The 224,853-nt window shown below is 72.8% G+C and carries 218 protein-coding genes, 1 tRNA gene, 3 rRNA genes and 2 pseudogenes (2 of these 224 cut by a window edge); 163 read left to right on the top strand and 61 right to left on the bottom strand.

All coding sequences use genetic code 11. The annotated features are described in order from the left end of the window. The 16 genes from AC3RJ8_RS10420 to AC3RJ8_RS10345 all read left to right on the top strand — a co-directional run. Positions 1–249, top strand: partial view of a UDP-N-acetylmuramoyl-L-alanyl-D-glutamate--2,6-diaminopimelate ligase gene (locus AC3RJ8_RS10420; protein WP_489712565.1) — the 3' end only. Its footprint begins 1,380 nt before the window's first position; the window shows 249 of its 1,629 coding nt (coding positions 1,381–1,629); its start codon lies beyond the left edge, outside the window; the stop codon is at positions 247–249. Next, entirely contained in the window at positions 246–1,652 is a 1,407-nt protein-coding gene (locus AC3RJ8_RS10415; protein ID WP_489712564.1) for a UDP-N-acetylmuramoyl-tripeptide--D-alanyl-D-alanine ligase, read from the top strand. The genes AC3RJ8_RS10420 and AC3RJ8_RS10415 overlap by 4 nt, the downstream gene beginning before the upstream one ends. Continuing rightward, the gene (gene mraY, locus AC3RJ8_RS10410) at positions 1,649–2,731 is read left to right on the top strand and encodes a phospho-N-acetylmuramoyl-pentapeptide-transferase (RefSeq protein WP_489712563.1); all 1,083 of its coding nucleotides are present in this window, start codon (positions 1,649–1,651) and stop codon (positions 2,729–2,731) included. The genes AC3RJ8_RS10415 and mraY overlap by 4 nt, the downstream gene beginning before the upstream one ends. Continuing rightward, positions 2,728–4,170: a UDP-N-acetylmuramoyl-L-alanine--D-glutamate ligase gene (gene murD / locus AC3RJ8_RS10405; RefSeq protein WP_489712562.1), complete on the top strand. Its 1,443-nt coding sequence runs from the start codon at positions 2,728–2,730 to the stop codon at positions 4,168–4,170. The genes mraY and murD overlap by 4 nt, the downstream gene beginning before the upstream one ends. 8 nt (positions 4,171–4,178) lie before the next feature. After that, positions 4,179–5,414 carry a peptidoglycan glycosyltransferase FtsW gene (locus AC3RJ8_RS10400; RefSeq protein WP_489712561.1) on the top strand — a complete coding sequence of 412 codons (1,236 nt, stop codon included), beginning with the start codon at positions 4,179–4,181 and terminating at the stop codon, positions 5,412–5,414. Positions 5,415–5,424: 10 nt separating this feature from the next. Next, positions 5,425–6,576 carry an undecaprenyldiphospho-muramoylpentapeptide beta-N-acetylglucosaminyltransferase gene (gene murG / locus AC3RJ8_RS10395; protein WP_489712560.1) on the top strand — a complete coding sequence of 384 codons (1,152 nt, stop codon included), beginning with the start codon at positions 5,425–5,427 and terminating at the stop codon, positions 6,574–6,576. Next, positions 6,573–8,093: a UDP-N-acetylmuramate--L-alanine ligase gene (gene murC, locus AC3RJ8_RS10390; protein WP_489712559.1), complete on the top strand. Its 1,521-nt coding sequence runs from the start codon at positions 6,573–6,575 to the stop codon at positions 8,091–8,093. The genes murG and murC overlap by 4 nt, the downstream gene beginning before the upstream one ends. Before the next feature lie 326 nt (positions 8,094–8,419). After that, positions 8,420–9,109 carry a cell division protein FtsQ/DivIB gene (locus AC3RJ8_RS10385; RefSeq protein WP_489712558.1) on the top strand — a complete coding sequence of 230 codons (690 nt, stop codon included), beginning with the start codon at positions 8,420–8,422 and terminating at the stop codon, positions 9,107–9,109. A 162-nt stretch (positions 9,110–9,271) separates the two neighbouring features. Further along, entirely contained in the window at positions 9,272–10,576 is a 1,305-nt protein-coding gene (ftsZ, locus tag AC3RJ8_RS10380) for a cell division protein FtsZ (RefSeq protein WP_489712557.1), read from the top strand. Beyond that, complete coding sequence (gene pgeF / locus AC3RJ8_RS10375; protein ID WP_489712556.1) at positions 10,573–11,382, top strand: peptidoglycan editing factor PgeF; 810 nt, start codon at positions 10,573–10,575, stop codon at positions 11,380–11,382. Before ftsZ ends, pgeF begins: the two co-directional genes overlap by 4 nt. Positions 11,383–11,554: 172 nt before the next feature. Continuing rightward, positions 11,555–12,028, top strand: a complete 474-nt coding sequence (locus tag AC3RJ8_RS10370) for a cell division protein SepF (protein ID WP_407318192.1) — start codon at positions 11,555–11,557, stop codon at positions 12,026–12,028. Between the two features lie 69 nt (positions 12,029–12,097). Next, positions 12,098–12,388: a YggT family protein gene (locus tag AC3RJ8_RS10365; protein WP_489712555.1), complete on the top strand. Its 291-nt coding sequence runs from the start codon at positions 12,098–12,100 to the stop codon at positions 12,386–12,388. A 164-nt stretch (positions 12,389–12,552) separates the two neighbouring features. Next, positions 12,553–13,200 (top strand): DivIVA domain-containing protein, encoded by a 648-nt coding sequence (locus AC3RJ8_RS10360; RefSeq protein WP_489712554.1) that lies wholly within the window; start codon positions 12,553–12,555, stop codon positions 13,198–13,200. A gap of 125 nt (positions 13,201–13,325) precedes the next feature. Continuing rightward, on the top strand, positions 13,326–13,787 hold the full coding sequence (locus tag AC3RJ8_RS10355; protein ID WP_407318188.1) for a TraR/DksA family transcriptional regulator: 462 nt from the start codon (positions 13,326–13,328) through the stop codon (positions 13,785–13,787). Between the two features lie 97 nt (positions 13,788–13,884). Continuing rightward, positions 13,885–14,457, top strand: coding sequence for a signal peptidase II (gene lspA / locus AC3RJ8_RS10350; protein WP_489712553.1), 573 nt, complete (start codon positions 13,885–13,887; stop codon positions 14,455–14,457). Next, positions 14,457–15,386: an RluA family pseudouridine synthase gene (locus tag AC3RJ8_RS10345; protein ID WP_489712552.1), complete on the top strand. Its 930-nt coding sequence runs from the start codon at positions 14,457–14,459 to the stop codon at positions 15,384–15,386. Before lspA ends, AC3RJ8_RS10345 begins: the two co-directional genes overlap by 1 nt. 19 nt (positions 15,387–15,405) lie before the next feature. Here the strand turns inward: AC3RJ8_RS10345 and AC3RJ8_RS10340 are convergent, their stop codons facing one another. Then, positions 15,406–16,374 (bottom strand): LacI family DNA-binding transcriptional regulator, encoded by a 969-nt coding sequence (locus AC3RJ8_RS10340; RefSeq protein WP_489712551.1) that lies wholly within the window; start codon positions 16,372–16,374, stop codon positions 15,406–15,408. 134 nt (positions 16,375–16,508) lie between these two features. On the opposite strand from AC3RJ8_RS10340, the gene dnaE reads away from it, so the two are divergent. The 3 genes from dnaE to AC3RJ8_RS10325 are packed head-to-tail and all read left to right on the top strand — an operon-like array spanning position 16,509 to position 21,032. Further along, positions 16,509–20,096, top strand: coding sequence for a DNA polymerase III subunit alpha (dnaE, locus tag AC3RJ8_RS10335; protein WP_489712550.1), 3,588 nt, complete (start codon positions 16,509–16,511; stop codon positions 20,094–20,096). Next, complete coding sequence (locus tag AC3RJ8_RS10330; RefSeq protein WP_489712549.1) at positions 20,093–20,614, top strand: NUDIX hydrolase; 522 nt, start codon at positions 20,093–20,095, stop codon at positions 20,612–20,614. The genes dnaE and AC3RJ8_RS10330 overlap by 4 nt, the downstream gene beginning before the upstream one ends. A gap of 10 nt (positions 20,615–20,624) precedes the next feature. Further along, positions 20,625–21,032: a pyridoxamine 5'-phosphate oxidase family protein gene (locus AC3RJ8_RS10325; RefSeq protein ID WP_489712548.1), complete on the top strand. Its 408-nt coding sequence runs from the start codon at positions 20,625–20,627 to the stop codon at positions 21,030–21,032. Here AC3RJ8_RS10325 and AC3RJ8_RS10320 read toward each other — a convergent pair. Next, positions 21,017–21,256 carry an RNA-binding S4 domain-containing protein gene (locus AC3RJ8_RS10320; protein ID WP_489712547.1) on the bottom strand — a complete coding sequence of 80 codons (240 nt, stop codon included), beginning with the start codon at positions 21,254–21,256 and terminating at the stop codon, positions 21,017–21,019. The two genes, AC3RJ8_RS10325 and AC3RJ8_RS10320, sit on opposite strands and share 16 nt — an antisense overlap. A 109-nt stretch (positions 21,257–21,365) precedes the next feature. Between AC3RJ8_RS10320 and hisD the strand changes: the two genes are divergently transcribed. After that, entirely contained in the window at positions 21,366–22,688 is a 1,323-nt protein-coding gene (gene hisD / locus AC3RJ8_RS10315) for a histidinol dehydrogenase (protein WP_489712546.1), read from the top strand. Positions 22,689–22,742: 54 nt separating this feature from the next. Here hisD and AC3RJ8_RS10310 read toward each other — a convergent pair whose 3' ends face one another. Beyond that, complete coding sequence (locus AC3RJ8_RS10310) at positions 22,743–23,585, bottom strand: alpha/beta hydrolase (protein ID WP_489712545.1); 843 nt, start codon at positions 23,583–23,585, stop codon at positions 22,743–22,745. A 100-nt stretch (positions 23,586–23,685) separates the two neighbouring features. On the opposite strand from AC3RJ8_RS10310, the gene AC3RJ8_RS10305 reads away from it, so the two are divergent. Then, positions 23,686–26,961 (top strand): DEAD/DEAH box helicase, encoded by a 3,276-nt coding sequence (locus AC3RJ8_RS10305; RefSeq protein WP_489712544.1) that lies wholly within the window; start codon positions 23,686–23,688, stop codon positions 26,959–26,961. Here the strand turns inward: AC3RJ8_RS10305 and AC3RJ8_RS10300 are convergent. Beyond that, a complete protein-coding gene (locus tag AC3RJ8_RS10300; RefSeq protein ID WP_489715618.1) occupies positions 26,958–29,219 on the bottom strand; it encodes a RecQ family ATP-dependent DNA helicase in 2,262 nt (753 codons plus the stop codon). The two genes, AC3RJ8_RS10305 and AC3RJ8_RS10300, sit on opposite strands and share 4 nt — an antisense overlap. 249 nt (positions 29,220–29,468) lie before the next feature. Continuing rightward, positions 29,469–29,882 carry a hypothetical protein gene (locus AC3RJ8_RS10295; protein ID WP_489712543.1) on the bottom strand — a complete coding sequence of 138 codons (414 nt, stop codon included), beginning with the start codon at positions 29,880–29,882 and terminating at the stop codon, positions 29,469–29,471. 71 nt (positions 29,883–29,953) lie between these two features. On the opposite strand from AC3RJ8_RS10295, the gene AC3RJ8_RS10290 reads away from it, so the two are divergent. The 7 genes from AC3RJ8_RS10290 to AC3RJ8_RS10260 are packed head-to-tail and all read left to right on the top strand — an operon-like array spanning position 29,954 to position 35,041. Continuing rightward, positions 29,954–30,445: a Rieske (2Fe-2S) protein gene (locus tag AC3RJ8_RS10290; RefSeq protein WP_489712542.1), complete on the top strand. Its 492-nt coding sequence runs from the start codon at positions 29,954–29,956 to the stop codon at positions 30,443–30,445. 57 nt (positions 30,446–30,502) lie between these two features. Then, entirely contained in the window at positions 30,503–31,627 is a 1,125-nt protein-coding gene (locus AC3RJ8_RS10285; RefSeq protein WP_489712541.1) for a histidinol-phosphate transaminase, read from the top strand. Beyond that, positions 31,627–32,229: an imidazoleglycerol-phosphate dehydratase HisB gene (gene hisB, locus AC3RJ8_RS10280; RefSeq protein WP_489712540.1), complete on the top strand. Its 603-nt coding sequence runs from the start codon at positions 31,627–31,629 to the stop codon at positions 32,227–32,229. The genes AC3RJ8_RS10285 and hisB overlap by 1 nt, the downstream gene beginning before the upstream one ends. A 1-nt stretch (position 32,230) precedes the next feature. After that, positions 32,231–32,791 carry a hypothetical protein gene (locus AC3RJ8_RS10275; RefSeq protein WP_489712539.1) on the top strand — a complete coding sequence of 187 codons (561 nt, stop codon included), beginning with the start codon at positions 32,231–32,233 and terminating at the stop codon, positions 32,789–32,791. After that, entirely contained in the window at positions 32,788–33,528 is a 741-nt protein-coding gene (hisH, locus tag AC3RJ8_RS10270) for an imidazole glycerol phosphate synthase subunit HisH (RefSeq protein WP_489712538.1), read from the top strand. The genes AC3RJ8_RS10275 and hisH overlap by 4 nt, the downstream gene beginning before the upstream one ends. Before the next feature lie 47 nt (positions 33,529–33,575). Continuing rightward, positions 33,576–34,307 (top strand): bifunctional 1-(5-phosphoribosyl)-5-((5-phosphoribosylamino)methylideneamino)imidazole-4-carboxamide isomerase/phosphoribosylanthranilate isomerase PriA, encoded by a 732-nt coding sequence (gene priA, locus AC3RJ8_RS10265; protein ID WP_489712537.1) that lies wholly within the window; start codon positions 33,576–33,578, stop codon positions 34,305–34,307. Then, positions 34,304–35,041, top strand: a complete 738-nt coding sequence (locus AC3RJ8_RS10260; protein ID WP_489712536.1) for an SseB family protein — start codon at positions 34,304–34,306, stop codon at positions 35,039–35,041. The genes priA and AC3RJ8_RS10260 overlap by 4 nt, the downstream gene beginning before the upstream one ends. A 31-nt stretch (positions 35,042–35,072) precedes the next feature. Here the strand turns inward: AC3RJ8_RS10260 and AC3RJ8_RS10255 are convergent, their stop codons facing one another. The 5 genes from AC3RJ8_RS10255 to AC3RJ8_RS10235 all read right to left on the bottom strand — a co-directional run bounded on the left by AC3RJ8_RS10255 (position 35,073) and on the right by AC3RJ8_RS10235 (position 39,101). Continuing rightward, positions 35,073–35,840, bottom strand: coding sequence for a S1 family peptidase (locus AC3RJ8_RS10255; protein WP_489712535.1), 768 nt, complete (start codon positions 35,838–35,840; stop codon positions 35,073–35,075). Further along, positions 35,837–36,400: a hypothetical protein gene (locus tag AC3RJ8_RS10250; protein WP_489712534.1), complete on the bottom strand. Its 564-nt coding sequence runs from the start codon at positions 36,398–36,400 to the stop codon at positions 35,837–35,839. The genes AC3RJ8_RS10255 and AC3RJ8_RS10250 overlap by 4 nt, the downstream gene beginning before the upstream one ends. Before the next feature lie 43 nt (positions 36,401–36,443). Next, positions 36,444–36,806, bottom strand: a complete 363-nt coding sequence (locus AC3RJ8_RS10245; protein WP_407318160.1) for a DUF1844 domain-containing protein — start codon at positions 36,804–36,806, stop codon at positions 36,444–36,446. Positions 36,807–37,167: 361 nt separating this feature from the next. Further along, a complete protein-coding gene (locus AC3RJ8_RS10240; protein WP_489712533.1) occupies positions 37,168–38,619 on the bottom strand; it encodes a catalase in 1,452 nt (483 codons plus the stop codon). Then, positions 38,616–39,101: a Fur family transcriptional regulator gene (locus tag AC3RJ8_RS10235; RefSeq protein WP_489712532.1), complete on the bottom strand. Its 486-nt coding sequence runs from the start codon at positions 39,099–39,101 to the stop codon at positions 38,616–38,618. Before AC3RJ8_RS10235 ends, AC3RJ8_RS10240 begins: the two co-directional genes overlap by 4 nt. Before the next feature lie 297 nt (positions 39,102–39,398). Between AC3RJ8_RS10235 and infC the strand changes: the two genes are divergently transcribed. From infC to AC3RJ8_RS10215, 4 genes are all read left to right on the top strand, one after another. After that, entirely contained in the window at positions 39,399–40,247 is an 849-nt protein-coding gene (infC, locus tag AC3RJ8_RS10230; RefSeq protein ID WP_489712531.1) for a translation initiation factor IF-3, read from the top strand. Between the two features lie 101 nt (positions 40,248–40,348). Continuing rightward, the gene (gene rpmI, locus AC3RJ8_RS10225) at positions 40,349–40,543 is read left to right on the top strand and encodes a 50S ribosomal protein L35 (RefSeq protein WP_106267914.1); all 195 of its coding nucleotides are present in this window, start codon (positions 40,349–40,351) and stop codon (positions 40,541–40,543) included. Positions 40,544–40,605: 62 nt separating this feature from the next. Further along, on the top strand, positions 40,606–40,989 hold the full coding sequence (rplT, locus tag AC3RJ8_RS10220; RefSeq protein WP_489712530.1) for a 50S ribosomal protein L20: 384 nt from the start codon (positions 40,606–40,608) through the stop codon (positions 40,987–40,989). A gap of 44 nt (positions 40,990–41,033) precedes the next feature. After that, positions 41,034–41,909: a TrmH family RNA methyltransferase gene (locus AC3RJ8_RS10215; protein ID WP_489712529.1), complete on the top strand. Its 876-nt coding sequence runs from the start codon at positions 41,034–41,036 to the stop codon at positions 41,907–41,909. 45 nt (positions 41,910–41,954) lie between these two features. On the opposite strand, the gene AC3RJ8_RS10210 is transcribed toward AC3RJ8_RS10215, so the two are convergent. After that, positions 41,955–42,314, bottom strand: a complete 360-nt coding sequence (locus AC3RJ8_RS10210; RefSeq protein WP_489712528.1) for a hypothetical protein — start codon at positions 42,312–42,314, stop codon at positions 41,955–41,957. Positions 42,315–42,433: 119 nt separating this feature from the next. On the opposite strand from AC3RJ8_RS10210, the gene thpR reads away from it, so the two are divergent. From thpR to AC3RJ8_RS10190, 4 genes are read left to right on the top strand one after another with little or no spacing between them, the layout of a single operon-like run. After that, on the top strand, positions 42,434–43,102 hold the full coding sequence (gene thpR / locus AC3RJ8_RS10205) for an RNA 2',3'-cyclic phosphodiesterase (RefSeq protein ID WP_489712527.1): 669 nt from the start codon (positions 42,434–42,436) through the stop codon (positions 43,100–43,102). Between the two features lie 35 nt (positions 43,103–43,137). Beyond that, positions 43,138–44,205: a phenylalanine--tRNA ligase subunit alpha gene (pheS, locus tag AC3RJ8_RS10200; protein WP_489712526.1), complete on the top strand. Its 1,068-nt coding sequence runs from the start codon at positions 43,138–43,140 to the stop codon at positions 44,203–44,205. Continuing rightward, a complete protein-coding gene (gene pheT / locus AC3RJ8_RS10195) occupies positions 44,205–46,808 on the top strand; it encodes a phenylalanine--tRNA ligase subunit beta (RefSeq protein ID WP_489712525.1) in 2,604 nt (867 codons plus the stop codon). Before pheS ends, pheT begins: the two co-directional genes overlap by 1 nt. Continuing rightward, complete coding sequence (locus AC3RJ8_RS10190; RefSeq protein WP_489712524.1) at positions 46,801–47,646, top strand: SDR family NAD(P)-dependent oxidoreductase; 846 nt, start codon at positions 46,801–46,803, stop codon at positions 47,644–47,646. Before pheT ends, AC3RJ8_RS10190 begins: the two co-directional genes overlap by 8 nt. On the opposite strand, the gene AC3RJ8_RS10185 is transcribed toward AC3RJ8_RS10190, so the two are convergent. The 3 genes from AC3RJ8_RS10185 to AC3RJ8_RS10175 are packed head-to-tail and all read right to left on the bottom strand — an operon-like array spanning position 47,643 to position 50,291. Then, positions 47,643–48,422 (bottom strand): LLM class F420-dependent oxidoreductase, encoded by a 780-nt coding sequence (locus AC3RJ8_RS10185; RefSeq protein WP_489712523.1) that lies wholly within the window; start codon positions 48,420–48,422, stop codon positions 47,643–47,645. The two genes, AC3RJ8_RS10190 and AC3RJ8_RS10185, sit on opposite strands and share 4 nt — an antisense overlap. Before the next feature lie 42 nt (positions 48,423–48,464). Then, positions 48,465–49,262, bottom strand: a complete 798-nt coding sequence (locus tag AC3RJ8_RS10180; RefSeq protein ID WP_489712522.1) for a methyltransferase domain-containing protein — start codon at positions 49,260–49,262, stop codon at positions 48,465–48,467. Between the two features lie 45 nt (positions 49,263–49,307). After that, positions 49,308–50,291, bottom strand: coding sequence for a quinone oxidoreductase family protein (locus AC3RJ8_RS10175; RefSeq protein WP_489712521.1), 984 nt, complete (start codon positions 50,289–50,291; stop codon positions 49,308–49,310). 35 nt (positions 50,292–50,326) lie between these two features. Here AC3RJ8_RS10175 and AC3RJ8_RS10170 point away from each other — a divergent pair, with 35 nt between their 5' ends. The 11 genes from AC3RJ8_RS10170 (at position 50,327) to AC3RJ8_RS10120 (ending at position 60,955) form a co-directional block, all read left to right on the top strand. Then, positions 50,327–50,821 (top strand): GNAT family N-acetyltransferase, encoded by a 495-nt coding sequence (locus tag AC3RJ8_RS10170; protein WP_489712520.1) that lies wholly within the window; start codon positions 50,327–50,329, stop codon positions 50,819–50,821. 65 nt (positions 50,822–50,886) lie between these two features. Next, complete coding sequence (gene argC, locus AC3RJ8_RS10165) at positions 50,887–51,966, top strand: N-acetyl-gamma-glutamyl-phosphate reductase (RefSeq protein WP_489712519.1); 1,080 nt, start codon at positions 50,887–50,889, stop codon at positions 51,964–51,966. After that, positions 51,963–53,144 (top strand): bifunctional glutamate N-acetyltransferase/amino-acid acetyltransferase ArgJ, encoded by a 1,182-nt coding sequence (argJ, locus tag AC3RJ8_RS10160; RefSeq protein WP_489712518.1) that lies wholly within the window; start codon positions 51,963–51,965, stop codon positions 53,142–53,144. Before argC ends, argJ begins: the two co-directional genes overlap by 4 nt. After that, positions 53,141–54,091: an acetylglutamate kinase gene (argB, locus tag AC3RJ8_RS10155; protein ID WP_489712517.1), complete on the top strand. Its 951-nt coding sequence runs from the start codon at positions 53,141–53,143 to the stop codon at positions 54,089–54,091. Before argJ ends, argB begins: the two co-directional genes overlap by 4 nt. Next, entirely contained in the window at positions 54,088–55,401 is a 1,314-nt protein-coding gene (locus tag AC3RJ8_RS10150; RefSeq protein ID WP_489712516.1) for an acetylornithine transaminase, read from the top strand. Before argB ends, AC3RJ8_RS10150 begins: the two co-directional genes overlap by 4 nt. Then, positions 55,398–56,330, top strand: coding sequence for an ornithine carbamoyltransferase (gene argF, locus AC3RJ8_RS10145; RefSeq protein WP_489712515.1), 933 nt, complete (start codon positions 55,398–55,400; stop codon positions 56,328–56,330). The genes AC3RJ8_RS10150 and argF overlap by 4 nt, the downstream gene beginning before the upstream one ends. Then, the gene (locus tag AC3RJ8_RS10140) at positions 56,327–56,860 is read left to right on the top strand and encodes an arginine repressor (protein ID WP_489712514.1); all 534 of its coding nucleotides are present in this window, start codon (positions 56,327–56,329) and stop codon (positions 56,858–56,860) included. The genes argF and AC3RJ8_RS10140 overlap by 4 nt, the downstream gene beginning before the upstream one ends. 44 nt (positions 56,861–56,904) lie before the next feature. Next, entirely contained in the window at positions 56,905–58,134 is a 1,230-nt protein-coding gene (locus tag AC3RJ8_RS10135) for an argininosuccinate synthase (RefSeq protein ID WP_489712513.1), read from the top strand. A gap of 1 nt (position 58,135) precedes the next feature. Continuing rightward, positions 58,136–59,617: an argininosuccinate lyase gene (gene argH, locus AC3RJ8_RS10130; RefSeq protein ID WP_489712512.1), complete on the top strand. Its 1,482-nt coding sequence runs from the start codon at positions 58,136–58,138 to the stop codon at positions 59,615–59,617. 4 nt (positions 59,618–59,621) lie between these two features. After that, on the top strand, positions 59,622–60,281 hold the full coding sequence (locus AC3RJ8_RS10125; RefSeq protein ID WP_489712511.1) for a uridine kinase family protein: 660 nt from the start codon (positions 59,622–59,624) through the stop codon (positions 60,279–60,281). Further along, positions 60,278–60,955: a DNA-3-methyladenine glycosylase gene (locus AC3RJ8_RS10120; RefSeq protein WP_489712510.1), complete on the top strand. Its 678-nt coding sequence runs from the start codon at positions 60,278–60,280 to the stop codon at positions 60,953–60,955. The genes AC3RJ8_RS10125 and AC3RJ8_RS10120 overlap by 4 nt, the downstream gene beginning before the upstream one ends. On the opposite strand, the gene AC3RJ8_RS10115 is transcribed toward AC3RJ8_RS10120, so the two are convergent. Then, positions 60,925–61,803, bottom strand: a complete 879-nt coding sequence (locus tag AC3RJ8_RS10115) for an MHYT domain-containing protein (RefSeq protein WP_489712509.1) — start codon at positions 61,801–61,803, stop codon at positions 60,925–60,927. The genes AC3RJ8_RS10120 and AC3RJ8_RS10115 overlap by 31 nt on opposite strands. A 270-nt stretch (positions 61,804–62,073) precedes the next feature. On the opposite strand from AC3RJ8_RS10115, the gene tyrS reads away from it, so the two are divergent. The 4 genes from tyrS to rrf all read left to right on the top strand — a co-directional run bounded on the left by tyrS (position 62,074) and on the right by rrf (position 69,162). Beyond that, the gene (gene tyrS, locus AC3RJ8_RS10110; RefSeq protein WP_489712508.1) at positions 62,074–63,333 is read left to right on the top strand and encodes a tyrosine--tRNA ligase; all 1,260 of its coding nucleotides are present in this window, start codon (positions 62,074–62,076) and stop codon (positions 63,331–63,333) included. Positions 63,334–63,817: 484 nt separating this feature from the next. After that, positions 63,818–65,344 (top strand): 16S ribosomal RNA (locus AC3RJ8_RS10105). A 474-nt stretch (positions 65,345–65,818) separates the two neighbouring features. Beyond that, a 23S ribosomal RNA gene (locus tag AC3RJ8_RS10100) occupies positions 65,819–68,932 on the top strand. A 113-nt stretch (positions 68,933–69,045) separates the two neighbouring features. Then, positions 69,046–69,162, top strand: a 5S ribosomal RNA gene (rrf, locus tag AC3RJ8_RS10095). Together the 16S, 23S and 5S rRNA genes form the textbook arrangement of a ribosomal RNA operon. Before the next feature lie 88 nt (positions 69,163–69,250). Here rrf and AC3RJ8_RS10090 read toward each other — a convergent pair. Then, positions 69,251–69,541, bottom strand: a complete 291-nt coding sequence (locus AC3RJ8_RS10090) for a hypothetical protein (RefSeq protein WP_489712507.1) — start codon at positions 69,539–69,541, stop codon at positions 69,251–69,253. Positions 69,542–69,775: 234 nt separating this feature from the next. On the opposite strand from AC3RJ8_RS10090, the gene AC3RJ8_RS10085 reads away from it, so the two are divergent. The 12 genes from AC3RJ8_RS10085 (at position 69,776) to AC3RJ8_RS10030 (ending at position 82,472) form a co-directional block, all read left to right on the top strand. Beyond that, complete coding sequence (locus AC3RJ8_RS10085) at positions 69,776–70,366, top strand: hypothetical protein (protein ID WP_489712506.1); 591 nt, start codon at positions 69,776–69,778, stop codon at positions 70,364–70,366. Beyond that, entirely contained in the window at positions 70,363–71,373 is a 1,011-nt protein-coding gene (locus tag AC3RJ8_RS10080; RefSeq protein WP_489712505.1) for an HAD-IIA family hydrolase, read from the top strand. Before AC3RJ8_RS10085 ends, AC3RJ8_RS10080 begins: the two co-directional genes overlap by 4 nt. An 87-nt stretch (positions 71,374–71,460) precedes the next feature. Beyond that, positions 71,461–71,640, top strand: coding sequence for a hypothetical protein (locus AC3RJ8_RS10075; protein ID WP_489712504.1), 180 nt, complete (start codon positions 71,461–71,463; stop codon positions 71,638–71,640). After that, positions 71,640–72,527, top strand: a complete 888-nt coding sequence (locus AC3RJ8_RS10070) for a TlyA family RNA methyltransferase (RefSeq protein WP_489712503.1) — start codon at positions 71,640–71,642, stop codon at positions 72,525–72,527. The genes AC3RJ8_RS10075 and AC3RJ8_RS10070 overlap by 1 nt, the downstream gene beginning before the upstream one ends. After that, positions 72,524–73,468, top strand: a complete 945-nt coding sequence (locus tag AC3RJ8_RS10065) for an NAD kinase (protein WP_489712502.1) — start codon at positions 72,524–72,526, stop codon at positions 73,466–73,468. Before AC3RJ8_RS10070 ends, AC3RJ8_RS10065 begins: the two co-directional genes overlap by 4 nt. 2 nt (positions 73,469–73,470) lie before the next feature. Continuing rightward, complete coding sequence (gene recN / locus AC3RJ8_RS10060; protein ID WP_489715617.1) at positions 73,471–75,180, top strand: DNA repair protein RecN; 1,710 nt, start codon at positions 73,471–73,473, stop codon at positions 75,178–75,180. Between the two features lie 5 nt (positions 75,181–75,185). Beyond that, a complete protein-coding gene (gene steA, locus AC3RJ8_RS10055) occupies positions 75,186–76,379 on the top strand; it encodes a putative cytokinetic ring protein SteA (RefSeq protein WP_489712501.1) in 1,194 nt (397 codons plus the stop codon). 41 nt (positions 76,380–76,420) lie between these two features. After that, positions 76,421–77,461 (top strand): copper transporter, encoded by a 1,041-nt coding sequence (locus tag AC3RJ8_RS10050; RefSeq protein WP_489712500.1) that lies wholly within the window; start codon positions 76,421–76,423, stop codon positions 77,459–77,461. Further along, the gene (locus tag AC3RJ8_RS10045) at positions 77,461–78,360 is read left to right on the top strand and encodes a hypothetical protein (protein WP_489712499.1); all 900 of its coding nucleotides are present in this window, start codon (positions 77,461–77,463) and stop codon (positions 78,358–78,360) included. The genes AC3RJ8_RS10050 and AC3RJ8_RS10045 overlap by 1 nt, the downstream gene beginning before the upstream one ends. Next, positions 78,357–80,048, top strand: coding sequence for a murein biosynthesis integral membrane protein MurJ (murJ, locus tag AC3RJ8_RS10040; RefSeq protein ID WP_489712498.1), 1,692 nt, complete (start codon positions 78,357–78,359; stop codon positions 80,046–80,048). Before AC3RJ8_RS10045 ends, murJ begins: the two co-directional genes overlap by 4 nt. Before the next feature lie 82 nt (positions 80,049–80,130). Next, positions 80,131–81,819 carry a CTP synthase gene (gene pyrG / locus AC3RJ8_RS10035; protein ID WP_489712497.1) on the top strand — a complete coding sequence of 563 codons (1,689 nt, stop codon included), beginning with the start codon at positions 80,131–80,133 and terminating at the stop codon, positions 81,817–81,819. Positions 81,820–81,827: 8 nt separating this feature from the next. Beyond that, positions 81,828–82,472, top strand: coding sequence for an NUDIX domain-containing protein (locus tag AC3RJ8_RS10030; protein WP_489715616.1), 645 nt, complete (start codon positions 81,828–81,830; stop codon positions 82,470–82,472). Between the two features lie 49 nt (positions 82,473–82,521). Here the strand turns inward: AC3RJ8_RS10030 and AC3RJ8_RS10025 are convergent, their stop codons facing one another. The 3 genes from AC3RJ8_RS10025 to AC3RJ8_RS10015 form a co-directional block, all read right to left on the bottom strand. After that, positions 82,522–83,487 carry a COX15/CtaA family protein gene (locus AC3RJ8_RS10025; RefSeq protein ID WP_489712496.1) on the bottom strand — a complete coding sequence of 322 codons (966 nt, stop codon included), beginning with the start codon at positions 83,485–83,487 and terminating at the stop codon, positions 82,522–82,524. A gap of 106 nt (positions 83,488–83,593) precedes the next feature. Continuing rightward, positions 83,594–84,370, bottom strand: a complete 777-nt coding sequence (locus AC3RJ8_RS10020) for an ABC transporter permease (RefSeq protein WP_489712495.1) — start codon at positions 84,368–84,370, stop codon at positions 83,594–83,596. Beyond that, positions 84,367–85,329: an ABC transporter ATP-binding protein gene (locus tag AC3RJ8_RS10015; protein ID WP_489712494.1), complete on the bottom strand. Its 963-nt coding sequence runs from the start codon at positions 85,327–85,329 to the stop codon at positions 84,367–84,369. Before AC3RJ8_RS10015 ends, AC3RJ8_RS10020 begins: the two co-directional genes overlap by 4 nt. Positions 85,330–85,369: 40 nt before the next feature. Here AC3RJ8_RS10015 and AC3RJ8_RS10010 point away from each other — a divergent pair, with 40 nt between their 5' ends. The 9 genes from AC3RJ8_RS10010 (at position 85,370) to AC3RJ8_RS09970 (ending at position 92,947) form a co-directional block, all read left to right on the top strand. Then, positions 85,370–85,987 (top strand): HdeD family acid-resistance protein, encoded by a 618-nt coding sequence (locus AC3RJ8_RS10010; protein WP_489712493.1) that lies wholly within the window; start codon positions 85,370–85,372, stop codon positions 85,985–85,987. A gap of 165 nt (positions 85,988–86,152) precedes the next feature. Then, a complete protein-coding gene (locus AC3RJ8_RS10005; RefSeq protein ID WP_489712492.1) occupies positions 86,153–86,908 on the top strand; it encodes a helix-turn-helix transcriptional regulator in 756 nt (251 codons plus the stop codon). Beyond that, complete coding sequence (gene sufB, locus AC3RJ8_RS10000) at positions 86,905–88,368, top strand: Fe-S cluster assembly protein SufB (RefSeq protein WP_489712491.1); 1,464 nt, start codon at positions 86,905–86,907, stop codon at positions 88,366–88,368. The genes AC3RJ8_RS10005 and sufB overlap by 4 nt, the downstream gene beginning before the upstream one ends. A 1-nt stretch (position 88,369) precedes the next feature. Then, positions 88,370–89,575: a Fe-S cluster assembly protein SufD gene (sufD, locus tag AC3RJ8_RS09995; RefSeq protein ID WP_489712490.1), complete on the top strand. Its 1,206-nt coding sequence runs from the start codon at positions 88,370–88,372 to the stop codon at positions 89,573–89,575. A 4-nt stretch (positions 89,576–89,579) separates the two neighbouring features. Continuing rightward, on the top strand, positions 89,580–89,927 hold the full coding sequence (locus tag AC3RJ8_RS09990) for a non-heme iron oxygenase ferredoxin subunit (protein WP_489712489.1): 348 nt from the start codon (positions 89,580–89,582) through the stop codon (positions 89,925–89,927). Between the two features lie 52 nt (positions 89,928–89,979). Next, positions 89,980–90,750, top strand: a complete 771-nt coding sequence (gene sufC / locus AC3RJ8_RS09985; RefSeq protein ID WP_407318099.1) for a Fe-S cluster assembly ATPase SufC — start codon at positions 89,980–89,982, stop codon at positions 90,748–90,750. A gap of 11 nt (positions 90,751–90,761) precedes the next feature. Continuing rightward, on the top strand, positions 90,762–92,075 hold the full coding sequence (locus tag AC3RJ8_RS09980) for a cysteine desulfurase (RefSeq protein WP_489712488.1): 1,314 nt from the start codon (positions 90,762–90,764) through the stop codon (positions 92,073–92,075). 13 nt (positions 92,076–92,088) lie between these two features. Beyond that, positions 92,089–92,595 carry a Fe-S cluster assembly sulfur transfer protein SufU gene (gene sufU, locus AC3RJ8_RS09975; RefSeq protein WP_407318095.1) on the top strand — a complete coding sequence of 169 codons (507 nt, stop codon included), beginning with the start codon at positions 92,089–92,091 and terminating at the stop codon, positions 92,593–92,595. Beyond that, positions 92,588–92,947, top strand: coding sequence for a metal-sulfur cluster assembly factor (locus tag AC3RJ8_RS09970; RefSeq protein WP_407318094.1), 360 nt, complete (start codon positions 92,588–92,590; stop codon positions 92,945–92,947). Before sufU ends, AC3RJ8_RS09970 begins: the two co-directional genes overlap by 8 nt. A gap of 16 nt (positions 92,948–92,963) precedes the next feature. Here AC3RJ8_RS09970 and AC3RJ8_RS09965 read toward each other — a convergent pair whose 3' ends face one another. From AC3RJ8_RS09965 to AC3RJ8_RS09955, 3 genes are all read right to left on the bottom strand, one after another. After that, positions 92,964–93,887: a universal stress protein gene (locus tag AC3RJ8_RS09965; protein WP_489712487.1), complete on the bottom strand. Its 924-nt coding sequence runs from the start codon at positions 93,885–93,887 to the stop codon at positions 92,964–92,966. Positions 93,888–93,999: 112 nt separating this feature from the next. Beyond that, positions 94,000–94,539, bottom strand: a complete 540-nt coding sequence (locus AC3RJ8_RS09960) for a DUF1697 domain-containing protein (protein ID WP_489712486.1) — start codon at positions 94,537–94,539, stop codon at positions 94,000–94,002. A gap of 47 nt (positions 94,540–94,586) precedes the next feature. After that, positions 94,587–96,086: a DUF2809 domain-containing protein gene (locus AC3RJ8_RS09955; RefSeq protein ID WP_489712485.1), complete on the bottom strand. Its 1,500-nt coding sequence runs from the start codon at positions 96,084–96,086 to the stop codon at positions 94,587–94,589. Positions 96,087–96,224: 138 nt separating this feature from the next. Between AC3RJ8_RS09955 and AC3RJ8_RS09950 the strand changes: the two genes are divergently transcribed. Beyond that, positions 96,225–97,823, top strand: a complete 1,599-nt coding sequence (locus AC3RJ8_RS09950; RefSeq protein WP_489712484.1) for an ABC-F family ATP-binding cassette domain-containing protein — start codon at positions 96,225–96,227, stop codon at positions 97,821–97,823. Positions 97,824–97,854: 31 nt separating this feature from the next. Here AC3RJ8_RS09950 and AC3RJ8_RS09945 read toward each other — a convergent pair whose 3' ends face one another. From AC3RJ8_RS09945 to AC3RJ8_RS09935, 3 genes are read right to left on the bottom strand one after another with little or no spacing between them, the layout of a single operon-like run. After that, on the bottom strand, positions 97,855–98,736 hold the full coding sequence (locus AC3RJ8_RS09945) for an SURF1 family cytochrome oxidase biogenesis protein (RefSeq protein WP_489712483.1): 882 nt from the start codon (positions 98,734–98,736) through the stop codon (positions 97,855–97,857). Next, on the bottom strand, positions 98,733–98,972 hold the full coding sequence (locus AC3RJ8_RS09940) for a hypothetical protein (protein ID WP_407318085.1): 240 nt from the start codon (positions 98,970–98,972) through the stop codon (positions 98,733–98,735). The genes AC3RJ8_RS09945 and AC3RJ8_RS09940 overlap by 4 nt, the downstream gene beginning before the upstream one ends. Next, the gene (locus tag AC3RJ8_RS09935) at positions 98,972–99,361 is read right to left on the bottom strand and encodes a DUF3099 domain-containing protein (protein WP_489712482.1); all 390 of its coding nucleotides are present in this window, start codon (positions 99,359–99,361) and stop codon (positions 98,972–98,974) included. The genes AC3RJ8_RS09940 and AC3RJ8_RS09935 overlap by 1 nt, the downstream gene beginning before the upstream one ends. 175 nt (positions 99,362–99,536) lie before the next feature. On the opposite strand from AC3RJ8_RS09935, the gene fabG (AC3RJ8_RS09930) reads away from it, so the two are divergent. The 3 genes from fabG (AC3RJ8_RS09930) to AC3RJ8_RS09920 are packed head-to-tail and all read left to right on the top strand — an operon-like array spanning position 99,537 to position 101,660. Next, positions 99,537–100,259, top strand: a complete 723-nt coding sequence (gene fabG / locus AC3RJ8_RS09930; protein WP_489712481.1) for a 3-oxoacyl-ACP reductase FabG — start codon at positions 99,537–99,539, stop codon at positions 100,257–100,259. A 59-nt stretch (positions 100,260–100,318) separates the two neighbouring features. Further along, a complete protein-coding gene (gene fabI / locus AC3RJ8_RS09925; RefSeq protein WP_407318081.1) occupies positions 100,319–101,086 on the top strand; it encodes an enoyl-ACP reductase FabI in 768 nt (255 codons plus the stop codon). Between the two features lie 10 nt (positions 101,087–101,096). Continuing rightward, positions 101,097–101,660 carry a SixA phosphatase family protein gene (locus AC3RJ8_RS09920; RefSeq protein WP_489712480.1) on the top strand — a complete coding sequence of 188 codons (564 nt, stop codon included), beginning with the start codon at positions 101,097–101,099 and terminating at the stop codon, positions 101,658–101,660. Positions 101,661–101,682: 22 nt separating this feature from the next. Here AC3RJ8_RS09920 and serB read toward each other — a convergent pair whose 3' ends face one another. Together serB and glgC are read right to left on the bottom strand one after the other, a co-directional pair. Beyond that, positions 101,683–102,339, bottom strand: coding sequence for a phosphoserine phosphatase SerB (gene serB, locus AC3RJ8_RS09915; protein ID WP_489715615.1), 657 nt, complete (start codon positions 102,337–102,339; stop codon positions 101,683–101,685). A gap of 46 nt (positions 102,340–102,385) precedes the next feature. Continuing rightward, on the bottom strand, positions 102,386–103,630 hold the full coding sequence (gene glgC, locus AC3RJ8_RS09910) for a glucose-1-phosphate adenylyltransferase (protein WP_489712479.1): 1,245 nt from the start codon (positions 103,628–103,630) through the stop codon (positions 102,386–102,388). A gap of 67 nt (positions 103,631–103,697) precedes the next feature. Here glgC and glgA point away from each other — a divergent pair, with 67 nt between their 5' ends. Continuing rightward, on the top strand, positions 103,698–104,924 hold the full coding sequence (gene glgA / locus AC3RJ8_RS09905; protein ID WP_489712478.1) for a glycogen synthase: 1,227 nt from the start codon (positions 103,698–103,700) through the stop codon (positions 104,922–104,924). A gap of 4 nt (positions 104,925–104,928) precedes the next feature. On the opposite strand, the gene AC3RJ8_RS09900 is transcribed toward glgA, so the two are convergent. Further along, positions 104,929–105,696 carry a hypothetical protein gene (locus tag AC3RJ8_RS09900; protein WP_489712477.1) on the bottom strand — a complete coding sequence of 256 codons (768 nt, stop codon included), beginning with the start codon at positions 105,694–105,696 and terminating at the stop codon, positions 104,929–104,931. A 130-nt stretch (positions 105,697–105,826) separates the two neighbouring features. Between AC3RJ8_RS09900 and AC3RJ8_RS09895 the strand changes: the two genes are divergently transcribed. The 5 genes from AC3RJ8_RS09895 to AC3RJ8_RS09875 all read left to right on the top strand — a co-directional run bounded on the left by AC3RJ8_RS09895 (position 105,827) and on the right by AC3RJ8_RS09875 (position 112,354). Beyond that, on the top strand, positions 105,827–106,624 hold the full coding sequence (locus AC3RJ8_RS09895; protein WP_489712476.1) for an ABC transporter ATP-binding protein: 798 nt from the start codon (positions 105,827–105,829) through the stop codon (positions 106,622–106,624). A gap of 69 nt (positions 106,625–106,693) precedes the next feature. Further along, positions 106,694–107,173, top strand: a complete 480-nt coding sequence (locus AC3RJ8_RS09890; protein ID WP_489712475.1) for an NfeD family protein — start codon at positions 106,694–106,696, stop codon at positions 107,171–107,173. Between the two features lie 30 nt (positions 107,174–107,203). Continuing rightward, the gene (locus AC3RJ8_RS09885) at positions 107,204–108,397 is read left to right on the top strand and encodes an SPFH domain-containing protein (RefSeq protein WP_489712474.1); all 1,194 of its coding nucleotides are present in this window, start codon (positions 107,204–107,206) and stop codon (positions 108,395–108,397) included. Positions 108,398–108,593: 196 nt separating this feature from the next. Further along, positions 108,594–110,345 carry an ABC transporter ATP-binding protein gene (locus tag AC3RJ8_RS09880; RefSeq protein WP_489712473.1) on the top strand — a complete coding sequence of 584 codons (1,752 nt, stop codon included), beginning with the start codon at positions 108,594–108,596 and terminating at the stop codon, positions 110,343–110,345. Between the two features lie 41 nt (positions 110,346–110,386). Next, positions 110,387–112,354, top strand: a complete 1,968-nt coding sequence (locus AC3RJ8_RS09875; protein ID WP_489715614.1) for an ABC transporter ATP-binding protein — start codon at positions 110,387–110,389, stop codon at positions 112,352–112,354. Here the strand turns inward: AC3RJ8_RS09875 and AC3RJ8_RS09870 are convergent. Then, positions 112,332–112,853: a GNAT family N-acetyltransferase gene (locus AC3RJ8_RS09870; protein ID WP_489712472.1), complete on the bottom strand. Its 522-nt coding sequence runs from the start codon at positions 112,851–112,853 to the stop codon at positions 112,332–112,334. The two genes, AC3RJ8_RS09875 and AC3RJ8_RS09870, sit on opposite strands and share 23 nt — an antisense overlap. 62 nt (positions 112,854–112,915) lie before the next feature. Here AC3RJ8_RS09870 and AC3RJ8_RS09865 point away from each other — a divergent pair, with 62 nt between their 5' ends. The 4 genes from AC3RJ8_RS09865 to AC3RJ8_RS09850 are packed head-to-tail and all read left to right on the top strand — an operon-like array spanning position 112,916 to position 117,380. After that, entirely contained in the window at positions 112,916–114,151 is a 1,236-nt protein-coding gene (locus AC3RJ8_RS09865) for an alpha/beta hydrolase (protein WP_489712471.1), read from the top strand. 25 nt (positions 114,152–114,176) lie between these two features. After that, the gene (locus tag AC3RJ8_RS09860; RefSeq protein WP_489712470.1) at positions 114,177–115,448 is read left to right on the top strand and encodes an endo-1,4-beta-xylanase; all 1,272 of its coding nucleotides are present in this window, start codon (positions 114,177–114,179) and stop codon (positions 115,446–115,448) included. A gap of 12 nt (positions 115,449–115,460) precedes the next feature. Next, on the top strand, positions 115,461–116,303 hold the full coding sequence (locus tag AC3RJ8_RS09855) for a TrmH family RNA methyltransferase (protein WP_489712469.1): 843 nt from the start codon (positions 115,461–115,463) through the stop codon (positions 116,301–116,303). A 9-nt stretch (positions 116,304–116,312) separates the two neighbouring features. Then, a complete protein-coding gene (locus AC3RJ8_RS09850) occupies positions 116,313–117,380 on the top strand; it encodes a PQQ-dependent sugar dehydrogenase (RefSeq protein ID WP_489712468.1) in 1,068 nt (355 codons plus the stop codon). 40 nt (positions 117,381–117,420) lie between these two features. Here the strand turns inward: AC3RJ8_RS09850 and AC3RJ8_RS09845 are convergent, their stop codons facing one another. After that, positions 117,421–117,897: a DUF4188 domain-containing protein gene (locus tag AC3RJ8_RS09845; RefSeq protein ID WP_489712467.1), complete on the bottom strand. Its 477-nt coding sequence runs from the start codon at positions 117,895–117,897 to the stop codon at positions 117,421–117,423. Between the two features lie 76 nt (positions 117,898–117,973). Here AC3RJ8_RS09845 and AC3RJ8_RS09840 point away from each other — a divergent pair, with 76 nt between their 5' ends. Together AC3RJ8_RS09840 and AC3RJ8_RS09835 are read left to right on the top strand one after the other, a co-directional pair. Further along, a complete protein-coding gene (locus AC3RJ8_RS09840) occupies positions 117,974–118,660 on the top strand; it encodes a MerR family transcriptional regulator (RefSeq protein WP_489712466.1) in 687 nt (228 codons plus the stop codon). Positions 118,661–118,801: 141 nt separating this feature from the next. Then, positions 118,802–119,737 carry a siderophore-interacting protein gene (locus tag AC3RJ8_RS09835; RefSeq protein WP_489715613.1) on the top strand — a complete coding sequence of 312 codons (936 nt, stop codon included), beginning with the start codon at positions 118,802–118,804 and terminating at the stop codon, positions 119,735–119,737. A gap of 21 nt (positions 119,738–119,758) precedes the next feature. Here the strand turns inward: AC3RJ8_RS09835 and AC3RJ8_RS09830 are convergent, their stop codons facing one another. Both AC3RJ8_RS09830 and AC3RJ8_RS09825 read right to left on the bottom strand, forming a co-directional pair. Then, complete coding sequence (locus AC3RJ8_RS09830; RefSeq protein ID WP_489712465.1) at positions 119,759–120,346, bottom strand: YbaK/EbsC family protein; 588 nt, start codon at positions 120,344–120,346, stop codon at positions 119,759–119,761. After that, positions 120,343–120,873: a YbhB/YbcL family Raf kinase inhibitor-like protein gene (locus AC3RJ8_RS09825; RefSeq protein ID WP_489712464.1), complete on the bottom strand. Its 531-nt coding sequence runs from the start codon at positions 120,871–120,873 to the stop codon at positions 120,343–120,345. Before AC3RJ8_RS09825 ends, AC3RJ8_RS09830 begins: the two co-directional genes overlap by 4 nt. 156 nt (positions 120,874–121,029) lie before the next feature. Here AC3RJ8_RS09825 and AC3RJ8_RS09820 point away from each other — a divergent pair, with 156 nt between their 5' ends. The 9 genes from AC3RJ8_RS09820 to AC3RJ8_RS09780 all read left to right on the top strand — a co-directional run bounded on the left by AC3RJ8_RS09820 (position 121,030) and on the right by AC3RJ8_RS09780 (position 129,001). Continuing rightward, the gene (locus AC3RJ8_RS09820; RefSeq protein WP_489712463.1) at positions 121,030–121,770 is read left to right on the top strand and encodes an SDR family oxidoreductase; all 741 of its coding nucleotides are present in this window, start codon (positions 121,030–121,032) and stop codon (positions 121,768–121,770) included. Positions 121,771–121,781: 11 nt separating this feature from the next. Then, positions 121,782–122,366, top strand: a complete 585-nt coding sequence (locus tag AC3RJ8_RS09815) for a TetR/AcrR family transcriptional regulator (protein ID WP_489712462.1) — start codon at positions 121,782–121,784, stop codon at positions 122,364–122,366. Continuing rightward, complete coding sequence (locus AC3RJ8_RS09810) at positions 122,363–123,358, top strand: NADPH:quinone oxidoreductase family protein (RefSeq protein ID WP_489712461.1); 996 nt, start codon at positions 122,363–122,365, stop codon at positions 123,356–123,358. The genes AC3RJ8_RS09815 and AC3RJ8_RS09810 overlap by 4 nt, the downstream gene beginning before the upstream one ends. A 25-nt stretch (positions 123,359–123,383) precedes the next feature. Beyond that, entirely contained in the window at positions 123,384–124,130 is a 747-nt protein-coding gene (locus tag AC3RJ8_RS09805) for an SDR family NAD(P)-dependent oxidoreductase (protein ID WP_489712460.1), read from the top strand. A gap of 141 nt (positions 124,131–124,271) precedes the next feature. Continuing rightward, the gene (locus AC3RJ8_RS09800) at positions 124,272–125,006 is read left to right on the top strand and encodes an ABC transporter ATP-binding protein (protein ID WP_489712459.1); all 735 of its coding nucleotides are present in this window, start codon (positions 124,272–124,274) and stop codon (positions 125,004–125,006) included. Further along, complete coding sequence (locus AC3RJ8_RS09795; protein WP_489712458.1) at positions 125,003–125,758, top strand: ABC transporter ATP-binding protein; 756 nt, start codon at positions 125,003–125,005, stop codon at positions 125,756–125,758. The genes AC3RJ8_RS09800 and AC3RJ8_RS09795 overlap by 4 nt, the downstream gene beginning before the upstream one ends. Then, on the top strand, positions 125,758–126,636 hold the full coding sequence (locus tag AC3RJ8_RS09790; RefSeq protein WP_489712457.1) for a branched-chain amino acid ABC transporter permease: 879 nt from the start codon (positions 125,758–125,760) through the stop codon (positions 126,634–126,636). Before AC3RJ8_RS09795 ends, AC3RJ8_RS09790 begins: the two co-directional genes overlap by 1 nt. Then, positions 126,633–127,712, top strand: a complete 1,080-nt coding sequence (locus AC3RJ8_RS09785; protein WP_489712456.1) for a branched-chain amino acid ABC transporter permease — start codon at positions 126,633–126,635, stop codon at positions 127,710–127,712. The genes AC3RJ8_RS09790 and AC3RJ8_RS09785 overlap by 4 nt, the downstream gene beginning before the upstream one ends. 5 nt (positions 127,713–127,717) lie before the next feature. Continuing rightward, on the top strand, positions 127,718–129,001 hold the full coding sequence (locus tag AC3RJ8_RS09780; protein ID WP_489712455.1) for an ABC transporter substrate-binding protein: 1,284 nt from the start codon (positions 127,718–127,720) through the stop codon (positions 128,999–129,001). 68 nt (positions 129,002–129,069) lie between these two features. Here the strand turns inward: AC3RJ8_RS09780 and AC3RJ8_RS09775 are convergent, their stop codons facing one another. Both AC3RJ8_RS09775 and AC3RJ8_RS09770 read right to left on the bottom strand, forming a co-directional pair. Beyond that, positions 129,070–130,272, bottom strand: a complete 1,203-nt coding sequence (locus tag AC3RJ8_RS09775; protein ID WP_489712454.1) for an acyl-CoA dehydrogenase family protein — start codon at positions 130,270–130,272, stop codon at positions 129,070–129,072. Beyond that, on the bottom strand, positions 130,272–131,333 hold the full coding sequence (locus AC3RJ8_RS09770) for a phosphotransferase family protein (RefSeq protein ID WP_489712453.1): 1,062 nt from the start codon (positions 131,331–131,333) through the stop codon (positions 130,272–130,274). Before AC3RJ8_RS09770 ends, AC3RJ8_RS09775 begins: the two co-directional genes overlap by 1 nt. A 191-nt stretch (positions 131,334–131,524) precedes the next feature. Between AC3RJ8_RS09770 and AC3RJ8_RS09765 the strand changes: the two genes are divergently transcribed. Further along, positions 131,525–132,421: an alpha/beta fold hydrolase gene (locus AC3RJ8_RS09765; RefSeq protein WP_489712452.1), complete on the top strand. Its 897-nt coding sequence runs from the start codon at positions 131,525–131,527 to the stop codon at positions 132,419–132,421. A gap of 20 nt (positions 132,422–132,441) precedes the next feature. Then, positions 132,442–133,254 carry a squalene cyclase gene (locus AC3RJ8_RS09760; protein WP_489712451.1) on the top strand — a complete coding sequence of 271 codons (813 nt, stop codon included), beginning with the start codon at positions 132,442–132,444 and terminating at the stop codon, positions 133,252–133,254. Between the two features lie 7 nt (positions 133,255–133,261). Here the strand turns inward: AC3RJ8_RS09760 and AC3RJ8_RS09755 are convergent, their stop codons facing one another. Together AC3RJ8_RS09755 and AC3RJ8_RS09750 are read right to left on the bottom strand one after the other, a co-directional pair. Continuing rightward, positions 133,262–133,675: an acyl-CoA thioesterase gene (locus tag AC3RJ8_RS09755; protein WP_489712450.1), complete on the bottom strand. Its 414-nt coding sequence runs from the start codon at positions 133,673–133,675 to the stop codon at positions 133,262–133,264. A gap of 33 nt (positions 133,676–133,708) precedes the next feature. Further along, a complete protein-coding gene (locus AC3RJ8_RS09750; RefSeq protein WP_489712449.1) occupies positions 133,709–134,362 on the bottom strand; it encodes a QsdR family transcriptional regulator in 654 nt (217 codons plus the stop codon). A 92-nt stretch (positions 134,363–134,454) separates the two neighbouring features. Between AC3RJ8_RS09750 and AC3RJ8_RS09745 the strand changes: the two genes are divergently transcribed. Genes AC3RJ8_RS09745 through AC3RJ8_RS09735 form a run of 3 tightly spaced genes read left to right on the top strand, consistent with a single transcriptional unit; the run spans position 134,455 to position 137,658 of the window. Further along, positions 134,455–135,687 (top strand): acyl-CoA dehydrogenase family protein, encoded by a 1,233-nt coding sequence (locus AC3RJ8_RS09745; protein ID WP_489712448.1) that lies wholly within the window; start codon positions 134,455–134,457, stop codon positions 135,685–135,687. Between the two features lie 59 nt (positions 135,688–135,746). Continuing rightward, positions 135,747–136,970 carry an acetyl-CoA C-acetyltransferase gene (locus AC3RJ8_RS09740; RefSeq protein ID WP_489712447.1) on the top strand — a complete coding sequence of 408 codons (1,224 nt, stop codon included), beginning with the start codon at positions 135,747–135,749 and terminating at the stop codon, positions 136,968–136,970. A gap of 43 nt (positions 136,971–137,013) precedes the next feature. Then, a complete protein-coding gene (locus AC3RJ8_RS09735; RefSeq protein WP_489712446.1) occupies positions 137,014–137,658 on the top strand; it encodes a LysE family translocator in 645 nt (214 codons plus the stop codon). Between the two features lie 30 nt (positions 137,659–137,688). Here the strand turns inward: AC3RJ8_RS09735 and AC3RJ8_RS09730 are convergent, their stop codons facing one another. The 4 genes and pseudogenes from AC3RJ8_RS09730 to AC3RJ8_RS09715 all read right to left on the bottom strand — a co-directional run bounded on the left by AC3RJ8_RS09730 (position 137,689) and on the right by AC3RJ8_RS09715 (position 140,682). Then, on the bottom strand, positions 137,689–138,156 hold the full coding sequence (locus AC3RJ8_RS09730) for a pyridoxamine 5'-phosphate oxidase family protein (protein ID WP_489712445.1): 468 nt from the start codon (positions 138,154–138,156) through the stop codon (positions 137,689–137,691). 74 nt (positions 138,157–138,230) lie between these two features. Further along, positions 138,231–138,701 (bottom strand): MaoC family dehydratase, encoded by a 471-nt coding sequence (locus AC3RJ8_RS09725; protein WP_489712444.1) that lies wholly within the window; start codon positions 138,699–138,701, stop codon positions 138,231–138,233. An 85-nt stretch (positions 138,702–138,786) separates the two neighbouring features. Then, positions 138,787–139,548 (bottom strand): 3-oxoacyl-ACP reductase FabG, encoded by a 762-nt coding sequence (fabG, locus tag AC3RJ8_RS09720; protein ID WP_489712443.1) that lies wholly within the window; start codon positions 139,546–139,548, stop codon positions 138,787–138,789. Then, positions 139,545–140,682, bottom strand: a pseudogene (locus AC3RJ8_RS09715) (zinc-binding dehydrogenase). The gene fabG (AC3RJ8_RS09720) and the pseudogene AC3RJ8_RS09715 overlap by 4 nt, the downstream one beginning before the upstream one ends. 218 nt (positions 140,683–140,900) lie before the next feature. Between AC3RJ8_RS09715 and AC3RJ8_RS09710 the strand changes: the two are divergent. Genes AC3RJ8_RS09710 through AC3RJ8_RS09700 form a run of 3 tightly spaced genes read left to right on the top strand, consistent with a single transcriptional unit; the run spans position 140,901 to position 146,876 of the window. Then, a complete protein-coding gene (locus tag AC3RJ8_RS09710) occupies positions 140,901–141,686 on the top strand; it encodes a hypothetical protein (protein ID WP_489712442.1) in 786 nt (261 codons plus the stop codon). Then, positions 141,683–143,329, top strand: coding sequence for a Y-family DNA polymerase (locus AC3RJ8_RS09705; RefSeq protein WP_489712441.1), 1,647 nt, complete (start codon positions 141,683–141,685; stop codon positions 143,327–143,329). Before AC3RJ8_RS09710 ends, AC3RJ8_RS09705 begins: the two co-directional genes overlap by 4 nt. Continuing rightward, positions 143,322–146,876, top strand: a complete 3,555-nt coding sequence (locus tag AC3RJ8_RS09700) for an error-prone DNA polymerase (RefSeq protein WP_489712440.1) — start codon at positions 143,322–143,324, stop codon at positions 146,874–146,876. The genes AC3RJ8_RS09705 and AC3RJ8_RS09700 overlap by 8 nt, the downstream gene beginning before the upstream one ends. On the opposite strand, the gene AC3RJ8_RS09695 is transcribed toward AC3RJ8_RS09700, so the two are convergent. Both AC3RJ8_RS09695 and AC3RJ8_RS09690 read right to left on the bottom strand, forming a co-directional pair. Then, the gene (locus AC3RJ8_RS09695) at positions 146,806–147,240 is read right to left on the bottom strand and encodes an ArsR/SmtB family transcription factor (RefSeq protein WP_489712439.1); all 435 of its coding nucleotides are present in this window, start codon (positions 147,238–147,240) and stop codon (positions 146,806–146,808) included. The genes AC3RJ8_RS09700 and AC3RJ8_RS09695 overlap by 71 nt on opposite strands. A gap of 1 nt (position 147,241) precedes the next feature. Further along, positions 147,242–147,886 carry an SRPBCC domain-containing protein gene (locus AC3RJ8_RS09690; protein WP_489712438.1) on the bottom strand — a complete coding sequence of 215 codons (645 nt, stop codon included), beginning with the start codon at positions 147,884–147,886 and terminating at the stop codon, positions 147,242–147,244. A gap of 67 nt (positions 147,887–147,953) precedes the next feature. Between AC3RJ8_RS09690 and AC3RJ8_RS09685 the strand changes: the two genes are divergently transcribed. The 3 genes from AC3RJ8_RS09685 to thpD all read left to right on the top strand — a co-directional run bounded on the left by AC3RJ8_RS09685 (position 147,954) and on the right by thpD (position 150,348). Next, a complete protein-coding gene (locus AC3RJ8_RS09685) occupies positions 147,954–148,538 on the top strand; it encodes a GNAT family N-acetyltransferase (protein WP_489712437.1) in 585 nt (194 codons plus the stop codon). Positions 148,539–148,577: 39 nt separating this feature from the next. Continuing rightward, a complete protein-coding gene (locus AC3RJ8_RS09680; RefSeq protein WP_489712436.1) occupies positions 148,578–149,291 on the top strand; it encodes a hypothetical protein in 714 nt (237 codons plus the stop codon). Between the two features lie 157 nt (positions 149,292–149,448). Further along, a complete protein-coding gene (thpD, locus tag AC3RJ8_RS09675; protein ID WP_489712435.1) occupies positions 149,449–150,348 on the top strand; it encodes an ectoine hydroxylase in 900 nt (299 codons plus the stop codon). Positions 150,349–150,459: 111 nt separating this feature from the next. Here the strand turns inward: thpD and AC3RJ8_RS09670 are convergent, their stop codons facing one another. Then, positions 150,460–151,341: a serine protein kinase RIO gene (locus AC3RJ8_RS09670; RefSeq protein ID WP_489712434.1), complete on the bottom strand. Its 882-nt coding sequence runs from the start codon at positions 151,339–151,341 to the stop codon at positions 150,460–150,462. Between the two features lie 220 nt (positions 151,342–151,561). On the opposite strand from AC3RJ8_RS09670, the gene AC3RJ8_RS09665 reads away from it, so the two are divergent. Next, a complete protein-coding gene (locus AC3RJ8_RS09665; RefSeq protein WP_489712433.1) occupies positions 151,562–152,293 on the top strand; it encodes an MBL fold metallo-hydrolase in 732 nt (243 codons plus the stop codon). On the opposite strand, the gene AC3RJ8_RS09660 is transcribed toward AC3RJ8_RS09665, so the two are convergent. Both AC3RJ8_RS09660 and AC3RJ8_RS09655 read right to left on the bottom strand, forming a co-directional pair. After that, positions 152,294–153,133: a metal-dependent hydrolase gene (locus AC3RJ8_RS09660; protein ID WP_489712432.1), complete on the bottom strand. Its 840-nt coding sequence runs from the start codon at positions 153,131–153,133 to the stop codon at positions 152,294–152,296. Positions 153,134–153,196: 63 nt separating this feature from the next. Continuing rightward, positions 153,197–155,053: a glycoside hydrolase family 15 protein gene (locus tag AC3RJ8_RS09655; RefSeq protein WP_489712431.1), complete on the bottom strand. Its 1,857-nt coding sequence runs from the start codon at positions 155,051–155,053 to the stop codon at positions 153,197–153,199. Positions 155,054–155,178: 125 nt separating this feature from the next. Between AC3RJ8_RS09655 and AC3RJ8_RS09650 the strand changes: the two genes are divergently transcribed. Further along, positions 155,179–155,263 (top strand) — tRNA-Leu (locus AC3RJ8_RS09650). A 337-nt stretch (positions 155,264–155,600) separates the two neighbouring features. Further along, complete coding sequence (locus tag AC3RJ8_RS09645) at positions 155,601–156,224, top strand: hypothetical protein (RefSeq protein ID WP_489712430.1); 624 nt, start codon at positions 155,601–155,603, stop codon at positions 156,222–156,224. 410 nt (positions 156,225–156,634) lie between these two features. Here the strand turns inward: AC3RJ8_RS09645 and AC3RJ8_RS09640 are convergent, their stop codons facing one another. Next, positions 156,635–157,195 carry a small multidrug efflux protein gene (locus tag AC3RJ8_RS09640; protein WP_489712429.1) on the bottom strand — a complete coding sequence of 187 codons (561 nt, stop codon included), beginning with the start codon at positions 157,193–157,195 and terminating at the stop codon, positions 156,635–156,637. 219 nt (positions 157,196–157,414) lie between these two features. Here AC3RJ8_RS09640 and AC3RJ8_RS09635 point away from each other — a divergent pair, with 219 nt between their 5' ends. Together AC3RJ8_RS09635 and AC3RJ8_RS09630 are read left to right on the top strand one after the other, a co-directional pair. After that, positions 157,415–157,759 (top strand): DUF1330 domain-containing protein, encoded by a 345-nt coding sequence (locus AC3RJ8_RS09635; RefSeq protein WP_489712428.1) that lies wholly within the window; start codon positions 157,415–157,417, stop codon positions 157,757–157,759. Beyond that, complete coding sequence (locus tag AC3RJ8_RS09630) at positions 157,752–158,813, top strand: zinc-dependent alcohol dehydrogenase family protein (protein ID WP_489712427.1); 1,062 nt, start codon at positions 157,752–157,754, stop codon at positions 158,811–158,813. Before AC3RJ8_RS09635 ends, AC3RJ8_RS09630 begins: the two co-directional genes overlap by 8 nt. A gap of 60 nt (positions 158,814–158,873) precedes the next feature. Here AC3RJ8_RS09630 and AC3RJ8_RS09625 read toward each other — a convergent pair whose 3' ends face one another. Next, positions 158,874–159,503 (bottom strand): hypothetical protein, encoded by a 630-nt coding sequence (locus tag AC3RJ8_RS09625; RefSeq protein ID WP_489712426.1) that lies wholly within the window; start codon positions 159,501–159,503, stop codon positions 158,874–158,876. Positions 159,504–159,790: 287 nt separating this feature from the next. Between AC3RJ8_RS09625 and AC3RJ8_RS09620 the strand changes: the two genes are divergently transcribed. Then, complete coding sequence (locus AC3RJ8_RS09620) at positions 159,791–162,541, top strand: ATP-binding protein (protein ID WP_489712425.1); 2,751 nt, start codon at positions 159,791–159,793, stop codon at positions 162,539–162,541. A gap of 73 nt (positions 162,542–162,614) precedes the next feature. Here the strand turns inward: AC3RJ8_RS09620 and AC3RJ8_RS09615 are convergent, their stop codons facing one another. Both AC3RJ8_RS09615 and AC3RJ8_RS09610 read right to left on the bottom strand, forming a co-directional pair. Then, positions 162,615–163,328, bottom strand: a complete 714-nt coding sequence (locus tag AC3RJ8_RS09615) for a MerR family transcriptional regulator (protein ID WP_489712424.1) — start codon at positions 163,326–163,328, stop codon at positions 162,615–162,617. 174 nt (positions 163,329–163,502) lie between these two features. Beyond that, a complete protein-coding gene (locus AC3RJ8_RS09610) occupies positions 163,503–164,108 on the bottom strand; it encodes a TetR/AcrR family transcriptional regulator (protein ID WP_489712423.1) in 606 nt (201 codons plus the stop codon). Between the two features lie 121 nt (positions 164,109–164,229). Between AC3RJ8_RS09610 and AC3RJ8_RS09605 the strand changes: the two genes are divergently transcribed. Beyond that, on the top strand, positions 164,230–165,174 hold the full coding sequence (locus tag AC3RJ8_RS09605) for an alpha/beta hydrolase family protein (protein ID WP_489712422.1): 945 nt from the start codon (positions 164,230–164,232) through the stop codon (positions 165,172–165,174). A 95-nt stretch (positions 165,175–165,269) separates the two neighbouring features. Here the strand turns inward: AC3RJ8_RS09605 and AC3RJ8_RS09600 are convergent, their stop codons facing one another. After that, on the bottom strand, positions 165,270–166,028 hold the full coding sequence (locus tag AC3RJ8_RS09600; protein ID WP_489712421.1) for an SDR family oxidoreductase: 759 nt from the start codon (positions 166,026–166,028) through the stop codon (positions 165,270–165,272). A gap of 201 nt (positions 166,029–166,229) precedes the next feature. Continuing rightward, the gene (locus AC3RJ8_RS09595; protein ID WP_489712420.1) at positions 166,230–166,709 is read right to left on the bottom strand and encodes a MarR family winged helix-turn-helix transcriptional regulator; all 480 of its coding nucleotides are present in this window, start codon (positions 166,707–166,709) and stop codon (positions 166,230–166,232) included. Positions 166,710–166,782: 73 nt separating this feature from the next. On the opposite strand from AC3RJ8_RS09595, the gene AC3RJ8_RS09590 reads away from it, so the two are divergent. From AC3RJ8_RS09590 to AC3RJ8_RS09550, 9 genes are all read left to right on the top strand, one after another. Further along, positions 166,783–167,853: an LLM class flavin-dependent oxidoreductase gene (locus AC3RJ8_RS09590; RefSeq protein WP_489712419.1), complete on the top strand. Its 1,071-nt coding sequence runs from the start codon at positions 166,783–166,785 to the stop codon at positions 167,851–167,853. Next, positions 167,850–168,167, top strand: coding sequence for an NAD(P)-binding domain-containing protein (locus tag AC3RJ8_RS09585; RefSeq protein ID WP_489712418.1), 318 nt, complete (start codon positions 167,850–167,852; stop codon positions 168,165–168,167). Before AC3RJ8_RS09590 ends, AC3RJ8_RS09585 begins: the two co-directional genes overlap by 4 nt. Before the next feature lie 3 nt (positions 168,168–168,170). Continuing rightward, positions 168,171–168,542, top strand: a complete 372-nt coding sequence (locus AC3RJ8_RS09580; RefSeq protein ID WP_489712417.1) for an NADPH-dependent F420 reductase — start codon at positions 168,171–168,173, stop codon at positions 168,540–168,542. A gap of 118 nt (positions 168,543–168,660) precedes the next feature. After that, positions 168,661–169,053 carry a GNAT family N-acetyltransferase gene (locus AC3RJ8_RS09575; RefSeq protein WP_489712416.1) on the top strand — a complete coding sequence of 131 codons (393 nt, stop codon included), beginning with the start codon at positions 168,661–168,663 and terminating at the stop codon, positions 169,051–169,053. Positions 169,054–169,140: 87 nt separating this feature from the next. Further along, entirely contained in the window at positions 169,141–170,469 is a 1,329-nt protein-coding gene (locus AC3RJ8_RS09570; protein WP_489712415.1) for a glutaminase, read from the top strand. Then, complete coding sequence (locus tag AC3RJ8_RS09565) at positions 170,466–171,845, top strand: DUF2252 domain-containing protein (protein WP_489712414.1); 1,380 nt, start codon at positions 170,466–170,468, stop codon at positions 171,843–171,845. Before AC3RJ8_RS09570 ends, AC3RJ8_RS09565 begins: the two co-directional genes overlap by 4 nt. A 107-nt stretch (positions 171,846–171,952) precedes the next feature. Then, on the top strand, positions 171,953–172,795 hold the full coding sequence (locus tag AC3RJ8_RS09560) for an alpha/beta fold hydrolase (protein ID WP_489712413.1): 843 nt from the start codon (positions 171,953–171,955) through the stop codon (positions 172,793–172,795). 107 nt (positions 172,796–172,902) lie between these two features. Then, entirely contained in the window at positions 172,903–173,034 is a 132-nt protein-coding gene (locus AC3RJ8_RS09555) for a hypothetical protein (RefSeq protein ID WP_489712412.1), read from the top strand. Then, positions 173,024–173,770 carry a GOLPH3/VPS74 family protein gene (locus AC3RJ8_RS09550; RefSeq protein WP_489712411.1) on the top strand — a complete coding sequence of 249 codons (747 nt, stop codon included), beginning with the start codon at positions 173,024–173,026 and terminating at the stop codon, positions 173,768–173,770. Before AC3RJ8_RS09555 ends, AC3RJ8_RS09550 begins: the two co-directional genes overlap by 11 nt. 77 nt (positions 173,771–173,847) lie before the next feature. On the opposite strand, the gene AC3RJ8_RS09545 is transcribed toward AC3RJ8_RS09550, so the two are convergent. The 3 genes from AC3RJ8_RS09545 to AC3RJ8_RS09535 all read right to left on the bottom strand — a co-directional run bounded on the left by AC3RJ8_RS09545 (position 173,848) and on the right by AC3RJ8_RS09535 (position 178,282). Continuing rightward, positions 173,848–174,618: an isocitrate lyase/PEP mutase family protein gene (locus AC3RJ8_RS09545; RefSeq protein ID WP_489712410.1), complete on the bottom strand. Its 771-nt coding sequence runs from the start codon at positions 174,616–174,618 to the stop codon at positions 173,848–173,850. Positions 174,619–174,692: 74 nt separating this feature from the next. Next, positions 174,693–175,421 (bottom strand): alpha/beta fold hydrolase, encoded by a 729-nt coding sequence (locus AC3RJ8_RS09540; RefSeq protein ID WP_489712409.1) that lies wholly within the window; start codon positions 175,419–175,421, stop codon positions 174,693–174,695. A gap of 116 nt (positions 175,422–175,537) precedes the next feature. Beyond that, a complete protein-coding gene (locus AC3RJ8_RS09535; protein ID WP_489712408.1) occupies positions 175,538–178,282 on the bottom strand; it encodes an ATP-binding protein in 2,745 nt (914 codons plus the stop codon). Positions 178,283–178,531: 249 nt separating this feature from the next. On the opposite strand from AC3RJ8_RS09535, the gene AC3RJ8_RS09530 reads away from it, so the two are divergent. The 15 genes and pseudogenes from AC3RJ8_RS09530 (at position 178,532) to AC3RJ8_RS09460 (ending at position 193,442) form a co-directional block, all read left to right on the top strand. Then, a complete protein-coding gene (locus AC3RJ8_RS09530; RefSeq protein ID WP_489712407.1) occupies positions 178,532–179,029 on the top strand; it encodes a carboxymuconolactone decarboxylase family protein in 498 nt (165 codons plus the stop codon). Continuing rightward, entirely contained in the window at positions 179,026–180,042 is a 1,017-nt protein-coding gene (locus tag AC3RJ8_RS09525) for a pirin family protein (RefSeq protein ID WP_489712406.1), read from the top strand. Before AC3RJ8_RS09530 ends, AC3RJ8_RS09525 begins: the two co-directional genes overlap by 4 nt. A gap of 113 nt (positions 180,043–180,155) precedes the next feature. Then, complete coding sequence (locus AC3RJ8_RS09520; RefSeq protein ID WP_489712405.1) at positions 180,156–180,629, top strand: DUF4260 family protein; 474 nt, start codon at positions 180,156–180,158, stop codon at positions 180,627–180,629. 343 nt (positions 180,630–180,972) lie between these two features. Next, a pseudogene (locus AC3RJ8_RS09515) lies at positions 180,973–181,515 on the top strand (AAA family ATPase); the annotation flags it as partial. 1,327 nt (positions 181,516–182,842) lie between these two features. Continuing rightward, the gene (locus tag AC3RJ8_RS09510) at positions 182,843–183,811 is read left to right on the top strand and encodes a LuxR C-terminal-related transcriptional regulator (protein WP_489712404.1); all 969 of its coding nucleotides are present in this window, start codon (positions 182,843–182,845) and stop codon (positions 183,809–183,811) included. A gap of 135 nt (positions 183,812–183,946) precedes the next feature. Beyond that, positions 183,947–184,879: an ABC transporter ATP-binding protein gene (locus tag AC3RJ8_RS09505; protein ID WP_489712403.1), complete on the top strand. Its 933-nt coding sequence runs from the start codon at positions 183,947–183,949 to the stop codon at positions 184,877–184,879. Beyond that, a complete protein-coding gene (locus tag AC3RJ8_RS09500) occupies positions 184,876–185,229 on the top strand; it encodes a hypothetical protein (protein WP_489712402.1) in 354 nt (117 codons plus the stop codon). Before AC3RJ8_RS09505 ends, AC3RJ8_RS09500 begins: the two co-directional genes overlap by 4 nt. A gap of 182 nt (positions 185,230–185,411) precedes the next feature. Then, the gene (locus AC3RJ8_RS09495) at positions 185,412–186,521 is read left to right on the top strand and encodes an extracellular catalytic domain type 1 short-chain-length polyhydroxyalkanoate depolymerase (RefSeq protein ID WP_489712401.1); all 1,110 of its coding nucleotides are present in this window, start codon (positions 185,412–185,414) and stop codon (positions 186,519–186,521) included. Positions 186,522–186,625: 104 nt separating this feature from the next. Beyond that, positions 186,626–187,459 carry an alpha/beta hydrolase family protein gene (locus AC3RJ8_RS09490; RefSeq protein WP_489712400.1) on the top strand — a complete coding sequence of 278 codons (834 nt, stop codon included), beginning with the start codon at positions 186,626–186,628 and terminating at the stop codon, positions 187,457–187,459. Beyond that, positions 187,456–188,235: an SDR family NAD(P)-dependent oxidoreductase gene (locus AC3RJ8_RS09485; RefSeq protein WP_489712399.1), complete on the top strand. Its 780-nt coding sequence runs from the start codon at positions 187,456–187,458 to the stop codon at positions 188,233–188,235. Before AC3RJ8_RS09490 ends, AC3RJ8_RS09485 begins: the two co-directional genes overlap by 4 nt. A gap of 47 nt (positions 188,236–188,282) precedes the next feature. After that, on the top strand, positions 188,283–189,491 hold the full coding sequence (locus AC3RJ8_RS09480) for an AI-2E family transporter (RefSeq protein ID WP_489712398.1): 1,209 nt from the start codon (positions 188,283–188,285) through the stop codon (positions 189,489–189,491). A gap of 37 nt (positions 189,492–189,528) precedes the next feature. Further along, a complete protein-coding gene (locus AC3RJ8_RS09475; RefSeq protein ID WP_489712397.1) occupies positions 189,529–190,131 on the top strand; it encodes a GNAT family N-acetyltransferase in 603 nt (200 codons plus the stop codon). Positions 190,132–190,225: 94 nt separating this feature from the next. Then, positions 190,226–191,593, top strand: a complete 1,368-nt coding sequence (locus tag AC3RJ8_RS09470) for a flavin-containing monooxygenase (protein WP_489712396.1) — start codon at positions 190,226–190,228, stop codon at positions 191,591–191,593. Continuing rightward, positions 191,590–192,504 carry a bile acid:sodium symporter family protein gene (locus AC3RJ8_RS09465; RefSeq protein WP_489712395.1) on the top strand — a complete coding sequence of 305 codons (915 nt, stop codon included), beginning with the start codon at positions 191,590–191,592 and terminating at the stop codon, positions 192,502–192,504. Before AC3RJ8_RS09470 ends, AC3RJ8_RS09465 begins: the two co-directional genes overlap by 4 nt. Continuing rightward, on the top strand, positions 192,501–193,442 hold the full coding sequence (locus AC3RJ8_RS09460) for an SDR family oxidoreductase (protein ID WP_489712394.1): 942 nt from the start codon (positions 192,501–192,503) through the stop codon (positions 193,440–193,442). Before AC3RJ8_RS09465 ends, AC3RJ8_RS09460 begins: the two co-directional genes overlap by 4 nt. 70 nt (positions 193,443–193,512) lie before the next feature. Here AC3RJ8_RS09460 and AC3RJ8_RS09455 read toward each other — a convergent pair whose 3' ends face one another. Further along, entirely contained in the window at positions 193,513–194,823 is a 1,311-nt protein-coding gene (locus AC3RJ8_RS09455; protein WP_489712393.1) for a lytic polysaccharide monooxygenase, read from the bottom strand. A gap of 110 nt (positions 194,824–194,933) precedes the next feature. Between AC3RJ8_RS09455 and AC3RJ8_RS09450 the strand changes: the two genes are divergently transcribed. Beyond that, on the top strand, positions 194,934–196,277 hold the full coding sequence (locus AC3RJ8_RS09450; RefSeq protein ID WP_489712392.1) for a M20/M25/M40 family metallo-hydrolase: 1,344 nt from the start codon (positions 194,934–194,936) through the stop codon (positions 196,275–196,277). A 4-nt stretch (positions 196,278–196,281) separates the two neighbouring features. Here the strand turns inward: AC3RJ8_RS09450 and AC3RJ8_RS09445 are convergent, their stop codons facing one another. Both AC3RJ8_RS09445 and AC3RJ8_RS09440 read right to left on the bottom strand, forming a co-directional pair. Then, positions 196,282–197,064, bottom strand: a complete 783-nt coding sequence (locus tag AC3RJ8_RS09445) for a fructosamine kinase family protein (RefSeq protein ID WP_489712391.1) — start codon at positions 197,062–197,064, stop codon at positions 196,282–196,284. Positions 197,065–197,085: 21 nt separating this feature from the next. Next, positions 197,086–197,292, bottom strand: a complete 207-nt coding sequence (locus AC3RJ8_RS09440) for a DUF5703 family protein (protein WP_489712390.1) — start codon at positions 197,290–197,292, stop codon at positions 197,086–197,088. A 72-nt stretch (positions 197,293–197,364) separates the two neighbouring features. Between AC3RJ8_RS09440 and AC3RJ8_RS09435 the strand changes: the two genes are divergently transcribed. Further along, positions 197,365–197,649, top strand: a complete 285-nt coding sequence (locus AC3RJ8_RS09435; protein WP_489712389.1) for a primosomal protein — start codon at positions 197,365–197,367, stop codon at positions 197,647–197,649. A gap of 38 nt (positions 197,650–197,687) precedes the next feature. Here the strand turns inward: AC3RJ8_RS09435 and AC3RJ8_RS09430 are convergent, their stop codons facing one another. Further along, on the bottom strand, positions 197,688–198,659 hold the full coding sequence (locus tag AC3RJ8_RS09430; RefSeq protein WP_489712388.1) for an aldo/keto reductase: 972 nt from the start codon (positions 198,657–198,659) through the stop codon (positions 197,688–197,690). A gap of 82 nt (positions 198,660–198,741) precedes the next feature. On the opposite strand from AC3RJ8_RS09430, the gene AC3RJ8_RS09425 reads away from it, so the two are divergent. Together AC3RJ8_RS09425 and mshC are read left to right on the top strand one after the other, a co-directional pair. Beyond that, on the top strand, positions 198,742–199,614 hold the full coding sequence (locus tag AC3RJ8_RS09425) for an undecaprenyl-diphosphate phosphatase (protein WP_489712387.1): 873 nt from the start codon (positions 198,742–198,744) through the stop codon (positions 199,612–199,614). Positions 199,615–199,632: 18 nt separating this feature from the next. Beyond that, a complete protein-coding gene (gene mshC, locus AC3RJ8_RS09420; RefSeq protein ID WP_489712386.1) occupies positions 199,633–200,922 on the top strand; it encodes a cysteine--1-D-myo-inosityl 2-amino-2-deoxy-alpha-D-glucopyranoside ligase in 1,290 nt (429 codons plus the stop codon). A gap of 25 nt (positions 200,923–200,947) precedes the next feature. Here mshC and AC3RJ8_RS09415 read toward each other — a convergent pair whose 3' ends face one another. Next, positions 200,948–201,835 carry a PAC2 family protein gene (locus AC3RJ8_RS09415; protein ID WP_489712385.1) on the bottom strand — a complete coding sequence of 296 codons (888 nt, stop codon included), beginning with the start codon at positions 201,833–201,835 and terminating at the stop codon, positions 200,948–200,950. A gap of 104 nt (positions 201,836–201,939) precedes the next feature. Between AC3RJ8_RS09415 and AC3RJ8_RS09410 the strand changes: the two genes are divergently transcribed. After that, positions 201,940–202,626, top strand: a complete 687-nt coding sequence (locus AC3RJ8_RS09410; protein WP_489712384.1) for an HAD family hydrolase — start codon at positions 201,940–201,942, stop codon at positions 202,624–202,626. A 17-nt stretch (positions 202,627–202,643) separates the two neighbouring features. Here the strand turns inward: AC3RJ8_RS09410 and AC3RJ8_RS09405 are convergent, their stop codons facing one another. Then, positions 202,644–203,558 (bottom strand): RecB family exonuclease, encoded by a 915-nt coding sequence (locus AC3RJ8_RS09405; protein ID WP_489712383.1) that lies wholly within the window; start codon positions 203,556–203,558, stop codon positions 202,644–202,646. Positions 203,559–203,642: 84 nt separating this feature from the next. Here AC3RJ8_RS09405 and AC3RJ8_RS09400 point away from each other — a divergent pair, with 84 nt between their 5' ends. From AC3RJ8_RS09400 to AC3RJ8_RS09345, 12 genes are all read left to right on the top strand, one after another. Continuing rightward, positions 203,643–204,779: a site-2 protease family protein gene (locus tag AC3RJ8_RS09400; RefSeq protein ID WP_489712382.1), complete on the top strand. Its 1,137-nt coding sequence runs from the start codon at positions 203,643–203,645 to the stop codon at positions 204,777–204,779. A gap of 11 nt (positions 204,780–204,790) precedes the next feature. Then, a complete protein-coding gene (locus AC3RJ8_RS09395; RefSeq protein ID WP_407317962.1) occupies positions 204,791–205,774 on the top strand; it encodes a tRNA (adenine-N1)-methyltransferase in 984 nt (327 codons plus the stop codon). A 213-nt stretch (positions 205,775–205,987) separates the two neighbouring features. Further along, positions 205,988–207,640 carry a proteasome ATPase gene (gene arc, locus AC3RJ8_RS09390; RefSeq protein WP_489712381.1) on the top strand — a complete coding sequence of 551 codons (1,653 nt, stop codon included), beginning with the start codon at positions 205,988–205,990 and terminating at the stop codon, positions 207,638–207,640. Between the two features lie 108 nt (positions 207,641–207,748). Then, the gene (dop, locus tag AC3RJ8_RS09385) at positions 207,749–209,365 is read left to right on the top strand and encodes a depupylase/deamidase Dop (protein WP_489715612.1); all 1,617 of its coding nucleotides are present in this window, start codon (positions 207,749–207,751) and stop codon (positions 209,363–209,365) included. A gap of 74 nt (positions 209,366–209,439) precedes the next feature. Next, on the top strand, positions 209,440–209,637 hold the full coding sequence (locus tag AC3RJ8_RS09380; protein WP_407317960.1) for a ubiquitin-like protein Pup: 198 nt from the start codon (positions 209,440–209,442) through the stop codon (positions 209,635–209,637). 6 nt (positions 209,638–209,643) lie between these two features. Next, positions 209,644–210,495: a proteasome subunit beta gene (gene prcB, locus AC3RJ8_RS09375; RefSeq protein WP_489712380.1), complete on the top strand. Its 852-nt coding sequence runs from the start codon at positions 209,644–209,646 to the stop codon at positions 210,493–210,495. Continuing rightward, on the top strand, positions 210,492–211,211 hold the full coding sequence (prcA, locus tag AC3RJ8_RS09370; RefSeq protein ID WP_489712379.1) for a proteasome subunit alpha: 720 nt from the start codon (positions 210,492–210,494) through the stop codon (positions 211,209–211,211). Before prcB ends, prcA begins: the two co-directional genes overlap by 4 nt. 9 nt (positions 211,212–211,220) lie before the next feature. Then, positions 211,221–212,582 (top strand): Pup--protein ligase, encoded by a 1,362-nt coding sequence (gene pafA, locus AC3RJ8_RS09365; RefSeq protein ID WP_489712378.1) that lies wholly within the window; start codon positions 211,221–211,223, stop codon positions 212,580–212,582. Between the two features lie 91 nt (positions 212,583–212,673). Then, positions 212,674–213,696 carry an FKBP-type peptidyl-prolyl cis-trans isomerase gene (locus tag AC3RJ8_RS09360; RefSeq protein ID WP_489712377.1) on the top strand — a complete coding sequence of 341 codons (1,023 nt, stop codon included), beginning with the start codon at positions 212,674–212,676 and terminating at the stop codon, positions 213,694–213,696. Positions 213,697–213,703: 7 nt separating this feature from the next. Further along, the gene (hisF, locus tag AC3RJ8_RS09355; protein ID WP_489712376.1) at positions 213,704–214,474 is read left to right on the top strand and encodes an imidazole glycerol phosphate synthase subunit HisF; all 771 of its coding nucleotides are present in this window, start codon (positions 213,704–213,706) and stop codon (positions 214,472–214,474) included. Between the two features lie 140 nt (positions 214,475–214,614). After that, a complete protein-coding gene (locus AC3RJ8_RS09350) occupies positions 214,615–216,432 on the top strand; it encodes an ABC transporter ATP-binding protein (protein ID WP_489715611.1) in 1,818 nt (605 codons plus the stop codon). Beyond that, a complete protein-coding gene (locus tag AC3RJ8_RS09345) occupies positions 216,429–218,249 on the top strand; it encodes an ABC transporter ATP-binding protein (protein ID WP_489712375.1) in 1,821 nt (606 codons plus the stop codon). Before AC3RJ8_RS09350 ends, AC3RJ8_RS09345 begins: the two co-directional genes overlap by 4 nt. 10 nt (positions 218,250–218,259) lie before the next feature. On the opposite strand, the gene AC3RJ8_RS09340 is transcribed toward AC3RJ8_RS09345, so the two are convergent. Next, a complete protein-coding gene (locus tag AC3RJ8_RS09340; protein ID WP_489712374.1) occupies positions 218,260–218,997 on the bottom strand; it encodes a haloacid dehalogenase type II in 738 nt (245 codons plus the stop codon). A gap of 77 nt (positions 218,998–219,074) precedes the next feature. On the opposite strand from AC3RJ8_RS09340, the gene AC3RJ8_RS09335 reads away from it, so the two are divergent. The 7 genes from AC3RJ8_RS09335 to trpB all read left to right on the top strand — a co-directional run. Then, positions 219,075–219,677, top strand: a complete 603-nt coding sequence (locus AC3RJ8_RS09335) for a CGNR zinc finger domain-containing protein (RefSeq protein ID WP_489712373.1) — start codon at positions 219,075–219,077, stop codon at positions 219,675–219,677. Beyond that, positions 219,677–220,117, top strand: coding sequence for a phosphoribosyl-AMP cyclohydrolase (gene hisI, locus AC3RJ8_RS09330; RefSeq protein ID WP_489712372.1), 441 nt, complete (start codon positions 219,677–219,679; stop codon positions 220,115–220,117). Before AC3RJ8_RS09335 ends, hisI begins: the two co-directional genes overlap by 1 nt. Then, entirely contained in the window at positions 220,114–221,754 is a 1,641-nt protein-coding gene (locus AC3RJ8_RS09325; protein WP_489712371.1) for an anthranilate synthase component I, read from the top strand. Before hisI ends, AC3RJ8_RS09325 begins: the two co-directional genes overlap by 4 nt. After that, complete coding sequence (locus tag AC3RJ8_RS09320) at positions 221,751–222,347, top strand: Trp biosynthesis-associated membrane protein (RefSeq protein WP_489712370.1); 597 nt, start codon at positions 221,751–221,753, stop codon at positions 222,345–222,347. Before AC3RJ8_RS09325 ends, AC3RJ8_RS09320 begins: the two co-directional genes overlap by 4 nt. Before the next feature lie 40 nt (positions 222,348–222,387). After that, positions 222,388–222,666 (top strand): HGxxPAAW family protein, encoded by a 279-nt coding sequence (locus tag AC3RJ8_RS09315; protein WP_489712369.1) that lies wholly within the window; start codon positions 222,388–222,390, stop codon positions 222,664–222,666. 234 nt (positions 222,667–222,900) lie between these two features. Then, complete coding sequence (trpC, locus tag AC3RJ8_RS09310) at positions 222,901–223,725, top strand: indole-3-glycerol phosphate synthase TrpC (RefSeq protein WP_489712368.1); 825 nt, start codon at positions 222,901–222,903, stop codon at positions 223,723–223,725. Between the two features lie 105 nt (positions 223,726–223,830). Beyond that, positions 223,831–224,853: the 5' portion of a tryptophan synthase subunit beta gene (gene trpB, locus AC3RJ8_RS09305; RefSeq protein ID WP_489715610.1), read on the top strand. It continues 249 nt past the right edge of the window; the window shows 1,023 of its 1,272 coding nt (coding positions 1–1,023); its start codon is at positions 223,831–223,833; the stop codon falls past the right edge of the window.

Here is a 224,853-nt window from a genome sequence, read left to right as displayed (position 1 = left end):
GCCGGCGCGACGGCCGCGCAGGAGGCGGCCCGGGCGGCGGGACGCGAGGTCACCGTCGTGGAGACCGCGCCGCGGGACGCGGCGATCCGCCGCGCCGTGCTCGAGGCCGGCCCGGCCGACACCGTGCTCGTCGCGGGCCGGGGCCACGAGACCATCCAGGAGGTCCGGGGCGTCGACGTCGCCCTGGACGACCGTGTCGAGGCACGCAACGCCCTGCGTGCCCGCGCAGAGAGGACCCCTTCCGCATGATCGAGCTCACCGCCGCCGAGGTCGCCGCCGCGACCGCCGGGACGCTGCACGCGGACGGCGCCGTGCCCGTGACCGGGCCGGTGGTCGTCGACTCGCGACAGGTCGCGCCGGGTGCGCTGTTCGTCGCCGTGGCCGGGGAGCGGGCCGACGGCCACGACTTCGCCGCGGCCGCGGTGGAGGCGGGGGCTGCGCTGGTCCTGACCACCCGTGCGCTCGACGGCGTGCCCTGCGTGGTCGTCGCGGACGTCGAGGTCGCCCTCGGCGAGCTCGCTCGCACGGTGCTCGCCCGGTTGCGCGCCGACGGCGACGTGCGGGTCGTGGCCGTGACCGGCTCGGTCGGCAAGACGACCACGAAGGACCTGCTCGGCCAGCTCCTCGCCCCGGACACCGGCGCCGACGCGATCGTCGTGCCGGCCGGGTCGTTCAACAACGAGATCGGCCTGCCACTGACGGTGCTGCGGGCCACCCCCGCGACGCGCGTCCTGGTCCTGGAGATGGGTGCCGACGCGCCCGGCAACATCGCCGACCTGACGCGCATCGCCCCGCCGGACGTCGGTGTCGTGCTGGCCGTCGGGACGGCGCACCTCGGCCGGTTCGGCGACGTGGAGGCGATCGCCCGGACCAAGGGCGAGATGGTCGAGGGGGTGCGGCCCGGCGGCACGGTGGTGCTGAACGTCGACGACTCCCGCGTGTCCGCGATGGCCGGGCGCGCCGACCCGTCCACCACGGTCGTCACCTTCGGCACGATCCCGGCGGCGGACGTCCGCGCGCGGGACGTCACGGTCGACGCCGGACGGGCGCGGTTCACGCTGGTGACCGCCGACGGGGAGGCGCCGGTCTCCCTGCGCCTCGTGGGCGCGCACCACGTGACGAACGCGCTGGCCGCCGCGGCGGCAGCGCGACGGCTCGGGGTGACGGTCGAGGACGTGGCCGCCCGGCTCTCGACGGCGACCCCGCTGAGCCCGCACCGCATGGCGGTGACCGAGCGTCCCGACGGGGTGACGGTCGTTGACGACTCCTACAACGCCAACCCGGACTCGATGCGCGCGGCGTTGCGTACCCTGGCGGTGATGGCGGGGCGCACCCGCCGGTCGGTCGCCGTCGTGGGGGAGATGCTCGAGCTCGGTGACGCCGCACGTGTCGAGCACGACGCGATCGGCCGGCTCGCGGTCCGGCTCAACGTCAAGCGTCTCGTCGTCGTCGGCGAGGGGGCGTACCACGTCCACGAGGGAGCCCAGCAGGAGGGCTCCTGGGGAGAGGAGTCGGTCTTCGTGCCCGATCTCGAGGCCGCGCTCGAGGTGCTCGACGCGGAGCTGACCGACGGCGACGTGGTGCTCGTCAAGGCGTCCCAGGGGTCCGGGTTGTGGCGGCTGGCCGACCAGCTCGTGGAGGTCCGCGCGTGATCGCCGTCCTCGTCGCCGCGGGCGTGTCGCTCCTCGTCGCGCTGCTCGGTACGCCCCTGTTCATCAAGTTCCTGGTGCGCCGCAACTACGGCCAGTTCGTCCGTCAGGACGGTCCGACGGCGCACTTCACCAAGCGCGGCACGCCCACCATGGGCGGTGTGGTCATCATCGGGGCGACCCTGCTCGGGGTGGCCGCGTCCATGGTCCTCGCGGGCCGGCCCCCGAGCGCCTCGGCGCTGCTGGCGCTGTACCTCATGACGGGGCTCGGCCTGGTCGGGTTCCTCGACGACTTCACGAAGATCCGCAAGCAGCGGTCGCTCGGTCTGACGGCGCGCGCCAAGATCGTCGGCCAGGGGTTCGTCGGGATCTCGTTCGCGGTGCTGGCCCTGCAGTTCCCCAACGCGAACTCGCGGACGCCGGCCTCCACCCGGATCTCGTTCCTGCGCGACACGAACCTCGACCTCGCGTTCGCGGGCGCGACGGTCGGCCTGATCCTGTTCGTCGTGTGGGCGAACTTCCTCATCACGGCGTGGTCGAACGCCGTGAACCTCACCGACGGCCTCGACGGGCTCGCCACCGGGTCCTCGTTGATCGTGTTCGGCGCCTACGTCCTGGTCGGGATCTGGCAGCTCAACCAGTCGTGCCAGCGGGCCGCCGCGGCCGGGCCGGGCTGCTACGAGGTGCGTGACCCCCAGGACCTGGCGATCGTCGCCGCCGCGATCATGGGGGCCTGCGTGGGCTTCCTGTGGTGGAACGCGAGCCCGGCGAAGATCTTCATGGGTGACACCGGCTCGCTGGCCCTGGGCGGCGCCCTGGCCGGGCTGTCGATCCTCACCCGCACGGAGATCCTGGCGGCGATCATCGGTGGCCTGTTCGTCATCATCGTGATGAGCGACATCATCCAGATCGGGTCGTTCAAGCTCACGGGCAGACGGGTGTTCAAGATGGCGCCGCTGCACCACCACTTCGAGCTCTCCGGATGGGGCGAGGTGACGATCGTCATCCGCTTCTGGCTCATCGCCGGGTTCTTCGCCGCGCTCGGCATGGGGATCTTCTACGCCGAGTGGGTCGTCAGTTGACCGTCCTCGCACGCGGCGCCGGCGGCGCGGACGGACCGGTGGACGGTGCCCGCGTGGTGGTCGCCGGGCTGGGGGTGACCGGCCGCGCGGTGGTCTCCGCCCTGCGGGGCCGGGCCGCCTCCGTCGTGACGGTGGACTCCCGGGCCGCCGACGCCGACGTCGTCGGGCCGGACGCCACCGATGCCGGTGTCGCCGCGCGTCTGGTGGCCGCCGCCGACCTGCTGGTCGTCTCGCCGGGGTGGCCGCCGTCGGCCCCGCTGCTCGTGGCGGCCCGGTCCGCCGGCGTGCCGGTCTGGAGCGAGGTCGAGCTCGCCTGGCGGCTGCGCGCGGGCGCCCCGTGGCTGGCCGTGACCGGCACCAACGGCAAGACCACGACGGTGCAGATGCTCGCGTCGATCCTCGCGGCGGCCGGGCTGCGGACCGCCGCCGTGGGCAACGTCGGCACCCCGGTGCTCGCCGCCGCCCGGGACCCGGACCTGGACGTGCTCGCCGTCGAGCTCTCCAGCTTCCAGCTGCACCACACGACGTCGATGGCCGTCGAGGCCGGCGCGGTGCTCAACGTGGCCGCGGACCACCTCGACTGGCACGGGTCCCTGGAGGCCTACGCCGCCGCGAAGGGGCGCGTCTTCCACGGCGCGCGGGTGGCCTGCGTGTACAACGTGGCCGACCCGCGCACCGAGCAGCTCGTGCGGGACGCCGACGTCGCCGAGGGTGCCCGCGCCGTCGGGTTCACGCTGGGCCCCCCGGGCCCCGGCCAGCTCGGCGTGGTCGAGGACGTGCTCGTCGACCGCGCCTTCCACGCTCCCGCCGACGCCCGCGACCGGCAGCGCACGGCCGCGGAGCTCGGCACGCTGGCGGACCTCGCGCACCTCGGGCCGGACGGCCCCGCGGCGCACGTCGTCGCCGACGCGCTCGCCGCCGCGGCGCTCGCCCGCGCCCACGGTGTCGAGTCACGGGCCGTCCGGGACGGGCTGCGGGCCTTTCGCCCCGACGCGCACCGTGCCGCCGTCGTCCGCACGCTCGACGGCGTGGCGTACGTCGACGACTCCAAGGCCACGAACGCGCACGCGGCGGCCGCCGCGCTGGCGGCCTGCGCGCCGGGCAGCGTCGTGTGGGTCGCGGGCGGGCTCGCCAAGGGGGCGTCCTTCGACGAGCTGGTCTCGACCCGGGCCGACCGGCTGCGGGCCGCCGTCGTCGTCGGGACCGACCCGGCGCCGTGGACGGACGCGCTGACGCGACACGCACCCGAGGTCCCGCTCGTGGTGATCGATCCCGGCGACACTGGGACGGTGATGCACCGGGCGGTCAGCGCCGCGCGGGAGCTCGCCGTCCGCGGCGACACCGTGCTGCTCGCACCGGCAGGGGCGTCCATGGATCAGTTCTCGTCCTACGCCGAGCGGGGTGACGCCTTCACCGCCGCGGTGCGGGACCTGGCGTAGGGAGCACGATGGCCACCACCACGGGGTCGCGCACGACCGACCGGCCGTGGCTCGGGCAGTGGAACTCCACGGTGACCAGCTACTACCTGCTCGTCGGGGCGACCGGACTGCTGCTCGTCATCGGGCTGGTCATGGTGTTCTCGAGCTCGACGGTCACGTCGATCGCCGCCGGGGACCCGGCGTGGACCGAGGGCCTGAAGCAGGCGCGGTTCGCCCTCATCGGTGTCCCGCTGGCGGTCGTGGCGACCCGGATCCCCGTGCGCTGGTACCGGCGGATGGCCTGGCCGGCGCTCGTCGCGGCGGTCGCGCTGCAGTCCCTCACCCTCGTGCCGGCGCTCGCCCGCGGCGCCGGCGGCAACGTGGGCTGGATCTACCTGGGCGGCGGGTTCTCGCTGCAGCCCGCGGAGATCAGCAAGCTGGCCCTGGCGGTGTGGCTGGGCTTCGTGCTGGGGCGCAAGCAGCACCTGCTCGGGTCGTGGGGTCACGCGCTCGTGCCGGCGGTGCCGGGGTCGCTCCTGGTGCTCGGGCTGGTGATGGCGGGCAACGACCTCGGCACCGTCCTGGTCATCGCCGGACTGGTGGCGGGCGCGCTCTGGGTGGCGGGTGCTCCGTCGCGCCTGCTCGCTCTGGGCGCCGCCGCCGGAGCCTTCGTCGTCGGGTACTTCTTCGTGTACGGCAACCAGAACCGCATGGAGCGCATCCTCACGGTCTACAACGGGTGCGCCGACAAGCAGGACGAGTGCTACCAGTCGCTGCACGGGCTGTGGGGGCTGGGGACCGGTGGGCTCTTCGGCGTCGGGCTGGGCGCGAGCCGCGAGAAGTGGCGCTACCTGCCCGAGGCGCACAACGACTTCATCTACGCCATCATCGGCGAGGAGCTCGGGCTCCTGGGGACCCTGCTGGTGCTCGCGCTGTTCGCCGTGCTGGGCGTGGCGATGGCCCGGGTGGTCCGCCGGCACCCGGACCCGTTCGTGAAGATCACCACCGCGGCAGTCGCCTGCTGGATCGTGGGCCAGGCGTTCCTCAACATCGGGGTGGTCGTCGGGGTCTTCCCCGTCATCGGCGTCCCGCTGCCGCTCGTCTCGGCGGGCGGCTCGGCCCTCATCGCGACGCTCGTGGCGCTCGGCATGGTGATCTCGTTCGCCCGGGACGAGCCGGGTGCCGCCGAGGCGTTCGCGGCCCGTGGCAGCGTCGTGCGGCGGTCGTTGACCGTGCTCGGCCGTGGACGGTCGCGCGCCCGGTAGGGTCCGTGGGGTGAACAGCTCCTCTGTGCGATCCGTCGTGCTGGCCGGCGGTGGGACCGCCGGCCACGTCAATCCCCTGCTCGCCGTCGCGGACGAGCTGCGTGCTCGTGAGCCCGACGCGTCCTTCCTCGTGCTGGGCACGGCGTCCGGCCTGGAGGCGGACCTCGTCCCGGCCCGCGGGTACGAGCTGCGCGAGATCCCCCGGGTGCCGCTGCCGCGCCGCCCGAGCGTCGACCTGCTGCGGCTGCCGGGGCGCCTCGGCTCGGCCGTCCGGGCCGCCGAGGCGGCGATCGACGAGATCGGCGCGCAGGTCGTCGTCGGCTTCGGCGGGTACGTCTCCACGCCGGCCTACCTGGCGGCGCGGCGGCGCGGCGTGCCCGTGGTCATCCACGAGCAGAACGCTCGGCCGGGGCTGGCGAACCGGCTGGGGGCGCGGTGGGCCGCGGCCGTCGCCACGACGTTCGAGCAGACGGCTCTGCCCGGGGCGACCTGCGTCGGGCTCCCGCTGCGTGCGGAGATCGCCGCGCTCGTCGACGAGCGGGAGGCCGACCCGGTGGGTGCCCGCACCCGGGCGGCGGACGCCCTCGGCCTCGACGCGTCGCTGCCGACGGTGCTCGTCACGGGCGGCTCGTCCGGTGCCGTGCGCGTCAACGAGGCGGTGGCGGGAGCAGCCGAGGCGCTGCTCGGCGCCGGGGTGCAGGTGCTGCACCTGACCGGACGCGGCAAGGCGGGCGCCGTGCGTGACGCCGTCGACCGCGCCGTGGCCGCCGGCGGGCACGAGGCGGCGCGGTACCAGGTGCGCGAGTACCTGTCCGAGATGCACCAGGGCCTGGCCGCCTGCGACCTGGTGGTGGCACGGTCCGGTGCGGGGACCGTGTGCGAGCTCGCGGCCCTCGGTCTGCCGGCCGTCTACGTGCCGCTGCCCGTCGGCAACGGCGAGCAGCGGCTCAACGCGGCCGGGGTCGTCGGGGCCGGCGGCGGCCTGCTCGTGGAGGACGCCCAGCTCGACGCCGCCTGGGTGGCGGACTACGTGCCGGGTCTGGTGGGCGACGGCGAGCGGCTCGCGTCCATGGCCGCCGCCGCCCGGTCGGTCGGGGTGCGCGACGCCGCCGCCCGGGTGGCCGACCTCGTGGCCGGCGCCGTCGACGGCAGCTCACGATGAGCTCTCCCCGCGCGGACCGGGACCGGCGTCCGGTGCCCCTGGACGACCTCGGCCGCGTCCACCTCGTGGGTGTGGGCGGGGCAGGCATGTCGGTGGTCGCGCGGCTGCTCGCCGCTCGTGGACTGCCCGTCCAGGGCTCCGACGCCGCGGAGGGCCCGGCGCTCGCGGCGCTGCGGTCCGACGGCGTCCGGGTGTGGGTGGGTCACGACGCCGCCCACGTCCTCGCCGCCGACGGGAGCCCGTCGGTCGACACCGTCGTCGTGTCGTCGGCGGTGCGCGAGTCGAACCCCGAGCTGGTGGCGGCCCGCACGGCCGGGCTGCGGGTCCTGCACCGCTCGGAGGCGCTGGCCTCGCTCATGGCCGACCGCCGCGCGGTGGCCGTGGCCGGGGCCCACGGCAAGACCACCACGTCGGCGATGGTAGCGGTGGTGCTGCGTGCCGGGGGTCTGGACCCGTCGTTCGCGATCGGGGGGACGGTGCGGGTCCGTGCCGGCGACGGTGAGCACGCGGTGCCCGGGGGGCACGCCGGGACCTCCGACGTGCTCGTCGCGGAGGCCGACGAGTCCGACGGCTCGTTCCTCAACTACGCGCCGACGGTCGCGGTCGTGACCAACGTCGAGGCCGACCACCTCGACCACTACGGGTCGCAGGCCGCGTTCGAGCAGGCTTTCGTCGACTTCGCGGCAGGAATCACCGCCGACGGCTGGCTCGTGGCGTGCGCCGACGACCCCGGGTCCGCCCGGCTCGCCGCCGCCCACCGGGCAGGCGGGCGGCGCGTGGTCACCTACGGCACGAGCGACGGGGCCGACGTCGCCGTGCGGGACGTCGTCGTCGGGGCCGGGACGGTCCGCGCCACGGTGCACGGCGGTCCGCTCGGCCCCGACCCTCTGTCGCTCGACCTGCAGGTCCCCGGCGTGCACAACGCACTCAACGCCACCGCCGCGGTCGTCGTCGCCGCCCTGCTGGGCGTGACCGCCGTCGACGCCGTGCGCGGGGCGGCAGGGTTCGTCGGCACCGGGCGCCGGTTCGAGCCGCGGGGCGCCGCCGACGGGGTGCGGGTCTTCGACAGCTACGACCACCACCCCACCGAGATCGAGGCGCTGCTGCGCGCGGCACGGCCGGTCGCCGGCGAGGGGCGGATGATCGTGCTGTTCCAGCCGCACCTGTACTCGCGCACCCAGGCCTTCGCGGACCGGTTCGCCCAGGCCCTGGCGCTCGCGGACGAGGTGGTCGTGACCGGTGTGTACCGGGCCCGTGAGGACCACGACCCGGCTGTCACCGCCCGGACCATCACGGACCTGTCGCGGGGGACCGCGTCGGGCGGGAGCCTGCGCCCGGTCGAGGACCGGCTGGCGGCCGCACGGGCCGCCGCCGACCTGGCTCGTCCGGGCGACGTGCTCCTCACCGTCGGCGCGGGGGACGTGACCGAGCTCGGTGGGGTGATCCTCGACCACCTCGCCCGGCGGCACGGCGTGGCGAGCCCGGACACCGGGGCCGACGGCGCGACCATGGGGTGATGCGCCCGCCACCTCGCCCTCGCACGCCCCAGCGCCCGTCGCGTCCCGCGGGCGGGACCGGCACGGCGTCGGCGAGCAGCGGCTCCGCGAGCAACGGCTCCGCGAGCAGCGCGGGGTCGTCGTCCAGTGCCGCGTCGGCGGGCAGCGCGTCGTCGGCACCACGGCGCCCGGCGCCGTCTCCCGGTCGTGCGGTCGAACGGTCCTCTCGTCCGGCCGCGCGCGCCGGCGGCCAGGGCACCACCGGCAGAGGCGGGGCGTCCGGCGGTGCGGACTCCCCGGCGCGTGTCTCGGCGACGATGGCCGACCGGCTCGCCGAACGCTCGGCGATGCGACGCCATCGGTCCTGGCGCGCGGTCGTCGCCGTCGTGCTCGTCCTCGCGATGCTGGGCGGTGCGGGATGGGTCGTGGGCTGGTCGGACCTGCTGGCCCTGGAGCGCGCGGAGGTCTCCGTGAGCGGCGAGGGCAGCACGGTGGACCCGGACGCGGTGCGCGCGGTGGCCGAGGCTGCCGTGGGCACCCCGTTGCTGCGGGTCGACACGGCGGCGATGCGCGACGAGATCCTGCAGATGCGCGGTGTCAAGGACGTCACGGTGACGCGGTCGTGGCCCCAGGGGCTGGACGTCGTCCTGACGGCGCGGGTGCCCGTGGCGGCGGTCCCGGACGACGGCCGCTACGTGCTCCTGGACGCCGAGGGCGTCCGTGTCGGGTCGCGCAAGAAGGCTCCCGCGAAGCTGCCCGTGGTCTCGGTGCCCCTGGACGAGGAGTCGGCCGGCAGCCTGCGCGCCGCGCTGTCGGTCGTCTCGGCGCTCCCGCCCGACCTGGCGGGCGAGGTCGAGCAGGTCAGCGCACAGACGCAGGACGACGTCGAGACCGTGCTGCGCGACGGGGTGAGCGTGCGGTGGGGCGGTCGGGGGAGCCTCGAGCTCAAGCTCGAGGTCGTCCGGACCTTGCGCGAGGTGGCCCCGGACGCCGGCGTGATCGACGTCTCCTCGCCCGAGCTGCCGGTGACGAGGTGAGCCGCAGGCGCACGCGACACGCCGGGCCACGTCCGGCGGGCGCCGGTCCGGGCGACCTACCGTCGTCACAGCAGCAACCTGACATAACTCTCACCTTCGACTATAACCTGAGGGTTGGGCGACGGTGAGGTCAGGACCCGGAACGACCCGAGAGGCAACGACGTGGCAACTCCGCAGAACTACCTGGCAGTGATCAAGGTGGTCGGCATCGGCGGTGGCGGCGTGAACGCCGTGAACCGCATGATCGAGGTCGGCCTCAAGGGCGTCGAGTTCATCGCCATCAACACCGACGCGCAGGCGCTGCTGATGTCGGACGCCGACGTCAAGCTGGACGTCGGTCGCGAGCTCACGCGCGGCCTGGGCGCCGGCGCCGACCCCGAGGTGGGTCGTAAGGCCGCCGAGGACCACGAGGAGGAGATCGAGGACGTCCTGCGCGGGGCGGACATGGTCTTCGTCACCGCGGGCGAGGGGGGTGGCACGGGCACCGGCGGTGCTCCCGTCGTGGCCCGCATCGCCCGGTCGCTCGGCGCGCTGACGGTCGGTGTGGTGACGCGGCCGTTCACCTTCGAGGGGCGGCGCCGGTCCGTGCAGGCCGAGCAGGGGATCGAGGCGCTCCGTGAGGAGGTCGACACCCTCATCGTGATCCCCAACGACCGGCTGCTGTCCATGTCGGACAAGAGCGTCTCCGCGATCGCGGCCTTCCACTCGGCCGACCAGGTCCTGCACTCCGGCGTCCAGGGCATCACGGACCTCATCACCACCCCGGGCCTGATCAACCTCGACTTCGCCGACGTCAAGTCCGTGATGCAGGGCGCCGGCTCGGCGCTGATGGGCATCGGGTCGGCCCGGGGCGAGGACCGCGCGGTCCAGGCCGCCGAGCTCGCCATCTCCTCCCCGCTGCTCGAGGCCTCGATCGACGGGGCGCACGGCGTGCTGCTGTCGATCCAGGGCGGCAGCGACCTCGGGCTGTTCGAGGTGCACGAGGCGGCGCGCCTGGTCCAGGAGGCCGCTCACCCGGAGGCGAACATCATCTTCGGCACCGTGATCGACGACGCCCTCGGCGACGAGGTCCGCGTGACGGTCATTGCGGCCGGCTTCGACGGCGGGCTGCCGAAGGCGCGCGAGGACTCGCGGGCGCTTGGCCAGGTCAGCGGGGCCAGCGCGTCCCCGGCCGACGGCGCACGCACGGCCGCCGGGGCGTCCGGTGCCTCACCCGCCGGCGCGTCGCCCGCCACGGCGCCGGTGCCCGCGGCCGAGCCCGCGCACGCCCGGCCGCGGCCGATCCCCGCCGGCCCGGACGACGTCCCGGCGAGCCTGCAGCCGGTCGGTTCCGGGCAGGCGCGTCCCGCCTTCACGGTCGTCGAGGACGGCGAGGGCGTGACCGTGGAGCGACCCGTCGAGGTGCCGCGGGTCGCCGAGCGGACCCGGCCCGAGGCCGACCTCGACGTGCCCGACTTCCTCAAGTGACGTCGTCGGCCACCTGGGCCCAGGAGGCGCTGTTGCCCGCGGACCTCGGAGCCGGCCTGCTGCGCGCGGACCTGGGTCCGGGCGTGGTGGCCGGGTTCACGACGCGGCACGGCGGGGTCTCGCCCGCCCCCTGGTCCTCGCTGGACCTCGCGACGTCCACGGGGGACGAGGAGGCCCGGGTGCGCCGCAACCGGGAGCAGGTGGGTGCCTGGGTCGGCGCGCCGGTCGTGTTCGCGACGCAGGTGCACGGATCCACCGTGCTGTCGCTCGGCGCGGCGGAACGTGCCGAGTGGCAGTCCGTGGCCGCCCCGCTCAGCGCCGGCGAGGCCGACGGGCTCGTGACGGCCGAGACGGGCCTCGGCCTGGGCGTCCTGGTGGCCGACTGCGTGCCCGTGCTCCTCGCCGACCCGGTGGCCCGCGTGGTCGCTGCCGTCCACGCGGGTCGCCGCGGCGTCGTGCTCGGGGTGGTCGACCGTGCGGTCGAGGCGATGCTCGCCCGCGGTGCGCGGGCGGGCGACCTGCGGGCCGCCGTCGGGCCCGCCGTGTGCGGGGCGTGCTACGAGGTGCCGCACGCACTGCGTGACGAGGTGTCCGCCGTCGTGCCCGAGACGTGGGCCACCACGGAGGCCGGCACCCCCGCGCTGGACCTGCCGGCGGGCGTGCTCGCCCGGCTCGCCGCCCACGGCGTGCCTGCGACGCACGTCGCACGGTGCACCCGCACCGACCCGGACCTCTTCTCCCACCGGCGGGCCACCGCGGCGGGCGAGGTCACGGGACGGCAGGCGGGCGTGGTCGTGCTGGCCTGACAGGACCCGCGCCCTCCGGCAGGGGCGTCGGGCCGCGCGCCGCTCGGGACGCCCGTGGACCGGGTGAGGTGGCTCTCCGGTTCCGGCCGGTCGTCGGCGTGTCGTGTGCGGCCTAGCGCGTCGCCGTGGTTACCGTCAAGTCACTGACCTACCGACGAAACGGAGCAGGGCGATGGGCGGAGCGCTTCGCAAGACGATGCTGTACCTGGGGCTGGCCGACGACCAGCGCCCCGACGGGGAGTACCTCGACGAGTACGACGAGGAGCTGGAGCCGGTGCGTGACGACGACTACCAGGCGGAGGTCACGCCCTTGCACCGGGACGGCGCACCGGTGGACGCGTTCGCCGGCGGGGACCTGCGACGGATCACCACGATCCACCCTCGCTCCTACAACGACGCCCGCCTCATCGGTGAGGCCTTCCGCGGCGGCACGCCGGTCATCATGAACCTGTCCGACATGGACGACGCCGACGCCAAGCGCCTCGTCGACTTCTCGGCCGGGCTCATCTTCGGGCTGCACGGCTCGATCGAGCGGGTGACGAACAAGGTCTTCCTGCTCTCGCCCGAGCACGTGGAGATCGCCGGCGAGGAGCAGGTGGCGGAGCGCCCCGACCCTCGTGCGGGCGCCTTCTACAACCAGAGCTGACCGATCTCGTCACGCGCGACCCGGGAACGCCCCCCGGGTCGCGCGTGCTGCGTCCGGTAGGTTGCCCTCGTGAGCTTCATCTTCGGCGTCGTGTCCTTCGCCCTGTTCCTGTTCCTCGTGTGCCTGATCGTGCGCCTGGTGTTCGACTGGGTGCAGGTCTTCGCCCGCGACTGGCGCCCGCGCGGCGTCGTGCTGATCATCGCCGAGGCGGTGTACACGGTCACCGACCCGCCGCTGCGCGCCCTGCGGCGCCTCATCCCGCCCCTGACCCTGGGCAGCATCCGGCTCGACCTGGCCTTCCTCGTGCTCTTCTTCGCCACGTCGATCCTGTTCAACGTCACGAGCCGTCTGGCGGGCTGACCCGGGGCTTGTGCGACACGCGGGACCAACTCCCGTCCGACCTGTGAAGAGACCGTGAGTGCGCGGTCCCCGGAGGGCCCCCGCTGCGGGTGTCCGCTACCGTGGTCATCCACGGACGCTCCGGGTCCGTGCACTGGACCGCGCTACGGCAACGAGGTGACACGATGGCACTGCTGACGGCAGAGGACATCCTCAACAAGAAGTTCTCGGCGACGAAGTTCCGCGAGGGCTACGACGTCGAAGAGGTCGACGACTTCCTCGACGAGGTCGTCCGCACGCTCACGTCCGTGCAGGAGGAGAACGATGACCTGCGCTCCAAGCTGGCTGCGGCCGAGCGTCGCGTGGGTGAGCTGAGCCGCAGCGATGCCGCGCAGCAGTCCGCCGAGCAGCCCGACGTCGCGGCGCAGGTCCAGGCCGCGGCGGCCGCCGCCGCTGCCGCGCCGCCGGCCGGGGACAAGCCGCACGCCGAGCCGGAGTCCGCCACGGGGATGCTCCAGCTCGCCCAGAAGCTGCACGACGACTACGTGCGCTCCGGCCAGGAGGAGGGCGACCGCCTGATCTCCGAGGCCAAGTCCGAGGGCAGCCGGATCGTGCGCGAGGCGGAGGAGACCAGCCACCGCACGCTCTCCCAGCTCGAGCAGGAGCGCTCGCTGCTGGAGCGCAAGATCGACGAGCTGCGCCTGTTCGAGCGGGACTACCGCACGCGCCTCAAGAGCTTCCTGCAGAACCTCCTCGGCGACCTCGACGCGCGGGGCTCGGCCCTGCCGCCGCAGCGGCAGAACGCGAACGCCGGGCGGCAGCAGGACCTCTGAGCACCACCCGGAGCGGTCCACGCGCGGACCGGCCCCACCGCAGACACGCCACGTCGGCGCGTGCTGTTGTGCGGGCCGGTCCGCGCACTTACGCTGCGGTGACCTCACGAACGGAAGGGCCGCGAATGACCAAGCTCTCCACCTCCCAGCGGACAACGGTCCGCGAGGAGTTCCCGCACCTCGCGAAGGACGTCAAGACGTTCCCCGTCCGCGACGGTGAGGACCCCTGGACGCTCCAGGAGGTCTCCGAGCTCGCGCTGCTCCTCCTCGAGGACCGTGAGCGGTTCACGCGCGAGCTGGCGGCCGCCGACGCCGAGCTGAGCGACCTGCTGCGCAACTCCGGCGACGGGGCGGGCGACGACCAGGCCGACTACGGCTCCAGCGCCCTCGAGCGCGAGCAGGAGCTGACGCTGGTGAACAACCTGCGCGACCTCCTGGCGCAGACCACCCATGCGATCGGCCGGATCCGCAACGGGACGTACGCCACGTGCGAGATCACCGGGCACCCGATCGGCAAGGCCCGGCTGCAGGCGTTCCCGCGGGCCACGCTGTCCGTGGAGGCGAAGGCGCGCGAGGAACGTCGCTGACCGTAGAATCGGGCGCGATGTCCTCCACGCCTGCCGGCTCCCGCCGGCCTCTGCGGTCCCTGACGACGCCCCGCCCGCGCCTGCCGGCACCGCCCGGTTGCGCCGCCGTCTCGGCGCGTGGGCCCTAGCCCTCGCCGCCCTCGTGCTCGCGGTCGACCAGCTCGCCAAGTGGTGGGCGTTGTCGGCGTTGACCGAGGGCGAGCGCGTGCCGCTGGTCGGTGACCTGCTGGGCCTGACCCTCGTGTTCAACGACGGCGCGGCCCTGTCGATCGGTTCCGGGTACACGGGGATCCTGACGATCGTCGTGGTGGCCGTCGTGGTGGTGATCCTGCGCGCGGTGCGCCGCATCGGGTCCGTCGCGTGGGCGGTCGCGCTCGGGCTGCTGCTGGGTGGCGCGGTCGGCAACCTCCTCGACCGGTTGTTCCGTGACCCGGCGTTCGCCCGGGGCCACGTGGTGGACATGATCGCCTACGCTGACTTCTTCGTCGGCAACGTGGCCGACATCGCGATCGTCGTGGCCGCCGGTCTGATCGTCGTGCTCTCGTTCCGCGGCATCGCCCTGGACGGCACGCGCCACGAGGACGCCGCCGCGGAGAAGGACACGGCCGAGCAGGACGCAGCCGTTCAGGACACTGCCGAGCCGGACGCCGCCGGGAAGGACGGTTCCTGATGACGCTGCGGACCCTGCCCGTGCCGGACGGTCTCGCCGGCGAGCGGGTCGACGTCGCCCTGGGGCGCATGCTGGGCTTCTCGCGCACCCAGGCCGCGGAGCTCGCCGCGGTGGGGGCCGTCCGACTCGACGGGCGCGACGTCGGCAAGTCGGACCGGGTCGCCCCGGGCAGCTGGCTCGAGGTCGACGTCCCGGAGGCGCCCACCGCGCCGGCGGTGGTGGCGGAACCGGTCGAGGGCATGGCGATCGCGTACGAGGACGACGACGTCGTGGTCGTCGACAAGCCGGTCGGCGTCGCAGCCCACCCGTCGCCCGGCTGGACGGGGCCGACGGTCGTCGGCGCCCTGGCCGCGGCGGGCTTCCGGATCTCCACGTCGGGGTCCGCCGAGCGGCAGGGGATCGTGCACCGTCTGGACGTCGGGACGTCCGGGCTGATGGCGGTCGCGAAGAGCGAGGCGGCCTACACGGGGCTGAAGCGGGCGTTCAAGGAACGCACCGTGGACAAGGTCTACCACGCCTTGGCGCAGGGCCACCCCGAGCCGACCACGGGGACGATCGACGCGCCGATCGGCCGTCACCCCCACCACGACTACCGGTTCGCCGTCGTGGCCGAGGGCAAGCCGTCCGTGACGCACTACGAGGTGCTCGAGATGCTGCCGGCGGCGTCGCTGGTGGAGGTGCACCTCGAGACCGGGCGCACCCACCAGATCCGGGTGCACTTCTCCGCGTTGCGGCACCCGCTGGTCGGGGACCTCACCTACGGCGCGGACCCGGTGCTCGCCTCAACGGTGGGGCTGGAGCGCCAGTGGCTGCACGCCATGCGCCTGGCGTTCGACCACCCGCTGACGGGCGGCCGGGTGGAGGTCACCAGCGAGTACCCGGACGACCTGCAGGCGGCGCTCGAGGTCGTGCGCGGCGCCTACGCCTGAGGATCCTCCCGGCCCGACGTCACGTCGAGGCGCGGACGACGACGCGCGCCGGGTCGTCCGGCCAGTGTGGCGGTGCCTGCCCGTCCAGGGCCGCGAGCACGCTCGCCGCCAGGTGCTCCGACTGCGGGGTGACGGGCTGCGCCACCGTGGTCAGCGGCGGAGCCGTGACCCGGGCGGCGGGAGCGTCGTCGACGCCGATCACCGCGAGGTCGTCGGGGACCGTCAGACCGGCGTCCCGCGCCCCGGCGAGCACGGCCTGCGCGACCTCGTCGTTGTACGCGGCGACGGCGGTGACGCCTTCGGCACACCAGGCGCGGACCGTACCGGTGGCCGGTTCGTCGGCCGGCACGGCAGCCTGCCGCGGTGCGGGGAGCCGACGAGCCGCGCAGGCGTCCCGGACCCCCGCGAACCGGGCGTCACCGAACCGGCGCAGCCGGTCGTCGGTCGTCGTGGCGAACGCGACGGACCGGTGCCCGCGGGACACCAGGTGGTCGACCTGGAGCACGGCCAGGTCGTGCTGCGAGCGGTCGAACGCGCCGCCGTCGGCCGGTTCCACCGATCCCACGACGGCGATCCCGGCCTGCTCCATCGCCCGGACGTCCTCGGCGGGGAACGGCGCCAGCCCGACGACGGCGCGCGGCGTCACGGCCCGCCACAGCTCCGCCAGCGCGCGGGAGTCGCGGTGGTGGTGGACGAGCACGAACAGCCCGCGCTCGGCGAGCACGTCCGTGAGGTGGTCCAGCAGGGAGTCCACGACGGGCCCCGTCGGCCAGTCGGGCAGCACGCAGACCACCAGGTCGCTGCGTCCGCGCCGCAGCGTCCGCGCGGCCGCCGACGGCGCGTAGCCGAGCCGCGCGGCCGTCGCCCGCACGTGCTCGCGGGTCGCCTCGGAGACCGACGCCCCCGGGGTGTCGTTGAGCACGTAGCTGACGGTCGTGCGGGAGACCCCCGCGGCGCGGGCGACGTCGGCGCTCGTCACTGAGGCCACCGTTCCTCCTTCTCGGGCCGGGCAGGTCGGTCGAGGCAGCACTGTACGCGGCGGCGCGGCCCCGTGTCGGCGGGCGGCTGCCGGGACCGCGCGGCTCGTCGGAGATGTCACCGTCGGGACCTAGACTCGTGGCCATGTCGGACGCCGCTGCACCTGCCCACACCGGAGACAAGGCGGACGACTTCGTCCACCTCCACGTCCACACCGAGTACTCGATGCTGGACGGCGCGGCGCGGATGAACGACCTGTTCACCGAGGTGGCGCGGCTGGGCCAGAAGGCGATCGCGATCACCGACCACGGGTACCTCTTCGGGGCGTTCGACTTCTGGAGCACGGCGCAGAAGTTCGGGGTCAAGCCGATCATCGGCGTCGAGGCGTACGTCACGCCGGGCACGAGCCGGCACGACCGCACGAAGGTCCTGTGGGGCGAGCAGGGCCAGCGGCGCGACGACGTCTCCGCGGGCGGCGCGTACACCCACATGACGCTGTGGTCGCGGGACAACACGGGCATGCACAACCTGTTCCGGGCGTCGTCGCTGGCGTCCCTGGACGGTCAGATGGGCAAGTGGCCGCGCATGGACCGCGAGCTGCTCGAGACCTACTCCGAGGGGCTGATGGCCACGTCGGGCTGCCCGTCGGGCGAGATCCAGACGCGCCTGCGCCTCGGCCAGTGGGACGAGGCCGTGCGGGCCGCCGGGGAGTACCAGGACATCTTCGGCAAGGAGAACTACTTCGTCGAGCTCATGGACCACGGGATCGAGATCGAGTCCCGCACGTCCAAGGACCTCCTGCGCCTCGCCGAGCACATCGGCGCGCCGCTGGTCGCGACGAACGACCTGCACTACACCAAGCAGGAGGACTCCCACGCGCACGAGGTGCTGCTGGCGGTCAACTCCGGCTCGACCCTCGACGAGCCGACCTACGACCAGGGCGGCAGCCGGTTCGCGTTCAGCGGCGACAACTTCTACGTCAAGTCCGGTGCCGAGATGCGGCGGCTCTTCGCGGAGATGCCGGAGGCGGTCGACAACACGCTGCTCATCGCCGAGCGGTGCGAGGTCTCCTTCGACACCGGCGCCAACTACATGCCGAACTTCCCCGTGCCGGAAGGCGAGGACGAGATCTCCTGGTTCGTCAAGGAGGTCGAGCACGGCCTGCACCGCCGCTACCCGGCGGGGGTCCCGGACGAGGTCCGCGCGCAGGCGAAGTACGAGACCGAGGTCATCATCCAGATGGGCTTCCCGGGGTACTTCCTCGTGGTCGCGGACTTCATCAACTGGGCCAAGGAGCAGGGGATCCGCGTCGGCCCGGGCCGTGGCTCGGCGGCCGGCTCGATGGTCTCCTACGTCATGGGCATCACCGAGCTGGACCCGCTGGAGCACGGGCTGATCTTCGAGCGGTTCCTCAACCCGGAGCGGGTCTCGATGCCCGACGTCGACGTCGACTTCGACGAGCGCCGGCGCTCCGAGGTGATCCGGTACGTCAGCGACAAGTACGGCGACGACCGGGTGGCGATGATCGTCACCTACGGCTCGATCAAGGCCAAGCAGGCCCTCAAGGACGCCTCGCGGGTCCTCGGCTTCCCGTTCGCGATGGGGGAGAAGCTCACCAAGGCGATGCCGCCGCCCGTCATGGGCAAGGACATCCCGCTGTCGGGGATCTTCGACCCCCAGCACGAGCGCTACTCCGAGGCCGCCGAGTTCCGCCAGGTGCACGACACCGATCCGGAGGCGCAGCGTGTCGTGGAGACGGCCCGGGGCATCGAGGGCCTCAAGCGGCAGTGGGGCGTGCACGCCGCGGGCGTGATCATGTCCAGCGAGCCGCTCATCGACGTCATCCCGATCATGCGCCGGCCGCAGGACGGCGCGGTCATCACGCAGTTCGACTACCCGACGTCCGAGGGTCTCGGCCTGATCAAGATGGACTTCCTCGGGCTGCGCAACCTGACGATCCTCGACGACGCGCTCGAGAACATCACGATGAACGGCAAGTACGCGGTCGAGATCGAGCACGTCGAGCTCGACGACGTCGCCACCTATGAGCTGCTGGCCCGGGGCGAGACGCTGGGGGTGTTCCAGCTCGACGGCGGCCCGATGCGCTCGCTGCTGCGGCAGATGCGTCCCGACAAGTTCGACGACCTCTCCGCCGTCATCGCGCTGTACCGCCCGGGCCCGATGGGCATGAACTCGCACGTCAACTACGCGCTGCGCAAGAACGGTCTGCAGAAGATCGAGCCGATCCACCCGGAGACGGCCGAGCCGCTGTCGGAGGTCCTCGACGAGACGTACGGCCTGATCGTCTACCAGGAGCAGGTGCAGCGGGCCGCGCAGATCCTCGCGGGCTACTCGCTGGGTCAGGCCGACCTGCTGCGCCGGGCCATGGGCAAGAAGAAGCCCGAGGTGCTCGCCAAGGAGTTCGTGAACTTCGAGGCGGGCTGCAAGGAGCGCGGCTACTCCGACGCCGCGATCAAGGCCGTGTGGGACGTCCTGGTCCCGTTCGCCGGCTACGCGTTCAACAAGGCGCACTCCGCCGGCTACGGCCTGGTCGCCTACTGGACGGCGTACCTCAAGGCGAAGTACCCCACGGAGTACATGGCGGGCCTGCTGCAGTCCGTGCGGGACGACAAGGACAAGATGGCGCTGTACCTCGGCGAGTGCCGTCGGATGCGCATCACCGTCCTGCCGCCCGACGTCAACGAGTCCGCGGCGAAGTTCACCGCCGTGGGCGACGACATCCGCTTCGGGCTCACGGCGGTGCGCAACGTCGGGGCGAACGTGGTCTCGGCGATCATCGCCGCGCGCGAGGAGCACGGGGACTTCACCTCGTTCACCGACTTCCTGGACAAGGTGCCGGCCGTCGTGTGCAACAAGCGCACCATCGAGTCGCTGATCAAGGCAGGCGCCTTCGACTCCCTCGGGCACCCGCGACGTGCGCTGCTCGTGGTCCACGAGCAGGCCGTGGACTCGGTGATCTCGGTCAAGCGCAAGGAGGCCGAGGGACAGTTCGACCTGTTCGCCGACTTCGGCGGCAGCGGCGGCGCGGCCGACGACGCGGTGACGTTCGCCGTCGAGGTCCCGGACCTGCCCGACTGGGACAAGAAGCAGCGGCTCGCCTTCGAGCGCGAGATGCTGGGACTGTACGTGTCGGACCACCCGCTGTCGGGGATGGAGCACGTGCTGGCCCGCGCGGCGGACACCTCGATCGCGTCGCTCGTGGCGGACGAGGGCCGGCCGGACGGTTCGTCGGTGACGGTCGCCGGGCTGCTGACCTCGGTGCAGCGCAAGATGAGCAAGAACGGCAACCCGTGGGCCGCGGTGACGATCGAGGACCTGGAGGGCTCGGTCGAGGTGATGTTCTTCGGGGAGACCTACCTGGCGTACTCCACGGTGCTCGCCGAGGACCAGGTCGTCACGCTCAAGGGTCGCGTGCGACGCCGCGACGAGCAGATGCAGCTGCAGGCCCAGGAGGTGACGCTGCCGGACACCTCGGCCGTGGCCGACTCGCCGGTCCAGGTGACCGTGCCGCACACCCGCTGCGTCGAACCGGTGATGGTGAGGTTCCGGGAGGTGCTGGCCTCGCACCCGGGGCCTGCCGAGGTGCACGTGCACGTCGCCGAGCCCGGCAAGACGACGGTGGTCCGGGCTGCGGACCGCCTGCGCGTGGAGAAGTCGCCGGCCCTGTTCGGGGACCTCAAGGCGCTGCTCGGCCCGAGCTGTCTGTCATGAGCGAGCACGTCCGCCACAACGACGGCAGCGCGGACCACCGCTTCCGGGTGGTGCCCGCCGCCTACGTGCTCCTGCGCCGCGAGGGCCAGGTGCTGCTGCAGCTGCGGTCCGGCACCGGGTTCATGGACGGGTACTGGGCGGCCGGTGCGGCCGGCCACGTCGAGGAGGGGGAGTCCGCACGGGACGCGGCCGTGCGGGAGGCGCGCGAGGAGCTCGGCGTCACGGTGGCGCCGTCGGACCTCGAGGCGCTCACCGTGCAGCACCGGGGGCTGCCGGGCGGTCCCGCCCTCGAGCAGCGCGTGGACTTCTTCTTCGCCGCCACGCGCTGGGACGGGGACCCGGCGCTGCAGGAGGCAGACAAGGCCGCCGACCTGCGCTGGTTCCCGCTGGTCCGGCTGCCGGAGCCGGTCGTCCCGCACGAGGCCGTCGTCCTGCGCGCTCTGCACGACGGCGCCGTCCCGCGCTACCTCGAGCGCGGGTTCTCGGCTCCGGACGGGACCGCGGGCCCGACCGCGTAGGCTCGCACCTGTGATCCGCCTGAACCCCGAACAGCTCGTCTTCGTCACGGAACGTCACCTGGCCACGCTGACCACGCTGCGTGCCGACGGCACGCCGCACGTTGTCCCCGTGGCGTACACCTGGGACGCGGAGGACGGCGTCGTGCGGATCACCGCGCGGCGCACCTCGGTCAAGGCGCGCAACGCCCGCCGGCGCGGGCCGGACGGAGAACCCCCGCGGGCCGCGGTGTGTCAGGTCGACGGTGGCCGCTGGATGACCCTCGAGGGCACGATCACCGTCGTCGAGGACGCCGACGAGGTGGCCGAGGCCGTGCGGCGGTACGCGAAGCGCTTCCGCCAGCTGCAGCACGACCCGGACCGGATCGTGCTGCGGCTGACCCCCGACCGGGTGATGGCGTCGGCCTACATGTCGTCCTGAACGACGACCGCGGTCTCCTCGCCCTCGGGGCCGGCGACGGTGACGCGTGCTCCCGCGCGCAGCTGGCGGCCGCGGCGGGTCTCCGTCTCGCCGTCGACGCGGACGTCGCCGTCGGCCACGAGGTCGCGGGCGTGGTTCCCGGACTCGGCCAGGCCGGCGAGCTTGAGGAACTGGCCGAGCCGGATGACGTCGTCGCGGATGGGGACCTCGATCGGGGTGTCCATCCATCCATTCTCCCAGCCCTGGGCGGCCGGACGTCCAGGGTCGGCACGGTGGGCGACCGGGGGACGGACCGCACCGGGCCGTCCGGCGCCGACGACCTAGACTGGTGCCGTGATCCAACGCATCGACCTTCGCGGGCAGGTCTTGTCCCGCACCGAGCTCCTGCGGGTGCTGCCGCGCCCGGAGGTCGGGGTGGAGCAGGCCGTCGACGCCGTCGCTCCGATCCTGTCCGACGTCCGGACCCGCGGCGCCGCCGCGCTGCGTGACCTGGGCGAACGCTTCGACGGGGTGCGCCCCGACCATCTGCGGGTGCCCGCTCACGCGCTCGACGAGGCGCTGGCCGGCCTCGATCCCGTCGTCCGTGACGGGCTGGAGGAGGCGATCGCCCGGGTGCGGGCCGTGCACGCGGACCAGGTGCCGACCGGGCACACCACCGTCCTCGCGGACGGCGCGGAGGTGCGTCAGCGCTGGATCCCCGTCCACCGTGTGGGCCTCTACGCGCCCGGAGGGCTCGCGGTCTACCCGTCGTCGGTGATCATGAACGTCGTCGCCGCCCAGGAGGCGGGCGTGCCCACCCTCGCGGTGGCCTCGCCCCCGCAGCAGGACTCCGGCGGCCTCCCGCACCCGACGATCCTGGCGGCGTGCGCGCTGCTCGGCGTGGACGAGGTCTACGCCGTCGGGGGAGCGCAGGCGGTGGCGATGTTCGCCTACGGCGCGGCCGGGAGCGAGCCGGTGGACGGCGACGTGCTCTGCGAGCCGGTCGACGTCGTCACCGGACCGGGCAACGTGTACGTCGCGGCCGCCAAGCGGCTGGTACGAGGCGTCGTCGGGATCGACGCCGAGGCGGGGCCGACCGAGATCGCGGTGCTGGCCGACGACTCGGCGGACGCCGGACACGTGGCGCTCGACCTCATCAGCCAGGCGGAGCACGACCCGATGGCGGCCTCGGTGCTGGTCACCCCGTCCGTGGAGCTCGCCGGTGCCGTGGAGTCCAAGCTCGTGGACCTGGCGGACGCGACGAAGCACACCGCCCGGGTCACGACGGCGCTCGCCGGCCCGCAGTCGGCGGTGGTCCTGGTCGACGACCTCGAGCAGGGCCTGGCGGTCGTGGACGCCTACGGCGCCGAGCACCTGGAGATCCAGACGGTGGACGCCGCGGCCCGGGCCGAGCGGGTCCGTTCGGCCGGAGCGATCTTCGTCGGTCCGTACGCGCCGGTCTCGCTGGGCGACTACATGGCCGGCTCCAACCACGTGCTGCCCACCGGTGGCACGGCCCACTTCGCCAGCGGGCTGGGCGTGCACGCGTTCCTGAAGTCGGTGCAGGTGGTCGACTACTCGCGTGAGGCGCTCGCCGAGCTGGCCGACCGCATCGTCGCCGTCGCGAACGACGAGGACCTGCCCGCCCACGGCGAGGCGGTGCGCGGCCGGTTCTGAGCCGCGACGGCTCCCCGTCCTGGTGCCCGGTGGCCCTGCCGGCCTGGCTCGCCGTCACAGCCCGGCCCGGTCGGCGAGGCGGACGACGGCGTCCGCGATCTCGGGACCGAACATCACGGGGTCGTTGTGCCCGGCACCGGGCAGGACGAGGTGCTCCACCAGGTGGGGGGCGGCGCGTGCGACCGTGGTGGACTGCTCCGGGGGCACGATCGTGTCGGCGGTGCCGTGCACCACGGTGACCGGGACGGGGACGTCGGCGAGCGGCGTGACGACGTCGTACCGATCGCGCAGCAGCGCGTCGACCGGGAGCAGCGGGTAGTGATGGGCGGCGGTGTCGGCGAGCGAGGTGAAGGGGGAGCGCAGCAGCAGGGCCGCGGGTCGCAGCTCGGCGGCGAGTGCCGTCGCGACGGCGGCGCCGAGCGACTCCCCGAGGTGGACCGTCCGACGGGCCGGGAAGCCCTGCGCCTCGAGCGCACGCTGGGCGGCCCGGGCGTCGAGCAGCAGCCCCGCCTCGTCCGGCCGGCCGGGGTTGCCCCCGTAGCCGCGGTAGTCGAGCAGGAGCACCGCGAAGCCGCGGTTCGCGAGGTGCTCGGCGAGCCCGGCACGGTCGATCCGGTTCCCGCCGTTGCCGGGGGCCACGAGCACGGCGGCGTCGCGGCCCGTGGCGGCGGCCGGGACGAACCAGGCGGTGAGCTCCAGGCCGTCGGCGGTGCGCAGCGTGAGGTCCGTGGCGCCGTCGACGGCCACGGCCGCCGGGCCGGGGTCGTCGCGGTCGGGGTGGTAGACGAGGTGGCGCTGCCCGGCCCAGGTGGCGGCGAGGAGCGCCGCAGCACCCAGCACGACCACGGCGAGACCGCCGAGCAGCCGCCGTCGCCACCGGGACGGTTCGTCGTCCATCCCCTCATCCTCCCTCCCGGACGTCTCCCGTCGCGAAAGAGTGTGCCAAGCGACACCCGTCTCGGCGCACGGTGTCGGATCCGGGTGCGAGCATGGACCCATGCCGTCGGCCCCGCCCCGCCTCGACCCGCTCGTCGTGGGCGGGATCGTCGGCACGGTGACGTTCCGGCGGGCGCAGGGCTACCAACGTGCCGGGATGGTCGCCTCGTGGCGCTGGGACGGCGAGGCCATGCTGCTGACCGCACAGGTGGCGGGCAGCGGTCCCCGTCCCTACTCATGCCGCATGTGGTTCGCTGTCGACGACGCCGACCGGTACGTCCTCGAGGAGTCCTCGTGCTCGTGCCCCGTCGGTGTGGACTGCAAGCATGTCGCGGCCACGCTGCTCCACGTGCGCCCGCACGGCGAGGAGGGCCCCGGTGGCGTGCGGGGCTCCGACTGGCGAGGCCGCCTCGCCACCGTCACGGGGGTCACCGGGCCGACGGCGGCACCGGCGTCGGGCGGTGTGCTGCCGGTCGCGCTGCGCTTCCGCCTCGACGGTGCGCTGGGCGAAGCGGCCCCCGGGCTGTCGGTCCGACCGGTCGTCCCGTCGCGGAACGGGGGCTGGAAGACCGCTCCCGAGGCGAGCTGGGACGCTCTGGCGCGTGGTCTCTACGCGTTCGCCGGCGTCCGTGCCACGCCCGCTCCCGAGGTGCGTCGCTGGTTCGCCGACCTGGGGGCCGGCCTCGGGGACGGCTCCGGACGGTCCCGCGACGGGTGGCGCCCGCTCGGCGCCGGTGGGCGGGGACTCTGGGCGCTCCTCGCGGAGGCCGTCGACCTGAGCATCCCGTTCGTCGGGCACGGGGTCCGCGACGAGGTCCACCTGGCGAGGACGGCGACGGTCCGTCTGCAGGTCGCGGCGACCACCGACGGCGTGCGGCTGTCCCCGGTCGTCGCGCACGACGGCTCCGACGCGACGACCGAGGCCCGGCTCGGCGCCGTGGGGGACACCGGTCTGTACGCCGCCGAGGCCGAGGACGGCCGGACGGTGCTCCGGATCGGCCCCACCCCGCGGCGGCTGGGGGAGGGGGCGCGTGAGCTGGTGGCGCTCGGCCCCACGGACGTGCCGGCAGCCGACGTCGACGAGTTCTTCACCGAGCACCTGCCCGCCCTGCGCCGCGCGGCCCGCGTCGTCTCGGATGGGAGCGTCGACCTGCCCGAGAACCCTCGGCCGCAGCTCGTCGCCACCCTCCGGTTCGACTCGCCCGAGCATGCCGAGGTCACTTGGACGTGGCGCTACCCGCGTGGCGAGCGGGAGACGTCCACCGTCCCGCTGACGGGCGGGGTGCTGGACCCGGCCCGCGACCCGGAGGCCGAGCTGGAGATCGGCGAGAAGGCCACGTCCGTGGTGCGCGGGATCGCAGGGTTCGAGAGGTTCGAGCTCGACGACCAGCACCGCTTCACCGGGCTGGACGCCCTCGACCTGGCGCACGACGTGCTACCCGCGCTCACGACAGCCGGAGTCGTCGTCGACGGTGACCCCGCACCCGACTACCACCATCTCGACGGCCCGGCGCGCGTGGTTGTCGACGGGGCACCGTCGGGGGACGCCGACTGGCTCGACCTCGGCCTCTCCGTGACGGTGGCCGGCCGGGAGGTCCCCTTCACGCGGCTCTTCACGGCGCTCGCCCAGGGGCGCAAGCGGCTGCTCCTCGTCGACGGTTCGTGGTTGCTGCTGAACCAGCCCTCGCTCGTGCGACTGCGCTCGCTCATCGAGGAGGCCACGACCCTCGGCGACCGGACGGGCCGGGTCCGGCTCAGCCGTTACGACGCCCAGCTCCTCGGTGAGCTCGAGGACGCGGCCGACGACGTGCACGTCCCGGACCGGTGGCGCCGCGCGGCCGCCGGGCTGCGCACGCTCGCCGAGGACGGCCGGACGCCGCGGCCGCTGGAGGCACCTGCCGGCCTGCACGCCGAGCTGCGGCCCTACCAGCACCAGGCGTACGAGTGGCTGACCTACCTGTGGGAGCACGACCTCGGCGGGATCCTCGCCGACGACATGGGGCTCGGCAAGACGGTCGAGGCGCTCGCCTTCCTCGCCCGGGCGCGCGCCGAGGCCGCGGGCGCGCCCCCGTTCGTCGTGGTGGCGCCCGCCTCCGTGGTGGGGAACTGGACCGACGAGGCGGCGCGGTTCACGCCCGCGCTCGACGTCGTGGCCATGCCCGCCACGACGAAGAAGCTCGGGCGCAGCCTTGCCGAGGTCGCCCGTGGAGCCGATGTCCTCGTCACCTCGTACGCCGTCTACCGCCTGGAGTTCGAGGCCTTCGCGGAGCTCGAGTGGTCCGGGCTGATCCTCGACGAGGCACAGTTCGCGAAGAACCCCCGCACCCGGGCGAACCAGACGGCACGTCGGCTCGACGTGCCGTTCAAGCTGGCGATCACGGGCACGCCGCTGGAGAACAACCTCACCGAGCTCTGGGCGATGCTCGCGATCGTGGCACCCGGCCTCTATCCGTCCCTGCATCGCTTCCGCGCCGAAACGGTCCGACCCGTGGACGCCGCGGCCCAGGACGGCGACCCGAAGGTGGTCGCGGCGGGCAACCGGGCGCTGGCCCGGCTCCGCCGCCGCATCCGACCGCTGATGCTGCGCCGGACCAAGGACCAGGTGGCGCCGGAGCTGCCCGAGCGTCAGGATCAGGTGCTGCGCGTCCCGCTGACTCCGGACCACCGCCGCGTCTACGACACCCACCTGCAGCGCGAACGCCAGCGGCTGCTCGGGCTGCTGACGGACTTCGAGGCCAACCGGGCGGCGATCTTCCGGTCGCTGACGACGCTGCGGCGCCTGGCGCTCGACGCCTCGCTCGTGGACGACGCGTACGCCGGGGTGTCGTCGGCCAAGCTCGACCTGGTGCTCGACCAGCTCGTCGAGATCGCGGCGGAGGGGCACCGGGCGCTGGTCTTCTCCCAGTTCACGTCGTTCCTGCGGCGGGTGCAGCAGCGGTGCGACGAGGCCGACCTGCCCGCGGCCTACCTGGACGGGAGCACCCGCGACCGGGCCGCGGTGATCCGTGGGTTCAAGCAGGGCGACGCCCCCGTGTTCCTCATCAGCCTCAAGGCCGGCGGCTTCGGGCTCAACCTCACCGAGGCCGACTACGTCTACCTGCTCGACCCGTGGTGGAACCCGGCGGCGGAGGCGCAGGCCGTCGACCGCACGCACCGGATCGGTCAGACCCGCCGGGTGTCGGTCACGCGGATGGTCGCGGCGGACACGATCGAGGAGAAGGTGCTGGCTCTGGCACGGCGCAAGGCCGCCCTGTTCGACGCCGTGGTCGACGACGACGCCGGCGCGTTCGCCGGGTCACTCGCGGCCGACGACGTGCGCGGACTGCTGGACGGTTAGCGGACCCCGAGCACGAACGGGTGGACGGCGGCGGCCCCCGCCTGGCGCAGCAACCGGGCCGCGACCGTGAGGGTCCACCCCGACTCCGTCCAGTCGTCCACCAGCAGGACCGTGCGTCCCGGGAGCCCCGCCAGCGCCGTCTCCCCGAGCTCGAGCCGCAGGCGTCGGGCGACGCCGGCCAGCCGCATCGCGGAGTTGACGTCGTGACGACCAGGTTCCTCCTGCCCGGGCACCGGACCGACCGCCCCGATGAGCGGGACGCCCAGGTACGAGGCCAGGCCGTTGGCCAGGTGGTAGGTGAGCTGCGGCCGGGTGACCGACCGCACCGCCACGACACCCTCGACGACCAACGGACGCTCGGGTCCCTCGTCCGGCACCGCGCTCTCGGCGCCGTCCGCCGCTGCCCGGAGGGCGTCCCAGTCGCCGAGCACCCGTGCCGCGGCGGTGCGGAGCGCGACGGGGGTCTCGCCGTCGGGCGTGGTCGGCGCGAACAGCTCCCGCACCGGCCCTGACCACCCGAGACCGTCGAACCGGGCCACGGCGCGGCCGGGCTCGGCGCGCTCCGCCGCGGGGATCTTGCCCTTGACCTCCAGCCCGAGCGCCGCGAGACCGGACGGCCACATCTTGCGGGGCTCGACCTCGACGCCGGGGCGGTCCATCTCGGTGCGGGCCTCGGCGACCGACTCCGACGACGGGGGCGGGGGCAGCGCGACACCGCCGCAGCGGTCGCAGCGTCCACACGTCCAGCCCTCCGGGAGCGCCGGGTCGTCCAGCTGAGCGCGCAGGTACCGCATCCGGCAGCCGTCGGTGGCGACGTAGTCGAGCATGGCCTGCGCCTCCACCCGGCGCGTCTCGGCGACCCGCTCGTAGCGGGCGGCGTCGTAGACCCACTCCGCGCCCGTGGCGACCCACCCGCCCTTGACGCGGCGGACGGCGCCGTCGACGTCGAGGACCTTGAGCATCGACTCCAGCCGGGAGCGCTTGAGGTCGACGAAGGTCTCCAGCGCCGCCGTCGAGAGGGTCTCGCCCGAATCGCCAAGTGCCGCGAGCGTCGCGCGCACCTGCGGCTCGGCGGGGAACGCCTGGGACCCGAACCAGTCCCAGATGGCCTTGTCCTCGTGGCCGGGCAGGAGCACCACCACCGCGGAGTCGACGCCACGGCCCGCGCGACCGACCTGCTGGTAGTAGGCGATCGGGGACGACGGTGCCCCCAGGTGGACGACGAACGCGAGATCGGGCTTGTCGAAGCCCATGCCGAGCGCCGACGTCGCGACCAACGCCTTGACCCGGTTCTCCTTGAGGTCCTCCTCGAGCTGGGCGCGCTGCGTCGGATCCGTGCGACCGGTGTAGGCGGCCACCGCGAGACCCGCGGACCGCAGCTGGGAGGCGACCTCCTCCGCGGCGGAGACCGTGAGGCAGTACACGATCCCCGAGCCGTCGATCTCCTGCAGCGCCTCGACGAGCCACGCCACGCGAGTGGGCTGGTCGCCGAGCTCGAGCACCGCCAGGTGCAAGGACTCCCGGTCCAGCCCGCCACGCAGCACCAGCACCTCGTCCGAGGAAGCCATGGCACCGTCGACCGCGGCGACACCACCGCCGTGCGCGCCGGCCCGGACCGCCATCTGCTCGGCGACGTCCCGGGTCACGCGTTCGTTCGCCGTCGCCGTGGTGGCGAGCACGGGGATCCCGGGCGGCAGGTCGGCGAGCAGGGTGCGGATGCGCCGGTAGTCGGGGCGGAAGTCGTGCCCCCAGTCGGAGATGCAGTGGGCCTCGTCCACGACGACCAGGCCCGCGTCGGCCGCCAGGCGCGGAAGCACCTCGTCGCGGAACGACGGGTTGTTCAGACGCTCCGGCGAGCACAGCAGCACGTCCACCTCGCCCGCGGCGATCTGGGCGTGGACCTGCTCCCACTCGGTGACGTTGGCCGAGTTGATCGTGACGGCATGGATCCCGGCCCGCGCCGCGGCCGCGACCTGGTCGCGCATGAGGGCCAGCAGCGGCGAGACGATCACCGTCGGGCCGGCGCCGCGCGAGCGCAGCAGGCTGGTCGCCACGAAGTACACGGCGGACTTGCCCCAGCCCGTGCGCTGGACGACCAGGGCGCGGCGGTGGAACGCCACGAGCGCCTCGATGGCGCTCCACTGGTCCTCGCGCAGCTCGGCGTCGTCGCGACCGACGAGCGCCCGCAGGGCTTCCGTGGCCTGCTCACGCAGGGTCCCACCCTCACCGCCCGCGGTGTCCATCAGCCCGCGGAGCATGGCGAGCTTGGCGCGTCGGGTGGCGTCGGCCCGGTCGACCGGCGCGGCCGAGTCCGCCGGTTCCGCCGGTTCCCGCGGGTCCACCGGGCGGGGCGGTGCGGCCTCGTCGGGCGGCGGGGGTGCGTCGTCGGCCGGCGGCTCGTCGGCGTCGGTCCAGGCGGGCACGAGGTCGGCGTACGGGTCGTCCGAGGAGGTCACCCTGCGATCGTAGGGGGAACCGACGACATCGCACGGCGCCGGTCCACAGGGTCAGCGAGCCTGCTCTCGCACGAGCGCCATGGTGGCGGCGACGACCGCGACGAGCTCCGCGGCCGCGGCGATCAGCTCGTCGCGCCCGACGATCTCGGGCGAGATGCCCAGCAGGTTCGACGTGGTGGAGGTGATGAACGCCAGCAGCGTCGCCGCGCCGAAGACGATGCCGCCCACCAGCGGCAGCCAGTGTCGCCAGGTCAGCAGCAGGACCGCGATGACGACACCGCTGATCGCGTTGACCAGGAACAGCGGGCCGACCAGGGGGATGTCGTCGTAGCCGCGCGTCCACAGCACCAGGTGCACCACCGCCGAGACGAGCACTCCGGCCGCGGCCAGGGAACGCCACACCCAGGAAGGGTCGACGGCGGGGCGGCCGCGTGGCGCTGGCACCCGACCGGTGGGGGCGTCCATGATGGACATGCTGCCACCCCGGTGTGCTCCGCGACACTCACGACCCGACCAGAACTCCGAGGGGAACCGCCATGACCGAGCTCGACCTACCGCCGAGCCGTCCCCCCGGCCGGCACCCGGCCCCGCCCCTCACCGCGTGCTGCTCGCGACGCCAGGTGCTGCGCGGCGCCGGCGTCGTGGCGGGCGCCGTCGCCGGCGGGGGCGTGCTCGCGGCGTGCGCGGAGGGCACGGACCCCGCGCAGTCCGTCGACGACGTCTCCTCCGCCGGCGCCGGCGAGGTCGTCGTGGCGCTCGCGGACGTCCCGGTCGGCGGGGCCGTCGGCGCCGAGGTCGCCGGGGTAGCGGTGCTCGTGACGCAGCCCACCGAGGGGGAGGTGCACGCCTTCAGTGCTACCTGCACCCACCAGGGGTGCACCGTCACGCCGGGCGACGGCGTGCTGGAGTGCCCGTGCCACCGGTCCGTCTTCTCCCTGACCGACGCCTCCGTGCAGTCCGGCCCGGCGCCGGAGCCGCTCGGGGAGATCGCGGTCGAGATCTCGGGCACCGACGTGGTGGTGGCCTGACCCCCGCGGCGGGCCACACCGGTCGGGTCATCACCCGGCCGCTCGTAGACTGGTGCGGTGACCACTCCCGACGCTCCGGCCCTGCCGCTGCGCCCCGAGCTCGCCGACGAGGTGCCCTACGGCGCCCCCCAGCTCGACGTGCCCGTCCGGCTCAACGTCAACGAGAACCCGTACCCGCCGTCCGAGGCGGTCGTGGCGACCATCGCCGAGCACGTCGCGCAGGCGGCGCGAGGGCTCAACCGGTACCCGGACCGAGACTTCGACGCGCTGCGTGACGACCTCGCGAGCTACCTCGCGGTCGAGTCGGGGGTCCGCCTCGACCGGTCCCAGGTGTGGGCGGCCAACGGGTCGAACGAGGTGATGCTGCACCTGCTGCAGGCCTTCGGCGGACCCGGCCGGACGGCGGTGTCCTTCGCTCCCACCTACTCGATGTACCCCGAGTACGCCCGGGACACGCACACCCGGTGGGTGACCGGCCGCCGGGCCGAGGACTTCACGATCGACACGGCCGCCGCGGTCGCGCTGATCGAGGCCGAGCGGCCGTCGGTCGTCCTGCTCGCCAGCCCGAACAACCCGACGGGCACGGCCCTCGACACCCGGACGGTCGAGGCCGTCCTGGACGCCGCGGCGCAGGTCCCCGCTGTCGTGGTCGTCGACGAGGCCTACGCCGAGTTCCGGCGCGAGGGCACGCCGTCGGCGCTCGCCCTGCTGGACAGGTACCCGCTCCTGGCGGTCACCCGCACCATGTCCAAGGCGTTCGCCGCCGCGGGTCTGCGGCTGGGGTACCTCGCGGCGTCGTCCGAGCTCGTGGACGCGCTCCGGGTCGTCCGGCTGCCGTACCACCTGTCCGCCGTCACCCAGGCGACGGCTCGGGCCGCGCTCGCGCACCGCGGGTCGCTGCTCGCCCAGGTGGCGGACCTGCGTGCGGGACGCGACGAGCTCGTGGCATGGTTGCGCGCGCAGCGCGTCGACGGCCGGCCGCTGCGGGTGGCCGACACCGACGCGAACTTCGCCCTGTTCGGCACCTTCGACGACCGGCACGCCGTCTGGCAGGGCCTGCTGGACCGTGGTGTGCTCGTCCGCGAGACCGGCCCTGCGGGCTGGCTGCGGGTCTCGGTGGGCACACCGGCAGAGAACCAGGCGTTCAAGGACGCGTTGACCGACGTGATCGGAGAGAACTGATGGCAGACCGCACCGCACGCGTGGAGCGTGTCACCAGCGAGTCGAGCGTGGTCGTCGAGCTGAACCTCGACGGGACCGGGCGCACCGACATCTCGACGACCGTGCCGTTCTACGACCACATGCTCACCGCGCTCGGCAAGCACGCGCTCCTCGACCTCACCGTCCAGGCGACCGGGGACACACACATCGACGCCCACCACACGGTCGAGGACACCGCGATCGTCCTGGGCCAGGCGCTGCGCGCCGCGCTCGGCGACAAGACGGGCATCTCCCGGTTCGGCGACGCCGTGGTCCCCCTGGACGAGGCGCTGGCCCAGGCGGTCGTCGACGTCTCCGGCCGCCCGTACCTCGTGCACTCCGGCGAGCCCGCGGGCCAGGAGTACCACCTGATCGGGGGGCACTTCACGGGTTCCCTGACCCGGCACGTGCTGGAGTCGCTCGCGCACCACGCCGCCATCTGCCTCCACGTGCGCGTCCTGGCCGGCCGGGACCCGCACCACATCGTCGAGGCCCAGTTCAAGGCCCTGGCCCGCGCGCTGCGGGCCGCCGTCGCCCCGGACCCCCGGGTCGAGGGCATCCCGTCGACCAAGGGAGCGCTGTAAGGTGCCCAGCCCCTCCACACCCGACCAGCCGGGACGCCGGGACCTGCCCGACGTCCCCGCCGAGATCGAGATCCCCGACGACTTCGAGGTCCCCGACGACCTCTCCGGTCTCGGCCTGTCCCAGGACCCCGAGATCGCCGTCCTCATCACGCAGGTGGCGGACGCCGAGCCGCTGGCGGCCGCGTGCGTCCTCGCGGACGTGGAGGTCGACGCCGTGCCCACGCCGGTCGGTGCGCTCGCCGTCCTGCGGGACCGCACGGGTGACGCGCCCCGGCAGGCGGCCGCCAAGATCTCGCGGCTCGTGACCGGCGTGCCGCTGATCCTCGTCACACGCCAGGGCGAACAGCTCACGTGCCGGCGGTTCGCCGACGGCACGGAGGACGGCGAGCTTCCCGCCGGGCTGGTGCTGGGCGGTGCGCCCGACGCCCTGGAGGACCTGCTGACCGGCCACGTCGCGCTCGACGAGCTGCCGGGCGTCGTCCCGTCGTCGGGCATCGGGCGGCTCAAGGCCGCACGACTGCTCTCCCAGGTCGCCCGCAAGGGACGGAGGAGGGAGGGATGACGGACCCGTCCGGACTCCTGCCCGACGACGGCGCCGCGGCCGAGCTCAACGCCCGGCCGGCAGAGCGCGAACGGCCGGCGGGTCGCCCGCGCGTGGTCGTGCTCGACTACGGCTTCGGCAACGTGCGGTCCGCGGTCCGCGCCCTGGAACGTGTCGGTGCCGACGTCGAGCTGACGGCCGACCGCCGGACGGCGACCGAGGCCGACGGCCTGGTGGTCCCCGGAGTCGGCGCGTTCGCGGCCTGCATGGACGGGCTGCGCGCCGTCGGCGGCGACCAGGTCGTGGACCGCCGCCTCGCCGGGGGCCGGCCTGTCCTGGGTGTCTGCGTGGGCATGCAGGTCATGTTCGACGCCGGCGTGGAGCACGACGTCCGGGCGGACGGGCTGGGGGAGTGGAGCGGCGTCGTCGACCGGCTCGAGGCCCCCGTGGTGCCCCACATGGGATGGTCGGCGGTCGAGCCGGCCGAGGGCACCACCCTGTTCCGCGGCGTGGAGGACGAACGGTTCTACTTCGTGCACTCCTACGCCGCGCAGTCCTTCACCCAGGGGCACGACGACGCCGCGGACCCGCGGTACACGCCGCCGCGTGTCACCTGGGCCACGCACGGGCCGGACGACCGGGCGGCACGGTTCGTCGCCGCCGTCGAGGACGGCCCGCTGGCCGCCACGCAGTTCCACCCCGAGAAGTCCGGCGACGCCGGCGCCACCCTGCTCGAGAACTGGGTGCGATCGCTGTGAGACGTCCCGGCCGCACCACCATCCCCTCACGACTGGAGTCCTGACGCATGACCGAACGCCTCGTGCTGCTACCCGCCGTCGACGTCGCCGACGGCCAGGCCGTCCGCCTCGTCCAGGGGGAGGCCGGCTCGGAGACCTCGTACGGCGACCCGCGGGCCGCCGCCCTCGACTGGCAGGCGGGGGGCGCCGAGTGGATCCACCTGGTCGACCTCGACGCGGCCTTCGGCCGGGGGTCCAACGCCGAGCTGCTCGCCGGCGTCGTGGCCGAGGTCGACGTCCAGGTCGAGCTCTCCGGAGGCATCCGCGACGACGCCTCGCTGGAGCGCGCGCTCGCCACCGGCGCCCGCCGCGTCAACATCGGCACGGCCGCGCTGGAGGACCCCGAGTGGACGGCCCGGGTCATCGCCGAGCACGGGGACAAGGTCGCCGTCGGGCTGGACGTGCGCGGGACCACGCTCGCCGCCCGTGGCTGGACGCAGGAGGGCGGCGACCTGTGGGAGGTCCTCGCGCGCCTCGACGACGCCGGCTGCGCGCGCTACGTCGTCACGGACGTCACCAAGGACGGCACGCTGCGCGGCCCGAACGTCGATCTGCTGCGGGAGGTCGCCGCCCGCACCCCGGCGAAGGTGGTCGCCTCGGGCGGGATCTCCTCCCTCGCGGACCTGGAGGCGCTGCGGGCGCTGACGGGCGAGGGGGTCGAGGGCGCCGTCGTGGGCAAGGCCCTGTACGCGGGCGCGTTCACGCTGCCCGAGGCGCTCGACGTCGCGGGTCGCCCATGAGGTCGATCCAGCCGACCAGCCAGTTCGCCGGGGACGACGGCTCGGCCGACGTCGAGCTGGCCCGCCGGCTCGAGGGCCTGCGCGCCGGCACGACGCCGCTGCGTGACGTCGTCGCGCGCCTCGCCGAGACCCGGGTCCTGGTGCCCGTGCTCGCCGAGGTGGAGGCGACCGGCACCGTCGAGCGGGACGGGGTGGAGCACACCGTCGACAAGGAGGCCTCGTCCGGCGTGGTGGCGCTGGAGTCCGCGGACGGCCGGCGCGCCCTGCCGGTCTTCACGTCGGTCGCCGCGATGCAGACCTGGCGCTCCGACGCCCGTCCCGTCCCGGTGGAGGCCGCGCGGGCGGCGCTGTCCGCGGTCAACGAGAAGTGGTCGTTGCTGGTGGTCGACCCGGCCGGTCCGGTGACGGCGCTCGTGCCGCGCCCCGCCGTGTGGGCGCTGGCCCAGGGCGTCGAGTGGCGGCCGGCGCTGGTCCCCACCGCGGACGGGGTCGAGGTCGACGCCGAGATCGCCCGGGCGATCGGAGACGCCGCCGCCCCGGTCCAGCACGTCGTGCGGGCCTCGGCCGAACCCGGGCGCAAGGCGGAGGTCGCCGTCGTCCTGGCCCTCGACCCGGGCCTGGACCGGGCCGGGCTCGACGCCGTCCTCGGCCAGGTCAACGCCCGGCTGGCCGCGGCGAAGGTGGTCGCGGACCGCGTGGACTCGCTCGAGCTGCGCATCGCGGCGGCACGCTGACCGCACCGGCCCGTGCGGTCGGTCCGGTTCCTCAGCAGGGGGTGAGCTCGGTGAACGCCGCGGTGTCGTCGAGCATCTCGCGCAGGGTCGACTGCGGCACGAGCAAGGACCGTCCGTCGGTCGTCTTGGCGTAGACGACGCCGATGACGTCCCCCGCCTCGTCGAGAGCCGCCGACCCGGACGATCCCGGCTCGACCGGCGCGTCCGTGACCAGCACCTCGCCGAGATTCTCGTGCAGGGGGTCGGTCGTCGTGCCGATGACCCGCCCCGCCGTCACGGTGAGGCGACCGCCGGCGGGGTAACCCACGACCGTCACGTCGTCGCCCGGCGCGGGGTCGTCGTCGGCGAGCCGCGGGAACGACGGCAGGGGGTCCGTGGTGCGGACGACGGCGAGGTCGGCCAGGGTGGCCGTGCTCGCCGCGGACACGTCCAGGTCCCGCCCGTCGTACGTGCTGACCTGCAACGCCGAGGAGTCGGCGACGACGTGCCGGTTGGTGACGAGCGTGTGCTCGTCGAGGGCGAACCCGGAACCGGTCGACAGCGTGTCGCAGCCGACGTTGCGGATGCGGACGGCCATGCGCTGCACGGCGTCGAAGCCGTCGGGGGAGAGCTGGGCGGACCCTTCGGCGGACAACGACGGAGCCGCGACGGACGGGACGATGTCCTGCGGGACCGGCGGTGGCATCTCGGGCAGGGCCGAGCACGCGCCCAGCAGGAGCGCGAGCGCGCCGACGAGGCTGGAACCGACCGCCGTGCGCCGAGCCGCACCGTCCGGCACCACGTCGGCTCGCCTGCTCACTGGGCGAGCTCCTGCTGGAGCTGGGTGTTCGCGTCGTTCGCCTCGTCGCAGAGGGCCTCGACGTCGGTGGCGAACCTCTCCAGGTCCTCCGGGTCGTAGGCCTCGCGGTCCTTCAGGTAGCCGATGAGCTGGGACTGGGCGCTGGTGCACTGGCCCAGGGCGGTCGCGACCACGCCGGCCGCCTCGCTGACGCGTCGCTGGTAGTCGAGGTACTGCTGGCTGGCGACGTTCTCGTCCCCGAGCTGGGCCTTCTCGTCGGCCAGGTCGGTGATGCGCGCGGTGGCCGTGTCCAGCTGCTCGCGTGCCGCCACCAGCTCGGCTGTGACCCCGTCCAGCTCCGCCTGCAGGGCGGAGACCTCCTCGGCGTAGCCGTGCGCCTCGGCCTCCCACCGCTCCGCGTGGTCCTCCCAGGCGGACGTGGCCCGCCAGAGGTAGCCGGCGGTGGCGATCGTCACGACGAGCAGCACGGCGAGGACCACGGCGGTGACACGAGCCGTCCGGCCCCGGGCACGGTCGCGCCCGCGCCGTCCCGTGCGGGCCGGCGCAGCGTCGCCGGGCACGGGCGACGGAGCCGGTTCCCAGGGTCCCGGGGCCTGCGTCATCTCAGACGACGGAGCCCGTGTACTTCTCGCCGGGGCCCTCACCGGGCTCGTCGGGGACGACGGACGCCTCCCGGAAGGCGAGCTGGAGCGAACGCAGACCGTCCCGCAGCGAGCGGGCGTGCTGGTTGCCGATGTCGGGTGCGGCGGCGGTGACCAGCGCGGCGAGCGCGGTGATGAGCTTGCGGGCCTCGTCGAGGTCGAGGTGCTCGGCGGGGTCGTCCTCGGCCAGGCCGCACTTGACGGCCGCAGCGCTCATGAGGTGGACGGCGGCGGTGGTGATGACCTCGACGGCCGCGACGTCGGCGATGTCCCGGGTCGCCGTGCCGGGGTCCGACGTGGCACCGGGATCGGTGGTGTGGCTCATGGGGTCCATCTTGGCACCTCCCGGGCGCTCGGACGCCCGAGGCCGGGCCCGCACGTGGCGGACCCGGCCTCGGGTGCGGCGTGTCGCCGGCTCAGCCGGTTCTCGCGCGGCCGGCTGAACCTGCGCTCCGCGCCGGGCGGTTGCCTCGTTCCTCGGCCCCCACCCGCTGCTGCGCTCCGGCTCAGCCGGTTCTCGCGCGGCCGGCTGAACCTGCGCTCCGCGCCGGGCGGGTGCCTCGTTCCTCGGCCCCCACCCGCTGCTGCGCTCCGGCTCAGCCGGTTCTCGCGCGGCCGGCTGAACCTGCGCTCCGCGCCGGGCGGGTGCCTCGTTCCTCGGCCCCCACCCGCTGCTGCGCTCCGGCTCAGCCGGCAGCGACCTCGGAGCGCAGCTTGGCGCCCAGCTCGGCGTCCACGTTCGTCCAGTACTGGAAGAACCGCTCACGGATCTCGTCGATGGTGATCGACCGGCCCTGGCCGGTGAGGTTCTCCAGGAAGCGCGCCTTGGCGGCGTCGTCGAAGACCTCGCGGTAGAGCGTGCCGGCCTGGCCGAAGTCGTCGTCCTCGGAGTGCAGGGTGTACGCCGAGCGGAGCAGCTCGCCGTCGGTCTCCCAGCTGCCCTCGGAGGCGAGCGCCGGGTCCGCGGCCGGCCCGCCGAACGAGTTCGGCGTGTAGACGGGGTGCTCGGGGCCGTTGAAGTGGTAGGCCATCGGGCCCTGGTGCATGTAGTTGCTCACCGGTGCGGCGTGCGGCTGGTTCACCGGCAGCTGGTTGAAGTTCGCTCCGATGCGGTGGCGGTGCGCGTCGTTGTACGCGAACACGCGGGCCATGAGCATCTTGTCCGGCGAGATGTCCGTGCCGGGCACCTGGTTGCCGGGCGAGAACGCGGCCTGCTCGATCTCGGCGAAGAAGTTGCGCGGGTTGCGGTTCAGCGTGAACGTGCCGACCTTGATCAGGGGGTAGTCCGCGTGCGGCCACACCTTGGTCATGTCGAACGGGTTGAACCGGTAGGTCTTCGCGTCCTCGTACGGCATGACCTGCACCTTGACGTCCCACGAGGGGTGCTCGCCGCGCTCGATCGCCTCGTAAAGGTCGCGGCGGTAGTAGTCGGCGTCCTCGCCGGCGATGCGCTCGGCGTCGGCGGCGGACATGTTCTCCACGCCCTGCTTCGAGATGAAGTGGTACTGGACCCAGAAGCGCTCCCCGGCCGCGTTGATCCACTGGTACGTGTGCGAGCCGTAGCCGTTCAGGTGCCGCCAGGACTTCGACAGCCCGCGGTCGCCCATCAGGTAGGTCACCTGGTGCGCGCTCTCCGGGGACAGCGTCCAGAAGTCCCACTGCATGTCGGCGTCACGTAGGCCGGACGCACCGAGCCGCTTCTGGGAGTGGATGAAGTCGGGAAACTTCATCGCGTCACGCAGGAAGAACACCGGCGTGTTGTTGCCCACGATGTCGAGGTTGCCCTCGGTCGTGTAGAAGCGCAGGGCGAAGCCGCGCACGTCGCGCCAGGTGTCGGGGGAGCCCTGCTCGCCGGCCACGGACGAGAACCGCAGCACGGTCTCGGCCTTGGCGCCGGGCTGGAAGACCGCGGCGGAGGTGTACTGCGAGACGTCCTCGGTGACCTCGAACTCCCCGAAGGCGCCGCCACCCTTGGCGTGCGGGTTGCGCTCGGGGACGCGCTCGCGGTTGAACGAGGCGAGCTTCTCGACCAGGTAGCGGTCGTGCAGCACCGTGGGGCCGTCGGAACCGACCGTGAGGGAGTACTGGTCGCTGCTGACCGGGGTGCCGGTCTGCGTCGTCGTGAACGGGGTCGTCATGGACGTCCTTTCTCGGGGGCTTCTGGGGGGTCGGGTGGTCGGTGGGCCGGGGTGCAGGTGGGGCACAGGCCCCAGAACGTCACCTCGGCGAGGTCGACGGCGAAGCCGCTGGCGTCGCCCGGCGTCAGGCAGGGCGCGCTGCCGACGGTGCAGTCGACGTCGGCGACGGCGCCGCAGCCGCGGCACACGATGTGGTGGTGGTTGTCGCCGACCCGCCGTTCGTAGCGTGCCGGGTGCCCAGCGGGTTCCATGCGGCGCAGGAGGCCCGCGGCGGACAGTGCGTGGAGCGAGTCGTAGACGGCCTGCACCGAGGCGGTGCCGAGGTCGGCGCGCACGGCGCGGACGACGTCGTCGGCGGTCGAGTGCTCGTGGCCGTCGAGCGCGCGCAGCACGGCGAGCCGCACACCGGTCACCCGCAGGCCGGCGCCGCGCAGGAGCTCGCGCTCCGTCGGGGCCGGAGCGGCGGGAGTGGTGCTGGTCATGTCCGCAGCCTAGGGCGTTCTCTGGAATCCTTCCAGTCTGCGAGGGTGACGCACGCGACAGCGGGGACTAGTCCGGGCCTGGCGGTCACCCGGGGGGGATCGTGCTAGTCTCGTGTGTTGACCGACCCGACCGTTCGATCCGTTCGACGGCCGGGTGCCGCAAGTGGAGACATCCCACCCGAGCACCGACGGGTGCCGCGCCGAGAGCGTAGCGCCGACAGGGGCCGGGTCCGGTCGGACGGCGCACGCCGTCCTGCCCCGGTCGTCGACGTCATCCGCGTCGGCGTCACCGGACCGATGGCCTCCACCTGTTCGCTCAGGTCGGGGGCCTTCCTCGTTCCTGGCGGTCTCACGACGAGTTCTAGGAGCATCACCATCAGCGAGCCTCGCATCAACGACCGGATCCGCGTCCCCGAGGTCCGGCTCATCGGCCCGGGCGGGGAACAGGTCGGCGTGGTCGCCACGGGCGTCGCCCTCAAGCTGGCGCAGGACGCCGACCTCGACCTCGTCGAGGTGGCGCCGGACGCCCGGCCGCCCGTGGCCAAGCTCATGGACTTCGGCAAGTTCAAGTACGAGTCGGACATGAAGGCGCGTGAGGCGCGTCGCAAGCAGGCGAACACCCTCCTCAAGGAGATCCGCTTCCGCCTCAAGATCGACCCGCACGACTACGCCACCAAGAAGGGCCACGTCGAGCGATTCCTGTCGGCCGGCGACAAGGTCAAGGTCATGATCATGTTCCGTGGTCGTGAGCAGTCCCGCCCCGAGATGGGTGTCCGGCTGCTGCAGCGGCTCGCGGACGACGTGGCCGAGCTCGGCTTTGTCGAGTCCATGCCGAAGCAGGACGGCCGCAACATGACCATGGTCCTCGGGCCGGTCAAGAAGAAGGCGGACGCCAAGAACGAGCAGCGCAAGCGCTCTGCCGAGGTCAACGCCCAGCGCAAGACCAAGTCCGAGGTCAAGGCCGAGGCCCGCGCCAAGGCCGCCTCGGACGACACGCCGGCCGAGACGCCTGCGCCGGAGGAGACTGCCGCCACGGCCGAGAAGCCCGCACCGGCTGCGGAGCCGGCCACGGCGACCTCGGCTCCCGAGCAGGCCGGGACGGCGGCGCCGCGCCCCGGCCCCAAGCCGCGCCCGCAGGCGGGCTGAACGCTCGACAGACCATCTGGCACCGGGCCGGCGCACCGGCCGCGGTCAGCATCACGTCCCCGCCCTCGGGCGGGTGACCGACACGAGGAGAGACGGCAGTCATGCCGAAGAACAAGACGCACTCCGGCTCCAAGAAGCGCTTCCGGGTGACCGGCAAGGGCAAGCTCATGCGCGAGCAGACGAACGCTCGCCACTACCTCGAGCACAAGTCGAGCCGCCGTACGCGTCGGCTCGCCGTGGACCAGGACGTCGCACCCGCCGACGTCAAGCGAATCAAGAAGCTGCTCGGCAAGTGAGCCTGGCCGGCGGCCGATCCCGCCGGTAGCCCACTTCCGACCCGAACTGCAAGGAGCATCACGTGGCACGCGTGAAGCGGGCGGTCAACGCCCACAAGAAGCGCCGTACGACCCTCGAGCGCGCCAGCGGCTACCGCGGCCAGCGTTCGCGCCTGTACCGGAAGGCCAAGGAGCAGGTCACCCACTCCTTCGTCTACTCGTACCGCGACCGGAAGGCCAAGAAGGGCGACTTCCGCAAGCTGTGGATCCAGCGGATCAACGCGGCGTCCCGCGCGCAGGGTCTGACCTACAACCGCTTCGTCCAGGGCCTCAAGGCCGCGGGCGTCGAGGTCGACCGCCGCATGCTCGCCGAGCTCGCGGTCAACGACATCGCCGCGTTCAACGCGCTGGTCCAGGTCGCGAAGGACGCCCTCCCCGAGGACGTCAACGCGCCCAAGGCCGCCTGAGCCTGCGACGCACCACCCGGACGCCCGGACAAGCCCGCCTGTCGATGCCTCGCATCCCTGACGTGACACTCGCCAACCCGCGAGCCGATCGCGTCAAGCAGGTCAGGGCGCTGTCCGGGCGTTCGGCGCGTTCGAAGCACGGTCAGTTCCTCGTCGAGGGTCCGCAGGGCGTGCGCGAGGCCGTGCGGCACGCCACGGACGACGTCCGCGACGTCTACCTCAGCGAACCGGCCGCGGCCCGGTACGACGAGATCCTCGACGACGCGCGCGACCTGGGTCTGCGGGTCCACGTCGGCGCCCCCGAGGTGCTGGACGCGATGAGCCCCGACGCCCAGGGAGTCGTCGCTGTCCTGCGGGCACGCTCGTGGCCCCTCGCCGCGGTCGTGGCCTCGGTGGCCGGGTCTCGGCAGGAGAGCGGGCGACCGCTGACGGTCGCCGTCCTGGCGACGGTGCGCGACCCCGGGAACGCGGGAACGGTGATCCGCGCGGCGGACGCCGCGGGTGCGGACCTGGTCGTCCTCGCCGGGAAGAGCGTCGACGTGCACAACCCGAAGGTGGTGCGCTCCACCGCCGGGTCGCTGTTCCACCTGCCGGTGGTGACGGGTCCGTCGCTGGCCGAGACGGTGGCCGCCCTCCGCGACACCGGCTGCACGGTCCTGGCTGCCGACGGCGCCGGTGACCACGACCTCGACGACCTGCTCGACGTGGCCGGCCCGGGACAGGCCCGCCCGGAGGGTACGCCTGACCTCGCGGCGTCGACCGCCTGGGTGTTCGGGAACGAGGCGTGGGGTCTGCCCGAGGCCGACCGGGCGTTGGCCGACGCCGTCGTCCGCGTGCCGATCCGTGGCCGGGCCGAGTCCCTCAACCTCGCGACCGCCGCCACCGTGTGCCTGTACGCCTCGTCCCGGGCGCAGCGCTGACGGTCAGCCCCGTGGGGTCGCGGCGCCGCGACCCCACGGGAGTGCTCAGGCCGGGCAGGCGGCGTCGACCGCGGCCGCCACGTCGACCCCCGGCAGCAGGACCTCGGCGTAGTCCTTGAGCACGGCGTTGGCCGTGGAAGTGTCCGTGCGGTGGATCTCCAGGACGGTGCTGAAGGGGATCGTCTCCCCGCTGCCGATCGGGTACTCCAGGCCGTCCTTCGCGACCGCCGGGAGCACGCCGGTGTCGCGCAGCACGCCGACGCCGAACTGCTGACAGGTGACGCCGGCGGGCTTGCCGCCCTGGCCGGCGCCCTCCGGCGGCGCGGCGACCGCCCCGGCCGCGAGGCCGACCGTGGCGAGCGCCGCCAACGCGGCCGAGGCTCCGGTGATGATCGTGCGGTGCATGGCACTGTCCTCTCCTTCGGGGGCTGTACACCTGTTCTTCGGTCGCGAGGGGCCGGACGGATGCACCTCGGACGAGAAAAGTCCTCTGGGCCCTGGTCCGCCGGGCCTACCATCGACGCGTGCGACTCTTCACGGCCGTGTACCCGTCTCCGCAGGCCCTGGCGCACCTCGACCTCGCCCTGGGCGCAGTCGGCGGGGACGCCCTCTCGGACCCGGGCGCCGGGCTCCGCTGGGTGCCCACGGAGCAGCGGCACGTCACGCTCGCCTTCCACGGGTCGGTGCCCGACGGCGCGGTGCCCGGCTACGTCGAGGCGCTCGACGAGGCACTGACGCAGGTCGACCCGTTCCGCCTGTCGTTGGCGGGCAGCGGGACCTTCGGTGGTCGCACGCTGTGGGTCGGGCTGCGCGACGAGGTGTCCGTCCTGCGTCGCCTGGGCGAGACCGTCACCGAGGTCGCCGACGCGGTCGGGCTCCCCGCCGAGGGGCGGGCCACCGGCCGACCTCACCTGACGGTGGCACGCGCCTCGACGTCACGGACGCCGGGGGACCGCAGCGTGTCGCGCGGACGGCGCGACCGGTCCCGCCGTCGTGGTGGACCGGACGCCGAGACGTCCCCCTTCACCGCCTGGGCGCGGGCCCTGGCGGTGTACACGGGACCGGGATGGCCCGTCGACGCGGTCCGCGTCGTCGCCTCGGAGCTGGGTGCCGGTCGCTCCGGCGGCCCGGCCCACCACGACGTCGCAGTCCTGCCGCTCGGCCGGACCGGCGCTGGTGGGCACTTAGACTGACCTCTGCCGCCACGCACAACTCCAGGAAGGCACGCATGTCTGCGCCTGAACCGCTGCCCGACCCTTTGGACACCGCCGCACTCGACGCCGCGGTCGACGCCGCGCTCGCCGATATCGCCTCCGCCGGCGACCTCGACGCGCTCAAGGCCGTGCGCTCCCAGCACGTCGGCGACAAGAGCCACCTGGCACTGGCGAACCGTGCCATCGGCACGCTGCCCGGGCCCGACAAGTCTGCCGCCGGCAAGAACCTCGGACCCCGCAAGGGCCGGGTCGCGCAGGCAGTCGCCGCCCGCCAGGCCGAGCTCGAGGTCGAGCGGGACGAGCAGGTGCTGCGCACCGAGGCCGTCGACGTCACGCTGCCCACCAACCGGATCCCGCGGGGCGCGCGGCACCCGATCGAGCTGCGCCAGGAGCGCATCGCCGACTTCTTCGTCGGGATCGGCTGGGAGATCGCCGACGGCCCCGAGGTCGAGGCCGAGTGGTTCAACTTCGACGCGCTGAACTTCGGTCCGGACCACCCGGCGCGGCAGATGCAGGACACCTTCTACATCGCCGACTCCGACGACGGCGCCACGAGCAACCTCGTCCTGCGGACCCACACCTCACCGGTGCAGGCGCGCACGCTGCTGGACCGTGGTGTGCCGCTGTACATCGCCTGCCCGGGCAAGGTCTTCCGCACCGACGCGCTGGACGCCACCCACACCCCCGTGTTCCACCAGGTCGAGGGGCTGGCGGTCGACAAGGGCCTGACGATGGCGAACCTCGTGGGCACGCTGGACGCGTTCGCCCGCGCCATGTTCGGCCCGGAGGCCAAGACCCGGCTGCGGCCCAGCTTCTTCCCGTTCACCGAGCCGAGCGCCGAGATGGACCTGTGGTTCCCGCAGAAGAGGGGCGGGCCGGGCTGGATCGAGTGGGGCGGCTGCGGGATGGTGCACCCCAACGTGCTGCGCGCGGCCGGCATCGACCCGGAGGTCTACACCGGTTTCGCCTTCGGGATGGGGATCGAGCGCACCCTGATGCTGCGCCACTCCATCGCTGACATGCACGACATCGTGGAGGGCGACATCCGCTTCTCCACCCAGTTCGGGACGGAGATCTACTGATGCCCCGCATCGTCACCGACTGGCTCGCCGACCACGTCGAGCTGCCGGACGACCTCACTGCCGACCAGCTCGCCCACGACCTGGTCAAGGTCGGCCTGGAGGAGGAGGAGATCCATCCCGCGGCCGTCTCGGGGCCGCTCGTCGTGGGCCGCGTCCTCGAGGTCACGCCGGAGGAGCAGAAGAACGGCAAGACGATCAACTGGTGCCTGGTCGACGTCGGCCCGGAGCACAACGCCACGCAGATCAAGGGGGTCGACGACGCCGACGTCCCCACCGGTGGTGCGCGCGGCATCGTCTGCGGCGCGCACAACTTCGGCGTCGGTGACCTCGTGGCCGTCTCGCTGCCCGGCACGGTGCTGCCCGGCGGGTTCGAGATCGCCGCTCGCAAGACCTACGGCCACGTCTCGGACGGCATGATCTGCTCGACCGCCGAGCTGGGCATGGGCGACGACGGCGGGCACGGCATCCTGGTGCTCACCGAGGCCGGATTCGACGCCGCGGACCTCGAGCCCGGCCAGGACGCCGTCGAGCTGTTGGGCCTGGGTGACGAGGTCCTGGAGATCAACGTCACCCCGGACCGCGGGTACGCCTTCAGCTACCGCGGCGTGGCGCGCGAGTACTCCCACTCCACGGGTGCGGCCTTCACCGACCGCGGTCTACCGGAGTCCTTGCCGACGCCGCCGCCCGCAGCGACGCCCGACGGGTTCGCCGTGGAGGTCGACGACGCCGCACCCCTCGACGGCCAGGTCGGGTGCGACCGGTTCGTCACCCGGATCGTGCGGGGCATCGACCCGTCGGCCCCGACCCCGGCGTGGATGAAGCGTCGCCTGGAGGGGTCGGGCATGCGGTCCATCTCCCTGGCCGTCGACGTGACCAACTACGTCATGCTCGACCTCGGCCAGCCGCTGCACGCCTACGACCTGGGCCAGGTCGCCGCACCGGTCGTGGTGCGCCGGGCGGCAGCGGGGGAGCGGCTGACGACGCTCGACGACGTCGACCGCACCCTGGACGGCGAGGACCTGCTCATCACCGACTCGCCCCAGGGCGCCCGCGGTGCACGGGTCCTCGGGCTGGCCGGTGTGATGGGCGGCGAGTCCTCCGAGGTCTCGCAGACCACCACGGACGTGCTCGTCGAGGCTGCGCACTTCGACCCGGTGAGCATCGCCCGCACGGCGCGACGGCACCGGTTGCCCTCGGAGGCGGCCAAGAGGTTCGAGCGCGGCGTCGACCCCCGGCTCCCGGCCGTCGCGGCCCAGCGCGTGGTGGACCTGCTGGTCGAGCTCGCCGGCGGCACGGCCGACGCTGCCGTCACCGACCTCAACCACACCACGGCGCCGCCGAAGATGGCGCTGGACGTGACGCTCCCGTCACGCATCGCGGGCGTGCCGTACACCCGCGACCAGGTGGTCGGCATCCTGCGCACCATCGGGTGCACGGTGACCGAGGGTCCTGCGGGGTACGTGAACGTCACGCCCCCGACCTGGCGCCCCGACCTGACCGAACCGGTGACCTTCGTCGAAGAGATCCTGCGGGTGGCCGGCTACGACGAGATCCCCTCGGTGCTGCCTGCCGCCCCGGGGGGCCGGGGCCTGGACCTGTCCCAGCGCACCCGCCGCTCGGTCGCGCGGGCGCTCGCCGAGTCGGGCCTGGTCGAGGTGCTGACCTACCCGTTCATCGGCGACGCGGACCTCGACGCCCTCGGCCTGCCCGCCGACGACGCGCGACGCCGGGCGTTGCGGATGGCCAACCCGCTGGCCGACGACAAGCCGCTGCTGCGTACCAACCTGCTGGTGACGCTGCTGGAGGCGGCGCGGCGCAACGTCTCGCGCGGGCTGACCGACGTCGCGGTCTTCGAGATCGGGCTCGTCACCCGCCCGACGGCGGACGCCCCGGGCGCGCCACAGCTCCCGGTGGCGGTGCGGCCCACGCCGGCCGAGCTCGACCGGCTCGCGGCGGCGGTTCCCGACCAGCCGCGCCGGGTGGCCGGCGTGCTGACCGGCAACGCGTTGCCAGCCGGCTGGTGGGGCGAAGGCCGTCCGGTGGACTGGGCCGACGCCGTCGAGGCCGCCCGGCTGGTGGCCCACATCGCCGACGTCGAGGTCACCGTGGAGGCCGACGCCGACCACATGCCCTGGCACCCCGGCCGGTGCGCACGGATCATGCTGACCGACGGGACTCTCGTGGGCCATGCCGGCGAGCTGCACCCCAAGGTGCTCGAGTCGCTGGGACTGCCTCCGCGCACCTGTGCGTTCGAGGTGGACCTGTCGGTGCTGCTGGATGCCGCCAGCGGCGAGCCGGTGGCCGCGCGTCCGGTCTCGTCCTTCCCGGTGGCCAAGGAGGACTTCGCGTTCGTGGTCGACGCCGCCACCCCGGCCGCGGACGTGCGTGCCGCCGTCGTGGCCGGTGGGGGCGACCTGCTGGAGGACGTCACCCTGTTCGACGTCTTCACCGGTGCCCAGGTCGGCGAGGGCAAGAAGTCGCTGGCCTACTCGCTGCGGCTGCGGGCCGCCGACCACACGATGTCGGCCGAGGAGGTACGTGCGGTGCGGGACGCCGTCGTCGCCTCGGCCGCCGAGCGGGTGGGGGCCGAGCTGCGTGGCTGAGGTCCCCGATTCCCGGACCGCCCTGGTGACGGGCGCGACCCGCGGCATCGGCCGCGAGGTCGCGCTCGGTCTGGCTGGCGCGGGGCTCGATGTCGCCCTGCTGGCGCGTGACACCGCCCGGCTCGAGGAGGTCGCCGGCGAGGTGCGCGCCCTGGGCCGGACCGCCGTCGTGCTGACCTGTGACGTCACGGACGAGGCCGCGGTCCGGTCCGCCGTGGCGCAGGCTGAGGCTCCCGTGAGCGACGGCGGGCTCGGGTCGGTGGACCTGCTGGTCAACAACGCCGGTCGGATCGATGCCGAGGTTCCGCTGTGGGAGGCCGACCCGGACGAGTGGTGGTCCGTGCTGGAGACCGACGTGCGTGGCCCGTTCCTGCTCGCGCGGAACGTCGTCCCCGGCATGCTGTCCCGGGGCGGCGGACGCGTCGTCGACCTCAGCAGCGGTGCCGGGACGCACGACATGGCGGTGGCGAGCTCCTACAACGTGAGCAAGACGGCGTTGCTCCGGATGGGTCACCACCTGCACGCCGCGGGACACGCGGACGGGCTCCGGGTCTTCGAGGTGGCGCCGGGCACGGTCGCGACCGATATGACGGCATCGATGCCGATGCATGCCGACCGCACCGAGTGGACGCCCGTGGAGCGCACCGTGGAGATGGTCGTCGCCATCGCCGGCGGTGCCCTGGACGGGTGCTCGGGCTGGTACGTGCGGGTCACGCACGACACGCCGTCGTCGTTGCGCGAGATGCTCGCCGCCGGTACGGGGCCGACGGCGCGTCACCTGCGTGTGCTGCCTGCCGCCCAGGACGACCCGCTCGGTGAGGACCTGACGGGCCGCTAGCGTCGTGCGTCGCGCCAGGCGACCCACTGCTGCACGAGGTCCAGGTCGAAGTCGGGGCCGCTGGTGCCGATCGTGAAGAGCGTCGCACCGGCGTCGACGAGCCCGTCCGCGACCTCCTGCGGCGGCCGCTTCACCCCGATCGACCGCTCGACCTCGGTGGCGGTGTCGCGGCCCACGTCGGCTCCGTGCGCGTCCAGCACCTGCGACTTGTGGCGCAGCGTGGCGGCGTCGCCGAACGAGTGCCAGACGTCGGCATGCTCGGCGACGAGCCGCAGCATCTTCTTCTCCCCGCCGCCGCCGATGAGCAGCGGGATGTCGCGGGTGGGGGCGGGGTTGCCCGCCGCCAGGCGTGCACGCACGCGCGGCAGGGCCGCGGCGAGGTCGGCGATACGGGTGCCGGCCGAGCCGAACTCGTAGCCGAACTCGCGGTAGTCCTTCTCGGCCCATCCGGCGCCGATGCCGAGGATCAGGCGCCCTCCGCTGATGTGGTCGACCGTGCGGGCCATGTCCGCCAGCAGGTCCGGGTTGCGGTAGCCGTTCCCGGTGACCAGCGCGCCGATCTCCACTCGTTCGGTCTGCTCCGCCCACGCGCCGAGCATGGTCCAGCACTCGAAGTGCTTCCCGTCCGGGTCGCCGGACAGGGGGAAGAAGTGGTCCCAGTTGAACACGATGTCGACGCCGGCGTCCTCGGCGCGCAGGACGGTGTCGCGGATGGTGGCGTAGTCGCCGTGCTGCTGTCCGAGCTGGTAGGCGATGCGCAGGGGTCGTGAGGCCATGCGGGCACGCTAGCGCGCGGTGGGTTCCGACTCAACGGTCGGTCAACCGGTGCGGGTCGCCACGGCGAAGACGCGGCGGAACTCCAGGGGTGTCCCGAAGGCCCGCGGCGGGTAGGCGTCCCGCAGGGCGGCGCCGTACTCGGCCTCGAACGCCACCCGCAACGTGGTGCCGTGGGCGTCGTCGTGCGCCGTCAGGGCCTGCAACGTCGGCTGTGCGCCGGTCGCCGAGATCCACCGCAGCACGGGGTCCGGCCCGTCGAGGACGTGCGTGTAGGTGGTCTCCCAGGCGTCGACGGTCCAGCCGGGCGCGGCGAGGAGGTCCAGGTACTCGGCGGGGTCGGCCGTCGCACGTCGTGGCACCGGCCCGACGACGGCGGCGTACGGCGAGCGGGCCGCGACCTCCCGGAGCAGACGATGGCCGGGGGCGTCGTGGTTGCCGGGTACGTGGAACCCGAAGACCTGGGCGGCTGTCGCGGCCAACGGTGCGAGGAGCTCGCGGTGGCCCGGGACCCACTGCAGTGCCGCGTTGCTGATGACGAGGTCGGCACCTGTCGGCGAGACGTGCCCGGCGGCGTAGTCCCGCAGGTCGGCGCGCTGGTACTGCGCTCGGGGATCGGTGTTGTCCGCCGCCGCCCGTTCGATCATGGCGGGCGAGTCGTCGATGCCGACGATGTCCGCGTGGGGCCACCGTGCGCGCAGCAGCGCGGTGAGATGCCCGGGACCGCAGCCGAGGTCGACCACGCTGTCGGGCTCCGCGGCGACGCGCCCGAGGAGCTCCGTGAACGGACGGGACCGCTCGTCGGTGTACCGCAGGTAGGCGGTGGGGGACCAGTCGGGCACGGCAGGCTCCTTTGACGTCAAGTGTCTTGACGTCAAGATATACCGCTACGGCAGGAGGAGCACCTTGCCCGTGGTCGCCCGGCCCTCGAGGGCGGCGTGCGCGGACGCGGCGTCCGCGAGCGGGTAGGTCGCCCCGACCCGTACCTCGAGGTCGCCGTCGGCCGCGGCGCCGAGCACCTCGCCCGCCCGCCACTCCAGCTCCGCGCGGGTCGCGGTGTAGTGGGCGAGCGTCGGGCGCGTGACGTACAGCGACCCGCCGCCGTTGAGCCGCTGCAGGTCGAACGGCGGCACCTGTCCCGACGCGCCGCCGAACAGCACCAGGGTGCCGCGCCGGCGCAAGGACGCCAGCGAGGCGTCGAACGTGGCGGCGCCGACGCCGTCGTACACCACGTGCACGCCGGCTCCGTCGGTCAGCTCGTGCACGACGGCCGGAAGCTCCGTGGTGAGGTCGTCCATCGCCTCGTAGTCGATGGTGTGGGCGGCACCTGCTCCCGACGAGAGTGCCGCCTTCTCCGGCGACGACACCGTCGTGATGACCCTGCCGCCCCGTGCCGTGGCGAGCTGTGTCGCGAGGATCCCGACGCCGCCGGCGCCGGCCGTCAGGAGGACGTCGTGACCCAGGCCGACCTCGAAGGTCGAGGCGACCAGGTAGTGCGCCGTCATGCCCTGCAGGGGGAGGGCCGCGGCCGTCGTCAGGTCGAGGCCGGCGGGCACGTGCACCGCGACGTCGGCGTCGACCACCGCGAGCTCGGCGTACGACCCGGGAGCCTGGTGCCAGGCGACGCGGTCGCCGACGGTGAACCCGTCCACCTCGGGGCCGCTGGCCTCGACCGTGCCCGAGCCCTCCACGCCGACCACGTGCGGGTACTCCATCGGGTAGACGCCGGAGCGGCGGTAGGTGTCGATGAAGTTCACCCCCGCCGCGGCCACCCGCACGAGCAGCTGTCCCGGCCCGGGCTCCGGGTCGGGACGCTCGGTGTGTTCCAGGACTTCGGGGCCACCCGCCGCGCGGGCCACGACTGCACGCATGGTCCGAGCCTACGACCCGCCCGTAGGGTGGCGCGGTGACCCTGGAGATCCGCACCGCGACCCGTGACGACTGGCCCCGCATCTGGCCCGTCGTCGAACCGGTCGTGCGGGCCGGCGAGACCTACGCCTACCCGCTCGACCTGACGTCCGAGCAGGCGCGCGAGCTCTGGATGGAGCGCCCGCCCGGGCGGACGGTGGTGGCCGCGGACGAGGGCGAGGTGCTCGGCACCGCGAAGATGGGGCCCAACCGCCCGGGGAACGGCGACCACGTCGGCACGGCGTCGTTCATGGTCGCCGACGCCGCGCGGGGCCGGGGCGTCGGCCGGGCGCTGGCCGAGCACGTGATCGGCTGGCATCGCGAGCAGGGGTACCGCGGCATCCAGTTCAACGCCGTGGTCGAGTCGAACAGGGCGGCCGTGCGGTTGTGGCGTTCGCTCGGGTTCGAGATCGTCGGGACGGTTCCCGGGGCGTTCCACAGCCCCGTCGCAGGGTTCGTCGGGCTGCACGTGATGTATCTGCCGCTGCGCTGACTCGGGCGGGGACCGCATCGTGAAACACCTGTCGGCGATCTGCATAGGTATGTATAGTGCTGCATATGGTCAGCAACGAGCCCCTCACGGTCGCCGTCGCGGGCGCCACCGGCTACGCCGGCGGTGAGTTCCTGCGGCTCGCCGCCCGGCACCCGCACCTCCGGGTCGGCACGCTCACCGCGCACTCCAACGCCGGGAGCCGTCTCGGGGACCTGCAGCCGCACCTGCGATCGCTCGCGGACCGGGTCCTGGAGCCGACCACGCCCGAGGCGCTCGCGGGCCACGACGTCGTCGTCCTCGGTCTGCCGCACGGGGCGTCGGGCGAGATCGCGGCCCGGCTGCCCGACGACGTGCTCGTCCTCGACCTCGGCGCCGACCACCGGCTCGCCTCGGCCGCCGACTGGGAGCAGTTCTACGGGACCTCGCACGCCGGCACGTGGCCCTACGGCCTCCCCGAGCTGATCGTCTGCGCCGACGGCGCGGTGACGGGGTCGCAGCGTGATCACCTCGTCGGGGCTCGCCGCATCGCCGTCCCCGGGTGCAACGTCACCGCCGTCACCCTCGGTCTGCAGCCGGGCGTGGCCACCGGGCTGCTCGACCCCACCGACGTCGTCGCCGTCCTCGCCAACGGGTACTCCGGTGCCGGCAAGGCGCTCAAGCCGCACCTGCTCGCGGCCGAAGGGCTCGGGGCCGCCGCGCCGTACGCCGTCGGCGGCACCCACCGGCACATCCCCGAGATCACCCAGAACCTGCGCACCGCCGGGGCCACGGACGTGACCATCAGCTTCACCCCCACGCTCGTGCCGATGGCGCGCGGCATCCTCGCCACCGCGACCGCGCGGCTCGCGCCCGGACGCGAGGCAGCAGGGGCCGACGAGGTGCGCGCGGTGTGGGAGCGGGCCTACGCCGACGAGCCCTTCGTCGACCTCCTGCCCGCGGGGCAGTGGCCTTCGACGGCGGCGACCCTCGGCGCGAACACCGCGCTCGTCCAGGTCGCGCTCGACGAGGCCGCCGGCCGCGTCGTGACCGTCACCGCCCTCGACAACCTCGCTAAGGGCACCGCCGGACAGGCGGTCCAGGCCATGAACATCGCCCTCGGCCTGCCGGAGACGGCCGGCCTCACCACCGAAGGAGTCGCGCCGTGAGCGTCACCGCCGCACAAGGGTTCCGGGCCGCCGGGATCACCGCAGGGCTCAAGGCCTCCCAGAAGCCGGACCTCGCCCTCGTCGTCAACGACGGGCCGGAGCACACCGCTGCCGCGGTCTTCACGAGCAACCGTGTGGTGGGGGCTCCGGTCCTGTGGTCGCGACAGGCCGTCAAGGACGGCGCCGCCCGCGCCGTCGTGCTGAACTCCGGCGGTGCCAACGTCTGCACCGGGCCCGGCGGCTTCCAGGACGCGCACGCCACCGCCGAGAAGGCGGCCGACGCGCTCGGGATAGGCGCCATCGACGTGCTCGTGGCCTCGACAGGGCTGATCGGTGTCCGCCTGGCCGCCGACAAGCTGCTCGCGGGCGTGCCCGTGGCGGTCGGTGCCCTCTCCGGGGGTGACGCGGCCGGGCAGGCGGCGGCGACGGCCATCATGACCACCGACACCGTGCCCAAGACGGCCGTGCGCACCGTCGAGACGCCGTCCGGCACGTACACCGTCGGCGGGATGGCCAAGGGCGCGGGCATGCTCGCCCCGGCACTGGCGACCATGCTGTGCGTCGTGACGACCGACGCCGTCGTGCCCGCGCAGGACGCCGACGCGGCGCTGCGGGCAGCGACGCGCGCCACGTTCGACCGCGTCGACTCCGACGGCGCCATGTCGACGTCGGACACGGTGGTGCTCATGGCCTCGGGTGCCTCCGGCGTCCCCGCCGAGCCTCAGGGGCTCACCGAGGCCGTCACCGCGGTCTGCGCGGACCTGGCCCGTCAGCTCGTGGCCGACGCCGAGGGCGCGTCCCACGACATCGCCATCACCGTGACGAACGCGACCACCGAGGACGCCGCGCTGGCCGTCGCCCGCGCCGTCAGCCGGTCCAACCTCGTCAAGGCCGCCGTCTTCGGCAACGACCCCAACTGGGGGCGCATCCTGTCGCAGGTCGGCACCGTGCCCGAGGAGGTCGCCCCGTTCGACCCGGCCGACCTGGACGTCAGCATCAACGGCGTCATGGTCTGCCGGGCCGGCGGTGCCCACGAGCCGCCCGAGAAGGTCGACATGGCCGCCGACCGGGACGTGACGATCAGCGTCGACCTGCACGCCGGCGACGCCGAGGTCACGCTGTGGACCAACGACCTGACCCACGCCTACGTCCACGAGAACAGCGCGTACTCGTCATGAGCGACTTCGACACCCGCACCGACCTGCGTCCCGACCAGAAGGCCGAGGTGCTCGTCGAGGCTCTTCCCTGGCTCCAGGAGTTCGCCGGCGCGCTCGTCGTGGTCAAGTACGGCGGCAACGCCATGGTCGACGACGAGCTCAAGGCGGCGTTCGCCCAGGACATGGTCTTCCTGCGCCAGGTTGGCCTGCGCCCGGTCGTCGTGCACGGCGGCGGTCCGCAGATCTCCAGGATGCTCGACCGCGTCGGTATCGCCTCCGAGTTCCGCGGCGGGCTGCGCGTCACCACGCCCGAGGCGATGGAGATCGTGCGGATGGTGCTGACCGGGCAGGTCTCGCGCGAGCTGGTCGGGCTGATCAACGCGCACGCGCCGCGCGCCGTCGGGCTGTCGGGGGAGGACGGCGGGCTGTTCGGGGCCGTGCGCCGGCACGCCACGGTCGACGGCGAGCCCGTGGACGTGGGCCTGGTGGGCGACGTCGTGCAGGTCAGCCCGTCCGCGGTGCAGGACCTGCTCGACGCCGGGCGGATCCCCGTGGTCTCCACGATCGCCCCCGACGTCGACGACCCCACGCAGGTGCTGAACGTCAACGCCGACACGGCGGCCGCGGCGCTCGCGGTGGCGCTCGGCGCGAAGAAGCTCATCGTGCTCACCGACGTCGAGGGGCTGTACACGAGCTGGCCCGACCGGGACTCGCTGGTCGAGCAGATCTCGGCCGGGGAGCTGGCGACGCTCCTGCCGAGCCTGACGGCCGGCATGGTCCCCAAGATGGAAGCCTGCCTGCGGGCCGTCCAGGGTGGTGTGCCGCGCGCCTCGGTGATCGACGGCCGCCAGCCGCACTCGGTGCTGCTCGAGGTCTTCACCTCCCGCGGCAACGGCACGATGGTCGTCCCCGACGTCCCCGACGTCCCCGACGTCCCGCTGCGAACCCGCGAGGAGAGCACCGCATGAGCGAGATCACCGGCACCGGCCGAGACCTCGGCACCCAGGGCTGGACCGAGGCGTACACCCGCTCGGTGATGGACACGTTCGGCCCGCCGCAGCGCATTCTCGTGCGCGGTGAGGGAGCGTCCGTGTGGGACGCCGACGGCAGGCGGTACCTCGACCTGCTCGCCGGGATCGCCGTCAACGCCCTCGGGCATGCCCACCCCACGCTCACGGCGGCCGTGAGCGCGCAGCTCGGCACGCTCGGCCACGTGTCCAACTTCTTCGGCACGCCCACCCAGATCTCGCTGGCGGAGCGGCTGCTGCAGCTCGCCGAGGCGCCGGAGGGCTCGAAGGTCTTCTTCACGAACTCCGGCACGGAGGCCAACGAGGCGGCCTTCAAGATGACCCGCCGCACGGGCCGCACCCGGGTGCTGGCCCTCGAGGGCGGTTTTCACGGGCGCACCGTGGGCGCGCTCGCCCTCACGCACAAACCGGCCTACCGGGAGCCCTTCGCACCGCTGCCCGGCGGCGTCGAGCACCTGCCGTTCGGGGACACCGAGGCGCTGGAGGCCGCCTTCTCCCCGGCCGCCGTCGCCGAACGGGGCGAGGTCGCGGCCCTGGTCGTCGAACCTGTGCAGGGCGAAGCGGGTGTCCGGGCGCTCCCCGAGGGCTACCTGGCACTCGGGCGCCGGCTCACGAGCGATGCCGGCGCGCTGCTCGTCCTCGACGAGGTGCAGACCGGCATGGGACGCACCGGCTCCTGGTTCGCCTTCCAGCAGCCCGAGATCGGCGGAGGCGTCGTGCCCGACGTCGTCACGCTCGCCAAGGGCCTCGGTGGTGGCTTCCCCGTGGGCGCCGTCGTGGCGTTCGGTGAGCGCGCCGCCACGCTGCTCGGTCGCGGACAGCACGGGACGACCTTCGGCGGGAACCCCGTGGCCGCCGCCGCGGCCCTGGCCACCATCGGTGTGATCGAGCGTGACCGTCTGATCGCCCACGCCGTGGAGGTCGGCAAGGTGCTGCGTCGCGCGATCACCGCAGGTCAGAACCCGCTCGTCGCCGGGGTGCGGGGGCACGGCCTGCTCCTCGCCGTCGAGCTCTCCCGGCCGGTCGCACCCCAGGTCGCGGCGGCCGCCCTTGAGGCCGGCCTCATCGTCAACGCCGTCGCTCCCGACGCGATCCGCCTGGCGCCCCCGCTCGTGCTGACGATCGACCAGGCGCTCGACGCCGCGCGGTTCTTCGCCGGTGTGGCCATCCCCGAGAGCACCGTGCCGGAGAGCCTTGTGCCCGAGAATCCCGTGCCCGAGAATCCCGTGCCCGAGAAGGACGACCGATGACCCGCCACTTCCTGCGTGACGACGACCTCACCCCGGCCGAGCAGCACGAGGTGCTCGAGCTCGCCATGGCATTCCGCGAGGACCGCACGTTCCGTACGCCGCTCGCCGGCCCGCAGGGCGTGGCGCTGATCTTCGACAAGCCGACGTTGCGCACCCAGCTCTCGTTCGCGACCGGGGTGGCCGAGATGGGCGGCTTTCCCACGGTGGTCGACGGTCGGCTCGCCCAGGTCGGGGTCCGCGAGTCCGTCGTGGACGTCACCCGGGTGCTGGACCGGCAGGTGTCGGCGATCGTGTGGCGGACGTTCGGCCAGGACCGGCTCGAGGAGATGGCGGCCGTCTCGCGCGTACCCGTCGTCAACGCTCTCACCGACGACTACCACCCGTGCCAGCTCCTCGCGGACCTCGTCACGATCGCCCAGCACCGTGGTGGTCTCGGCCACCTGCCGGGCCAGCGGCTCGTCTACGTCGGCGACGCGGCCAACAACATGGCCGCCTCCTACCTGCTGGCCGGCGCGACCGCCGGGCTGCACGTCGTCGTCTGCGGTCCGGACGGCTACCTGCCGACCGACGACGTCGTAGCGCGGGCAGGCGCGATCGCGGCGACCACGGGCGGGTCGGTCGCCGTCCAGACGGACCCGCGGGCCGCTGTCGCCGGCGCGGACGTGGTCGTGACGGACACCTGGGTCTCCATGGGGGACGAGGAGTCCGCCGCGCAGCGGGTCGCCGACCTGCTGCCGTACCAGGTGACGGACGAGCTCATGGCGGTGGCGTGCGAGGACGCGATCTTCCTGCACTGCCTGCCGGCCTACCGCGGCAAGGAGGTCGCCGCGGAGGTCATCGACGGGCCCCGGTCCGTCGTGTGGGACGAGGCGGAGAACCGTCTGCACGCGCAGAAGGCGGTCCTGACGTTCCTGCTGGAGCAGCGATGAGCGCGCCCGCGCACGGACCGCTCACCACCAAGGCGGCCCGCCATGCCCGCATCGTCGCGATCGTGCGGCGCACGGCGATCCACTCGCAGGCGGAGCTCGCCCGCGAGCTCGCCGACGAAGGGCTCTCCGTCACCCAGGGCACCCTGTCGCGCGACCTCATCGAGCTGCGGGCCGAGAAGGTCCGCAGCGACTCGGGCGCCCTCGTGTACGCCGTGCCGGGCGAGGGCGGTGACCGGAGCGTCCGGGCGGCCGGCGTCGGCGGGCACGACGACGGCTACCTCGCCGCCCGCCTCGCCCGGCTCTGCGCCGACCTGCTCGTCTCCGCGGAGGCGTCCGGCAACCAGGTGGTGCTGCGCACACCGCCCGGCGCCGCGAACTACCTGGCCTCGGCCATCGACCACTCCGTCTTCCCCGGGGTCCTCGGCTGCATCGCCGGTGACGACACGATCCTCGTGATCGCCCGGGACCCGGCGGGCGGCGACGAGCTCGCCGCCCGGTTCCTCGAGCTCACGGCGTCACCGGACGCCTGAGCCTGCCAGACTCGACACCCACCGCACAGCAAGGAAGAACACTCATGACTGAACGCGTCGTGCTCGCCTACTCGGGCGGCCTGGACACCTCCGTGGCGATTGGCTGGATCGCCGAGGCCACCGGGGCCGAGGTCGTCGCCGTCGCCGTCGACGTCGGCCAGGGCGGCGAGGACATGGAGATGATCCGTCGGCGCGCCCTCGACTGCGGCGCCGTCGAGGCGTACGTCGCCGACGCGCGCGACGAGTTCGCCGACGAGTACTGCATGCCCGCCCTCAAGGCGAACGGCCTGTACCTCGACCGGTACCCCCTGGTGTCGGCGATCTCGCGGCCGGTCATCGTCAAGCACATGGTCCGCGCCGCCCGGCAGTTCGGTGCGCAGACGGTGGCCCACGGCTGCACCGGCAAGGGCAACGACCAGGTCCGGTTCGAGGTGGCCACCACCTCGCTGGCCCCGGACCTGCGCACCATCGCCCCGGTGCGCGACCTCGCCCTGACGCGTGAGAAGGCGATCGACTACGCCGAGAAGAACGACCTGCCGATCGCGACGACGAAGAAGAACCCGTTCTCGATCGACCAGAACGTGTGGGGACGGGCCGTCGAGACGGGCTTCCTCGAGGACATCTGGAACGAGCCGACCAAGGACGTCTACTCCTACACCGACGACCCGACGTTCCCGCCGGTCGCCGACGAGGTCGTCATCACCTTCGCCGGGGGCGTGCCCGTCGCCCTCGACGGCGTCGAGGTGTCCCCGCTCCAGGCGATCATGGAGATGAACCGCCGGGCCGGTGCGCAGGGTGTGGGCCGGATCGACATCGTCGAGGACCGGCTCGTGGGGATCAAGTCCCGCGAGGTCTACGAGGCGCCGGGGGCGATGGCCCTCATCGCCGCGCACCAGGAGCTCGAGAACGTCACCCTGGAGCGCGAGCAGGCCCGCTTCAAGAAGGGCGTCGAGCAGCGCTGGTCCGAGCTGGTCTACGACGGCATGTGGTTCAGCCCGCTGAAGAAGAACCTCGACGTGTTCGTCGACGAGACCCAGAAGTACGTCTCCGGCGACATCCGCCTGGTGATGCACGGCGGCCGCGCGACCGTGACCGGGCGGCGTTCGGAGGCGGCGCTGTACGACTTCAACCTCGCCACCTACGACGAGGGCGACTCGTTCGACCAGTCGCACGCCAAGGGGTTCATCGAGATCTACGGCCTGGCCGCCAAGCAGGCCGCGGCTCGCGACGAGCGGTTCGGCAACGGCGTCGACCTCGGCACCGGGGATCTCTGACATGGCCGGCATCGAGAAGCACTCCGCCACCACGGGTGGGACGGACGCGGACGGGACCGTCGGCGTCTCGGCCGCACCCGCGTCGACGAGCCTGTGGGGCGGCCGGTTCGCCGGCGGCCCGGCGCCCGAGCTCCAGGCGCTGTCGCAGTCGACCCACTTCGACTGGCGCCTCGCCAAGGACGACGTGGCGGGCTCCCGGGCCCACGCTCGCGTGCTGCACGGCGCGGGCCTGCTGGACGACGACGAGCTCGCGGGCATGCTCGACGCGCTCGACCGTCTCGAGGCCGACGTCGAGTCCGGTGCGTTCCTGCCCCGGCTGGGGGACGAGGACGTGCACACCGCGCTCGAGCGGGGCCTCATGGAGCGGGCCGGCGAGGAGCTCGGCGGCAAGCTGCGGGCCGGGCGCTCGCGCAACGACCAGATCGCCACGCAGGTCCGGCTGTACCTGCGCCGCAACGGCCGCACGATCGCCCAGCAGCTGCTCACCGTGGTGGACGAGCTCATCACCCAGGCCGAGGCCGCCGGCGAGGCCGTCATGCCCGGTCGCACGCACCTCCAGCACGCCCAGCCCGTGCTGCTCGCGCACCACCTGCTGGCGCACGCCTGGCCGCTCCTGCGTGACGTGGACCGGCTCGTCGACTGGGACGTTCGGGCGGCACGGTCGCCCTACGGCTCCGGGGCGCTCGCGGGTTCGTCCCTGGGCCTGGACCCTGCCGCGGTGGCAGCGGGGCTCGGCTTCGACGGGCCGGTCGAGAACTCGATCGACGGCACCGCCGCACGTGACGTCGTCGCGGAGTTCGCCTTCGTGGCCGCGATGATCGGCGTGGACCTGTCGCGGCTCTCCGAGGAGATCATCCTGTGGAACACCAAGGAGTTCGGGTTCGTGCGGCTCGACGACGCCTGGTCGACCGGGTCGAGCATCATGCCGCAGAAGAAGAACCCCGACATCGCCGAGCTGGCGCGGGGCAAGTCCGGGCGGTTGATCGGTGACCTCACGGGGCTGCTCTCGACGCTCAAGGGCCTTCCCCTGGCGTACAACCGGGACCTGCAGGAGGACAAGGAGCCGGTGTTCGACCAGGTGGACACCCTCACCGTGCTGCTGCCGGCGTTCGCCGGCATGGTCCGCACGCTGACGTTCGACACCGACCGGATGGCCGAGCTCGCCCCCCAGGGGTTCTCCCTCGCCACGGACGTCGCCGAGTGGCTGGTGCGGCAGGGCGTGCCGTTCCGTGTCGCGCACGAGGTCGCCGGTGCCTGCGTGCGGGTCTGCGAGGAGCGGGACATCGAGCTGTGGGACCTGTCGGACCAGGACCTCGCGGACGTCTCTGCGCACCTCACCCCGGACGTGCGCTCGGTCCTGTCCGTCGAGGGTTCGGTCGCCTCCCGCGACGCCGTGGGCGGCACGGCCCCGGTGCGGGTGGCGGAACAGCTCGAGGCGGCCAAGGAGCGCGCCACGGAGTACCGGTTCTGGGCCGAGGCCTGACCCGGTGACGGTCGGTCCCGACGTGCTCGCCGCCCTCGTGCGGGCGGTGCGGTCGGCGCCGCCCCGGCTGCCCGGCGTGCAGGCGCCGCAGCCGTGGCGGCGCACACGCCTGGTGTGCGTGGACGGGCCGGCCGGGTCCGGCAAGACGACGCTGGCGACCCAGCTCGCCGTCGAGCTCGCGTGCCAGGTCGTCCACATGGACGACCTCTACGAGGGGTGGGCGGCCGGGCCCGACGGCGGTGCGGCACGGTTGCGCTCGTGGGTCCTGGAACCGCTCGTCGCCGGGCAGGCGGGGGAGTACCGGCGGTTCGACTGGGTCGCCGGGACCTATGCCGAGGCGCACCGCGTCGATCCCGGGCCGTTCCTCGTGGTGGAGGGGTGCGGGGCGGCCGCCCGGTCGGTGGACCAGTGGGCGGCGTTGCGCGTCTGGGTGGAGGCGGGCGACGACGAGCGGTTGCGCCGTGGGCTCGCTCGCGACGGGGTCGCGGAGCGGGCGCACTGGTTGCGCTGGATGGCCGACGAGGCCGCGCACTACGCTGCCGAGCAGACGCGTGCGCGGGCCGACGTCCACCTCGACGGTTTCGGCCGGCCGCGCACCACGGCGCAGGGCTCGACGGAGGGCCTGGTGGAGGACGCGGTGAGAGGTTCGGCGGAGGTGACATGACGGGGACCGGAGCGGGCGCTGCACCGTCCGCGGCGACGCCGTGGCAGGTCCCCGGGCCGTCCTGGTACGCCCGCGACGTGCACGACGTGGCGCGGGACCTGCTCGGCGCCTTCGTCACACGCCGGAGCTCGCAGGGCGAGGTGACGCTGCGCGTCACGGAGGTCGAGGCGTACGCCGGTGCGGTCGACCCGGCGTCGCACGCGTACCGGGGCCGCACCGAGCGCAACCGGTCCATGTTCGGCGAGCCGGGGCGCCTCTACGTCTACCGGCACCTGGGGCTGCACCACTGCGCCAACGTGGTGTGCGGCCCCGCAGGGACCGCTTCGGGTGTCCTGCTGCGGGCCGGCGAGGTCGTCGCGGGCACCGAGCTGGCGCGTTCGCGACGGACGCGGGTCGGGCGCTGCGACTCCGACCGGCAGATCGCCCGGGGGCCGGCGCGGCTCGCTGTCGCGCTCGCCATCGACCGGCAGGACGACGGCGTGGGGATCACCGACGCCCAGGGCGCCGTCGTCGTGCACCTGCCCGTGGACCCGCTGCCGCGCACGATCGCGTCAGGCCCGCGCGTGGGCGTCGGTGGCGAGGGCGCGGACATCGAGCGCTTCGCGTGGCGCTCGTGGCTCGTCGACGAGCCGACCGTCTCGGCCTACCGTCCCGTGGGACGTCGCCGCCGCTGACCGGTGTCTCGCGCGTCGCCACGGACGGTCGCCGTCGCGGCGTGCGGCCCAGGCTCCTGGTCGGTGCGGCGCAGCTCGCTGCGCCACCGGTCGAACTCGCGGCCCGCGGTGATCTCCGCGGGGCTCGGGGCCAGCATGACCGTGACGAGCAGGGCGAGCGTCGAGAGCGTGAGGAAGATGCCCAGCGGGATGACGAGCTCGCCGGTCGTCAGGCCGGTCTGAGCTGCCGTCGCGCCGCCCTGGTGGCTCCCGTGCTCCTGGGCCTCCATCGCAGCCATGCCCGTGTAGTGCATGCCGGAGACGGCGACGCCCATCACCACGGCGGCCGCGGCGCCGGCCAGGGTCGTGTGCACCGTGTACGCGAGCCACAACCCGGCCGAGGCGGCGACGACGCCGATGATGACGGACAGCGTCACGAGCCACGCGTCGTAGTGGAGCGGCACGTCGGTGTGCATGGCCCGCATGCCGAGGTAGTGCATGCTCGACACGCCGAACCCGGCGACGACCCCTCCTCCGACGATCGCCCCGGCACGGCCTGCGCTGCGGTCGACGAGGAACAACCCGGCGGCGACCACCACGACGGCGAGCACCGCACTGACGATCGTCAGCGGGACGTCGTAACGGATCTCGGCGCCCGACACCGAGAACCCGAGCATGGCCACGAAGTGCATCACCCAGATCCCGGTGCCGCCGATGGCGAGGGCTCCCAGCCACAACCACCACCGTCGGGCGCGACCGCTGAAGAGCCTGGCGCGAGCGGTGCAGGACAGGCCCGCCGCGCAGCCGAGGCACGACAGGACGAAGGACAGCGCCGGTGTCAGGAGTCCGTAGGTGAAGTGCTCGATCATGGTGGTCCTTCGCAGGTGACGAGTATCGGGCTGGGCCGGGACACCGTCGTCCCTCGAGCCGACAGACCGCCGGGGGAGTGATCTGTGACGGCAGGCCGAGTGGCGCTCGTCACAGTGCATGCGTGATGGGTGCGGCGGGGATCGACCCGTCGAGCCCTGTGGGCTCCGACGGATTCGGCGACGACGAGTGGACGCACTGCCGACGACGTCGGGCAGACTAGGGGCCGTCGCCGGTCCGGGCGGCACCCGCTGAACTGAAGGAGCATCACGGTGACCGACGTTGTCGACGAGCTGCAGTGGCGGGGCCTGGTGGCGCAATCCACCGACGAGGCCGCGCTGAGGGACGCGCTGGCGCAGGGGCCCGTCACCTACTACTGCGGCTTCGACCCGACGGCGCCGAGCCTGCACCACGGGCACCTCGTCCAGCTGATCCTGCTGCGCCACCTGCAGCAGGCGGGCCACCGTGCGGTGGCGCTGGTCGGCGGAGCCACCGGGATGATCGGGGACCCCCGGGACTCCGGCGAACGCGTTCTGAACACCAAGGAGGTCGTGGCGGACTGGTCGCAGCGGCTCAAGGGCCAGATCTCGCGGTTCCTCGAGTTCGACGGCGACAACCCCGCCGTGCTCGTCAACAACCTCGACTGGATCGACGGGCTCTCCGCCATCGACTTCCTACGCGACGTCGGCAAGCACTACCGCCTGGGCACGATGCTGGCCAAGGACACCGTGGCGCGCCGGCTGCGCTCCGACGAGGGCATCAGCTTCACCGAGTTCAGCTACCAGATCCTGCAGGGCATCGACTTCCTGGAGCTCTACCGGCGGCACGGGGTCACGCTGCAGACGGGTGGCAACGACCAGTGGGGGAACCTGCTGTCCGGCGTGGAGCTGATCCGGAAGGCGGAGGGCGCGGCGGTGCACGTCATGACGACGCCGCTGATCACGAAGGCCGACGGGACGAAGTTCGGCAAGACGGAAGGCGGGGCCGTGTGGCTGGCTCCGGACATGATGAGCCCGTACGCCTTCTACCAGTACTGGCTCAACGCCGCCGACGCCGACGTGGTCGCCTGGTTGAAGATCTTCACGTTCCGCACGCGCGAGGAGATCGACCAGCTCGCTGCGGCGGTCCGGGAACGCCCTGGAGCGCGGGAGGCGCAGCGCACGCTCGCCGGGGACGTCACGACGCTCGTCCACGGAGCCGACGCCACGGATGCCGTGGTCGCGGTGAGTCGTGCCCTGTTCGGCCGCGGTGAGCTCGGGACGCTCGACGCCGACACGCTCGGCGCCGCGACGGCCGAGCTGCCCCGGGCGGACGTCACGGTCGGCACGCCGGTGCTCGACGCGTTCGTCGACGCCGGTCTGGTGGCCTCACGCGCGGCCGGCCGACGGGCGATCGGCGAGGGCGGTGCGTACGTCAACAACGTCAAGGTCGGCACCGAGGACGCCGTCCTGACGAGCGAGGACCTGCTCCACGGGCGCTACGCGGTCCTGCGGCGTGGCAAGAAGACCCTCGCCGTCGCCGTCGCCGGCTGACCCGGCGACCGGCAGATCGGGCCCTGGCCTGCGGATTTGGCACGCGGGCCAGGGGCTGTGTAATGTTCTGGTCGTTCGCCCGGCAGGGAGGCACGAACACCGAGGAGACAGCCGCTGAGGCTGGGTACCGGTGGCCGATCCCAGGGTGGATGACCTCGGACCTTCGGATCAGGTACAGTTGTGTGCCCGGTCGATCGAGGGCCTGGTAGATCCCGTGTATAACGGCTCGGAAGAGCGGTTGACGACACGGAGGAAGCCGGGTAAGGTTGAAGGGTTGCCCCGGACGGGGTCGGGACGGGAAGTTCCGGTCTTGGATGGTGTGCGTCGGTTGTTTGAGAACTCAACAGTGTGCTTGATAGTCAATGCCAAATTTTGAACCTTTTTGGTTCCTTTGGACTGGATTGAACAGCTAGTCTGTTTGGTCTGGCCAGTATCGATAGGCGACTGGTGGCCCTCTTTGGGGGTTGTTGGTTGTTTTCTCTCTTTTACGGAGAGTTTGATCCTGGCTCAGGACGAACGCTGGCGGCGTGCTTAACACATGCAAGTCGAACGGTGAAGCCCAGCTTGCTGGGTGGATCAGTGGCGAACGGGTGAGTAACACGTGAGCAACCTGCCCTCCACTTCGGGATAAGCCTTGGAAACGGGGTCTAATACCGGATATGAGCATCTGCCGCATGGTGGGTGTTGGAAAGTTTTTCGGTGGGGGATGGGCTCGCGGCCTATCAGCTTGTTGGTGGGGTGATGGCCTACCAAGGCGTCGACGGGTAGCCGGCCTGAGAGGGCGACCGGCCACACTGGGACTGAGACACGGCCCAGACTCCTACGGGAGGCAGCAGTGGGGAATATTGCACAATGGGCGAAAGCCTGATGCAGCGACGCCGCGTGAGGGATGACGGCCTTCGGGTTGTAAACCTCTTTCAGCAGGGAAGAAGGCCTTCGGGTGGACGGTACCTGCAGAAGAAGCGCCGGCTAACTACGTGCCAGCAGCCGCGGTAATACGTAGGGCGCAAGCGTTGTCCGGAATTATTGGGCGTAAAGAGCTCGTAGGCGGTCTGTCGCGTCTGGTGTGAAAACCCGAGGCTCAACCTCGGGCTTGCATCGGGTACGGGCAGACTAGAGTGCGGTAGGGGAGACTGGAATTCCTGGTGTAGCGGTGGAATGCGCAGATATCAGGAGGAACACCGATGGCGAAGGCAGGTCTCTGGGCCGCAACTGACGCTGAGGAGCGAAAGCATGGGGAGCGAACAGGATTAGATACCCTGGTAGTCCATGCCGTAAACGTTGGGCACTAGGTGTGGGGCTCATTCCACGAGTTCCGTGCCGCAGCTAACGCATTAAGTGCCCCGCCTGGGGAGTACGGCCGCAAGGCTAAAACTCAAAGGAATTGACGGGGGCCCGCACAAGCGGCGGAGCATGCGGATTAATTCGATGCAACGCGAAGAACCTTACCAAGGCTTGACATGCACCGGACGCTGCCAGAGATGGTGGTTCCGCAAGGTCGGTGCACAGGTGGTGCATGGTTGTCGTCAGCTCGTGTCGTGAGATGTTGGGTTAAGTCCCGCAACGAGCGCAACCCTCGTCCCATGTTGCCAGCGGGTTATGCCGGGGACTCATGGGAGACTGCCGGGGTCAACTCGGAGGAAGGCGGGGATGACGTCAAATCATCATGCCCCTTATGTCTTGGGCTTCACGCATGCTACAATGGCCGGTACAGAGGGCTGCGATACCGTAAGGTGGAGCGAATCCCAAAAAGCCGGTCTCAGTTCGGATTGGGGTCTGCAACTCGACCCCATGAAGTCGGAGTCGCTAGTAATCGCAGATCAGCAACGCTGCGGTGAATACGTTCCCGGGCCTTGTACACACCGCCCGTCAAGTCACGAAAGTTGGTAACACCCGAAGCTCATGGCCCAACCGGTTCGTCCGGGGGGAGTGGTCGAAGGTGGGACTGGCGATTGGGACTAAGTCGTAACAAGGTAGCCGTACCGGAAGGTGCGGCTGGATCACCTCCTTTCTAAGGAGCACATACTGCTCACCTGGTGGGGTTCTGCCCTGGGGGTGGGTGGTCATGCACAGCCATCGTAGGCGCCGAACGTGTGTCTGGTGGTTGCTCTGGGTGGAACATTGACTGTTTGCGGTGCGCTGGGTGCGTGCCGGCTGCTAGTACGTCTGCTGCTTCGGTGGTGGGTGGGAACGTGGTCGGTGGCCTCTGGTGGGTCGTGTGAGCACACTGTTGGGTCCTGAGGCAACCGGCCTGCGTGGTCGGGTGACCTTTGATGGATACGGGTCGTTGGTCGGGTCTTCATACCGCTTCGCGCGTCGTGCCGGGTCGTTGCTCCTTCGGGGTGATGGTTGGTGGGGTGTGTGGGGGTCGGGTGGGCCTGGTGGCCGGCGGGACCGTCCGTTGCTTGAGAACTGCACAGTGGACGCGAGCATCCCAGATGTTCAAGTATTGTTCTTGGATTTCTGTAGCATATTTGTAGTGTGTGTCGAAGTTTAGAAGGGCACATGGTGGATGCCTTGGCACTAGGAGCCGAAGAAGGACGTTGTAGCCTGCGTTAAGCCTCGGGGAGCTGGCAAACGAGCTGTGATCCGAGGATGTCCGAATGGGGGAACCCAGCCGCAGTCATGTGCGGTTACCTGTACCTGAATTCATAGGGTGCAGGGGGGAACGCCGGGAAGTGAAACATCTCAGTACCGGCAGGAAGAGATATTCCGTGAGTAGTGGCGAGCGAAAGCGGATGAGGCCAAACCGTATGCGTGTCAAGCTGTCAGGCGTTGCGTGTGCGGGGTTGTGGGACCTTTCTCAGATCACTGACATGGTCTGGACCAGTAAGAAAGTCGTGTCATAGTCGAACCGCATTGAAAGGCGGACCGTAGAGGGTGTGAGTCCCGTAGACGAAATGGTGCGGCCTGGTGAAGGGGATCCCAAGTAGCACGGGGCCCGTGAAATCTCGTGTGAATCTGGCAAGACCACTTGCTAAGCCTAAATACTACCTAGTGACCGATAGCGGACAAGTACCGTGAGGGAAAGGTGAAAAGTACCCCGGGAGGGGAGTGAAATAGTACCTGAAACCGTGTGCCTACAATCCGTCGGAGCCTCCTTAGCAGGGGTGACGGCGTGCCTTTTGAAGAATGAGCCTGCGAGTTAGTGCTCGGTGGCGAGGTTAACCCGTGTGGGGAAGCCGTAGCGAAAGCGAGTCCGAACAGGGCGATTCAGTCGCCGGGTCTAGACCCGAAGCGAAGTGATCTAGCCATGGGCAGGTTGAAGCGCCGGTAAGACGGCGTGGAGGACCGAACCCACTTAGGTTGAAAACTGAGGGGATGACCTGTGGTTAGGGGTGAAAGGCCAATCAAACTTCGTGATAGCTGGTTCTCCCCGAAATGCATTTAGGTGCAGCGTCACGCGTTCCTTGCCGGAGGTAGAGCTACTGGATGGCCGATGGGCCTCACCAGGTTACTGACGTCAACCAAACTCCGAATGCCGGTAAGCCAGAGCGTGGCAGTGAGACTGCGGGGGATAAGCTTCGTAGTCGAGAGGGAAACAGCCCAGACCACCGGCTAAGGCCCCTAAGCGTGTGCTCAGTGGGAAAGGATGTGGAGTTGCACAGACAACCAGGAGGTTGGCTTAGAAGCAGCCACCCTTGAAAGAGTGCGTAATAGCTCACTGGTCAAGTGATTCCGCGCCGACAATGTAGCGGGGCTCAAGTACACCGCCGAAGCCGTGGCACTCACACTTTACCCAGCATTCCCTTTCGAGGGGGTGTTCAGGTGTGTGGGTGGGTAGGGGAGCGTCGTGTGGGCAGTGAAGCCGCAGGGTGACCTAGCGGTGGAGACCACACGAGTGAGAATGCAGGCATGAGTAGCGAAAGACGGGTGAGAAACCCGTCCGCCGAATGACCAAGGGTTCCAGGGCCAGGTTAATCCGCCCTGGGTAAGTCGGGACCTAAGGCGAGGCCGACAGGCGTAGTCGATGGACAAGGAGTTGATATTCTCCTACCGGCGAAGAACCGCCCATACCGAATCCGGTGATGCTGACCACCCCCGAGTACCACCGTCGCCTTCGGGTGACACCGGTACAACGGCGTGGGACCCAATCCGGTAGTAGGTAAGCGTGTTAACAGGGGTGACGCAGGAAGGTAGCCCGGCGTGGCGATGGTAGACCACGTCCAAGGTTGTAGCCGGCTTCGTAGGCAAATCCGCGAAGCATTGACGGTGAGAACTGACGGTGACCGCACTAGCGGGAATCGGGTGATCCTCAGCTGCCAAGAAAAGCCTCGACGCGAGGTTCTAGCCGCCCGTACCCCAAACCGACTCAGGTGGTCAGGTAGAGAATACCAAGGCGATCGAGATAATCGTGGTTAAGGAACTCGGCAAAATGCCCCCGTAACTTCGGGAGAAGGGGGGCCCGATCCGTGAACACCCTAGCGGTGGGAAGCGGTGAGGGCCGCAGAGACCAGGGAGAAGCGACTGTTTACTAAAAACACAGGTCCGTGCGAAGTCGCAAGACGATGTATACGGACTGACGCCTGCCCGGTGCTGGAAGGTTAAGAGGACGAGTCAGCGTAAGCGAAGCTCAGAATTTAAGCCCCAGTAAACGGCGGTGGTAACTATAACCATCCTAAGGTAGCGAAATTCCTTGTCGGGTAAGTTCCGACCTGCACGAATGGCGTAACGACTTCTCCGCTGTCTCAACCACGAACTCGGCGAAATTGCACTACGAGTAAAGATGCTCGTTACGCGCAGCAGGACGGAAAGACCCCGGGACCTTTACTATAGCTTGGTATTGGTGTTCGGTGCGGTTTGTGTAGGATAGGTGGGAGACTTTGAAGCCCGCGCGCCAGCGCGAGTGGAGTCGCCGTTGAAATACCACTCTGACCGCATCGACCATCTAACCTCGGTCCGTGATCCGGATCAGGGACAGTGCCTGGTGGGTAGTTTAACTGGGGCGGTTGCCTCCCAAAATGTAACGGAGGCGCTCAAAGGTTCCCTCAGCCTGGTTGGCAATCAGGTGTCGAGTGCAAGTGCACAAGGGAGCTTGACTGTGAGACCGACAGGTCAAGCAGGGACGAAAGTCGGAACTAGTGATCCGGCGGTGGCTTGTGGAAGCGCCGTCGCTCAACGGATAAAAGGTACCCCGGGGATAACAGGCTGATCTTCCCCAAGAGTCCATATCGACGGGATGGTTTGGCACCTCGATGTCGGCTCGTCGCATCCTGGGGCTGGAGTAGGTCCCAAGGGTTGGGCTGTTCGCCCATTAAAGCGGCACGCGAGCTGGGTTTAGAACGTCGTGAGACAGTTCGGTCCCTATCCGCTGCGCGCGCAGGAAACTTGAGAAGGGCTGTCCCTAGTACGAGAGGACCGGGACGGACGAACCTCTGGTATGCCAGTTGTTCCGCCAGGAGCACCGCTGGTTCGCTACGTTCGGAAGGGATAACCGCTGAAAGCATCTAAGCGGGAAGCCTGCTTCAAGATGAGGTTTCCATCCCCCTCGTGGGGTGAAGGCACCCAGCTAGACCACTGGGTAGATAGGCCGGAAGTGGAAGACAGGACCAACGACTGTCGCAGCTGACCGGTACTAATAAGCCAACAACTTCAACACCAACACTTCTGCTATGCACGCGTCCACTGTGCGGTTCCCGAGAAACGGGCACCACCCCCTTTCACCTCGACCAGGTGAAACAACAAGGGGGAACCCGAACAACTCGATAACGTTACGGCGGTCACAGCGAAGGGGAAACGCCCGGTCCCATACCGAACCCGGAAGCTCAGCCCTTCAGCGCCGATGGTACTGCCCTGGAGACGGGGTGGGAGAGTAGGACGCCGCCGGACACCCTTCACAGCCAGGCCCCCCACACCACACGGTGCGGGGGGCCTGACTGCACCCACCACACCTGACGGCGACACGTGGGAGAATCTCTCACTGACCTGGAACGAGAGGACCACCGTGAACGACACGCCGCGCGAGGACCGCCCAGACCGGGGCGACGGGGGCTCGCGCCGCCCACAGGGGACCGGTCGAGGAGGCGGCGGACAGCGCCGGTCTCGCGACGACCAGCAGCGCAGCGGCCCCCGGCGCTCGGACGGGGACCACCGTGGTGGTCCACGCCGCGAGGGTGGCAGCGGTCGGCGCGGTGACGAGGAGCGGGGGAACGGCGGTCGTGGCGCCACGGGCGGTCGCGACGGCGGACGTCGTGACGGCACGGCCCATGGCGGTGACCGTGGCCGGCGCGACGAGCGCCATACCGGTGCCCGGGGTGGTGCCTACCCTGCACGCGGTGGCCAGCAGCGCCCCGCGCGGCCGGAGCGGCCTCGTGACCCGAACCGGGTCCCGGACCCTGAGATCCCCGAGGATGTCGACTCCCGCCAGCTCAGCAAGGAAGCGCGATCGCGGCTGCGCGGTCTGAGCAAGGACAACGCCGAGGGCGTCGGTGCGCACCTGGTCATGGCCGGCAGACTGCTGGACACCGACCCCGAGGAGGCCTACCTGCACGCTCAGGCGGCTGTGCGGCGGGCCGGCCGCATCGACGTCGTCCGTGAGGCCGCGGGCATCGCCGCGTACCGCACCGGCCGGTACGCGGAGGCCTTGCGCGAGCTTCGCACCGTGCGCCGGCTGAACGGCTCGTCGGAGCACCTGCCCCTGATGGCCGATGCCGAGCGCGGCCTGGGCCGCCCGGAGCGGGCGATCGCCTTGGCGCAGTCCGAGGAGGCCGCCACGCTCGAGCCGGAGGCACGCACGGAGCTGGCCATCGTGGTCAGCGGTGCTCGCAGCGACCTCGGCGACCACGAGGCGGCGCTGGCGGTGCTCGATCGCATCCCGGCGGCGGAACGTCAGGGCGACCTGGGACTCCGGGTGCTCCAGGCCCGTGCGGTCGCTCTGGAGACCGCGGGGCGGGCCGACGAGGCGACGGAGCTGTTGGCCGGCGTCGACCCGTCCGCGCTGGAGCGTGCGCTCGGGAACGGTGGGGACGACGAGGACTACGTCGTCTACGACGTCTTCGACGAGACGGCGGACGACGAGAGGCCCGAGGCGTGAGCGAGACCCTGCTGGGGAGCGATCGACCCCTGGCGGAGGCGCACGACCTCGCGCTCGTGGACCTGGACGGCGTGGCCTACCAGGGGCACCTGCCGATCGCGCACGCCGCGGAGTCCCTCGACGAGGCGCGTCGGCGAGGGCTCCGGCTGCTGTTCGTGACGAACAACGCCTCTCGCGAGCCCGAGGACGTGGCCGGCCAGCTCAGCGGTCTGTCGATCCCCACAGAGCCCGACGAGGTGATGACGGCGGCGCAAGCGTGCGCGAACCTGCTCGCCACCCGCCTCGCGCCCGGCGCCAAGGTGCTGGTCGTGGGGGGCGCCGGACTGGTCACGGCGGTGCGGCAGGCAGGGTTCGAGGTCGTCCCCTCTGCCGACGACGCGCCCGACGCCGTCGCCCAGGGCTTCGCGCCCGAGCTCGGTTGGTCGGACCTTGCCGAGGCGGCCTATGCGGTGGCCGCCGGTGCGTGGTTCGTGGCCAGCAACCGTGACATGTCGCTGCCGACGGCTCGAGGCTTTGCTCCCGGCAACGGTGCGCTGGTCGGGGCCGTCGTCGCCGCGACCGGCGTCCAGCCGGCCAGCGCGGGCAAGCCGTCGCCGACGATGTACCGCATGGCGGTCGATCGCAGCGCTGCCCGTCGCCCGCTGGTCATCGGCGACCGGCTGGACACCGACCTGGCCGGCGCGCGCGCCGGGGACATCCCCGGCCTGCACGTCCTGACCGGGGTCTCGAGCGCCCGGGACGCCGTGCTCGCCGCACCCGGACTTCGTCCGCACTTCATCGGCGCCGACCTGCGATCGCTGCTCGAACCGCACCCCGAGCCGGTCGTCGACGACGGGTGGTGGCGGTGCGCAGGCCGCGCGGCCAGGGTGCGTGACGGCGTCCTCGAGCTCGACCGTTCCGGTCCGTCGGGCATCGACGTGATCCGCGCCGCGTGCGCGGCGTCGTGGGCTGCGGTCGACGACGGCGTCACGCCGGATCCGTCGACGGTTCCCGAGCTGAGCGCCTGACACGCCCGTCGCCCGGCCCCGCCTCGCCGGGCCCGTCGCACCCACCAGGTAGCGTTGTCCCGGACGAACGAGCAGCAAGGAGGGGACATGTCGCACGACGCGCAGGTGCCGCGTGCGTCGGAGAGCTTCCCTTCCGGTGCACTGGCTCCCCTCGACGACGTCGACGACCTGCCCACCGAGCAGCACGTCGCCCGCTTCGAGGCGGTGCACGACCGGCTCCGGGAGCAGCTGAACTCCTCGGACACGGACGATGAGGCGGGTGACTGATGACCGAGCGTGCCGACGCCGAGCTCGTGCGGCGCGGCCTGGCCCGGTCGCGCGCGCAGGCGTCCTCCCTGGTCGCGGCCGGGCGGGTACGGCTGGACGGGACGAGGGTCACCAAGCCGTCGTCACCCGTGCCGGCGGGCGGGGCGCTGTCCGTCGAGCTCGACGCCGACGAGCCCCGCTACGCGTCCCGGGCCGGTGCGAAGCTCGACCGCGCGCTCGATGCCCTCGGCGCGGACGACGACGGACGCGCGCTCACCGACCGGATCCCCGGAGCGGTGTGCCTGGACCTCGGCGCCTCGACCGGAGGGTTCACGGACGTGCTCCTGCGTCGTGGTGCCGCCCACGTCACGGCCGTCGACGTCGGCCACGACCAGCTCGTCCCGGCACTGCGCGCGGACGAGCGCGTCACGGTCCTCGAGGGCTCGAACGTCCGCTACCTGACTCCCTCCGACGTCGAAGGGCCGCCCGACCTCGTGGTGGGCGACCTGTCGTTCATCTCCCTGCGGCTCGTGCTCCCGGCGGTCGCCGCCCTGATGCGCGCCACGACCGACGCCCTGCTGCTCGTCAAGCCGCAGTTCGAGGTCGGGCGTGGACGGCTGGGCAGCGGCGGGGTCGTCCGCGACCCTGCGCTGCACGTCGAGTCCGTCGTCGGTGTCGGGCAGGAGGCGGCCACCGCCGGTCTGGACGTCCGGGCCGTCATTCCGAGCCCGCTGCCCGGACCGAGCGGCAACCGTGAGTACTTCTGCTGGTTGCGCCCCTCGCCCGCACCCGTCGACGACCTCGCGACGCTGACCGCCGCGGCGCGGGCGGCCGTGGCCTGGCAGCCGGACGGGCCGGTGCCGCCCGTCGTGGCGGTGCCGGCGCGGCCCGGGGGAGGTGCGGCGTGACGCGCCGGGTGCTGATCGTGACCCACGGTGGTCGTCCGGAGGCCGTCGCGGCGATGTCCGAGGCGGTCGCCGAGCTGGAGAGCGCCGGGTTCGAGGTCGCCCTGCACGACGACGACCTGGCGGAGTCGTTCGGGGACGAGATGGCTGCCGCGCGCGCCCGCGAAGGCGTCACCGAGTCCGAGATCGTCATGGTGCTGGGCGGTGACGGGACGATCCTGCGCGCCGCGGAGCTCACGCACGGCACGGACGTCCCCCTGCTCGGGGTGAACCTGGGCCACGTCGGCTTCCTCGCCGAGTCGGAGCGCGAGAACCTGCACGACGCGGTCCGGCGGGTGGCGGCTCGCGAGTACGTGGTCGAGGAGCGCAGCGTCGTCGACGTCGTCGTGCACCGGCCGGGGGAGGACGAGCCCGTCACCGGGTGGGCCCTCAACGAGGCGACGGTGGAGAAGGCCCACCGGGACCGGATGATCGAGGTGGCGGTCGCGGTCGACGACCGGCCCGTCAGCTCCTTCGGGTGCGACGGCGTCGTGGTCGCGACGGCCACGGGCTCGACGGCGCACGCTTTCTCGGCGGGTGGTCCCGTGATGTGGCCCGACGTGGACGCGGTGCTGCTCGTGCCGTTGTCCGCGCACGCGCTGTTCTCGCGGCCCCTGGTCATCGGTCCTCGCTCGGAGTACACGGTCGACGTGCTCGAGCGCAGCCCGTTGCCCGGAGTGCTGACGTGCGACGGGCGGCGCAGCATCGACCTCCCGGTCGGCTCGCGGGTGCAGGTGCGTCGCGGGGCGGTCCCGCTGCGGTTCGCGCGGCTCGTCCACGCGCCGTTCAGCGACCGGCTGGTCTCGAAGTTCAACCTGCCCGTGATCGGGTGGCGCGAGGCCGCGGACGACGCGGCGGCACGCCGGGCGTCCCGGTTCGTCGTCGACGACGACAAGGAGGAGTGAGAGTGCTCGAGGAGATCGCGATCGAGGACCTCGGGGTCATCCGGTCCGCCCGCGTCCCGCTGGCTGCCGGTCTGACGGTCATCACCGGCGAGACCGGTGCCGGCAAGACGATGGTGCTGACCGGGCTCGGCCTGCTCATGGGCGGCAAGGCCGACCCGGCCACGGTCCGGCCGGGAGCCGACCGGGCCGTCGTCGAGGGCAGGTGGGACCTGACCCGCCACCCGCTGGCCGTCCGACGGGTCGACGACGCGGGGGGAGCCGTCGACGACGACGGGACCGTCGTGGTGCTCCGGACGGTCGCCGCGGGACGGTCGCGGGCGCACCTCGGTGGTCGCGGCGTGCCCCAGGGTGTCCTCGCGGAGATCGCCGACGACCTCGTCACGGTGCACGGGCAGTCCGACCAGCTCCGGCTGCGCACCCCGGCGAAGCAGCGGGCTGCGCTGGACCGCTTCGCCGGTCCGGCGCACGCCGAGGTGCTCGCCGAGCACCGGGCCGCCTGGACCGAACGGGCGGGCCTGCAGACCGAGATCGAGGACCTCACCTCGCGGGCGGCAGAGAGGTCCCGGGAGGCCGAGCTCCTGCGCCTCGGGCTCGCGGAGGTCGAACGGGTGGACCCCCAGCCCGGTGAGGACGTCGAGCTCGCGGCGATGGTGTCGCGCCTGGGCAACGCCGAGCAGCTGCGCCAGGCGGCCCAGCTCGCCCATGACGCCGTCGTCGGCGAGGACATGGAGACCGAGGGGTCCGCGGTGCACGCGGTGGAGCGGGCCCGCCGCTCGCTCGAGGCGGCAGCGGGCGACGACCCGGCCCTGGGCGACCAGGCGAAGCGCCTGGTGGAGGCGGGCTACCTGCTGGGCGACGTCGCCACCGAGCTGTCCGGCTACGTCGCCGACCTGCAGGCCGACCCGGCCGCCCTGGAGACGGCGCACGCTCGTCTGGCCGAGCTCGGGTCGCTGACGCGCAGCTACGGGGGCACGGCCGACGAGGTGCTGCAGTGGGCTTCGGACGCCGGGCTGCGGCTGCTCGACCTGGACGACGGCGGAGAGCGGATCGAGGCCATGCGACTGCGCGTCGACGAGCTCGACGAGCGGCTCGCCGGCCTGGCGGCACGGGTCACCGCCGGGCGCGAGGAGGCGGCCGGACGGCTCGCCGAGGCTGTCACGACGGAGCTGGCCGGCCTGGCGATGGGCGGCGCACGGCTCGAGATCGAGGTGACCCCGGCTGACCCCGGTCCCTCGGGGACCGACCAGGTGACGTTCCTGCTCGTGCCGCACCCCGGGGCGCCGGCCCGCCCGTTGGGCAAGGGGGCGTCCGGCGGCGAGCTGTCGCGGGTCATGCTGGCCGTGGAGGTGGCGCTTGCCACCGGCGCCGACGACGCGACGGGCACGGTCCTGCCGACGTTCGTGTTCGACGAGGTCGACGCCGGCGTCGGTGGACGGGCCGCCGTGGAGGTCGGCCGCCGGCTCGCCTCCCTGGCGCGCAGCACGCAGGTGGTGGTCGTCACGCACCTCGCCCAGGTCGCCGCCTTCGCCGACACGCATCTGGTCGTGACGAAGTCCTCCGCGGCCGGCGACGGCACCGTCACGGGCGTCCGGGCGGTCGACGACGACGAACGTGTCCGAGAGCTCGCGCGCATGCTGTCCGGGCAGGACGACTCCGAGACGGCACGTCAGCACGCGGTCGAGCTTCTCGAGTCCTCCGTCGTGGGACGATAGGGCCGATGAGACTGACCCTGCGCCGTGCCGACCGCGGCCCCGACACCAGCGACGACGCGTCCGAGCACCTCGGCCCGGCGCGGATCGGCGCACGCACCAAGGACCTGACCAAACGACTCTCCGCCGGTGACGTCGCCGTGATCGACCATGCCGACATCGACCGCGTGGCGGCCGAGGCGCTCGTCGCCGCGCGTCCCTCGGCGGTGCTCAACGCCGCACCCTCGACCACCGGGCGCTACCCGAACGCGGGCCCGGGCATCTTGCTCGAGGCGGGGATCGTGCTGGTCGACGGGCTCGGGCCCGAGGTGATGGACATCCCCGAGGGCGCGCGCGTCCGGGTCGACGAGGCCGCGGTCCTCGTCGACGGCAAGGCGTGGTCCACGGGTACCCGGCAGACGCCCGAGACGGTCGAGACCGCTCTCGCGGAGGCACGGGACGGTCTCTCCGACGAGATCGAGCGGTTCGCCGAGAACACCATGACGTACCTGCGGCGCGAGCGTGACCTGCTGCTGGACGGCGTCGGGGTGCCCGACGTGCGGACCCGGTTCGCGGGACGGCACGTCCTCATCGTGGTCCGTGGCTACCACTACCGCGAGGACCTGGCGATGCTGCGGTCGTACATCCAGGAGAACCGTCCGGTCCTGGTGGGGGTCGACGGCGGTGCCGACGCGATCCTGGACGCCGGCTGGCGTCCCGACATGATCGTCGGCGACATGGACTCGGTCTCCGACAAGGCGCTCGCCTGCGGGGCGGAGATCGTCGTGCACGCCTACCGCACGGGCGACGCGCCGGGTCTGGAGCGGGTACGCGCCCTGGGGGTCGACCCCGTCGTCTTCCCTGCCACGGGCACCAGCGAGGACATCGCCATGCTGCTGGCCGACGACAAGGACGCCGAGCTCATCGTCGCGGTCGGCACCCATGCCACGCTCGTGGAGTTCCTCGACAAGGGCCGCGCCGGCATGGCGAGCACCTTCCTGACCCGGCTGCGGGTGGGCGGCAAGCTGGTGGACGCCAAGGGCGTCTCTCGGCTGTACCGCACCCGAATCTCGAACCTGCAGCTCACGCTGCTGTCGTTGGCAGGTGTGGCCGCCGTCGTGGCGGCGCTGTGGTCGACGGCCGCCGGGCAGACCGCGTTCGGTCTGGTGGGCGCACAGATCGACGACATCGTCTCGTGGGTCGGTAGCCTCTTCGGCGGCTGACCCACCTGCGACCTCACTGAACCTAGGAGCACCGGCACCTCGTGATCGACTTCCGCTACCACCTCGTCTCGCTGATCTCTGTCTTCCTCGCGCTCGCGGTCGGCATCATCCTCGGTGCCGGTCCGTTGCAGAACGCGATCGGCGACCAGCTCACCGACCAGGTGGAAGCGTTGCGGGCGGAACGCATCGAGCTGAGCGAGAACTTGGTCGAGACCGAGTCCGAGCTGGCCGACCAGAACGCCTACGCGCTGGCCGCCGGTGCCGAGCTGGTCGACGGGTCGCTCGACGGGGTGACGATCGCCGTGGTCGACGCCGAGGGCGTGGCCGACACCGTCGAGGCCGACGTGATCAACCAGCTCGAGGCGGCGGGAGCGCGGATCGTGGCCCAGGCGTCCCTGACGGATGCGTGGACGTCGGCGGAGGACGCCGTGCTGCGCGGTACCGTCGCGGACGGTCAGCGGGAGCAGCTCGAGGACATGGTCGGGGAGGACGACACGACCTCGGCGGTGCTCGGTGCGGCCCTGGGCCTGGCCCTGACGGAGCCGGACCCGCAGGCGCCCGGCGTGCGCAGCGAGCGTTCGGCCGAGCTGTACGAGCTGATGTCGCGCGTGGGACTGGTCGAGTCGAGGTTCGAGCCGTCCGGACCCGCCGACGCGGTGCTGCTGCTCGCCGGTTCGCCGGCGGGCGACGAGGCGACGGCCGGCACGGACGAGGGCGAGGTGCCGGAGGACGTCGACGCCGTCGCGGTCGTCTCCGCGTTGGAGGAGACCGCGCAGGACGTCGTCGTGGCCGGTCCCACGACCACCGAGGGCGAGCTCGTCGCGGACGTCCGGGCCGACGACGACGCGGCGTCGCGCGTGAGCACGGTCAGCGGCACCGAACGTGCCGTGATGCGCCTGAACGTCCCGCTGGCGCTCGCGGCCCAGCTGGCCGACGAGGTGGGGCACTACGGCTTCGAGGAGGACGCGGTCGTGGTGCCGCCGGTGGTGGAGCTGCCCGACGAGGACGACGGCACGGCCGCGGGGACGACGGTCGGGGAAGCGGACGCCGACGCTGACGCCGGTGACGGTGGTGACTCCTGATGAGCGTCGCTCGCGCACTCGTCGCCGCCGCGGCCGCGGCCACGGCCACCGTCGTGGCGCGCCGCGTGCTGGATGCCGCGCCCCCGGGCGGCGTCGAGCGCTGGACGCGGACCAACCATCGCGGTGAGCCGGTCTCGATGCTCGAGGGCCCTGCGGTGGCCACCGGCCTGGTGGCCGGCACCACGGTGTCGGGTGGGGCGCCCCGGGTCCGCACGGCGACAGCGCTGGCGACCGCCGGTGCCGGGGCCTTCGGGATCCTCGACGACCTCGCGGAGGACACGTCCACGCGGACGAAGGGCCTGCGGGGTCACCTGGGTGCGCTGGCCCGCGGCCAGGTCACGACCGGCGGGCTCAAGGTGCTGGGCATCGGCGCCACGTCGCTGCTCGCGGCGGCGATCGGTACCCGGCGCGAGGGCGGTGCCGCCGGGCACCTGGCCGACGTGGCGGTCAACGGCACCCTCGTCGCCGGCACCGCGAACCTGATCAACCTCCTCGACTTGAGGCCTGGCCGGGCACTCAAGGCTTCAGCCTTGCTGACCATCCCCGTGCTCGGGGCAGAGAGGGGCGGCGGCACGGGTGCGTTGGCCGGGGCCTGCGTCGCGGCCGCGCCGCAGGACCTCGACGCCCAGGACATGCTCGGCGACGGCGGGGCCAACGCGCTCGGGGCGTTCGTGGGTGCCCGGTGGGCGTTCGGCGCGCCACGCACGGTCCGTGTCGCGGCGCTCGCCGCCGTCGTCGCACTGACCCTGGCCTCGGAGCGGGTCAGCTTCTCCGTCGTCATCGAGCGCACGCCCTGGTTGCGCGCGCTGGACCAGATCGGGCGACGTCCGTCCGCACCGACCGCCGGGCGCGAGGAGAGCGGGTCGTCCGCCGCACCCGGCGAGGGCACCGCGGCGTGAGCCCGCCCGGTGGGCGCCGGGCCGCCACCACGATCGCCGGCGCAGCGGTGCTCATCACCGTCGTCACGCTGGCGAGCCGGGTCGTCGGGTTCGGCCGGTGGCTCGCCCAGGCGCACTATGTCGGCACGGGCGGGGTGGACGGTCCGCTCAACGCGGCGAACTTCCTGCCGAACGTGCTCTTCGAGGTGGCGGCCGGCGGTGCGCTGACCGGCGCGGTCGTGCCGCTGCTGTCCGGATTCCTCGTGCGGGGTGACCGGGAGAACGCCTCGCGGACCGCCTCGGCGCTGCTCGGCTGGACCCTGCTCGTGCTGGTGCCCCTCGGTGGGCTGGTGGCGCTGCTCGCGGACCCGCTCGTCCGCCTGACGGGGCTGAGCGACCCGGTGAACGTCGCCGTCGCCGCGGACTTCCTGCGGGTCTTCGCCATCCAGGTGCCGTTGTACGGGGTCGCCGTGGTGCTCGGGGGCATGCTGCAGGCCCACAACCGCTTCTTCTGGCCGGCCTTCGCGCCCCTGGTGTCGAGCCTGGTGGTCATCGCGGTCTACGCACGGTTCGGCGCGCTGGCCGACGGCAACCAGCAGGACGTCGCCGAGCTCAGCTCGCAGGCCCTCGGGTGGTTGGCGTGGGGCATGACCGCGGGGGTGGCGTTCCTCGCTGTGCCGCTCGTGGTGCCGGTGCTGCGCACCGGCCTCCGGCTGCGTCCTACGCTGCGGTTCCCCGACGGCGAGGGGCGGCGTGCCGCGCACCTCGCGTTCGCCGGGATCGGTGCGCTGGTCGCGCAACAGCTGGCCCTGCTCGCGACGATGACCGCGGGCAACGCGGCCGGCGGCGACAGCACCTGGACGATCTTCCTGTACGCCCAGAACGTGTACTTCCTGCCGTACGCGGTGCTGGCGTTCCCCATCGCGACGAGCGCCTTCCCGCGCTTCGCGGAGCTGGCCTCGCAGGACCGTGGCGACGACCTGGCCCGCCTGGTGTCGTCCACGACGCGCGTCCTCGTGGTCGTCTCGGCGGCGGGCGCGGCCGCGCTGGTGGCGGCTGCACCGCTCGTGGAGAACGTGTTCGACGGCGTCGCCGACGGCGACGCCGACGGGTTGGCGGCGGCCCTGGGATGGATGGCGCCCGGACTGCTCGGGTACGCCCTGATCCTGCAGCTCTCGAGGCTGCTCTACGCGGTCGGTGCTGCCCGGGCGGCGGTCGTCGCGACGGCCACCGGGTGGCTGGTCGTCATGGCCGGGGTCGCCGCCGCCGTCCCGGTGTTCTCGGGGCAGGGCCCGGCGACCCTGTCGACGAGGGTCCAGGTGCTGGCGTGGCTGGGCGGGGCGACCACCGTCGGGATGACCGTGGCGGGGGCGGCGCTGCTGGGAGCGGTGCGCCGCGCGGTCGGTGCACCGGCGTTGCGGGGTGTCGTCCGCACGGTGGCGGTGGTCGTCGTCGCCGGTGCGGCGGGCGCCGCGCTGGGCCGCTGGTCCGTTCCCGTGGCGAACCGGGCCGTCCCCACCGGGCCGAACGGTGCGGACGGGACCCCGGTCGAGACGCCGCTCGATCCCGCCGCCCTCGCGACCGATGCCGGCCTCGGCCTGCTCGCCGGTCTCGCCGCTGCGGCCGTCGTGCTCGTGGCCGCCGCGATGGCCGACGGTGCGGTCCGGGCCCGCCTGGCCGCCGTCGGACGGCGCGTGCTCCGGCGCTGAGGACGGTGCTGTGCGGCATCCCACCTCGGCACGGGCGAGTCCGGGGCGCCATCGCCCCTTCTCTCGGATAGCATGGAGTTCCGTGGCTGACACCGTGAACCGAACGTCCTCCCGCTCCTCCAGCCGCGCCGGTGCGACGCACCAGACGCGCCACATCTTCGTGACGGGCGGTGTGGCCTCCTCGCTGGGGAAGGGCCTGACGGCGTCCTCGCTGGGGCGCCTCCTGCGCTCCCGCGGCCTGCGGGTCACGATGCAGAAGCTCGACCCGTACCTCAACGTGGACCCGGGCACGATGAACCCGTTCCAGCACGGCGAGGTGTTCGTCACCGACGACGGCGCCGAGACCGACCTGGACATCGGCCACTACGAGCGGTTCCTCGACGTCGAGCTGCCCGCCTCCTCCAACGTGACGACCGGCCAGGTCTACTCGCGCGTGATCGCGAAGGAGCGGCGCGGCGAGTACCTCGGGGACACCGTGCAGGTCATCCCGCACATCACCGACGAGATCAAGCTGCGGATGCGCGACCAGGCAGGTCCTGAGGTCGACGTCATCATCACCGAGATCGGCGGCACCGTCGGGGACATCGAGTCGCAGCCGTTCCTCGAGGCCGCCCGGCAGGTGCGCCACGAGCTGGGGCGCGACGACTGCTTCTTCCTGCACGTCTCGCTCGTGCCGTACATCGGTCCGTCGGGGGAGCTGAAGACCAAGCCCACCCAGCACTCGGTCGCCGCGCTGCGTTCGATCGGCATCCAGCCGGACGCGATCGTGCTTCGTTCGGACCGGACGGTCCCGGAGAGCATCAAGCGCAAGATCGCGATGTCCTGCGACGTCGACAACGAGGCGGTCGTCAACGCCGCGGACGCCCCGAGCATCTACGACATCCCGCGGGTGCTCCACTCCGAAGGCCTGGACGCGTACGTCGTGCGGCGCCTCGACCTGCCGTTCCACGACGTCGAGTGGGGTGGCTGGAACCGGCTGCTGGAGCGCGTGCACGAGCCGGAGCACAAGGTCGAGATCGCGCTGGTGGGCAAGTACATCGACCTGCCGGACGCCTATCTGTCCGTGACCGAGGCGCTGCGCGCCGGCGGTTTCGACAACGACACGCGGGTGACGATCCGCTGGGTCGCGGCCGACGACTGCAGCACCCCGGCCGGCGCCCAGGAGTCGCTCGAGGGCGTGGACGCGGTCCTGGTCCCCGGGGGCTTCGGCGTGCGCGGCATCGACGGGAAGATCGGCGCGCTGCGGTGGGCCCGCGAGAACCTCGTGCCGACGCTCGGCATCTGCCTCGGTCTGCAGTCGATGGTCATCGAGTACGCGCGCAACGTCCTCGGGCAGGCGGACGCCTCCTCGACGGAGTTCGAGCCCGGGTCGAGCCACCCGGTCATCGCGACCATGGCCGAGCAGCTCGACATCGTCGGCGGCGACGGCGACCTCGGGGGCACGATGCGTCTCGGGGCGTACGACGCCGCGCTCGCCGAGGGTTCGGTGGTCGCCAAGGCCTACGGCGCGACCACGGTCTCGGAGCGGCACCGGCACCGGTACGAGGTGAACAACGCGGTCCGCGCCGAGCTCGAGGAGGCGGGACTGCGCTTCTCCGGCACCTCGCCGGACGGCAGGCTCGTCGAGTTCGTGGAGCTGCCTGCCGACGTGCACCCGTACTACGTGAGCACCCAGGCGCACCCGGAGTTCAAGTCGCGTCCGACCCGCTCGCACCCGCTGTTCCACGGTCTCGTCGCCGCGGCGCTGGTGCGACAGGGCGTCCCCGCGTGAGCGTGCCGATGGACCAGGAGCGGGGCGACTTCGACCGTGTGGCCCCGCGGCCGGTCGTCGCCCGGACGACCGTCCACGAGGGCCGGATCTTCGATCTGGTGCGTGACGACGTCGACCTCGGCGAGGCCGGTGTCGTCACCCGCGAGTACCTCGACCACCCGGGCGCCGTCGCGGTCGTCGTCCTCGACGAGGACGACCGCGTGCTGCTCCTGCGCCAGTACCGGCACCCGGTGCGCGCGCTGCTGTGGGAGATCCCGGCCGGCCTCCTCGACGTGGACGGCGAACCGGCCGTCGAGGCGGCGGCGCGCGAGCTCGCCGAGGAGGCGGACCTCGTCGCCGGCCGGTGGGACGTGCTCGTCGACTTCGCGACGACCCCGGGGGCGAGCAACGAGGCGCTGCGCGTCTTCCTCGCCCGCGACGTCCGTGAGGTCCCGCATGCCGACCGCCACACGCGTACCGGTGAGGAGTCCGAGATCGTCACGGACTGGGTGCCGCTCGACGAGGCGGTGCGCCGCACCCTGGCCGGGGACCTGCACAACCCGTCCGCCGTCGTCGGCATCCTCGCCGCGGCGGCGAGCCGTGCCGACGGCTGGCGGTCGCTGCGGGGCGTCGAGGCGCCGTGGCCGTACCGGCGGGGGAACCTGCCGGCCTGACCGTCGGTGCCCGGCTCCCGGCCGGCCGTCGCTCGACCGACGCGGGCCGTCAGCGGGTGCGCAGCCGCAGCACGGCGTTCGCCGTGGCCCACACGAGCAGCGCGGCGCCGAGCATGTGCAGGCCGACGAGCAGCACGGGCAGCCCGGTGAAGTACTGGGTGTAGCCGACGACGCCCTGCGCCATGGTGACGGCGAGCAGCAGCCAGATGCCCCGGCGGGCGCGGCGCACCAGATCGGTGGCGGGCTGCCGCAGGAGCAGCGCGACGAGCAGCGCGAGGACGCCGACGAACAACCACACGGACGCCGAGTGCGCCCGGGTCATGGCCAGCGGGTCGACGGCGAGCCGGTAGCCGACCTCCGTGTCGCCCGAGTGCGGTCCCGCGCCGGTGACGATCACCCCGAGCACGACGACGGGGACCACGAGGAACCCGAGGACCCGGCCGACGGACGTCACGGCAGCGGAGGCGATCGGCGCCGGTGGACCGTCACCCTCGCCGTGCCGGTGCAGGAGGTAGGCGGAGACCCAGACGAGCGCCGCCGAGAGGACGAAGTGCAGCGACACCCAACCCGGGTGCAGCTCGAGGAGCACGACGATGCCCCCGATGACGGCTTGCAGCGCGACGCCGGCCAGCGGCAGGATCCCCAGCGCGCGGTAGGTCTCCGAGCGGCGTCGGTCCGTCCACACGAGCAGCATCACGGCGACCGCGATGACCGAGAGCACGCCCGTCATGGTGCGGTTGCCGAACTCGACGAACGGGTGATAGCTGGCCGCCTCGTGGAACACCGGGGTGAACTGCCCGGGCTCGCACATCGGCCAGGTCGAGCAGCCGAGCCCCGAGCCCGTGAGCCGGACCGCGCCACCGGTGACGATGATCGCCACCTGGCCGATCACGTTCGCGATCAGCACCCACCGGGTCCAGCCGCGGAACCGGGCGAGCCGGTCGGGCCGGTCGCTCGCGGTGCGGTCAGGCTCGGGCGAGGTGCCGGTCGAGTCGACGGGCGTAGACGTGCTCACGGGACCACGGTAGCGGCCGACGGCCTGCCGTCGGCCCGCAGGGACCGACTGTCGACTGTGACATTGGCCCTCGCGGGGCGACGCGACGGACGTCGCGTGACCGAGCTCAGTGCCAGCGGAAGAGCCTGCTCGCACCGGCGCCGAGGGCAGCCGTCCACGCGAGCAGCACGACGACGCTGAGCGGTGGCACCCCGGTGCCGAGGAGCGCCCCGCGCAGCCCCTCTCCGAGCGCGCCCGACGGCAGGAAGGCGGCGAGGTGGGCCAGCGCTCCGGGCAGCTCCGCAGGTGGCACGACGAGGCCACCGCCGACCACCAGCAGCACCAGCACGAGGTTGGCGACGGCGAGGACGCCCTCGGCGCGCAGGGTCCCGGCGAGCAGGAGCGCCAGCGCGGTGAAGGCCGCGGTACCGAGCAGACCGAGGCCCAGCGCGGGCAGGATCCCGGCGAGGTCCGGCCGCCAGCCGAGTCCCAGGGCGACGGCCCCGATCACCACGACCTGCACGCCCTCGACAGCGAGGACGCCCAGGGCCTTCCCGGCCAGGAGGCCTCCGCGACCGAGCGGCGTGGTGGCCAGGAGACGGAGCACACCGTTGCGGCGGTCGAACGCCGTGGCGATCGACTGCGAGGTGAAGGCGGTGGTCACGCAGGCCAGCGCGAGCACCCCCGGCGTGACGAAGTCGACCCTGGCGACCCCGCCGGTGTCGAGGTCCACCACGGAGGTGCGCACCAGACCCACCAGGAGCAGGACGGGGACGACGATCGTCACGAGCAGCTGTTCGCCGTTGCGCAGGATCGCCCGGGTCTCGAACGACGCCTGGGCGGCGACCCGTCGCCGGGCCGGGGCCGCGGACGGTGCGGGGGCGGACGTGGGGTGCGTGGTCATCGCAGGTGCCTCCCGGTGAGGTCGAGGAACACGTCCTCGAGGGTGCGCCGGCCCACGGTGACGCGGGTGGCCAGGACGTCGCGATCGGCGAGCCATCCGGTCAGGGCGGCGAGCGCTCCCGGACCGACGGGACCGGTGACCACGTACTCACCGGGGCCGGCCTCGGCCGCCGACCATCCGCCGTCGGGCACTGCCTCGTGGAGGCTGGTGGCGAGCGCGGCGACCGGGAGCCCGGACGGCGCGTCGAAGCGCAGCCGCGGGGCGTTCCCGGCCGCCCCGTCGGAGAGCAGGTCGGGGACCGTCCCGGAGGCGATGACCCGGCCCTGGTCGACGACGTGGACGACGTCGGCGAGGTCCTCCGCCTCGCCCATCAGGTGGGTGGTCAGCACGACGGCGACGCCGTCGGCGCGCAGCTCGCGCACGAGGTCCCACACGGCGTGCCGCGACTGGGGGTCCATGCCGGCGCTCGGTTCGTCGAGGAACACGACCTCCGGACGGCCGACGACGGCGGCAGCCAGCGCCAGGCGCTGGCGCTGCCCGCCGGAGAGGCGGCGCACGGTGGTGCGGGCGAAGGCGGGCAGCCCGAGCCGTTCGGCGAGCTCGTCGACGTCGCGCGGCGTGGCGTACATGCGGGCGACGTGCCGCAGCATCTCCATCGCGCGCACGCCGGTCGGCAGGCCGCCGTCCTGCAGCATGACACCGACCCGGGGACGCAGCGCGGCCGCGTCGGCCACGGGGTCGAGCCCGAGGACCCGGACGGTCCCGCCGTCGGGGGAGCGCAGACCCTCGCAGCACTCGACGGTGGTGGTCTTGCCCGCGCCGTTGGGTCCGAGCACCGCCGTGACCGCTCCGGCGGTAGCCTGCAGGTCGAGGCCGTCGACGACGTCGCGACCGCCGTAGGTCTTGCGCAGTCCGCGCACGTCGACGGCGCCGCCGGGTGGCGTATCGGTGATGGGCACCAGAGGATTCTACGGACGCGTCGAGACACCTGGAGTGACGATGACCTTCTACACCTTCGCCCGGCCCGCCGACCTCGCGCAGCTGGCGCGACGCATCTGGTACTGGCCCGTGATCCGTGGGGCGCTGGCCGTCGTCTTCGGGCTGCTGGCGATGTTCCTGCCGCGCGACGTCCCGGGGCTGCTCGTGCAGGTGTTCGGCGCCTTCGTGCTGATCGACGGGATCGTCTCGCTCGTGGACGGCCTACGCCGCCGGGGGACGCAGGCAGGGTCCGTCAACCTGGGTATCGGCGTCGTAGCCATCGCGTTCGGAGCGGCCCTGCTGTTCCTGCCGGAGGTCTTCCTGACGATCGCCGTGGTCCTCATCGGAGTCTGGGCGCTGGGCTTCGGGTTGCTGCAGGTCTTCGGTGCCTTCGCGATGCGCACCAGAGGTGGTGCGTCGTGGCTCTGGACGCTGGTGTCGGGCGTGCTGTTCGTGGCGCTGGCCGTGGTGTGCTTTGCCAACCCCGGAGCGGCGATCACCGCCATGTCGTTCGTCATCGGGGCGTTCGCTGTCGTCATCGGGATCGCGCTCGTCGCGCTCGGGATGAAGCTGCGTTCCCTGGGGAGCCAGGGGCCGTCCGGCGGTGACGTCATCGACGGCGAGGTCGTCGAGGGCTGACCCCGTTCGTGCCGCGGGGATGAACGGTCCGTGAAACCTGTGTGACGTGCGTCGCACGCCTCCCGCCGACCTGCGGCTGCGCGGGTTCGGTGAGGCATGCCTTGCTTGACATCCTCGATTACGCAACAAGGATGTTCTGTATATCGACGCGCCGGAGGTGAGCACGTGACGACGACCCAGACCATGGCCGGGGCCCCCCGGGGTCAGGGTGCCGCCGCGCTCGCGCACGTCGAGAACGACGGGACGCGCCGCCGGGTGCTGGAGCTCGTCGCCACCGAGGGGCCGGTCACCGCCGGTCGCCTCGCCGAGGTGCTCGGCCTGACGCAGGCCGCCGTCCGCCGGCACCTCGCCGGGCTCGAGCACGACGGCACGATCATGGTGCACGACGGCGGTACGGGCGCGGGGCGCGCACGCCGCGGTCGTCCCGCGCGGCACTACGTCGTCAGCACCGCGGGCCAGGCCGAGCTCGGCGACCGCGACGGCGAGCTCGCCACGCAGGCCATGCGCTTCCTGCGCCGGACCGGTGGCGACGAGGCCGTCGAGGCCTTCGCCACCGAGCGCAACGACGCCGTCGTGCGCCGCTACGCCCCGCGGCTGACGGCGACCGACCCGCAGGAGCGGGCCGCCCAGCTCGCCGACCTGCTCGCCGCGGACGGCTACGCCTCCTCGGTGCGTCCTGTCGTCGGACCGCTGGTCCCCACCGTCCAGCTGTGCCAGGGGCACTGCCCCGTGCAGCACGCCGCCGAGGACTTCCCCGAGCTGTGCGAGGCCGAGGCCCGCGCGTTCTCGGAGCTGCTCGGCACGCACGTCCAGCGGCTGGCCACCCTCGCAGGCGGCGCGCACGCCTGCGTCACGAACATCCCGCTGACTCCCCCCACCCCCGCCGGCCGCTCCGGCGGCACGCAGGAAGGATCACGATGAGCGCTCCTACCCAGGACGCCGCCGCCAAGGCGGCAGAGGCACAGACCGAGAGGCCCTCCGACGACGAGATCATCGCCTCGATCGGCTCCTACGAGTACGGCTGGCACGACACCGACGAGGCCGGCGCGGTCGCCGAGCGGGGCCTGAACGAGTCCGTCGTGCGCAACATCTCCCTGCTGAAGAACGAGCCCGAGTGGATGCTCAAGGCGCGGCTCAAGGCGCTGCGCCTGTTCGGCAAGAAGCCGATGCCGAGCTGGGGCGCCGACCTCACGGGGATCGACTTCGACCGCATCAAGTACTTCGTGCGCTCGACCGAGAAGCAGGCCACCAGCTGGGAAGACCTCCCGGAGGACATCAAGGCGACGTACGACAAGCTCGGCATCCCCGAGGCCGAGAAGCAGCGCCTCGTGGCCGGCGTCGCGGCCCAGTACGAGTCCGAGGTCGTCTACCACCAGATCCGTGAGGACCTGGAGGAGCAGGGCGTCATCTTTGTCGACACGGACACGGGACTGCGCGAGTACCCCGAGCTGTTCGAGGAGTACTTCGGCACGGTCATCCCGGCCGGCGACAACAAGTTCTCCGCGCTGAACTCGGCGGTCTGGTCGGGCGGCTCGTTCGTCTACGTCCCGCCGGGCGTGCACGTGGAGATCCCGCTGCAGGCCTACTTCCGGATCAACACCGAGAACATGGGCCAGTTCGAGCGGACGCTGATCATCGCGGACGAGGGCTCGTACGTGCACTACGTCGAGGGCTGCACCGCGCCGATCTACTCGTCGGACTCGCTGCACAGCGCCGTCGTGGAGATCGTCGTGAAGAAGAACGCCCGCGTGCGGTACACGACCATCCAGAACTGGTCGAACAACGTCTACAACCTGGTGACCAAGCGCGCCACGGCCGAGGCCGGCGCCCAGATGGAGTGGGTCGACGGCAACATCGGCTCCAAGGTCACCATGAAGTACCCCGCGATCTACCTGCTGGGCGAGCACGCCCGCGGCGAGACGCTCTCGATCGCCTTCGCCGGCGAGGGCCAGCACCAGGACGCCGGTGCCAAGATGGTGCACGCCGCGCCCCGCACCTCGTCGTCGATCGTCTCCAAGTCGGTGGCCCGAGGCGGTGGGCGCACGTCCTACCGCGGACTGGTCCAGGTGCTCGAGGGTGCCGAGGGATCAGCCTCCAACGTGCTGTGCGACGCGCTGCTCGTGGACCAGATCTCCCGGTCCGACACCTACCCCTACGTCGACGTCCGCGAGGACGACGTCTCCATGGGGCACGAGGCGACCGTGTCGAAGGTGAGCGCGGAACAGCTGTTCTACCTCATGTCCCGAGGACTGGACGAGACCGAGGCCATGGCCATGATCGTGCGCGGGTTCGTCGAGCCCATCGCTCGCGAGCTGCCCATGGAGTACGCCCTCGAGCTCAACCGCCTCATCGAGCTGCAGATGGAAGGGTCCGTCGGCTGATATGACTGCCACCACCACCGATCACTCACGCGCCGTGGCCGACGGCGCCCACTCCCACGGAGTGGTACCCGCAGGCAGCCGCGCCGAGCGCGTCACCTCGTTCGACCTCGCGGACATCCCCGTGCCGTCGGGTCGCGAGGAGGAGTGGCGTTTCTCGCCCGTGGCGCGCCTCCAGCCGCTCTTCGCCGAGCAGCTCGGGTCCGACGGCGTCGCCGTGAGCGTCGAGCCCGCACCCGAGGTCAAGGTCGAGACGGTCTCGCGCGACGACGCCCGTCTCGGCGCGGCCGGCAAGCCCGGCGACCGCACGGCGGTCAGCGCCTGGAACGCCGTCACGGAGGCCACCGTCGTCACGGTGCCCGCCGAGGCGGTCGCCTCCGACGTCACCTCCGTGCGGATCGACGGCGTCTCGAAGGACGCGACGGCCCAGCACCTCCTGGTGCACGCCGAGCGGCACTCCGAGGCGGTCGTCGTCATCGACCACCGCGGCGACGCGCTGCTCAACCAGACGGTCGAGGTCGTCGTCGACGACGGCGCACGCCTCACCGTGGTCTCCGTGCAGGACTGGGCCGACGGCGCCGTGCACGCGTCCGCGCACCGGTCCACCATCGGTCGCGACGCCAAGCTCAAGCACGTCGTGGTGACGTTCGGCGGCGACGTCGTGCGCATCACGCCGGACGCGACGTTCACCGCCCCCGGCGGCGACGTCGAGATGGTCGGCCTCTACTTCGCGGACGCCGACCAGCACCAGGAGCACCGCCTCTTCGTCGACCATGCCGTGCCGAGCTGCAAGTCGCGCGTGACGTACAAGGGCGCGCTGCAGGGCGCGGGGGCGCACACCGTGTGGGTGGGAGACGTCCTCATCCAGGCCGAGGCCGAGGACACGGACACCTACGAGCTCAACCGCAACCTCGTCCTCACGGACGGGGCGAGGGCGGACTCGGTGCCGAACCTCGAGATCGAGACCGGTGAGATCGCGGGCGCGGGGCACGCGTCGGCGACCGGACGGTTCGACGACGAGCAGCTCTTCTACCTCATGGCCCGGGGCATCCCCGAGATCGATGCGCGCCGTCTCGTGGTGCGCGGGTTCTTCGCGGAGCTCATCGACGAGATCGGTGTGGAGTCCGTCGAGCAGCGGCTGCTCGCCTCGATCGAGGCCGAGCTGGAGAAGTCGATGAGCGTCATCACCGGCGCCCCGGCGGCGGAGTGACGGCGTGACCCAGCAGATCGTTGCCTCGACGGCCGACCTGGAGCCCGAGGAGGCCAAGCTCGTCGAGCTCCAGGACGCGAACGGCTCCACGGTCCCGGTCGCCCTCGTCCGGGACGCCGACGGCGACTTCCACGCGATCAGCGACATCTGTTCCCACGGAGCGGTGTCGCTGTCGGACGGCGAGGTCGAGGGCTGCCGGGTCGAGTGCTGGCTGCACGGCTCGCAGTTCGACCTGCGGACCGGCAAGCCGCTACAGCTTCCCGCGACCCGACCGGTGCCCGTCTACCCGGTGACCGTGGAGGGCGACAAGGTGCTCGTCGACATCGACGAGCCCGTCGCCGCCGCGTCCTGACCGCACCTTCCTCGCACCACAGACTTTCGAACAAGACCTGGAGAACCACCTGATGTCCACCCTGGAGATCCGCGACCTGCACGTCAGCGTCGAGACCAAGGAAGGCCCGAAGCCGATCCTGCGCGGCGTCGACCTGACCATCAAGTCCGGCGAGACGCACGCCATCATGGGCCCCAACGGCTCCGGCAAGTCGACCCTCGCCTCGGCCCTCGCCGGCCACCCCAAGTACGAGGTCACCGCGGGCACCGTCACGCTCGACGGCGAGGACGTCCTCGCGATGAGCGTCGACGAGCGCGCCCGTGCCGGACTGTTCCTCGCCATGCAGTACCCCGTCGAGGTGCCCGGCGTCTCCGTCGCGAACTTCCTGCGCACCGCCAAGACCGCCATCTCCGGCGAGGCCCCGGCCCTGCGCACGTGGGGCAAGGAGGTCAAGGGCGCGATGGAGAACCTGCGCATCGACAGCTCCTTCGCCGAGCGCTCGGTCAACGAGGGCTTCTCCGGTGGCGAGAAGAAGCGCCACGAGATCCTGCAGATGGAGCTCTTCAAGCCGCACTTCGCCGTCCTCGACGAGACCGACTCCGGCCTGGACGTGGACGCGCTGCGCGTCGTCTCGGAGGGCGTGAACCGCGCCAAGGAGACCACCGACGTCGGCGTGCTGCTCATCACGCACTACACGCGCATCCTGCGTTACATCAAGCCGGACTTCGTCCACGTCTTCGTCGACGGCCGGATCGCCGAGGAGGGCGGCCCCGAGCTCGCCGAGCGGCTCGAGGACGAGGGCTACGACCGGTACGTCGGTACCGGCGCGACGATGTCGGCCTGACGGAGCACACCATGACCACCGCCGACACCGTGCGCCCGGCACCGGCCGACGACACCCTCACCGCGAGCGAGCTCGCCGCGGTGCGGGCGGACTTCCCGCTGCTCGGGCGCACGGTGCGCGGTGGTCGGCCCCTGGTCTACCTGGACTCGGCAGCGACGTCCCAGAAGCCGAACGTGGTGCTCGAGGCCGAGGTCGAGTTCTACGAGCAGCGCAACGCCGCCGTGCACCGCGGCGCGCACCAGATCGCCGAGGAGGCCACCGAGGCCTTCGAGTCGGCGCGCAGCGCCGTCGCCTCGTTCGTGGGGGCGGACGACGGCGAGATCGTCTGGACGCCGGGCGCGACGGCGGCGCTCAACCTCGTGGCCTACGCGTTCTCGAACGCCACGGCCGGTCGGGGCGGAGCGGCGGCCGAGCGGTTCCGGCTGGAGCCCGGCGACGAGATCGTCGTCACCGAGGCCGAGCACCACGCGAACCTGGTGCCGTGGCAGGAGCTGTGCGCCCGCACCGGTGCCGTCCTGCGCTGGTTCGGCGTGGACGACGACGGGCGGATCGACCTGTCCGACGTCGACGCGGTGATCACCGACCGCACCCGGATCGTGGCGTTCGGGCACGTGTCCAACGTGACCGGCGCCGTCGGCCCGGTCACCGAGCTGGTGGCCGCGGCCCGCCGCGTCGGCGCGTACACCGTGCTCGATGCCTGCCAGTCGGTCCCGCACCTGCCCGTCGACCTGCACGCCCTCGGGGTGGACTTCGCGGCGTTCAGCGCGCACAAGATGTTGGGGCCCACCGGCGTCGGGGCGCTGTACGCGCGCCGGGAGCTGCTCGAGGCCATGCCGCCCGTCACCACCGGCGGGTCCATGGTCGAGGTCGTCACGATGGAGACCACCACGTACGCGCCGCCACCGCAGCGCTTCGAGGCGGGCACCCAGATGGTCGCCCAGGCCGTGGGCATGGGCGTGGCCGCGCAGTGGCTCGACGAGCTCGGGATGTCCCGCGTCAGGCGGCACGAGCACGAGCTGGCCGGCGAGCTGCTCCGCATCGCGGAGATCCCGGGGGTGCGTGTGATCGGCCCGGCGGACACGAGGGACCGCCTCGCCGTGGTCTCGTTCGTCGTCGACGGCGTGCACTCCCACGACGTGTCGCAGGTGCTCGACGACCGGGGGATCGCCGTCCGGGTCGGGCACCACTGCGCACAGCCGCTGCACCGGCGGTTCGGCGTGGCCGCGACCACGCGGGCCTCGGCGTCGGTCTACACGACCGTCGAGGAGATCGTGGCGTTCCGGGAAGCGCTGGCGGGTGTGCGGGCGTTCTTCGGTGCAGAGTGAAGGAGGAGGACCCATGAGCGGCTCGTTGGAGCAGATGTACCAGCAGGTCATCCTCGACCATGCGAAGCACCCGCACGGCCGGGGTCTCGTCGACGTCGTCGCCGGTCACCGCGGCGGCGAGTCGCACCAGGTGAACCCCACGTGCGGCGACGAGGTGACCCTGCGCGTGGACGTCGCGTCTGGCCCCGGCGGCGGCACCGTGGTGTCGGGCGTCTCCTGGGAGGGTCAGGGCTGCTCGATCTCGCAGGCGTCCGTCTCGGTGATGACCGAGCTCGTCACCGGCCGCGACCTCGACGAGGTCCGCCGTCTCGACGAGACGTTCCACGCGCTGATGGGCTCGCGCGGCAAGGGACTGGACGACGACGCGGCGCTCGACGCGCTCGGCGACGGCGAGGCGTTCACCGGCGTCTCGCAGTACCCCGCCCGCATCAAGTGCGCGCTGCTCGGCTGGGCGGCGCTCAAGGACTCGCTGGCGCGCAGCGGCGCGCTGGCAGACTCGACCGGAGGAACCGATGACTGAGAACACGACCGAGACGGCCGCACCGGCCGGTCCGACGCCGGGCGCGACGACCGCGGCCGACGTCGAGGAAGCGATGCGCGACGTCATCGACCCGGAGCTCGGGATCAACGTCGTCGACCTCGGCCTCGTCTACGGTGTCGAGGTGGACCAGAACAACCACGCCACCATCGACATGACGCTGACCTCGGCCGCGTGCCCGTTGACCGACGTCCTGGAGGACCAGTCGGCGCAGGCCCTCGAGGGGCTCGTCACCGGCCACCGGATCAACTGGGTCTGGATGCCGCCGTGGGGCCCGGAGAAGATCACCGACGACGGCCGCGAGCAGCTGCGGATGCTCGGGTTCAACGTCTGACCCAGAGCCTCAGCGGTCAGAACTCCGGGGCGTTGACGACGAGGACGGGGCAGCAGGCTCTGCGCAGTACGGCCTGGCTGGTCGAGCCGAGCAGCAGCCCCTGGAACCCACCGCGTCCACGCGAGCCGACGACGACGAGGTCGGCAGACTCGGAGAGCACGGCCAGGATGTGAGGTGCCCTGCCGTCGACGGCTCGGGACGTGACGGTGATATCGGGTGCGCTCCGCCGGAGCGCCTCGACGGTGCCGGTCAGCTCGTCGTCGGCGGCCGAGAGCACCGCCTCGCGGTCGGGCCGCGACGGCGTCCACGGCAGGTGACCCCAGTGGTCCGCGGGGACCGCGTGGACGACGAGCAACTCGGCCGACAGCGACCGGGCGACGGTGACGGCGTACGCCGTGGCAGCGTCCGAGCCGGCCGACCCGTCCACCCCGACGACCACGCGGCCGTACCGGCGCACGGCGTCGGCGGGCGCGTCGTCGGGTCCGGCCGGGAGCGGCTCGGACTCCTGCCGGAACGGCACGACGACGGTCGGGCAGCGGGCATACGCCGGCAGCGTCGCGGACACGGTCCCTAGCAGGCGCTCGGTCAAGCCTCCATGCCCACGCGCCCCCACGACCGCGAGCGCGTGGTCGCCCGACCGCTCCACGAGAGCCCCGGTGGGGTCGCCCGTCGCGACCTCGGTGGTCGCCTTCGTCCCGGCCTGCGCGGCGCGTGCGGCGGCCTCGGCGCCGGTGCGTTCCACGTGCGTGCGGACGCGGACGTCGTCCGGGACGATGCGGTTGCCCTCCTCGTCGTAGGGAAGGAAGAACCCGGGCAGCGCGTAGCTGCTCACGAGGTGCAGGGCGGCGCCGGTGCGCCGCGCGTAGGCGGCAGCCCAGTCCAGGGCGTTGGTGCTCTCGGCGGAGTCGTCGACTCCGACCAGGATGGTCGGCTCGGTCATCGAGCACCTCTCTCGCTTCGGGGCCGAGGACACCACGAGCACAGCCCGCGCCGCACGGCATCCGGAGCGGACCGTCATGGTCGTGGCGGTGAGAATCACGCGCCGACGGCGCTCAGCGGCCGTCCGCGTTCGCAAGCGCCGTCAGCTTCGTCACCGTGTTCAGGTTGCGGATCGTGGCCCGGCGGTCGCCGGTGGGCAGGCGAAGTCGGCTGCGGCCCATGCCCTGCGGGTAGTGCACGTAGACCTCCCGGCGGCCGAGGACGAGCTGCTCGTCGGTGATGCCGGTGGCGCGCTCCACGGTGTCGTCGTCGGGCGGGCAGTCGAGGAAGGTGACACCCACCCGGCTCGGCTCCGCGGACGGGAACGGGTTGGCGTCGCGGACTCGTTCCAGCTCGGCCCGGGTCCGGATCACCACGCCCACCGGCTTGCCCGCGTACTCCCGCAGCACCTCCTCCAGAGCGTCCCGGGCGTCGTCGGGCCCGCGGCTCGTGGAGAACAGGACGTTCCCGCTGGCGATGTAGGTGCGCACGTCGGCGAACCCGAGCGTCGCGCACAGAGCGCGCAGGTCGCTCATCGGCAGCTTGCCCGTACCGCCGACGTTGACCGCGCACAGGAGCGCCACGAGCGGGTGGGGCGTCGGTGCCTCTGTCACGAGCTCACCGTACGGCGAGCCTCCGACGCCGGCAGGTGGTGACCCGGTCAGTACGAGACCGGCGTCTCGACCGACTCCCAGTGCCACGCCTCGGGGAGCCGGCCGTCCGGCTCCGCCCAGTCGGGGTGGGTCCAGCCGTGCTGCTCCGCGTTGGCCTTCATCCAGGCGTACCGGGCGCCGTCGAAGCTCTCGGGCCCCATGCTGACGTCGACGGCGGTGCCGAGCCCGTGGTTCGAGCAGCCCGGGGGAGCGGCGAGCGGGTTGGGGTTCACCGGGTCGTACACCGCGAACTGGTCGTCGTAGGAGCGGTACGCCGAGTTCACGGTGAGGTGCTCGCCGAACTCGGCCTGGTACGCCTCGTCGAGCGCCACGAGACCGTCCACCAGGTCCGCCCGCAGCAGGTGCTCCGGGTCCCAGGGGATCGGTGCGAGCTCGTCCTCGGCGAGGCGGCCGGCGCCGGGGAACCAGAGTTGGTCCGGCTCGGGGCAGACGGCGGCGTCCTGGGCGGACATCAACGCGGTGGTCGCCTGCGCGACGTCGTCCCGGTGTGCGAGCAGGTCACCGGCGACGGACTCCAGGTCGGCGAGCCGCATCGTGTCGAGGTGGACGGGCTCCGCCGTCGCGAGAGCGTCGTCGGCGGCTCCGACGGCGTCGCGCAGCGCGTCCCGGACCGCCCGGCCCGCGCCGCGCCCCTCGTCGGCCAGCTCGTCGGTCGCGGTGAGGATGTCGTCGGCCCGGCGCCGGACCGGGGCGAGCGGCTCGCGGGCGTCGGTGGCCGCCGTGGTCGCCACGGTCCGGCGGGACTCGCGCACGGCCGCGACCGACCGCTCCACCCGTGCACCGGCCGCCACCGCGTCGCCGGGGCCGCGCTCGAGGACCGGCGTCGCGTCGAGGACGGTCTCCGCCTCGTCGAGCGCCTGCGCCAGGGCCGACCGCACGGCGTCGTCGGCGACCTTGTCGGCCGAGTCGTCGAGCTCCGTGCGCGCGACGGCGACCTGGGACGTGAGGCCGGCGGCCTCGGTCGCGAGCGATCGCTCGACGCCCACGCCCGCGGCCACGAGCACCGCGACCACGGCGAGCGGCACGAGGAACGCTGTCACGCGTCGCCCGACCACCCGGACCGGGTCCGCGCGCACGTGCCGCAACGCCTCGTCGACGGTCGCCGCCCGGGGTGCGACGACGGCGAGGACCGCCCCGGCCAGGAACGCCCCGAGCGCGTACCAGGCCAGGTCCGCCACCCCGAACGTCGTGCCCAGCACGTACCGCGCCGTCGGCACCTGCTCGAGGAGCCTCGCCGGCACGTCGGTCAGGTGCGACACCTCGATCGCCGTGCACACCGCGAGCGCGGTCGCCGCCGCGAGGGCCCGGGGGGCGCGCGGCACGACGAGGACGACGAGCCAGACGACCAGCATCGCGTAGAGCACGTCGCCGACCGGTCCGCCCACGGGTTCGGGAAGCAGGGCACGGCCGCCGAGCCCGGCGAGCACGGTCAGCACGGCCAGGAGGGTCGACGTCGTGCGGGGCACTCGGGCCACGGGGAGGGGCACGAGCCGCACCCTATCGAGCGTCGCGGACGTCGCGGAGGACGGTCCACCGCCAGCTGTGACGTAAGTCGTCGCCAGGCCACGGACCGGGCACTAGAGTGGCGGGAGCCCCGCACCCACTTTCTGAAGGACACCCCTGCCTTGATCACCGCCCACGGCGTCGAGCTGCGCTTCGGCGCCCGCGTCCTGCTGCACGAGGCCACGTTCCGCGTGGCTCCGGGCGACCGCATCGGCCTGGTCGGCCGCAACGGCGCCGGCAAGACCACGCTCACCAAGACTCTCGCGGGCGAGACCCTGCCGGCGGGGGGCACGATCACGCGCGGCAACGAGATCGGCTACCTGCCGCAGGACCCGCGCACCGGAGACCTCGACGTCGTCGCGATGGACCGGGTGCTCAGTGCCCGGGGCCTGGACAAGATCGTCGCCAAGATGCGCGTGGCGGAGAAGGAGATGGCCAGCGAGGACGCCGACGTCCAGGCGGCGGCGATGGAGCGCTACCCGAAGCTGGAGACCCGCTTCCTCGCGGCCGGGGGATACTCCGCCGAGTCCGAGGCGCACCGGATCACGAGCAACCTGGCGCTCGACGACCGCATCCTCGCCCAGCCGCTGCACACGCTCTCCGGTGGTCAGCGCCGCCGGATCGAGCTGGCCCGCATCCTGTTCTCGGGTGTCGACACACTGCTGCTCGACGAGCCCACCAACCACCTTGACGCGGACTCGATCGTCTGGCTGCGCGAGTACCTCCGGTCGTACTCCGGCGGGTTCATCGTCATCTCCCACGACGTCGAGCTGCTCCGCGCGACCGTCAACAAGGTGTTCCACCTGGACGCCAACCGCGGCGAGCTCGACCAGTACAGCCTGGGATGGGACGCCTACATCGCCCAGCGCGAGCAGGACGAGCGCCGTCGTCGTCGCGAGCGCGCCAACGCGGAGAAGAAGGCCGACACCCTCATCGCCCAGGCCAACAAGATGCGCGCCAAGGCATCCAAGGCCACCGCGGCACAGAACATGCTCAAGCGGGCCGAGCGCATGCTCGCCGGCACGGAGGGCGAGCGGCAGACGGACAAGGTGGCCGCGCTGCGGTTCCCGAAGCCGGCTCCCTGCGGCAAGACGCCGCTCATGGCGCGCGGGTTGTCCAAGACCTACGGATCGCTGGAGGTCTTCGCGGGCGTCGACCTCGCCATCGACCGCGGGTCGCGGGTCGTCATCCTCGGGCTCAACGGTGCGGGCAAGACGACGATGCTGCGGCTGCTGGCCGGCGTCGAGACCCCCGACACGGGCGAGGTGCTGCCGGGGCACGGGCTCAAGATGGGCTACTACGCCCAGGAGCACGACATGCTCGACATGAACGCCACCGTCGTGGAGAACCTGCGGCACAGCGCCCCGGACCTGACGGACACCCAGGTCCGCACCACGCTCGGGTCGTTCCTGTTCAGCGGCGACGACGCCGACAAGCCCGCGCACGTGCTCTCGGGAGGCGAGAAGACCCGGCTCGCCCTGGCCACGCTCGTGGTCTCCAGCGCGAACGTCCTGCTGCTCGACGAACCCACCAACAACCTCGACCCGGCGTCGCGCGCGGAGATCCTGGGGGCCCTCAACACGTACGAGGGCGCCGTCATCATGGTCACCCACGACGACGGCGCGGTGGACGCGCTCAACCCGGAGCGCGTGCTGCTGCTGCCCGACGGCGACGAGGACCTGTGGTCGGACGACTACGCGGAGCTCGTGTCCCTCGCCTGAGCCGGGATGAAGTCGCAGGCTCGGGCGACGGCTACTCGGTCTGAGAGGCGTCGACGAGCGCGTCCTCGTGCTCCTCGTCGGCGTGTCGTGGCGCCCGGCGCTCACGGCGCGGACGCGACGTCCCGCCGGGGTCGTCCGCCGCGATGAGGTCGCCGGCTGAGACGGTGGCCGCACGGGTCTCGCGCCGCCACAGCAGCACGAACCCCCCGACGGCGCCGAGCGCGAAGATCACCCACTGGAAGGTGTAGCTGAGGTGGGAGCCGGGGTCGGTGTCCGGCCGGGGTGCCGGCACCAGCGCCTCGGCGGCCGGGTCCTCGGACCGCATCTGCCCGTACGTACCGACGGTGGCGTCGTCGGCCACCGCGGTCGCCCCGCCGGACACGGCGCCCGTCAGCACCTGGTCGTTGTTGATACGTGAGACCGTCCCTGCCTGGGCGCCGCGGTCCGCGGCGGGCTCGTCGGGCCGCAGCGTGACGGTGACGGCGACCTCGCCGGTCGGCGGAGCGGGGACCGCGGCCGGTTCACCGGCGTCGGCCCCCAGCGGCACGAACCCGCGGTCGACGACGAGCACCACGGGCTCGCCGTCGAGCTCGGTGCGCAGCGGGACCAGCAGGTGGAACCCGGGGGTGCCGTTGACGGGCCGGTTGCGCAGCAGCATGGTCCCGGCAGGGAGGTACTCACCGACGACGACGGCGGGCCGCCACTCGTCGTCGGCCGCCAGCTCTGCACCGGGGGCGTCGACGAGCTCGGCCAGGGGGACGGGGTCGGCGCCGTAGTTCGCCTCGACGAGGGCGATCTGCTCCTGGCGGTCGGTGTAGCGGTGCCACTGCCAGAACGCTGCGAGCACGCACAGCGCGGCCAGCAGCACCGCCGCCAGTCCGAGGGTGACCCACTGGCGACGGGTCCGCCTCATCCGTGCTCCAGATCCTCGACGGGGACGGTCTGTCGCCAGAACGACCGTGCCCCGAGGAACTGCTCGAGGTGCTCGCGGTGGTCGTCGCAGGCGAGCCACACCTTGCGGCGTTCCGGGGTGTGCAGCTTCGGGTTGTTCCACAGCAGCCCCCAGCGGGCGTCTGCTCGGCAGCCCTTGGCCGAGCAGACGAGCGCGTCGGGGTCCACCGGGTCGGCGCCCAGGCCGAGCACGTCCATCACGGGTCCTCGGGGTCGTCGGTGCGTTCGGTCGGTGTCCCGGTCGAGGGCGTCTCCACGTGGTCGACCACGCGCACGTGAGGTTCGTCGGCCGGCGGCAGGGTGGCCTCGATCTCCCGTGGTGCCGGCGGGGGCACGCCCGACGACTCCCGCGAGCTGCGGTCGCGACCGGCGTTGGCGAGCAGGACGGCCGAGTAGGGGAGCACGACGGCCCCGGCGAAGCAGACCCACATCAGCCAGCCCTCCACGAGGAGCGCCGCGGCCAGGATGAGCACGATCCGCAGACCCATCTGGAACAGGTACTGGCGCAGACGTCGGCTCTGATCCTCGGCGAGACTCGCCGGGACGCCCGTGATCGAGGGGACCTCGTGGGGGCTGGACGTGCTCACCCTGCCAGTCTACGTCCGCCGCGGCGCCCTTCCGTCTTTGGAGGAAACCGACAATCGCGTTCGGCGACATGTGCCTCACCGTCAGCGCGGGAGCGGCCGGGGCACGGGGTACGGTCGCACCGGCGCACCACCGTGCGCCCGGGTCCCGGTGACCCGTCGTCGAGAGGAGCATCCCGTGGCAGAACTGGCAGCATCCGGCCGTGTGGTCGTCGTGACCGGGGCCGCGCGCGGTATCGGTCGGGCGATCGCCGAGCGCTTCGTCGCGGCGGGGGACACGGTCGCCACGGTCTACCGGGGCGGCGAGCTGCCTGACGGTGTCCACGGCTTCGTGGCGGACGTCACGGACAGTGCGGCCGTCGACGCCGCCTTCGGTGAGATCGAGGCTCGGCTCGGTGCGCCGACGGTGCTGGTCGCCAACGCCGGTGTGACGCGCGACCAGCTCCTGATGCGCATGAGCGACGAGGAGTTCGAGCAGGTCGTCGACGTGAACCTCACCGGGACGTTCCGCTGCGTGCGTCGCGCCTCCAAGCCGATGATCCGGGCACGCTCGGGGCGGATCGTGCTGATCGGGTCGGTCGTCGGGCTCTACGGCGGTCCCGGTCAGGTCAACTACTCCGCGACGAAGGCCGCGCTCGTGGGCATGGCCCGGTCGATCACCCGCGAGCTCGGCGGCCGGGGGATCACCGCCAACGTGGTCGCCCCCGGCTTCGTGGAGACCGACATGACCGCCGCGCTGCCCGAGGACACCCAGAAGAAGTACCGGGAGTCGATCCCCGCCGGCCGGTTCGCGACGTCCGACGAGGTCGCCGGCGTGGTGGAGTTCCTCGCGTCGGACGCCGCGGGCTACGTGTCCGGGGCCGTGGTCCCGGTCGACGGCGGCCTCGGCATGGGTCACTGAACTGTCCATCGGGCGCATCGCCCGATACGCTCCCACCAGAACTTTACTGAAAGGTCACCATGGCTCTGCTCGACGGCAAGAAGCTGCTCATCACGGGCGTCCTGACGGACAGCTCGATCGCCTTCCACGCGGCGCGCCTCGCGCAGGAGCAGGGCGCGGAGGTCGTCCTGACGTCGTTCGGACGGCAGATGAAGCTGACCCAGGCGTTCGCGAAGCGGCTCCCCGCAACGGCGCCGGTCGTCCAGCTCGACGTGACCAGTTCCGAGGACCTGGCCTCGCTCGCAGACCAGGTGCGCGAGCACACCGACCGCCTGGACGGCGTCGTGCACTCGATCGGGTTCGCGCCGCAGAGCGTGATGGGTGGCAACTTCCTGTCGGCCGACTGGGAGGACGTCGCCACGGCGGTCCAGATCTCGACGTTCTCCTACAAGTCCCTGATCACTGCGGCGCAGCCGCTGATGTCCGACGGCGGGGCGTACGTGGGCCTGACGTTCGACGCCGGGTTCGCCTGGCCGGTCTACGACTGGATGGGCGTGGCGAAGGCCGGTCTGGAGTCCGCGAACCGCTACCTGGCGCGCGACCTCGGACCGCACGGGATCCGCTCGAACCTCGTCTCCGCCGGACCGATCCGCACCACGGCGGCGAAGTCCATCCCGGGCTTCGAGGCCATGGAGGACGCGTGGCCGCGTCGTGCCCCCCTCGGGTGGGACCAGACGACGGCGGAGCCCGCGGCCCGTGCGGTCGTGGCCCTGCTGTCCGACTGGTTCCCGGCGACGACCGGAGAGATCGTGCACGTCGACGGCGGCGTGCACGCGATGGGGCAGTGAGCGAGGCCTCGTGAAGCAGCCGAAGCACCCGGTCGACGTCCCGGACACGGGGCGTCGGCTGGTGCTGCTCCGGCACGCGAAGGCAGAGCCCGGCAAGGGGTCGGTCCCGGACGCCGACCGTGCGCTGGCGCTGAACGGCCGCAAGCAGGCCGGGCGGGTCGGCATGGCGCTCACGGCGGCGGGACTCGTGCCGGACCTGACGCTGGTGTCGTCCGCGCTGCGGACGCGGCAGACGTGGGAGCTGGCCCGCGCGCACCTGGGCAACCACGGTGAGCGCCAGCACCTGGACGCCGAGGTGCGCGACGAGCTCTACGCGGCGAGCATCGGCGACGTGATCGGGCTCGTGCGGTCCGTCCGCCCGGAAGTCAGGACGCTGCTCGTCATCGGGCACGAGCCCACGATGGCCGCGACGGCCGCGTACCTGGCCGACAAGTCGTCGGACGACGCCGCGCTGGCGCAGGTCCGGGTGGGCGTGCCGACGGCCACCTTCTCCGTGCTGCACGCCGCGAAGCAGCCGTGGTCCGAGTGGACCAAGAAGTCGGCGACCCTGCTGCGGGTCGGCCGCCCGAGCTGACGAGCGACCGACCGGCGGGCCGTCAGGCGGCGGCGTCGACCTCGTCGACCACCCGTAGCACCTCGTCCAGCCGCGGCCCGTCGATGCTGTAGGGCGCCTGGGCCCGGACGAGCGGCTTGGCCGCGAACGCGATCCCGATCCCGGCCGCGGCGATCATGTCGAGGTCGTTCGCGCCGTCGCCGACCGCGACGGTGTCGGCCATGTCCAGCCCCAGCTCGGCGGCCCACTCGCGCAGCGTGACCTCCTTGTAGGCCCGGTCCACGACCGGGCCGACCGTCCGTCCGGTCAGGACGCCGTCGGCGACCTCGAGCCGGTTGGCGCGCCAGCGCGAGATGCCCAGCGGCTCGGCGAGCGGCGCGAGGATCTCGGCGAAACCGCCGGAGACGAGCCCGAGCTCCCAGCCCCGGCGCTGCACCTCGGCCGTCAGCTCGGCGGAGCCCGGGGTGAGGACCACGGCCCTGCGGACCTCGTCGAGCGCCGTGACGGGCACGCCGGCGAGCGTGGCCACTCGCTCGCGCAGCGAGGCGGCGAAGTCGAGCTCGCCCCGCATGGCCCGTTCGGTGACGGCAGCGACCTGGTCGCGGGTGCCCGCGTGGTCGGCGATCAGCTCGATGACCTCCTGCGTGAGGAACGTCGAGTCGACGTCGGTGACGACGAGCCGGCGCCGGCTCGCAGGCAGGCGCGTGGGCCGGGGTGCAGCGGTGGAGCGGTCAGGCGACGTGCTCTCAGGCAACGTGGGAACCCTTCGGGACGACGGTGATCCCCGACTCGGTGACGGTGAAGCCCCGGGCCCGGTCCTCCTCGTGGTCGACGCCGATCCGGGCCCTCTCGTCCACCACCACGAACTTGTCGAGGATGGCGCGGTGCACCTGGGCGTGCCGGTGCACCTGGACGCCGTCCATCACCACGGAGTCGGTGACCGTCGCCCAGGAGTGCAGGTGCACGCCCGGGGACAGGATGGACCCCGCGACGGTCGCGCCGGAGACGAGGACACCAGGTGAGACGATCGAGTCTGCGGCATGCCCGAGCCGGCCGGGCCCGGCGTGCACGAACTTCGCCGGCGGCAGCCCGGTGTACCCCGTGTACAACGGCCAGTCCTCGTTGTACAGGTTGAACACGGGCTGGACCGCGATGAGGTCCTTGTTGGCGTCGAAGTAGGCGTCGATGGTGCCGACGTCGCGCCAGTAGGCGCGGTCGCGGTCCGTGGATCCGGGGACCTCGTTGCGGATGAAGTCGTAGACGCCGGCCGTGCCCTGCTCGACGAAGGCCGGGACGATGTCGCCGCCCATGTCGTGCCGGGACTCCGGGTCCGCGGCGTCCTTCGTCACCGCCTCGACGAGGGCGTCGGCGTCGAAGACGTAGTTGCCCATGGACGCCAGCACCTCCTGCGGGGAGTCGGGCAGCCCGACGGGCGCCACCGGCTTCTCGAGGAAGTCGCGGATGCGCGTCGGGTCCTCGGGTTCGACGTCGATGACGCCGAACTGGTCGGCGAGGGCGATCGGCTGGCGGATCGCGGCGACGGTGGCCCGGGCGCCCGACTCCACGTGCGCGTCGACCATCTGGGAGAAGTCCATGCGGTAGACGTGGTCGGCACCGACCACGACGACGATGTCGGGGCGCTCGTCGTCGATGATGTTGAGGCACTGGTAGATCGCGTCGGCCGAACCGAGGTACCAGTGCTTGCCGACGCGCTGCTGCGCCGGGACCGAGGAGACGTAGTTGCCCAGCAGCGGGGACATGCGCCACGTCTTGGAGATGTGCCGGTCCAGCGAGTGGGACTTGTACTGCGTCAGCACGATGACCTGCAGGTACCGCGAGTTGATGATGTTCGACAGGGCGAAGTCGACCAGGCGGTAGATCCCCCCGAAGGGGACCGCCGGTTTGGCGCGCTGGGCCGTCAGCGGCATGAGTCGCTTGCCCTCTCCGCCGGCGAGGACGATGGCCAGGACTCGGGGGTGTGACGACGCCATGGGTCGACCCTAGGACCTGGAGGCGGCGCATGCCGCGCGACGCGGCGGAGGAGGCTACGTTGGCTGCGTGAGCATCCACCCGAGGGTCGACCTGCTGACCCGTGAGTTCCCGCCCCACGTCTACGGCGGCGCCGGTGTGCACGTCGCCGAGCTGTCCGTCGTCCTGCGACCGCACGCGGACGTCCGCGTGCGCTGCTTCGACGGCCCGCGGCCTGCCGCCGAGCACGTCACCGGCTACGAGGAGCCCGCCACCCTGTCCGGCGCGAACGCGTCCCTGCGAACGCTCGGCGTCGACCTGGCGATGGCGGACGACGTCGCCGGCGCCGACGTGGTGCACTCGCACACCTGGTACGCCAACATGGCCGGCCACCTCGGGGGCATGCTGCACGGCGTGCCGCACGTCGTCACGGCGCACTCGCTCGAGCCGCTGCGTCCCTGGAAGGCCGAGCAGCTCGGCGGCGGCTACGCCGTCTCGAGCTGGGCCGAACGGACGGCGTACCTGGGCGCGTCCGGGATCATCGCGGTGTCCGCCGGGATGCGGGCCGACATCCTGCGGTGCTACCCGGAGCTCGACCCCGGCCGGGTGCACGTGGTGCACAACGGCATCGACCTGGACGGCTGGACCCGGCCGGCCGACGACGACGTCGCCCGGGTCGCCGCGCTGCACGGGATCGACCCGTCGCGCCCCGCGGTCGTGTTCGTCGGCCGGATCACGCGCCAGAAGGGGCTGCCGGACTTCCTGCGGGCCGCCGCCCGGCTGCCGCGCGAGGTCCAGGTGGTCCTGTGCGCCGGGGCCCCTGACACCCCGGAGATCATGGCGGAGGTCCGTGCCCTCGTGGACGACCTGCGCGCCGCACGTGGCGGGGGAGCCGAGGCCGGCGTGGTGTGGATCGAGGAGATGCTGCCCCGGCCGGACCTGTGCGCGGTCCTGGCCGCCTGCACGGTCTTCGCGTGCCCCTCCGTCTACGAACCGCTCGGGATCGTCAACCTCGAGGCGATGGCCGTGGGCCTGCCCGTCGTGGCCACGGCCACCGGTGGCATCCCCGAGGTCGTCGACGACGGAGTCACCGGCACCCTCGTGCCGATCGAACAGGCCGACGACGGCACGGGGACCCCGCTCGACCCCGAGCGCTGGGTGGCCGACCTGGCTGCGGCGCTGACCGCCGTCGTCGACGACCCGCGGCGGGCCGCCACGATGGGCGCGGCCGGCCGCCGACGTGCGGAGCAGCACTTCGCGTGGACCACGATCGCCGAACGCACCATGGACGTGTACCGGACGGTGCTGGACGCCTGACCGTTCAGGGCACCGCGGCGTACGTCGCCGCGCTCAGCGCACGGCGGGCCGTGCGCTCGACCTCGCGCAGCGCCGTCGACCGCTGGTCGACCTGCCACAGGTTGACCGCGGCCCCGTCGTCGTCGGTGGCGAGGTCGACGATGGCGAGCAGCCGGGTGGCGAGCTGCATGACCCGTGCCCGGCGGCCGTCCAGGTCGGGCACGGGCCAGCCGGCGGTCGTCGAGTGGCGCACCCGCTCGATCGCGTCCGCGGCGTCGTCGCGCCACCGCGCCACGTCGAGGGCGTCGAGCGCCTCGGTGGCGACCACGAGGCTGCTGCGCAGCTCACGCTCGGCGTCGGCGAGCGAGCCCAGGGCACCGGCGACCAGCGTGGACCACGGCGGCACGTCCACCACCTCCCAGGTCACGAGGTGCCCGGGCTCCAGCGCGCTGCCGAACGTCGTGATGCTGGGCACGGCGGCCCACGACCCCGCGGGGGTGCTCACCAGCAGGCACTCCCCGGACTCGGTGGCCGCAGCCGCGGCCGGCGCGGGCACGCCCGAGGGGTCGCCCGGTACGGGCAGCACGGCACACACCTCGCGGGGACCGTCCGAGAACGCCGCGACGAGCTCCTTGAGGGTCACCTGTCCCGTGCCGGCGCCGGGCAGCCCGACGACGACGTGCGGCTCGTCGTCGTCGGTCACGGAACGCACGGCGAGGCCGTGGGAGACGCCGAGCGACTGGAGCCACAGCGCCAGGACGACGCTGCGGGGCAGTGTGGTGGACTCGCTCACGCCTCGCACGATAGACGCCCGACCTGCTCCGGCGCCCGTCGCGACGCGCCGTGGACGTGGTGGTGCCCTGGTCGCGGCGCCCGGCGAGGGCGGTCGGGGCGAGGTGCCCGCTCCGGTAGGGTCGGGCACCATGAGCGCGGTACTCGACCTGCAGGGCGTCACCGTCAGACGCGGCAAATCCACGATCGTCGACGACGTCGACTGGACAGTCTCCGAGGGCGAGCGCTGGATCGTGCTCGGCCCGAACGGGGCCGGCAAGACGACCCTGCTGCAGATCCTCGCGGCGCGCTCGCACCCCACCTCGGGGACCGCGGACCTGCTGGGCGAACGGCTCGGCAAGGTCGACGTGTTCGAGCTGCGGCCGCGGATCGGCTTCTCCTCGGCGGCGCTCGCGGACAAGATCCCGCACCACGAGAGCGTGCGCGACGTCGTGGTGACCGCCGCGTACGGCGTCACCGGCCGGTGGCGCGAGGAGTACGAGGAGCTGGACACCGAGCAGGCCCTGGCGTTGCTGGGCGCGTTCGACGTCGCCGACCTGGCCGACCGGCGCTACGGCACCCTCAGCGAGGGCGAGCGCAAGCGGGTCCAGATCGCCCGCGCGTTGATGACCGACCCGGAGGTCCTGCTGCTCGACGAGCCCGCCGCCGGGCTCGACGTCGCCGGTCGCGAAGAGCTCGTCGGGGCGCTCGCGGAGCTGGCGGGCGACCCGTCCTCGCCGGTGCTCGTGGTGGTCACCCACCACGTGGAGGAGATCCCGCCGGGGTTCACGCACCTGCTGCTCCTCGGGGACGGCAAGGTCGAGGCGGCCGGGCCGATCGAGGACGTCCTCACCTCCGAGAACCTCTCGCGGGCCTTCGGCATGGACCTGCTGGTCGCCCACGGGGGCGGTCGCTGGCTCGCCCGGGCGGCGCGACCCGCCGGGCGCTGACCGGTCTGCCCACGACGGCGCAGGTTTGGTAAATTCAATGCAAAGCAGACGCTGCGGTCGGAGGTAGCCATGGACGGCTGGTTGTGGTGGATCGGCGGGGCCCTCGTCCTCGCCGTCGTGGAGATGCTCTCGCTCGACCTCGTCTTCATCATGCTCGCCGGTGGCGCGGTCGCGGGCGGCATCACCGCCGCGGCAGGCGGGCCCTTCTGGCTGCAGGTCATCGTGGCCTGCGTCGTGGCGGTCCTGCTGATCGTCACGCTGCGTCCGTGGCTGCTGCAGAACCTGCGCCGCCGCACGGACCTCGTCGAGACCAACGCGGCCGCCCAGGTGGGCAGGTTGGCGGTGGTGATCTCCGAGGTCACCGAGCTCGGCGGCCGCGTCAAGCTCTCTGGCGAGGTGTGGTCCGCACGGCTCGTCGAGGACGGCCTGCCGAACAGCACGGGCCGGGTGCCCGAGGGTGTCGAGGTGCGGGTCGTGAAGATCGACGGAGCCACGGCAGTCGTCGCGCCGGCCGGGGCGACGAGTCAGAACGCCGACGGCGCCGTCTGACGACGGCGCCCTCCAACGGAAAGAGAGCTCGTGGAACCAGGAACAATCATCCTGACCATCTTCCTGATCATCGTCGTCATCTTCGTGGCGGTGGCGCTGTTCAAGATGGTGCAGATCGTCCCGCAGGCGACGGCGCTGATCATCGAACGCCTGGGCCGGTACGAGAAGACCTTCGAACCGGGCCTGCACTGGCTCATCCCCTTCATCGACAAGGTGCGCGCCGGCGTCGACCTGCGCGAGCAGGTCGTGTCGTTCCCGCCCCAGCCGGTGATCACCTCGGACAACCTCGTCGTCAGCATCGACACGGTCATCTACTTCCAGGTGACCGAGCCCAAGTCCGCGGTCTACGAGATCGCCGACTACATCAGCGGTATCGAGCAGCTCACGGTGACCACGCTGCGTAACGTCGTCGGGTCGATGGACCTCGAGCAGACGCTGACCAGCCGTGACCAGATCAACGGCCAGCTCCGCGGTGTGCTGGACGAGGCGACGGGGCGGTGGGGCGTGCGCGTCAACCGCGTCGAGCTGAAGTCCATCGACCCGCCGGCCTCCGTGCAGGGCGCGATGGAGCAGCAGATGCGCGCCGAGCGCGACCGTCGTGCCACCATCCTCACGGCCGAGGGCGTCAAGCAGTCGGCGATCCTCACCGCCGAGGGGGAGAAGCAGTCGCAGATCCTCAAGGCCGAGGGTGACGCCCAGGCGGCGATCCTCACCGCCGAGGGTGAGGCGCGGGCCATCCTGCAGGTGTTCGGTGCCATCCACGAGGGCAACCCCGACCCCAAGCTGCTCGCCTACCAGTACCTGCAGATGCTCCCGGAGATCGCCAACGGCTCGTCCTCGAAGCTGTGGGTCGTCCCGACGGAGTTCACCGCGGCGCTCGGCTCGATCGCCAAGGGCTTCGGGGGGACACCCGGGACGCCCGGCATCCCCACGGAGCCGTCGGACGACGACAGCGGTGGCGGCGTGAGCGCCGCCGTGCGGTCCGCGCTCGGCCAGTCCGGTCTGCAGGACCCGGGCGAGGCGCTCGCCGAGGCACGCCGGCAGGCCCAGGCCGCGACAGCCGACGCCACCAGCTCGGGCACGCGGTCCGGCGCACCGTTCGAGCGCGGTGTCGAGCGCGGGCAGCGCCCGGCCGGTGAGCAGCCCCCGGCTCCTCCCGCCCCGACGCAGCCGCGGACGCTCGGGACGGACGACGAGGGGACGCCCCCTCCGGCGCAGCCGTGACCTGAGCCGTCGCTCCGACGGTCCGCACGAGGCCCCGTCGTCCGCACCGGACGGCGGGGCCTCGCGCGTGGCCGGCTCGGTGCTCCGCGGCCGTGTCGAGCGGGTGCCGGCTCATCTATGCTCGCCAGGTGCCTACCGTGCCCGGCGGCATGCTCGTCCGCGGCCTGGTCGCCGCCCTCGAGACCACGGAGTCCTCATGCTCGTCGCTCTCGCCCGCCGCTACCTGCGGCCCTACGCCGGTGCCGTCGGCCTGCTGCTCGTGCTGCAGCTCGCGCAGACCCTCGGTTCGTTGTACCTGCCGTCGCTCAACGCGGACATCATCGACCAGGGCGTGACGACCGGGGACACGGGCTACATCATGCGGGTCGGCGGGTGGATGCTGCTCGTCAGCCTCGGCCAGGTGCTGTGCGCGATCGGCGCGGTGTTCCTGGGGGCACGCGCGGCCACGGCGTTCGGCCGCGACCTGCGACGCGACATCTTCGACGCGGTCCAGGGCTTCTCCGCCCGGGAGCTCGGGCAGTTCGGTGCACCCTCGCTGATCACCCGTACGACCAACGACGTCCAGCAGGTCATGATGGTGGTGCTGATGACGTTCACGGTCATGGTGATGGCACCCATCATGATGGTCGGTGGCGTCGTCATGGCGCTGCGCGAGGACCCGTCGCTGTCCGTGCTGCTCGTCGTCATCGTGCCGGTGCTGGGCGTCGCCGTCGGGCTCCTGATGTGGCGGATGGTCCCGTACTTCCGGGGGATGCAGGCGCGGATCGACGTGATCAACGGCGTCCTGCGCGAGCAGATCACCGGGTTGCGCGTCGTCCGCGCGTTCGTGCGCGAGCGCCGCGAGAGCGAACGCTTCGGGGAGGCGAACGCCCGCCTCTACGACGTCTCGCTGGCGGCGGGCAAGCTCATGGCGCTGGCCTTCCCGACGGTGATGCTGATCATGAGCCTGTCGCAGGTGGCGGTGCTCTGGTTCGGGGCCGGGCGGGTCGCCGACGGCGAGCTCCAGGTGGGCTCCCTCATGGCCTACCTGTCCTACATCATGTTCATCCTCATGGCCGTGATGATGTCCACGATGATGATCATGATGGTGCCGCGGGCGTCGGTCGCCGCCGGACGGATCGGCGACGTGCTCGGCACGCAGACGTCGGTCGTCGAGCCCGAGCGCCCCGTCGCGCTCGAGTCGCTCTCCGGCGGTGCGGGGCCCCGGGGTCGGGTCGACGTCGAGGGCGTCGACTTCGGGTACCCCGGTGCGGAGGCGCCGGTGCTCGAGGACATCACCTTCACGGCGGAGCCCGGCCGGACGACGGCGATCATCGGGTCCACCGGTGCGGGCAAGACGACGCTGCTCCACCTCGTGCCGCGCCTCTTCGACGTGACCGGCGGCCGGGTCGCGATCGACGGCGTCGACGTCCGCGACCTGGCGACCGACGACCTCGGATCGCTGCTCGGACTCGTCCCGCAGAAGGCGTTCCTCTTCTCCGGGACGGTGGCCGACAACCTGCGGTACGGCAAGGCGGACGCGACCGACGACGAGATGTGGGACGCGTTGGAGGTGGCGCAGGCGCGCGACTTCGTCGAGGCGTTGCCCGGCGGCCTCGAGGCAGCCGTCGCGCAGGGTGGGTCGACGTTCTCGGGCGGCCAGCGGCAGCGGCTCGCCATCGCGCGGGCGGTGGTCCGCCGACCGCGTGTCTACCTCTTCGACGACTCGTTCTCGGCGCTGGACTACTCGACGGACGCACGGTTGCGGTCGGCGCTGAGACCGCTGGCCGCGGACGCCACCGTCCTCGTCGTCGCCCAGCGCGTCGCCACCAGCCGGGACGCCGACCAGATCCTCGTGCTCGACCACGGACGCATCGTGGGGCGCGGCACGCACGCCGAGCTCCTGGACACCAACGAGACGTATGCCGAGATCGTCGCGTCCCAGATGTCCCTCGAGGAGGCGGCGTGAGCGGCCAGCAGGGACCTCGCGGCCCGCAGGCACGCGGCCCGATGGGTGGCGGTGCGGCGATGCCGCCCGCCAGGCCCCTCGACTTCACCGGGTCGTTGCGCCGCTTCGCCGGCACCCTGCGTCCCGAACGCGCGCGGGTCGTCCTCCTGACCGTCTCCGGCGTCGCGTCCGTCGCGCTGACCGTCCTGGGCCCGAAGATCCTCGGCGACGCCACGAACGTCATCTTCGAGGGCGTCGTGGGTCAGATGCTGGGCCGCACGATGCCGGCGGGCACGACGACGGACGAGGCGGTCGCGGCGCTGCGCGCGTCCGGCGACGACTCCCAGGCGGACATGCTCGCGTCGATGGACAACGTCGTGCCCGGCCAGGGCGTGGACTTCGACCGGCTCGCGCAGATCCTCGCCGGCGTCGCGGTGATCTACCTCGGGGCGTTCCTCTTCGGGTGGCTGCAGTCGCGGCTCATGACGGTCGCGGTGCAGAACACCGTGCGCCGGCTGCGCGACGACGTCGAGGCCAAGCTGCACCGCATCCCGTTGAGCTACGTCGACGTGCGTGCCAAGGGGGACATCCTGTCCCGGGTCACCAACGACATCGACAACGTGGCCCAGTCGACCACACAGACGCTCGCACAGCTCGTGACCTCGGTGCTCACGGTCGTCGGTGTGCTGGCCATGATGTTCTGGATCTCGTGGGTCCTGGCGCTCGTCGCGCTCGTGACCGTGCCGTTGTCCGTGATCCTGACGATGGCGATCGCCAAGAGGTCCCAGCCGCAGTTCGTGGCGCAGTGGGCGGCCACCGGTCGCCTGAACGCCCACGTCGAGGAGATGTTCACCGGGCACTCCCTGGTCAAGGTCTACGGTCGCCAGGCCGACGCCGCCGAGACCTTCGCCCGCGAGAACGAGGCCGTGTACGACGCGACGCGGCGCTCGCAGTTCATCTCGGGCACCATCCAGCCGTCGATGGGGTTCCTCGCCAACCTCAACTACGTGCTGGTGGCGGTGATCGGCGGGCTGCGGGTGGCCTCGGGGCAGCTCTCCATCGGTGACGTCCAGGCGTTCATCCAGTACTCGCGCCAGTTCACCCAGCCGTTGTCGCAGGTCGCCTCGATGATGAACCTGCTGCAGTCGGGGGTCGCGTCGGCGGAGCGGGTGTTCGAGCTGCTCGACGCCCCGGAGCAGGACCCGGACCCGCAGCCGGCCGAGGCGCCTGTCCAGCCGCGGGGACGGGTGGAGTTCGACGACGTGTCCTTCTCCTACGTGCCGGACGAGCCGCTGATCGAGCACCTCGACCTCGTGGCCGAACCGGGCCAGACGATCGCGATCGTCGGTCCGACCGGCGCCGGCAAGACCACCCTGGTCAACCTGCTCATGCGGTTCTACGAGATCGACGACGGCCGGATCCGTCTGGACGGCGTCGACACGCGCCGGATGACCCGCGACGCGCTGCGTTCGCGCATCGGGATGGTGCTGCAGGACACGTGGTTGTTCCGGGGCACGATCGAGGAGAACCTGCGCTACGGCGTCCGCGACCACACCGACGTCTCGGCGCAGACCTTCCTCGAGGCCACGCGGGCGACATCGGTGGACCCGTTCGTGCGGACGCTGCCGGACGGCTACGACACGGTCCTCGACGACGAGGCGACGGCCCTCTCCGCGGGCGAGAAGCAGCTGCTCACCATCGCGCGTGCCTTCCTGGCCGACCCGGACATCCTGGTGCTCGACGAGGCGACGAGCTCGGTGGACACCCGGACCGAGGTGCTGGTGCAGGAGGCGATGAACGCGTTGCGGTCGGGGCGCACGGCGTTCGTCATCGCCCACCGGCTGTCGACGATCCGCGACGCGGACGTCATCGTGGTCATGGAGCACGGGCGGATCGTCGAGCAGGGCGGCCACGACGACCTGCTCGCGGCGGGTGGCGCCTACGCCCGTCTCTATGCGAGCCAGTTCGCCGCGCCGGTCGCGCCGGAGGACGACGTCGTCGAGCAGGTCAGCGCGCCGGGAGCACCATGAGCCGCGCGGGCGGGGAGTCCTCATGCTGCCACTCGAACCGGGCCTCGCCCACGATGCGCCAGCCCTTGCGCAGGTAGACGGCGTGCGCGACACCGTCCCGGTCGTCGACGTCCAGCACAGGGACGCGCCCGGTGCCACGGACCCACCCGGCGGCCGTGTCGAGCAGGCGTCCGCCGACGCCGCGGCCCTGGGCGTCAGGGTCCACGAAGAGCACCGAGACGCACCCGAGCTCGGCCACCGGCCGTCCGGCCCCCGCCGACCACAGGGCGCCGTGATCGTCGTCGGGCACCGTGGTGACGCTGACGTGGCCGACCACGCGGGCGTCGAGCTCCGCGACCCAGGCGCGTTCCTCGGCCGGGCGGACGACGAACTCCTCGGCGGGATAGGGCAGCGGCCACTGGTGCGGGTAGCCGGAGGTGGGCTGCTGGGCACCGAGCGCCCTGACGAGGGCGGGGAGGTCGGCGTCGGCGCGGTCGCGGATCGTGACGGGTCGTGGCACGGCTGAGAGCGTAGGCGAGATCAGGGGTGCGCACGCGCCGTGCGCCGTGCCAGAGTGAGCCCGTGACCGCGCACCCACCCCACCACGCCGCCGGCCCGTCCGCGGTGCCGGACGAGGGGGAGCCGGCCGGCGGGAGGCGACGTCGTCCGAGCGTCGTCGTGGGGGTCCTCGCCGTCCTCGCCGTGCTGCTCGCCGTCGTCGCGGCGGGGGCCCTGCTGCCGTCCGTCCCCTGGGTGGGGCACGTCGGGGGCTACGCCGCGGCGTGGGCGCCCTGGCTGGTGGTCGTCGCCGTGGCCGTCGTGCTGGGTGCGACGATCGCCCTGGTGCGCCACGGGTCGGTGGCCCGGGTCGTGGCCGTGGTGGGCGGACTCGCCGCCGCGGCGATGTCGTTCGTGGTCGTCACCCAGCAGCTGCGGGTGGCACAGGACCATGCCGTCGGGGTGCGGATCGCCGAGCTCTTCCGGGTCACGACCGGAGACGTCGCCCCGGACGTCGACGCCCAGTACGGCGAGGACGAGGGCGATCCCCAGAACCTGTCCCTGTGGCTGCCGGAGGACGGGGCCGGCGGTGCCGCGCCGGTCGTCGTCCTCGTGCACGGCGGCGGCTGGGTGTCCGGGGAACGGCTGCAGCGCACGACGGCGTCGCACGCGGCATGGTTCGCCGCCCAGGGGTACCTGGCCGTGAGCATCGACTACCCGCTCTCCGACGGCGACCGGCACGGGTGGGACGCCGTCGAGCCGCAGGTCGCGTGCGCGCTCGTGTGGGTGGGCGAGCACGCTGCCGAGCACGGCGGTGACCCGGGAGAGGTGTTCCTGGCGGGCGACTCCGCCGGGGGCAACCTGGCGCTGGAGGTCGCGTACCGGTCGGCCGCCGACGACCTGGAGCCGGCGTGCGAGGGAGCCGTGCCGCCCGTCGGTGCCGTGAGCACCCTGTACCCGGTGGCCTCGCCCGTCGGCGTCCACGCGAACACCGACCCCGTCATGGGTGACCGCGGACGTGAGCTGACGGAGCAGTACACGGGCGGGACGCCGGTGGACCACCCGGAGCGGTACGCGGCGATCACCCCCGCGGAGCACGCGACGCTGGACTCCCCGCCCACGCTGGTCGTCGCCGGGGAGGCCGACCACCTCGTCCCGGCGTCCGGTGCCGAGGAGCTGGCCACGGTGCTGGCCGGGGCGGGCGTGCCCCACGAGCTCGTGCTGCTGCCGGCGGCGGACCACGTGTTCGACACCGCGCCGGGCGGGGTCGGGACCCAGGTCTGGCGAGATCTCACGCTGCGGCTGTTCGAGCGGTCCTGATCTCCCGGTGCGGCACCATGGCCGGGTGACTCTCTTCACCGCACCCATCGACCAGACGCCCGACCCGACCCTGGCGCACCGTCGCGCCCAGGCCGCGGTGACCGTCGTCGGGCCGGACGGCACGCCGCTGGCCGGCACCGACGTCGTCGTCGCCCAGACGCGGCACGCGTTCGGGTTCGGGTGCATCGGCTTCGAGCTGATGGACCACGCCAACGGCCGTTCTGCGGACGCCGCCTACGACAACGATTTCGCGCACCGTTGGCTCGACCTCTTCAACGTCGCCACGCTCCCGTTCTACTGGGGCACCTTCGAGCCGACGCAGGGCGCACCCCGCACCGCCGAGACCTTGGCCGCGGCCCGCTGGTTCGCCGACCGGGGCGTCGTCGTCAAGGGGCACCCGCTCGTGTGGCACACGGTGCAGCCGCGCTGGCTCCTCGACCGCCCCCTGGACGAGGTCGAGCGGCTGCAGCGCGAGCGCATCCGGCGTGACGTCGGCGACTTCGCCGGGGTCGTCGACACCTGGGACGCGATCAACGAGGCCGTGATCATGCCGGTGTTCACCGCCGAGGAGAACGCGATCACGCCGCTCGCACGGCTCAAGGGTCGCGTGGAGATGATCCGCCTGGCCGTCGAGGAGGCCCGCAACGCCCACCCGGGCGTCACGCTGCTGCTCAACGACTTCGACATGTCGACGGCGTACGAGTGCCTCGTCGAGGCGGTGCTCGAGGCGGAGATCCGCATCGACCGGCTGGGGCTGCAGTCGCACATGCACCAGGGCTACTGGGGCGAGGAGAAGACGCTGCGCGTCCTCGAACGGTTCGCGCGGTACGGCATCCCGCTCCACCTGACCGAGACCACGCTGCTGTCGGGTGACCTCATGCCCGACCACGTCGTCGACCTCAACGACTGGCAGGTGGGTTCCTGGCCCTCGACACCCGAGGGCGAGGAGCGCCAGGCCGAGGAGATCGAGCGGCACTACCGCACCCTGCTCAGCCACCCGGCCGTGGAGGTCGTCAACTACTGGGGCCTCGGCGACCGCGGGATGTGGCTGGGCGCGCCGGGCGGGCTGCTGCGCGCCGACGGCTCGCCCAAGCCGTCGTACGAGCGGTTGCGCTCCCTGGTCAAGGACGAGTGGTGGCACGCGCCGACGACGCTGCGCACCGACGACGCCGGGCGCGTCCACGTGGCGGGCTTCCTGGGCGACTACGAGGTCGCGCTGCCCGACGGCGGTCCCGCGGCCGCGCTGAGTCTCGAGCGGGCGGGGGAGCAGACGGCGCAGGTGCGGCTCCCGGGCTGAGAGAATCCCCGGGTGAGCACGCCCGCCGACCCCCGCCCCGCCGTCGTCCGCGTCACCGATCCCGCCGACGCGCGGCTGCGCGACTACACCGACCTGACCGACGTCAAGCTCCGCACCGCGCGCGAGCCCGCCGAGGGCCTGTTCATGGCCGAGTCCTCGAACGTCATCCGGCGTGCCCTCGCCGCGGGGCACCGGCCCCGGTCGTTCCTCATGGCCGACAAGTGGCTCGACTCCATGGCGGACGTGCTGGCCGAGCACCCGGAGGTACCGGTGTTCGTCGCCGACGAGCCGGTGCTGGAGCAGATCACCGGGTTCCACCTGCACCGCGGGGCGCTCGCGGCCATGCACCGTCCCGTCCTGCGCAGCGTGCACGAGGTCGTGTCCGGTGCCCGCGGTGGCGCCGGCGCGCGCCGCGTGGCGGTGCTGGAGGACATCGTCGACCACACGAACGTCGGCGCCGTCTTCCGCTCGGCCGCGGCGCTCGGCGTCGACGCGGTGCTGGTCACGCCGCGGTGCGCGGACCCGCTGTACCGGCGCAGCGTGCGCGTGTCGATGGGCACCGTCTTCCAGGTCCCGTGGACGCGCCTCGCGTCGTGGCCCGGTGGGCTCGACGACCTGCGCGCGGACGGGTTCGAGGTGGCGGCGCTCGCACTCTCCGACGACGCCGTCTCGTTGGACGACCTGGCCGTCGACCTGCCGGACCGACTCGCCCTGGTCCTCGGCACCGAGGGGCACGGCCTCTCCCGGCGTGCCGTCGCCGCCGCGGACCGGGTCGTGCAGATCCCCATGGCCGGTGGGGTCGACTCGCTCAACGTGGCAGCGGCTTCTGCTGTGGCCTTCTGGGCCACGAGGTAGGAAGGGACCATGAGCCTTCCGCGACGCGCCACCGCAACACTGCTGGTGTCGTGCGTCGCCGTCGCACTGGCCGGCTGCACGACGCCGGGCGAGGACCCGTCGGGGTCGCCCGGCGCGACGGCGGACGCCGGCGTCGAGACCGTCGTGCCCGGACTCGACGTCCCCTGGTCGGTCGCCTTCCACGACGACACGGCGCTCGTCAGCGAGCGTGAGTCCGGGCGGGTCGTCGAGCTCGCGGACGACGGCGGCCTGCGAGAGGTGGGCGTCGTCGACGAGGTGACGCCGGGCGGCGAGGGCGGGCTGCTCGGTCTCGCGGTCCACGAGGACCGCCTGTACGCCTACTTCACCGCGGGCGCGGAGAACCGCATCGAGCGCTACGACCTGGTCGGCGGACCCGGGTCGCTCGCCCTCGGTGCGTCCGAGACGGTCCTCGACGGGATCCCGTCGGCGAGGAACCACAACGGTGGGCGCATCGCATTCGGCCCGGACGGGATGCTCTACGCCACCGCCGGCGACGCCGGTGACCCGGCGAGCGCCCAGGACGGCGGCTCGCTCGCCGGCAAGATCCTGCGGCTGACGCCTGACGGGGGAGTGCCGGACGACAACCCGTTCGACGGGTCACCGGTCTACAGCTCCGGCCACCGCAACCCGCAGGGCATCGCGTGGGACGAGGACGGCACGATGTACGCCAGCGAGTTCGGCCAGGACACCTGGGACGAGCTGAACGTCATCGAGCCCGGTGCCGACTACGGCTGGCCGGAGGTCGAGGGCGTGGCCGGCGACGACCGGTTCGTCGACCCGGTGCAGCAGTGGCGTCCGGCGGAAGCGAGCCCCAGCGGCATCGCCGTCGCCGACGGCAGCATCTGGATCGCGAACCTGCGCGGCGAGCGCCTCCGGGAGGTCCCGCTGAACGACCTGTCGGAGGCGACCGAGCACCTGGTCGGCCGGCACGGGCGCTTGCGCGACGCCATCGCCGCACCGGACGGGTCCTTGTGGGTGCTGACCAACAACACCGACGGCCGCAGGGCCCCCGCGCCCGACGACGACCGCATCCTGCGGCTCGACCCCCTGCCCTGACCACAGTGGGCGGGGCTGTCGGTCCACCGGCGCCCGGCGGTCAGGCGGACCGGTTCCGGATCCGCTCCCGGGCCGTGCGGCCTCGGCGAGCGGCGGGCACGACGCCGGTGGCGGACGCCAGCCCCATGGCTCCCGGGATGTCGGCGTAGAGCGTCTCGTGGCCACCGGCCGGGACCGAGAAGGTCTCGTGCCAGACGCCGACCGCGCCGGGCACGCGCTGGGCGCGCCGGTAGAACTCGAGCCAGGCGGGGCGGTGCGCACGCTCGTCGGCGTTCGCGTAGGCGTAGACGTCCTCGACGCTGCGCCAGTACTGCACCACCGTCGGGCCACGCGCCCCGACGAGCGTCGTCGCGCCGAGGAACCCCGAGTCCGGGTCTTGGTAGAGCTCGCGGAGCATCGGGGTCATGGCGGCCAGGGCAGGCCACCAGCCGTCGGGGCGCCACAGCTTGTTGATCCGGGCGCCGATGAGGAAGACGGCGAGGTCGCCGTCGTGGTCGTGGGTGGTGAGGTCCACCATGACTACTCCCTGGATAGTAAGACTCTCCATTATTGGGGAGTGTTACTCTCCATTGTCAAGAGGTGGAGGGAGAGCGATGCGGATCTCGGGCCTGGCCGCCGCCACGGGGGTGCCGGTGGCCACGTTGAAGTACTACCTCCGCGAGGGTCTGCTACCTCCGGGGGAGTCCACCGCGCGCACCCAGGCCACGTACGACCAGGGGCACGTGTCGCGGGTGCGGCTCGTACGGGCGCTCATCGAGTCGGCAGGGCTGAGCCTGGCGGCCGTGCGGGGGGTGCTCGCTGCGCTCGACGACCCGCCCCCGTCCCGTCACGACCTGCTCGGTGCCGCCCATCATGCGCTGGTCGCGGCGGAAGGCGCGAGGCTGCCGGGTGCGGCCGGTGCGGCCGGTGCGGCCGGTGCGGCCGGTGCGGCCGGTGCGGACGCGTCGGGGGAGGGGGAAGCCGCCGACGACGACGCGGCCCGCCGTGCGCGGGCGCTCGCGGAGGAGCACGGTGGATGCGGCGACGGCCTGCTGGTCGACCGGTTGGCCGAACAGCTCCGCGCTGCGGAGGCCGGTGGGCTGGACCTGTCGGACGACTACCTGCGGGGGCTGGCCGAGGCGGCTGCCCTCGTGGCGGCGGCCGACCTGTCGACGGTGCCCTCCGAGTCGGCCGCTGCGCTGCGACAGGTGGTGCTCGGCACGTTGCTGACCGACCCGATCCTGCTCACCCTGCGGCGGCTCGCCCAGGTACGTGCCAGCGAGGATGCCGCGCAGGGCTGAGGCCACGGCGCGAGCGGTGTGACGCCGCTCACGGAGGTTGCCGGGCGACCGGTAAGTGAGGTTAGGCTGGCCTGCGTGACCCACCGCGCGACTGCCACCCAGCCCGAGCCCACCCGCGCCGTCGCGCCGCAGCCCTGGCGCATGTTCGACGTCGAGGTCCGGCGGGTCACCCGGCTGTGCCCGTCCTTCGTGCGCATCACGTTCACGGGCGACGACCTCCACCTCTTCGCCGACAACGGCGCCGACCAGCGGATCAAGTTCCTGCTGCCCGCCCCGTGCGGTGGCTGGGAGTACCTGGACCGGCAGAGCCCCGACTGGTTCACCTCCTGGCGCGCCCTGCCCGACGAGCGCCGCAACCCGCTGCGCACGTACACGGTGCGCGCGGTGCGTCCGGACCTGCGGGAGGTCGACGTCGACATCGTCCTGCACGGCGACACCGGGCCGGCCTCCCGCTGGGCCAACGGTGCCCGCCCCGGTACGCCCCTGGTCATCCTCGGGCCGAACGCCGAGCACTCCGGCGGCCACGGCGGCCGCGAGTTCGCACCGCCGGCCTCGAGCCACGCCCTGCTGCTCGCGGGCGACGAGACCGCCGTGCCGGCGATCGCCTCGATCTGCGAGGCGCTGCCCGCCGACGCCGTCGGAGAGGTCTACCTGGAGGTCCCGCACCCCGAGGACCGCTGGACGCTCGCCGCGCCGGCCGGCGTCCGGGTCACCTGGTTGGCGCGGGAGGACGCCGAGCACGGCGACCGCCTCGTCCCGGCCGTCCAGGAGGCGGCCGACCGGATGCTGGCGATGGGCGTGCGTGCGAACGCCGGTGACGAGCCGGTGCGGACCCGTTCCGGGCGGGAGCTGGGCAGCGAGCTCGAGGACGTCGACATCGACGGCGGCATCCTGTGGGAGGTGCCCGTCGACGCCCAGGGCAAGCCGCTGGCGCAGGACACGATGCTCTACGCCTGGCTCGCGGGCGAGGCCGGGATGATCAAGACGCTGCGCCGCTACCTGGTGTCGACCAAGGGCGTGGACCGCAAGTCGGTGGCCTTCATGGGCTACTGGCGTCGCGGTCGCGCCGAGTGCTGAGGAGCGCACCCGCCGTCGGTCTCACCCACGGGGGACGCCCAGACCCGCGACGACCTCGACCCACGGCGCCGCGCACAGCAGGTCGCCCGGCATCAGCAGCTTGGAGCGGCGCAACCCCGACCCCATGAGGGCGAGCGCCCCGGGGGCCGTGAACCTGTCGTCCACCAGCACGCGCCAGCCGGTCGGCAGGCCCACGGGGGTGATGCCGCCGTACTCCATCCCGGACTCGTCGGTGGCTCTGTCCGTCGGCAGGAACGACGCCTTGCGGGCGTCGAGCAGCTTGCGGACGAGCGTGTTGACGTCGGCCCGTGTCGTCGCGGTGACCACGCACGCCGCGACCCGTTCGGCGTCCCCGCGACGACCGGACACGACCACGCAGTTCGCCGACGCCTCCGGCGGCAGGCCGTGCACGGCGTTGAGCGTCTCGGTGTCGGCGTGGTCGGGGTCGATGGCGGCGACGGCGACCTCGGCCGAGACCCTCTCCTGGGTCGCCGACCAGGCGAGCAGGGCGGCCGCGACCGGGTCCGCGAGCAGCTCCGGGTGGTCCAGGGCGGGTGCCCAGTCGAGGTCGCCGAGCGCGGGCAGGCGATCCGTGGTCGCGCCGCTCATCGCTGGTAGGTCCCGGTGAGCGTCGCGCGCGCGAGCGTGTGGAAGTACACGGTGAACGCGGCGTGCACGTTCGTGTTCTCGGTGGTCAGATCCAGCGAGTCGACATCGAGGGCGTGCACCGCGAAGACGTAGCGGTGCGGGTGGTCCCCGGGCGGCGGACCGGCTCCCTCGAAGCCCACCCGTCCGCCGTCCGAGGTGAGCTGGAAGGCGCCGTCCGGCAGGCCCGAGCCGTCGGCCGCGCCCGCGCCGCGCGCCAGGGAGGTGACGGAGGCGGGGAGGTCGAGCACGTGCCAGTGCCAGTAGCCCGACGGCGTCGGCGCGTCCGGGTCGAAGCAGCTCACCACGAACGACCGCGTCGCGTCGGGAGAGCCCGACCAGCGCAGCTCGGGGGAGGTGTTGCCGCCGTCCACCGCGTGGTCCGAGGACATGGGCTCGCCGGGCGAGACGTCCGGGCTGCTCAGCTCGAAGGTCGCCGGGACGGGGAGCAGCGAGTAGGGGTCCGGGGGCATCGGGCGAGTGAAGTCCATGGCTCCACTGTGGTGTGCACGGCGGCTCGTGGCAACGGCACCCGGTGACCGGACGTGCCCGGGCGTGGTAGCGTGCGGGGCACAAACCGACTGGCCGGTACGTCGCGACGGAGCGAGACGACCGGCTGGGAACGACGACGTTCGAGAGGTGGCGCGGTGCGCAGGTTCGCTGGGCAGGTCACGGTCATCACGGGGGCGAGCCGAGGCATCGGCCTGGCGGTGGCGCACCGGCTGGTGTCCGAGGGGGGCCAGGTCGTGCTCACCGGGCGCAAGCCCGATGCGCTCGAGGAGGCCGTGGCAGCGCTCGGCGCGGACAACGCGTCCGCCGTCGCCGGCAAGGTCGACGACGCCGCGCACCGCGCCGAGGTCTTCGCACACGTCGGCGAGCGTTACGGGCGCCTGGACCACCTCGTGAACAACGCCGGCATCAACCCTGCCTGGGGCCCGGTCCTGGAGGTCGAGCCGTCGGTGGTGCGCAAGATCATCGACGTCAACGTCGTCGCGGCGCTGGAGTGGACGCGCGACGCCGTCGCCGCCGGCCTGCGGACCTCGATCGTCAACACCGCCTCCATCTCCGGGACGTCCACCAGCCCGAACATCGCCTTCTACGGTGTCTCCAAGGCTGCCCTCATCAACCTCACGGCGCAGCTCGCCCAGGAGCTCGCCCCCCGCCTGCGGGTCAACGCCGTCGCGCCGGCTGTCGTCAAGACGAAGCTCTCCCGGGCGCTGTACGAGTCGCGCGAGGAGGAGGTCGCTGCGGGCTACCCGCTCGGCCGGCTCGGCGTGCCCGACGACGTCGCCGGACCGATCGCGTTCCTGCTGTCGGACGACGCGGCCTGGATCACCGGGCAGACACTCCGGATCGACGGTGGCGCGTCCGTCGTGCCGGTCGGGTGAAGGATAGGCACATGAAGACCACCAACGTCGCCGACGCCGTGCTGAAGGCCGCCCTGGACCTCTTCTCGACCCAGGGATACGCCACCACGAGCGTCCAGCAGATCGTCGAGGCCGCCGGCGTCACCAAGGGCGCGATGTACCACTACTTCCAGTCCAAGGACGACCTGCTCTTCGCGATCTACGACCGCATGCTCTCGCTGCAGAAGCGCCGGCTCGAGGAGATCGTCGCGCGCGGCGGCACCACCATCGAGGTGCTGCGTGCGGTGTGCGCCGACGTCGTGGAGACCTCCATCGACCTGCTGCCGGAGGGCACCGTGTTCTTCCGCAGCATGCACATGCTGACCGAACCGCGCCGCAAGGAGGTCACCCGGCGTCGGCGGGAGTACCACGACGAGTTCGCCGGCCTGGTCGCCCAGGGCCAGGCCGAGGGCGCCCTGCGGACCGACGTCCCGCGGTCGGTCCTCATCGCCCACTTCTTCTCCGACGTGCACTACCTGTCCTACTGGTACTCGCCGTCGGGTCCCGAGACCAAGTCCGAGGTCGCGACCCAGCTGACCGACCTCTTCCTGCGCAGCATCTCCGTGGAGGACAGATGACCAGCACCATCCGCGCCTGGCGCGTCACCCGCAACGGCGAGCCGACCGAGGTCATGAGCCTCGACGAGGTCGACGCGCCCGCACCCGGCCCCGGCGAGGTGCTCCTGCGCACCCGGGCCGTCGCGGTCAACTTTCCCGACGTCCTCCTGGCCCGCGGCCAGTACCAGGTGCGTCCGGAGCTCCCGTTCGTCCCCGGCATCGAGCTGTGCGGCGACGTCGTGGCGGTCGGCGAGGACGTCGACGAGTCACGGGTCGCCGTGGGGCAGCGCGTCGTGGGGTCGGCCATCGGGGTGCTCGCCGAGCACGCGGTGCTGCCGGCGGCCTCGTGCCGTCCCGCGCCCGCGTCGCTGGACGACGCCCAGGCGGCGGCGCTGACCATCGCCTACCAGACGGCGTGGTTCGGCCTGCACCGCCGGGCCGGGCTCGCGGCGGGCGACACCCTGCTCGTGCACGCGGCCGCCGGGGGAGTGGGCACCGCCGCCTGCCAGCTCGGCGCCGCTGCGGGGGCGACCGTCATCGGGGTCGTGGGCAGCGAGGCCAAGGCGGACGTCGCCCTGGCGGCCGACGCGAAGCACGTGCTGCTGCGCTCCGACGACCTGGTGGCCCGGGTCAAGGAGCTGACCGGCGGCGCGGGTGCCGACGTCGTCTTCGACCCGGTCGGCGGTCCGTCGTTCGAGGCGTCCACGAAGTGCATCGCGTTCGAGGGGCGGATCGTCGTCGTCGGGTTCGCCAGCGGTGAGGTCCCCCCGGTCCGGGCCAACCACGCCCTGGTGAAGAACTACAGCGTGCTGGGGCTGCACTGGGCGCTCTACCAGCAGCGCGACCCCGGCCTCGTCGATGCCGCGCACGCCGAGCTGACCCGGCTCGCCGCGTCCGGCGCGGTGCGCCCCGTCGTGGCCGACGTGCTGCCGTTCGACCGCGCGCCCGAGGCGGTCGCGCTGCTCGCCGACGGATCGACGACCGGGCGCCTGGTCGTCCACGTCGCCGACTGAACCGACCCTCTGCGCAAGGAGCACGATGACCAGCGATCTCCTGGGCCCCACCGACCGTGTCGCCGTCGTCACCGGCGGAGCCCGTGGCATCGGTGCCGCCTACGTCCGCGCGCTGCATGACGCCGGCGCGCGCGTCGTGGTCGCCGACCTGCTGGAGGAGGCCGGTACCGCGCTGGCGGCGGAGCTGGGCGAGCGCGCCCGGTTCGCCGCGCTCGACGTCACCGACGAGGACCGCTGGGCGGAGGTCGTCGAGGAGACGGTCACGGCCTGGGGGCGGCTCGACGTGCTGGTGAACAACGCCGGCATCGCGAACGCCGGGCCGATCGAGCACTACCCGCGCAGCAAGTGGGACGCGGTGATCGCCGTGAACCTCACCGGGACGTACCTCGGGTGCCGGGCGGTGGTGCCGACGATGAAGGCCGCCGGTGGCGGCTCGATCGTCAACGTCTCCTCGGTCGAGGGGATGCGGGGCAGCACGCACCTGCACGGCTACGTGGCCTCGAAGTTCGGTGTGCGGGGGCTGACCAAGTCGCTCGCGGTCGAGCTCGGTGCGGACGGCATCCGGGTCAACTCGGTGCACCCCGGGTTCATCGAGACCGAGATGACGACGAAGATCGACCCGTCCGGTCTGCCGATCCCGCTGCGACGCGGTGGCCTGCCCGAGGACCTCACCGGCACGGTGCTCTACCTTGCCGGTGACGCCTCTGCTTACGTCACCGGCGCCGAGATCGTCGTCGACGGCGGCATGATCAACGGCGTCGGCCACCTCTGACCGGTTCCTGGAGCTTTCTGACCTGCGTCGACACATCGTCCGGCGCTCCCGAGTCACATCCGTGCAACAACTTCCGGTATGACATACCGGCTAGTCGGTTTATGCGCTAGGGTGTGACGCATCCGACACGAAGAGGTGCCGATGTCCAGCAACACACCACGACTCGAGGTCGACGGGCTCACCGTCACCTTCGGCGGTCTGACCGCGCTCGACGACGTCAGCTTCACCGTGGGCGACGCCGAGACGGTCGCCCTCATCGGCCCGAACGGGGCCGGCAAGACGACCGTCTTCAACGCCGTGTGCTCGATGGTCCGCCCCCGCGCCGGCGGCGTGCGGATCGCCGGCCGTCCGGCACCGTCGGCGCCGACGGGTCTGGCAACCCGAGGGGTCGCGCGCACGCTGCAGGGTCTGGGGCTGTTCTCCGGGATGACCGTGCTGGAGAACGTGCTGGTGCCGCTGGTCGGCCCGGACCGGCCGGCCTCGGGCGACCCGCTCGAGGTCGCGACGGCCGTGCTCGCACGGCTCGACCTGTCCGCCCGGGCGAGCACAGCCGTCGACGCGCTGCCCTACCCCGAGCGCAAGCGTGTCGCGCTCGCCCGCGCGCTGGTCACCCGACCACGGCTGCTGCTGCTCGACGAGCCCGCCGGCGGTCTGGGCTCCGACGACATCGCCGGTCTCGTCGAGACCGTCCGTGGGCTGTCCGCGGACGGCTGCTCCGTCCTGCTGGTCGAACACCACGTCGACTTCGTCATGGAGGTCGCCGACCGCGTGGTCGTGCTCGACTTCGGCCGCGTCGTCGCCTGCGGGACCCCGGACGAGGTCCGTGCCGACCCGGCCGTGGAGGCCGCCTACCTGGGGCTGGAGGCCGCCGCATGACCACACCGACCGACGTGCCCGCGAGCACGACCACGAGCACCATGCTCGCCGTCGACGGGCTGACCGTCGGCTACGCGGGCGCCCCGGTGATCGAGGAGCTGAAGCTCCAGGTCCCGCACGGTGCCGTCGTGGCGCTGCTCGGCGCGAACGGGGCCGGCAAGACCACGCTGCTGCGCACCGTCTCCGGACTGGTGCGACCGCGCTCCGGGCGGATCCTGCTGGACGGGCAGGACCTCGCGGCGCTCAGCGTCGAGGACCGCGTGCGGCGGGGGCTCGCCCAGGTCCCCGAGGGGCGCAGCGTCGTGGCCGAGCTGACCGTGGAGGAGAACCTCCACCTCGGGGCGCTGTGGAGGCTCCCCGGCCGGACCGCCCGGTGTGTCGCCGTCGCGGAGGCCTACGAGACGTTCGAGCCGCTGGCCCGACGACGGCGCAGCCTCGGCCACCAGCTCTCGGGTGGCGAGCGCCAGATGCTCGCGCTGGCCCGCGCGCTGCTCGCCGGGCCCCAGGTGCTGCTGCTCGACGAACCGTCGCTGGGACTGGCTCCGCGCGTCGTGGCCCAGCTCTTCTCGATCCTGCGGGACACCGCCCAGCGCACCGGGCTCACCGTGCTCCTCGCCGAGCAGAACGTGACTAGCGCGCTCTCGATCGCCGACCGCGGTGTCGTGCTCAGCCTCGGGGAGGTCGTCGCCGACGCCCCCGCCGCCGAGATCGCCGCCGACCCTGCCCTCCGGCACGCCTACCTGGGGTTCTGATGGATCGTCTCGCCTTCCTCCTCGCCACCGGTCTCGCCCGTGGCCTCGTCATCGCGCTCTTCGCCCTGTCGCTGGTCATCATCTGGCGCGCCGCCCGCATCGTGAACTTCGCGCAGGCGGCGATGGCGATCGTCGCGATCTACGTCGCGTTCGCCGTCACTCAGGTGACCGGGTCCTTCTGGCTCGGGCTGGTCGCCGCCGTCGCGACCGGGGCCGTCGTCGGGCTCGCCGTCGAGCGTTGGCTCATCCGGCTCGTCCCGAGCACCACGCCGCTGCCCGGCATGATCGTGGCCATCGGCCTCGTCATGGTGCTCCAGTCGGCGATCGGCATCGCCTTCGGTCCTCAGCACCGGCCGATGGCGGCGCCGTTCAGCGAGCAGCCACTCGTCGTCGGCGGGGTCCCCGTGCTCTCGCCCTACGACCTGTTCGTCCTCCTCGTCGCCCTCGGGGTCGTCGGCGTCCTCGCGCTGCTCTTCAACGGCACCACGCTCGGGCTGCAGATGCGCGCGTCGGCCGTGGCCCCGGAGGTGTCCCGGCTGCTCGGTGTACGCGTGCCCCGCATGATCACCCTCGGCTGGATGCTGTCGTGCGCCGTCGCCGCGCTCGCCGTGCTCCTGCTGGTGCCGACCGAGCTGGGGCTCAACGCCCACAGCGCCGACGTCCTGTTCGTCCACGCCTTCACCGTGGCCGTGCTGGGCGGGCTGGACTCGCCCGGCGGCGCGCTGCTCGGCGGGGTGATCGTCGGGGTCCTCATCAGCCTGGTCACCGGATACCTCGGGGCCGGGCTCGCACCGATCGCGGTGCTCGTCCTGCTCACCCTCGTCCTGCTCGTGCGACCGGGCGGCATCTTCGCAGTCAAGGAGGCGCGGACCGCATGACCGCCATCATCAGCCCCCGGACCCGTGGGATCCTGCTGCGCGCCCTCGCCCTGACGGCCGTCGCGCTCGCCGCGACCTTCCTGCTCGACTCCTACCGCAACTACCAGCTCGCGATGATCGCCGCGGTGTTCTGCGCGACCGCCGGGCTCACGCTCCTCGTCGGCCTGACCGGTCAGCTCTCGCTGGGGCACGCCGTGCTCATGGCGTGCGGGGGTTACGGCTACGCCTTCGGCGCCGGGTTCGCCGCCGAGGCCGATCTGGGCGGGGTCGTCCGCTTCGCGCTCGGCATCGTCGGGGCGGTGGTGGTCGCCGGCGCGGTCGGCGGGCTGCTCGGGCTGGCCGGTGCCCGCCTGCGCGGCCCCTACCTCGCCGGGCTCACGCTGGCCCTCGTCATCGCCCTGCCGGCGTTCGCGTCCCAGGTGCCCGGCCTGAGCGGGGACCAGGGGCGCAGCGTGCCCTTCGAGCCCGTCCCCGACTGGCTCGACCCGGTGCTCTTCAGCACCGAGCAGTGGCACGCCTGGATCGCGATCCTGGTCGCCGCCGTCGCCGTCACGCCGCTCGCGGTCCTGCGGTCCGGACGCGCCGGGCTGCGCATGCGTGCCGTGCACGGCGACGAGGTCGCCGCTCGCCTGGCCGGCATCTCGCCCGGCCGGGTCAAGACCGAGGCGTTCGTCGCCGGTGCGCTCTCCGCCGGCCTCGGTGGCGCGGTGCTGGCGATCGTCACCCAGAACGTCAGCCCGGGCGGGTACGACCTCGCCTTCTCGCTGCTGCTGCTCGTGGCCGTCGTCGTCGGCGGGCTCGGCAGCATCGGTGGGGCGGCGGTGGGCGCCGCGCTCGTGGTGATGCTGCCCTGGCTCATCAACACCCTGACGACCACCGCGGGGCTGCCCGCCGACCTGGAGCAGCGCCTGTCGGGCAACCTCGCCGTGCTCGTCTTCGGCGCCCTGCTCATCGTCGTCACCGTCGTCTGGCCCGGCGGCCTGTCGCACGCCTTCGCCGGTCGCCTCGGCTCCCTGTCCGCCCGGCTCCGCCGGCGGTCCGAACCCCACGTCCCGCAATCGCTCACAGAGAGGTGACTCCCATGCGGACCACTCCCAGCCCCACGCGCACCACCCCGGTGCGTCCCGTCGTCGCCGTCGCCGGCGCTGCCGTCGTCGGCCTCGCACTGACCGCCTGCGGCGGAGCCGACGAGGCCGCCCCCGGCGTCTCGGACGACACCGTCACCGTCGGCACCCATCAACCGCTCACCGGGCCGGCAGCAGCCGGGTACTCGTCGATCTCCGCGGCCACGAGCGCGTACTTCGACTACGTCAACGCGAACGGCGGCGTCAACGGCCGCACCATCGAGTACATCGTCAAGGACGACGGGTACAACCCGGCGAACACCCAGACCGTGGTGCGCGAGCTCGTCCAGCAGGACGACGTGTTCGCGATCCTCAACGGGCTCGGGACGCCGACGCACTCGTCGGTGCTCGACTTCCTCAACCAGAACGCGGTGCCGGACCTCTTCGTGTCCTCGGGCTCGACGGCCTGGAACGACCCGGAGGAGTACCCGTACACCTTCGGCTTCAACGCGGACTACCTCGTCGAGGGGTCGGCGCTGGCGCAGTACGCCACCGAGGAGCACGCGGGCGAGAAGGTCTGCCTGCTCGGTCAGGACGACGACTACGGCGAGACGCTGCGCGAGGGTGCCGAGATCGTCCTCGGCGCCGACGGGCTGGCCGCGTACGAGACGTACGAGACCTCCAACCAGGACGTCACCGCGCAGATCGGCGCCCTGCAGGCCGCCGAGTGCGAGGTCGTGATGCTCGCGACCGTGAACGGCTTCTCGGCCCTGGCGATCGGGACCGCCGCGCAGATGGGGTTCATGCCCACCTGGATGGCGTCCTCGGCCGGTGGCGACTACCCGACGCTCGTCGGCTTCCTCGGCGAGGACGTCGCGCCGCAGCTCCTGCAGGGCTTCGTCTCGGTGAACTACATGCCGTTCAGCCCGGGCGGGGAGTGGGTCGAGCTGTTCACCGAGATCAACGAGGAGTACAACGACGGGGCGCCGTTCGACGGCAACACCGTCTTCGGGATGGGTGTCGGGTACGCCTTCACCGAGGCGCTGGCGAAGGCCGGCGACGACCCGACCCGCGAGGCCCTGATCGAGGTGCTCGAGTCCGGCGAGCTGGTGGGCAACGGGATCGTCCCGCTCGCCTACGCCCCCGAGGATCACGCCGGCTACGACGCCGCGGGGATCACCATGGTCGACGACGGGGTGCAGGACTACGTCGGGACGACCTACCGCCTCGACGGCGAGACCGTGACGGCGATCGAGCCGGAGCAGGTCGCGCTCGAGGGGAACGGCATCCCCGTGGAGTGAACCTGCTGGCGCGACGACGACGGCCCGCCTCCTTCTCGTGAGGCGGGCCGTCCGTCGTCGTCGGTGGGTCAGGCGCGCAGCTGGGCCCGCCCCAACGACGCCAGGTGCACCTCGTCCGGACCGTCGGCGATCCGCAGCGCGCGGGCGCCGGCGAACATCTCCGCGAGCGGCTGGTCGGCGGAGAGGCCGGCGGCACCGAAGACCTGCATCACCCGGTCCAGGATCTGCTGCACGGCCCGCGGCACCGCGATCTTGATGGACTGGATCTCCGTCATCGCCTGGCGGTTGCCGACGGTGTCCATCAGCCAGGCGGTCTTGAGCACGAGCAGGCGCAGCGCCTCGATCTCGACCCGGGCCTCGGCGACCCACTGGCGCACCACGCCCTGCTCGGACAGCGGGACACCGAACGTCGACCGGCTCCGTGCTCGCTCGGTCGCCAGGGTCAGCGCCCGCTCGGCGGTGCCCAGGGCGCGCATGCAGTGGTGGATGCGCCCCGGGCCGAGGCGGGCCTGCGCCATCGCGAACCCGCCGCCCTCGGTGCCGAGCAGGTGGTCGGCGGGCACCCGGACGTCGTCGAAGACCACCTCGGCGTGGCCGCCGTGGTCGCGGTCGTCGTAACCGAAGACCGTCAGAGGACGGACGATGCGGACGCCTGGCGTCTCCCGCGGCACGAGGATCATCGACTGCTGCTGGTGCTTCGCCGCCTCCGGGTCGGTCTTGCCCATCACGATGAGCAGGCGGCAGTCGGGGCTCATGGCGCCCGTGGACCACCACTTGCGCCCGCTGATCACGTACTCGTCGCCGTCGCGGCGGATGCGGGTGCCGATCTGCGAGGCGTCCGAGGACGCGACGTCGGGCTCGGTCATGCAGAACGCCGACCGGATCTCGGCCTCGAGCAGGGGGTCGAGCCAACGCTCCTGCTGGGCCGGCGTGCCGAACTCCGCCAGCAGCTCCATGTTCCCGGTGTCCGGGGCGGCGCAGTTGAACGCCACCGGCGCCAACCGGGTGCTCCATCCGGTGAGCTCGGCGAGCGGGGCGTACTGCAGGTTGGTGAGCCCCGCGCCGCGCTCGGACGGCAGGAACAGGTTCCACAGGCCGTCGGCGCGGGCCTTGGCGCGCAGCTCGTCGACGACCGGCCGGAAGGTCCAGGTGTCGGGCGTCTCGGCGAGCTGGGCGTCCAGGACCGGTTCGGCGGGCAGGACGTGGTCGTGCACGAAGGTGCGTACCTGCTCGGTCAGCTCGGTGGTGCGGTCGTCGGGGGAGAAGTCCATCAGGTGCTCCTGGGTCGGGCCGCCGCCCGGGCGAGGCCGTCGGCGGCGAGCGGGGCGACGAGGTCGCCGATGGTGTCGAAACCTTCGCCGACGGTCTCGCCGGCGCGGTAGCGGTAGTGGATCCCCTCGAGGATCACCGCGAGCTTGTAGGCGGCGAAGGCCCGGTACCACCACAGGTCCGGTGGCGTGGTGCCGGTCCGGGCCGCGTAGGTGTCGACGAGCTCGTCGAAGGTGGGGTAGCCGACGTCGGGGACCACGGCGCTCGCCGCCACGGCTCCCGCCGAGAGCGAGCGGATGTCCCAGTAGAGGCCCAGCAGCCCGAGGTCGACCAACGGGTCGCCGAGGGTGGCCATCTCCCAGTCCAGGACGGCCGCGATCGTGGGCTCCTGCGGGGTGCCGGCGACCAGCACGTTGTCCAGGCGGTAGTCGCCGTGCACGATGCCCGTCCGGCCCGAGTCGGGGACGTGGGTGGTCAGCCTCTCCTGCAGCTCGTCCAGAGCGGGCAGCTCGCGCGACCGTGACTCGTCGTACTGCCGTCGCCACGTGGTGAGCTGGCGGGCGAGGTAGCCGTCGGGCCGGCCGAAGCCGGCCAGCCCGACCTCCGCGGGGTCGACGCGGTGCAGGTCCGCGAGCGTGCCGGCGAGGGTGAGGCCGAGTCGGTGCAGGCCCGCGGCGGTGAAGTCAGAGTTCTGCTCGGGCCGGGACAGCACGGTGCCCTCGACCCGCTCCATGACGAAGAACGTGGTCCCCGTGACCTCGCCGCGGTCGGTGTCGTCCACGACGTCGACGGTCGCCGGCACGGGGACGTCGCTGGCGCCCAGCGCGGAGATCACGCGGTGCTCGCGGCGCATGTCGTGTGCGCTCGACAGCACGTGCCCTAGCGGGGGGCGGCGCAGCACCAGCGGCAGGGACGCGCCGTCGACCCGGTAGGTCAGGTTGCTGCGGCCGCCGGCGATGACCTCGGCGGTCAGGGCGGTGTCCGGGTGGGGGACCAGCTCCGGGTGCGCACGCGTCAACCAGGCTGACAGGCCCGCTCGGTCCAGGCCGGGCACGTCGGTCATCGATGACCCCATCTCTCGCTCGGACCCGGCCTCGGCGCCAGGCTGCTGGCAGCATACCGCGCGGTCGGTATGTGGTCGAGCGTGTCTCCCGCTGGACAGGGTCTCGGGGCGACGCCGATGCTGACCGATGAGTCCGTGGCGCGGGTGCGGTCCGCACCATCGTCCCGCACGTCCGAGGAGAGGAGCGGCCCATGCGTCCAGAGACCGGCGGCCGGAGCGGCGTCGAGGCGGCCGACGGCGAGGCACTCGGCCCGGAATGCTTCGCGGAGCGCGACGGCGTGCGCCTGTGCTACCAGGCGCTCGGCGACCCGGCGTGGCCGACGATCCTGCTGGTCGGCGGCATGGGTGCGTCGATGGACTGGTGGCCGGCGGACCTCTGCGTCGCGCTGGCGGACGGTGAGCGGCGCGTCGTCCGCTACGACCATCGCGACACCGGGCGGTCGACGACGGGGGCGCCCGGTGAGCCCGCGTACACCGCACGGGACCTCCTCGAGGACCCGCTCGCGATCCTCGACGACCTGGGCGTCGGCCGGGCGCACCTGGTCGGGCTCTCGATGGGTGGCGGCATCGTCCAGGAGCTCGCGGTCGAGCACCCCGACCGCGTCGCGTCGCTCACGCTGGTGTCTACCTCGCCGGCGCTCGAACGCGCCGACGGCTCGCCGCTGCCAGGTCCTGCTCCCGAGCTCGCGGCCCTGTGGGAGAAGCCCTCTCCGGCGCCCGGCGAGGCTGCGGCGATCGATGCGTCCGTCGACGAGGACCGGTTGCTCACGGCCGGTGGCCGCTTCGACGCGGCCCGGACGCGCGCGATCGCACGCCGCGCCGTGCGCAGGTCGTCCGACCCCGCGGCCTCCGCCAACCATGCCGTCGTGGCGCCGGGGAAGCCTGTCCACGGTTCCCTCAGCGAGGTCCGGGTCCCGACGCTCGTCGTCCACGGCGACCGGGACCCGCTCTTCCCCGGGCACGGGGAGCGGCTGGCCGCCGAGATCCCCGGCGCGCGGCTGCTCGTCCTGGACCGGACCGGGCACCAGGTGCCGCCGCCGCAGACGTGGGACCGGCTGCTGCCCGCGCTGCTGGAGCACGCGGTGTGACCACGCCGTACGATCGGCGGGTGAGCGTGCCCACGCAGTGGCTGCTGGACTCGGACCCCGCGCTGCGGTGGCAGGTGGAACGCGCCGAGGTCGACCCGCCCCAGCCGTGGACGGCCACGACCTGGTCCCTCAACGCGTTGCGCGAGTGGGGTCTCGACGCCGCCGTCCTGCGGGCCAACGGCACGCCTGGGCTGCTCGCGCGGCACTGTCGCTGGGAGTGCGACGACCTGCCCTACTGGGACGGTGAGGTCGACTGCTGCATCAACGCCTTCACGCTGGCCAACGGCGCCTGGCTCGGGGTGGACGTGACCGGGATCCTGGACCGCCTGGTCGACGGGCGGATGGCCGACGGCGGCTGGAACTGCGAGTGGGTCGCGGGCGCGACGGTCTCGTCGTTCTGGTCCACGCTCAACGTGCTCGACGGCCTGCTGGACTACGAGCAGCGGGTCGGTGGCGACGCCCGGGCCCGCGAGGCGCGTCGGACCGGTCAGGAGTACCTGCTCGCCCGTGGACTGATGCGGCGGCGGTCCACGGGAGAGCTGCTCGCGCCCTGGGTGCAGCGGTTCGAGTACCCCTTCCACGGGCACTACAACATCCTGCGCGCGGCCGACCACGTCCGTCGCGCCGCGTCCTACGACGCTGAGGCTCCGGACGAGCGGCTGGCCGAGGCGGTCGAGGTGGTCAGGGCCGCGCGACGTGCTGACGGCACCTGGGCCCGCGACCACCACCATCCCGGCGAGATCTGGTTCGAGGTCGACGTGCCCGTGGGCGAGCCCTCGCCGTGGCTCACGCTGGCAGGGACTCTCCTGCTGCGCTGGTGGGACGGTCGCTGACCGGGCGTCAGGTGACCTTCTGGAGCAGCTGCTCCTCGACGGCGGTGCGGACCGGCGCCGGGACGGGCACCGGGCGCTGGGTGGTCGCGTCGACGAACACGTGCGTGAACTTCCCCTCCGCGACGGGGGTGTCGTCGCCGCGGCGCAGGATCTGCAGCTCCCAGGTCACGCTCGTCGTGCCCAGCCGTCCGACGCCGATGCCGACCTCGAGGTCGTCCGGGTAGGAGGCGGGCGAGCGGAAGTCGCACGACGACGCCACGCAGTACCCGCGCACGGCTCCGGCCGGGTCGAGGCCCGCCTCGCGGATCATCCACGTGTTCACGGCGGTGTCCATCGCCTGGTAGTAGACGGTGTTGTTGACGTGGCCGTACTGGTCGTTGTCGTTCCAGCGCAGCGGGAACGGGTGGCGGACGATGGGCATGGTGGTCCTCTCTGTGCTCTCGTACGAGGGCGCTCAGACGCGCAGCAGGTGGCGGAAGGCGGAGCGCGCGGCGTCGGTGCTGGGCGGTTCGCCGGCGATGAGGTCGGCGTAGGTGAAGGACTCCGAGACGCGGACCAGCAGGTAGGCGAGCGCGTGCCGGTCGATGGCGCCGTCGAACGGCCGCCCGCCGAGGTGGTCGCGCACGAGCTGCTCGACGGTGGCGACGTAACGCTGCTGGATGGGGCTCGCCGACGTCGTCAGGAGACGCAGCGCCCGGGCGGGCTCGCGGCTCAGGAACGTGCGGAAGTAGTCCGCCTCGATGAGGTCGGTGGCGAAGTGGCTGAGGAGGGCGGCCAGGTAGGCCGCGCCGGCCGGTGCGGCGCCGTCGGGCCCGGGTTCCGACGCCGCCCGCTCGGCCTGGACGAGCGTCGGCACGGCGAGCGACCAGAGGACCTCCGACAGCAGGGCGTCGCGGTTGCCGACCCAGCGGAAGACGGACGTGCGGTCCACCCCGAGCTCGGTCGCGAGGCCGCCCATGTCGATGCGGTGACCTGAGACGAAGGTCTCACGTGCCTGCTCGAAGGCACGCAGGGCGTCGGGATGGACGCCGGGCACGAGCCGCGCGGACAGCCGGGTCGGCGCGGCCCGCAGGCCCACGGTGGCGATGTCGCTCGACGGGGAGAGCATGCGGAGCAGCCTAGCCGGATGTTGCGCGATCCGTGCAACATCTCGCAGAATGATGCACACTGACGCCACGGATCGACGACGATCGGAGCACCATGACTCTCACCACCCCGGCCACCACCCCGGAGGCCCACGCCGCCACCGCCCCCGCGGTACCCGAGGTGCTGGACGCCGACTTCTACGGTTTCCAGGACCTCCTGACCCCCGTCGAGCAGGAAGCCGTCGGACGCGTCCGCGACTTCATGGAGCGCGAGGTGCGCCCCCTGGCCGACGACTACTGGGACCGCGCCGAGTGCCCGGTCCACCTGTTCAAGCCCTTCGCCGAGCTCGGTTCGGTCGGCGCGGCCTGGTCCGAGACTGCCCAGTTCGAGAACTCCGCGGTGTTCCGTGGCTGGGTCGGTATGGAGCTCGCCCGGGTCGACTCCTCCTTCTGCACGTTCATCGGTGTTTCCAGCGGGCTGGCGATGAGCTCGATCGGCCTGGGAGGCTCTCCCGAGCAGCGCGCGCAGTGGCTGCCGCCGATGGCGCGTGGCGACCTCATCGGTGCTTTCGGCCTCACCGAGCCGCTGTCCGGGTCCGACACGGCCCGTGGTCTGCGCACCACCGCCACCCGCCACGGCGACACCTGGGTGCTGAACGGCGCCAAGCGCTGGATCGGCAACGCCACGTTCGCCGACGTCGTCGTCATCTGGGCCAAGGACACCGCCGACGACCAGGTCAAGGGCTTCATCGTGCGCAAGGGGACCCCCGGGTTCACCGCCACGAAGATCGAGCGCAAGCAGTCGCTGCGCATCGTGCAGAACGCGGACATCACGCTCGAGAACGTCGAGATCGCCGAGTCCGACCGCCTGCAGGGCATCAACAGCTTCAAGGACCTGGCCAACGTGCTGCGCGTGACCCGTGACGGCGTCTCCTGGCAGGCGCTCGGCACCATGATCGGCGCCTACGAGGCCGCCGTGAAGTACACCAAGGAGCGCGAGCAGTTCGGCAACCCCATCGCGTCCTACCAGCTCGTCCAGGACAAGCTCGCCACCGGGCTCGGGAACATCACCGCCAGCCTCGCGATGTGCGTCCGCCTCGCGCAGATGCAGGACGAGGACACCCAGCGCGACCAGCACGCCGCGCTGGCCAAGGCGTTCGTCACCACCCGGATGCGCGAGACCGTCGCCCTGGCCCGCGAGGTCTGCGGCGGCAACGGCATCACCCTCGACACCGGGGTCGCGCGCTACTTCGCCGACGCCGAGGCCGTCTACACCTTCGAGGGCACCCGCGACATGAACCAGCTCATCGTCGGACGTTCGATCACGGGCCACGCGGCCTTCGTGTGAGGCAGAACCGCAGGCTCACGCGACAGAGATCCGTCTGAGACCCGAGAAAGGACCAGATCATGACCGAGGCCTACATCGTGGCCACTGCGCGCTCACCCATCGGGCGCGCGTACAAGGGGTCGCTGCGCGAGATACGCGCCGACGACCTGGCCGCCCAGATGGTGCGCGCGGCGCTCGACAAGGTTCCCTCGCTGGACCCGGCACGCATCGACGACCTCATCCTCGGCTGCGGTCTGCCCGGCGGCGAGCAGGGGATGAACATGGGGCGGATCGTCGCCGTGCTCAACGGGCTCGATTCCGTCCCCGGCACCACCGTGACCCGCTACTGCTCGTCCAGCGTCCAGTCGACCCGCATGGCCTTCCATGCGATCAAGGCGGGCGAGGGCGACGTCTTCCTCTCCGTCGGCGCCGAGTCCGTCAGCCGCATGGTCAAGGGGTCCAGCGACTACATCGAGGGGCAGGACCTGGAGAACCCGCGCTTCGCGGGTGCGACCGAGCGCACCGCGAAGCGTGCCGTCGGAGGAGCGCCGGTCTGGACCGACCCGCGCACCGACGGCGAGCTGCCCGACGCGTACATCGCCATGGGACAGACGGCGGAGAACCTCGCCTCCGTGCACGGCATCAGCCGCACCGAGCAGGACGAGTTCGCCGCGCGCTCCCAGCAGCGGGCCGAGCGTGCGATCGCGGACGGCTTCTGGTCGCGCGAGATCACCCCGGTGACGCTGCCGGACGGCACCGTGGTGTCGGCCGACGACGGCCCACGGCCCGGGACCACCGTCGAGAAGCTCGCAGGGCTGGACCCGGTGTTCCGCCCCGACGGCACCGTGACGGCGGGCAACGCCTGCCCGCTCAACGATGGCGCCGCCGCGCTGGTGATCGTCTCGGACCGCGTCGTGGACGAGCTGGGGCTGCAGCCGATCGCCCGGATCGTCTCCACCGGAGTCACCGGTCTGTCCCCGGAGATCATGGGTCTCGGGCCCGTGGAGGCGAGCCGCCAGGCCCTCGACCGGGCCGGCCTCACCATCGCCGACATGGACCTGGTGGAGATCAACGAGGCCTTCGCCGCCCAGGTGATCCCCTCGGCCCGTGAGCTCGGTATCGACGAAGGCAAGCTCAACGTGCACGGCGGGGCGATCGCCGTCGGGCACCCGTTCGGCATGACCGGCGCACGGATCACCACCACGCTGCTCAACGGGCTCGAGACGACCGGCGGTCGCTACGGGCTGGAGACCATGTGCGTCGGTGGCGGTCAGGGCATGGCCATGGTGCTCGAGCGGGTCTGAGCACCACCGCGGTCTGATTGACCATGCTGAGTAGGCTCTTCGCATGCCGACCGCTACCCAGTTCGTCGCCTTCGTCGTGGCGTCGGTGCTCCTCATCGTGGTGCCGGGGCCGAGCGTCGTGTTCGCCATCGGCCGGGCCCTGACGGTCGGACGACGGGGCGCACTCCTGGCGGTCGCCGGCAACGCGCTGGGACTGCTCGTCCAGGTGGCGTGCGTCGCGATCGGGCTGGGCGCGCTGGTCGCGGCGTCGACGACCGCATACACCGTGCTCAAGCTGGTCGGTGCGGCCTACGTCGTCTACCTCGGCGTGCAGGCGATCCGGCACCGATCGAGTGCCCGGCTCGCCCTGGCGGCCCCGGGCAGCGCCCGCGCTGTCGGGCTCTGGCGAGGCGTCTGGGCCGGGTTCGTCGTCGGGATGACCAATCCGAAGTCGATGGTGTTCTTCGTCGCGTTCCTGCCGCAGTTCCTCAACCAGGGTGCACCAGCGACGCCGCAGCTCCTGGTCCTGGGCGTGCTGTTCGGTGTGCTGGCCGCCTCCCTGGACAGCATCTGGGCGTTGGCTGCCGGACAGGCGCGGGAGTGGTTCGCCCGTCGGCCGGAACGGCTCGACCGGCTCGGCGTCGCGGGGGGCGTCACGATGATCGGGCTCGGCACCGGGCTGGCGGTCGAGGGCGCCACGGCGCAGTAGCGGCCACGCTCCGCATGCCGGGCTGTTGGGTCAGATCCACTCCCCGTCGCGCATCAGCGTCCGCCCGGGCATCTCGTCCACCTCACGCCAGGCCTGGATGCGCTGCGGTCGCAGGACGAGAAAGACGTAGCCGTCCGGGGCGGTGCGGGGGTCCCAGTCGGCCTGGGCGGCGTATCCCTCGGCGATATCCGTCGGCGCGTCGGCCACGGGCACGGACCGGTCCAGGACGGCATCGACGAGCACCACGTCGCGGGTGTGCCCCAGGGCGAGTCGCGCCGTCGACGTCGCGCCGATGTTGCGCGCGGTGCGGGACGACGCCGGTAGGGCGAGCGCGATCCGCTCGTCCAGCCAGGCCAGCGACAGCGGGATCAGGTACGGCTGCGACGCGCCGTCGTCCGACGACGCCGAGGCCACCCACGCATCGCGGGCCGGGCTCTGCAGCAGCTCGAGGGTGTCGGCGGTGCGCTGGGCACGAGAACGCGGAGCGTCGGTGGTCATGTCCCCATCATGCCCGTGCCCGGGAGCCCGCGACCTCGGGGGAAGGTCGCAGGCCCCCGGGGGCCTGCGGCGCGCTACGGCGTCGGTACGTACAGCGCCAGCGCGTGGGCCACCACGGCCGGCTTTGCGGCGCCCTCGAGCTCGACCGTCACGGTCGAGGCCAGACGGACGCCCTGCCCGGACGGTTCGGCACCGGTGATCTCCACCGTGGCCCGCACCCGTCCGTCGGCGGGTACCGGGGTGAGAAAACGGACCTTGTCGAGCCCGTAGTTGACGGCCATCGCCGTCCTGCCGACCTCGACGAGCTCTCCGGTGAGCTTCGGCAGCAGCGACAACGTGAGGTAGCCGTGGGCGATGGTTCCACCGAACGGCCCGGCGGCGGCGCGCTCGGCGTCGAGGTGGATCCACTGGTGGTCCTCGGTCGCGTCGGCGAACGCGGTGATGCGGTCCTGGTCGATGGTGAACCATTCGCCGGTGGCCTGCTGCCCGACGGCGTCGGCGAGCGCCGCGGGACTCTCGATACGGATCACGTCGGCGGCCGTCACGCCTTGCTCCTCTCGCCTGAGCGCTGTGGTGCCTCGCTCCGGTACGTCTCGTTCCTCGGCGTCCCTGCGCGGGGGCTCCTCGCGCTCACGCCTTCGGCCCGCCGGCGACGTAGAGGACCTGGCCGTTGGTGAAGGATGCCTCCTCCGAGCAGAAGAACGACGCCGCGGCGGCGATGTCCTCCGGCTGGCCGACACGGCCTACCGGGACCTCCTTGGCCATGTGGGCCAGGAAGTCCTCCAGGGGTACGCCGACCCGCTCGGCGGTCTCGGCGATCATGTCCGTGGCGATCACCCCGGGGGCGATGGCGTTGGCCGTGACGCCGAACTTGCCGAGCTCGATGGCGAGGGTCTTGGTGAACCCCTGCATGCCGGCCTTGGCGGCGGCGTAGTTGGCCTGCCCGCGGTTGCCGAGCGCGGAGGTGCTGGACAGATTGACGATCCGGCCCCAGCCGGCGTCGATCATGTGCTTCTGCACGGCCCGCGTCACGAGGAACGCCCCGCGCAGGTGGACGCTCAGCACGGCGTCCCAGTCGTCGGTGGACATCTTGAACAGCAGGTTGTCGCGCAGGATGCCCGCGTTGTTGACCAGGACGGTCGGCGCGCCGAGCTCGGCGACCACGCGCTCGACGGCGGCGGTGACGGACTCCTCGTCGGCGACGTCGACGCCGACGCCGATCGCGCGGTGCCCGTCCGCGGTGAGCTTCGCGGCGGTCTCGGCGGCGACGTCCTCGAGCAGGTCGAGCACGGCCACGGCGTAGCCGTCGGAGGCGAGCCGGGCCGCGGTGGCGGCGCCGATGCCGCGGGCGCCGCCGGTGACGATCGCGACGCGTGCGGTGGGGGAGGTCATGCGGTCTTCCTCTCGTCGAAGGTGATCAGCTGGCGTAGCTCCTCGCCGGCGGCGAGGCGGTCCAGCGCGCGGGGCAGCTCGTCCAGCCCGATGCGGGCCGAGACGAGTCGTTCCAGCGGCAGTCGTCCTGCTCGCCAGAGTTCCACGTAGCGGGGGATGTCGCGGCTCGGGACGGCCGAGCCGAGGTAGGAACCGACGACGGTGCGCGCCTCGGCGGTCAGGCTCAGCGGGGAGATGCTCGCCCGCGCGTCCGGGCCGGGCAGACCGACGGTGACGGTGGTACCGCCGGGGGCGGTCACGGCGTAGGCGGTCTCGAAGGCGCGGGCGTTCCCGGCGGCCTCGACGACGACGGGTGCCCGCAGGTCGTCGTCGAGGGCTTCGGCGGGGGTGAGGGCGCGGGCGCCCAGCTCACGGGCGAGGTCCAGCTTGGCGGGCATCGTGTCGACGCCGATCACCTCGTGGCCGAGCGCGGCGGCCACGAGCAGCGCGGCCATGCCGACCCCCCCCGAGCCCGACGACGGCGACGGCCTCGCCCGTGGCGGGCCGGCCCGCGTTGAGCACGGCGCCGCCGCCGGTGAGCACCGCGCAACCGAGCAGCGCCGCCACGTCCGCGGGGACGTCGTCGGGCACGGGGACCACGGACGTGGCCGACACGACGGCGTGGGTGGCGAAGGCGCTCACACCCAGATGATGGTGCACGTCGGCGCCGTCGCGGTGCAGGCGGCGCACGCCGCCGACGAGCTCGCCGGCGGCGTTGGCGGCGGAGCCCACGGAGCAGGGCAGGCGCCCGTCGGTGGCACAGGCGTCGCAGCGCCCGCAGCGGGGCAGGAAGGTCATGACGACGCGGGTGCCGACGGCGATCCCCGCGTCGGCCGGGTGGTCGGCCCCGGTGCGGGGGCCCACGGCCTCGACGATCCCGGCGGCCTCGTGGCCGAGCAGCATCGGGGTGGGGCGCACGCGGTTGCCGTCGACGACGGACAGGTCGGAGTGGCACAGGCCGGCGGCCTCGATGCGCACGGCGATCTCGCCGGGTCCGGGCGGGTCGAGCTCGAGCGGTCCGACGGTGAGCGGGCGCGAGTCGGCCCAGGGTGCGGGTGCTCCGCAGCGTTCCAGCACGGCACCGGTGATCTGCACGGTACGACCTCCTCGTCGTCGGGTGTCCGGGAACGGGCACTCCTCGCAGCATACCGACCGCGCGGTATGGAGAAAACCTGGACGCCGTCGCAGTCCGGCGTGGCGCTGAGCAGCGCGGTTGACACCGGTCGCGTGCGAGCGTGTACTGAAGCCATGATTCGAACATCAGTTCGAACATGCGGTCCGACCGACTGCTCGACCGCCGGGAGGGAGGCCGCATGAGCGTCGTCCCCGAGGTCCGTCCCGTGCCGGGTCCTGGCCTCCGAGGCGCAGGAGCCCCTCACGACGAGCGCCGCGCACGGGCGCTGGCCGCGCTGCGGGCCGCAGAGCAGGGGAGCGTCCGCCCCGTCCAGCACGAGAGCAAGCCGCCCGTGCCGGTACCGGCACCGGATGCCGGCGCCACCCCGACCCGTCCGGTGCACCCCGCCCTCGCCCCGCTGCTGCCCGGCGGGCTGCCGACCGGCGGGGTCCTCACCGTGCATGGCTCGACCAGCCTGCTGCTCGCCCTGCTGGCCACCACCTCCCGCGACGGCGCCTGGGTGGCCTTCGTCGGCGCGCCCGCCGTCGGGATGCTCGCCGCCGCCGACGTCGGGATCTCGCTGGAGCGCACCGCCGTCGTCCCCGACCCGGGCCCGGACGCCCCCGCCGTGCTCGCCGCGCTGCTCGACGGCATGGACGTGCTCGTCGTCGGACCGCGGGCCGCGCTCGCCGACGCCGACCGCCGTCGCCTCGCCGCCCGCACCCGCCAGCGTGACGCCGTCCTGGTCAGCACCGAGCGGTGGCCCGGCGCGCACGTCGTGCTCGACGCCCGCGGCGGGGCCTGGTCGGGCGCTGACGCCGGCGCCGGGTGGTTGCGCCGACGCACCCTGTCGGTGCTGCGCACCGGACGGGGAGCCGCGGCCCGGCCCGTGGAGATCGACGTCGAGGTGCCGGTCGGCGGCGACCTTCCCGCACCTGCCGCGCCGGGCGGGTTCGTCGGCGAGCGCCGATTGAGGATCGCATGAGCGTGAGGAGCCCCCGCGGAGGGGCGGCGAGCACCCGTACCGCGGTGCTCTGGGTGCCGGACTGGCCGGTCGTCGCCGCACTGGCCGCCGCCGGGATCGACGCGCACGTGCCCGCCGCCGTCCTGGGTGCGCCGTCGCGGGGCGGGACGACGGCGGGACGCAGCGTCGTGGCGACCTCCGCCGTCGCACGCAGCGCCGGGGTGCGCCGCGGCATGCGCCGCCGCCAGGCGCAGGAGGCCTGCCCCGACCTGGTGCTGCTGGAGGCCGACGACGAACGCGACGCCCGGACCTTCGAGCCCGTGGCGGCCGCGGCCGAGACCGTCGTGGCAGGCCTCGAGGTCGCCCGCCCCGGCCTGCTGCTCCTGCCCGCCGGCGGCGCGGCGCGTTACCACGGCACCGAACGGGCGCTGGCCGAACGGCTCGTCGCCGCGACGGCCGAGGAGGGTCACGAGTGCCAGGTGGGGGTGGCCGACGGTCTGCTCGCCGCGGTGCTCGCGGCCCGGGACGACGCCGTCGTACCGCCCGGCGGGTCCTCGGAGGCTCTGGCGGCCCGGCCCGTCGGCGAGCTCGTGCACGCCGTGTGCGACCCGGGCGTGATCGCCGCCGTGCGGGACGCGGTCGGGCTGTGGTGGCGGCTCGGGCTGCGCACGCTCGGGGACCTGGCGGCCCTGCCCGCGGCGAGCGTGTCCGCCCGGTTCGGTGACCTCGGCGCCTGGGCGCACCGGTTGGCCCGTGGCGAGGACGAGCGCCCGCCCGCCCGACGACGTCCCGAGGCCGACCTGGCCGTCGCCACCGAGCTCGACCCGCCCGCCGACCGCGTGGACGTCGCCGCGTTCGCCGCCCGCCGGCTCGCCGAGGAGCTGCACGCGCTGCTCGTCGCCCACGGGGTGGCCTGCGGGCGCCTGCGCATCACCGCGCGCACGACCGAGGGCGAGCTGGAGCGGCTCTGGCGCACCGACACCGCGGCCGGAGGGCTGCCCGCCGCGCGGATCACCGACCGGGTGCGCTGGCAGCTCGAGGGCTGGCTGACCGACGACGCGCGCCGGCGTACCGGGACCGAGGGATCGCCCCAGGTCGCGCCGCTGGTGCACCTCGCGCTCGCCGCCGAGGACGTCGCCCCCGCCGGCACGCACCAGCCCAGCCTGTGGGGAGCGGACGCCGGGCAGGACGCCCGTGCCCGCCAGGCCTTGGACCGTGTCCAGGGGCTGCTCGGCGGCGACGCCGTGCTCACCGTCCGGCGCGCCGGCGGGCGCGACCCGCGCAGCCGCGTCCGGCTCGTGCCCTACGGCGAGGACACCGCCGTCGACCGGCCTGCCGACCGGCCGTGGCCGGGTGCGCTGCCCAGCCCGGCCCCCGCCACCCTGCTGCCCGAACCTGCGGCCGCGCGCCTGCTCGACGCCGCCGGCAGCGACGTCGTCGTCGACGCCCGCCTCGCCCGTGACGGCGACCCCGCCCGGGTGCGCTGGGACGACGGCGAGCACGACGTCGTCGGCTGGGCCGGTCCGTGGCCGCTCGCCGAACGGTGGTGGGCGCCGGACGGCGGCACCCGGCGCGTGCACCTGCAGGTGCTGCTCGACGACGGGCGGGGGTTGCTGCTGGCCCAGGTCGGCGGCGCGTGGCAGGTGGAGGCCGTCTATGACTGAGGCGGAGCGGAGCCGCAGGCTCAGGCATCGACGGGCATCGCCTGAGCCGCGCTACGCCGAACTGCACGCCCACTCGGCCTTCAGCTTCCTCGACGGCGCCAGCCACCCGGCCGAGCTCGCCGCGGAGGCCGACCGGCTCGGCCTGGAGGCGCTCGCCCTGACCGACCACGACGGGCTGTACGGCGTGGTGCGCTTCGCCGAGGCGGCCCGGGCCATCGGGCTGCCCACCGTGTTCGGGGCCGAGCTGCACCTGCCCGCTCCCGTTCCCGGCGGGGCGCCCGTGCTCGACGACCCCACCGGGGTGCCGGACCCGCGGGCCACCCACGTGCTGGTGCTGGCGCGTGGCGCGGACGGCTACCGCCACCTGTCGCGTGCCATCGCCACCGCCCACCTCGAGGCGGGCGCCAAGGGCCGGGCCCGCTACGACCTCGACCGGCTGGGCCAGGAGGCCGACGGGCAGTGGCTGGTGCTCACCGGGTGCCGCAAGGGCGCCGTGCGGCGTGCCCTGGACGGGGTTGTCGACGCCGGCGCCGTGACGGGATCTGACCCGCTGCGGGCCGCGCGCCGCGAGCTCGACCGGCTCACCGCCGTCTTCGGCCACGACAACGTCGCCGTGGAGATCACCGCCACCGGCGACCCGCGCGACGCCGACCGGCACGACGCCCTCGCAGCGCTGGCGAAGGAGGCGGGGCTGCCGCTGGTCGCCACCACCGCGGCCCACTACGCCCGACCGCGCGACGCCGACCTGGCCGGGGCGCTCGCGGCCGTGCGGGCCCGCTCCTCCCTCGACGACCAGGACGGCTGGCTGCCCGGCGCCCCGACCGCGCACCTGCGTTCGGGCGCCGAGATGGCCCGCCTGCACCACCGGCACCCCCAGGCCGTCCCGACGGCGGCCGCGCTGGCCGCCGAGTGCGCGTTCGACCTGCACCTGGTGGCACCGAACCTGCCGCCGTACCCGGTGCCGGCGGGCCACGACGAGGCGAGCTGGCTGCGCGAGCTGGTGCGCCGCGGGGCCACGGAGCGCTACGGCCCGCGCCCCGGGCCCGGCAGCACCGGACGGGAACCGAAGGCGTGGGCGCAGATCGACCACGAGCTGCGGGTCATCGAGCAGCTCGGCTTCCCCGGGTACTTCCTCGTCGTCTACGACCTGGTGGAGTTCTGCCGCCGCGAGGGCATCCTGTGCCAGGGGCGGGGGAGCGCCGCCAACTCCGCGGTCTGCTACGCCCTGGGGATCACCGCCGTCGACGCCGTGCACCACGGCCTGCTGTTCGAACGGTTCCTCGCCCCGGAGCGGGACGGGCCGCCGGACATCGACATCGACATCGAGTCGGGACGGCGCGAGGAGGTCATCCAGTACGTCTACACCCGGTTCGGGCGCACGCACGCCGCCCAGGTCGCCAACGTCATCTCCTACCGGCCCCGCTCGGCGGTGCGCGACGCCGCCCGGGCGCTCGGGTACGACGTCGGGCAGCAGGACGCCTGGTCCAAGTCCATCGAGCGCTGGGGATCGCTGCGCGGCCCCGATCCGTCCAGCCCCGCCGCGGACGCGAAGGCCCGCGACGCCCGCGCGGCCGCCGGGGCACCGGTCACGCGCCGGGAGGAGAAGAGGGCGCGGGTGGCCGCCCAGTGGGGAGGTACGGGCGCCGCCCGGTTCGTGGACGCCCTGGCGGAGGACGCGAGGCGGGCCGACGACGCGCACGACGTCGTGCCGGCGCACGCCCCGCCGTCGGCCGAGCAGGAGGGGCACATCCCCGAGCCGGTGCTGGATCTCGCGGAGCGCCTGCTGCGTCTTCCCAGGCACCTGGGCATCCACTCCGGGGGCATGGTGATGTGCGACCGGCCCGTCATCGAGGTGTGCCCGGTCGAGTGGGCGCGGATGGAGGGCCGCACGGTCCTGCAGTGGGACAAGGAGGACTGCGCGGACGCGGGCCTGGTGAAGTTCGACCTGCTGGGTCTGGGCATGCTCACCGCGATCCGCTACGCCTTCGAAACGGTCGAGCGGCACACGGGCCGGCGCCTGGAGCTGCACACCCTGCCCCAGGACGACCCGCGGGTCTACGACCTGCTCTGTGCGGCCGACACCGTCGGGGTGTTCCAGGTCGAGTCCCGCGCCCAGATGGCCACCCTGCCGCGGCTGCAGCCCCGAAAGTTCTACGACATCGTCGTCGAGGTCGCCCTCATCCGGCCCGGCCCCATCCAGGGCAACTCCGTGCACCCGTACATCGAACGGTCCCGGGGCCGCCAGGAGGTGACCTACCTGCACCCGCTGCTGGAACCGTCGCTGCGGCGGACCCTGGGGGTGCCGCTGTTCCAGGAGCAGCTCATGCAGATGGCGATCGACGTCGCAGGGTTCAGCGCGGCCGAGTCCGACCAGCTGCGGCGGGCGATGGGGTCCAAGCGGTCGGTGGAACGCATGGAGGCGCTGCGGGACCGGCTGTTCACCGGGATGGCCGAGCGCGGCGTGCCGCCCGAGGTCCGCGAGGAGGTCTACGACAAGCTCAAGGCGTTCGCCGACTTCGGCTTCCCCGAGTCGCACGCCTACTCCTTCGCGTTCCTGGTCTACGCCAGCTCCTGGCTCAAGGTGCACCACCCCGAGGCGTTCTTCGCGGGGCTGCTCGCCGCGCAGCCGATGGGCTTCTACTCCCCGGCCTCCCTGGTGGCCGACGCCCGCCGCCACGGGGTGCGGGTGCTGCGCCCGGACGTCAACGCCTCGGGGGCGCTCGCGGGTGTCGAGGCGGTGCCCGACGGCGGACGGCCGGAGGGTGGAAGACCCGATACGCCCGGCGAGAGCGAGGAGAGCACGGTGGGCAGCGGAGCAGTGCGGCTCGACGTCGACGGCGGGCTCGCCGTCCGGCTCGGCCTGGCGGGCGTGCGCGGGCTGGGCACCGACGTCGCCGAGCGGATGGTCGCCGAGCGGGAAGCCCGCGGGCCGTTCGTCGACCTGCACGACCTGGTCCGGCGCGTCGAGCTGTCCACCGCGCGCCTGGAGGCGCTGGCCACGGCCGGAGCCCTGGCCCCGCTCGGGGTGACGCGGCGCGAGGGGCTGTGGGCCGCGGGCGCGCTCGGGCAGGAGGGCCCCGCCACGCTCGAGGGCGTCAGCGTCGGGGTGGCGGCTCCCGCGCTGCCGGGCATGGACCGCCTCGAGATCGACGTCGCCGACACCTGGGCCACCGGCATCATGCCCGACACCACGTCGCCGCTGGAGCACGTGCGTGACGGGTTGGATCGTCAGGGCGTGCTCACGGTGGCCGCGGCGATGGCGACCGAGCCGGGGCGACGCGTCGCCGTCGGCGGGGTCGTCACCCACCGGCAGCGGCCCGGCACCGCCGGCGGGGTGACGTTCCTGTCCCTGGAGGACGAGACCGGACTGCTCAACGTCATCTGCACCCCGGGCCTGTGGCGGCGGTTCCGGACCGTGGCGCGCGGGGCGCCGGCCCTGGTGGTGCGGGGGCAGGTGGAGCGGTCCGACGGCGCGGTCAACCTGCTCGCCGAGCACCTCGCCGCGCTGCGCCTCCCGGTGACGACCCGGTCGCGTGACTTCCGCTGAGGTCGTCCGCCGTCGCCTGGCGGCGTGCGCGGCGGCCGCGGACGAGCTCGGTCTCCAGCGCGTCCAGGGGCTGGGAGAACGGGTCGACCAAGGTGGCCAGCCATCCGCGGGCGACGTCGATCCCGGCGTCGTCGACGCGATAGAGCCGCCGGGCACCCTCGGCGCGCACGCTCACCAGCCGTGCCTCGCGCAGGGTCCGCAGGTGCTGGGAGACGGCCGGCTGCGAGATCTCCCGTTCGGACCGCAGTGCGGTGACCAGCGCCCCGGCGCTCGCCTCGCCGGCGTCGTGGACGAGGCGGAGCAGCCGTCGGCGGACCGGGTCACCGAGCGCGGCGAACACCGGGTCCGACGCCGGTCCGGTCATCTCAGGCCTCGGGCACGGTGGTGTAGAAGGCGACGGTGCGCTCGGCCGCCGCCTGCGCGGCCTCCGGGTCGTCGCCGTCGGCCGCGGCCGCCTCGCCCCACGCCGTGGCCGCAGCGCGGACGAAGGCGACGCCGTCCGGCGAGACGCTCCAGGCGTCGGCCTCACGCGGGTCCCTGCCGGCCCCGGTGTCGAGGTGCAGGCCGAGGCCCAGGAGCGCGAGGTCCCAGCCGACGCCGCTGGCCCCTGGGCCGTACTGCTCCCAGAACTCGGGCTGCACCGGTGCCTCGTGGACGAGCTCGAGGACGGTGTCGTCGCTCGACCCGGTCAGCGTGACCTGCAGCCAGGAGACGTCCCCGCCGAACTCCCACGTGACCGAGAACGACTCGGGGGCGTCGCACCGCTCGACGGTGCCGCCGGCGTTGCCCTCGAGCTGGTAGCGCCCGCCGGGCGTCAGGTCACCCTCGACGGGCAGGAACCAGCGCGGGAGTCGTGCCGCGGAGGTGAGGGCGTCCCAGACGTCGTGGCGGTCGGCAGCGTAGGTGCGCCGGGCGACCACGACGCGGGTGGGCCCGCCGTCGCGCTCGCTGCTGCGGACCTCGCGGACGACGAGCCCGGCGGTGGTGACGGGGTCGATGTCGATGCTCATGATGCCTCCTTTATAAGTGGACGCTTATACGGTACGCGATGTCGGTCGCTCCGGCTAGCGTCGAAGGATGGTCGACGTACAGGTCGTGCCCGCGACCCAGAGCCGGTTCGACGACGTGGCGGCGCTGCTCAACCCCCGAGGGCGCGAGCAGGCGTGCTGGTGCCTGCACTGGCGGATGCCCCCACGTCTGCCGGTCGACGGGCGCGAGGAGCACCTGCGCGAGCTGTGTGCGCACCAGCCGCCCGGGCTCCTCGCCTACCTCGACGACCCGGCGCAGAACGCCGTCGGCTGGGTCGGGCTCGCGCCCAGGTCGGCCGCCGGCTCGCTGCAGCGCTCGCGCGTCCTGCCCCGCGGTGAGCCGGAGCACTGGGACACGACCTGGGTGGTGATGTGCTTCGTCGTGCGCGTCGGGTACCGCCGACGTGGCGTGGCCAGGGCGCTGCTGCACGGAGCGGTCGAGCACGCACGATCCCGCGGTGCGCGCGCCGTCGAGGGTTTTCCCGTCGACGGCGAACCGGGAGCCCGTGTCCCGGTGAGCGCGGCGTTCGTCGGGACCGTCCCGCTCTTCGAGTCCGAGGGCTTCGAGAGGATCGGCGACACCGCTGCCACCAGCGGCAGGCTGCCGCGGTGGTGGCTGCGACGCACGCTCTGAACGGGACGTGCGCTCGCCGACCTGCCAGGATGGCGGACCATGAACCGGCGACGGACGATCTTGACGACCTGCACGGCGGCCGCCGTGCTGACGCTGGCGGGCTGCGCGGACCTCATCGGCGGGTCGTCGGCCGAGCCGTCCGCCTCGGCGGGACCGGCCGACCCGGCGACGATCGCCGAGCGTGCGGCGTACTACGGCGTCGTGCCCGAGCAGGTGCTGACCGTCGACGTCGAGGGTCTGACGTCGATCTCGCACGCCGGGGGAGCGTACGGCGCCGACGGGTACTCCGCCGTCTTCTCCGACGTCGCGGCCGGCGACGCGGTCATGCTCTCCGCCATGACGGGCGAGATCTCGGCGCAGACGTGCCCCGACCTGGCGGTGCACACCGCGGACTCGACGTCGGAGGGGCCGGTCGAGTGCACGGTGGACGGTGAGGCGTTCCACCGCACGGCAGGCGAGGCGCAGGAGTACGCCGTCCAGCGGGACGACGCGATCGTGCGCGTCGCCGGCACAGGGGTGGACCCCGAGGTGCTGCGTGCGGCGCTGGAGTCCGTGCGCGTGCCCACCGTCGAGGAGCTGGACACGCTGCTGCCACCCGCGCCGTCGAGCACGGCCAGCAGCAGCCCGGGGAGCGGTACGGGGGACGGTGCTCCCGGCACCGGCACGGACGGAGGTGTCGAGGGGCCGGTCGAGCGCGGCGACCTGCCGCCCGGTGACGGGGCTCCCGACAACAGCGTGGGCGTCGGAGGCTGATCGGCGACCACCGGGCACGCCGATTTGCTACCGGGCACCCTTCCGCGTTCCGATGGGCACGTGCGCGTGCTCGGGTCCTGATCGACTGACGGGCGACGAGCACGCCGCGAGCATGAGACGCCGCGATCCCGGGACGATCCGGGAGAAGGGATGACCCATGACCGCCATGACGGAAACCATGACGGACCTCTACCCGAGCAGGCTCGCCGAGCCGGGCGAGGTCATCGAGCGTCAGCACCCCACCGTGTGGGGGACGGCCGACGACGGCCCGTTCGACGCCGCCGCGCTGGAGGCGCACTCCGAGCGCGGGTTCACCATCCTGCAGGACTTCATCACCCCCGGTGAGGTCACGCAGTACAGCGCCGAGCTGGAGCGGCTCGCCTCCGACACGTCCCTGCAGGACGACCACCGGGTCGTCCGGGAGAAGACGTCGGGCGACGTGCGCTCCGTCTTCGAGGTGACGAGGCTCAGCGAGCAGATCGAGGCGCTGAGCCGCGACCCGCGCCTCGTGGACCGGGCTCGCCAGCTCCTCGGCTCGGACGTCTACCTGCATCAGACGCGGGTGAACTACATGCCGGGCTACAAGGGCACCGGGTTCTACTGGCACTCGGACTTCGAGACCTGGCACGCCGAGGACGGCATGCCGACGCCGCGCGCAGTGAGCTGCTCGATCGCCCTGACGCCGAACTACCCCTACAACGGCGGGCTGATGGTGATGCCCGGCTCGCACCGCAGCTACGTGCCGTGCGTGGGCGAGACCCCGGAGAACTACCACCAGGACTCGCTCAAGGAGCAGAAGATCGGCGTCCCGAGCGAGGAGGCCATCACCGAGCTGGCCTGGAAGTACGGCGTGGACCAGTTCACCGGTCCGGCCGGGTCGGCGCTGTGGTTCGACTGCAACATCATGCACGGGTCCGGCAACAACATCACGCCGTTCCCGCGCTCGAACATCTTCCTGGTGTTCAACAGCGTCGAGAACGCGCTGACCGAGCCGTACGCGGCGCCGGCGCCCCGTCCGACGCACATCGGCAACCGCGACTTCACGCCGCTGCGGTAGTCCGGGAGCGGGGCTGGTCCGGGCACGCGCTGCCCGGACCAGGTCCGCCGCCGGTCTCTGCCCGGTGCCCGGCGTCGGCACGACCTTCCCGGTCGTGCCGACGCCGGCGCCTCACCACGCCTGGGCGAAGACGTCGGCGAACAGCTCGTCCACGTCGACCTCCAGCCCGCGCGCGGCGAACCACGCGCAGACGTTGCGGCAGTCGCGGTGCAGCAGGTCGGCACCGAACGGGTTCGCCACCAGGTCCACCACCTGCGGCAGGTCGATGACGACCAGCCGCCCGCCGTCGGAGGAGCCGGCCGTGTCGAACGCGTCGACGAGGATGTTGTACGGGGACAGGTCGCCGTGCGCCCAGCCGAGCCGGGCCAGCACGCTCATCGCCCGGTGCAGCTGGTCGAACCAGTCCGCCAGGACGTCGTGCTCCGGTCGCAGCCGGGCCAGCCGCGGAGCGGCCTCGTACCCGCCGTCGTCGGTGCGGTGGCCGACGAACTCCAGGAGCAGCTCGGTGCCGTCGACCTGCACGGGGTAGGGGACCGGGGCTCCCGCGTCCCAGAGCTGGCAGAGGGCCGAGAACTCAGCGTCGGCCCACCGCGTCGCCGCCACCCGGCGGCCCCATGCGGACCGGCGGTCCTCGACGGCCCGCTGGTCGCGGGTGCGCCGCGCCCGGCGCCCCTCGGTGTACGTGGAGTCGCGGTGGAACTGCCGGTTCTCGCGGCCGCGGTACCGCTTGGCGGCGAGGACGCTGTGCTGCCGGACGTCGTCGGGCACGGCCCGTTCGACGAGGAAGACGTCGGCCTCCTTGCCGGTCTTGAGGACGCCGAGCTCGGTGTCGAGTGCGGCGTCGGCCGTGACGACCCAGTCCGGCCGGGGCTCGGGGCCGTGCTGCCCCTTGGTGACGGAGGTCCAGGTGGACCATCGTTGTCCCGGACCGGGCTCGGTCACGACGGTCGGGGTCATCGGGGTCAGCAGCGGATCAGGGATGTGCTGGTGCACGGAGGGCTCCTCGAGGAGAGGAGGAGCGGCCGACGGCGGCTCCTCAGCAGGCGGTGGTGACGCCCCGTGCCGAGAGATGCGGCAGGGCGTGCGTGGCGACGTCCATGGGTCGGCCCTCCGTCCGTGCGGGCGCACCTGCTGCGCCGTTCCTGGCGAGACTGTCAGCGTCGGCAGGCGCCCGTCCAAGGTATTTCCGTACTGCTTTCCGTACGGTGGGCGGATGGGGTTCGTACCGGTCGCCGACGGCGTGCTCGTCCGCACGAGCCGGCGGCTCGCCACCACCTCGACGCTGGTTCTCGGTGAGCGCACGTCCGCCGGCCGGGCCGCGCTGCTGGTGGACCCTGCCTGGGAGCCGGACGAGCTGTCGGCGATCGCGGCCGAGGTCGCGACGCTCGGTGCCCACGTGGTGGCGAGCTTCGCGACGCACGCGCACCACGACCACCTGCTGTGGCACCCCGCTCTCGGGGACGTCCCGCGCTGGGCGACCGCCCGGACGGTCCGCACCGCGCAGGACGAGCACGACCGGCTGGTGGCGGAAGCGCTCCTGGACGTCGCGCGGTACGGCGGGCGGGACCACACCCGTGAGGTGCTCGACCTGCTGGGACGTGTCGAGGAAGTCCCGGGCCTTGCGACGTCGCTCCCGGACCTCGGCGGACTGCTGCCCGCGGTGCAGGTCCTGGAGCACGACGGTCACGCCCCGGGGCACGCCGCCCTGTGGGTGCCCCGCAGCGGGGTGCTCGTCGCCGGTGACCTGCTCAGCGACGTCGAGCCGCCGCTGCCGGACGACGAGATCACCGGCGCGTCGGACGCGGCGACCTACCGTGCGGCGCTGGACCGGCTCGAGCCGTTCGTGGCCAGGGCCGGCGTCCTGGTGCCCGGGCACGGCACCTGGACCGCCGACCCGCAGCGCCGGCTCCGGCGGGACCGCCGGCTCCTGGCGTCCTCGGGCTGATCAGGACCCGAGCAGCGACTCTCCCGCGGACACCACGAGCCCGGTGGCCGAGCTCCAGGCCGTCGCGGTGTCGAACCCCATCTGGTCGAGCATCGCCCAGGCGACCCCGAGCACGGCGTAGGCGCTGACCGGCGTCATCAGGGCCCACTCGCGCCACGAGCCGGCGTCGCCGAGCAGCGGCACGGAGATGTTGCCGCGAGGGCTCCACATGTCGTCGAACGGCAACCAACGGTGCCGCCGGACCCAGCGCGGCGACCGGATGCGGACGGGCCACAGCAGCGGGACGCCGCGGGTGGTGAGCATGTCGCCGACGATGTGCACCGCGCAGCCCAGCCCGACGCAGAACGGCATCCAGTACCACTCCTCGGGGGCGAAGACGGCGACGAACGCCGCCAGGGAGACCGACAGGCTCCAGGTCCACCACCGGCGCTGCCCGGTGAGCTTCAGTGCCCGCACGGCGAACGCGATGAGCAGCACGGCCATGATGCCGGGACCGACGAGCACCTCGCCGAACTGCTCGGTGCGGACCGTGACCAGGCTCATCGCCCAGGCGATCGCGGTGAACACCGCCACGCCGACGATCGAGTGCGTTGCGTTGCGGTGCCCGCCGGCGATGGTGGACACCATCTTGGTCACGCCTTCCGACACGGGAGGCAAGGAGTGCGAGATCGTGCCGTTGTGATGGTCGGCGTCCGGCAGGAGCGCGGCTCCGGCGCACACCAGCGCGCCGGTCATGACACCGACGTCCGAGACGGGGTACCAGCCGAAGGCGATCGGGGTCGAGGCGGTGACGGCCACCCAGGCGGCCGCTCCCGAGGCGGCATGGTGCCCACCCATCATGGCGTGCGTGCTCCTTCGTCCGGTCTGCTCCCGATGACCGTTTGGTCCGGGCCGCAGGGAACGCTACACGGGGTCACCCACGTCCCGGAGACGGGCCGGTGCCTGCTCGGGGATCCCGGCCGCCTGGGCACCGGGCGCGGTCTTCCCGGACAGCACACGGGCGGAGTTGACGAGGCCGAGGTGGCTGAACGCCTGGGGGACATTGCCGAGCTGGCGTCCGGCGCCGACGTCGTACTCCTCGGCCAGCAGCCCCAGGTCGTTGCGCAGCGTGAGGAGTCGTTCGAAGAGCGCTCGCGCCTCGGCGGTGCGCCCGATGCCGTGCAGCGCGTTGACGAGCCAGAAGCTGCCGACCAGGAACGTCCCCTCGCCGCCGGGCAGCCCGTCGACGCGGTCGTCCGCGTGGGTGTGGTAGCGCAGCAGCAGGCCGTCCTGGGAGAGCTCGCGCTGGACCGCGTCGACCGTCCCCACGATCCGGGGGTCGTCCCAGGGCAGGAACCCGACCCGCGGGATGAGCAGCAGGGAGGCGTCCAGGCCGTCCGAGCCGTAGAACTGCGTGAAGGTGTTGCGCCGCGGGTCGTAGCCCCGGGTCAGGACGTCGGCGCGGATCGACGCGCGCAGGGATCGCCAGTCGTCCACCGGCCCGTCGAGACCGAAGTCCTCCACGGCGCGCACCATCGCGTCGACACCGGCCCAGGCCATGACGCGCGAGTGGACGAACGGCCGGCGGGGGCCCCGCACCTCCCACAGGCCGTTGTCCAGGTCGTCCCAGTGCCCCTCGAGGAAGTCGAGGAGGGCCTTCTGCAGGTTCCACGTGTCCGCGTCGTCCGGCAGGCCGGCGGCACGTGCCAGGTGCAGGCCCATGAGGGTCTCGCCCCACACGTCGAGCTGGAGCTGCCCGGCGGCACCGTTGCCGACCCGCACCGGGCCGCTCTGCTCGTAGCCGGGCAGCCAGTCGAGGGTCAGCTCCGGGATCCGACGGCGGCCGTCGAGCCCGTACATGATCTGCAGGTCCGCCGGGGACCCGGCCACGGCGCGCAGCAACCACTCACGCCAGGCGCGGGCGGCCGCCGTGTGGCCGGTCCCGAGCAGCGCCAGCAGGGTGAAGGTCGCGTCGCGCAGCCAGCAGAACCGGTAGTCCCAGTTGCGCGGACCGCCCAGCTGCTCGGGCAGCGACGTGGTGGCCGCCGCGGCGATGGCACCGGTGGGGGCGTAGGTGAGCGCCTTGAGGGTCAGCAGCGAGCGGCGTACCGGCTCCTGCCACCCGCCGTCGTACCGGGTCTGTGCGATCCAGTCCGCCCAGAAGTCGAGGGTGTCGGTGAGCCCGTCGAAGGGGTCGGCCGAGCGGGGCGCGGGCAGGTGGGAGCGGTGGTACGTGAGCACGAAGGGCACCCGCTCGCCGGCCGAGACCTCGAAGCGTGCGCGCACCACGCCGTCTGCGAGCTCGTGCGGTACCGGCGCGGACAGGGTCAGCGCGTCCGGGCCGGCGACGACGCCGATGCCGCGGGCGCCGGGCGGGTCGTCCGCGCGGGACACCCACGGCAGGACGCTGCCGTAGTCGAACCGTGGTGCGAGCCGGCCCTCCATGGGGACGCGGCCACGCAGCCCTTCGACCACGCGCACGATGTCCGGGGCCTCGCCGCGCGGTGGCATGAAGTCGGTCACACGGACGTGCCCCTCCGGGGTCTCCCACTCCGTCTCCAGGACGAGCGACTCTCCTCGGTACCGCCGCCGCGTGCACGGGCCGCCGGAGGCGGGTGCCAGGCTCCACGACCCGTGCCGGTCGTCGCCGAGGAGGCTCGCGAAGCAGGCGGGCGAGTCGACGTCCGGCAGGCAGAGCCAGTCGATCGACCCGTTCCTGCCGACGAGGGCGACCGTCTGGAGGTCGCCGATGATGCCGTAGTCCTCGATGCGCTGGGACATGATCGTCCACCGTAGGTCGGGGCCGTGACCTGCGCCACGGCGGGACGGTTTGCAGGTCCAGGCACCTGCCGTGCTATGTTTTTCACCGCACCGAAACGAGCCGGACGGCTCGTGGCGGTCCACCTGTCCGGGTGGCGGAATGGCAGACGCGCTAGCTTGAGGTGCTAGTGCCCTTTATCGGGCGTGGGGGTTCAAGTCCCCCTCCGGACACTCGTTGAGACAGCGACGACGAAGGCCTCCCGGGTCCACAACCGGGAGGCCTTCTGTCGTTCCCGGAGTGGCTTCGTGGTTCGGTCGAGCATCGTCAGCGCTTCGCCCTGAGGATCGCAGATCCCTACGGTCGCCCCTCGACCTACGTCACGCCGGGCTTGGCTTCGCCGTCGACGTCAACGGCGTGCATCGAGACCTCCCAGGGTCTGCACCACCGAGGCGTTTTCGCTGCCGCTGGACAAGGTGGGAGAGTCTCCCCGTGGATACTCGGAAGGTCATCGCGACCGCTCGGCACTGGGCCATCAGCTACTCGCAGGTCGATGCGCGCCGCACCGAGGTGCGCCTCGACGCCGAGCATGCACTCGACGGGCTGAAGGGGAACCTCGTTGCCGTGAACCTCGGGGGTGAGATCGGGTGGCGCGTGCTCCCCCTCGGCGCGAACGACGTCTCGGCGCTGCGAGCCGTGTCCCGTGCCGTGACGCTCGCGCCGATCGAGGCAGAAGACAAAGAGACAGTGCGGCAGCTCGCCGACGAGGTGCCCGAAGCGCTTGCCGAGGCGGAGGCGGTGTCCGGCGCGCGCCGGCTGTTGGCGACACCAGCGGTGCGGCGGGCTGGTGCAGAGGCCGTGGAGTTTCTCACCGAGTACGTCACCTGGGGGCTGGAGTCCGGGCTGCCCGGGGTTCTGCGTCGCCTGGAGCCTGGCTCCGAGCCGGAGGACATCACGGTCACCGACGCGCTGTCCCCGCAGGTGGGACTGGGTTCGATCTGGCGCGGCCTGGGCGCCGCCGAGCTGATCGATGCGAGCGCGCTTCCTGCTGCGAGCGGCATGTCGGTGTCGGCCGCCGACGCGGACCTCACCCAGTTGCGTCCCGTGCTCGCCACCGGTACCGCGACCCATCTCGTCGTCTTCAGCACGGCGCCGCACCGCGCGGCTGATCTGATGACCGCCCTGCAGACCTGACGAGGGGGCAGACCTTCCTGCTCAAGGTCTGTGACTGCGGTGCCACCTGCGAACGGGCTAGTGCATGATGCGTTGCCGTCCCAGTGCAGACGATCAGATCGTCGCCTTCGTCAGGCCGTCGGCGCTGGGAAGCGGAAGTGGCAGCTTCCCGGGGCATGCAGGATCGGCCCGGCGGAAGGAAGACCGCGTTCGTCCACCCGTGAGCAGCAGCGCGAGGGAGCGGCTCAGGTGGCGGTCCAGATGCGGTCGATCGGCATGGGCTGGACGCGGCCTTGACCTCGAGGCCGACGACACCGCCGTCGTCGGCCTCGAGGACGAGGTCGACCCCCTGGGTCAGGGTCGTCACCCGCAGCTCGTGCTTCCCCGGGGGCCGGATACGGCTGCGACGAGAGCGGCAGAGATCCTGGCGCCTACACGCCGACCACGAACGTCAGGGCGGCCCAGGCGGAGACCGTCGCCAGAGCGGTCCAGAGGACGATCGCGACAGCCTGCCACAGCAGCACCCAGCCGCGCGGGGTCCCTCCGGAGACGAGCAACGCCGACGTGATCTGCGTCGGGATCGCGAGCGGTCCGAGGATGCTCGCCCCCGGCACGCCGAAGCGCACGAGCCACTTCTTGAAGCGCTGGCGTCCCTTCGACTCCGGCCTGGCCGAGATCTCCTCGACCGCCACCGCGGTGCCCCTTCCCGCGACGACGGCGGCGGCGTTCGCCCGCGACCGGCTCCGGATCACGGCGACGCGCGCCCGCGAGGTGAGAAGCACCACGACCAGCACGCACAGGAAGTTGCCGGCGGCAGCGGCGAGGCCCGCGACGACCGGGTGGAGACCGCCCACCACGCCGATCAGCGCCGCGACCTCGCCCTCGATGAACGGGACCGTGGCGGCGAGCATCACGACGAACGGCTGGACGGGCTCGGGAACTTGCGACACGAGCTCTTGGAAGCTGCGAACGAGTTCCTCGACGGGATTCATGAGTCTCTCCGATCTGGCCAGGTGTCCGGCCCCGCTCAAGCAGACGACGTGTTGCCACCACAGGGTCAAGGCGTGCGTCGCCGGCCGCGCGGGCTGGAGGCTCCACGGAAGCCGGTGCACACCACGTCGGGAGTTGTCGGTGTACTTCACCGATGCGAAGGCATCGCGTCGAGCCGCATGCTCGGGGCAAGGCCCAGGCAAGACGAGAGGACCGAACGCATGAGCGCCTACATCGTGTTCCAGCGAGAGGCCACGAACGATCAGCAGGCCCTCGACCGCTACGCGGAGCTCGCCGACGGCACGTTCGCCGGCCACGACGTGCGGGTCCTGGTCGACTACGGCACGCACGAGGTGCTGGAGGGACCTCCCGTCGAGGGCGTCGTCGTGCTGCAGTTCCCGGACGCGGCGGCGGCGCGGGACTGGTACTGCGGCGAGCAGTATCAGGACGTCGTGGTGCACCGCTTCCAGGGGGCGAGCTACCGGGCCGTGCTCGTCGACGGTGCGGACAGGGAAGGGCGAGAGCGTCACAGGCCCGGACCACGAGAGGAACACCGAGATGTCTGATCAGATGAAGGCCGTCGTCCTCACCCGTTTCGGAGGGGCGGGCGCTCTCGAGCTGCGCGACGCCTCCGTGCCGGACGTCGAACCACGTCAGGTGCGGGTGCGCGTCCACGCGACCGCCGTCAACCCGCTGGACTTTCAGATCCGTCGCGGAGACTACGCGGAACACGTACCGCTCCCGGCGATCATCGGGCATGACGTCTCCGGCGTGATCGAGGAGGTCGGTTCCCACGTGACGGAGTTCGACATCGGCGACGAGGTCTACTACACGCCCCGGATCTTCGGTGGCCCCGGCTCCTACGCCGAGCAGCACGTCGTCGACGTCGACCTCGTCGGTCGCAAGCCGGCGAACATCAGTCACCTGGAGGCGGCGAGCCTGACTCTCGTCGGTGGAACGGTCTGGGAGGCGCTGGTGACGCGAGCTCGGCTCACCGTGGGGGAGACGATCCTGATCCATGGCGGCACGGGCGGCGTCGGTACGATCGCGATCCAGGTCGCGAAGGCGATGGGCGCACGCGTGCTCACCACCGCGAAGGCCGGCGACCACGACTTCGTGCGCTCCCTCGGAGCCGACGCGACCATCGACTACACCTCGACGGACTACGTCGAGGCCGTGGCCGAGATGACGGGAGGCAAGGGGGTCGACGTCGTCTTCGACACGATCGGTGGTGACACGCTCACACGGAGCCCGCTGACGCTCGCCGACTCTGCACGCGTCGTCAGCATCGTCGACCTCGCGCAGCCGCAGAACCTCATCGAGGCGTGGGGCGTCAACGCCGCCTACCACTTCGTCTTCACCCGACAGAACCGTGGAAAGTTGGACGCGCTCACGACGTTGGTCGAGCGCGGTCTCGTGAAGCCGGTCGTCGGCGCTACCCTCCCGCTCGCCCGGACGGGTGAGGCTCACGAGCTCCTGGAGAACAGGCAGTCGTACGTGCTCCGGGGCAAGGTCGCCATCGATGTCGTGGGCGACACCGTCGCGCTTCCACCGCGCAGCTCGTCGACGAACGTCTCGGGTCCTCGAGCGATCGATACGGTCGTCAGCCACCAGGGGTGACTGATGCGTGATCAAGCATCCGGTCGTGCTTCGGGTCGGGAGGGCGGCCTCTTCAGCCCGTCATAGCCGGCGCCTCCGACGGGTCGCCGAGCCCCACGACGGCGCCGCGGGCTCCGGAGCGGGCGCCGACAGCCTCGCCGCGTCGAAGACCGACATGATGACCATCGCCGTGCTGGTGAAGCCGATGGCGAGGGCGAGGAGCATCGAGGGAATGAAGTCGCTCGGCGACGGGATCCAACCGCCGAGGACCCACGGCAGGACAGCCAGAGCCACGACCGCGAGCGAGGTGCAGATCTCGTTCGCAGCCAGCGCAGGGGACTTCCTCGTCGCGCCCTTCTTCACGATCCGACGGGTCGTGTCGACGGTGGCGACCACGAGGGCCGCGACGAAGACGAGGAACGCGACAGCCCCCCAGACGGGCTTCGCGCCGGCCAGGGCGAGGGCGACGAAGAGGGGCAGGCTGTAGGCGATGAGCACCCACCGGGCGCCGGCCCGCATGTACTGGTCCGGCGCGCTGCCCGCGGCGCCGCGGGATCGGTGCAGTGCCGAGTCGAGGTAGAAGAACACGGCCACGATGAAGGTGCCGACGAGGGTCGCTGCGATCCCCGCGAGGCCGAGCAGAAACTCGTCGGTCACCTCCCCGGAGGCGACGGTGAGACGTTCGGCGTCGAGGACTCGAGAAGCGGGCATCCGGCCATTCCTTTCGTGTCCACAGCCGTCGGTCGCTCAGCGGTGCGGCCGACCCTTGGTCCGAGGAGCTCCGGTCCACGGGGCCGAGGATCTCCGGCAGACTGATCCCCCCCGGGTTCTGCGGGTGTCATCAGGATCGCTCAGGACGTGCTGTTCTCGCGTCGGTGGAAGACCCGGTGCCCTCGCCGCTCGTGCCCGTCCCGCCCCTGCAGGCACCGTGGCGGCCGCGGTTCGCATCGGTCATAATCACCTAGTCCGTCGCCTGCCCGCGGAAGGGGGCGAACCTGGTGGACCTTCTGGGCCGGCGCGCCGAGCGCGAGGCCGTCGAACACGTGCTCGCCGAGGTGCGAGCCGGGCGGAGCAGGGCGTTGGTGGTGCGTGGCGAGGCAGGCATCGGGAAGACCGCGGTGCTGGAGCACACCCGGCACACCGCAGCATCGGCAGGTTTCCAGGTCGAGCTCCTGGTCGGCGTGGAGTCCGAGACGCAGTTCGCCTTCGCCGGCGTGCACCAGTTGTGTGCACCGCTGTGGGATCGTGTGGGGGCCCTGCCGGACCCGCAGCAGGTCGCTCTGGGGGTAGCGCTCGGGCTGCACGGGGGTGCGACGCCGGACAAGTTCTTGGTCGGGTTGGCGACCCTCAACCTGCTGGCCGAGGTGGCCGAGGCCAGGCCGTTGGTTGCTCTTGTCGACGACGCGCAGTGGCTGGACCAGGCGTCCGCGCAGGTTCTGGCGTTCGTGGCTCGGCGCCTCGCGGCCGAACGCGTCGCGCTGGTCTTCGCGGTTCGCGACCACACCAAGACCGCGGCCCAGGCGTTCGCCGGGCTGCCTGAGATCCGTCTCGATGGGCTCGGTGAGACCGACGCGCAAGTCCTGCTCGCCGCAGCGGTGCACACTCCGCTCGACGACAGGGTGCGCGACCGGATCCTCGCGGAGGCGCGCGGCAACCCGTTGGCGCTGCTGGAGCTGCCTCGCAGCGCGCCTCTGGCGCAGCTGGCCGGCGGATTCGGGCTGCCGGACGCGATGAGCGTCCCCCGTCGCGTCGAGGAGGGCTTTCGGCAACGCTCGCGAGACCTGCCGACGCAGACACAGCGTCTGCTGCTGGTGGCCGCGGCCGAGCCGACCGGCGACGCCGTGACGCTGTGGCGCGCGGCCGACGAGCTGGGGATCCCCGCTGAGGCGGCCGCGCCCGCGGAAGAGGTCGGCCTGCTGGATGTTGATACCCGAGTGCGGTTCCGCCACCCGTTGGTGCGCTCGGCCGTCTACCGAACGGCCACACCCTCGGAGCGTCGCCGTGCCCACGCCGCACTGGCCGCCGCCACCGACCCGCAGCGCGACCCGGACCGGTGCGCGTGGCACCGCGCGCAGGCGGTGCTGGGCACCGACGAGGACGTCGCGGCTGAGCTGGAGCGCACAGCCGATCGAGCTCGTGCCCGCGGGGGTATGGCCGCCGCAGCGTCGTTCCTGCAACACGCCTTCGAGCTGACCCCGTCGTCAGCGCGCCGTACGACGCGCGCGCTGAAGGCCGCCGACACCCTGCACGAGGCGGGAGCGTCCAAGGACGCTCGGGAGTTGCTGACGCTGGTCGACGCCGGACCGCTGGACGCGTTGCAGCGAGCCCGCCTCGCCTTGCTGCGCGCGCGGATCGAGTTCCACCTGACACGACACGGCGACGCGGCTCGGATGCTGCTGGACGCGGCAAGAATGCTCACACCCCATGACGTGGCGCTGGCCCGTGAGACCTATCTCCACGCTCTCGATGCCGCGATCATCACGGGCGGGGGTCCTGGTCACGGCGTGCGTGAGGTGGCAGACGCAGCGCGCGCGGCACCGCCCGCACCTGAGCCGCCGGGGCCGTCCGACCTCCTGCTCGACGGGATGGTGACGACCTTCACCCGGGGCTACGCGGCGGGTGTGCCCGAACTCCGCCGCGCACTGGAGGCGTTCCGCGCCGACGGGCCCTGCGCCGGCAGCGTGCCCGGTGACGACGATCGCCGCTGGTTGTCGCACGCCAGCCGTACCGCGAGCGTGCTCTTCGACGACGAGAGCCTCCATGCGTTGGCCACGCGCCACGTCCGACTCGCTCGCGATGCCGGTGAGCTCGTGACCCTCCCCGCCGCGCTCCTGTTCCAGTCCATCGCGATGACGCTGAGCGGGGAGCTCGATCGCGCCGGTGAGCTGGCTGCCGAGCAGTCGGCGATCGCCGCCGCGACCGGCGCCGTCCCCCTGCCCCACGCGCAGCTCGTCCTGGCTGCCTGGCGCGGCCGTCTCGACGAGACCGTGGAGATCCACACGACCGTCGCCCGGGCCGCTGCCGACGGTGAGCGCGGTACCGAGGTGTCCCTCGCGCAGTACGCGTTGGCGGTGCTGCACAACGGACTGGGCAACTATGCCGCCGCGCAGGAGGCTGCGGAGCGAGCGCGCAGGTCCGACGCGCTGAACCCCAGCAATCTGGCCTTGCCGGAGCTCGTCGAGGCGGCGTGCCGTGCGGGCCATCCGGAGGCGGCGCTGGGGGCACTGGACGAGCTCGACTCGAGAGCCCGAGCCTGTGGCACTCCGTGGGCGCTGGGACTCGCCTCCCGTTCACGAGGGTTGGTCACATCGGGTCGCGCCGCCGAGGAGCACTATCGCGAGAGCATCGGACAGCTCGGCGACAGCACGATGACGGCCCATCTCGCCCGCACGCACCTCGTCTACGGCGAGTGGCTGCGCCGCGCGGGCCGCCGCCTGGACGCCCGCGAAGAGCTTCGTACCGCCCACGAGCTGCTGTCCGACATGGGTGCGGAAGCTTTCGCGCAGCGCGCCGCCCGCGAGCTCCTCGCCACCGGCGAGCATCCACGCAAGCGCCACGCCCGGCCCACCGACGCCCTCACCGCGCAAGAGCTGCACGTCGCGCGTCTTGTCGCCACGGGCGCGACCTCCCGAGAAGCCGGCGCGCAGCTGTTCCTCAGCCCCCGCACGATCGAAGCCCACCTTCGCAACATCTTCCGCAAGCTCGGCATCACCTCGCGCCGACAGCTCAAGGACGTTCTGATTCCCTGAGCGGGACGACCCGTCCACGGACGCGGTGGCGGAGGGGCTCCGGTGCAGGTGAACGCGCTCGGTGCGGCCATTCCTAGCTCGCCCTCCGTCGATCCGCCGCGGCCGGCTGCTCGTGCACGACGGCCGCAGCGCGGCTGAGCACGTCGCGCTGCGCCGGGTTGTAGAGCTCGGCCAGCGCCTGCACCAGTGCCTGCTTGGCAGCGGCATGGAGCCAAGGCCACGTGGCGGAGCGCCAGTTCGCGCCGCTGCGCGCGACCTCCACCGCCAGACGCTCTCGGGTCGCGTCGCTCGCGTCGGGGGACAGCGCGGCGAGCTGCGCGCTGATCGCGGGAGGCTCCGCCGTCACCATCCTGCGCAGGTGCGCCACCGCATCGTGGTCGTAGAGCTGCGCGCAGATGTGGATCAGAGCGCGGTCGGTCTCGGACAGCCGTGACGCGAGAGACTCGAACCCGTGGGGTGTGTCGCCCGGTGCGCCGGCGTGCAGGATGGCCGCGATGTCGGCTCGCGCTCGCCGGGACCGTTCGATCCCCTCCTGCAGCGCGGCGTCGAGGCCCCGCAGTGCGTCCGTCAGGCCGTTCCCGCCCAGGGCACCGATCTGCGCGAGCGGAACGCCGAGCTCGGCGAGACGCCGGAGCCGCAGCAGTCGGACCAGATGGGGTACTCGGTACTGCTTGTACCCGTTGTACCTGCGTGAGGGCTCATCGAGAAGCCCGAGCGCGTGGTAGTGCCGAACGGTGTTGACCGTCGTGCCTGCGAGGTCTGCGAGTTCACGTGTGCTCCACGTCATGTGATCACGTTCGCCGCACCGGCCACGCCCTCGCATCGGTGGAACTCACTGGTTCTTCCTCCGACCATGGCGGGCGACACCTACTTCAGGCCTCCGTCGTGTCGGTGGAACCTTCCTGATCCGGTCGATGTGCCGATGCGGACGGTTCCGACTCGGCATGAACGGTGCCGGTCGTCAGGGGAGCTCCGGTGGTGGCGCAAGCACGCCCGTGACGAGGAGCTGTACCACCACCTCGGCCTCGTACCGGTCGTCGGCCGCCGCACCGATGCAGAGGTTTCCGATGCCCTTGAGGACGTTGTACGCGTCCACCTGCGTCGCCGAGCCCAGGGGCTCGAGCGCAGCGTCGAGGAGCGACGCGCACACGGGGACCAGGCGGTCGACGAAGTAGGTGTGCAGAGCGTCGGATCCCGCGCTGTCCCCCTGCAGCGCGTCGGCGAGCCCGTGCTTGGTGACCAGGAGCTCCACGAACAGTGTCACCCATGCCCGGAGGGCCTTCTCGGGCGCCGCTGCCTCCGCGAGCAGCCGTGGGCCGGCGTCTGCGCACGCTTCGATCTGGTGCCGGAACACGGAGACAACGAGGTCCGCCCGGGTGGGGAAGTGGCGGTAGATCGTGCCGATGCCGACCCCGGCCTGCGCCGCGATCTCCCGAACGGGTGCGTCGACCCCGGAGGCGACGAACACGGTAGCCGCCGCGTCGAGGAGCGCTTCCTCGCTCCGGCGCGGACGGCCCACCTGCCGGGACCGCGGACCGCGTGGATGCTCGCTCTGGGTCGTGGCCAACTTTCCTCCTCGTTCGCGCGGCGAAGCGCTGGTTGCGTTTCGGAGCGACGTTCCGTAACGTTACGGATCAACGCTCCGTAATCAGTATCCCAGAGTCGGGGCCATCCGGAAGGAAGTACTCATGAACTCGTCGCTCGCTGACTCGCTCGAAGCCGTCGTCGGCCCGGGCGCCCCTGTGGTCTCCGTCGCTCCCGTCGCGCTCCTCGCTCCGGGTCGGCCGGTCCCGCTCGAGGTGAGTGTGTCCGCACCGGCGAGCGGCACGGACCTTCCCGTGGTGCTGTTCTCTCACGGCAACGGGTGGAACCTGGACGGGTACGCGCCGCTGACAGCCTTCTGGGCCTCCCGCGGGTTCGTCGTGATCCAGCCCACGCACCTGGACTCGCGCCGGAACGGGTTCGGCTTCGACCACCCGGTGTTTCCCCGCATCTGGACCGAGCGGATCGCGGATCTCACGCGCATCCTCGACCAGATCGACACCGTCGTGTCCGCCGTTCCCGGCCTTGCCGGCCGCGTCGACACCAGCCGCGTCGGTGTCACCGGTCACTCGTGGGGCGCCCAGACGGCGCAGTCGCTCCTGGGTGCGCGGATCTTCGACGAGGGGGGTCGCGTCGGTCGCGACATGTCGGACTCCCGAGTCACTGCGGGGATCCTGTTCGCCGCGACCGGTGTCGCCGGTGATCACCTCGCCCCGTTCGCGCAGGAGAACTTCCCGTTCATGCGGCCCTCGTTCGCTGAGCTGACGACGCCGACGCTCGTCGTCGCCGGCGACCGCGACCAGTCCAAGATGTCCAGCCGCGGACCCGACTGGTTCACCGACCCGTACACGCACAGCCCGGGCGCCACCGACCTCCTCACTCTCTACGGTGCCGAGCACTCTCTGGGTGGGATCGTCGGGTACGAGGTCGCCGAGACCACTGACGAGGACCCGGGTCGGGTCGCGGTCGTTCAGCGGATGAGCACTGCCTACCTTCGGACGGCTCTGCGCGGCGAGGGCGACCACTGGGCCGCTGCTCGCGACGTGCTGAGTGGCAGCACTGACCCGATCGGCCGCATCGACAGCAAGTGAGGTCGATCGAGCTGCGTGTCTCGTGGCCACCGAGGCGTGCTCCGCTCGGACGGTGTCGGCGGGTGGTCTCGTCCTTGTCGCCGTTCCGCGAGGGTCTAGAGCCCGCGCTCTTCGCTGACCGAGTTGGCTCCGTCGACGGTGATCAGCTGGCCGCTGATGTAGGACGCGCCGTCCGCGGCGAGGAAGGCGATCGCGTGGGCGACCTCTTCGGACGTGCCGGAGCGCCCGACGGGGGTCGCCGCGCCCATGACGCGCTCGTGGTCGGATGCGGACGCTGTGTCGATCCAACCCGGCGCGACGGCGTTCACCACGACACCGCTCGACGCCGTCTCGATCGCCACCGCTCGAGTGAGCCCGACGATTCCCGCTTTCGCCGCGTGGTAGGCGACGTCGCCCGGATAGGCGGCGACCGGGCCCGACACGGACGAGACGTTGACGATCCGGCCGTAGCCGGCGGACTGCATCCCGCCGACCACGGCACGGATCATCAAGAACGTCGTGGTCAGGTTGCGCTCCAGCGACGCGTGCCAGCGAGCGACCGCGGCGGCCGGGTCCCGATCGGACACCGACGTCATGCCGGCATTGTTGACGAGCACGTCGACGCTGCCGTAGGCGGTCTCCGCACGGGTGACGACGGCGTCGACACCGCTCTGCTCCCTGAGGTCAGCGACGACTCCCTCCACCTCGCCGCCCGAGGCTCGCAGCTCGTCCACGCGGTCGAAGATGCGGTCCGTCGTCGACGTGACGACCACACGCATTCCTGCGGCGCTGAGAAGACGGGCCGCGGCGAAGCCGATGCCGTGCTCGCTCCCGGCGCCGGTGATGATGGCAACATGCTGACGGGGCAATGCCATGGTGGGACCTCGTTCCTGTCGTCGATCGGGACGAGCCGACTCCGGTGGTCCGCCCGACGGGACGCGTCGTGCTCCTGACGGGCGATCGTCCAATCTCTCGACGTGGTGGGTGATCCACCCAGCACAAACCCTGTGGTGAGGACCATGTCAAGGGCTGCGACGACCAGGCTCTCTGGGACGGACCTCTGAGAGGCGGGAGGCTCAGGGCCCGTCGTCGAGCCGGAGGTGGCGGCGCGTCGCTGCCGCGGCGTCGCGCAGCTGGTCGAGCTGCTCGGGGGTGAGCGCGTCGACGAAGACCTCCTTGATCGCGCGAAGGTGCGGCAGGGTGCTGGCGTGGAAGGCGCGGTCGCCGGAGTCGGTGAGCACGACGCGCGAGCCCCGGGCGTCCTCCGCGCACGGTTCGCGACGCACCAGGCCTCGTCGCTCCATGCGCCCGAGGTGACCGGACAGGCGGCTGCGTTCCCACTCGATGTGCGCGGCGAGCTCGGAGGATCGCATCGCCCGGCCGTCCGCCTCGCTCAGTGCGAGGAGCACCCGGTAGTCCCCGCCGGAGAGTCCCGAGTCCTCGTGCAGCCGGGCCTCGACACGGGCGCGGACGACCTCGGACGTCTCGATGTACGCCCGCCAGGCCGCGAGCTCCTCGTGCGTGGGGACGGGGCGGCGACGCCCTGGATTATTCATGGACCCTCCTCGGTTATTGACATGTGAATCATATGCGCTGCGGCGCGACCTCACCGAGAAGGAGTGGCAGACCATGGACGTCTCGCAGATCGAGTTCGGCATCGACAGCTTCGGCGACCGGCCGCGGGACGACCGGGGCGAGATCGTCTCCCACGCCCAGGCGATCCGTGCGGCGGTGACAGAGGCGGTGCTCGCCGACCAGGTCGGCATCGACGTGATCGCCCTGGGCGAGCATCACCGGCCGGAGTACGCGATCTCCAGCCCGGAGACCGTGCTGGCCGGTATCGCGACCGCCACCCAGCGCATCCGGCTGGCCTCCGGGGTCACGGTGCTGTCCTCGGACGACCCGGTGCGCGTCTTCCAGCGGTTCGCCACCGTGGACGCGCTGTCCCACGGTCGCGCCGAGGTGATCCTCGGCCGGGGCTCGTTCACCGAGTCCTTTCCGCTGTTCGGCTACGACCTGAAGGACTACGACGTCTTGTTCGAGGAGAAGATCAACCTCTTCAACCGGCTCCTGGACGAGCAGCCGGTCACGTGGGAGGGCACCACCCGACCGGCCCTGCACGCGGCCGACGTCTTCCCGAAGACCGAGTCGGGCCGGCTCCAGACGTGGGTGGGCGTCGGCGGGACACCGCAGTCGGTGCTCCGCACCGCCACCTACGGTTTCCGGCTCATGCTCGCGATCATCGGCGGGGCGCCCGACCGGTTCGCGCCCTACGTCGACCTGTACCGGCGCGCCCACGAGCAGCTCGGCACCAGCCCGCAGCCGGTCGGGATGCACTCGCCCGGGTTCGTCGCCGAGACCGACGAGGAGGCCAAGCAGCTGTTCTATCCCGGGTATCGGGAGATCCGCGACCGGATCGGTGCGCTGCGCGGATGGCCGCCGCTGCGCAGTGCGGAGTTCGACGACGAGGTGGACGGCGGATCGCTGTACGTCGGGTCGGTCGAGACCGTCGCTGCCAAGATCGCCCACGCGGTCCGTGCGCTCGATGCGGGCCGGTTCGACATGATCTACTCCGCGGCCGGCACCGTGTCCGCCACCGCACGGCTGCGCTCGGTCGAGCTCTACGGCACCCAGGTGATCCCCCGGGTGCGCGAGCTCCTGGCCGAGGCCCCGAAGGCCGCGGCAGGAGCGGCACGATGAGCCCCGCCACCACGACGATCGGGATCCTGGGCGCCGGGAAGGTGGGAACCGTCCTGGCCCGGCTGGCCGTGGCCGCAGGCTTCCGGGTCCTGATCTCCGGCTCCGGCGACCCTGAGAAGATCGCTCTGACCACGGAGGTCCTCACCCCGGGTGCCCGGCCGGTCTGGTCCGCCGAGGCCGCAGCGGCCGCGGACGTCGTCGTGCTCGCCCTGCCGCTCAGCAAGTACCGCGACCTCCCGGCACGGGAGATGGAGGGCAAGCTGGTCGTCGACGCGATGAACCACTGGTGGGAGATCGACGGCCCTCGGGACTAGGTCGTGCCATCCGGACTCTCCTCCAGCGAGCTCGTCCAGCAGTTCCTGACGGGCGCGCGGGTGGTCAAGGCGTTCAACCACATGGGGTACCACGACCTGGAGGACGGGGCCCGACCCGCAGGGCCGGGGCGCAAGGCGATCGCCGTCGCCGGTGACGCGCCGGCGGACGTCACCGCGGCGTCGGAGGTGGTCGACGCCCTCGGGTTCGACGCGGTCGCGCTCGGCGACCTGGCCACGGGTGCTCGCCTCGAACCTGGCACCCCTGCCTTCGGGGCGAACGTCGACGTCGAGGACCTCCGTGCCCTCACCAGCAGCCCGGTGCTCGTCGCGCCGGCCGACGAGCCGCGGGACCGGGAGGCCGCGACGTCCGGTTGACCGTGTTCCCACCACACGGTGTCCACTGGGCGCGCGTCCGACGGTGACGCGCCGATGGTGCGGCACCAGGTCCGTGCCGGGCACACCGCGGGAAGCGCACGGAGGAGAGGGTCGTCGCATGACTGAGGCACTGACGGACAGGACGGGCACGAGGGTCGCGGTCGGGGTCGAGATCGCCGACCCCGTCAGCGCCTACACGATCACGGTCGACGACGGACCTGTCGCCGGCAGGGCGGAGTTCGTCGACCTTCCGGACGCGGACCGTGAGCGCATCGTCTTCCACACCGAGGTGGACCAGGACTTCGGCGGGCGCGGCCTGGCCAAGATCCTGCTGGAGGAGGCGCTCGCGGACAGCATCCGCCGCGGCCTCACGGTCGTGCCCGTGTGCCCCCTCTTCGCGCGCCACCTCACCCGGCACGGCGACGAGTTCGTCGCCGCGGGCGGTGCGTTCCGCGAGCCGACGCGCGCGGACCTGTCCGCGGTGACCGTCGCCGTCAGGCACCGGCCGTGAGCGGCCCCTCGCTGTGCACGGCGCCGTGCGGCGGCATAGCGTGACCTCGGACGTTGCGTGGGATCGCGCGGACGGGGAGGGGAGCACATGCGGTCGATGATCCCCGACTACCTGGTCGGGGCGCTGTCCGACGTCGTGGCGGACGACTCCGGTGCGACGGCGGCCTACATCCCCGAGCTCGCGGCGGCGGACCCCGATCGCCTCGGCGCGGCGTTCGCCACGATCGACGGCCAGGTCTACGGTGCCGGCGACGTCGAGGTGGAGTTCACCATCCAGTCGATCTCCAAGCCGTTCGCGTACGCGCTGGCGCTGTCCGACCGTGGGTTCGGGCCCGTCCTGGCCAAGGTCGGGGTCGAACCGTCCGGCGAGGCGTTCAACGAGATCTCCCTGGACGGGACCGGACGTCCGCTCAACCCGATGATCAACGCCGGCGCTATGACGGCGCACGCGCTCACCGGCCCGGAGGGCGCCGACCCCGCCCGTCGGGTGGAGCGCGTCATCGACGGCCTGTCGGCCTTCGCGGGCCGTCGGCTGCGGGTCGACGAGGCGACCTGCGCCTCGGAGATGGAGCATGCGCACCGGAACCTGGCGATCGCGCACATGCTGCGCAGCCACGAGATCCTCACGGAGGACCCTCGAGGCGTGGTGGACGGCTACCTCCGCCAGTGCTCGGTGCTCGTCACGGCACGAGACCTGGCCATGATGGCCGCCACGCTGGCCAACCGAGGCGTCAACCCGCTCTCGGGCCGGCGGGTGGTCGGCGAGCGGGTGGTCCGGCAGGTGCTGAGCGTCATGGCCACCTGCGGGATGTACGACGCCGCGGGGGACTGGGCCACGCAGGTCGGCATCCCCGCCAAGAGCGGCGTCGCCGGCGGGCTCATCGGTGCACTGCCGGGCCAGCTCGGCATCGCGACGTTCTCGCCCCGGCTGGACGCGCACGGCAACAGCGTCCGGGGCGTGTCGCTGTTCGAGCGGTTCACCACGGACATGGGGCTGCACCTGATGGAGGTGCCACCCGCCGCACGTGCGGTCGTGCGGTCGAACCGTGCCCGCGGCAGCGCGGGCGACGCGGTCCGGGTCCTGCGGCTGCAGGGCGGTATCCGCTTCGCCGGGGCGGAACGGTTCGTCCGCGAGGTCATCGACGACCCGCCGGCCGAACCGCGCGTCGTCGTCGACGTCTCCGAGGTCTACTCGATCGACGACGTGTGGCGCCGGATGCTCCTCGAGCTCGTGCGCCGGCTCACCCTGGACGGCCACGACGTCTACCTCGTCGACCCGGAGACGATCGTCCCTGACCCGGATCCGGGCGACGGCGGCCGGATCACGGTCGTGGACGACATCGACGAGGTCCCGGTCGTCCGGGGCGACGTCGGCGCGCGCGACGTCGCGCTCGCCGGTCGGGCGGACGACGCATGAGCGCCGAGGCGCAGCCCCGGGCGCGCTCCTCGGACCGTGTCAGCGCGACGGCGCAGGACGGCCGTGACGCACGCAAGCGGGCGCCGCGTCGGCGGGCGGCCGACTGGGACCCGCGCGTGCGGGACGCGCGGCCCCTCGACCGCCTGCGCGCCCAGGAGGCGGTCCGCGACGCGCAGCTCCTGCCACTGCGGTACGCACGGATGGCATCGTCCCCGTGGGCCTACCTGCGCGGCGCCGCCGCAGTGATGGCTGCCGACCTCGCGGCCGCGCCCAGCTCAGGGCTCGACGTCCAGATGTGCGGCGACGCGCACGTGCTGAACTTCGGCTTCTGGGCGTCGCCGGAGCGGCAGCTGCTGTTCGACGCGCGCGACTTCGACGAGACCCTCCCGGGCCCGTTCGAGTGGGACCTCAAGCGCCTGGTGACCAGCGTCCACGTCCTCGCGGGCTCGGAGCGGCTCGTCGCGGGGTGCGGCGAGAGCTCGGCCGCCGCAGCGGTGGAGGGATACCGCACGGCGATGCGGCGGTACGCCACCATGGGGGAGCTGGACGTCTGGTACGACCGGATCCCGCCGGACGTGCCGCTGAAGCGGCTGTCCTCGCAGCACGCCGAGGCCGCCGTGCGCCTCATCGAGAAGCAGTCCAGGAAGCGGACCCATCACGGTGCGGCCAAGCAGCTCGCGACCGAGGAGGGCGGGCGGCGCCGGATCATCCGGGACCCGATGAAGCGGGTGGACGACGGCCTGAGCCGGGAGCAACAGGTCGCCGCCTACGAGCAGCTCTACGACACGTACCTCGCCTCCATCCCGCCCCACCTGCGCCGCCTCGTCAGCCGCTTCACCCGGGTCGACTCCGTCCGCCAGGTCGTCGGCGTGGGGAGCGTGGGGATGCGCGTCTGGCTGCACCTGCTGGAGGGAGACAGCGGGCAGCAGCCGTTGTTCTCCCAGGTGAAGCAGGCCACGGCGTCGGTCTACGAGGAGTTCCTCGGTCCGAGCGAGTTCGCGAACCACGGCGAACGCGTGGTGGTCGGCCAACGTCTCATGCAGACCGCCAGCGACATCTTCCTCGGCCACCTGCACGTCGACGGCTTCGACTACTACGTGCGGCAGTTCCGCGACATGAAGATCATCCCGCGCGGGGACCAGATCGCGGGATACCTGCCGCAGTTCGCCTTCGCTTGCGGGCACGCCCTGGCCAAGTCCCACGCCCGCAGCGGTGACCCGGCCGCCATCGCCGCCTACATGGGCCGAGGTGCCGCCTTCGCCGACGGAATCCTCGGGTTCGGGCGAGCCTATGCGGAGCAGACGCACGCCGACCACGCCGAGCTGGTGGCCGCCGTCGGGAGCGGAGAGGTGCACGCCGCCGAGCGAGCCTGGTGAGCGGACCGCCCGGTCACCTCCAGGCGTTGACCGTGTTCTCACCACACAGCGTCTACTGGGAGCAGCGGCCGTCCCTCTGCCGGCCGGGAACCGAAAGGACCAGGAGCATGGGCTACATCACCGTAGGGAACGAGAACAGCACGCCCGTCGAGCTGTACTACGAGGACCAGGGCGCCGGGCAGCCGGTCGTGCTGATCCACGGCTACCCCCTCGACGGGCACAGCTGGGAGCGTCAGACCAGGGAGCTGCTGGACCAGGGCTACCGGGTGATCACGTACGACCGTCGCGGCTTCGGCCAGTCCTCCAAGGTGCACCACGGCTACGACTACGACACCTTCGCCGCCGATCTGAACACCGTGCTGGAGACCCTCGACCTGCGTGACGTCGTGCTCGTGGGCTTCTCGATGGGCACCGGCGAGCTGGCCCGCTACGTCGCGCGCCACGGTCACGAGCGCGTCGCCAAGCTGGCGTTCCTCGCCTCGCTCGAACCGTTCCTCGTCCAGCGTGACGACAACCCCGAGGGCGTGCCGCAGGAGGTCTTCGACGGCATCGCCGAGGCTGCCAGGGGCGACCGGTACGCCTGGTACACGGAGTTCTTCAAGAACTTCTACAACCTGGACGAGACGCTCGGCTCGCTCATCAGCCCCGAGGCCGTCCAGGCGAGCTGGGGCGTCGCTGTCCGCAGCGCCCCGGTCGCTGCCTACGCCGTCGTCCCGGCCTGGATCGAGGACTTCCGCGCCGATGTCGACGCCGTTCGTGCCGCCGGCAAGCCGACCATGATCCTGCACGGGACGAACGACAACATCCTGCCGATCGACGCCACCGCGCGTCGTTTCCGGCAGTTGCTGCCGGACGCCACCTACGTGGAGGTCGAAGGCGCGCCGCACGGGCTGCTGTGGACGCACGGCGACGAGGTCAACGACGCCCTGAAGTCCTTCCTGGGCGCCTGAGACCACCCGGTGGAGGGTGGCCCACCCGGCTGCCCTCCACCACCGGTCCCGCCGGTCGCCGGGAACCGGCGCACCTGGCCAAGGGCCCCTCGTTCACCGCGCAGACGATGGCCGACGCCCTGCACGACCTGGACAACCCGGCGCAGCTCGATGTCATCGAGCGCGCCCACGCCCTGGCGAACGAGCTCGCGCAGAACCCGCCCGAGCACGAGGTGAAGGACACCACAGATGACGACTGAGCACCCGGACGACGCGCTGCCCGCGCCGGAGACAGCACCGCGGACCACCGACAGCGCGAGCGTCCCCGGCGAGCCGACCCTGGCGGAAGACCTCCTGCTGCTGCTGTTCCAGCCCGCCTCGGGCACCATCGCCGGCGAGGGGACCCTGTACTACGTCCTGGCCGGCGCGGTCCTCGCCGACCTGAGCCTCGGCGAGCACCTGCAGACCTCGACGGGACGGACGGGGTCGCTGGTCGTCGGGTCCGCAGGCGACCGGCCGCCTGCGGACCCGCTCCTGCGGACGAGCTGGGAGTACGTCGCGGGCAAGGCGCGCGGGGTGCAGACCGTCCTGGCGGCCACGGGCCCGTCGCTGCGCCAGCCGCTGCTGGACCGGCTGGTCGACCGCGGCGACCTGCACCGGCGCACCCGCAAGACGCTCGGCCTGTTCACGTCGTCGGTCCTCGAGGAGGGCGACAGCGGCCGCAGGGCGCGGGTGCTCGGCGAGGTGCGCGCGGTGCTCGTCGACCGGGTCGAACCGACCCCGCGCACCGCCGCGCTCGCCGCCCTGCTCTACGGCAGCGGCACCATGCCCCAGCTCGACCGCGACATCCCGTGGACCTCGCCGGTGATCGCTCGCGCCGAGGAGCTCACCGAGGGCAGCTGGGGAGCAGAGGCCTCCGCCAAGGCGGTCACCCGCACGGTCACCGCGATCATCGTCAACAGCGTCGTCGCCGCCGCTGCCGCGCTGCCGCGCTGACGGCGCCGCCGAACAGGCCCTGACGGCCCGTCCGGACGGGCCGTCAGAGCGTGCTCGGCTCCCAGGTCCGGGACGCCTCAGTTGAGCGCGGGCGTGTCGGCGGGGACGACCCCGTCGCCGTAGAGGTCCGTGGCCAGGTCCCGCAGCGCACGCAGGGCGACCCGCTGCGTGAGCGGGCCGTAGGACACGCGGGCGACGCCCAGCTCCTCGTACTCGGACGCGGTCAGCGCACCGGGCACGCCGATGACGCTGAGCCGGCGCTCGCCGAGCCCGGCGACGAGGTGCTGGGTCGACTCGCGGTCGAGCCTGCCGGGCACGAAGACGAGGCTCGCGCCGGCATCGAGGAACGCCCGGCCGCGTTCGACGGCGTCGTCGAGGCTCTCGGACAGCGGCCGGTCACCACCGTGCACCAGCGCGTCGGTGCGCGCGTTGAGCTGGAACGGCACACCCTCCTGCTCGGCGACGCGGACGACGGCCTCGACGTTCGCCACCGCCTCCGGCCGCGGCACGAGGCGGTCCTCGACGTTCGCGCCGACGACACCGACGCCGATCGCACGCCGGACCGACTCGCCCGGGTCGCCGAACCCTGCGTCGAGGTCGGCGGTCACCGGCAGGTCGGTCGACTCCACGATCCGCGCCACGGCGGACAGCGCGACGTCGAAGGGGATCTCCCCGTCCGCGAAACCGTGGCTCGCGGCGATGGAGTGGCCGGCGGTGGCGATCGCGTGCGTCCCCGGCAGGTCGGCGACCGCCCGGGCGCTGATCGCGTCCCAGACGTTCACGACTCGGAGGATCTCGGGGGCCTCGTGGAGCGCCTTCAGCGCTTCGGCCTTCGTCAGGGTGCTCATGGTGACGACGCTACAGCGGCCGCGCTGGACGGCCGCCACGCCGATGCCGCTGGAGGACGGGTCCCGCTCGACGCTCAGTCCGCGGACCGGCTCCTGACGACGTCGGCCACGGCGTCCAGGATGACGTCCGCGACGGCGTCGGGGCGCGAGACCTCCAGGGCGTGCGACCCGTCCCAGATCTCCCGGCGCACGACGGCGGCGGCCCGGTCGGCCATGAGCTGCAGCGCTGCGGTGGGGATGGTGCGGTCCGCGTCGCCGTAGACGAACCAGCTCGGACGGGTCCGCCATGCGGGGACGGCACTTACGAGGACGTCGGACAGCGCGCTCTCGGCCACCGGGCGTTGCGCGGCGCTCATCGCGGCCGAGAGCGCCGCCGGGACGTCGGCCGCGAGCTGCGCGGCGAACGCCTCGCGACGCACGACGAGCTCCTTCCCGCTCGCGCGGACCGGGTAGCCCGCGACCGTGGCGCGGAGCGTGCTCCCCGGGAACCGGCGGGAGAGCTCGTCGGCGCTCTCGCCGTGATCCGGGGCGAAGGCCGAGACGTAGACCAGTGCGGAGACGGTCTCGCGCGTGCCGGCCTCGGTGATGACCATCCCGCCGTAGCAGTGCCCGACGAGGACGACCTCTCCCGGGACGGCGTCGAGGACGTCCGACAGGTACCGTGCGTCCTCGGCGAGGCCGCGCAGCGGGTTCGCCACGGCGACCACCGGCACGTGGTCCTCGTCCAGCCGGGCGATGACCTCGTTCCAGCTCGACGAGTCGGCGAATGCTCCGTGGACCAGCACGACGGTCGGTGCGGGCACGATGCTCCTTCGGTCCGGGGTGCACCGGGGGTGTGGTGCACCTCACATCCCCAGTCGACGGTGTGTGCCCACCACAGTGTCAAGGCCTGCACGTCGGTCGAGGACAGGGCACCGCCTCAGAGCAGCTCCCGGAGCTGGCGACGGGAGGTGATGCCGAGCTTGCGGTAGATGTTGCGCAGGTGGGCCTCGATCGTGCGAGGGCTCAGGAAGAGCTCGGCGGCGACTTCTCGGGACGTCGCGCCGGCCGCCACGAGCCGTGCGATGTGACGTTCGTGGTCCGTCAGCGCCGTGGACGGCTCTGCGCCGCGTGCTCGCGGGTGCTCCCCGGTCGCCCGGAGCTCACGCGCAGCTCGCTCGGCGAACACCTCGGCTCCCATGGCGACGAAGGACTCGTGCGCTGTACGGAGCCGCTCGCGCGCAGCGTGCCGCTGGCCCCGGCGGCGCAGCCACTCGCCGTGCAGGAGGTGAGCGCGCGCGAGGTGCGCGGCCATACGGGTGGCGCCGAGCTGGGCGATCGCCTCGCGGTAGTGGTCCTCGGCCGCGCCGGCGTCGGCAGCGCCGTCGTCGACGAGGAGCGCCCGAGCCAGGGCGGCGAGGCCGCACGCCATGGGCGTCCTGCACGCGGAGGACAGGACCGTGAGCTCGCGCAGCGCAGGGAAGGCATCGTCGCGTCGCGCCCCACGGACGGACCCTTCGACCAGCTCGTGGAGTGCGAGGCTGCGGACGAAGAGCTCTGGCGACCGGCTCGCGCGCATCGCGGCGTCGGCGGCACCGGCATAGTCACCGCTCGCGTTGCGGGACACGGCGAGGGCGTACTGCGCGACGCCGCCGGCCGCACCGGCGTCGTCGGCGACGGACGTCGCCGAGGGCCGGCTCTCGGCGTCCTCACGCCCGCGCCACGCGGCGAGCAGCAGGTCCGCGGAGGCGAGGGGCGCGACGCCGGTGGCCCGGGCGACGGCCCTGCTCTCGGCGGCGAGGTCCGCGGCCTTCTCGAAGTCGCCTGTGAGGACCAGCACGCACGCGAGATGGACGAGCGCCGAGGGAAGGGCCGTCAGGGAGCCGGCGCGACGGACGCGTTCGACGTTGCGGTGCAGCAGGCGGTGGGTCGTCTCGTCGTCGAGCACCGCGCCGGCGCTGCGGGCCGCGAGCACGAGCCACCGGCCGGTGCGTTCGTGCAGCGGGCCCTCGCCGGCCGGGTCGTACGGCTCGAACGCCGACAACGCATCGCCGATCTCGGTGACGGCGTCCGCGAGACCGTTCGTGGAGGCGCTGACCAGCGCGTCGAGGAGGAGGTCGGCCGGCTCGGGCGGGCTGGGCAGGGACGGGGCATGCCTCGCGGCTGCGGCGACGTCCTCGGCGCTGACGTGGCCGGGCGCGCCACCGACGACGAGTGCGCTGTTCAGGGCGAGCAGGTAGGCCTCACGAGACCGGCCGGGGTCGAGAGGTGCGAGCGTCTCGGCCGCCGCCAGGAGACGAGCGGGCGCACCGTTCCCGGATGTCGTGTCGAAGTCGATCATCGCCCGGTACAGGGTGACCCGTGCGCGATCGAGGTCGCCCAGCGAGCCGTCCTCGGCGACGGCCAGCAGGCGCAGCGCCTGGTCCGGCGCGCCCGCCTCGTGCATGGCCTGCGCAGCCAGGATCGCCCGCCCTGCCCGGGCGCTGGGTTCGGGAGTGAGCTCCGTGGCCCGTTCCAGCAGCGCCGCTGCGTCCGCGAAGCTGCCGCGAGCGATCGCTCGTTCGGCAGCGGCGACCGACTCGGCCGCGACCGCTTCGTCGGTCCCGAGGATCGCGTTCGCGCGATGCCAGGCGCGACGATCGGGGTCGGTCCGGGTGCCGACGGCGCGCGCGAGCGCGTCGTGCGCCTGGCGGCGGTCGTCCGGGTGGGCCCCGCCGTAGATGGCTGATCGAGCGAGAGGGTGCGGAAAGCTCACCCTTGACCCGATCTCGAGCAGGCCGGCGTCCTCCGCCGCAGCGGCGGCGTCGGGTCGGATGCCGAGGTGCGCGGCGGCCTCCCAGAGCAGCGTCGGGTCGCCCGTCGGCTCCGCCGTGGCGATGAGCAGCAGCCGTCGGGTGTCCCGCGGTAGCGCCGCAGCACGCTGGCGATAGGCCTCCTCGACACGGCGAGGCGCCGTCGCGGGCACCGCCAGCTCGCTCGCCAGCTGGCTCGCTCTGGTGGCCCGGGGGAGCTCGAGCAGTGCGAGCGGGTTGCCTCGAGCCTCGGCGACCACACGGTCTCTCAGGACGTCGCCGATCGGCGTGCGGACGGTCGATGCCAGCAGGGCTCGGGCGTCGAAGTCCCCCAGGGGGTTGATCGTGTGGGAACGGAGACCTGCGAAGCGCGATCCCCGTTCGTCGGAGAGCTCTCGGGTGGCGATGATCAGCGCCAGTCGCTCGGCGGCGAGCCGCCGTGCCACGAACGCGATGACCTGCGCCGAGGCGGCGTCGAGCAGCGACCCGTCGTCCACGAGACAGAGCAGCGGCCGCTGCTCGGCGCTCTCGGCGAGCAACGAGAGCGTGGCGAGCCCGACGAGAAAGAGGTCCGGGGGCGGGCCCGCCCCTCTGCCCAGCGCCACGTCCAGGGCGGTCCGCTGGGGGGCGGGCAGCACGTGCGCGTGCTCCATGAGCGGCGCACACAGCTGGTGGAGCCCTGCGAACGCCAGCTGCTGCTCGGACTCGTGCCCGATGGCGCGGATCACGGTGAACCCTGCCGGTGCGGCCACGTCGGCGGCGTGGTCGAGCAGGGCCGTCTTGCCGATGCCCGCCTCGCCCAGGACGACGAGCGCCTGGCTTCGCCCGGCGGACGCCTCGCCCAGGATCTGCTCGACCGTCTCGAGCTCCGACTGCCTTCCGATGAGGTGCACCGACTGCTCTCCCTCCGCCACGCGGCATCGGACGGGCTGCGCGAGGGACGCCGACGTCGTCCCCCGATGCCGAGCACGGGTGCTCGGCGAGACGTTACCAACGAGGACGGGTGCGACACACCTCGGCAGCGGACCCACGCGTCGACGGACGCCTCGATGTTCCCACCGAGCGAGCGGGGATCTCCGCTCGTGCGGCCGGCGGTTCAGGTCACTTGACCCTGTGCAGGGAACACGGTCTTGAGTGCCACCATGGGTGAACTCGCCGAACCGTCCACGCGTCCGTACTTGGACAAGGCCATGCCGGGGGCGTGGCGCGCGCTGGTGGCCTTCTCGGTGGAGATCCGAGAGGCGGCCTCGCAGCGAGGGCTCCTCGCGCACGAGTCCGAGCTCATCAAGGTGCGTGCGTCGCAGATCACCGGCTGCGTGTTCTGCCTGGACCTCCACTCCCGAGAGGCGAGGGAGGCGGGCGTCCCGCAGCAGAAGCTCGACCTGCTGCCGGGCTGGCGCGACGTCGGGGTGTTCGACGACCGCGAACGGGCGGTGCTGGCCGTGGCCGAGGCAGCGACGGTCCTCCCTCTCGGTGAGACAGCTGCTTCCGAGCTGTCAAGCGCCCGATCGACCCTCGGTGACGCGACGTTCGTGGCCGCCGAGTGGGTGGCTGTCGCCATCAACGCGTTCAACAGGATCTCCATCCTCAGCGGCCACCCGGTGCGCCCCCGCGACCTCGAAGGAAGGCTCGTCCGATGACCAACCTCGACGTGCGCCCCGAGCTCGAGGTGCTCGGGCCCGGCGGCTCGCACGCCGCCGTCCAGGTCCTCGAAGCCCGACCCGTCGCCCTCGGCGGACCGCGCGCCATGAACGTGCATCGCACACTGCCTCAGCGGAGACGGTCGTTGGTCGGGGCGTGGTGCTTCCTGGACCACTTCGGCCCCGACGACGTCGCGGACACCGGCGGCATGCTGGTGCCACGACACCCGCACACCGGGCTGGCCACGGTGTCCTGGCTGTTCACGGGAAGCGTGGATCATCTCGACTCCGGCGGGAACGCGGCGTCGGTCGCCCCGGGATCGCTCAACCTGATGATCGCGGGGCGCGGCATCACCCACCAGGAGATCAGCGACCCAGGGACCAGCGTGCTGCACGGCGTGCAGCTGTGGTACGCGCTGCCCGAGGAGAATCGTCACGGCGAGAACGGGTTCGTGCGCTACACGCCGGAGCCCGTGGCCCTGCCGGGGGCGACGGCACGGGTGTTCATCGGAGAGTTGCTGGGCTCGGCGTCGCCGGTCGAGACGCGCACCCCCGACCTGCTCGGTGCCGAGCTGGTGCTCGCGTCCGGCGCCTCGGTGCTGCTGGACGTGCGAGCAGACTTCGAGCATGCCGTGCTCGCCGAGAGCGACGACGTCGTGGTGAACTCGACCACCGTCGGGCACCGGTCCTTGGCGTACCTCCCACCGGGGTCGGCGTCGTTGGCGATCGCAGCGGGCGAGTCGGGGGCCCGCGTCATCCTCCTGGGTGGTGTGCCTCTGGACGAGCAGATCGTGATGTGGTGGAACTTCGTCGGGCGCAGTCATGACGAGATCGTCGAGTTCCGCCGCCGCTACCAGGCAGAGCTCGGGTTCGAGCCCGCCGATCCTCGGGACGCGGGAGCGCCGGAGCTGTTCGGTCCCTTCCCCTCGGGGCAGCCGCGGGCGCTGCCTGCTCCACCGTTGCCGACCGTCAGGCTGCGCCCGCGGGAGCGAGGTGGGACCGGAGCGTCGTGAGGCGGGTGTCGTCGCCCGCCACGTCCCTCGCGGCCACGCCCGCGTCGGTTGAAGACTCGGTGTACGTGACGATCACCGACGCGGAGGCGCGCGGGGTCGGCGACGATGGCCACATGAGTGACACAGACCTGAGCACCACCGCCGACGGCGTCGCGCGCGGCGGCCTGCGGCCGGCGACGATCGAGCGGATCGAGAACGGGCTGGTGGTCGTGGTGGCGATCGCCGGGACGCTCGCGATCGAGCCGGGACTGTGGTGGTTCCCCCTGGCCGTCTTCCTGGCTTTCGACCTGTCGATGGTCGGATACCTGCGGTCGCCGGCCGCTGGCGCCGTCACCTACAACGCCATCCACACCTATGTCTGGCCGCTCGTCCTGGCGGTCGCGGCGCTCGCGGCCGGTATCGGCGCCCCGACGCTGTCGCGGTGGCTGGCTCTGGTCGCGCTCGCCTGGGCCTTCCACGTGGGCCTCGACCGCGCGCTCGGGTACGGCATGAAGCTGGCTGACGCGTTCACGCACACGCACCTGGGCTGGATCGGCGAGGACACCGGCAAGGACACCGGCAAGAACGGCGGCACGGACGTCTGGTGACGCGACGTCGCGACACCTTCAGCACGAATCGCGCCCGTGACCGAGGGCCTCGCGACACCCCGTCGACCTCGGAGGTCATCGCTCGGGCGGAGGGCCCGACGAGGGCAGACCGACCCGCGGCTCGTGCAGCAGCTCGGCCAGTCTGGCGGCCACGTGCTGGTGCGCCATCCCTTCCCTCGTCCTGGGAGCTTCGCGTCGGTAGGAGGTACCCGTGAGGGCAGGCGCAAGAGAGAGCCGGACCGCGCCAGCCGGCCGCTGCGGGCAACCGCCCGACGACACGCGCACGGGTCGTGTCGTCGGGCGCGGGTGAAGTCTCTGGTCGCGGTGATTCGTCTCGGCGAGAATGGTGTGGTCGGGGACCTGGCCCGAGCCCGGTCCGCAACGACGGCGGACCGAGCAGATGGAGGCGTGCCTGGTGAGGATCCTGGGACGGCGCACCGAGGCGGCGGAGGTCGATCGGTTCCTCGCCGACGCGCGGGCGGGCCGCAGCGGGGCCCTCGTCGTGCGCGGCGAGGCCGGCATCGGCAAGACGGCGCTGCTGGAGCACGCCGGTGACGTGGCTGTGGCCTCCGGGTTCAGGGTGGACCGGGCGACCGCCGCCGAGTCGGAGGTGCAGTTCGCGTTCGCCGGCCTGCACCAGCTGTGCGCCACGGCGCTGGAGCGTGTGCGCGCGCTGCCCGAGCCCCAGCGCAGGGCGCTGGGGGTAGCGTTCGGGCAGACGACCGGTCCGGCGCCGGACCGGTTCTTGGTGGGGTTGGCCGTGCTCAACCTGCTGGCGGAGGTCGCCGAGGAGCAACCATTGCTGTGCCTGGTGGACGACGTGCAGTGGTTGGACGAGGCGTCGGCACAGGTGCTCGGGTTCGTCGCTCGCCGGGTGGGCGCGGAACGACTCGCACTGGTGTTCGCGGTCCGTGACAACGACGGCCGTGGCGTGCCGAGCGCCATCGTCGGGCTGCCAGAGCTGCAGCTGGAGGGACTGGCGGATACCGAGGCTCGCGAGCTGCTGGCCTCGGCTGTCCCGGCGCCCCTCGACCAGCGCGTGCGTGACCGCTTCATCGCCGAGGCGCGCGGCAACCCGCTGGCCCTGCTGGAGCCGCCCGGCAGTGGGCACCCCGCGTCGTTCGCCGGCGGGTTCGAGCGACCCGATGCTCTCGATGTCCCACGCCGGATCGAGGAGACGTTCCGACGGCGTGTGCACGGCCTGCCGGAGCACACCCAGCTGCTGCTGCTGGTCGCCGCGGCGGAGCCGACCGGGCAGGTAGCCCACTTGTGGCGTGCTGCCGCGAGGCTCGGAATCGCGCGCGAGGCAGCGACACCCGCGCAGGACTCCGGGCTCGTGGAGATCGACACCCAGGTGCGCTTCCGTCACCCCTTGGTGCGCTCCGCGGTCTACCAGGCCGCCTCGGGCAACGACCGCCGTCAGGCACATCAGGCACTTGCTGAGGTGACCGATCCGGACGCCGACCCTGACCGTCGCGCCTGGCACCGGGCGCAGGCGCTGCATGGCACCGACGAGGACGTTGCAGCAGAGCTGGTGTCCGCTGCGGGCCGGGCGCACGCCCGGGGCGGGGTGGCCGCTGCGGCGGCGCTGCTGGAGCGGGCGACCGCACTGACGCCCGCGCCGTCCGCCCGCGCCGTCCGGGCGCTGGAGGCCGCGCGGGCCAAGCACGAGGCCGCTGATTCCGAGGCCGCCACCGGGCTGCTCACGATCGCCGCGGCAGGCCCGCTCGATGCCCTTGGTCGCGGGCGACTCGAGCTGCTCCGAGCCCAGATCGTGTTCCACACCACGCGCGGTAGCGACGGCGCCGGGATGCTGCTGGACGCTGCCAGGATGCTGGCCCCGCTCGATGCGCAGCTTGCACGCGACGCCTATCTCCAGGCGCTCGAGGCGTCCTTCCACGCCGGGCGCCTCGCCGGTGACGGGACGATGGCGGCCGTCGCGCGCGCCGCCCAGGAGGCGCCGGCGTCATCGTCGCCTGCCCGGCCGGTCGACCTCCTGCTGGACGGGCTGACCACCATGTTCACCCACGGGTACGAGGCGAGCGTGCCCACGCTGCGCTGTGCGCTCGACACCTTGCGTGGTGGCGTCGACGTCGAGGGGCCGGTCGAGGGCGTCGGTCTGGACGAGGGCAGCCGCCGCCGGCTGTGGCTGGCCTGCCAGGTCGCGGCCACCCTGTGGGACGACGAAGCCGTGCACGTGCTGGCAGCTCGACGTGCGTCTCGCCCGCGAGGCCGGCGCGCTGTCACGGCTCCCGGCGGCCCTCAACGCTCTTTCCTCGGTACTGGTGCTCACCGGCGACCTGGGCCGTGCCGCCGAGCTGGTGGCCGAGGAGGCTGCGATCCGGAGCGCGACCGGCGCCCCGCCGCTGCCCAACGCCCGGCTCATCCTCGCCGCCTGGCAGGGGCGCCGGGCGGAGACGACCGCGCTGCACGCCACGATGGTGGCCGAGGCGAGGGGGAGGGGAGAGGGCGCGACGCTCGGACTGGCCGACGTCGCCATGGCGGCGCTGCACAACGGACTGGGCAACTACGGCGAGGCTCTCGCCGCGGCGAGCGTGCCGGTGGAACGCGGCGAGCTGACCTTCGCCAGCATCGCGCTGCCCGAGCTCGTGGAGGCCTGCGTGCACGCCGGCGAGCCGGGACGGGCCGACGCTGCGCTGGAACAGCTCAGGGTGCGGGCCCAGGCCAGCGGCACCGCGTGGGGGCTGGGGCTGTACGCGCGGTCGCGGGCGTTGCTGAGCACCGGGCCGGCCGCCGAGGAGCACTACCGGGAGGCGATCGACCAGCTCGGACGCAGCCGGATGGCCACTCACCTGGCCCGCGCCCACCTGGTCTACGGCGAATGGCTGCGCCGCGAGGGGCGCCGGCAGGACGCGCGCGAGCATCTGCGTACCGCGCACGAGATGCTGACAGGCATGGGAGTGGACGCCTTCGCCGCCCGCGCCGCCCGGGAGCTGGGCGCCACCGGCGAGCATCCGCGCAAACGCACGGAGAAGCCCACCGACGACCTCACCGCCCAGGAGCTGCACGTGGCACGGCTGGTGGCCACCGGCGCTACCTCCCGCGAGGTGGCCGCGCAGCTCTTCCTCAGCCCACGAACCGTCGAGGCCCACCTGCGGGCCATCTTCCGCAAGCTCGCCATCACCTCCCGGCGCGAGCTGCGTGACCTGCCCCTGCCGTGACCGTGGCTGCCGCCACGACCGCGTCGCCTGGCGTGCTGTCGCTGTCGCTCTCGAGTCGCTGACCGAGGCTCCTTGACCCTGTGGCGGCAACACGGTGTCGGGTGGTGACATGCACACCAGAGGCCGGGACCACTCGTGATCGAGGCGCAGTCCCTGACCAAGCGCTACGGCGCCACGACGGCGGTCGACGGTGTCGACTTCACCGTGCGCCCGGGCGCCGTGACCGGCTTCCTCGGCCCGAACGGAGCCGGGAAGTCGACGACGATGCGGATGATCGTGGGGCTCGACCACCCCTCGGGCGGCCGCGTGACCGTGGACGGCAAGCCATACGCGCGCCTCCGTTCCCCGCTGCACCGCGTCGGCGCGTTGCTGGACGCCTCGGCGGTGCACCCGCGCCGCAGCGCCCGCAACCACTTGCTCGCCGTCGCCGCCACGCACCGGATCGGCGCGCGGCGGGTGGACGAGGTGATCGCGACCACGGGGCTCGATGCGGTGGCTCGCAGGCACGTGGGCGGGTTCTCGCTGGGCATGCGCCAGCGGCTGGGGCTCGCCGGAGCGCTTCTCGGTGACCCGGGCACGCTGATCCTCGACGAGCCGGTCAACGGGCTCGACCCCGACGGCGTGGTCTGGATGCGCGGGCTGCTGCGCGACCTTGCGGCCCAGGGGCGCACGGTGCTCCTCTCCTCGCACCTGATGACGGAGATGGCCCTGACGGCCGACCACGTGATCATCCTCGGGCGGGGTCGGGTGGTCGCCGACGCCCCGATGAACGATCTGGTCGCCGGTGCCGAGGCAGACACGGTCCAGGTGCGCACCCCGCAGGTCGCCGCCCTGACCCCCTTGCTGTGGGCGGAGGGAGCGACCGTCACCCGCACCCCACCCGACCTGCTGTCGGTGGCCGGGCTCGGCGCGCCACGCATCGCGCAGGTTGCCGCCGGCGCCGGGATCGTGGTCAACGAGCTCACCCCGGTGACCCGTTCTCTCGAGGACGCCTATCTGGAGCTCACCCGGGACGACGTCGAGTACCGCTCCACGGGCATCACCCGCACCTCGAAGGAGACCCGATGAGCGCCGTCGTCGTCTCCGAGTGGGTCAAGCTGCGCAGCTTGCGCTCCACCTGGTGGGCGCTGGGTGCGCTGGCGGCAGTCACCGTCGGTGTCGCCGCGCCGGTCGCGGTGAGCCTGCTGGTCGGGGGCGATCCGCCGGCCTGGGGGGAGAACCTCGCATCCCCGCTGCCCACGATCGCGGGCAAGCTGCTCTTCACCTACCCGGCGGCCCAGCGCTGGGTGGTCCTGTCCGCGCCCTCGGCCGACGGCGGCTGGCTCGGCGAGCCGTGGCACGGCGCTCTCGTCCTGGTCGGCTGGGTGGCGGTGCTGGTCGCCGTTGCCGGTCTGCTGCTGCGCCGCCGGGACGTATGAGCCCGGCGACCTCGGTCGCCCACCCGGCCCCCCCCACGAAGTCCGCGCCGCAGGACGTCTGCGAACGCCTGGCGATCCCGACCGCGCTGCATCCCGCCGAGCTCGGCGCCCGATCGACCATGTGGCGAGAACACGGTCTGGGCTCGGTCCGACGGAGACGCACCAACGAACGGAGATCACCCATGACTGCGCCCTCACCCGAGGCGGTGCCCGATCCCGCACCCGAGCGTGCGAGCGGCTCTGCGCCCGACGGCGGACCTGAGCCGCCGGCCGTCCGCCAGCGTCGGCGTCGTTGGTTGGTCGGCGGCGTCGTCGGATTCCTGGCGGCGATGGTGACGGTGCTCACCCTGGTGTTCCAGCTCGGTCTGCCGTGGTGGAGCGGCGAGGGGGACCACCACCACGTGCACGTGGTGGCCGACGGCACCCGCCAGCGCTACCAGGTGCACCTGCCGCCGCAGCACGACGGCGACACGGCGTTGCCGGTGGTGATGGCGATCCACGGGTGCGGGATGACCGGGTACGGGTGGAACTCGATGAAGGGATCCAGCCAGTTCGACCATCTCGCCGACCGTGAGGGATTCATCGTCGTCTACCCGACCCAGCGCATGTTCGCCAACCGCATCAACTGCTGGAACTCCGACGACCCGCGCAACCAGGTCCGCGGCAGTGGGGAGGCGGCGCTGCTGGCCGGAGTCGCCCGCGACGTCGTCGAACGCTACGGCGCCGATCCCGAGCGCGTCCACGTCGCCGGCGCCTCCTCCGGTGCGGGCACCGCCGTGATCCTCGGCGTCACCTACCCGGACGTGTTCGCCACCGTCACCTCGGTGGCCGGCGGCGAGTACGGTCTCGACCAGGTCGATCCGGGCGACCCGGACGCGACCCCGCCGTCGGTCACCGGACGGCAGGCGTGGGCGCAGATGGGCGAGCAGGCCCGCGCGGTGCCCCTGCTGGTCGTGCAGGGCGGCCGCGACGACGTCGTGCCGACCATCGTCGGTGAGCGGCTGGTCCAGCACTGGCGCACGGTCGTCGACCTGGTCGTCGACGACGCGCTCGACGGCAGCCCGGAGCTCGTCCCCGACACCGTCGTCCACCCGGCCGCCGGGGCCCGCTACGAGTACGAGCAGACCACCTACCGCGGCCCCGGCGGGCAGGTGCTGATCGAGTACGTGCACGCCGACGAGCTCGCCCACGCCTGGTCCACCCCCGGCGCCGTCGGCATCTTCACCGACACCGCCGGCCCCGACGCCACCGCGATCGCGTGGCAGTTCGCCCAGCGGCATGATGCCCGCTGACCGGGCAGTGACCACGGCAGGGTGATCCACCGTGCGCTCACTCGGTCCCGGGGTCGTCCGAGCTGGCCTCGCGGGTGAATCGTCCGGCGTGGAAGGATCGGCCCGTGGAACCGCAGACGCTGCACCTGACCGACCCGGCCCGCCGCGCGATCGACTCCGGTGCCGACCGGCCCGTACGCGTCCACGTGTGGCGGGCCGACCGCGACGACGCGCCCCTGGTGGTCCTCTCGCACGGCACCGGTGGTGCGGCCGAGGGCCTCGCCTGGTGGGCCACGGGCCTGCAGCACGCGGGGTTCGACGTTGCCGCCGTCGACCACCACGGCAACAACTATCTCGACGGCTACCTCGCCGAGGGCTTCACCTGGTGGTGGGAGCGGCCGCGGGACGTCTCGTTCGTGATCGACCACGTCGAGGCCCGCGGCCCGGTGGGAGTGTGCGGCTTCTCGATCGGCGGCTACACCGCGGCGGCGGTGTGCGGCGCCCGGGTCTCGGCCACCGCCTACACAGCCCTGGTCACCGGCCAGATCGAGTCGCCGCCGACGCCGGAGTACCCGGGGATCGCCGAGGAGCTCGCCGGGCGCTACGGCGAGAGCGACGTGCGCGTCTGGGTGGACCGTGCCGCCGCCGGCTACCGCGACACGCGCGTGCACGCCGGCTTCCTGCTGTGCCCCGCGGTCGGGCCCCTGATCACCGCCGAGAGTCTCGCCGCCGTCGAGGTCCCGGTGGGCGTGCGCTGGGCCGCCGCGGACGACATCACGCCGCCGGCCGGGAACGGCATGCGCTACGCCGAGCTGATCCCGGGCGCCGACGGCGGCACGGTCGGCGCGCCCACGGCGGGCCACTACGGCTTCGTGCTCCCGGAGCACGACGACCCCCGCGCGAAGGCCGACGTCGTGGCGGCATCCACCTCCTTCTTCGCCCGGACGCTGCGCGGATGACCGGTCGGGCGTACGTGGAGAACCTGTTCTCGCTGGACGGCCGTACCGCCGTCGTGACCGGTGGCAGCTCCGGCATCGGCCGCGCGATCGCGACGGCGCTGGCCCGAGCAGGCGCCGCCGTCGTCGTCGTGGCCCGCGGGCGCGATGCCCTGCAGGCGACGGTCGACGACCTCACCGCGGCGGGCGGCCGGGCCGCTGCGGTGGCCGGCGACCTGTCGTCGCGCGCGGGGATCCGGGCCGTCTGCGACGCCGTGGTGGAACCCTTCGGTGAGCCCGACGTCGTGGTCTCCAGCGCCGGGATCAACCTGCGTCCGCCGATGGCGGAGATCGACGAGTCGGTCTGGGACGCCACCATGACCGTCAACCTGGAGGCGCCCTTCTGGCTGGGCCAGCGGTTCGGTCCGGCCATGGCCGCCCGCGGCTTCGGTCGCCTGATCCACGTCAGCTCGCAGCAGGCGCACCGGGCGTTCGTCACCAGCGGTGCCTACGGGGTCTCCAAGGGCGGTCTCGAGTCGCTGGCCCGGTCCCAGGCCGAGGCATGGTCGCCCCACGGCGTCACGGCCAACACCCTCGTGCCGGGCTTCGTCCTCACGCCGCTGAACCAGCGCCTGCAGGACGACCCGGCCCGCGTCGCGGCGCTCGCGGACCGCACCCTCGTGGGCCGCAACGGTGTACCCGACGACTTCGCCGGTCCGGCGGTCTTCCTCGCGAGCACCGCGTCGTCCTATGTCACCGGCCAGTCGATCCACGTCGACGGCGGGTTCTCCGTGCACTGAGCCGTCCCGCGCCGCACACTGGCACCACCCGAGCCGGAGGGATCGACGTGAACGAGGCGACGGAGAACGTGCCGCAGTGGTTGCGCACGACGGGCGGCTGGTCGTGGCGCCTCGTCGCCGTCGTCGCGGCCGTCGCGCTGGTGGTCTACGCGACCACGCAGGTCCAGGTGGTCTTCGTCGCGATCTTCCTCGCCCTGGTCCTCACGTCCGTGTTCCGGCCGCTGGCCGAGCTCTACGCCCGGGTCATGCCGCGCGTGCTCGCCACCGTACTCGCGCTGCTCAGCGGCGTGATCGTCTTCGGAGGGCTGCTGACGTACGTCGTGGCGTCCGTCGCGGGGCAGTGGACCCGCCTGGCCGGCGAGTTCGACACCGGCGTCCAGCAGATCCTCGACTCGCTGCAGAACCTGCCCTTCGGGCTGTCGGTCACGGGTGAGCAGCTCAACGAGTGGATCGACGCCGGCCAGGAGTGGCTCGGCGACAACGCGGAGAATATCGCCGGGCAGGCGGCGGAACGGGCGGGCTCGGTGGTCGAGGGCCTCATGGTCTTCGCGCTCGCGATCTTCTGCACCGTGTTCTTCGTCCACTCGGGCGCCAACATGTGGCGGTGGTTCCTGGGCCAGGTGCCCGCCCGGCAGCGCAGGCGCTGGCAGGAGGCCGCCGGAGCCGGCTGGTACACGTTCTCCGGGTTCGCCCGCGGCACGGTCATCATCGCGTTCATCGACGGCGTCCTCGCCTTCGTGCTGCTGCAGATCCTCGGGGTCCCGCTCGCGGCGCCACTGGCTGTGCTGGTCCTCATCGGGGCGTTCATCCCGATCATCGGTGCGCCGCTGGCCATGATCATCGCCGCGGTGGTGGCGCTCGCCGCGCAGGGATTCGTCACGGCGCTCATCGTCACGCTCGGCATCGCCGCGATCGGACAGCTCGAGGGGCACGTCCTGCAGCCGCTCATCATGGGCAAGCAGGTCTCGTTGCACCCCGTCGTCGTCGCGGTCGCGGTGCTCTCCGGCACGGTGCTGGCCGGGATCCTCGGGGCCGTCGTCGCGGTGCCGCTCGTGGCCGTCGTGTGGACGGTGTTCTCGACCCTGCGCGGCGACCGCCCGGTCCCGCTGCCCGCGGCGTCCGGCGACAGTCCCGACCCGCCGCCCGGCGGCCCCGGCTCCGGTGCCGCGGGCGGCCGCGCCGGCTCCGGCGTCGAGCACGGCGCGGCCGAGCCGCCGGCCGAGGACGTACCCGGCGCGAGACCCGCGCCGGGCTGATGCCCGCCGTCCGTCGCGGCCCTGGCAGGATGCGCGCATGGAACCGTTCGTCCTGCGCAGCGCCGAGCTGACGCTGTCCGTCCCCACCGCCGCCGACGTCGACCGGGTCGCCGAGGTGTGCGCCGACCCGGAGATCGCCGCGTGGACCGTCGTGCCGTCCCCGTACGTGCGCGCCGACGCCGAGGGCTTCCTCACGCGGATGGTCCCCGCCGGCTGGGCCGAGGAGACCATGTTCACCTGGGCCGTGCGGGCGCCGGGCAGCGTGGACGGCCCGGTGCTGGCCATGATGGGCATCACCATGACGACGGGTGCGCCGGGACAGGAGCGGGCCGGGGAGATCGGCTACTGGACGGCGCCCGACGCCCGCGGTGCCGGTCTGACCACCGCGGCAGCTCGCCTGGCGGCCGACTGGGCGCTGGACCCGGAAGGGCTGGGCCTGACGCGTCTGCAGTGGCAGGCGTACGTCGGCAACTGGCCGTCGCGCCGCGTCGCCTGGAAGCTGGGATTCCGGTTCGAGGGCACCCTGCGCCGCTCCGGGCCCCAGCGAGGCGTCCTGCGCGACTCGTGGATGGCGTCCCTGCTGCCGGACGACCCGCGCGAGCCGTCCGAACCGTGGCCCACGGAGGCACCGCGGTCTTGATCGCGGGAGCCCGCCGGGCGCTCGCGCCTCGCCGGACCTCGTAGACTCCGTGCCGCGCCCGGACCGGGCACACCGGACAGCAGGAAGTGGAGCGATGGCGCTGCAACACAGGGTCGCGGTGATCGGTGCGGGCCCCTCAGGACTGGCGGCGGTCCGTGCACTGGACCGGGCCGGGCTGGACCTGGTCGGCTACGAGGCGCACGACGACGTCGGCGGCCTGTGGGACATCGACAACCCGCGCTCCACGGTGTACGAGTCGGCGCACCTCATCTCCTCGCGCACCACGACGCAGTTCGACGAGCTGCCGATGGACTCGAGCGCGGACTACCCGGGCCACCGTGAGCTGCTGCGCTACTTCCGCACCTATGCCGACGTCTTCGACCTGCGACGGCACTACCGCTTCGGCACCCGGGTGGTCGCGGTCGAACCGGCCGACGACGACGCCAGCGGCGCCTCGGGCTGGCACGTGCACAGCACCGGGCCCGACGGCGCGACGACGGTCGAGCACGTCGGCCACGTGGTGATCGCGAACGGCACGCTCGCCGAGCCGAACGTGCCGACGTTCGACGGCGACCTCACCGCCGAGCTGCTGCACTCGAGCGAGTACCGCAGCGACGACGTCTTCGCCGGCAAACGGGTCCTCGTGGTCGGCGGCGGCAACTCCGGGTGCGACATCGCCGTGGACGCCGTCCACCGGGCCGCGTCGGTCGACCTGTCGGTGCGGCGCGGCTACTGGTTCGTGCCGCGCTACCTGCTGGGGCGGCCCACCGACACCCTCAACCAGGGGCGCCCCCTGCCGGCGAAGATCAAGCAGGCCGTCGACTCGCGGGTGCTCACGCTGCTCAACGGCGACCCGCAGCGGTTCGGCTTCCCCGCCCCCGACCACAAGATCTACGAGTCCCACCCCGTGGTGAACTCGCTCGTGCTGCAGCACGCCGGGCAGGGCGACCTGCGGGTCCGCCGGGACGTGCGCCGGTTCGACGGCGACACCGTGCACTTCGTCGACGGCACCGCCGGGACCTACGACCTCGTGCTCCTCGCCACCGGCTACCGGCTCGACTACCCGTTCGTCGACCCGAAGCACCTCGCCTGGGACGGTCCGGGCTCCGGGGGAGCGCCCGAGCTGTTCTGCAACATCGTGCCGCCGTCGTTCAACGGGCTGTTCGTCGTCGGGATGCTGGAGGCCTCCGGCATCGGGTGGCAGGGCCGGGCCGAGCAGGCCGAGCTCGTGGCGCGTTACCTCGCCGCGGAGGCCTCCGGGGCCGACGGCGACACCGCGGCGGCCGAGCGCGCCGCGAGGTTCCGGCGTCGGACCACCAGCCCCTGGCCCGACCTCACCGGCGGCTACCGCTACCTCGGGCTGGAGCGGATGAGCTACTACGTCAACAAGGACGCCTACCGCCGCACCGTGCGCGGCTACGTCCGGAACCTGAGCGCCCCCGAGAGCGGAGACCGGCGATGAACATCGACGACGTCGTCGTGAACTTCTCACCGGGCTCGCTGGTGGCGCTCAGCATCGTGCTCGCCCTCATCATGCTCGGCATCGCCCTGGACACGTCCCCGGCCGACTTCCGCGTGCTGCGCCAGGCCCCTCGTGCCGCCGTGCTCGCCCTGCTCGCCCAGGTGGTCCTGCTGCCCGCCGTCACGTTCGGCCTGACACTCGTCCTCGAAGTGCAGGCCTCCATCGCGCTCGGCATGATCCTCGTCGCGTGCTGCCCACCCGGCAACGTCTCGCAGATCCTCACCTACCGCTCCGGCGGCAACGTGGCGCTCTCCGTGTCCCTGACCGCTGTCGGCAACGCCCTCTACCTCGTGGCGATGCCGCTCAACATCGCCTGGTGGGGCAGTCTGCACCCCACCGGCCGCGACATCCTGGCCGAGGTCAGCCTCGACCCCGTCGAGTTGATGCTCGACATCGTGCTCATCATCGGCGTGCCCTTCGCCGCCGGTCTGCTCGTGCGCACCCGCTGGCCGGCGGTCGCCGCGGCCGTGCACAGGCCCGTGCACGTCGTCAGCATCCTCGCGCTGGTCGGCTTCGTCGTGGCCGCGCTGGTCGGCAACTTCTCCGTCTTCGTCGGCTGGGTCGGGGTCGTCCTCGTCGCCGTCTTCCTGCACGACGCCGTCGCGCTCGGCCTCGGCTACCTCGCGGGCCGGGCCGGGAGGCTCGAGACCCGCGAGGTCAAGGCCGTGACCTTCGAGGTCGGCATCCGCAACGCCGCCCTCGGCCTGGGCCTCGTCATGACGTTCTTCGGTGGCATCGGCGGCATGGCCGTCGTCGCCGGCTGGTGGGGGGTGTGGGACATCATCGCCGGGCTCGCGCTCGCCACGGTGTGGGCACGACGCAGCCGGGCCCGCGCGGAGGTGGCGGCGTGAGGCGCGTCCTGGTCACGGGAGGCTCGGGGTTCCTCGGCTCGCACGTGGTGGCGGCGCTCGCGGCGCACGACGACGTGGCCACGGTCGTGTCGGCCGACCTGCGGGCCCCGGCCCACCTGCCCGACGGCGTCGTGGTGGTCGAGCTCGACGTGACGGACGCCCGGGCGGTGCGGGACGCGGTCGTCGCGCACGGCATCGACACCGTGGTGCACCTCGCCGCGATCGTCAACCCGGGCAACCTCGACGCGGCGACGGAGCGGAGCGTGGACGTCGACGGCACCCGGCACGTGCTGGACGCCTGCGTGGCTGGGGGCGTGCGACGCGTGGTGATCTCGTCGTCGGGCGCCGCCTACGGCTATCACGCCGACAACCCGGTCCCGTTGCGCGAGGACGACGCGCTGCGCGGCAACGAGGAGTTCACCTACTCGCGTCACAAGCGGCTCGTCGAGGAGATGCTGGCGACGTACCGCACGGCGCACCCCGAGCTGGGTCAGGTGGTGCTGCGGATCGGCACCATCCTCGGGCCGGGCGTGGCGAACCAGATCACGGCGCTGTGGGACGCGCCCCGGCTGCTGCGGGTCCGGCGCAGCGACGGACCGTTCGTCTTCGCCTGGGTCGACGACGTCGCCGGGGCCGTCGTGGCCGGAGCCACGGGCCGAGCCACCGGGGCGTTCAACGTGTGCGGCGACGGCGTGATGACCGTCGCGGACATCGCGCGGCGGCTCGGCAAGGGCACGATCGACGTGCCGGCCCCGGTGCTCGCCGCGGCGCTGCGGGTGGGCCGGGCCCTGCACCTCACGGTCCACGGCCCGGAGCGAGTCGGGTTCCTGCGGTACCGGCCGGTGCTCGACAACACGCGGCTGAAGGAGGTGCTCGGCTACGTCCCGCGCCGCTCGAGCCGTGCGGCCTTCGAGGAGTGGACGGCGCGGCGGACCTGAGGCGTCACAGCGCCGGTCTCCCGCCGCGCTCCGTGCGGCAGGAGACCGGCGCTGCGGTCGGGGGTGCTGCTCAGGTGGTCGAGCAGACGGCGCTCAGCGAGCTGGGATCGCCGCTGCCGATGAAGCCGGCCGACGTCGAGGCGCCGGCGGCGAGGTTGCCGTTCCAGCTCGCGTTGGTGAAGACGTTGCCGGAGACCTCGGCGCTCCACGCCTGGTCGACCGTGGCGCCATCGACGGTCACCTCCCAGCCGGTGAGCGCGTCGGAGCCTGCGGTCACGACCAGGTCGGCCTGGTAGCCGCCGCTCCACGTGTTGACGACGCTGACCTCCGCGGTGCAGTCGCCGACGGGCGGCGGGTCGTCGTCCTCGGCCGTCGTGGTGAAGGACGTGGCGGCCGTCGTCGCCGAGACCGCACCCGTGTTGTCGTTGCGCGCCCGCACGGCGACCTCGTACGTGGTCTCGGGTTCCAGCCCCGTGAGGTCCACCATGGGCGAGCCGTCGGTGGCCGCGAGCACGTCGCCCGTGGCCGGGTCGACGACGTCGTAGCCGGTCACGCACCCGCCCTGGGCGACGCCCCACATGAGGTGAGCACTGGTGGCATGGACGTCGGAGGCCGTGGCGGCACCGGGTGCACCGGGCGCCTCGTCCGGGCACACCGGGTCGGGGTCCGGGCCGGGGTCGGTGTCCCCGATCCCGGTGACCTCGCCGTCACCGCCGTCGAACGCGACGTCGGAGCAGCTGTAGAAGTTCTCGTTGCTGTCCGAGCGCACCCAGTGCGTGAAGACGATGTGGTCACCGCTGCGGTCGGCCGGCAGGGTGACGTCCCAGTAGTAGTAGTTGAGGGCACCCGGTCCGCCGGTGTCCGGCGGGTCGGTCACCGTGTCGATGAGCTCGAGGTCGCTCCACGCCAGCGGGCTCGAGGAGTCCCAGCCCTCCTCGGTGACGTACACGTCGAACCGTCCGGGGTGCTCGGCCCAGTTGTTGTGCTGGAACTGGTAGGTCTCACCGGCCGTCACGTGCGTCGTCGGCCAGTCGCCCCGCACGGCGTTGAACCCGGAGAAGTCGTACGGGCCGTTGCCCCCGCCGTCGCAGATCTGTCCGTCAGGGATGTATCCCTCGGTGCGGCCGGCCCCGTTGGAGTCCAGGTTGCCGAACCAGTTGTAGAACGCGGCCGAGCCGCCGGCCGCGTAGGCGTCGGCGCACGCGGGGTTCTGCGGGTCGAGGCCGCCGGACGCGGTCTGGCCGTCGACCCAGCACAGGTACTGGCGGCTGCCGGGGAACACCTCGGCGCCGTGCGCCTCGGCGTCGGGCGGCTCGGTGGCCACCACCAGACCGGCGGCGCCCACGAGCGCTGCCACGGTCAGGGCTGCGAGTCTTCGCATGTCGAGCTCCTTCACTCGGTGCGGGCAAGGACGTCTCGACAGTGCCCGGCCCGAGACGCGACGGACAGCCGCCAAAACGTTTCGGGCCGCGGGCTGGGTACCGTAGGCCCGTGATCTCACCGCGACCCGACGTGACCCGTCCCACCGCCGAGGACGAGGTCGTCGGCATCTGCCAGGACCTGCTGAGGATCGACACCTCGAACTACGGCGAGAACCAGGGGCCGGGGGAGCGCAAGGCGGCCGAGCTCGTCGCCGGGCTGCTCGCCGACGTCGGTCTGGAGCCCGCGCTGTACGAGTCCGCACCGGGTCGGGCCTCGGTCGTCGCCCGGCTCTCCGGGACGGACCCGTCGCGACCGGCCCTGGTGCTGCACGGCCACACCGACGTGGTGCCGGCGGCCGCGGCCGACTGGACCGTCGACCCCTTCGCCGGGGAGGAGATCGACGGCATGCTGTGGGGCCGTGGCGCGGTGGACATGAAGGACATGGACGCGATGATCCTCGCGGTCGTGCGGCAGATGGTGCGCGAGGGCCGCCGCCCGGCGCGGGACGTCGTCATCGGCATGTTCGCGGACGAGGAGGCCGGTGGCGTGCTCGGTGCGCGCTGGTTGGTCGACCACCACCCCGAGCTGTTCGAGGGGGCCACCGAGGCGATCAGCGAGGTCGGCGGGTTCTCCGTCGACGTGGGAGGCCGGCGTGCGTACCTCGTCCAGACCGCGGAGAAGGGGCTCGCGTGGCTCCGCCTGGTCGCGGACGGCCGGGCCGGGCACGGGTCGCAGGTCAACCACGACAACGCCGTCACCGAGCTCGCGGCGGCCGTCGCCCGGATCGGCACGCACGCCTGGCCGTACACGCTGACGCCCACCGTCGAGCGGCTGCTGCAGGGCGTGGCGGACCTGACCGGTCTGCCGTTCGACCCGGCCGGTGGGGCGGATCCCGACCAGGTCGACGCCCTGGTGGCGGCCCTCGGACCGGCCGCGAAGTTCGTGGGCGCCACGGTGCGGCACACCACGAACCCCACCCAGCTCGACGCCGGGTACAAGGCCAACGTCATCCCCGGCACGGCGTCGGCGACACTCGACATGCGTACCGTGCCCGGCCACGACGCCGAGGCCATGGGGGTGCTGCGCGAGCTCGCCGGGCCCCACGTGCGGATCGAGCCCCTCCACACCGACCGGTCGCTCGAGGTGCCGTTCAGCGGCGGTCTGGTGGACGCGATGGTCGACGCCCTGCACGCCGAGGACCCGGGGGCCGCCGTGCTGCCGTACACCTTGTCGGGCGGCACCGACAACAAGTCCTTGGCCCGGCTGGGCATCACCGGCTACGGGTTCGCCCCGTTGCGGCTGCCCGGCGACCTGGACTTCGCCGGGATGTTCCACGGCGTCGACGAGCGGGTCCCCACGGACGCCCTGAGGTTCGGCACCCGGGTGCTGGACCGGCTGCTCATGAGCTGCTGAGGCGTCAGCCGCCGAGCTCGGCCAGCGACCGGCGCGTGGCCTCGACGTAGCCGCCGCCGAACAGCACCGCGTGCACGGCCAGGGGATAGAGCTGGTGCAGTCCCCCGCGTTCGCGCCACCCCGGCGCCAGAGGGCGGGCTTCGTCGTACGCGGCGAGGATCTCCTCGAGGTGCGGTGCGCCGAACATCGCGAGCATCGCCAGGTCCGTCTCCCGGTGGCCGCCGTGCGCGGCCGGGTCGATCAGCGCGGCCTCGCCGGTCTCGTCGCCCCCGTCCCCGGTGGTCCAGAGCACGTTCCCGGACCACAGGTCCCCGTGCAGCCGCGCCGGGGGCTCGGCGGGTCCGGCGAGCCGGGGAAGGCGCTCGCACACGCGCGCGAACGCCGCCGCGTCGTCCGGTCCGAAGACGCCCCGGCGCCGGCCCTGCTCCAGGACGGGCCACAGGCGCGCCTCGGCGTAGAAGGCGGGCCAGTCGGACCAGGACCCTGCGACCATCTCCAGCGGGTCGTCCAGCGGGCCGAAGAAGCCCTCCGCAGCCCCCGGCGGGAGCGTCCCGAACGCCGGAGCCCCGGCGTCGTGCAGCGCGGCCAGCGACCGGCCGAACGTCCGGGCCGCCGCCGGTGCGGCGCTGCCGGGGGCGAGCCGTTCGAGGTCCAGGTACCCCGGCCCCACGTCGAGCACGTGCGCGACCCGCGGACCGCCGTCGACGGCGAGCCAGCGCAGGCCGGCCGCCTCGGTGTCGAAGAATCCCGCCGGTGCGTCGTGACGGGCCTTGCGGAACGTTGGCATCCCCGAACCTCCGAGAGCGGGTCAGAGCGTCGAGGTCGCCCTGATGATCTTGCGCCGCAGCCACACCCGCCGCTCGCCGCCCAGGTACAGGCGTGTGCGTGCGAGCTCCCAGCGGCCGTACTCGGCCTCCTCGGTGAGCATCCTGCGTGCGTCCGGCACGGACGTGCCCCGGTCGATCGTGACCACGCGGTACTCGTACTGTCCGTGCTTGCGCCAGCTCGATGCCATGCGTCGCCTCCCGAGATGAGCTCCGGCGATTTCGTCTGCCCATTGTGCCCTGCATGGCGCTACCGTCAGTGCATGACCGCTGATCCGCGTGCCGCGTTGGACCGCTTCGTCGCCGCCCTCGAGGGCCACTACCACGCGGTGTCCTCCCGCCGCGGCGACGAGGACCCCGCCGTCGACGACGCCTACGAGGTGCTCGCCGACGCGTTCGAGGTGTACGAGGACGCCCTGGCGCAGGTGTACACCGAGGTCACCCCGTTCTACCTCGACGACGACGAGGAGGACGGGGATGACGAGGACGACGAGGACGACGGGGATGACGAGGACGACGACCTGGACCGGGACGACGACGCTCGCTGAGCCGCCCGTACCGCGTGCCGCGACCCGGACCTGACCGCCTACCAGCGCTCGGGGTAGCCCGGGACCAACGCCGACACGTCGTCCAGGGCGGAGTGCACCTCGCCGGGGAGCGTGAGGTCCAGGGCACGGGTGACCCCGTCGAGCTGTTCCGGCGTGCGGGCACCCACGACGGCGGAGGCGACGGCGGGGCGGGCCAGCAGCCACGCCAGGGCCACCTCCAGCGGTGCCCGGCCGAGACCGTCGGCGGCCGTGGCGACGGCCTCGACCACGGCGGCCGCGTCACCGTCCTCCAGGTACTGCCCGACGAAGCCGGCGAGGTGGTCCGACGCCGCGCGCGACCCGACCGGCACCGAGCGCCGGTACTTGCCGGTCAGCACCCCGCGCCCGAGGGGCGACCACGCCAGGACACCGAGCCCCAGGGCGGTGGACGCCGGGACCGTCTCGCGTTCCACACCGCGCTGCAGGAGCGAGTACTCCAGCTCCAGGGCGGCCAGCCCGATCCCGTCGGCGGCCTCGAGGAGCGTCGCCGCGCGGGCGGACGACCAGGCCGGGAAGTTCGACAGGCCCACGTACCGCGCCCGGCCCGAGGTCACCGCGAGCCGCAGCGCCGAGACCGTCTCCTCCAACGGCGTCGTCGGGTCGGGGCACGCCACGAGGAACAGGTCCACGTGATCGACGCCGAGCCGCGCCAGCGAGCCGTCCAGGTCGGCCAGCAGGGCACCGCGGGACGCGTCCCGCCGCGGGCCGTCGGGCCCGTGCCGGACGCCCCCCTTGGTACAGAGCACGAGCTCGTCGCGAGGCACCGCGCCGGCGAGTTGTTCGCCCAGGACCCGTTCGGCGTCACCGTCACCGTAGGACGCCGCGGTGTCGACCAGCGTGCCCCCGGCGTCGACGAACGCCTTGAGGATCGTGGCGGCGTCCCCCTCGTCGGTGCCCCGGCCCCACGTCATGGTGCCGAGCCCGAGGGCGGACACACGCAGCCCCGAGGACCCCACCTGGCGTCTTTCCATGCCGGGAACACTACCGGCGGCGCTCACGGCACCGGGGGGTACCGCGCCGGACCGGTCGTCCACCCAGGTAGTGTTGCCGCCCGTGAGTGCGTGGGAAGCGATCCTCCTCGGCCTGGTGCAGGGCTTCACCGAGTTCCTGCCCGTCTCGTCCAGCGCCCAGCTGCGCATCGTCGGGGAGCTGGTGGGCGGTGCCGATCCCGGCGCCGTCTTCACCGCCGTGACGCAGATCGGCACGGAGATCGCCGTGCTGCTCTACTACCGACGCACCATCCGGGACATCTGCGTCGGATGGTGGACGTCGCTGCGTGGCGACCACGGGTCCGACTGGCGCTCGCGGATGGGCGCCCACGACCTGGACGCCCGGATGGCCTGGTTCATCGCGCTCGGCTCGGTACCGATCGTCGTGACCGGCGTGCTGTTCGCCGAACACATCGAGACCACGCTGCGGAACCTGTGGTTCACGGTCGCCACCCTCGTCATCTTCGGCATCCTGCTGCAGGTGGCCGACGCCTACGCCTCGCGCCGGCTCGAGGTGCGCGACATGACGCCGCGTCGCGCCCTGGGCTTCGGCTTCGCGCAGGTCCTGGCCCTCATCCCCGGTGTGTCCCGGTCCGGGGCGACCATCACCGCGGGCCTGGCGATGGGCTTCTCCCGGAAGGCCGCGGCCGACTACTCGTTCCTCCTGGCGGTCCCCGCGGTCCTGGGGTCGGGTTTCTACGAGCTGGTCCGGGCGGGCCAGGGCACCGCGGCGGCGGGTTCGGCGGGCCCGGCGGCGACCCTGCTGGCGACCGTCGTGGCCTTCGCCGTCGGCTACGTCGTGCTGATCGGCTTCCTCAAGATCGTGTCGAACTACTCCTACAAGCCGTTCGTCTACTACCGGTACGGCCTGGCCGCGGTCGTGGTCGTGCTCCTCCTCACCGGGGTCCTCGAGGCCGACGCCGGCGCACCGGTCTGACGCCGGTAACCTGGCCCCGTGCATTCCTGGCCCTTCCCCCAGATCCCCGAGCTGCCCGCGCCCGCCGCCGGCGGCCGTCCCGTGGTGCGCGTGCACGACTCCACCTCGGGCGCCCTCGTCGAACCCGCGCCCGGCGCCACGGCACGGTCCTTCGTGTGCGGCGTGACGCCCTACGACGCGACGCACCTCGGGCACGCGGCCACCTACGTCGCCTTCGACCTGCTGCACCGGGCGTGGACCGACGCCGGCAAGCAGGTGACCTACTGCTCGAACGTGACCGACGTCGACGACCCGCTGCTCGAGCGGGCGACGGCCACCGGCGTCGACTGGCGTGACCTCGCCCGCGAGCAGACCGCCCTGTTCAGCGAGGACATGACGGCGCTGGGTGTCGTCCCGCCGCAGCCCTGGACCGGCGTTGTCGAGTACGTCGAGCCGATCGCCCGGGCCGTCGCCCAGATGCTCGCCGACGGGACGGCGTACCGGGTCCCCGTGGAGCCGGGTGCGGGTGGCGCGACGCCCGACCTGGGCGACGTGTACGCGGACCTCGCGGCCGACCCTGCCTTCGGCACGGTGTCGGGCCTCGACGACGCGACGATGGCGGAGCTCTTCGCCGAGCGGGGCGGAGACCCGGACCGCGAGGGGAAGAAGAACCCCCTCGACCCGCTGCTGTGGCGCCGCGAGCGGGTCGGCGAGCCGGCCTGGGACGGTGGGATCCTCGGTTCCGGTCGGCCCGGGTGGCACGTCGAGTGCTCGGTCATTGCCCGGGACGGTCTCGGCCTGCCGTTCGACGTCCAGGGCGGGGGAGCGGACCTGCTCTTCCCGCACCACGAGATGTCCGTGTCCCACGCCCGCATGCTGGCCGGCCCGGACGCCGCCCCGACCGCGCACGTCCACGCGGGGCTCGTCGCGTACGAGGGGCACAAGATGAGCAAGTCGCGCGGGAACCTCGTGCTCGTCTCCGCGCTGCGGGGCGAGGGCGTCGACCCGATGGCGGTCCGGCTCGGCATCCTGGCCCACCACTACCGCAGCGAGTGGGAGTGGACCGACTCGACGCTCAAGGAGGGCCGGGCGCGTCTGGACCGCTGGCGTGCCGCGGTCTCCGGCAACGGAGCACCGCCCGCGGACGAGTTGCTGGCCCGCCTGCGCTCGGCGCTGGCCGACGACCTCGACGCCCCTCGTGCGCTGGCCGCCGTCGACGCGTGGGCCGACCACGCGCTGGCGCCCGGCCGCGACACCGGGCACGACGAGGAGGGCGCGCCGGGCGTCGTGGCCCGGGCCGTCAACGCCCTGCTCGGCGTCCGGCTCTGAGCGGTCCGGCTCTGAGCGCGAGGCCTCAGCCCTTGTCGGGGCTGCCCCGGCCCGGCCCGCCGCGGCCGGGACCGTGGTCGCGGCGACGCAGGTAGCGTTCGAACTCGCGGGCGATGGCGTCTCCCGAGGCCTCGGGGAGCTCCGCGGTGTCCTTGGCCTGCTCGAGCTGCTGCACGTACTCGGAGATCTCGGCGTCCTCACCGGCGAGCTCGTCGACGCCCCGCTGCCAGGCCTCGGCGTCGTCGGGGAGGTCGCCGAGGGGCACAGCCGCCGCGAGGAGCTCCTCGACCCGCGCGAGGATCGCGAGCGTGGCCTTCGGCGAGGGCGGGTTGGCGACGTAGTGCGGCACCGCCGCCCACAGCGAGACGGACTGGAGCCCGCGTGCCGAGGCCTCGTGCTGCAGGACGCCGACGATGCCGGTCGGTCCCTCGTACGTGCTCGGCTCGACGTCGAGCACGGCCTGCAGGCCAGGGCTCTCCGTCGTGGCGGTCAGCGGGATCGGCCGGGTGTGCGGGACGTCCGCGAGCAGTGCGCCCAGCGTGACCACGGTCTGCACCTCGAGCTCCTCGGCGATGTCCAGCAGCTCGCGGCAGTACGCCTTCCAGCGGAACGACGGCTCGATGCCGTGGACGACGACGACCTGCCGGTCCGGGAGGTCGACGACGGAGACGGTCGTGGTCGGCCACTCGACCGTGCGCCGTCCGTCCGGCCCTGTGGTGACCACGGGCCGGTTCACCTGGAAGTCGTGGTAGTCCTCCGGGTCGAGCTCGCGCAGCGGTGAGGAACCCCACACCTCGGCCAGGTGCTCCAGGGCTCCGGTCGCGGCACCGCCGGCGTCGTTCCAGCCCTCGAACGCAGCGATCATGACGGTCTGACGTGCGGCGTGGCGGCCGACCGGCTGCTCGGTGCTCATCTGACAAGCCTATACAGCACCGCGGCCCCGGGGACCGAGCGCGACCGCCCGGCCGGACGGCGACCGGCCGACGACGATGCCGGTGCCGTCCGTACGATGGTGCGGTGCCCGACCTTCCCTCGCCCCGCCCCCTGCCCGCCGCCGTCCTGTGGGACATGGACGGCACCCTCGTCGACACCGAGCCGTACTGGATCGCCGCCGAGCACGAGCTGGTCGCCGAGCACGGCGGGACCTGGACGCACGCCCAGGCCCTGCAGCTCGTCGGCAACCCGCTCGAGGTCTCCGCCGGCGTGCTGCGGGAGGCCGGTGTCGACCTGCCCGTGCCGGAGATCGTCTCCCGGCTGCTGACGAGGGTGACCGCCCAGGTCCACGACGGTGTCCCGTGGCAGCCCGGCGCGCGCGAGCTGCTCGCGTCGCTCGCCGACGCCGGTGTGCCCTGCGCGCTGGTGACCATGAGCTACGCCGTCCTGGCCGAGGCCGTCACGGCCCACGTGCCGGGTGCCTTCGCCACGCTCGTCACGGGTGACCAGGTCACCCGCGGCAAGCCCGACCCGGAGCCGTACCTGGTGGCCGCGCGTCGTCTCGGGGTCCGCGTGGAGGACTGCGTCGCGATCGAGGACTCGCCGGCGGGGATCGGTTCGGCGCTGGCGGCGGGCGCCCGCACCCTGGGTGTGGAGGCGGTCCTGCCCGTGGAGCCGCGCGACGGGCTCAGCCGCGCCGCGAGCCTGGCCGACATCGACCTGGCGGTCGTCCGGCGCCTGGCCGCGGGCGAGGTGCTGGAGCTGGTCTGAGCCGTTCGGCCCGGTCCTCAGAGGTCCAGACCGAGCCGCGCCCGCAGGGCGCCCTCAGGGATCGGCGGGGGAGTCCCACCGAACTCCGGGCACAGGTCCTGGTGGGCGCACCAGCCGCACAGCTTGCTCGGGCGGGCCACGAACTCGCCCCGGCGGGCCGCCGTCGTGATCGCGTCCCACACGCCCCGGACCTTGGTCTCGGTCACCTGGAGCTCGCGTTCGCTCGGCTCGGCCCGCAGCACCTGGCCGTCGCCGAGGTAGACGAGCTGCAGCATCTTCGGCAGCACGCCGCGCTCACGCCAGACGACGAGTCCGTAGAACCGCATCTGGAACAGCGCCTTGCCCTCGAACCCCGGGCGCGGGGAGCGTCCCGACTTGTAGTCCACGACCCGGATGGCGCCGTCCGGCGCCACGTCCAGCCGGTCCACGATCCCGCGCAGCAGCGGGCCGTCGTCCAGCCGGCTCTCCACGAAGAGCTCGCGCGCCTCGGGTTCCAGGCGGTTCGGGTCCTCGAGGGTGAAGTACGTGCCGAGCAGCCGGCCCGCCCCGTCGAGCCACGACGTCAGCGTCTGGTCGGCGGCGTCGCCGTCGGGCAGGAACAGCTGCGCGTAGCGCGGTTCGGCCTCTACGAGCCTGTCCCACTCGCCCGGCAGCAGGTCGAGTGCGGCCTGACGGGTGCGCTCGCCCAGCGGGGCGTCGTACAGCCGCTCCAGGACGGCGTGCACGAGCGTCCCGCGGGCTGCGGCCGACGACGGCGGCTCCGGCAGCCGGTCGATCGCCCGGAAGCGGAACAGCAGCGGGCACTGCAGGAAGTCGGACGCCCGCGACGGCGACAGCGCGGGCGGGCGTGAGGTGCGCTCGCCCGTGGGCTCGGCAGCAGAGCGCGCGGGGTCCGGGGCGAGATCGGGGCCGAGGTCCGCCGTCGTCGTCATGTCCGCCACCCTACGGTGGGCCACCCACACCCGAGGCGCGTCCTCCACAGGCTGCTCGACGGGCCTCACCGATAGCCTGAGGCCGTGCCTCCCCGTTCCTCCGGCTGGCGGATCGGCCGCGTCGCCGGCGCCCCCGTGCTGGTGACGCCGTCCTGGTTCCTCGCGGCCGTCGTCCTGACCGTCCTGTTCGCTCCCACCGTCCGTGCGTTCGCGCCCCGGATGGAGACCACGGGCGTCCTCGTCGTGTCGTTCGCGTTCGTGCTGCTGCTGTTCGCGTCGGTGTTCTGCCACGAGGTCGCCCACGCCCTCGTGGCGCGTGCGCGCGGCCACCGCGTCGACGAGCTCGCGCTGACGCTGTGGGGCGGGCACACCGCCTACTCCGGCGGCGCGGCCCGCCCCCTGGACGGCGCGCTCGTCGCCGTGGTGGGGCCACTGACCAACCTGGCGCTCGCGGTGGTCTTCTGGCTGGGATTCCAGGCCCAGACGGTCGCGTCCGTCCCCGCGCTCCTGCTGTACGCGGGTGCCTTCTCGAACGCCTTCGTGGGCCTCTTCAACCTGCTCCCGGGTCTCCCGCTCGACGGCGGCCAGGTGCTCGAGGCCGCGGTCTGGAAGGTCACCGGCTCGCGCACCCGCGGCACGCTCGCGGCCGGGTGGGTCGGCCGCGCCGTCGGCGTCGGTGTCGTCGCCGCGGCCCTGGTGTGGCCGCTCGCGTCCGGGACGCGGCCCGACTGGGTCATGGTCATGTGGTCGGCGCTGATCGGCGCGTTCCTCTGGTCCGGCGCCGGCGAGGCCATGCGGACCGGCCGGCGCCGCGAACGGCTCGGTGCCGTCACGGTCCGGTCGCTGGCGATGCCCGTCCTCGTCGTGGGGCAGGGATCGACGGTCGCGGACGTGGTGCGGGCGGCCACCGGGAGCGCCACCGGGGACCTCGTCGTCGTGGTCGCGGACGCCGCCGGGGGGCCCGTGGGCTGGGTGGATCCCCGCGCCGTCACCGCCATCCCCGCGGCGCACACGCCGACCACCCCGGTGGACGCCGTCCTCGTCCCGTTCGCGCCCGGATCCGCCGTCGACGCCGGAGCCGGCGGGCCGGAGCTGCTGCACCGGCTCGCAGCCACCTCGCGAGGCTCGCGGCTCGTGCCAGTGGTCGACGCTGGCGGCGTCAGCGGTGTGCTCGACGTCTCACGGGTGGCCGCGGCGGTCCGCCCGCCCGATCGTCAGTAGACTCGACCCCCGTGACTTCTCCAGCCGCCACCGGCGCCGACGAACGACGAGGACCGCTGCGCGTCGGCGACAAGGTCCAGCTCACCGACCCCAAGGGCCGCATGCACACGGTCACCCTCGCCGAGGGGGCGACGTTCCACACGCACAAGGGCTACTTCCGCCACGAGGAGCTCATCGGACGCCCGGAGGGCTGGGTGGTGACCAACACCGCGGGGATCGAGTACCTGGCCCTGCGCCCGCTGCTCAGCGACTACGTGCTCTCGATGCCTCGCGGCGCCGCCGTCGTCTACCCGAAGGACGCCGGGCAGATCGTCCAGATGGCCGACATCTTCCCCGGTGCCCGGGTGGTCGAGGCCGGCGTCGGCTCCGGGGCGTTGACCCTGTCGCTGCTGCGGGCGGTCGGCGACGCTGGCGAGCTGCACTCGATCGAGCGGCGCGAGGACTTCGCCGCCATCGCCCGTGGCAACGTCGAGACCTTCTTCGGCGGCGCGCACCCGGCCTGGCAGCTGCACGTCGGAGACTTCGCGGACCGGGTGGGCGACGTCGTCGAGCCGGGCACCGTCGACCGGGTCGTGCTCGACATGCTCGCGCCGTGGGAGAACGTCGACGCGGTCGCTCGTACGCTCGCACCGGGCGGTGTGCTCGTGTGCTACGTGGCCACGGCCACCCAGCTCTCGCGGACGGCCGAGGACCTGCGCGCCGACGGCCGGTTCGCCGAACCGACGGCCTGGGAGTCGATGGTGCGGGGCTGGCACCTCGAGGGCCTGGCAGTGCGGCCGCAGCACCGCATGATCGGCCACACCGGGTTCCTCATCACCGCCCGGCGGCTGGCCGACGGCGTCGCGCCCCCCGAGCGCAAGCGGCGTCCGGCGAAGGGGTCCTACCCGGGCACCACCGACGCCGAGTGGACGGAGGACGACCTCGGCGAGCGTCCGGTCTCGGACAAGAAGCTGCGCCGGGTCCGGCGCGAGGTCGGCCAGGCGCCCGAGGAATGAGCCCGACGCGGCGCCACCGTCGGCCCGGGCACCTCGCCCGGCATGTCACGCTGCGGTCACGGTGAGGTCACAAGAGGTCTGGATCGTGTGAACACGCCGACCGATCCGTGAAATGGTCGGCGCGATCACGGCGTTGACCCTTAGTGTGCTGTGTCTCGGGGGTTCCTCCTCGCCGGTGGAGGATGCCGCCCGGGCCGCACGAGAGGGGACGCGATGACCGACCACCCTGTCCGCCCGGAGCCGGTCCAGGCCGCGCCGGCGGGCCGTGACTCGCAGCTGGCGCTGCTCGCGGCGAAGAACGAGCGCCTCGCCGAGGCGTTGCGCGCCGCGCGCGACCAGATCATCGAGCTGAAGAAGCAGATCGACGACCTGGCGAAGCCGCCGGGGACGTACGCCACGTTCCTCGCCGCGCACGACGACGGCTCGGTCGACGTCGTCTCGTCGGGCCGCAAGATGCACGTGCAGGCCAGTCCCGGTCTCGACCTCGACGAGCTGGCGCCCGGCCAGGAGGTCAAGCTCAACGAGGCCATGACGGTCGTCTCGGCCGGCGGGTTCGAGCGGATCGGTGAGCTGGTGACGGTCAAGGAGGTCCTCGACGTCGAGCGGGTGCTTGTCGTCGGACGGGCCGACGAGGAGCGGGTCGTCCGGCTCGCGGGATCCCTGCGGGGCACGCCCCTGCGCGTGGGCGACGCCCTCACGGTCGACATGCGCAGCGGGTTCGTGTTCGAGGTCGTGCCGAAGTCGGAGGTCGAGGAGCTCGTCCTCGAGGAGGTCCCCAACATCGCCTACGAGGACATCGGCGGCCTCGGCCCGCAGATCGAGCAGATCCGCGACGCCGTCGAGCTGCCGTTCTCCCACCCCGACCTGTACCGCGAGCACGGCCTGCGACCGCCCAAGGGCGTGTTGCTCTACGGCCCGCCGGGCTGCGGCAAGACGCTCATCGCCAAGGCGGTCGCGTCGTCGCTGGCGAAGATGGTGGCCGAGAAGCGCGGCGGGGACCCGAACGCGAAGAGCTTCTTCCTCAACGTCAAGGGCCCCGAGCTGCTGAACAAGTACGTCGGGGAGACCGAGCGGCACATCCGGCTGATCTTCGCGCGCGCCCGGGAGAAGGCGACCCAGGGCATGCCCGTGGTCGTGTTCTTCGACGAGATGGAGTCGCTGTTCCGCACGCGCGGCACGGGCCTGTCGTCCGACGTCGAGACGACGATCGTGCCCCAGCTCCTCGCCGAGATCGACGGCGTCGAGCGGCTGGACAACGTGATCGTCATCGGCGCCTCGAATCGCGAGGACATGATCGACCCGGCGATCCTGCGTCCGGGCCGCCTGGACGTGAAGATCAAGATCGAGCGACCCGACGCCGAGGGGGCCACCGAGATCTTCGGCAAGTACCTCACGGCCGACCTGCCCATCAACGGCGACGACGTCGCCGAGCACGGCGGTGACCGGCTCGCGGCCGTCGAGGCGATGATCGGCTCGGTGGTGGAGCGCATGTACGCCGAGGACGAGGACAACCAGTTCCTCGAGGTGACGTACGCCAGCGGGGACAAGGAGACGCTGTACTTCAAGGACTTCAACTCCGGGGCGATGATCGAGAACGTCGTGGATCGGGCGAAGAAGTCCGCGATCAAGGACCTGCTGGCCACCGGCAAGCGAGGCATCCGGGTCGAGCACCTGCTGGCCGCCTGCGTGGACGAGTTCCGCGAGAACGAGGACCTGCCCAACACGACCAACCCGGACGACTGGGCGCGGATCAGCGGCAAGAAGGGCGAGCGCATCGTGTTCATCCGCACGATCGTCACGAAGAAGGGCGAGAGCGGCACGCCGCGCACGATCGACACCGTGAGCTCGACCGGTCAGTACCTCTGACCGCGGGGCCCGTCCACGTCCGGCGCCCGAGCGGCCGTCGGACGTGGACAGGTCGCCGCGCGTGCCGGACCGCCGCATAGGGTGGAGCGCGTGACGGTGCGACGCGTGATGGGGATCGAGACCGAGTACGGGGTGCTGGCGCCGGGACGGCTGGCGGCCAACCCGATGCTGATGAGCTCCCAGGTGGTCACCACCTACCGGGCGTCCGTGCAGGGCGGACGTCCCGGGCACCCGCCGGCGCGCTGGGACTACGACGACGAGGACCCGTTGGCCGACGCCCGGGGGTTCCACCTCCAGCGTGCCTCGGCGCACCCGTCGCTGCTCACCGACGACCCGGACTCCCCGGCGCCGTCCGGGCCCACGGCGCGCACGACGGCGGCACCCGAGCGCGTCGAGCGACCCGAGGTCGAGGAGTACGACGACCCGAGCGCCGCGAACTGCATCCTGACCAACGGGGCGCGGCTCTACGTCGACCACGCGCACCCGGAGTACTCCTCGCCCGAGGTGACCAACCCGCGCGACGGCGTGCTGTGGGACGTCGCGGGGGAGCGGGTGATGCTCGCGGCGACCCGGCGGCTCGGCCAGGTACCCGGTTCCGAGGTCGTGCTGTACAAGAACAACGTCGACGGCAAGGGCGCCAGCTACGGCACCCACGAGAACTACCTGGTGGACCGGGGCCTCGCCTTCGCCACGATCGTCGAGATGCTCACCCCGTTCCTGGTCACACGGCAGGTCTTCACCGGCTCCGGCCGTGTCGGGCTCGGTCAGGCGGGCGAGGAGGCGGGGTTCCAGCTCTCCCAGCGGGCCGACTACATGGAGGCCGAGGTCGGGCTGGAGACCACGCTGCGACGGCCCATCGTCAACACGCGCGACGAGCCCCACGCCGACCGGACGCGCTGGCGGCGCCTGCACCTCATCCTCGGCGACGCCAACCACCTCGAGGTCGCGACGTACCTCAAGCTCGGCACCACCTCGCTGGTGCTGTGGGTCGCCGAGCACCTCGACGCGCTCGCCGAGGCGGGGGTGCCCGCCCGGGCCGAGCTCGCGGCCCTGCGGCTGGCGGACCCCGTCGGCGACGTCCGCCGGGTCTCGCGCGACCTGGACCTGTCGACCCCGCTCACGCTCGCGGACGGGTCCACGGCCACGGCGCTGCAGATCCAGTCCCGGTACGCCGACGTGGTCGCCCGGTCGCTCGCCGCGCTGGGCCACGACGACGACTCCGACGCCGTGCTGGACCGGTGGCGCTCCGTCGTGGAGCGCCTGGGCGAGGATCCCGCCTCCTGCGCGCGTGAGGTCGAGTGGGTCGCGAAGCTGCGGCTGCTTGACCGCGTGCGCCGGCGGGACGGCCTCGCCTGGGACCACCCGCGGCTGCACGCGATGGATCTGCAGTGGTCGGACGTGCGTCCCGAGCGCGGCATCTACCACCGGCTGGTCGCCGCAGGCGCCGTCGAGCGGCTGGTCACCGAGGACGAGGTGGCCCGGGCCGTGCACCACCCGCCGCAGGACACCCGGGCGTGGTTCCGGGGAGAGGTCATGGAGCGCTACCCGGACGAGATCTCCGCGGCGAGCTGGGACTCGGTGATCTTCGACGTCGCCGGCACCGCGTCCCTGCAGCGGGTCCCGATGCTGGACCCGTTGCGCGGCACGGCCGCGAACGTGGGGGCGTTGCTGGACGCCAGCCCGGACGCCGCGACGCTGCTCGACGGTCTGCGGGGCGACACGTGAGCCGTGCGGCTCGCGGCGTCCCCGGCACGGCATAGGCTGAGCCCACCTCGCAGGAACGATGAAGGAGGCGGACCATGGCAGGTCAGGAACGCATCAACCCGCAGCGCGACGACCGCACGCCCGACGACGACGTGGAGGCCCCGGAACCGGTCGCGCCCCAGACGTCCGACTCCGACGCGGAGGTCGACTCGCTGCTGGAGGAGATCGACGAGGTCCTGGAGTCGAACGCCGAGTCGTTCGTCCGGGGGTTCGTGCAGAAGGGCGGGCAGTGAGTGCCGATGAGTCCTGCTGACGCCTCCGGCCGGCTCCCGGACGCCTTCCTGCGTCCGGGCTCGAGCTCGTTCGTGGACTTCCTCGGGGCGCACGCCCCGGAGCTGCTGCCGGGCAACCGGTCGACGCCCGGGACCGGTGCGACGACGACGGCGGAGCTGGCCCCGCACGCGACGACGATCGTCGCGTTGACGTTCGGTGGACCCGACGGCGAGCGGGGTGTCGTCCTGGCCGGCGACCGGCGCGCGACGATGGGCAGCATGATCGCGAGCCGGGAGATCGAGAAGGTCTTCGCGGCGGACGAGTACTCCGCCGTCGGCATCGCCGGGTCGGCCGGGATCGCCGTGGAGCTCGTGCGGCTGTTCCAGCTGGAGCTGGAGCACTACGAGAAGATCGAGGGGTCCCTGCTCTCCCTCGACGGCAAGGCGAACCGGCTCGCCACGATGATCCGGGGCAACCTGCCGATGGCGCTGCAGGGCCTGGCCGTGGTCCCGCTGTTCGGCGGGTACGACCGCGACCGGGGCACCGGGCGGATCTTCAGCTTCGACGTGACCGGCGGCCGCTACGAGGAGCGCGACCATCACTCGGTGGGTTCCGGCTCGGTCTTCGCCCGAGGGGCGCTCAAGAAGCTGTGGCGCACCGGGCTCGACGCCGACGGCGCGGTGTCGGTCGCCGTGGAGGCGCTCTACGACGCGGCCGACGACGACAGCGCCACCGGGGGGCCGGACACGGTCCGCAAGATCTGGCCCGTCGTGGCCACCGTGACGGCCGACGGCTACCGTCGCGCGGACGACGACGCGCTCGCCGCCGTCGTCGGCCGCATCGTCGAGGCCCGCAGCGAGGGAGGTCGACGCGCATGAGCATGCCCTTCTACGTCTCGCCCGAGCAGCTGATGAAGGACCGGGCCGACTTCGCGCGCAAGGGGATCGGACGAGGACGCTCGGTCGTCGTCCTCGCCTACGCGGGCGGCATCGCGTTCGCGACCGAGAACCCCTCGCGGGCACTGCACAAGATCTCGGAGATCTACGACCGCATCGCGTTCGCGGCGGTGGGCAAGTACAACGAGTTCGAGAACCTCCGGGTCGCCGGTGTGCGGTACGCCGACCTGCGCGGCTACTCCTACGACCGCACGGACGTCACGGCACGCGGCCTCGCCAACGCCTACGCCCAGACCCTCGGCACGGTCTTCACCACGGAGTCCAAGCCTCTGGAGGTGGAGCTGGTCGTGGCCGAGGTCGGTACCGTCCCGGGCGAGGACCAGCTCTACCGGCTGAGCTACGACGGGTCGGTCGCGGACGAGCACGGGTTCGTCGTCATGGGCGGTCAGGCCGAGCAGCTCTCCACGCGCGTCCGCGAGGCGTGGTCGGAGGGCATGGGCCTGGACGAGGTGCTGCGGCTCGCCGTGCGTGCGCTCGGCGCCGTGGCGACCGACGGCACGGTCGTGGCCGAGGGGGAGGCGCGGTCCATCCCGGCGTCGGGTCTGGAGGTCGCAGTGCTCGAGCGCGACCGGCCGCGGCGCACGTTCCGCCGCCTGCACGGTGACGTGCTGGCCGACCTGCTGGCTGAGGACGACTGAGGGAGCACCATGGACCGACGGATCTTCGGGCTCGAGACGGAGTACGGCGTCACGTGCGCGGCCGACGACGGCCGCGGGCTCAGCGCGGACGAGGTCGCCCGTTACCTCTTCCGCAAGGTGGTGGCGTGGGGGCGTTCGTCCAACGTGTTCCTGCGCAACGGTTCGCGGTTGTACCTCGACGTGGGCTCGCACCCGGAGTACGCGACGGCCGAGTGCGACGACGTGCGCCAGCTGGTGGCCTACGACCGGGGCGGCGAGCGGATCCTCGAGGGGCTGGTGGCCGACGCCCAGCAGCGTCTCGAGCACGAGGGGCTGCCCGGCAAGGTCCACCTGTTCAAGAACAACACCGACTCGGCAGGCAACTCCTACGGGTGCCACGAGAACTACCTGGTGCGCCGGCAGGGGGACTTCTCCCGGTTGAGCGACGTGCTGGTGCCGTTCCTCATCACGCGCCAGGTGCTGACCGGCGCGGGCAAGGTGCTGGCCACCCCGCGGGGGGCGACCTATTGCCTGTCCCAGCGGGCCGACCACATCTGGGAGGCCGTATCGAGTGCGACGACCCGGTCGCGGCCCATCATCAACACCCGCGACGAACCCCACGCGGACGCCGAGCACTACCGGCGCCTGCACGTCATCGTCGGCGACTCGTCGATGTCGGAGACCACGACGATGCTCAAGGTCGGGGCGACCGACCTCGTGCTGCGCCTGGTCGAGGCGGGTGTGCCCGTGCGCGACCTCACCCTCGAGAACCCGATCCGAGCGATCCGCGAGATCAGCCACGACGCCTCGGGGCTGGCGCCCGTGCAGCTCGCCAACGGACGGACCGCCACCGCGGTCGACCTGCAGGGCGAGTACTACCAGCGGGTCCGTGAGCACGTCGAGGCCCACCTCGAGCTCACGCCCCAGGTCAAGCAGGTCCTCGACCTGTGGGAGCGCGGGCTGCGGGCCGTCGAGTCCGGCGACCTCACGCTCGTCGAGCGCGAGCTCGACTGGGTCATCAAGAAGCGGCTCATCGAGCGCTACCAGGCCAAGCACGGGCTCACGCTCGACGACCCCCGGGTCGCACGTCTCGACCTGGCCTACCACGACATCTCCCGCACCGAGGGGCTGTACAACCTGCTCGCGGCGCGGGGGATGGTCGACCGGGTGGCGACGGACCTCGAGGTGTTCGAGTCCACGGCGGTCCCGCCGCAGACGACCCGCGCCAAGCTCCGCGGCGACTTCGTGCGGGCCGCCCAGGAGGCTCGTCGGGACTACACGGTCGACTGGGTCCACCTCAAGCTGAACGACCAGGCGCAGCGCACCGTGCTGTGCAAGGACCCGTTCCGCAACGTCGACGAGCGGGTGGAGCGGCTCATCGAGTCGATGTGAGGCACGGCCCGGTCGGGCCATGGGCGCGGCCCGGTCGGGCCACGGCCAGGGCCCGGGCCGGCCGTCGTCGGGAGCGTGGCAGACTGTCCCGGTGCTGCTCCGTCGTCCCCGCTCGCTCGTCGCCGTTGTCGGCGCCTGGCTCGCCGTGGCGCTGGTGCTCGCGGGGTGCTCGTCACCGATCGAGCAGCTGAACCCGGCGACGGCACCCTCCCAGGCGCCGGTCGAGGTGAGCGGTCCAGAGGGCGAGCCGCCCGTCGTGGAGTACCCGCAGCCGTACGACGTGGTGCGCGCGGGCTCCCGGACCATCCGGCCCGGGGCCGGCGAGGAGATCGAGGAGGGCGGTCCGGTGCTGCTCCACCTGTATGCCGAGGACGGCCGTGACGGGAGCGTGATCTCCTCCACGTATCTCGACGCGCCTGCCTGGTACACCTTCGATCCCGAGTCGCTGGGGCAGAACCTCTACGAGTCGCTGCGCGGCAAGCGCGTCGGGGCCCGGGTTCTGGTGGTCGAGCAGGACGGTGACGTACCGGTCGTGCTCGTCGTGGACGTGCTGCCCACCCGGGCGTCGGGCACCGTGGTGGAGACGTCCGAGGAGCTCCCGCGTGTGGTGCGGGACGCGGACGGCTCACCGTCGGTGCGGCTCCCGGACGGCGACCCGCCGGACGAGCTGGTGGTGCAGCCGCTGGTGCGTGGATCGGGGCCGCAGGTCGACGTCGGCCAGGTGGTCACGGTGCGCTACGAGGCGCTGCGGTGGAGCGACGCCGCCGTGTTCGACTCGAGCTGGGCGGACGGCGTCGCACCGCAGTCCGAGACGATCGGCATCGGTCGGCTCATCGAAGGCTGGGACCAGGGCCTGCTGGAGCAGTCCGTCGGGTCTCAGGTGCTGCTCGTGGTCCCGCCCCGGCTCGGCTACGGTGGCACCGGCAGCGACCTCGCGGACGAGACGCTCGTGTACGTCGTCGACATCCTCGACGCGAGGTACCAGGTCACCGAGGAGACCACCGGAGACGAATCCGGGGACGACCCGGAGGAGGGCTCCGACGAGGAACCGTCGGACGCGAGCGGACCGGCCGCCCAGGACGAGGCGACCGAGGACCGGACCACTGGAGGGTGACCAGCAGATGAGCGTGTCCGTACGGGTGATCCCGTGCCTGGACGTCGACGCAGGACGCGTCGTCAAGGGCGTGAACTTCACGAACCTGCGAGACGCGGGGGACCCCGTGGAGCTCGCCGACCGGTACGACGCGGAGGGCGCCGACGAGGTGACGTTCCTCGACGTGTCGGCGTCCTCCGGCGGCCGGGAGACGATGGTCGACGTGGTGCGGCGCACCGCCGACCAGGTCTTCGTGCCTCTCACCGTCGGCGGTGGGGTCCGGACCACCGACGACGTCGACCGGCTGCTCCGGGCCGGCGCCGACAAGGTCGGCGTGAACACGGCGGCCATCGCACGTCCGGAGCTGATCTCCGAGATCGCGGACCGGTTCGGCAACCAGGTGCTGACCCTGTCGGTCGACGCCCGGCGGACCGCCGGGGGCACGACGACGCCGTCCGGGTACGAGGTCACGACCCACGGCGGACGACGGGGCACGGGCATCGACGCCGTGGAGTGGGCGGAGCGCGCCGCGGGGCTCGGGGCCGGCGAGATCCTGCTCAACTCCATGGACGCCGACGGCACCACCGCCGGCTTCGACCTGGAGATGCTCGGCGCGGTGCGTCAGCGGGTGTCGGTGCCGCTCATCGCGTCCGGCGGCGCTGGGGTCCCCGAGCACTTCGTGGAGGCCGCCCGGGCGGGTGCGGACGCCGTCCTGGCCGCGAGCGTGTTCCACTTCGGGACGCTCACGATCGGTCAGGTCAAGGACGCGATGCGCGCGGCGGGCGTCGAGGTGCGCTGATCACAGCACCCCCGTCGCAGACGTTAGGATCGATTCGATCCCTGACGACTGCGAGGAATGCTGTGCCCGGACCCGGCCCCGAGACGACCACCCTCACGGGGTCGAGGCTGCGCCGCAGCGCGGCGCTCCTGTGGCGCGGGATGCGCGCGGAGCCCCGTCTGTACGGGCTGGCGGTCGCCGCCTCGGCCGTCTTCGGCGCCGCCACCGTCGCGGTCAGCCGCGCCGTCGGCTGGGCGACCGACGCGGTCGTCGTGCCGGCGCTCGGCGGCGACCCGGCGGCGCGAGAGGACATCTGGCTGGCCGGCGGCGTGCTGGCGCTGGTCGCGCTGACCCTCGCGCTGTCGGTCGCGGGCCGGCGGATCTGGGCCGGCTGGGGCAACGCCGGGCTGCAGGCCCAGCATCGTCGGGCGTTGTCGCGTCAGTACCTGCGCCTGCCGATGTCCTGGCACCGGGCGCACCCCGCCGGCCAGCTGCTGTCGAACGCCAGCGCCGACGTCGAGGCGGCCACCGGGGTGTTCAACCCGCTGCCGTTCGCCCTCGGCGTCGTGGTGATGATCGGCGTCGCGACGGTCATGCTGATCGCCACCGACCCGTGGCTCGCCGCCGCGGCGCTCGTGGTCATCCCGGCCGCGATCGTCGCGAACCTCGTCTTCCAGCGGCACATGTCGCCGGCCGCCACCCGGGCGCAGCAGCTGCGCGCGGAGGTCGCCGACGTCGCGCACGAGTCGTTCGAGGCGGCGCTGCTGGTCAAGTCCCTCGGGACGGCCGACCGTGAGGAGCGGCGGTTCGCCGAGCGCACCGACGCGCTGCGGCAGGCGAACGTGCGGGTGGGGACGGTCCGTGCGGTCTTCGACCCCGTGATCGAGCTCCTGCCCAGCCTGGGCACGCTCCTCGTGCTGGCCGTCGGGGCGTGGCAGGCGGCGAGCGGAGCCGTGGACGTCGGCGACGTCGTCACCGCGGCCTACCTCCTGACGATCATGGCGGTGCCGGTCCGTGCCTTCGGCTGGGTGCTCGGCGAGCTGCCGCGTGCCCTCGTGGGGCACGAGCGCATCACCCGGGTGCTCGACGCCCGCGGGGAGATCGCCGCCGGCACCGACCCGCTCCCGTGTGGACGGAGCGGGCTGGCCGTGCGGCTCGAGGGGGTGGGGGTGGACGTGCCCTCGATCGGGCGGACCGCCACGCTGCTCGACGACGTCACCCTCGACGTCGCCGCCGGCAGCACCGTCGCGGTGGTCGGCCCCACGGGAGCCGGCAAGACGACGCTCGTCTCGCTGCTGAGTCGGCTGAGCGACCCCACCCGCGGGACCGTGTCGCTCGACGGCGCCGACCTGCGCACGCTCGCCGACGGGGAGGTGCCGGCCCAGGTCGCCCTTGTGGCCCAGCAGACCTTCGTCTTCGAGGACACGGTGCGGGCGAACGTCACCCTGGCCGACGAGACGGGGCCGGACGTGGACGCCGCCGTGTGGGAGGCATTGCGCCTGGCCCACGTCGACGACGTGGTGCGGGCGCTGCCCGAGGGCCTCGACGCCCCGCTGGGCGAGCGCGGGGCCAACCTGTCGGGCGGGCAGCGACAGCGTCTCGCCATCGCGCGAGCGTTGGTGCGCCGGCCCCGGCTCCTGGTCCTGGACGACGCGACGAGCGCGGTGGACCCTCGTGTCGAGCAGCAGATCCTCACCGGGCTCGCGGCCACGGCCGACGGTCGCCGGGCGACGACCGTCGTGATGGTCGCCTACCGCATGTCGTCGGTGACGATGGCCGACGTCGTGGTCCACCTGGACGGCGGGCACGTGGTGGACGTGGGCACCCACGCCGAGCTGTTGGCGCGGGACGCCGGCTACCGGGAGCTCGCCACGGCCTACGAGACCGAGACGGCCCGGCGGGAGCAGGAGCTCGCGGACGAACGGGCGGCGGGCACCGAGGTCCATGAACCGTGGGACGAGGAGGAGGTGACCCGATGAGCGAGTCGCGCATCGCCTCGGCCAGCGAGCTCGGCGTGCTGGCCACCCTGCGCCGCGGCGTGGAGATCTCACCGCAGATCGTGCACGGCATCTGGCTCACGCTCGCGCTGGCCGTGCTCGCGGCCGCCGGCCGTGTGGTCGTCCCCCTGGCGGTCCAGCGCACGATCGACGACGGCATCCTGGCCGACGGCGGGCCGGACGCGACCCGTGTGGCGCTGCTGACCGGGCTGGCCGCCGGGGCCGTCCTCGTCGCCGGGCTGTGCACGGCGGTCGTCAACATCCGGCTGTTCCGCAGCACGGAGGCGGGGCTGGCGCAGCTGCGCGAGCGGGCGTTCCGGCACGTGCACGACCTGTCCACCCTGTCCCAGGGCTCCGAGCGCCGCGGCTCGCTGGTCTCGCGGGTCACCAGCGACGTGGACACCATCTCCCAGTTCGTGCAGTGGGGCGGCATCATGCTGCTGGTCAGCTCGCTGCAGATCGTCGTCGCCACGGTCCTCATGGCCGTCTACTCGCCGTTGCTGACCGTCGTGGTCTGGGCGTGCTTCGTCCCGCTGTTCCTGGTGCTGCGCTATGCCCAGCGAGCCGTCGGACGGGCGTACGGGCGGGTGCGCGAGCGGATCGGGGCGATGCTCGGGGCCGTCTCGGAGGCCGTCGTCGGCGCCGAGACCGTGCGGGCCTACGGGGTGGCGGACCGGACCGGCCGTCGTGTGGACGCCGCGGTCGAACGCACGCGCGTGGCCCAGAGCCGGGCGATGCTGCTGGTGGGCAGCGTGTTCTCGTCCGGGACCTTCATGGCCAACCTGGTGCTCGCCGTGGTCGTCGTGGTGGGCTCCTACCTCGGTATCGGTGGCGGGCTCACCGCCGGCGAGCTCGTGGCCTTCCTGTTCCTCGTCCAGCTGTTCACCGGGCCCGTGCAGATGGCCACCGAGATCCTCAACGAGCTCCAGAACGCCGTCGCCGGCTGGCGGCGCGTGCTGGCCGTCGTCGAGACGCCGCTGGACGTCGTGGACGCGGGGGCCGACGGCGCCGACAGCCCGCGCGGCGACGCCCGCGTCACGTTGCGGGGAGTCCGGTACTCCTACCCGGACGGGCCGGAGGTGCTGCACGGCATCGACCTCGACCTGCCGGCCCGCCGCAAGATCGCGGTGGTCGGCCAGACCGGGTCGGGCAAGACGACGGTCGCCAAGCTCGTCGCGCGGCTGATGGACCCGACGTCGGGCCGGGTCGAGCTGGACGGGACGGACCTGCGCGAGATCTCCCTCGACCGTTTGCGCGAACGGGTGGTGCTCGTCCCGCAGGAGGGGTTCCTGTTCGACGGTACGGTCCTGAGCAACGTCGCCTACGGGCTGCGCACACCGGGCGGTTCCGGCAGCACCGGGGAAGCCGGCGGCGACGAGGTGCGCGAGCGGGTCGCCGCGGCGTTCGACGCCCTGGGCCTGGCGGACTGGGTGGCGGACCTGCCCGCGGGGCTGGACACGGACGTGGGCCAGCGCGGGGAGTCGCTGTCGGCGGGGGAGCGTCAGCTCGTGGCGGTCGCCCGGGCCTATCTCGCCGCGCCCGACCTGCTGGTCCTCGACGAGGCGACCTCCGCCGTCGACCCCGCCACCGAGGTGCGTATCGCCCGGGCGCTCGACGCGCTCACGTCGGGCCGCTCGACGATCACGATCGCGCACCGGCTGTCGACCGCCGAGTCGAGCGACCTGGTGGTCGTGGTCGACGACGGCCACGTGGTCGAGGTGGGACCGCACGCCGAGCTGGCGGCGGCGGACGGTGTGTACGCCCGGATGCACGCGAGCTGGATGGCCCAGACTCGCTGACCCGTCGCGGCTATCCGCTGCCGAGCGCGGTCGCCAGCTCGTCCAGGCCGTCGAACCGGCCGTCGACGTCGTCGTCGTCGGCCGCCGGCGCCTCGCCGACCGGCCGCCGCACCCAGGCGGTGCGCAGGCCGCTCGCGCGGGCCGCGCGGAGGTCCCAGGCGTGTGCTGCCGCCATGAGCACCCGGTCCGGTCGGCTGCGCGCCGCGTCGAGGGCGAGCCGGTAGACCTCCGGCGCCGGCTTGTAGGCGCGGGCGTCCTCACCGGACAGGGCGAGGTGCCAGCGCAGCCCGGCGTTCGCGCCCAGCCGCAGCAGCGTGGCTCGGCTCGCGTCGGACAGGGCCAGGACGGGCAGCCGGCCGACGAGGCGCTCGAGCGCAGCGACGGTGTCCGGCCAGGGGGAGAGACGACGGGCGGCCGTGGCCAGGCGGTGGACCGCTGCCGGGTCCGCGAGCCCGGCGTGGTCGGCGATCGTCTCGGCGGCCTCGCGATCGATGACGTCGGTGCTGACGTAGGTCCGCTCGCCCCGGGCGATGCGCCCCTGCTCACGGTCCCGGTGCCGTGTCCACGCGGCGAGCTGCTCGTCGACGGCGGGCTCGTCGAGCCCGGGCGCCGCCTCGCAGATCGCCGCGCGCAACCCGCCGGGCTCGTCGACGAGCGTGCCGAGCACGTCGAGCACGACGACCTCGACGCCCTGCAACCCGACCGTGCGCGCCCCGGTCATCTGCGAGGTGCTCTCGTGAGCCACCATGATGATCTCCCGTTGTCGTCACCGCCTGAACCCGTGACGATCTTGCGCCTGTCGGCGTCACCGGTCAAGATGGTGACGTGGATTTCGCGTTCGTGAGCGGCGACCCTGCCCTCGACCTTGTCGGTACGGTGCTGTCTCGTGAGGACCAGCGGGTCGACCTGCTGGGGGCGCCGGGCGACCTCGAGCGGTGGATCGCGCGGTGCGAACCGCTGCCGGACGGCGTGACCGTCGACGAGACCTCCTTCACCGCCGCGCTCTCGTTGCGCGAGGCGGTCCACCGGCTGGCCCTCGACCGGGTCCGCGGCCGGGCGTTCGACCCGCGGGCCCTCGAGGTCGTCAACGCCGCCGCGGCCGGACCGGCGCCCGCGGTGACGCTCGGCGACGACGGGTTCCGGCGGGAGGGCGACCTGCGAGCGGTGCTCGCCCAGATCGCCCGGGGCGCAGTCGAGGTGCTGGGCGATCCCGGGGTGCGCCTCAAGGAGTGCGCTCGCCCCGGGTGCACCCGGCTCTTCCTGGACCGCTCGCGGGGCGCCCGGCGCACCTGGTGCGGCATGGAGGGGTGCGGCAACCGGGTCAAGGCCGCGGCCTACCGGGCGCGGCGGCGGGCGGCGTTGCGAGGGCCGGGTGCCGGCTCCGCGGCGGTGGACACCCCGCCCGGCACGCCGTGGAGCGTGGGATGATGTCGGCTGTGCCTGACCTGCCCGAACTGAACGACGGACCGCTGCGAACCGAGCTGTCCGCCCGCCTCAAGCGCGACGACCAGGGACTGGTCGCCGCGATCGTGCAGCAGCACGACAGCGGGGACGTGCTGATGCTGGGCTGGATGGACGACGAGGCGTTGCGTCGCACCCTGTCCGAGGGGCGGGTGACGTTCTGGAGCAGGTCGCGGTCGGAGTACTGGCGCAAGGGTGACACCTCCGGTCACTACCAGTACGTGAAGAGCGTCGCGATCGACTGCGACGGCGACGCCCTGCTCGTCCGGGTGGACCAGGTCGGCGCCGCCTGCCACACCGGCGCGCGCACCTGCTTCGACGCCGGCGGCGAGCTGCCCGCCGTCGTCGGTACCCGCCCCGACGGGAGCCCTGCCGAGCACCCCGACGAGACCGAGGAGGCCCGGTGACGAACGCCGGCACGCCCACCACCCCGCCCCGTCCTGCGGCCCCCGCCGTCGCGCCCACGGCCGAGGACCTCACCTGGGGTGCGACGTGGCCGCGGCTGGACACCTTCCGCGAGCTGGCGCGCGACCGCCGCGTCATCCCCGTGGTCCGCCGCGTCCTGGCCGACGACGTGACCCCCGTGGGTCTGTACCGCTCGCTGGCCGGCGGGCGGCCCGGCACGTTCGTGCTGGAGTCCGCGGAGGCCGGCCGGTCGTGGTCGCGGTGGTCGTTCGTCGGCGTCGAGGCGCGCGCGACGCTGCTGTCCGACGGCGGACGGGCGGTGTGGACCGGGGACGTGCCGGCCGGGATCCCCGTGGAGGGTGACGTCGTCGACGTCCTGGAGTCCGCGCTGGAGGCCCTGCGGACCGTGCCGGTGGAGGGCCTGCCGCCGCTGACCGGCGGGTTCGTCGGAGCGATGGGCTGGGACGTGGTGCGTCACTGGGAGCCGACGCTCCCGGCGGAAGCCCCCGACGAGCTCGACGTGCCGGAGGTGGCCCTGACCCTGGCCACGGACCTCGTGGCCGTGGACCACCTGACGGGGTCGGTGTGGCTCATCGCCAACGCGATCAACGCCGACGGCACGGACGAGCGCGTCGACGAGGCGCACGCGGACGCCGTCGCCCGGCTCGACCTGCTCGCGGAGCGGCTGGCGGCCTCGCACCGCGCCGAGCGGACCGTGCTGCGCGACGACGTGCCCGAGCCGGAGATCGAGTTCCGCTCTACGCGCGCCGAGTACGAGAACGCCGTCCTGGCGGGCCAGGAGGGGGTGCGCGACGGCGAGGTGTTCCAGGTCGTGCTGTCCCAGAGGCTCGACCTCGACTGCCCGGCCCCGCCGCTCGACGTGTACCGCGCGTTGCGCACGATCAACCCGAGCCAGTACATGTACTACTTCCAGCTCGCCGACCACCGCGGGCGAGACTTCGCCGTCGTCGGGGCGAGCCCGGAGACCCTGGTGAAGGTCGACGACGGATCCGTGACGACGTACCCGATCGCGGGCTCGCGGCCCCGCGGGGAGAAGGTCGAGGACGATGTCGAGCTCGCCGAGGAGCTGCTCGCCGACCCCAAGGAACGGGCCGAGCACCTCATGCTGGTGGACCTGTCCCGCAATGACATGGTCAAGGTGTGCGAGCCCACCTCGGTGGAGGTCGTGGAGTACATGACGGTGCGCCGCTTCAGCCACATCATGCACCTGTGCTCGACCGTCGTCGGGCGCCTGCGCCCCGGGGCGACGGCGCTCGACACGTTCCGCGCGACGTTCCCCGCGGGCACCCTGTCCGGCGCGCCGAAGCCACGGGCGATCGCGATGATCGACGAGCTCGAACCGGCCTCCCGCGGCATCTACGGGGGGACCTGCGGCTACTTCGACTTCGGCGGGAACATGGACATGGCGATCGCCATCCGGACCGCCCTGCTGCGCGACGGCCGCGCCTCGGTGCAGGCCGGCGGCGGGATCGTCGCGGACTCGGTGCCGGCGCTGGAGTACGAGGAGTCGCGCAACAAGGCCGCGGCGGCGGTCCGGGCAGTGCAGCTCGCCGCCCGGTTCACCGACCTCGGCACGTCGCCCGCGGCGAGCCCGGCGGGAGCGGGGACGACGCCGTGATCCGTTCCCGGTCCCGCGCCGTCGTCCTCCTGCTGGTGCTGGGTGGCGCGGCGTTCGCCGTGTCGGCCCCGGTGTGGTTGCGCACCACCGTCGCCACGGCCCTCGAGCCGCAGGTGGCGGTGGAGGTGCCGGGCACGACGGCGGCGCCGGCGGTGAGCGCGGCCGCCTTCGTCGTCCTGGCGGGGGCTCTCGCGGCGACGCTGGCGGGGCGCGTGGCGCGATGGGTCGCACTGGCCGCCACCGCCCTGGCGGGGGCCACCGTGGCCCTCGGTGCCGGAGCCGTGCTCCAGGACCCGCAGGCTCCGGCCGTCGCGGCCGCGGCGGACGCCGCCGGCGTGACGACCCTCACCTCGCCGGTGACGGTCACGGCCTGGCCGTGGCTGACCGTCGCCGTGGGCGCCGCTGTCGTCCTGGTCTCCGTGCTCGCGGCCCTGGGGGTGCGCTCGTGGACCCTCGGGGACCGGCGGCACGAGCGGGCCGGTGCCGGTCCCCGGAGCGCCACCGGGTCCGGCGGACCAGCCGACCGCGACCCGGACGCCCAGGCGGACTGGGACGCCCTCTCGCACGGCACCGACCCGTCCGCCGACCGGTAGTCTGACCCCAGCAGCACGCGACGAAAGGTTTGCCCCGCACATGACCGACAACACCACCGCCGAGCCGATCTACCTGCCGGACGCGGTCCCGCCCACGAACCACGGCCACACCGTCGCGGCCTGGACGGCCATGATCGGCATCATGACCGGTGCTCTCGTGTCGTCGGTCGGCTGCCTGCCCGGCGTCCCGTTCGTGCTGTTCTGGGTGGGGCTGGTGATCGTGCTGCTCGCCTGCGTGGCCGGACTCGTCCTGCGCAACATGGGATACGGCCAGCCCAAGGACGGCGTGGAGCCCCGCCGTCCTGCCGGGTCCCACTGACCCACGAGGTCGCCCCGCGACCGCCCGCACGACTCCGACGGCGCCCGTACCCGACCAGGTGCGGGCGCCGTCGCGTCGGGGCAGCGTCCCGTCACGGAGCGATAACGATGTGGGCCGCGGGGCGCGGCAGGCCGGGGCGCGCGCCCCGCACGAGCGTCTCGACCCTCGAGCGGTGGTCGGCGCGCCGGTGAGACGGGCCTACCATGGCAGCAAGACGACGAGGGAGGGGAGAGCATGACGGTCCTGGAGGACATCGTCGCGGGAGTCCGCGAGGATCTCGCCGTGCGGCAGGCCCGCACCTCGCTCGACGAGCTGAAGGAACGTGCCGCCAGGGTCCCGGGAGCCCTCGAGTGCTGCGGTCGGCTGCTGTCCGAGGACAAGGTCGCCGTCATCGCCGAGGTGAAGCGGTCGAGCCCGAGCAAGGGCGCCCTGGCGGACATCACCGATCCCGCAGCCCTGGCGGTCGAGTACGCGGCGGGCGGGGCGAGCGTGATCTCGGTGCTCACGGAGCAGCGGCGCTTCGGCGGCAGCCTGGCCGACCTCGACGCGGTGCGGGCACGCGTCGACGTCCCCGTGCTGCGCAAGGACTTCGTCGTGACCCCGTACCAGGTGTGGGAGGCGCGGGCGCACGGCGCCGACGTCGTCCTGCTCATCGTCGCGGCGCTCGAGCAGACGGTCCTGACGTCGCTCGTGGAGCGCGTCCACTCCCTCGGGATGACGGCGCTCGTGGAGGTGCACACCGAGGACGAGGTGCGGCGCGCTCTCGACGCCGGTGCCCGCGTGGTCGGCGTGAACGCGAGAAACCTCAAGACGCTCGAGGTCGACAGGGACACGTTCGGGCGGCTGGCGCCGCTCATCCCTGACGACGTGGTCCGCGTCGCCGAGTCCGGGGTGCGCGGCCCGCACGACGTCATGGACTACGCTCGCGCCGGTGCCCACGCCGTCCTTGTCGGCGAGGCCCTGGTGACGGACGGCGAACCGCGCCGCTCGGTCGCGGACCTGGTGGCCGCCGGTCAGCACCCGGCCCTGTGGTCCGTGCGTCCCGCCGCCCAGCCGTGACCCCGTGGCGGACGCCGCCGTACCGACCTGACCCCCCGACGCCCTGAAGGAGCGCCTGTGCCCGAGCAGCCCGAGCAGCCCGTGCGATCCGCGCTGACCGAGACCCTGGCTCACCAGGTGGCCGAGAAGCTCGCCGACGTCCACGGCCCGTACTTCGGGCAGTTCGGCGGACGGTACGTCCCCGAGGCGCTCATCGCCGCGCTGGACGAGCTGGAGACGGAGTTCCGCAAGGCTCAGGACGACCCCGGGTTCGCGGCGGAGCTGTCCCGCCTGCACCGTGACTACACCGGCCGTCCCTCACCACTGACGGAGGTGCCGCGGTTCGCCGAGCACATCGCGCCGGCGGACGGCGACGGCGTCGCGCCGGTCCGGGTGCTCCTCAAGCGCGAGGACCTCAACCACACCGGCTCGCACAAGATCAACAACGTGCTCGGCCAGGCGCTGCTCGTCAAGCGCATGGGCAAGACGCGCGTCATCGCGGAGACCGGTGCCGGCCAGCACGGTGTCGCGACGGCGACGGCGGCCGCCCTGCTCGGCCTCGAGTGCGTGGTCTACATGGGCGAGGAGGACACGCAGCGCCAGGCGTTGAACGTGGCACGCATGGAGCTCCTCGGCGCGACGGTCGTGCCGGTGGCGATCGGCACCCGCACGCTCAAGGACGCGATCAACGAGGCGCTGCGCGACTGGGTCACCAACGTCGACCGCACCCACTACCTCCTGGGCACCGTGACCGGCCCCCACCCCTTCCCGGAGATGGTCCGCGAGTTCCACCGGATCATCGGCGAGGAGGCCCGCGAGCAGATCCTCGAGCGCGTAGGGCGGCTGCCCGACGTCGTCGCGGCGTGCGTGGGCGGCGGGTCCAACGCCCTCGGGCTGTTCAACGCGTTCCTGGACGACCCGCAGGTCGAGCTCTACGGGTTCGAGGCCGGGGGAGAGGGCATCGAGTCCGGCCGGCACGCGGCCCGGTTCTCGGGTGGCGCGCCCGGCGTGCTGCACGGGGCCCGTTCCTACCTGCTCCAGGACGACGACGGGCAGACGCGACCCAGCCACTCGGTCTCTGCCGGCCTCGACTACCCGAGCGTGGGCCCCGCGCACTCGTGGCTGCACGACATCGGACGCGCCACCTAC

Source organism: Isoptericola sp. MSGPD8_1_ISO-PGPR-S23-394 (assembly GCF_058072785.1).
This window is presented reverse-complemented; position numbering and strand designations above follow the sequence as displayed.

Coding starts and splice junctions, on each gene's coding strand:
- AC3RJ8_RS09805 (WP_489712460.1), top strand. CDS start 123,384: ATGACCAGCGATCTCCTGGGCCCCACCGACCGTGTCGCCGTCGTCACC.
- pheS (WP_489712526.1), top strand. CDS start 43,138: ATGTCTGCGCCTGAACCGCTGCCCGACCCTTTGGACACCGCCGCACTC.
- AC3RJ8_RS10320 (WP_489712547.1), bottom strand. CDS start 21,256: ATGGACACCCCGATCGAGGTCCCCATCCGCGACGACGTCATCCGGCTC.
- AC3RJ8_RS09835 (WP_489715613.1), top strand. CDS start 118,802: ATGTTCGACGTCGAGGTCCGGCGGGTCACCCGGCTGTGCCCGTCCTTC.
- AC3RJ8_RS09565 (WP_489712414.1), top strand. CDS start 170,466: ATGAGCGCCGAGGCGCAGCCCCGGGCGCGCTCCTCGGACCGTGTCAGC.
- AC3RJ8_RS10010 (WP_489712493.1), top strand. CDS start 85,370: ATGACCTTCTACACCTTCGCCCGGCCCGCCGACCTCGCGCAGCTGGCG.
- AC3RJ8_RS09695 (WP_489712439.1), bottom strand. CDS start 147,240: ATGACCGGACCGGCGTCGGACCCGGTGTTCGCCGCGCTCGGTGACCCG.
- AC3RJ8_RS10070 (WP_489712503.1), top strand. CDS start 71,640: ATGACCGAGCGTGCCGACGCCGAGCTCGTGCGGCGCGGCCTGGCCCGG.
- AC3RJ8_RS10210 (WP_489712528.1), bottom strand. CDS start 42,314: ATGCACCGCACGATCATCACCGGAGCCTCGGCCGCGTTGGCGGCGCTC.
- AC3RJ8_RS10295 (WP_489712543.1), bottom strand. CDS start 29,882: ATGGACGCCCCCACCGGTCGGGTGCCAGCGCCACGCGGCCGCCCCGCC.
- AC3RJ8_RS09635 (WP_489712428.1), top strand. CDS start 157,415: ATGAGCGCCTACATCGTGTTCCAGCGAGAGGCCACGAACGATCAGCAG.
- AC3RJ8_RS09940 (WP_407318085.1), bottom strand. CDS start 98,972: ATGGACGTGCTCGGCCTGGGCGCCGACCCGGTGGACCCCGACGCGCTC.
- AC3RJ8_RS09570 (WP_489712415.1), top strand. CDS start 169,141: ATGCGGTCGATGATCCCCGACTACCTGGTCGGGGCGCTGTCCGACGTC.
- AC3RJ8_RS10045 (WP_489712499.1), top strand. CDS start 77,461: ATGAGCGTCGCTCGCGCACTCGTCGCCGCCGCGGCCGCGGCCACGGCC.
- AC3RJ8_RS09880 (WP_489712473.1), top strand. CDS start 108,594: ATGCTCGTCGCTCTCGCCCGCCGCTACCTGCGGCCCTACGCCGGTGCC.
- AC3RJ8_RS09495 (WP_489712401.1), top strand. CDS start 185,412: ATGACTGCGCCCTCACCCGAGGCGGTGCCCGATCCCGCACCCGAGCGT.
- dnaE (WP_489712550.1), top strand. CDS start 16,509: ATGTCGGACGCCGCTGCACCTGCCCACACCGGAGACAAGGCGGACGAC.
- AC3RJ8_RS09625 (WP_489712426.1), bottom strand. CDS start 159,503: ATGCCCGCTTCTCGAGTCCTCGACGCCGAACGTCTCACCGTCGCCTCC.
- AC3RJ8_RS09455 (WP_489712393.1), bottom strand. CDS start 194,823: ATGCGAAGACTCGCAGCCCTGACCGTGGCAGCGCTCGTGGGCGCCGCC.
- hisF (WP_489712376.1), top strand. CDS start 213,704: ATGAGCGTGTCCGTACGGGTGATCCCGTGCCTGGACGTCGACGCAGGA.
- thpD (WP_489712435.1), top strand. CDS start 149,449: ATGACCGCCATGACGGAAACCATGACGGACCTCTACCCGAGCAGGCTC.
- AC3RJ8_RS09815 (WP_489712462.1), top strand. CDS start 121,782: ATGAAGACCACCAACGTCGCCGACGCCGTGCTGAAGGCCGCCCTGGAC.
- AC3RJ8_RS09895 (WP_489712476.1), top strand. CDS start 105,827: ATGAGCGCGGTACTCGACCTGCAGGGCGTCACCGTCAGACGCGGCAAA.
- AC3RJ8_RS10260 (WP_489712536.1), top strand. CDS start 34,304: ATGAGGTCGATCCAGCCGACCAGCCAGTTCGCCGGGGACGACGGCTCG.
- AC3RJ8_RS09665 (WP_489712433.1), top strand. CDS start 151,562: ATGGGGTTCGTACCGGTCGCCGACGGCGTGCTCGTCCGCACGAGCCGG.
- dop (WP_489715612.1), top strand. CDS start 207,749: ATGGGGATCGAGACCGAGTACGGGGTGCTGGCGCCGGGACGGCTGGCG.
- AC3RJ8_RS10135 (WP_489712513.1), top strand. CDS start 56,905: ATGACTGAACGCGTCGTGCTCGCCTACTCGGGCGGCCTGGACACCTCC.
- trpC (WP_489712368.1), top strand. CDS start 222,901: ATGACGGTCCTGGAGGACATCGTCGCGGGAGTCCGCGAGGATCTCGCC.
- AC3RJ8_RS09680 (WP_489712436.1), top strand. CDS start 148,578: ATGAACCGGCGACGGACGATCTTGACGACCTGCACGGCGGCCGCCGTG.
- argH (WP_489712512.1), top strand. CDS start 58,136: ATGGCCGGCATCGAGAAGCACTCCGCCACCACGGGTGGGACGGACGCG.
- AC3RJ8_RS09830 (WP_489712465.1), bottom strand. CDS start 120,346: ATGAGCGGCGCGACCACGGATCGCCTGCCCGCGCTCGGCGACCTCGAC.
- AC3RJ8_RS09780 (WP_489712455.1), top strand. CDS start 127,718: ATGCGGACCACTCCCAGCCCCACGCGCACCACCCCGGTGCGTCCCGTC.
- AC3RJ8_RS09745 (WP_489712448.1), top strand. CDS start 134,455: ATGACTCTCACCACCCCGGCCACCACCCCGGAGGCCCACGCCGCCACC.
- AC3RJ8_RS09345 (WP_489712375.1), top strand. CDS start 216,429: ATGAGCGAGTCGCGCATCGCCTCGGCCAGCGAGCTCGGCGTGCTGGCC.
- arc (WP_489712381.1), top strand. CDS start 205,988: ATGACCGACCACCCTGTCCGCCCGGAGCCGGTCCAGGCCGCGCCGGCG.
- AC3RJ8_RS10235 (WP_489712532.1), bottom strand. CDS start 39,101: ATGACCAGCACCACTCCCGCCGCTCCGGCCCCGACGGAGCGCGAGCTC.
- AC3RJ8_RS09550 (WP_489712411.1), top strand. CDS start 173,024: ATGACGACTGAGCACCCGGACGACGCGCTGCCCGCGCCGGAGACAGCA.
- AC3RJ8_RS09845 (WP_489712467.1), bottom strand. CDS start 117,897: ATGGTGGACCTCACCACCCACGACCACGACGGCGACCTCGCCGTCTTC.
- AC3RJ8_RS10030 (WP_489715616.1), top strand. CDS start 81,828: ATGGACCAGGAGCGGGGCGACTTCGACCGTGTGGCCCCGCGGCCGGTC.
- AC3RJ8_RS09840 (WP_489712466.1), top strand. CDS start 117,974: ATGCGGATCTCGGGCCTGGCCGCCGCCACGGGGGTGCCGGTGGCCACG.
- prcB (WP_489712380.1), top strand. CDS start 209,644: ATGAGTCCTGCTGACGCCTCCGGCCGGCTCCCGGACGCCTTCCTGCGT.
- AC3RJ8_RS09945 (WP_489712483.1), bottom strand. CDS start 98,736: ATGAGGCGGACCCGTCGCCAGTGGGTCACCCTCGGACTGGCGGCGGTG.
- AC3RJ8_RS10415 (WP_489712564.1), top strand. CDS start 246: ATGATCGAGCTCACCGCCGCCGAGGTCGCCGCCGCGACCGCCGGGACG.
- AC3RJ8_RS09445 (WP_489712391.1), bottom strand. CDS start 197,064: ATGCCAACGTTCCGCAAGGCCCGTCACGACGCACCGGCGGGATTCTTC.
- AC3RJ8_RS10090 (WP_489712507.1), bottom strand. CDS start 69,541: ATGGGCCGTGCCGTCACGACGTCCGCCGTCGCGACCGCCCGTGGCGCC.
- infC (WP_489712531.1), top strand. CDS start 39,399: ATGGCCTCCACCTGTTCGCTCAGGTCGGGGGCCTTCCTCGTTCCTGGC.
- argC (WP_489712519.1), top strand. CDS start 50,887: ATGGTCAGCAACGAGCCCCTCACGGTCGCCGTCGCGGGCGCCACCGGC.
- pheT (WP_489712525.1), top strand. CDS start 44,205: ATGCCCCGCATCGTCACCGACTGGCTCGCCGACCACGTCGAGCTGCCG.
- AC3RJ8_RS10175 (WP_489712521.1), bottom strand. CDS start 50,291: ATGCGTGCAGTCGTGGCCCGCGCGGCGGGTGGCCCCGAAGTCCTGGAA.
- AC3RJ8_RS09705 (WP_489712441.1), top strand. CDS start 141,683: ATGAGCGTGAGGAGCCCCCGCGGAGGGGCGGCGAGCACCCGTACCGCG.
- AC3RJ8_RS10385 (WP_489712558.1), top strand. CDS start 8,420: ATGCGACGCCATCGGTCCTGGCGCGCGGTCGTCGCCGTCGTGCTCGTC.
- AC3RJ8_RS10185 (WP_489712523.1), bottom strand. CDS start 48,422: ATGGCCTCACGACCCCTGCGCATCGCCTACCAGCTCGGACAGCAGCAC.
- AC3RJ8_RS09810 (WP_489712461.1), top strand. CDS start 122,363: ATGACCAGCACCATCCGCGCCTGGCGCGTCACCCGCAACGGCGAGCCG.
- AC3RJ8_RS09585 (WP_489712418.1), top strand. CDS start 167,850: ATGAGCCCCGCCACCACGACGATCGGGATCCTGGGCGCCGGGAAGGTG.
- AC3RJ8_RS09600 (WP_489712421.1), bottom strand. CDS start 166,028: ATGGCATTGCCCCGTCAGCATGTTGCCATCATCACCGGCGCCGGGAGC.
- AC3RJ8_RS10400 (WP_489712561.1), top strand. CDS start 4,179: ATGGCCACCACCACGGGGTCGCGCACGACCGACCGGCCGTGGCTCGGG.
- AC3RJ8_RS09690 (WP_489712438.1), bottom strand. CDS start 147,886: ATGAGCATCGACATCGACCCCGTCACCACCGCCGGGCTCGTCGTCCGC.
- AC3RJ8_RS09740 (WP_489712447.1), top strand. CDS start 135,747: ATGACCGAGGCCTACATCGTGGCCACTGCGCGCTCACCCATCGGGCGC.
- AC3RJ8_RS09795 (WP_489712458.1), top strand. CDS start 125,003: ATGACCACACCGACCGACGTGCCCGCGAGCACGACCACGAGCACCATG.
- AC3RJ8_RS09615 (WP_489712424.1), bottom strand. CDS start 163,328: ATGACGTGGAGCACACGTGAACTCGCAGACCTCGCAGGCACGACGGTC.
- hisB (WP_489712540.1), top strand. CDS start 31,627: ATGGCAGACCGCACCGCACGCGTGGAGCGTGTCACCAGCGAGTCGAGC.
- AC3RJ8_RS09380 (WP_407317960.1), top strand. CDS start 209,440: ATGGCAGGTCAGGAACGCATCAACCCGCAGCGCGACGACCGCACGCCC.
- AC3RJ8_RS10355 (WP_407318188.1), top strand. CDS start 13,326: ATGACCAAGCTCTCCACCTCCCAGCGGACAACGGTCCGCGAGGAGTTC.
- AC3RJ8_RS09465 (WP_489712395.1), top strand. CDS start 191,590: ATGAACATCGACGACGTCGTCGTGAACTTCTCACCGGGCTCGCTGGTG.
- AC3RJ8_RS10345 (WP_489712552.1), top strand. CDS start 14,457: ATGACGCTGCGGACCCTGCCCGTGCCGGACGGTCTCGCCGGCGAGCGG.
- AC3RJ8_RS09485 (WP_489712399.1), top strand. CDS start 187,456: ATGACCGGTCGGGCGTACGTGGAGAACCTGTTCTCGCTGGACGGCCGT.
- AC3RJ8_RS09660 (WP_489712432.1), bottom strand. CDS start 153,133: ATGATGGGTGGGCACCATGCCGCCTCGGGAGCGGCCGCCTGGGTGGCC.
- AC3RJ8_RS09755 (WP_489712450.1), bottom strand. CDS start 133,675: ATGCCCATCGTCCGCCACCCGTTCCCGCTGCGCTGGAACGACAACGAC.
- priA (WP_489712537.1), top strand. CDS start 33,576: ATGACCGAACGCCTCGTGCTGCTACCCGCCGTCGACGTCGCCGACGGC.
- rpmI (WP_106267914.1), top strand. CDS start 40,349: ATGCCGAAGAACAAGACGCACTCCGGCTCCAAGAAGCGCTTCCGGGTG.
- AC3RJ8_RS10140 (WP_489712514.1), top strand. CDS start 56,327: ATGAGCGCGCCCGCGCACGGACCGCTCACCACCAAGGCGGCCCGCCAT.
- AC3RJ8_RS09710 (WP_489712442.1), top strand. CDS start 140,901: ATGAGCGTCGTCCCCGAGGTCCGTCCCGTGCCGGGTCCTGGCCTCCGA.
- AC3RJ8_RS09965 (WP_489712487.1), bottom strand. CDS start 93,887: ATGACCGAGCCGACCATCCTGGTCGGAGTCGACGACTCCGCCGAGAGC.
- AC3RJ8_RS10115 (WP_489712509.1), bottom strand. CDS start 61,803: ATGATCGAGCACTTCACCTACGGACTCCTGACACCGGCGCTGTCCTTC.
- fabG (WP_489712443.1), bottom strand. CDS start 139,548: ATGACCTCCCCCACCGCACGCGTCGCGATCGTCACCGGCGGCGCCCGC.
- AC3RJ8_RS09770 (WP_489712453.1), bottom strand. CDS start 131,333: ATGACCGACGTGCCCGGCCTGGACCGAGCGGGCCTGTCAGCCTGGTTG.
- AC3RJ8_RS09735 (WP_489712446.1), top strand. CDS start 137,014: ATGCCGACCGCTACCCAGTTCGTCGCCTTCGTCGTGGCGTCGGTGCTC.
- AC3RJ8_RS09605 (WP_489712422.1), top strand. CDS start 164,230: ATGAACTCGTCGCTCGCTGACTCGCTCGAAGCCGTCGTCGGCCCGGGC.
- AC3RJ8_RS10120 (WP_489712510.1), top strand. CDS start 60,278: ATGACGGGGACCGGAGCGGGCGCTGCACCGTCCGCGGCGACGCCGTGG.
- AC3RJ8_RS10330 (WP_489712549.1), top strand. CDS start 20,093: ATGAGCGAGCACGTCCGCCACAACGACGGCAGCGCGGACCACCGCTTC.
- AC3RJ8_RS09825 (WP_489712464.1), bottom strand. CDS start 120,873: ATGGACTTCACTCGCCCGATGCCCCCGGACCCCTACTCGCTGCTCCCC.
- AC3RJ8_RS09630 (WP_489712427.1), top strand. CDS start 157,752: ATGTCTGATCAGATGAAGGCCGTCGTCCTCACCCGTTTCGGAGGGGCG.
- AC3RJ8_RS10360 (WP_489712554.1), top strand. CDS start 12,553: ATGGCACTGCTGACGGCAGAGGACATCCTCAACAAGAAGTTCTCGGCG.
- AC3RJ8_RS09430 (WP_489712388.1), bottom strand. CDS start 198,659: ATGGAAAGACGCCAGGTGGGGTCCTCGGGGCTGCGTGTGTCCGCCCTC.
- AC3RJ8_RS09980 (WP_489712488.1), top strand. CDS start 90,762: ATGACCACCGCCGACACCGTGCGCCCGGCACCGGCCGACGACACCCTC.
- AC3RJ8_RS09590 (WP_489712419.1), top strand. CDS start 166,783: ATGGACGTCTCGCAGATCGAGTTCGGCATCGACAGCTTCGGCGACCGG.
- hisI (WP_489712372.1), top strand. CDS start 219,677: ATGTCGGCTGTGCCTGACCTGCCCGAACTGAACGACGGACCGCTGCGA.
- AC3RJ8_RS10150 (WP_489712516.1), top strand. CDS start 54,088: ATGAGCGAGATCACCGGCACCGGCCGAGACCTCGGCACCCAGGGCTGG.
- AC3RJ8_RS10300 (WP_489715618.1), bottom strand. CDS start 29,219: ATGCTCCGCGGGCTGATGGACACCGCGGGCGGTGAGGGTGGGACCCTG.
- AC3RJ8_RS09315 (WP_489712369.1), top strand. CDS start 222,388: ATGACCGACAACACCACCGCCGAGCCGATCTACCTGCCGGACGCGGTC.
- pafA (WP_489712378.1), top strand. CDS start 211,221: ATGGACCGACGGATCTTCGGGCTCGAGACGGAGTACGGCGTCACGTGC.
- AC3RJ8_RS09470 (WP_489712396.1), top strand. CDS start 190,226: ATGGCGCTGCAACACAGGGTCGCGGTGATCGGTGCGGGCCCCTCAGGA.
- AC3RJ8_RS10215 (WP_489712529.1), top strand. CDS start 41,034: ATGCCTCGCATCCCTGACGTGACACTCGCCAACCCGCGAGCCGATCGC.
- AC3RJ8_RS10305 (WP_489712544.1), top strand. CDS start 23,686: ATGCCGTCGGCCCCGCCCCGCCTCGACCCGCTCGTCGTGGGCGGGATC.
- AC3RJ8_RS09525 (WP_489712406.1), top strand. CDS start 179,026: ATGACCAACCTCGACGTGCGCCCCGAGCTCGAGGTGCTCGGGCCCGGC.
- sufU (WP_407318095.1), top strand. CDS start 92,089: ATGAGCGGCTCGTTGGAGCAGATGTACCAGCAGGTCATCCTCGACCAT.
- AC3RJ8_RS09475 (WP_489712397.1), top strand. CDS start 189,529: ATGGAACCGTTCGTCCTGCGCAGCGCCGAGCTGACGCTGTCCGTCCCC.
- AC3RJ8_RS09800 (WP_489712459.1), top strand. CDS start 124,272: ATGTCCAGCAACACACCACGACTCGAGGTCGACGGGCTCACCGTCACC.
- AC3RJ8_RS09350 (WP_489715611.1), top strand. CDS start 214,615: ATGCGCGCGGAGCCCCGTCTGTACGGGCTGGCGGTCGCCGCCTCGGCC.
- AC3RJ8_RS09765 (WP_489712452.1), top strand. CDS start 131,525: ATGCGTCCAGAGACCGGCGGCCGGAGCGGCGTCGAGGCGGCCGACGGC.
- sufD (WP_489712490.1), top strand. CDS start 88,370: ATGACTGCCACCACCACCGATCACTCACGCGCCGTGGCCGACGGCGCC.
- AC3RJ8_RS10290 (WP_489712542.1), top strand. CDS start 29,954: ATGACCGAGCTCGACCTACCGCCGAGCCGTCCCCCCGGCCGGCACCCG.
- AC3RJ8_RS10245 (WP_407318160.1), bottom strand. CDS start 36,806: ATGAGCCACACCACCGATCCCGGTGCCACGTCGGACCCCGGCACGGCG.
- steA (WP_489712501.1), top strand. CDS start 75,186: ATGAGACTGACCCTGCGCCGTGCCGACCGCGGCCCCGACACCAGCGAC.
- AC3RJ8_RS09415 (WP_489712385.1), bottom strand. CDS start 201,835: ATGAGCACCGAGCAGCCGGTCGGCCGCCACGCCGCACGTCAGACCGTC.
- AC3RJ8_RS09750 (WP_489712449.1), bottom strand. CDS start 134,362: ATGCTCTCCCCGTCGAGCGACATCGCCACCGTGGGCCTGCGGGCCGCG.
- AC3RJ8_RS09785 (WP_489712456.1), top strand. CDS start 126,633: ATGACCGCCATCATCAGCCCCCGGACCCGTGGGATCCTGCTGCGCGCC.
- prcA (WP_489712379.1), top strand. CDS start 210,492: ATGAGCATGCCCTTCTACGTCTCGCCCGAGCAGCTGATGAAGGACCGG.
- AC3RJ8_RS10370 (WP_407318192.1), top strand. CDS start 11,555: ATGGGCGGAGCGCTTCGCAAGACGATGCTGTACCTGGGGCTGGCCGAC.
- AC3RJ8_RS09575 (WP_489712416.1), top strand. CDS start 168,661: ATGACTGAGGCACTGACGGACAGGACGGGCACGAGGGTCGCGGTCGGG.
- AC3RJ8_RS09340 (WP_489712374.1), bottom strand. CDS start 218,997: ATGGTGGCTCACGAGAGCACCTCGCAGATGACCGGGGCGCGCACGGTC.
- murC (WP_489712559.1), top strand. CDS start 6,573: ATGAGCTCTCCCCGCGCGGACCGGGACCGGCGTCCGGTGCCCCTGGAC.
- AC3RJ8_RS09970 (WP_407318094.1), top strand. CDS start 92,588: ATGACTGAGAACACGACCGAGACGGCCGCACCGGCCGGTCCGACGCCG.
- hisH (WP_489712538.1), top strand. CDS start 32,788: ATGACGGACCCGTCCGGACTCCTGCCCGACGACGGCGCCGCGGCCGAG.
- AC3RJ8_RS09555 (WP_489712412.1), top strand. CDS start 172,903: ATGGCCGACGCCCTGCACGACCTGGACAACCCGGCGCAGCTCGATGTC.
- AC3RJ8_RS09545 (WP_489712410.1), bottom strand. CDS start 174,618: ATGAGCACCCTGACGAAGGCCGAAGCGCTGAAGGCGCTCCACGAGGCC.
- AC3RJ8_RS10085 (WP_489712506.1), top strand. CDS start 69,776: ATGGCCGGCAGACTGCTGGACACCGACCCCGAGGAGGCCTACCTGCAC.
- AC3RJ8_RS09890 (WP_489712475.1), top strand. CDS start 106,694: ATGGACGGCTGGTTGTGGTGGATCGGCGGGGCCCTCGTCCTCGCCGTC.
- sufC (WP_407318099.1), top strand. CDS start 89,980: ATGTCCACCCTGGAGATCCGCGACCTGCACGTCAGCGTCGAGACCAAG.
- AC3RJ8_RS09520 (WP_489712405.1), top strand. CDS start 180,156: ATGAGTGACACAGACCTGAGCACCACCGCCGACGGCGTCGCGCGCGGC.
- argF (WP_489712515.1), top strand. CDS start 55,398: ATGACCCGCCACTTCCTGCGTGACGACGACCTCACCCCGGCCGAGCAG.
- AC3RJ8_RS09500 (WP_489712402.1), top strand. CDS start 184,876: ATGAGCGCCGTCGTCGTCTCCGAGTGGGTCAAGCTGCGCAGCTTGCGC.
- AC3RJ8_RS09640 (WP_489712429.1), bottom strand. CDS start 157,195: ATGAATCCCGTCGAGGAACTCGTTCGCAGCTTCCAAGAGCTCGTGTCG.
- sufB (WP_489712491.1), top strand. CDS start 86,905: ATGAGCGCTCCTACCCAGGACGCCGCCGCCAAGGCGGCAGAGGCACAG.
- AC3RJ8_RS10240 (WP_489712533.1), bottom strand. CDS start 38,619: ATGACGACCCCGTTCACGACGACGCAGACCGGCACCCCGGTCAGCAGC.
- AC3RJ8_RS09560 (WP_489712413.1), top strand. CDS start 171,953: ATGGGCTACATCACCGTAGGGAACGAGAACAGCACGCCCGTCGAGCTG.
- fabI (WP_407318081.1), top strand. CDS start 100,319: ATGGCTCTGCTCGACGGCAAGAAGCTGCTCATCACGGGCGTCCTGACG.
- AC3RJ8_RS09655 (WP_489712431.1), bottom strand. CDS start 155,053: ATGTCCCAGCGCATCGAGGACTACGGCATCATCGGCGACCTCCAGACG.
- AC3RJ8_RS09595 (WP_489712420.1), bottom strand. CDS start 166,709: ATGAATAATCCAGGGCGTCGCCGCCCCGTCCCCACGCACGAGGAGCTC.
- AC3RJ8_RS09875 (WP_489715614.1), top strand. CDS start 110,387: ATGGGTGGCGGTGCGGCGATGCCGCCCGCCAGGCCCCTCGACTTCACC.
- AC3RJ8_RS09730 (WP_489712445.1), bottom strand. CDS start 138,156: ATGACCACCGACGCTCCGCGTTCTCGTGCCCAGCGCACCGCCGACACC.
- glgC (WP_489712479.1), bottom strand. CDS start 103,630: ATGGCGTCGTCACACCCCCGAGTCCTGGCCATCGTCCTCGCCGGCGGA.
- AC3RJ8_RS09440 (WP_489712390.1), bottom strand. CDS start 197,292: ATGGCATCGAGCTGGCGCAAGCACGGACAGTACGAGTACCGCGTGGTC.
- AC3RJ8_RS09850 (WP_489712468.1), top strand. CDS start 116,313: ATGAGCCTTCCGCGACGCGCCACCGCAACACTGCTGGTGTCGTGCGTC.
- AC3RJ8_RS10310 (WP_489712545.1), bottom strand. CDS start 23,585: ATGGACGACGAACCGTCCCGGTGGCGACGGCGGCTGCTCGGCGGTCTC.
- AC3RJ8_RS09685 (WP_489712437.1), top strand. CDS start 147,954: ATGGTCGACGTACAGGTCGTGCCCGCGACCCAGAGCCGGTTCGACGAC.
- AC3RJ8_RS09700 (WP_489712440.1), top strand. CDS start 143,322: ATGACTGAGGCGGAGCGGAGCCGCAGGCTCAGGCATCGACGGGCATCG.
- AC3RJ8_RS10075 (WP_489712504.1), top strand. CDS start 71,461: ATGTCGCACGACGCGCAGGTGCCGCGTGCGTCGGAGAGCTTCCCTTCC.
- AC3RJ8_RS09530 (WP_489712407.1), top strand. CDS start 178,532: ATGGGTGAACTCGCCGAACCGTCCACGCGTCCGTACTTGGACAAGGCC.
- AC3RJ8_RS09405 (WP_489712383.1), bottom strand. CDS start 203,558: ATGACGACGACGGCGGACCTCGGCCCCGATCTCGCCCCGGACCCCGCG.
- argB (WP_489712517.1), top strand. CDS start 53,141: ATGAGCGACTTCGACACCCGCACCGACCTGCGTCCCGACCAGAAGGCC.
- AC3RJ8_RS09775 (WP_489712454.1), bottom strand. CDS start 130,272: ATGGACTTCTCCCCCGACGACCGCACCACCGAGCTGACCGAGCAGGTA.
- AC3RJ8_RS09435 (WP_489712389.1), top strand. CDS start 197,365: ATGACCGCTGATCCGCGTGCCGCGTTGGACCGCTTCGTCGCCGCCCTC.
- AC3RJ8_RS09790 (WP_489712457.1), top strand. CDS start 125,758: ATGGATCGTCTCGCCTTCCTCCTCGCCACCGGTCTCGCCCGTGGCCTC.
- AC3RJ8_RS10020 (WP_489712495.1), bottom strand. CDS start 84,370: ATGACCACGCACCCCACGTCCGCCCCCGCACCGTCCGCGGCCCCGGCC.